The following is a 226,159-nucleotide window of genomic DNA, read 5'->3' as shown; positions in this document are numbered from 1 at the left end:
CATACCTGGCTGCCCAGCAGGATCGCCGGCTTCTCGGCGTGCACGAGGAGGTCGGCGAGCCTCTCGATCGCCTCGGGGTCACCGGCCGAGCGGGTCGAGGCCCGGTAGTGGCCGGCGGCCGGGATCCGGGCCTTCTCCACCGGCACCCTGGCGTCCAGGACATCGCGCGGGATCTCCAGGAAGGAGGGGCCGGGCGCGCCGTGGAAGCACTCCCGGAACGCCATCGACACCATGTCGGCGGCGCGCGCCGTGTCCGGCACCGTAGCCGCGAACTTGGTGATCGGCGTCATCATGTCGACGTGCGGCAGGTCCTGCAGGGACCCCATCTTGTGCTGGGTGTGCGCCCCCTGGCCGCCGATGAGCAGCATCGGGGACTCGGCGCGGAAGGCGTTCGCGACGCCCGTCACGGCGTCGGTCGTGCCGGGGCCCGCCGTGACGACGGCGCATCCGGGCTTGCCGGTGATGCGTGCGTAGCCGTCGGCGGCGTGGGCGGCGACCTGCTCGTGACGGACGTCGACGACCTCAATGCCTTCGTCGACGCAGCCGTCGTAGATGTCGATGATGTGGCCGCCGCACAGGGTGTAGATGACCTCCACCCCTTCTGCTTTCAGTGCCTTGGCGACCAGATGCCCACCGGAGATGAAGTCCTGGCTGATGTCGTCGGGCATGGCGAAGTCCTGTCCCTTCGTAGGGGGTTGGAACGCTCTCGCGGTACATTGCATACAGTCGACGAATACTGTATGAAGCTTGTTATCCCGCATCCGGTGGGTGGTGTCCAGGGGGTGTGCGGCATTTTCCGGGGGTCTGGGAGTCGCTCCCCGGATAGACACAGCAGTCAGGAGCCGGTGATGGACCTGTACGAGCACCAGGCAAGGGAACTCTTCGAGGAACACGGCATCTTGGTGCCGAGGGCGGAGGTCACGGACTCGCCCAAGGAAGCACGCGAGATCGCCCGCCGACTCGGCGGCCGAGTCGTCGTGAAAGCCCAGGTGAAGACCGGTGGGCGCGGCAAGGCGGGCGGCGTCAAACTCGCCGCCGACCCGGCCGCCGCCGAGCTCACGGCACGTCAGATTCTCGGCATGGACATCAAGGGCCACACGGTCGGCAAGGTGATGCTGGCCCAACCGGTCGACATCGAGAGCGAGTTCTACGTCGGCTACGTCCTCGACCGCGCCGCAGGACGCTTCCTCGCGATCGCGTCGGCCGAGGGCGGCATGGACATCGAGGAGGTGGCCGCGAGCCGCCCGGAGGCGGTGGCGCGTGTTCCCGTCGACCCGGCCGTGGGTGTCACCTCGGCGAAGGCGGCCGAGATCGCCGAGGCCGCGGGGCTGCCCCCGGAGACCGTCGACGTTCTCGTGCGCCTCTGGGGGGTGCTGACCCGCGAGGACGCCGTGCTCGTCGAGGTGAACCCCCTCGTCCGCACCGCCCGGGGACAGATCCTCGCGCTGGACGGCAAGGTCACCCTCGACGACAACGCCCGCTTCCGCCAGGCACGTTGGGGTGAGCAGGAGGCCGCGCACGACGACCCCCTGGAGGCGGCGGCCGCGGCCAAGGGCCTCAACTACGTCAAACTGGACGGCGAGGTCGGCATCATCGGCAACGGCGCGGGCCTCGTCATGTCGACGCTCGACGTGGTCGCGGGCTGCGGCGCCCGCCCCGCCAACTTCCTCGACATCGGCGGCGGGGCCTCCGCCCAGATCATGGCCGACGGCCTCTCCGTGATCCTCTCCGACCCGGCCGTGAAATCGGTCTTCGTCAACGTCTTCGGCGGCATCACAGCCTGCGACGCGGTCGCCGACGGCATCGTGCGGGCGCTGGAGACCGTGCGGTTGACCAAACCCCTCGTGGTCCGCCTCGACGGCAACAACGCCGTCCGCGGCCGCGCCATCCTCGACGGCCGCGCGCACCCCCTGGTCCAGCAGGCCACCACCATGGACGAGGCCGCACACCGCGCGGCCCGACTCGCCATCGCCGGCTGAAGGAGGAACAGGACATGGCCATCTTTCTGACCAAGGAGAGCAAGGTTCTCGTCCAGGGCATGACCGGCGGCGAGGGCATGAAGCACACCCGGCGGATGCTCGCCGCCGGCACGGACGTCGTCGGCGGGGTCAACCCGCGCAAGGCGGGCCGGACCGTCGACTTCGACGACCGGGCTGTGCCCGTCTTCGGCTCGGTGCGCGAGGGGATCGCGGCGACTGGCGCCGACGTCACCGTCGTGTTCGTACCGCCCGCGTTCGCCAAGGCCGCCGTGACCGAGGCCGCCGACGCGGGCATCGGGCTCGCCGTCGTCATCACCGAGGGCATCCCCGTCCACGACTCCGTCGCCTTCCACGCGTACGCCGCCACGAAGGGCACCCGCGTCATCGGCCCCAACTGCCCGGGTTTGATCACTCCGGGGCAGTCGAACGCGGGCATCATCCCCGCCGACATCACCAAGCCGGGGCGCGTCGGCCTGGTGTCCAAGTCGGGCACGCTGACGTACCAACTCATGTACGAACTGCGCGACATCGGCTTCTCGACGTGCGTGGGCATCGGCGGGGATCCCGTCGTCGGCACCACCCACATCGACTGCCTGGCCGCCTTCCAGGACGACCCCGACACCGAACTCGTCGTCCTCATCGGCGAGATCGGCGGCGACGCCGAGGAACGGGCCGCCGCGTACGTCCGCGACCACGTCACCAAGCCCGTCGTCGCCTACATCGCCGGTTTCACCGCGCCCGAGGGCAGGACGATGGGCCACGCGGGCGCGATCGTCTCCGGCTCGGCAGGCACCGCGCAGGCCAAGAAGGAGGCCCTTGAGGCGGCCGGAGTACGGGTGGGCGGCACACCGACCGAGACGGCCCGGCTGGTGCTGAACCGATTGGAATCGGAGCGTGTCGCCGCACAGGGGTGAGATGAGACGTCACTCATAGTTGATGCGAGGTGACTGTCACGAGCGGAGCCTCCTCAGTACCTTCCTCCGTATGTACGCGACCACCCCGCGCGTACGAACCCTTTCCTCCGTGCGGACGCGACCACCGTCCTCCTCCGCACGGATGCGACCGCTCCTCGTCCGGGCCCGTGCACCATGCCGCTCGGCAGGAGCCAGGCACTTCCCGCCCCCGACTGTGCACCGAGAGCGGAGACATCCGAATGGCATCCACCCTCAACACCCCCCTCGTCCTGAAGTCCGGTACGTCCTGGGCCGACGCCTGGCAGCGCTGCCTCGCCGTCGCCCCCGAGGCGTTCCAGGAGGACCGCGTCCTCAATCTCTGGGACGCCTCCTGGCGGGCGGACGGCCGGGCGCTGCCCGCCACCAGTCCGGTCGACGCAAGCCCCATCGCGGGCCCGCCCCGCCTGAACGCCGCAACCGCCCACCAGGCCGTACGGGCCTCACTCGACCAGCACCGGGCCTGGCGCCATGTCCCGCTCGCCGAACGACGGGCGCGCGTCGCGGCCACCCTCGACGCCCTGACCGAGCACCGCGAGTTGCTCGCCCTCCTCCTCGTCTGGGAGATCGGCAAGCCCTGGCGACTCGCGCAGGCCGACGTGGACCGGGCGATCGACGGCGTGCGCTGGTACGTCGACGGCATCGAGCCCATGGTGGACGGCCGGGCTCCGCTCGAAGGGCCCGTGTCCAACATCGCGAGCTGGAACTACCCGATGAGCGTGCTCGTTCACGCAATGCTGGTACAGGCATTGGCAGGGAACGCGGTCATCGCCAAGACCCCGACCGACGGCGGCGTCGCCTGCCTGACCCTGGCCGGCGCGCTCGCCGCACGCGAAGGGATCCCCGTCACCCTCGTCAGCGGCAGCGGAGGCGAGCTGTCGGAGGCGCTGGTCCGCGCCCCCGAGATCGGCTGCGTCTCCTTCGTCGGCGGCCGTGACACGGGCGCAGCGGTGGCCACCGCCGTCGCCGACCTCGGCAAGCGCCATGTACTCGAACAGGAGGGACTGAACACCTGGGGCATCTGGAACCACACGGACTGGGACGCACTGACAGCCGTCATCCCCAAGCTCTTCGACTACGGCAAGCAGCGCTGCACCGCCTACCCGCGCTTCGTCGTCCAGCGCACGCTGTTCGACGAGTTCCTCGCCGCCTATCTCCCCGCCGTCCGCACCCTGCGGGTCGGTCACCCGCTGGCCGTCGAGCACCCCGAAGACCCCTACCCCGCGCTGGACTTCGGGCCCGTCATCAACGCGGCCAAGGCGAAGGAGCTGCACGACCAGGTGGCGGAGGCCATCGACCGCGGCGCCGTCCCGCTGCACCGCGGCAAGCTGACCGACGCACGCTTCCTGCCCGGCCAGGACACGGCGGCGTACGTCCAACCGGTCACGCTCCTGAACCCGCCGCCGTCCTCACCGCTGCACCACGCGGAGCCCTTCGGCCCGGTCGACACCATCGTCCTGGTCGACACCGAGGCGGAGCTGCTCGCCGCGATGAACGCGTCGAACGGCGCGCTCGTCGCCACGCTGTCCACGGACGACGAGGCGACGTACGCCCGACTGGCCCCGCAGATCCGGGCGTTCAAGGTCGGCCGCGGCAAGCCCCGCTCCCGCGGCGACCGCGACGAGCTCTTCGGCGGCCTCGGCGCGTCCTGGCGCGGCGCCTTCGTCGGCGGCGAGCTGCTCGTGCGCGCCGTCACGCAGGGGCCGGTGGGGGAGCGGTTGCCGGGCAACTTCCCCGAGTACCAGCTCGTTCCGTGAGGTGGGGTGGGCGGTACCCGCCTCAGGGCGCCGCCTGCTCTCTCGGACCCCTGCGGACTCCTGCGATGATCTCGTCCACCAGCCAGCGGGCGACGCCTGGCGGGTAGGGCTGGGGCAGACCGAGCACGACATGGTTCACGCCGATGCCGATGAGGTCGGCGACGGTGGCGCGGGTGGCGGCGGGGTCGTCGTAGGAGACGACGACCTGTACGGAACGGGTGATCTCACGCGGATCCCGTCCTATGTCCGCGCAGTGCGCGTCCAGCACCCGACCGCGCTCGGCGACGAACTCGACGCTGTTGTGCGGCGGCCCGGGGATGTTCCAGATGTCGGCATGCTCGGCGACGAGCCGCAGCAGTCGAGTCCCCCAGCCGCCGATCAGCAGGGGCGGCCCGGGCCGCTGCACCGGCTTGGGCTCGTTCCGCGTGCCCCGCAGCCGGTAGTAACGCCCCTCGAAATCGAAGGGGTCGTCCTCCGTCCACATCCGGCGCAGGATCTCGACCGCCTCGCCGAGCCGGGCGACCCCCTCGCCCGGCGGGACGAGGGAGAGCCCGTACGCCTCGTACTCGGCGACGGCCGGGTTCTCGCCGGCGATCCCGCCCGCGTCGGGCGGCTGGTGGGTGCCGCCGACACCGATGCCCATGACCAGCCGTCCGCCGGAGACCACGTCCACGGTCGAGGCCATCTTCCCGAGGACGGCGGGCGGGCGGATGCGGTTGCTGGTGACGAGGAGCCCGAGCCGCAGCCGCTCGGTCTGTGCGGCCAGGGCGCTGAGCAGCGTCCAACCCTCATGGATCTGGCCGTCCTTGGGGCCGCGAAGCGGAAGCAGATGGTCCCAGAGCCAGGCGTCCTCGATCTCGGGCAGGGCGTCGGCCTCCTGCCAGACGCGGCGGATGTCGTCGTAGGAGACGTGCATGGGGGTGGTCTTGATACCGAAGCGCACACGTTGATCGCTCATATCGCTCAGCGTAGACAATCATCAGCTGAGCTGACAATCAGTCTTGGGTACAGTTCCCGGCATGACCGGTGAGCGCCCTCCCGTACCTCCCGTACCTCCCGAGCGTCATGTACCTCCCGTGCCCCTTGAGTCCCGGCTCGGCTATCTGCTCAAGCACGCCCAGCAGCGGCTGGTGCGGGCGTCCGCGGAGGCGCTGGCGCCCTTCGGGATCGACGGCCATGAGCTCGCGGTGCTGGCGGTGCTCGCCGCCGAGCACCCGTTGTCGCAGGTCGAGGTGGCCGGACGGCTCGGCGTCGACCGCACCACGATGGTCGCGCTCGTCGACGGCCTGGAGGATCACGGGCTGGTCGAGCGGCGCCGCAGTCCTCAGGACCGGCGCAAGAACATCGTGGAGCTGACGCCCGAGGGCCGGGACTGCCTCGACGGGGCCGAGCGTGCGCGCCTCGAGATGGAGCGGCGCTTCCTCGACCCGCTGGACGAGGAGGCGGCGGCCGCGCTCGTGCGGGCCCTGCGGATCCTGGTGATGGAGGAGAGTCGGATCGCGGAGTGACGGTGCGGGTCCGAGACTCCTCGGCTCCCCCGCGTAGACCCTGGGTGATCCTTTCATCACCTTTGGTAGTCGGCCGGACGCCCCTCCTTCGGCCCCGTGCGGTCACCTCCAGGACCCGGATATGCAGGTGAAAGGCACTCCGAAACCTTGGTATTGTTGTCCATGTCGCCGCGGGGAACACCCCCGGCCAGGCGGCAGACACCTTGTCCGGGTGGCGGAATGGCAGACGCGCTAGCTTGAGGTGCTAGTGCCCTTTATCGGGCGTGGGGGTTCAAGTCCCCCCTCGGACACCGACTGGTAGCCCACGGGTTGTCGCAGAGTGCTGGTTGAGATTCATCTCGACCAGCACTTTCTGTTTCCCGGAGTCGTAGGTGAGGGCGAGCCCGGGCTGGCGGTAGATCTCCGCCTTGTCCAGGTGCCGCTCGTTCCAGATCAGCGTGCGGTCCAGGAGTGCGTGGCGGCAGGTCTGCATCCAACGCTCCATCAGGGAGTTCATCCGCGGCATGCGGACCCCGGTGAGCACGACGTGGATACCCGTGTTGCCCGGGATCTGGTCGAAGAGTGTTGGGAACTTCGCGTCCCGGTCCCGGATCAGGTAGCTGACGGTGGCTCCGGCGTCCTCCAGGTCCATGACCAAGTTTCGGGCGGCCCGGGCGACCCAGTCGCACGCCAGCAGCGCGTCAGTCTTGGGTCGGCAGGAGCGGGCATGGCGCCGCTCCGATCAGGTCGCGGTGCCAGCGCAGCACGGTGTCCGGCTGGACCAACAGTCGCAGTCGGCGCAAGACCTCCCGAGGTAGCGGCGCCGGCGGAGCGGCGAGGAAAGCGCGGTCCTTCGGGCCGAACTTCACCTTGTCCGCACCGAGTTGCCGCTCGAGAACCATGACTTGGTGGCGCAGAACGGGAATCTCCGCATCCTTGTCCCGGTCGCTCATCGGCAGCAGCCGCACGGCAGCGAAAGCGTGGGTGACAGCCAAGTACGCGAGACGAAGTAACACGAGCGATCATCCTGCAGCACCGTCACATAAGCGCCCTGGCCTGCACGGACGACATTCTCGCCAGGCGCAGGGCGACACGGCGTCGCCCGCCGCCTGGCGGAAGGGATTCAGGTTCAGATGCTTGGGGAGTGACGTGGCGTCAGCCGGTCGCGCTGCCCGCGACCCACTCGCTCCATGACATGTTCCAGTCGCTGAGGCCGTTGTCGGGGGCCAACGTGGTCTTGTCCTCGGAGTTCTTGACGATCACGACGTCGCCGATCATCGAGTTGTCGAAGAACCACGCGGCAGGCTGCTTGCCGTCGCCGCCGCCCTTGACGTCCTTCAGGCCCACGCAGCCGTGGCTGGTGTTGACCTTGCCGAAGACCGCGTCGGTACCCCAGTAGTTGCCGTGGATGAAGGTGCCCGAGGCGGTCAGGCGCATGGCGTGCGGTACGGCCTCGATGTCGTAGGAGGGCTTGCCGTCCTTCTTCGTGAGGCCGACGGTCGCACCGTTCATGTGGATCTGCTTGAACTTCTCGGAGATGACCATCTGACCGTTGTACGTCGGGTGCTCGGTGCTGCCGGACGAGATCGGGATGGTCTTGATCGTCTTGCCGTCCCGTACGACGGTCATCTGCTTCGTCTTGGCGTCGACCGTGCTGATCTGGCTCCGGCCGATCTCGAACGTGACCGTCTTCTGGATGCCGTGGAGGTTGAGCGTGACGGTGACGGTGGAACCGGGCTTCCAGTAGTCCTTGGGGCGGAAGTCCAGGCGGTCGTTGTTGAACCAGTGGCCGACGACCTGCTGGCCGCTGCTGGAGCTGACCTGGATCTTCGACTCCATGGCGGCCTTGTTGCTGATCGCCTTGTCGAAGTTGACCGTCACCGGCATGCCCACGCCGACGGTCGAGCCGTCCTCGGGGGAGAGGTGCCCGATGAAGTTGTTCGCCGGGGAGACCGTGGTGATCGTGGCGTTCCCGGTGACGGAGCGGCCCTTGGCGTCCTTGGCCTCCGCGGCGACCTGATACTTGGTGGCCCGCTCCAGCCGACCGTTCGGCTTCCAGGACGTGCCGTCGGCGGACAGGGTGCCCGGAACCTCGGCACCGGTCGCGATGGCGGTCATGGTCACCTTGGTGAGCATGCCGTTGCTGACGGTGGCCTTGACGGGGTCGTTGATCCCGACGTCGTAGGCACCTTGCCGGGGCGTGATCTTTATTCGGGCGTCGGAAGCCTCTTGGGTGGCCGCCTGATCCGCCCGGGCCTGCGGTTTCGGGTGATTCCCGGCGTCGTTACCGCTGGTAGCGGCGTTGCCGGTACCGCCGAGGGCCGTGAGTGAGAGCACACCGCCGAGTACACCGACCGCAGCCACCAACCGGGTGCGTCCTTTACGTGCCGTGATCAAACGCTTCTCCCGTGTCACTGGTCGTTGAATCCCTGGAGCCGGATGCCGAGGGAGTACAGCTAGCTATAAAACTACTTATATGCGTTCATCCGTCCTTAAATGAGCAAACTGTGGTGAAGGCCACGCGCCGCCGAGCGCGTCGCCAAGGCCCTGCTCGACTGACGGATGGCGCGTAGTCTCCTGCAAACGCATCTACGCCCTGGTCATGCTCGAACGCGGCAGCCGCCGTGCGCACCTGCTCGGCGTCACCGCCAACCCCGCCGGCCCATGGACCACCTTGCGAACGGTCAGTGATGGCCGGATGGGCGTGTCACTCCGGCGGACCGCGCTTTCCTGGCACCGCTTCTCCACCGGCTCCCGAGGCTCAAGCTGAGGCAGCTACGCCTGATCGTGTCCCCGGACACGGTCCTGAGGTCGCACCGTGACCTCATGCGCCGTCGTCACGCCGACGCCTCCCGTCGCAAGCGGCCTGGCAGGCCGCCGACCCGTCGCAGTATCCAGCCTCTCGTCCTGTGCTCGGCCCGCGAAAACAGCTCCTGGGGGTGTCGGCGCCCTCACGGCGACGTGCTTGGCATCAAGGCCGCACCTTCCACGGTAGGGGAGATCCTGCGAGCGCGCGGGATGGAGCCAGCGCCCGAACGTGACCGCTTGAGCTGTGTGGACTCCTCCGTGATGGTCCCCGGCCGCTGCCCGGAGCCGATCCGGTCCTGCCGCACCCACTTTCGCGGCGTCCTCGTGGAGCCACTGCCGAGCTCTTCTGCGACGGCCTTCAGCGTCGCGAGCTGAGTCGCATCTTCGAGCGGCACACGGTCGGCCTATGCTTGCCGCCATGAGCCGTTGGGAGGAGTTGACCGGGGGGACGTCCGGGCAGGACTACGCATCGCGGTTCGCGGCCCTGGCCGGTAGCGGGAAGGATATGCACGGTGAGGCGCGGTTCTGCGCGGCGCTCGTGCCTGCTGGAGCGCGGGTGCTGGACGCCGGGTGCGGTACCGGACGGGTCATGATCCGGCTTGCGGAGCAAGGGTACGACTGTGTCGGGGTGGATCTTGATGCGTCCATGCTGGCAGTGGCGCAGAGGGAGGCGCCGGAACTGCCTTGGTTCCAGGCCGATTTGGCCAGGTTCGACCCGGCCCAGCTCGGCATCACCGCGGACTTCGATCTCGTGGTCGCCGCAGGAAACATCTTCCCGCTACTCGCTGCCGGCACCGAGGCCACGGTGGTCGAGCGCCTGGCCGCCGCCCTGCGCCCGGGCGGTCTGATCGTCGCCGGCTTCGGCCTGGACGAGGCCCACCTCCCGGTGCCGCCCAGCATCACCCTGCCAGAGTACGACGACTGCTGCGCCGCGGCCGGCCTCACCCTCGTCGACCGCTTCGCCGCCTGGGACGCTGACCCTTACGACGGCGGCGGCTATGCCGTCAGCGTCCACCGCCGGTGAGGTTCGGAGCAGTTGCCAACCCCGGGATGCCTCCGGATCCTGAGGCTCCTCGGTGGACACCCGGCCGTAGAACGCGAAGCGCGGCCCGTCGGGCGCACCGGGTTCGGAGCCGGGTGAGGGCCGGGCGGCCTCACCCGCCCAGGTGGCCGGCATGCCGGATCGCCCGACGCCTTGATCGGTGTCGAGAGCGAGGGTTCGCCCCTCCATTCGTCTCACCTCCCGCGTACGAGGCCGACGGTCGGGCTCGGTCGGCCCTGGACGGAGAGCGGGTGCGGTCACGCGTATCGTCCGGGATGACTTCGCCTGTGGCTGAGATGCCCGTTGGGGTGCGGGAGCACGACCAGCGCACTGGCGCATCCGAGGTGTTCGCTTCAGCTCAGGAGCGGGGCCGGGGAGGCGTCAGGGAGCCGTGGGCCGGCCGGTTCGGCTTCCCAAGGCAGTCGTGGGCAGTAGCCCTGGTCGGCCAGCCAGGCACGGGCCCGGCCGCGCTGCCGCTCGTCACTCGGCCGGTGATAGTCGCGCCATGCCTGGTCGCCTGACGCCAAGACATCTTCGAAGCGGCGGAAGGCGCCCCGGCCGGTGATGGCGATGCGCAGCCGTTCGGCGAGATCGTCATCGTCGAGTGTGTCGATGAGGAGCTCCATGTCCCGGTAGCCCGGGCGGGAGCCGTGGCAGGGCACGTACAGCCAGCGGTCGGGATCATCCTCCCGTGCGTCGGCTTCGCCTTTGAGCCATTCGATCGCCTGCGGGTAGCAGTCGCCGGTGGCCAGGTCGAGATGGCCGCCGCCATACATCAGTCGCCTTCCAACAGCGTGGCGAGTTCCTCCAGGTCCACGGGCAGCGGGCAGCGGGCAGAGAGCGCGACAGCGGTGCCGGGCCCCCCCTCGGCGGAGCCGCGCAGCAGGTCGGCCAGTTCAGCGTCACCGTCCCGGCCGCGGGCAGTGAGGTGTTTGAGGAACTCGGCCGCCACCGCGTCCGCGCCCGGCACCCGTCGGGCGGCCGAGGCCGCGACGCCGTCGCCGGCCGACTGCAGCACCGCCCGCACCGGTCGGCTCCGCAACGCTGCGAGCAGCGCCGACCCGTCCGCGCTGTGGATCGTGGCGCGCACTGCCCGCACATCGCACTCGCTCCAACCCTGGGCCATGGCGTTGACCAAAGCCTCCCCGGCCGGCAGGCGAACGCAGGGGGTGCCGCGCAGGTTGGCCCGCGCACCAGTGGCGGCGGGTGTCATCACGGCACGACGCCGTGGCGCGGTTGGCTGATCCGTCTCCGGCCGCCGCACCCGCAGCCCGGCGACGTTCGCGTACCCGCCGTCAACCGCCGAGTCCGGCCTTGTCCACCTGGGCGGGGAAGCTGGTCTTACGTTTGTGCTTGGCACGCGGGGCATGCAGGTAGTCGGCGAACTCGCCTGGGGTGCCCAGCTGTTGGTGGAGCGCGCGCAGCGCCTTGAGGTGGCGTACCGCGTACTGGTAGCGGTACTTGTTGCCGGTCTCCGCCAGATACCCGGCGATCAAGCGCCGGTAGGAGCCGGTCACGTCGGCCGGGTGCGTCGTGCGCCGTTGTTCGATCAGGTCCTGGAGCAGGTACTTACCCAGGTCGTCAAGGAGGTCGACGGCTACCTGCCAGGCGTCATCGTGCTGTCCGGCCTCTTGCAGGCACAAGATCAGTTCCCGGGCGCCGGCGGGGTTGGCCGGCAGTCGTTCGTGCAGCCGGCCGAGCGCCCACTGAATTGTCTGTGGACTTCCGTTGCGGGTGGCGGTGGCCTGCAGTGGATGGAAGACCGCGTGTACGGGGGTGCGCTGGAAGGGCCGCGCGGCGCACGGCGAGTGCCTCCTCTTCGTTGCCCGCCCGGGGGCCCTTCACCACCGAAGTGTTGGGAGTCGACGTCATCGTCGAGGGATGTCTCAGCGCCGCAGGTGACCCAGCACGGATCGCACCGCTCGCTCCACGGCGTCGCGCGCCTGCTCGGTATGGTCGATGGTCTCGAAACCATGGTGGCCGAGCGGTACGTCGATCACCTCGACAGCGGCGTCGCACTTTTCGGCGACGGCCAGGAATTCCTCGACCGTCACCGCGATCTCCGGGCGCTCCAGCTCCACCCGGGTCAACACGATCGGCAACCGCCCCGCGGTACGCACCGCGTCCGCCGGACGGAACCGGGAATCGACAAGCCCCCAGTTCGGCAGCGGCGCGAGTATCGGATAGCTCGCCGCGACGCACCGCAACCACGGCGGGGGCGCCGCGAGCCAGTCCGCCGCCAACAGCCCGCCACTGGAGAAGTGCCACAGCGCCACGCGGTCCCCGTCGACGCGCGGATCGGCCCGTACGAGGTCGACCGCTTCGGCTATGTCCTCGGCGGCCCGACCGTAGTCGGCGAGATCGTGCAGCCGATGGTCCAGCGTCACGCCGACCGCCCCCAAACCCGCCACGTACCGGCCGTAGCCGACGAAGCCCGGCCAGTCCCGGGGAGTCGGCCGCACATCGGGGTGGACCGGGCCACCGTGGACGAACACCACCGCCGGCCGCGGGCGGTCGGCTTCAGCGAGGTCGTCGGGAAGGTCGTCGGGGAGGTACAGATCGACCCGTCCCAGCCGCTCGCGAGTCCGCTCCGGTACATCCATCAGGAAGGGGCGAAGGTGCGCCGGCTGTTCGTTCACCGCCGCGGCCACCCGGTGCCCTTCTCCCGCGGCGGCCCGCACCAGTGTCTCGGCCACCTCGTGGGGGCAGGAGAGCATCGGCCAGTGCCCGGTGTCGAGTTCGAAGAAGCTCACCCGCGGGTCGGTGAGCACCTGGAAGCGCGGGTCCCCCAGTCCCACCAGGGCCTCGACCATGGCGATGCTCGAACCATTGGCGGTGCACAGGACGCCGGTCTTCGGCAGCTCGGAGACCGCTTTCGACAGGCGGAGCGGCTGGGTGAGCGTGCTCACCGGCTGCGGTACGGCGTCTCCCGCCAGCCGAGCCAGTACGGCGGGTGAGAGGCCGGCGACGCTGCCCCAGCGCTGCCACTCCTCAAGTGGCGGCGGGGGAATCCGCCAGTCGTCATCGGCCGGCCCGGCCCGGTGCAGCAGCCGGTCGCGGACCGCCTGGTCGGGCACCAGGGTGAGGGCCTGATCGCCGTGCTGGGGCATGCCCGCATCCAGGTGGACGATCCGGGCGATCCGTTCCGGGCGCCGGTCGGCGGCGCCGAGCACCGGGTAGATGCCGTAGCAGTGACCGACCAACACCACCTCTGCCGCGTCCGTCCGGTCGATCACCCGCAGCAGATCGTGGATGTGCGTCTCCAGGTCCGTGTCAGGTCCCGCCGCATGGCCGCGGTCACCCATGCCGGTGAGCGTCACCGGATACGCCTGTGCCCCCGACTCCCGCAGCCGATCGGCCACCGCCTGCCATATCCAGCTGCCGGTATGGGCGCCCGCCACCAGGATGAATGCCGTCATCGATGTCTCCTCGCACGCCGTGTTCGCAGGGCCGTCCGTACCGGCCGTCCGCGCTCGTGGGTACGGTAGGAACTCCCCCTGAGGGAGGTTCAAGTCGTGGGCCCTGAAAGCACATGGAGCATCGGAGAGCTCGCCGAGCACGCGGGTGTCACCGTCAAGACCGTCCGCTTCTACTCGGACCGCGGTCTGCTGCCCGAAGCCGCCCGCAGCGCAGGCGGCCACCGCAGGTACGGCCCCGAGGCACTCGACCGGCTCCACCTGATCCGCTCCCTGCGCACCCTCGACCTGCCGGTCCCCGAAGTAGGCCGGATCCTCGACCAGGAGGACACCCTGGAGGACGTCGTCGCGGGGCAGCTGCGGCAGATCGGCTCGCGGCTGGCTGCCCTGCGCTGGCAGGAGGCAGCCCTCCAACTGCTCCAGGACTGTGCCCCCGAGGAACGTGCCGAGCGGCTGCGGCTGATCGGCGCCGTGTCCGTCCCGCCCAGCACGGCCGCGCTGGCACGCTTCTGGCGGCGCTGGCTGCCGCCGCGGCTCCCGGCCCGGCTGGTCTCCGCCGTCGTCGAGCACGCGGTTCCCCAGCTCCCCGAAGGCCCGACGCCGGCCCAGGTGCTGGCCTTCACCCGGCTGCACGCCCTCGTCTCCGCCCCCTGCCCCGGCACCGGTCACGGCCAGCCCGCGGCACACGGGCCCGACGGGGGCCGCCCGGCCGTGCTCTACGACGGTCTTGTCGAGGCGTATGCGCTGGCATCACCGCAACTGCTGGCACAACGGCCACCGCACGAGGGTGAGGCACTCGACTGCTTCGTCTCCGCCTACGCCCGCTCACGCGGCATGCGGGACACTCCCGCCTTCCGCCGCGGACTCAGTCGCCTGCTGGCCGCGGATCCCCGTATCGACCGCTACTGGGAACTCACCGCCGAGCTGTCCAGTCCGTCGGAACCGACCGCCGGCGCCGCGCACGACTGGCTCTGCGCCGCGCTGGACACCCGGACCGCCGGGCCGGCGGACTGAACCGGGTTGAGCAACTCGCCTGGTTCGGCCGCGTCTTCGCGATCTCCGACTTCCAGGTCCGCCCACATCCGCGTCCGCGTCCGCGTCCGCATCCGCACCCGCAGGACCAGGACATGGCCCGCCGGTTGCAGAAACGGCTGCTGACCGACCACCAGGCGTCACTCGGCGCCACGTTGGTGGCTCTGGAAGCCGGTAAGCGCCACGGTGCTGCGGGTGCTGGTCCTTCCCGTCGGGAAACGAACTGCCGCGAGGCTGGGGGACTTTGCGCACGGTGCCTGGACACGGTGGCCGGGGTGAGGTCCAACGGCCGATCGGCCCGGATCCAGGTGCTGGTCGCCGAGCAGGCGGCCAGGCGGGGTGCCGGGATCGGTGTGGTGGACGTGTGTACCGCGGCCTGGCAGCGCTCCCGGTCGGCGGGGCCGGGCTGTCCGCGATGCCCGGGACCGCCGCGAGCCATCCGCTGTGCGGTACCGACGGCATCGGTGAACAGCTGGAGGAGCTTCAGCTCACGCTGGGGCAAGGGCCCTGCGTGGACGCCTTCCTGCACGGCTCGGCCGTCCTGACGCCCGATCCGCTGACTGGTGAACTGCGGCACCGTTGGGCCGTGTTCGCCGATGCGGCCGTGGAAGCCGGAGCGCGTGCGTTGTTCGCGCCTCCCTTGCGGATGGGGGCGATCAGCCCGGGAGAACGTTCCAGCCGGCGCAGCACCGTCCTCGACGAACAGCTGCAGACGGCGCTGAACGGCCGCGTCCTGATCGAGCAGGCCAAGGGAAAGCTCGCCGAACGCCGGGGCATCTACATGGAACAGGCCTTCACCGCCCTGCGCGGCTATGCCCGTTCCCGCAATCGGCGCCTGTCCGACGTGGCCCGCGCCTTCATCGACGACTCCGAACCCCTCCCCGGTCTGGGTGCCTGACCACCCGGGCCCGCTACTGTTCCGCGCGGTCCTCGATCAAACGGCTGTGGAGTTCCGTGGTCATGGCATGGATCGCGCGGGTCAGCTCGGTGTTGGTCTTGAGCTCCAACTCCTGCTCGATGAAATCGTGATCGGCCTTGATCTGCTGGAAGGCAGCCTGCCGGTTCTGGCCGATCATGACGAACGCCGACAGGAAGATCGCCTCCAGTGACACCACGAGCGTCAACGTGGGCCAGGGGTTGGCCTCGAAGAAGAGCATCCACAACGCGAAAGCGACCGCGTGGGCATAGACGAACGGCATTGAACCGGCGAACTTGGTGATGGCATCGGCGATACGCAGTTGGACGTCCCCGGCACGGCTCTGGTGGTGCGCGACCACCGCGGGATGGTGTACGGCCTGGTTGTCCTGCTCGCTCATCGCGGCGCGCCTCTCGGAGAATAGGAGTGCCCTCGGAGTCGACCGACGGCAACAGCGGCCTCGTAGGGCCCCGTCAGCCCGATTGTCGCCCGTGCTGCCGTGACGTCGTCACGGTGCCCCCCTGGGATCGTGGGTGTCGGCCGTCACCTGGTCGCGCAGACGTGCACAGGTGCGGGTGATCAGACGGGAGACGTGCATCTGAGAGACACCGAGCTGTAGGCCGATGCGGGCCTGTGTCATCTCGCAGAAGAACCTCATGTACAGGATCTGCCGCTCACGTTCGGGCAGCGCCCGCAGCAGGGGTCGGAGCGCCTCACGGTCCACGACCCGGTCGAAGCCGGGTTCCATGCCACCGAGGGTGTCGGCCAGAGGGTGGCCCTCGGAGCGGCCGGGCACGGCGTCCAAGGACCGGGCGGTGAAGGGCTCCGGCGCCTCCTGGCCCAGCCGTACCTCTGCCTCGGTCAGCCCGGTGTGTGCGGCGATCTCGTGGACCGCGGGTGTACCTCCGCCCAGCGAAGAGCACAGCTCATGGTCGGCTGAGCGGACCTGGCCGCGCAGCTCCTGTACGCGCCGCGGCACATGCACGACCCAGAGTTCGTCACGGAAGTGCCGCTTCACCTCGCCGAGGATCGTCGGTATGGCAAAGCCCTGGAAGGCGGTGCCGAGACTCGGGTCGAAGCGGGACACCGCCTTGACCAGGCCCAGTTGGGCGACCTGCTTGAGGTCTTCGAAGGTCTCACCGCGATGGCGGAAGCGCCGGGCCAGCCGTACGGCCATCGGCATCCAGGCGCACACCACCTCCTGCCGTAGCGCGGACCTCTCCGGGCCGTCCGGCAGGGCGGCGATACGGCGGAACGCGGCGTCGGTGTCCGGCGCGTCGTTGTAGGGACGGGTGCTTCCCGGGCTCCGCGTGCGTGGGTACGTCATGGGTACGTGCCTCCCTGATCAGTGGCATCACTCACCGTGGGAGCCGGTCGACCGCAGCGCACTGGGGAGCAGCCGAAGCTGCTCCCACGGGCGTGCCTCCGGTCTGAAGCACACCGGACGGCTCCCCGGACAGCCCACTTTCAAACAGGGTTTCCGCCACGCAGGGCTACCTACGGGGCGCGGGCAGAGAACATGCAGGGCGCGGCCTGGACCCGGTCGAACGAGAGAACCTGACGGATGGCCCGTACCTCATCCAGGTCCCGGTCCACGTGCGGAACCTGGCCGTCGACAGCTGCGGGAGCACGGGAGAGGCAGGCCGGTGTTTGAGAGCCACGAGACGGGTTACACAGGAGGGGCGTCCGACGGCCGGCCTGGACGAAGGCACCGGAGGGTTGAGCCCGCAGCTCCCGGTGCCGTCCACCGGGCGTGTCCGGTGTCACCGCAGGTCTGCGGCATGAGCACGCCGCACCGCTCGGCGCAGCTCCCGCTGCAGCTGGTCCGGGAGCGCCTCGCCCTTCGACGTGGCGACCAGGGCCGCGGCCACGTCCCTGAGTTTGACGTTGCAGTGCTGCGACACGTCCACCAGCAGATCCCAGGCCCTCGCGCTGGAGCACGGTGTCAGGGCCATCACCATGCCGCGCGCCTGGTCGATCACCGCACGGCTCGCCAGCGCCCGCCTCAACTGTTCATTTACGGACCGCAGTTCAAGGACTTCGGCCGCCAAAGCCGTATCCCGTGCCGAGGCCACAGCCGTCGACAACAACTGATCTTCATGAGGCGTGGTCACCTGGTGCATGACGCGTGCCTCACCACGCAGAGCTTGAAGATCGCTTCCGTCCTCCTGGTCGGCGGCCGACACGTCGTCGGGCAGCACGTCGTCGAGGTTGCGCCACTCGCGGCGGAGGAAGCCGAAGTCGAACAGGGCCATGAGGAGAATGAGAAGCGAGACGAACACGGCGGGCCTTCCCGGGGCGGAACAACGCATCACTGCCGGGGGCCGGGGCCTGTTCGAACAGCGTATCCCTGCCCAGAGGTTGCGGACAGCACCCCACGTCAGCCCCTTCCACCGGAACAGGATGGCCACTTGACGCCTGTTCAGGGAGTGTGGCGAGGGCTACCGTGCCTGGTGCGGCCCATGACCCCGGCGGCGTCGATCACCTCTCGCGCCCCTTCGAGGGCGCACCTCGCGCATCAGTGCCGGAACCTGCCCCGCTACCAACGGGCCGCTCCCGCACGCGCCGTCGCTACGCGATCCCGGCGCAGCCTCGATGTGCTCCCGTACGGGCAACGATCTACTGCCCGCCGCGTCGCACGCATCCCACCGCAGGCGGTACGCATGTACGCGCTGATCGTTCCGGCTTCGACTCCCTTCGTCCTGCTCGCCACCGTCATGGGCCTGTCCTGGTGGGAGGACCATGTCCTGCCGTCGGCCGAACCGGTCGAAGCCCCCGCCGAGGCTCCGTCCACCCCAGCGGCCTCTGCCCAGCACTCGGAACTCACCCGTGTCGACATGACGTTGACAAAGGAAGGTGCCAGGCGTTGACTGACAGCAGGTGTGGGGTTGCATCGCTCCGGATATCTCCGGGCAAGGCCTTCCACCTTCCGCTTCGCCCGGCCCCCGCGGAACGCAGGATCTGTCCCTGTGACCGTGTGGAGGCCCGGCCATGCCGCTCTGGATCCCTTTCCTTCCGCCGGTCTTCGGGATCGTCGGCTTCGTCGGCGTGGGCGCAGCCCTGGCGGCCACTGGCACCACAGCACGTAACTCATGTTCGGGGCCCGATCCCACCCCGCGGGTCGCGTGGGTGCCACCCGGCAGGCATCGACGCTCAATGAACCGACGGGAATTGACGGCAATGAAGCACACCGACCCGCGAGCCGAGACAACCCAAGGAAGACAGTCTTGATCACCGGCGTAGTCATCGCTGTGCTCGTCATTGTCCTGGTCGCTCTCCGCTACACCGGACGTGGGCGAGCCCGGGGCAGCGGCGGGCGCGGGCTGAAGCGGCGGTTCGGGCCCGAGTACGAGTGTGCCGTCGCCCGTGAAGACGGTGATGTCCGGGCTGCGGAGCGGGAACTCGGCGAGCGCGTGCGGCGCCACGGCTCCCTCCAGGAACAGCCGCTGTCGCCCGAGGTCCGCCAGCACTACGTGGCCCAGTGGGAGGCAGTCCAGGAGCGGTTCGTCGACTCACCGCAGAAGGCCGTCACCGAGGCGGATGCGCTGTTGGCGCGCCTGGCAAGGGATCGTGGTTTCCCGGACGGCGAGCAGTTCGAGGAGCAGCTGGCTGCCCTCTCCGTCCACCACGCCTACTTCGTTCAGGGCTACCGCAGCATCCACGCGGCGGCCCGCGACCAGAGCGGCACCGAGGAAATGCGCGAGGCGATGGTCGAAGCCCGAAGCCTCTTCGAGGCGCTTGCCGCCGAACGACAGGTCGACGCGGACCGGCGCCGCCGCCCGCCGGCCCCTGACGGTCAGGGCCACGCGCCGTGGCCACTGACGACCCGCCGTCATGCGAAGGGAGGCGGCACCTGATGTCGCACAAGGCCGAACACGCACCGCGGGATCCCGGTATCAACTCCGACCGCCCCGATCACCCGCCAGGCGCGGAACTGGTAGGCGCTGCTCGCGTATGACTGGGGCGTGAACTCTGATGAGTGACTCGTCGAAGCCACTCGAAGCCTCTCGAAGCAACTCGAAGCCCCACGTAAGCCCCATGTAACCCCCATGTAAGCCCCATGTATCCACTGCCCGTGCGACACGCATCCGCTTTCAGCTGTGCCGTTCGCATCCATCGTCGAAGAGGCGCAGCCCAAGACCCCGGCCGCACTGTCGTCACCGAGGTCAAGGACCGCCCATGTCTTTCCAGTCCCTCCGTTCCCCGTCCGCCGCCGCGCCGGAAAGCACCCTGCCGCCCCCGGAGTACGACGGGACGGCACCCTTCCCGCGAGACGGAACGGCCCCCGAGCGCACCGGCAGCGAGCGGCTGTCCCTGGCGATCACGGCATTGATCGTCTTCCTGCCGTTCCTGGCTCTCGGCCTGGCCGGCTGGTTGCTGTGGGGGCGCCTGATCCAACCCGTCGATGTCCTGCTAGCCGTGGTGCTCTACGCGGTCACGGGCCTCGGCGTCACGGTCGGCTTCCACCGGGGCCTGACCCACAACAGCTACCGAGCCGTACGGCCGCTGCGTATCGCGCTCGCGGTGGCCGGGTCGATGAGCTTCCAGGGCGACGTGATCGGCTGGGTCGCCATCCACCGTCGCCACCACGCCTTCACCGACCGGCCGGGCGATCCGCACTCTCCGTACCGCTACGGCACTTCTGTGCGCGGCCAGTTGCGGGGTCTGGTGGACGCCCATGTCGGCTGGCTGTTCCGCAACGCCCCCACGTCCACGGCGCGTTACGCTCCCGATCTCGTCGCCGACCGCGACATCCGGGCCGTGTCCCGGGCCTTCCCGGCCCTGTGTGTGCTCACTGTCGCCCTGCCCTTCGTCGCGGGCCGGCTGATCGGCGGCACCTGGACGTCTGCCCTGACCGCCCTGCTGTGGGCGGGACTTGTCCGCATCGCCCTGCTCCACCATGTCACCTGGAGCGTGAACTCCCTCTGCCATGTGATCGGCGACCGTCCGTTCCGCACCCGTCGCCACGACCGCGCCACCAACCTGTGGCCCCTGGCTCTGCTCTCCTTCGGTGAGAGCTGGCACAACCTCCACCACGCCGACCCCACCAGCGCCCGGCACGGCGTCGACCGCGGCCAGCTCGACCCGTCCGCCGCCGTCATCCGCCTCTTCGAACGCCTCGGCTGGGTCAGAGACGTGCGCTGGCCCACCCCGGACCGTATCGCCGCCCGCCGTGCGTGAACCCGATCGACCGCGTCCCCTCCAGGAGTTCTCATGACACTCGCGCCGCCGCCCCCGCTCTCCTCATCGTCGGCCGTGCGCCTGCGCCTGGTGGCCCAGCCGGTACAGGGCCACATGCCCCGGCGCATCGACGGCGCCTGGTGGCCCCGTTCGCCCGACCTGACGTCCGAACTCCCCCGGCTGCTGGCCGGACTGCCGCAGTCCTGGGGGCAGGTCAGCAGCGTTCTGGTGGACGGGGCCGTATGGTCCCCGTTCCCGGCGCGGCTGCTCGTCGCGGACCAGGTGGTACGCCTGAGCCGGACGCACACCCAGCAGCGCACCCCGTCCACCGTCTGCCTGCTGGCGCCCGGCCGCGGCCGGTGGGACCTGCTGGTGGTCCCGCCCACGGCCACGGAGGCGGAGGCCATGCGGCTCATGGACAGTGTGGACACCGTCGTGAAGGACAGCGTGGGGTTGGGAACCGCTGTCCGTTGACGGCGTCTGTCGGACCAGCCCCGGGTGGCGATGCGCAGCCCGCTGGTCGGCGCGGGGGCGGCCATGCGGAACATGTGTCCACCGTGGTGAGGCGCCGGTGAAACCGTGACTGGGACCGTGCCGCCGAATCGAGTGTGGCCACCCTGCGCCGGGCGGCCGGCATCGACCCTGAGGACCCGCGTTTGCGGGAGCTCGTCGGTGAACTGTCTCCATTATGCTCAGGTCGGCGACCTGGAACTGCACTACGAGGCGTTCACCGTCAACAGCGCCCCCACCCAGCAGCTCATCGTCTACCAGGCCGAACCGGGCAGCACGTCCGCCGACGCCCTCGCCCTGCTCGGCTCGCTGAGCACCGGCCCCGTGCCCGGGCAGGGCACCACGATGGGCACCGACTGAGACCGCGTACGCGCCGACCCGGTGTTTCCTGGGTGTGCCAGGGCCAGGATCACGACTCCCCACCCAGGCGGACGCGAAGGAGAATGACGCCATGACCCGGATCATGACGAGGTGGGGTTCATGAGCGACGGCACTCCTTTGGGGGAGTTCCTCAGGGCGCGGCGTGAAGCGCTCAAGCCGCAGGACGTGGGACTGCCGGAGCACGGCCGCAGACGGGTACCGGGGTTGCGCCGTGAGGAGGTCGCCATGCTCGCGGGTGTGAGCTCCGACTACTACATGCGCCTGGAACAAGGCCGCGAGACCAGCCCGTCGCCGCAGGTGATCGACGCGGTCGCCGCCGCCCTCCACCTCGACGACGAGGCACTCGACCACCTGCGCAGACTCACCAGGGCACCTCAGGAGCGCCGTAGCACTTCCGTCGGTCACGACAGGATCAGCCCGCAGCTCCTGCAACTGCTCGACAACTGGCCCGACACCCCCGCCTTCGTCTTGGGACCTGCCCTGGACGTCCTGGCGCACAACGCGCTCGCCGCGGCCCTGCACAGCGGATTCCAGCGGTTCGACAACCTGGCCCGCATGGTCTTCCTCGACCCGACCGGGCGCGGCTTCTACCAGGACTGGGAGAGGGCCGCGAACTCCTGCGTCGCAGAAATCCGCGCGGCCTACGGATACGACCCCGATTCCCCGCGAATCACCGAGGTCGTCGACACGCTCGGCTCGAAGAGCCCGGAATTCGCCGAGCTGTGGGCACGGCACGAGGTGAAGGGCAAGACCCAGCAGGCGAAGAACCTCGCACACCCCGAGGTCGGTGCTCTGGAGATCCAGTTCTCGGCATTCACGGTCAACGGCGCTCCGCATCAGCAACTGGTCGTCTACCAGGCCGAGCCCGCCTCTTCCACCGCGGCTGCCTTCGCGGAACTCCGTTCCCGGGCCGACCGTCCGGAGCCCCGGCACAACGCGGCCCGGACGCCCGCGCGAGCCGATGACACCGTCCCGTCCCCATCACTCTGCGGGGACGGGACAACCGAACCGCTCACGTCCGGCCGGCCGTGGGACGGACGATGATCTCGCTGACGTCGACACCGGCAGGCTGGTCCATGGCGAACGCGATCGCCGCCGCGACGGACGAGGCCGGGATGGCGACACTGCGGTAAGTACGCATCCTCTGCCGTCGGGGAGACCTGGTGGGCGCCGATCGAGTCGACGTTGATGAAGTGCCCGTGGTGCCGGGTCCGCATGACCGGCTCCGGCTGGTGGACATGGTCATGGCCGAGCCTCGCGGTAGAGCACCAGGTGCTCGTGGAAGAGAACGCCGTCGCGGACGTCGCCGGTCGCGGTGAAGCCGGTGTCGTCGACGTAGTCGAGGTGGCTGCCGGTGACGGTGTAGCTGCCGGTGTAGGCGCTCCGGCGGTTGCCGCGGGCCTCGTCGTAGCGGCCGTTCGGCAGCAGTTCCTGGCGGATGAAACCGTCCGCGGTCACCCACATCCCGACGTACGGGTGCGGGTCGCGGGGCGTGTCGTTGCTGGTCATGGCTCTACGGTCCGCCCGGCGGCCGGTGACAACCAGGCCGCCGTCTCCCCAGGTGAGGGCTTCCTGGGTGCCGCGCACCCACTATCGCGAGCGGCGGAGTCCGTCGTGTGGGGCGGCAGCGGCGCGTGCCGTCCGAGACCGCCGCATGCCCACCTCCGTCGTACGCGACGGTACGGATGGTGGGTGCCCGACACCTGGGGACACGGCGGCCTGGTTCCGACTCCGCAGCGCGACGAACCTGGTGGTCAGGCAGCCGCGGTAGCTGCCGGACATCCTCCTCGGACCTGCACCGGCGCTCGCCGCGCGCATCGGGCGGACCGATGAGCCGACTCCACCGAGGAGCACGCAATGAGCATCACCGACACCGACACCGACATCGACACCGACACCGACACCGACACTGAGACCGAGATCGGCACCGGCACCGGTAGTGCCCCGGACACAGACGCTGACACAGACACAGACACGGTGAGCTGGAACCCCAAGGCCCTCGACGAGATCCTCTCGAACGACGAGGGCCGCCCCATCCTGTTCACCAACGCCCGCATCCAGACACTGGACCCGCTGATCGGGACCATGACCGGCGCCGACCTGCTGTTCGTCGGCTCCCTGGTCGTGGGGGTCGGCCCCGCCATCGTCACCGCGGCACAGGACGACAACGCCATCGTCGTCGACTGCACCGGCATGACCATCACCCCCGCGGTCGTGGACACCGTCGCGCTGGCCGGCGGCCGCGGCCACCGCTCGGCGTACGTCGCGACGCTGACCCCGGGCAACACCCCCGACTTCCTGGTGGTGCCCGACGAGCTCGCCGCCGACGTACCGAGCGCGGTGGCCACACTCATGACCCGGCCGGAGCAGGTCCGCGCACTGGTCGCGGCCGGTCGGCCCGTCCTGTGGGCCGGCACCGACGCCCCCGGCCGGGCCACCGCCCCCGAGGCGGGCATCCCGGCCTCCGATGACCTGACCGGCGGCCCGCGCGTCGGCATCTGGATCGACAGACACGACTTCCTGCACCAGGAGCTCACCGCCGACGGCCGCTACGACGAGACCCGGGGCGGCCGCCCGCACGCCTACCAGGGCCGGTACTGGATCGACGGCGACCGCATCGACTACCTGGACGACCTCGGCTTCTGGGCCTACGGAGAGTTCCAGGGCGACGAACTCCACCACGCGGGCTACGTCATGAAGCTCGGCTGACCGTCCCCGTCCCCATCCTCATCCCCTGCCCGCACCCTCATCCCTCGCCCCCACCCTCATCCCCTGCCCTCTCCGTCGTACCGAAAGAAGGCCCCTCATGAACCTCAGCGACACCGCCGGCGCCGCCGTGCTCGAAGAGCTCCGGCGTCGGCCCGCCGACCGGCGGCGCATCCTGTTCACCGGCGCGACCATCGTCACCATGGACCCCGACCTCGGCGTCATCGACCGCGGCGACCTCCTCGTCGAGGGTGACGCCATCGCCGCGATCGGGGCGCACCTGACCGCTGACGATGCGGTGGTCGTCGACGCCACCGGCACGATCCTCACCCCCGGCTTCGTCGACACCCACCGGCACGCCTGGGAGGCCCAGCTGCGCCGGATCATGCCGGACGTCGACGACCTGGGCGGCTACGTCATGGCCACCCTGGCCGGCTACGCCACGGTCTACCGGCCCGAGGACATGTACATCGGCACCAGACTGGCCGCCCTGACCGCGATCGACAGCGGCATCACGACCATGCTCGACTTCTCCCACAACTCCCGCACCCGTGAACACTCCGACGCCGCGATCGGGGCCCTCCGCGACACCGGCATCCGAGGCGTGCACGCCTCCATGGGCCCGCACTTCGGCGAATGGGACCGACAGTGGCCCGGCGACCTGACCCGTATCAAGGACCAGTACTTCAGCAGCGACGACCAGTTGCTCACGCTGCGCCTGGCGACCCTTGCCACCGACGAGATCGCCGGACCGGCACTCGCCTACGGTCCTGAACTCGCCCGCGTGGCAAAGGACTTGGGTATCGGAGTGAGCGTGGACGCCGTCTTCGGCACGTCCTCCTCCGAAGCGGTCCTGCGCTGGGCCAAGGACGGCGTTCTCGGCCCCGACGTCACCCTCATCCACTCCACCGGACTGACCTCCGAGGCGTGGAAGGCGATGGGGGAGACCGGCACCACGGTCGCCCTGGCCCCCACGTCCGACGCACAGATCGGCCTCGAGACGGCGATCCCCGCCGTCGACGAGGCCCTGTCCGTCGGCATCCGCCCCGGCCTGAGCATCGACGTCGAAGTCGCCCTCGCCAGCGACATGTTCACGCAGATGCGGGCCCTGCACGCCATCCAGCGGATGCGCGCGGTCAACGCCGTCCACGGCACCGACCAGCAGCCCTCCCGCATCACCACCCACGACGTCCTCGACTTCGCCACCCTCCAGGGCGCCCGCACCAACGGCCTGGCCGGCGTCACCGGTTCACTCACCCCGGGCAAGAAGGCCGACCTGCTGGTCGTCCAGGCCGAGGACCTCAACAACATGCCCCTCAACGACCCCATTGGCACCCTCGTACTGGGATCCGACGCCCGCAACATCACCGCCGTCCTCATCAACGGCGAGCCCCGCAAGTGGGACGGACAGGTCCTCGACGTCAACCTGGCCGCCCTGCGCAGCGAGGTGCACGCCTCGCGCGAGTACGTGCTGAACACCCCGGCCGTCTGAGCATCTCCCCGCTACCTGCCCCTTCCCCTCCATCGTCCCCCGGCCGTTCCTCCCACGGCCGGGGGGCACTCACCCGATCCCGTTGCTGCCAACGGCCGATCGTGCCGCGCACAAACCCGCGGGGCGGCGACCGGACGCCCCCTTCTGGAGTTCCCATGTCCCATCCCACTCCCACCACGTCCCTTCCTCTCACTCCCACCAAGTCCCCGGGGCCCGCGGCAATCGCACCCAACACCCTTGACCAGCCGCCCTCCTGGGCGCCCGCCGCCCCGACCATCGCCTTGCTGACCGCACTCGGCGTCCTGATGGTCGGCCAGATGTACACCGTCCTGGCGCTGCTGCACCCCATGGCCACCGCGCTCGGCACCGCACCGGAGCAGGTCACCTGGACGGCGACGGCGTTCGGCTTCGCCTACGCCGCCGGATTTCTGCTCGCCGGTCCGCTGTCCGACCGCTACGGCTCGCGCGCCGTGATCACGACCGGGCTCGTGGCCGCCACGGCAGCCACCCTGGCGGTCAGCGCCGCCCCCGACCTCCCCACGGCCATCGCCCTGCGCAGCCTGCAGGGACTCACCACCGCGACCTTCGCGCCCGCCGCGCTCTCCTACGTCGTCCACCACATCGCGCCACAACGCCGCGGCACCGCCCTGACCTGCATCACCAGCGGCATGTTCGCCGCCGCCGTGCTCCTGCAGATCGGTGCCCAGGCCGTCGCGGCCGGGCTCGGCTGGCGCGCGGTCTTCTGGCTCAGCGCCGCCCTCATGGCCCTGAGCCTGATCCCGGTGCGCCGCGTCCTGCGGCCCACCCTCCGCCACGGCACCGGCGGCGGGCTGAGCCAGGCGTTCGCGGCGATGCCCCGACTACTGGGCCGGCCGCGCATGGTCGCCCTCTACCTGTCGACCGTGGCCCTGATGTCCTCCTTCGTCGCCATCTACACGGCGGTGGCCATCGCCGGGCCGTCCGGCATCGCCGGGAACTCCTCCGCGATCCTCGCCCTGCGGGCCAGCGCGCTGCCCGCCCTGGTCGCCATCCCCGTACTCGCCCGCCTGCTCCAGCGCCTGGCCGCACCCTTGCGCGCGGTCCTCGCGTTCGCGCTGGCCGCCCTCACCGTCGCGGCCGGCTCCTTCCTCGGCGGTCACACCGTGCCGCTCGCCCTCGCGCTGCTCCTGTTCGTGGCAGCCGTCGCGGCAGCGGCACCCGCCGTCGTCGAGACCATCAACGCCACCGCCCCGCACGCCCGCGGCGCGGCCGTCGCCCTCTACGGATGCAGCATGTTCATCGGCGCCAGCCTGGGCCCGCAGCTCACCGGAGCTCTGACCGGCCTCGGCTTCGGCGGCATCCTGCGCGTCGTCGCCGCCACACTCGTCCTGGGCATCCTCCTGGCCCTGCCGGCCCTCCGCCACCACCGCGCCCGATGACCCGCACGTGCCCCCTTCGCATGGAACAGGGCTTCTACCAACTCCTGTCTGCCCATGAGGAGATGGCCCCGCGCGACGAGCTAGTGTCCTCGCTTGTGACCGAACCCTCCTCTGTGACTGAACCCTCCTCCGTGAGTGAACCCTCCCCGCATCTCGGTGCGACAGCGGATGCCTACGACTCCGTCGCAGTCCATTACGCCGAACGCTTCCGTAATGATCTCGACGCTCTTCCGCTGGATCGTGCGATGCTCGCCGCGTTCGCCGACCTCGTACGGACCACCGGCGCCGGGCCCGTCGCGGAGCTGGGATGCGGCCCGGGGCGCATCACCGCGCACCTGCGGGACCTGGGGCTGGATGTCTTCGGCGTCGACCTGTCGCCGGTGATGATCGATCTCGCCCGCGAGGCATACCCGGCCCTGCGGTTCGAGGTCGGCTCCATGGACGCCCTGGACCTGGCCGACGGCAAGCTGAACGGCATCGTGTCCTACTACTCGGTCATCCACACCCCACCGCAGGAGGTGCCCTCGTACTTCGCCGAGTTCCGGCGGTTGCTCGCGCCTGACGGCCATCTCTCGCTCGCGTTCTTCGAGTCGGAGGGTGAGCCGGTCACAGCGTTCGACCACAAAGTGGTGACGGCGTACCGATGGCCGATCGACGACCTCGCGGGGCTGGCCGGTGAAGCCGGGTTCGTCGAGGTCGGCCGGATGCTGCGTGCGCCGCGCGAGGAGGAACGCCAGTTCCGCCATGGCCATCTGCTGATGCGCGCGGCGAAGTGACTCAGCTGTCGACACGGGCGCCCCTGGCCCCGGGGCCAGGAGCCAGGAGCCAGGGGAGATGGGACGGAATGATCGGGACCGTGTTCCGCAGCGAGGACGTGCCTGCGGAAGACAGATTCGAGTACTGGCGGGAACTGGTCGGCCGGACGCGCTCGAGCGACCTGATCAGTGCCCACACCGCCGACTACTGGGCGGAGTACCGGCTGATGGAGCTGGGGCCGGTGACCGTATGGCCGTCGTCGTTCCTGCCGACCCGCTACCGGCGGAGCGGAAAAATGGTGCGTCGGTCCGACCCCGAGTTGTACCACCTGACGCTGCTGCTCGATGGAGACCTGGCTCTCGAGCACGCCGGACGGACCGACACGTTCGGCCCACGTGACCTGCACATGGTCGACGGCTCGCGGCCGTACGACCTCCGGCCGGTGGACGACCGGGACCGCCGAGCCGTCAAGGGAGTCGGCGTGGACTTCCCCAAGGCGTTGCTGCCCCTGCCGCCGCACCGCGTCCGGGAGTTGCTGGGCCGGGGGCTGTCGGGGCGGGAGGGTACCGGCGCTCTGCTGACCGAATTCCTCGTCGGCCTGGACCGGCAGGCCGAAACGCTTCAGCCGTCCGACGCGCCACGCCTGGGTACGGTCGTACTCGACCTGGTGTCGGCCTGGTTCGCCCAGGTACTGGACGCGGAGGCCGCCCTTCCGCAGGAGACCCGTCAGCGGGCCACAGCGCAACGCATCCAGGCGTTCATCCGGCAGAATCTCCACGACCCGGAGCTGACGCCGTCCGCGGTCGCCGCCGCGCACCACATCTCCCGCAGCTACCTGTACCGGATCTTTCAGCAGCAGTCGCAGGGCGAAACGGTCGCGGCCTGGATCCGCGGCCGACGGCTGGAGAACGCCCACCGAGACCTGGCCGACTCCTCGCTGCGCACCACGCCGGTCCACGCCGTCGCCGCCCGCTGGGGCTTCCCCCGCGCCTCCGAATTCACCCGCGCCTTTCGCACCGCGTACGGGCTCTCGCCGAGGGAGTACCGGCTCCAGGCACTGTCCGAGCGGGAGCAGACGCTCATCCGGTCCCCGATGGACTGATCGCCTCCCTGCTCAGCCGACGGGCGGGCGGCGATCGGTCCAGGGGTGTGCGAGCTCGAGGGTGCGAGACACCTGGAGCAGGAGGTCTTCGCGCCACGGTGCGGCGACGATCTGGATGCCGACGGGCAAGCCGGTGGCGTCGTCGTGGTGGACGGGGAGGGAGATCGCCGGTTGGCCTGTCACGTTGAACACCGACGTGAACACCCCCATCGGGTAACTGTTCAGCAGTGGCATCAGGGGGTTGTCGTCGGCGCCCGCCCGCCAGGCACCGACGAGCGGCGGGAGGCACGCCATCGTGGGCGTGACCAGGAGGTCGAAGCCGGCGAGGAAGCCTTCGACGATGCGCCGCGACAACTGTTGGGTCTGCCTCACCCCTTCCGCGTAGGACCATGAGTCGATCGCTCGTGCCGCGTCACGCAGGGCACGATTGTGGGGCTCGACACGGTCAGGGTCCGCGAGCACGATCCCGCTGCCGCCGACGTTCCAGATGGTCGTGAACGCCGCCACCAACTCGTCGGTCCGGGGGAGCGGAAGGCGAGTGTCGACGATGTCGTGACCAGCCGCTTCGAGCGTCCGAAGCGTGACGGTGACGGCTTCAGTACACGCCGGGTGCACGTGTATCCCGTCGATCGGGGAGTCCGTGAGCACACCGATCCGCAGCCCGGTCGGCATGTCCCTCTGCATCGCGGCGGCGAAGGACCTGTGCGGGGTCCGGGGTGACCACCACGCGGCCGGATCATGACGCGCCAGCACATCGAGGGCGGCCGCGGTGTCGGCCACCGTGCGGGTGAGCACGCCGCTCGTGCCGAGACCCTCCACGCTGACGGTCGCGTTGGTGACCAGGCCGCGGGTGGGTTTGAGGCCGACGAGACCGTTGCACGACGCGGGGATACGGATCGACCCGCCGCCGTCTTCGGCGTGGGCGAGGGGCGCCATCCCGGCGGCGACGGCAGCGCCCGCTCCGCTCGACGATCCGCCCGGCGTGCGATCCGGGTCCCACGGGTTGCGCGAGATGCCCAGGGCTTCGTTCTCGGTGAAGGGCAGGGCACCGAACTCGGAGGTGGTGGTTTTGCCGAGCAGGATGAACCCCGCGTCCACGAACCGCCGCACGACCGGGTCCGATGCCGTGGCCGGTGCCCGCCCGGCACCGGCGGATCCATGGGTGGTGGGCCATCCGGCCACATCGAGTAGATCCTTGATCGGCAGCGGGACGCCATGGAACGGCGGGAGGTCTTCGGCCGACGGGGCTCGCACCACCGCATCAGCCGCGGCGGACGCGGCTCTGCGGACGTCGTCGTCGGCCCGGTGGCAGAAGGCGTTCAGCCGGGGGTCGAGTTGGTCCATCCGCTCGAGATAGCAATCGGCGACCTCGACCGGACTCACCTCCCTTCGGCGTATGGCCGCGGCGAGTTCGACGGCCGACGTGAACGGGTTGAACGGGTCGGACGGGTCGGACGGGTCGAACTGGTCGGACGGGTCGGACGGGCTGAGCGGGTCGAGCGGGTCAATCGGCGAGCGCATCACGAGTGGTCCCTTCTGGTCCGCCGTGCTTGCGGAAGCCGTCAGTGTCGGCGCGTCCGCGACATCCCGTCTTGGACGAATGTCGCGTAGCTTGGCGACATGCGATCCGCCGACCCGGCTCGTGACGCTGCGGCGATCTGGGACATCGCCACCCCGTCCCGGCCCGGCCTGCTGCCAGGGGTCAGCATGGCCGGATTCCGCGCTCGTACCTCGGAGTTCGTCGACCTGAGCGTGATCCCGTTCCCGGCTGTCACGGTGCTCGTCAGCCTCGGCGACGAGCCGCTCACCGTCGACGACACCAACGGCCGGCAGCAGAACGGCAGTGTCGTCGTCGGACTCGTGCCCAGCGGCCTTCGAGGACGCGGCCGTGACATCGAAAGCCTGCAGGTGCGTCTGTCGCCGGTGATCGCGCACGCGGTGCTGGGCGTCTCTTCGGAGTTGAGCGGGATGATGGTCTCCCTCGACGACCTCTGGGGCCGCGATGCCGCCCGCACCCAGGAGCAACTGCGCGCTGCCAGGTCGTGGGACGACCGGTTCGCGATCGCGGAGGCGGCGTTCGTTCGACGACACGAGGCAGGCCGAGCGATCGATCCTGAGGTCGCCTTCGTATGGCGGCAGATGGTGACGAACCTGGGAGGGGTGCGGGTCGAGCGGCTGGCGGGCGAGGTCGGCTGGAGCCGTAAGCGACTGTGGTCCCGGTTCCGGGCCCAGATCGGTCTCAACCCCAAACGCGCCGCTCAGCTTGTCCGTTTCGACCATGCGGCCCACCGTCTGGCCGCGGGTGTCAGCGCCGCACGGGTGGCGGCGGAGATCGGCTACGCCGACCAGTCCCACCTCCATCGGGATGTCATGGCGTTCGCGGGTGTGACACCCACGGCCGTCGCGGTTGCGCCGTGGCTTGCGGTCGACGACGTGGCGTGGGCCGCCCCCGAATACCTGTCCAAGCCCTGACCCGACGGTCTGTTCCCGAGGGTCTGTACCCGACATCAGACGGTCTGTATCCGACACCGGACGGTCTGCACCCGGCAGGCGCGACGCGCGGCCGGTGGCGCGCCTGCCGCGGGGGAACATTTCTACAAGCCGCCCGGCAGTTGAGCTTGTGACACTGCGCGTATGTCCAAGAACCGGGATGACTCCCCACCGCCGCGCTTTCAACGGCCGCGCTACGGCGTAGACGCTCCAGCGTTCCCCGCGACACTCGCCGCCGTCGGCGCGGCCTGCTGCCTGGCCGCCGGCCGGTCGCGGCCGGGACGGAACGCGATGGCGACCGCGGGGACGGCACTGTTTGCCAGCACCGGCATCTATCTGCACACCACACTGCACGGCAAGCTGCGCATCTGGAGGCGGGAGCTGGACCAGGTCGGACTGAAGGGTGATGAGCGACTGCTGGACCTGGGGTGCGGTCGCGGCGCGGTGCTGATCGAGGCGGCCAGGCGGCTGCCGACGGGACACGCCGTGGGCGTGGACCTGTGGTCCGGAAAGGACCAGAGCGGCAACCGGCCCGAAGTCACGCTCGCCAACGCCGCCGCGGCAGGGGTCGCCGACCGGGTGGAAGTACAGACGGCCGACATGACCGCGTTGCCGTTCGCGGACGGCTCCTTCGACGTCGTGACGAGCGCGCTGGCGATCCACAACATCCCGTCGACCGAGGCGCGATACCGCGCGGTGGACGAGGCCATGCGGGTACTGCGCCCGGGGGGGCAGTTGATCGTCGCCGACTTCTGGCCCATGGCCAGGAAGTACGCGGCGCACCTCGGCCAGGGCACGCTGCGCGGACTCGGCCCCGGGTACTGGTACGGCGGCCCGTGGCTCGGCGTCACACTGCTGCATGCCGTCAAGGGCCGCTGAGCATGTTGCCCACGGAAATGCGACAGGTCAGCCGTCTACTATGGCGCTACGTATTCGGTGGCGTGAGGGAGCCGGGCCATGCGGCGGCTGGGGGATCTGGAGGCGGAGATCATGGACCGCCTCTGGACGTGGGGCCGTCCGGCGACCGTGCGCGAGGTCGTCGACGACATCAACAAGGCCCGCCCCGTCGCAGCCGTGAGGCCTACCGCCGCACTCATGGAGGACGGCCTGGGGGAGAGCAAGGACCGCTCGGCCGCGCTGCTCCACTTCGTGGAGAACATGTCGGAGGAAGAACTGGCCGCTCTGCGCAGGGCTCTGCGCAACATGGGTCGACAGACGAAGCAGTGAACGCCGCCCCCGTCCTGGTCGGCTGCACGGCGGCCGTGGGCGGGCCTGCTGCATTCCTGCCGCATGGACGTCGGCACCCCCGTCACTGCCGACCAGTCCGCCGCCGCCCTGCCGACCGCCAACCAAGCTCCCTGAGTTCTCCGTCGCGGTCGGTCAAGCCTTCGCCATGTGCCACCGGTGGCTGAGTGGGCGGGAGTTACCCAACGTACGAAGGGAGTAAGCAGAACGACCGCCGAAGGGAAACTCCGTGATCCAGCGACGCATCGTCCTCCTCTCGGCCGCAGGGCTCGCCTCGGCGTTCCTTCTGGCGGCGTGCGGCAGCTCGACGGAAAAGGCGTCCGCCGGTACGAGCCCCGGCAACACCGTTCCGGTCGCCACGGCCGCCTCGGAGTCCGCGACCTCGGCTGCGACCGCCTCGGAATCCACGCCCTCCGCACCGGTTGCCGCCGGCGACCCGGCCACAACCACCATGGTGATGGCCAAGACGGTCAACGACATCGGCAGCGTGGTGACCGACGACAAGGGTTTGACCCTCTACCGCTACGACAAGGACGAGGCGAATCCGTCCAAGTGGACGTGCGCCGGCGAGTGCACGAAGACGTGGATCCCCGTCATCGTGCAGGACTCCGTACAGACCATGGGGGTCGAGAAGAGCCTGCTCGGCACGGTCCACCGGAACGGCATGAAACAGCTCACCCTCGGCGGCTGGCCGCTGTACCGATACGTGGGCGACACACAGGCCGGACAGACGAACGGCCAGGCCAAGGGCAACACGTGGTACGCCGTCACCCCGTCCGGCACGAAGTCCACCAGCACGGGCTGAGCCCGGACTCACGGCCGGGTCTTGCCGCGGGGAAGGCGCGGTTCGGCATCCTGTCGGGAGGCGAGTGCAGGCACGATCGGAACGGCGGAGGTCGAGATGTCGTGGCGTATGTGGTCCGCCGCGCGCCGCGCCGCCTGGAGCTGAGTCCCTCCCTGAATGTGCGTATGGAGAAGGCTGGTTGGGTGTCGTCCGTGTGCACGGCGACCGTGCTGACCGCGGCGTCCGCAGACGAGATCGCGTGCCCCTGGGCTCCCAGTTGTGACGAGCCGGCGGACAGTCCTTCGCGCCGTCGCCGCGGGGAGCGACATCGACGGCCTAGGCTTCGGCCCGGCACCGGACCCGATCCCAGGAGCGCACACCGTGTTCGACCCCGCACCGGAGTATCCGTACCCCGACGTCCACCGATCGGATGCAGCGCCTGCCCCGCAGGCGCTTCTCACACCGGTGATCGGACTCCTGGGTACCTGGCGCGGGCGGGGTCGCGGTGGGTATCCCACGCTCGCCGGGGAGTTCGCGTACGCGCAGGAGGTCACCTTCAGTCATGACGGCCGGCCCTTCCTCCGCTACGAGGCCCGGGCCTGGTTGCTGGACGCCGATGGCACACCGCTGCGCCCGTCGGCTCGGGAGAGCGGCTGGTGGCGGCTCCAGCCCGACGGCCGGGTGGAGGCACTGATCACCCAGCCCACCGGCATCGCCGAGATCGCCGTCGGCCGGGCGGCCGACAACACGGTCGACCTCTCCACCCACGAGGTGGCCCTCACGCCCACGGCCAAGGAGGTCAACGCAACCCGCCGGACCTACGTCCTGACCGACGACGACACGCTCACGTTCGTCCATGAGCTCGCGGCGGTGGGGCAGCCGCTGCAGCACCACCTCTCGGCGACGCTGCGGCGCAAGGAGAAGGAGTAGGAGCGCGGCGAGGTTGTTGAGCAGTACCGCTGAGAGGTGGTGTGGGGCGGGGCACTCGGGTTCGGCAGTTGGCAGACGGTTGCGGAGTACGGCATCGATTTCCGTGGAATCGGCGGACGTCGGGAGGGGCCGCCGTCCCCCTGATGAAGACGTCATGACGAGGACGTCCGGCGCCACCTCGATCTCGAAGTCCAGGGCAGGCGCGTCGCGGAGAGAGGAAGTGAGGGGCTCCAGGAAGGCATCGGGAAATGCTTGCGTCAGCGCGTTCCTGAACGTCTCCGGGCTTGCCTGCCATGCGGTTGGATTCTCCACGGGCGGAGCGAAGACGAAGTTCGTCCGCGGGTGGTGATCGGCTGTCACCGAAGTGCCTCTCATGGCCGCGGCGGCTCCCAGCAGGCCGCGTTTTCCTTTGCGTTGTGGCTCGGATGGCTGCCGGGTCCGTCGGTGCCCCGGCCTTCACCCGTCGCCCCTGTCCGGCGCTGGTCGCACCCCGCACGGGGCGTCGGCGTCAGTTGGCGGGCGCCTGCGGCGGCGGCGGGCGCAGGCCGTCCAGGGTGAGGTCGAGGAGGCGTTCCGCCTGTTCGCGTTGGTCGGGGCCGGCTGAGGTGAGGGCGATGCCGGCGAGGGCGGCGAACATGTCGGTCGGGCTGATGTCGGTGCGGATCGCGCCGGCGGCGGTGGCGGCGTTCATGAGGGAGGTGAGGGCGGCCTGAATCAGCTCGTGGCTCTCGGCGTAGGGGTTGGTTCCCGAGGCGACGACGGCTCGCAGGGCGTCGGCCATGCCGAGTTTGGCGGTGGCGTAGTCGATGAAGCGACGCGTCCAGGCGCGTAGGGCCTCGTGGGGCGGCATCGTCGCCAGGAGCCCGGGGACGGCCTCGCACAGCCGGGACACCTCGTTGCGGTACGCGGCCTCGATCAGGGCCTCGCGGGTCGGGAAGTTGCGGTAGAGGGTGCCGGTGCCCACGCCCGCTTCCTTGGCGACGCGCTCGAAGTGCGCGTCCAGCCCCTCCTCGGTGAACACACGTACCGCGGCGGCCAGGATCTTCTCCCGGTTGCGCTGTGCGTCAGCCCTCAGTGGACGTCCTGTATCGCGGGCCATCGGCGTCGCTCCTCGCTCTCCCGTTGCTAAGTGGCGGCGCCTCCGCTTATGGTGGTCGAAGTGGCGGCGCCTCCACTTTCACTGTAGGGCATGGGTGTGACATGCCCTCGTTCCCCCTGCGAAAGGACTGTCGATCATGTCGGGAATCGAAGGCAAGGTAGTGGCGATCACAGGTGCCGGCAGCGGCATCGGTGAGGCGACCGCGCTCCTGCTCGCCGAGCGCGGCGCCCGGGTCGTCCTCGGGGCGCGCCGTGCGGAGCGTCTCGAGGCCCTGGCCGCCCGGATCGAAAAGGCGGGCGGTGAAGCCGCCTGGGTCCGTACGGACGTGACGCGGCGCGAGGATCTGTCCGGCCTCGTACGACTGGCCCGCGAGCGGTACGGCAAGCTCGACGTCCTCGTCAGCAACGCCGGAGTCGGTCTGATCTCCCCCCTGGACGACCTCCGCGTCGAGGATTGGGAGGAGATGATCGACGTCAACCTCAAGGGCGTGCTGTACGGGATCGCCGAAGCGCTGCCGGTCTTCCGGGAGCAGGGCTTCGGGCACTTCGTCAACATCGTGTCCACCGCCGGACTGCGCGTCACTCCGCTCCAGTCGGTGTACGCCGCCACGAAGAACGCAGTCCGTACCCTCTCCGAGGGCCTGCGCCAGGAGGCCGGCGAGGGACTGCGCGTCACCGTCGTCTCGCCGGGGTTCGTCCGTACGGACTTCGCCGACCGCATGGATGCCGAGGTGAAGGTCCAGATCGTCGAAAAGATGGACAGCATCGCGATCCCGCCGGCCGCGGTGGCCCGCGCCGTCGCCTTCGCCGTCGAGCAGCCGGACGGTGTCGACGTAGGTGACATCGTGGTGCGTCCCACCGCGCAGGACTGAGGTTCGTTCGCCGCCATGCCATGCCGCGCCGCGTCATGGCCTGCCGGCGCCGAGGTGGGGGGCGCGTACACGTGATCCGAGTCACGTCAGGTTCCCGTCAGTGAAGTGGCCCGTAGCCGTCAGTCTGCTCCGATCTCATAGGCCCCAGAGCCCCTCTGAGACCCCGCTCCCCGTTCCGGGGGAGCCCCCCCCCCACCGAGGAGTGACATGGCTGAGACACCGACCGGAACCGCGAGCGGCGCCGCCGAAGAGATCCCCGAGTTCGTGCCGCCCAGGGCGGCCGCCTGTCCGTTCGCCCCGCCGCCGGTCCTCGCGGAGATCCGCGAGGAGAAGCCGATCAGCAAGGTGCGGATCTGGGACGGCAGCACCCCCTGGCTCATCACCCGCCACGAAGACCTGCGGGCCGTCCTCGGCGACCCCCGCGTCAGCGTCGACGACAAGCGGCCCGGCTTTCCGTTCCCGAAGAAGGCCATGGCGGAGAACGCGCACCACCACCCCGACACGCTCTTCAACACGGACGCCCCCGTCCACACCCGGCTCCGCCGGATGCTGACCTCCTCCTTCACCGCCAAGCGGATGGCGGCCCTGCGCCCCGCCATCCAGAAGGTCACCGACGAGCACATCGACGCGATGCTGGCCGGGCCGAAGCCGGCCGACCTGGTCCAGGCGCTGGGTCTGCCCATTCCCACGCTGATGATCTGCGAACTGCTCGGAGTCCCTTACGAGGACCATGAGTTCTTCCAGTACCACGCCACCGTCGCGGTCAGCCAGACGTCATCGGCCGAGCAGGACCGCGAGTCGAGCGTCGCGCTCGGCGCGTACCTGGCCCGGCAGATCCACGCCAAGACGGAGAACCCCGCCGAGGACACGCTGTCCGACCTGGCGGCCCTGGTCGAGGCCGGTGAACTGACCATGGGGGAGGCGTCCCTCATGGCCGTCATCCTGCTCATCGCCGGGCACGAGACCAGCGCGAACATGATCGCGCTGGGCACCCTCGCGCTGCTGGAGCACCCGGAGCAGCTCGCCCTGCTGCGCGAGACGGACGATCCCAAGGTCGTGGCCGGAGCGGTCGAGGAACTGCTGCGCTACCTGACCATCGCCCACACCGGGCAGCGCCGGATCGCCCTGGAGGACATCGAGATCGGCGGCGAGGTCATCCGCGACGGGGACGGAATCATCGTCTCCCTCCCCGCCGCCAACTGGGACCCGGAGGCCTTCCCGGAGCCCGACCGCCTCGATCTGCTCCGCGACGCCCGCCAGCACAACGCGTTCGCCTTCGGCGTCCACCAGTGCCTGGGCCAGCAACTCGCCCGCGTGGAACTCCAGGTCGTCTACGGCACGCTCTACCGGCGCGTGCCCACGCTGCGACTGGCCACCACGCTGGAGGAGATCGACTTCAAGGAAGACGCGATGGCGTACGGCGTCGCCGCGCTGCCGGTCACCTGGTAGCTCGTACCTCTAGCCCGTACCTGTAGCCCGTACCTCTAGCCCTTTTGACACCAGCAGGACGTAGGGAGTGACGTACCAAGGGACATACGGAGCTTCAGCCGGTGCCCTCTTTCCAGCGCGACGCCTCCCGGTAGGCCTCGAAGACACGGTGGTGATCGGGGCCGAGCAGGCGCGCGCAGTCCTGCCCCAGGCGCTGGCAGAGCGCGGCGGCACCTCGGGAATCGCCCGACTCGCCGGTGAGCCTGGCGTGCCGGGCGCGTGCGTCGAGGACGTCCGTGTCCGAGGCCCGGGGGCCGTCGGCGTGCAGTTGGATGAACCGTTCCAGGTTCTGGATCTCGGCGATATGGCGCGTGTCGACGTGCGGATCCGCGGAGTCGTCCGAGACGTACTCGATCTGCTGGACCGCCCGGGCCACGGCTCGGGCGTCGGGTGGCCGGTTCCCGGGTGACTTCTCCAGCAGTCTCAGTACGAGGGAGTCGAGAGCCCTGGGGATGCCGGGACGCAGCGCGCCTGGCGGGGCGGGCGTTTTCTCCACGTGGTGCCACATGACGGCATAGGGATCCGAGATGTGGCCGAAGGGAGACCAGCCGGTGAGCATCTCGTACACGACGCAGCCGAGTGAGTAGAGGTCGCTGAGAGCGCTGCCGGATTCCTCACGGAGCCGTTCGGGGGAAGCGTAGTGAACGGTGCCCCACCCTGGACCGTGCGAAGAGGACGCGTCGATGAAGCGGGCGAGGCCGAAGTCGACGACCTTGGCGGATCCGGTGGTGTCGATGACGATGTTGCCGGGTTTGACGTCCCTGTGCACCACGCCCGCCTCGTGGGCGTCGGCGAGGCCGTCGCAGATGTGCCTCGTCCAGCGCACGGTCTGTTCCAGGGTGAGGTGCCGGCCCTGCCCTGTGTGGGCGGAGAGCGGCCTGCCCTCGATGTACTCCATGACGGAGTACAGGATGTCGCCGTCCTCGCCGTGGTCGTAGATGACGGCGACATGGGGCCGGTTTTGGATGCGCGCCATCGCCTGAGCCTCTTTGCGGAATCGCTCGACGCGCCGGTTCAGTTCCTCGGAGTGCTCGCCCTGTCCGGGGTGACGGTGCAGTGTGGCCACCTTCACCGCGACCGGCCGGTTCAGGCGGAGGTCGAGTCCGAGCCAGACGGAGCCCTGGGCGCCGCGGCCGAGGGGTGACTCCAGCTTGTAGCGCCGGTCGAGGACACGTCCTGATTCCATGATTGCGTCACTTGCCCGTCGGGTCCCAGGCGCACAGCTCGGGCAGCCGCGCGACGTGCTCGTTCCATTCGGCGAAGAACTCGATGCGCCGGCTCAGCACATCCTGCAACCGGCGCTGCGCACTTTGCCGCCGCACCACGCCGGCCTCGCGGATCCTGCCGCGCTCGGCCGGTACGCGCGTCACGTCCAACAGCCCCCACACTCCGGCGAAGGCGCCGACCAGCAACGCGAGTGCCAGGAGGAAGCCGCCGAGGAGGAAGGGGGCCAGGACGAGGGCGGACAGGCCACCGGCGGTGCCCCCTACGCGTCGCGGCAGGTTGCGGTCGACAGCCGCGGCGTCCGCCTCCGTGCGTTCGAGCAGTTCGGTCTCCAGCGCGTCGGCCAGGGATTTCCCGTCGATGGACGCGGCGGGGTCGGTCGGCAGGCGAGTGTGCCAGCCCTGGATCACGATACGGATGCTCTGAGGCCGGTGGCTCAGCGAGGCCGCCACCAGGTCCCCGGCGGCGGTGCACAGGTTGGGCAGCATCTGCATGAGCGCGAGGCGGCGGGCGTCGTCTCCGAGTGCGATCTGGCTCGGTTTGAAAACGGCGTTGTCGAGGAGTGTCGTGAAGTCCATGACCTCGGCGTCCGCCCCTTGACGCAGTTCGTGCTCCTCCTGTGCCGCCTCCTCGTTGCCCCGGTGCTCGATGAAACGGCGCAGCGCTTCCTTCTTGGTGTGCAGCGCGGCCTCATCGGGTTCGAGATGACCGATGAGGCGGTCGATGGCCGTCTCGGCGTAGCGGACACGTCCGGGGGTGGACGCCGTGCGGGTCGGGGGTGGGAACTCCTTGCGGAGGTGGGCGAGGGTGCCTGTGGTGACGGTGGCGAGCCGCCAGTGTTCGAGGAGCGCCGGCCAGTCCCCGTCGTACGCCTGGCCCAGGGACTCGAACCGGTCGCCGGGTGAGGCGAGGAGTTTGCGCAGCTGGGGTGTCCACCGTCGCACACTCGCCCTGGCCGCCGTCCCGCCCGCCGCCGCCTCGGTGCCCCAGCGCACCATCACCTGCCGGGCGTAGCTGTGTGCGAGGTCGCCGAGTTCGCGGCTGGCGACGGCGTCGAGGACCACGAGGAAGTCCCTGCCGAGTCGATCCGGGTCGACGGCGTGCTGAAGGTAGCCGTCCATCCAGTTCCCCGCCCGTTCGTGCTCGCCCGTCCTCGCCGCGGCGAGCGAGAAGAACAGGTTGGCCTTGCCGAGGTCGAGCCCTTGCGCCTGCCCCATCGCGGTGAGCCGGACCTCGTCGTCGCCGTCCAGGCGGGCGGCGACCGCCAGGGTTGCGTGGGCGAGCCAGAAGTCGGGGTCGTGGACGAGGTGTTTCTCCACGAAGAGCCGGAGGTTGTCGGTCCTCAGCACCCCGCTCTTCACGAGCTGTGGGGTCAGCTGCTTGACCAGGCCACGAGCGAGAGAACGCACCTTTTCCCGGTTGCCGAACCTGCGCTGCCACTCCTCGGTGATCCGGTCGAGCTCGAACTGTGCGGCAAGGACGGCCTGGTCGCGTTCGTACTGGGACCGGAAGTCCGTGAGTTCGGCCTTGACCTGGCCGAGCTCGGACTGGGTCCGGGACAGCCCCTCCCGTAGCTCTTCGGTGGCGGAGCTCACCGATTCGACCTGAAGGGCGAGCTCTTTGGCTCTGCCGCCCAGGACCTCCAGGCCCCCGGACAGCGTGCCGAACCGGTCGTGCAGGGCCTTCAGGTCGCCTTCGCGGCGCTGCTGCGCCTCGCGTATCTCCTTGAGGCCGTCCCTCAACTCGTTGAGACTGGCATCGGCCTCGGGCTGCTCGCTCACACCGCTCCCCGTTCGTCCCGCCGTGCGGTTTCGGTCTTCGGAACAGGTACTTTCTGGCGACGCACCGCAGGAGCACAAGGGCGCGTAGCGGCGCGCGCGGCGCATGTGTGTCTTCGGACGGGCGCCTGTGCGCGGAGACAGCCGCCTCGGCTTCCTGCCGTGCGCGCGGCGGCGATCGCCGCCGAGGACTCCTGAGCCTTCCTGGACACGTGGCAACCCTGGCGGTGTCATGCACCGCTCCGGCTGGGCTATGATTGATCTTGAGCAGCCCGCCGGAAGACTTCGGCGGTCGGCCTCGCGTTGGTGGTCCAAGGAAAGACGCCCCGCTTCCTGCGGGGAGATGCAGGTGCAAGGCCTGCCCGGCGCTCCACAGCCCCGCCTCCTGTATTCCGGAGGCGGGGCTTGTTTCATTTCGCCCCAAGCCTCCCTGCCGCCCCCTCGTACCGCTCCCCGCCACCCCCTGCCTCCCTCCCTCCACCTCCTGCCCCAGCCCCCGGGAATGCGCCGACCAGGTCCGCTGTTACACCACACGTAGCTGACATGCGCGAGTCAAGATCGCGTGATGTGGGCGGAAGGAGGACCTCATGGCACGCAACAGCGCGCGACCCGTCGTCACGCTGAGGTCGACAGCCGGGACCGGCGTCACCTACGTGACCCGGAAGAACCGCGGAAACGACCCCGACCGGCTCGTCCTGCGCAAGTACGACCCGGTGGTCGGTGAGCACGTTCCGTTCCGGGAGGAGCGCTGAGCGGAGCCCGGCGCCACCGGGCGGACGGTCACAGGACGGTCGACCGTCACAGGACCATCGACCGTCCGAAGACCGTCGACCGTCATAGAACCGTCGACCGTCACAAGGGAGGCAACCTCATGAAGCCCCGCATCCACCCCGAATCCCGTCCCGTCGTCTTCCGTGACCGGGCCGCGGACATCGCGTTTCTGACCCGTTCGACCGCGCACTCGTCGAAGACGATCGAGTGGGAGGACGGGGGCACCTACCCGCTGATCGACGTCGAGATCTCGTCGGCGAGCCATCCGTTCTACACCGGGACCTCGCGGGTCCTGGACACCGCAGGCCGCGTGGAGCGCTTCGAGCGTCGTTACGGCCGTACGGCCTCGCCGCGGCACTGACGGCGGGTTTGACCGTTCACAGCACGAGGAGAACAGATCCATGAAGGTGCGCAAGTCCTTGCGTTCAATGAAGTCCAAGCCGGGGGCCCAGGTGGTCCGTCGACGGGGCGTGGTCTTCGTCGTCAACAAGAAGAACCCGCGTTTCAAGGCCCGCCAGGGCTGACGACGCCCGGGGCGACCGTCGCACACCACGCCCGTACCGCATGCCCGAAGCCGACGTGCGGTACGGGCGCGAGCCTTTGTCCCGAGGCGTACGGGCCACGGCGTCGCGCTCAGTCCGCGTCCGTCGGGATGCGGAGCGTCACGCGGTAGCCGCCGTCGGGGGTGGGCCCGGACTCGAAGGCCCCGCCCAGGAGTTCGGCGCGCTCGCGGAGGCCGACGAGGCCCTGCTGGGAGCCGGGCAGGGGCAGGGAGGGGCGGGTGGGGGCGTTGTTGGTCACCGTAACGCCGAAGCGGTCGTCGGAGTGCCACAGGTGGACGGTGGCGGCCGCGCCGGGCGCGTGTTTGCGTACGTTGGTCAGGGATTCCTGCACGGTGCGGTAGAGGGCGCGTTGCGCGGGGGTGGCGATCGGGGAGGGGAGTTCACCCGTCAGGGTCGCCTCGATGCAGCTGGTCGACACGAGCTTGTGCAGGTCGGCGAGTGTGGGCTGCGGGGTGAGTTCGCCGACGCGGCCCCCGGAGGCCCGCAACAGCGCGACCATGTGGCGCAGTTCGTCGAGCGTGTCGACGCTCAGCGAACGGATGGTGCGGGCACCCTCCTTGAAGTGCGGATCCTTGGCGGCGACCTGAAGGGCACCCGCCTGTACGGCGATCAGGCTCACCTGGTGGGAGACGACGTCGTGCATCTCGCGGGCCAGCTGGGCACGTTCCCGGGCCAGGACGGCCTGGGAGTGCAGCAGCCGCTCGTGTTCGCGTGCCGTCTCGATCTCCATGAGCCGGTCGGCCAAGTCCCGCCGGGCCTGGACGAGTTGGCCGAGCAGTACGGGGGCGGCGGCCGTGGCCAGGGTGTAGAAGAAGTAGATCAGCGTCCAGGCGCGTTCGTGTGAACCGACGTTGCCCAGGGGCCAGGGCACGGCGGAGGCGGCGGCGAACAGAAAGGCGGCCGCGACCAGAAGTCGACGGTCGCGGGAGCGCTCGGCGAGGGTGAACAGCGCGGCGAACGGGGCGAAGACGATGTCCACCATCAGGCTGGCCGGGAGCGTGAACAGGAACACCGTGAGCGGAAAACGGCGACGCAGGGCGAGCGCGGCACAGGCGACGGCTGTCGTCACCGTCGCGAGGCGGCTCGAGTCCCCCAGGTTGATCAGGACGTCCACGGCGGCCACGGCGACGACCACGGCATCGACGACCGGATCCGGGATCCGCGCCCACCACGGCGTGTCCGCGTTCATCGCCGGTCCTCCGACCCGTTCCGCCCGTCCAGCAGGCCCGCCCGCTGTGCGAGCAGCGCGGCCCGCACCCGGCTGTTCACGCGCAGCTTGGTCAGGATCGCGCTGACGTGGTCCTTGACGGTGCCCGCGCTCAGGTGGACGCGGCTGCCGATGTCGGCGTTGGACAGCCCCTCCGCGATGAGCACCAGCACCTCGCGCTCCCGCTCGGTGAGCCGTCCGACGCGGGCGGCCTCCTCGTCGTCCGCGGCGGTCGCGCCCGGGTGGCTCTGCCAGACGGCACGGGACGCCTTCGGTGACATCACGACACCGCCCGCGTGCAAGGTGCGTACCAGTTGCGCGAGTTGGTCCGGCTCGGTGTCCTTGAGCAGAAAGCCGGCCGCCCCCGAGCGCAGCGCGGTGAGGATGTACTCGTCGGCGTCGAACGTCGTCAGCATCGCCACCACGGGCGCGTCCGGCAGCGCCCGCAGGTGCCGCAGTACGGTCAGACCGTCGACGTCCGGCATCCGGATGTCCAGCAGTACGACGTCCGGTGCCTCCCGCCGTACCGCGTCCACCGCCTCCGCGCCCGTCGTGGTCGCGACGACCTCGATGTCGTCGGCCGCGCCGAGGATGAGCTCGAAGCCGGACCGCACCAGAGCCTCGTCGTCCACCACCACTACCCGGATCACGTGCGTTCCGCCTCGTCCTCGATGCCATCGATGTCCTCGATGTCGATTGTCGTCACTGTGACCGTAGAACGGGAAAAGCCCGGTGCGGCGCTCCGGCGGAACGGCCCGGCCACCCGGCGGGTCGGTTCCAGTCGTCCGGGGGGTGTGGACCGGACGCCTGCCGGATACTGCGCGACCGGCGTTCCTCTCGAGCCTGTGATCCATGACGCAGAACGCACACGACACGGCGCTCGTGGCACCGCCCCGACCTGAGGCGTCCCAAACCACGCAACTCCCCGACATCCGGCCCTCGGTGGGGCGCCTGATCGGAGTGGACCTCGCCCGGGGGCTCGCGGTCTTCGGGATGTACGCGGCCCACGTCGGCCCCGATCCCTCCGAGGGCGGATCGACCGGCTTCTTCATGGAACTGGCTCACGGCCGGGCCTCCGCGCTCTTCGCCTTCCTGGCCGGCTTCTCGATCGTGCTGATCACCGGCCGCCGTACCCCCAAGACCGGCCGGGCGGGCCGCCAGGCGGTCGCCAAGGTGGTGATCCGAGCCCTCATCCTGGTGGTCCTGGGCACCGCGCTCACCCTGACCGGCACCCCGGTCGAGGTGATCCTCGCCTTCTACGGCCTGTACTTCCTACTGGTCCTGCCGCTGTACCGACTCGGCGCCCGACCACTGGCGGTCATCGCCCTGAGCGGTGCGCTGATCCTGCCTCAGATCCTGTACGTGGTGCAGCAGGCCCTCAACCCGGGCGGTGGCGACGGTGGTGGTCCGGGCGGGATCTGGGCCTGGCCCGCCGACGCGGACGGCATCGTCTCGCTTCTCTTCACCGGCGGTTACCCGGCCCTGGCCTGGATCCCGTTCGTCGTCGCCGGCATGGCCGTGGCCCGGCTGGACCTGGCCTCCACCGTCGTCCGCGCACGCCTCGCGATCACCGGTGTGTCGCTGGCCGTCCTCGGCTACGGCGGCTCCTTCCTGGCCCTGCACCTCGTCCCGGGCGCCGCCTCCGCACTGCGCGCCTCCGCCTGGGGCGAGGGCGGTTCGGTCATGTCGGCCTGGTGGTCCGACACCGCGGGCTATCCGACCGGCACCACCCCCGCCTGGCTGCTGGCGGCCTCGCCGCACAGCGAGACGACCCTCTCGGTCGTGGCCAACACCGGTGTGGCCATCGCGGTCCTGGCCGCCTGCCTCGCCGCCACCGACGCCCTCCCGCGCTTTCGCCGACTGGCCGCTCCGGTCATCGCGGTGGGCACGATGTCCCTGACCGCGTACGTCTTCCACCTCGTCGGCATCCGCGCCCTGGGCATAGAGGAACTGCCAGGTGCCCCGCTGCACGTGCTGCTCGGCTTCCTCGTGGCCGTGACCGTGTTCGCGACCCTCTGGTCCCGCCACTTCGCGCGCGGACCACTGGAGTGGCTGCTCGGCCGGGCGACCAGGATCGCGGAGCGCGTCCGATGACGGGTCCGTCGAACGGCCGCTGGGAGCCCTGGCTCCTGACGGCGGCCGCGGCGGCGGCCGTCCTGGGCGTCCTGCGCCCGGACCTGTACGCCGACGCCGTCGACCACGTCGTCACCACGCTGGTCGGACACCACTGACGGGAGGCCGACGACTCGGGCCTCATCGTGGCTGTGCACACCGATGTGGTGGAGCTCTTCTTCACGCACGAGGACCCGGTCCAGTCGAAGAAGCCATGCTCTCCCACCGCGCCTGGCGACCCTGCTGTTCCTCAACCTGCACCACCACACCTACCCATGGGTGCGCCCCGAGGGGCAGTGGGACGCCGCGTTCCTTTCGCGCGAGTACTGCGCGACCCTGTTCCGCGGCTTCGGCGCGTCCGACAACGCGCTGCCGGACGTGGAGGAGCGGGCCGCCGCGTTCCAGCGCGACCGTCCCGACCTGCCGCTCGACCCCGAGCCGGAGTGGCAGCCGGCCGCTGTCGGCGGCTGACCCGGACCCGCGGTGCGCTCAGGCGCACCGCGGGACCCGACCGTTCCTCATGGCCGGCTCACGCCTGCTTCACCAGCGCTCTGGCGATGACGTTGCGCTGGATCTCGCACGGTTGGCGACCTCGGAGGCGTACAGCTTCGCCATGGCGGCCTCCGTACCGCGCGGACAGCCCTGGTCGGCGAGCCAGGCGGCGCGGTAGGCCATCCAACGGGCGGCCTTGAACTCGGCGCAGGTGTCGGCGACCTCGTCGGGACCGCGCTGATCGCCGAGACGCTCCGCCCGCTCGCCACCGCCGGCACGGCGATGGTCTACTTCGCCTCGATGTCCCCGCTGCTCGCGCGCATCGACCCCGATCCAGCCGTCGCCGCGATCCTGGACGACCCGCTCGACCCGGAATTCCTCGACAAGATCCACGACGCCCTCGGGCCGACCATCGAGAACACCGCCATGGCGTACCCGTGGGCCAAGCACGGCGTGCACCGCTTCGCGCGGAAGGAGGCCGTACGCCTCGGAGCGGTGGGAGCCCGGGCGTGCTCCCTCTCGCCGGGCATCATCGACACCCCACAGGGCCGGCAGGAGGCGGCGACCCACGCCTCCATGCAGCGGCTCATCGACGCGACCCCGCTGGGCCGGACGGGCAGCTCCGAGGATGTCGCCGGTGTCGTCGCCTTCATGCTGTCGGACGAGGCCGGCTTCCTGAACGGCGTCGACATCCTCGTGGACGGCGGTGTGTTCGCCGCCGTGCGCGGCGACTGACGCGGACGCGAGCACGCCTGTTCTGCGCTCACGCCGCACGGTTCCCGGGAGGCGGGCATGCTGGTGCTCGTCGGGTAACGGGCCGGACGGGCGGAGGTGCGCGATGCGGTGGTGGGCCGGTTGGACGGCGGTCGCCGGAGTGGTGCTGCTCGCGGCGTGCGGTGGATCGGGAGGCGCAGGCCGGGGGCCGTCGTCCGGACCCACGAGTGCGTCCACGAGTGCCTCCGCGAGTGCTTCTACGGGTGGGACGGCGGAGCCGGGGCGAGGGGCACCGTCGGCGTCGGGCCCCGGATCCGCCGCCGCGGTGGCCAGTTGCTTCGCCGGGCGGGTGGAGGTCACCGTCTCGCCCGGGGACGCGGTCGAACGGCGGTTGTGCGTGCGGGCCGGGACGGTGGTTTCGCTCACCCTGCGGCCGCGTGCGGACGACCGGCGATGGACGGCCGTCCGGAGTGCGGCGCCCGCAGTGGTGCTGGTCTCCGGATGGCGCGTCGACGCCGACGGGACCGGCCGTGCCACCTTGCGCTGCGCGAGCGTGCGGGGCGGGGCGGCCGGGATCACGGTGACGGCGAAGGCTCCGGACGTGGCGGGCGCGGCGCGCACCGCGTTCACGCTCCGGATGAGCGTGGTCCCGTACGCGAAGGAGGGGTGAACCGGCCGCTTACGGCGGCGAGTTCACCCCTCCTTCGTGCGTGCGGGTCAGCCGCAGTCGCGCACCTTGATCGTGTAGATGCCGCGGCCGTGCGTGGCCGCGTACAGCGTGCCGCCGTCCGGGCTCAGCTTCAGCTGGAGCACAGCGACCGCGGGGAGCCGGCCGACGCGCTGCCATGTCGTACGGCCCGGGGCACGGTAGACCACGCCGAGGTCGGTGGCGACGGCGAGGCCCCCGTTGGCTGTGACGACCGCGGAGTTGGTCGGCACGTCGGGCAGGTTCGCGGAGATGTCGGTCCAGGTGGTGCCGCCGTCCTTGGACTCGAAGACATGGCCCACGCCCGCGCCGGGTCCCTCGGTCCAGTGCCGGGAGAAGCCATTGACCTCCAGGTACACATGGTCGGCGTTCTTCGGGTCGACGGCGAAGCCGCTGAGGTAGCGGTTGGGCACGGTCGCGTCCACCGGCAGGGTCACGTCGTGCCAGCCCGTGCCGTCCGCGTTGCCGACGGAGATTCCGCGCGCGAAGCCCTGGTTGTTGCAGGGGCCGCACCAGGCCGCGTACACCTTGCCGCCCGACGCGGCGACGGCGGTCGCTGTGCGGCCCGCGCCGAGGTCGTACACGCTGGTCCACTCGGAGCCGCTGCGGATGGCGTATCCGTGCGTCTGCACCCACACGTGCCGACCGCCCGCGATCCAGGTCGAGCTGTTCTTCATGTCGGCGGCGAGCGGGGCGATGAAGCGGGCCTCGCTGGTGGCGTTGTCGGCCGGGGCGACGTTGTACGAGGTCACCTTGCTCGCGTCGTTGACCCAGGAACCGTCGTTGACGGCGCAGTTCTGGGTGATCTGGACGGCGAGGTAGACGTACTCCTCGGCGATGTCGCAGCCGTCGGCCGGGTCGGTGAGCGTGTCGCCGCCGTCGCCGCCGAAGTCGGAGCCCATCACCTTGTCGTCGCTGCGCAGGACGGACTGGCCGTTGTCCTGCAGGCCACCAGTGACCGAGACGCCGCCGTGGGCGAGGTCCTTGCCGATGCCCACCGAGTAGTACTGGAGCGTGTCGATCGTGCCGTCGTTCAGGGACGTCCAGTCGGTGGCGTGGCCGGAGGAGTCCTGGGCGCCGTCGAGCGGCCGCCGGTAGGCTCCGCCGTCGTTGCCGACGTACACGTAACTCCTGCCGTGGTAGCGGCCGACGGCGACCCCGTGCTGGTCGGAGTGGGTCGTCGCGTTGCAGTCGCCGGTCTGCTTGGCGGGGTCGATGCTCCAGCAGGGGAAACCGAAGTTCCAGTACGGGCCGACGGTGGACCAGGTGCCGCCGCCGTCCTTGGTCTCGTAGACCTCCTCCAGACCCGCGTACACATGCTGCGCGTTGGCCGGGTCGACGGTCAGGAACTGGTTGTACCAGGCCTGTACGCCGGGCATGTAGCCGCTGGAGGTGAGAGCCGAGCCGTCCGCGGCGAGCTGCTTGTAGTCGGCGACCTTCGTCCAAGGGCCGAAAGGAGAGCCGGACTTGGCCACGTAGATACCCTCGAGGCCGCTGTCCGGGTTGGTGTTCAGCTGTTCCGGCGACTGGTCGACGGCGTAGTAGCGCGAGCCGTCGGCGGACCGGGCGAAGGTGACGTTGCCGACGTTGTCCGCGTCGGACGGCAGATCGCCCAGACCGCTGGTGATCCGCGTCCAGGCGCCCCGCACCTTGGTGTAGAAGCCGTTGTAGTCGTCACCGCTGCGCCAGCCGACCGCGAGAACCACCTTGGAGGGGTCCTGCGGGTCGATCGCGATGTCGTTGGCGAGGTTCTTGTACGGGGCGGAAGGATCCTTCGCCAGTGAACCACCGGGGAGGTAGTCGGGGTTGGGGGCGAACTCCAGCTTCCAGGCGCCGCCGAGTGTCCTGGTGGAGTGGCTCCATACGCCCTCGCTGGTCGCCGCCCACACCTTCCCGCCGCCGAAGCGCAGCTGGTGGATGGTGGTGCTCTCCAGCTCGTCGCCGCCGACCCGGCTGCGCGCGGAGAACGTGCCGTGGTGTGCGTCGGTCAGCACATACACCCCGCTGCCGAGGTATGCGTCCGCGTTGGTGTTCGCCTCACCGGTGCCCAGCCACAGCCGCCCGGACCCGTCCAGGGCCAGCGCGCCGGTGGACTGCGAGGACAGCCGGTTGCTGATGGGCTCCCAGTGTCCGCCGCCGGACCGGGAGCGCCATACGCCGCCGCCCGCGCTGCCCGCGTAGACGTACCCGTCGTCGTCGGCGGCCATGGCCGCGAGGCGGCCGGTGACGTTGCCCGAACCGCCACTGGAGTTGGAGTCGAAGTCGCGGTAGCGCGGGTCGTCCGAGTTGTACGGCAGATCGGTGACGTTCCGCCAATTCCCGCCGTTGGAAGGCAAGTTGTTCAGACTGCTCCAGGCGGCGCCGTAGGCTCCCGGGGCGACGACACCCGGTGAGGTGCGGGCCTCGGCGTACTGGTCGGCCCCCTCGGCTATCTCGCCGGACTCGTTGCCGCCATCGGAGTCCTGCGCCGTCTCCTTCGGGGTGATGCCGCCCGTCGACTGCGCGCGGCCTGCGGCGAGTTGGGCGAGCGTGCGCGCCCCGAAGGGGCGGCCTGCGTCCGGGCTGGGCGCGGCGCCGGCGGGCAGGGCGACGAGCGCGGCCGACGCGGTGACGGCACAGATCGTGAGCCATCGTCTCTTGCGGGTGGGTACTGGCACGTGGTCCTCCCGAACGGCGTTGACACAGCCTTGGGACAGACAGGACCACGAGGGACGGGTGAGCGTCCCGGGGCTTACCCAATTCTTGTCCAGAACCTGCCACGAATGAGGTGTTGTGCGGCGGGCACCCGGGCACCGGTGCACCCGCGCACGGGGGCGCGTCGGGCTTCGGTGGGCCGGAGTGGTCCGGGCGGCCGTACGCTCCCGTTGCTCAAGGGCGCCGCATCGTGGGCCTGTTGGCCGCCGCGGGCCGGGTGGGATCGTGACCCTGATCAGGCGGTGCCGCCGGAGAAGGAGTCACGCGTGTTCGACAACCTGAAGAACCTCAAGGACAAGGCCGAGGAAGTCGCCGAGGCCCACGGCGACACGATCTCCGACGGACTGGAGAAGGCCGGCGACATCATCGACGACAAGACGGACGGCAAATACACCGACAAGATCGAGACCGGTGTGGACAAGGCGCAGGAGTACGTCGAGAAACTGGGCGAGAAGGAGGCCTGACGCGCGGGGCGTACGCAGGTCCCGGGGCGCCCCGGGGGCGCCCCTTCCCGGCGGGTTCGCTCAGAAGGGTTCTGGGAGAGGCACCCGGCCCGACCTGCTGCGCACCTGTTCGATGAGCGCGGCGTACGCGGCGATCATCCGGGTGCGGCTGAACCGTTCGCGGCTGAGGGCCAGGGCCGGTGCGAACTCGGCGCCACGCGCCACCGCCTCGGACCAGGCCAGGGCGATCGCTTCGGGGTCGGGCGGGGTGAGGAAGCCGTGCCCGGTCACGATCGAGGCGCTGTCGCCGACATCGGTGGCGACCGGAACGGCCCCGCACATCATGCCCTCGATCAGACACAGCGGTGCGGCCTCGCCGCTGGCGGAGGTCAGCGACACCACGTCGGCGGCCGCGTAGACGGTCTCCATGTCATGCCGTACACCGAGCAGGGAGAGGCGGTCGGCGAGCGGGGCGTCCTCGCCGAACGCGGTGGCGATGTCCTCACGCAGGCAGTCGTTGGCCCGCGTCATGCCCGCGCCGCACATCAGGACGTGGCCATCGGGCTCTCGGCGCAGCCAGGCCCGGGCGGCCCGGAGGAACAGCGGAACGTTCTTCATCGTGGCGTAGCGTGCCGCGAAGACGATCACGGGCGCGCGCTCCGGGATGCCCAGCGACGTCCGCAGCAGAGTGCGTCTGAACGGGTCGGGGCGGAATCTCAGCAGATCCACGCCGTTCGGGATGACGTGCAGCAGGCCGGGCGGGATCCCGGCCGCGGCGTACGCGGCGCGCGTCGACTCGGCGCAACAGATCCCGGCGGCGATCCGGCCGTCGGCCACCGCCGTCCGCAGCTCGTCCAGGGCCGCCCCCTGGTTCTCGGGGTCGGAGCGGTGCAGACAGACCACGACGGGCCGCCGGGGCAGACCGGCCTGGTTGAGCAGGCCGAGCGGCTGCTCCTTGAGGGACAGGATGACGTCCGCGGCGGCCACCGCCCGGGTGGTGGCGGCCAGCTCCGGCCCGGTGAAGTTCTCGGGGCCGCCGGGTGTCCCGGGGGTGCGGCCCAGCGAGGTGACCGGCACGCCCGCCGCGGTCAGTGACCGGTAGCAGACGTCGTCCTCCATCCGCTGCCGGGTCTCCTCCCGATACATTTCGCCATTCACACTCAGCACCGCATGCCGCTGGCCACCCTCATGGAGCCCCAGCACCACATCACTGTGCACGATCCGGGCCCCGCCCGAGAAGAATCCTTCATAGATCGACAGCACACGCAGTTCGTCCATCACGCGCACCTCTTGGCCCGTCTCGCAGAAAGGGAGGAAACCTTTTCAACCCCTGTGATCTGCGGGTTCTCCGCTATGGACACAGGGGAAACTTGCGAGCCTGTGAACTCGTCGTTTCAAATTCGGACACGATTGGTTACGGCGTACTGTTTCGTTGATCAGCCGAATGAAGAGGCGGAGGTCGCGGGCCCGGCGACCGTTCTCACACCAACCGGATGGTAAAAAACAGGCCAGAAATTTCCTGGTCCGGGGATGCGTGACACGTACAATCCGCGCCGCGTCCGAGAGGGGTGCCGCCACCGCTCGGCTAAAGCGGAAGGGTGAATGTCTGGGTATTTCCGGGTTCCGGCGGAGTGGTGCGTGCCAAGCTTGACGCAGGGGGGAAGCGGCACCGGCGACGCGGGGCCACGCGTCTGAGTCCCGTACCGCCGCGCAGAATGTGCTCGGGAGGATCGCTGAAGCATCCGCGGTGGCCCGGTTGCTCCGTGACACGGCGTCCGGGCGCGGCGGCGCGCTGTTCGTCGTAGGGGAACCGGGGCTGGGACGGACCACGCTGCTCCGCAGGATCCTCACCCTCGACGACACCGTCCGGGCGGTGTACCTCGCGGGCGCCGCAGCCGAATCGGGGCTGTGCTACGCGGGTCTGCACCAGGTCGTCCAGGCCTACCGCTGCGATCTGCCACGACTGCCCGCACCCCAGCGCGACCTGCTCGGCCATCTGCTGGCCACCGGACGGCAGCGGCCGGGGGACACCGGGCTCGCGGTCGGCGCGGCGATGCTCGGACTGCTCGGCGCCGCGGCCGCACGGCGTCCTCTCCTGCTCGCGATCGACGACGCGCATCTGCTCGACACCCCGTCGAGGGAGGCACTGCTCTTCGTGGCGCGGCGCATCGCCGAAGAGCCGATCGTCCTGCTCCTCACGGCCGAACACCGCGGCTCCGCCGCCGGATCCGCCCTGCGCCCCGCCCTCACCGGCGTACCGGAGCTGAGGCTCGGACCACTGGACCCGGCCGACGCGCGGACCCTGCTCCAGCGGTCCGCCCCGCACCCGCTGCGCCGATTCGTCGCCGACCGACTGCTCGCCGTCGCCGAGGGCAACCCGCTCGCCCTCACCGAACTGCCGGCCGTCCTCTCCCCGGGCCAGTGCTCCGGGCACCTGCTCCTCGACGACCCGCTCACCCCCGGCGAACGGCTGCGCGACACCCATCTCCCGACGCTGGCCCGGCTCCCCGACCCCACCCGGGCCGCCCTGCTGGTACCCGCCGCGGCCGGCGACGCCCCGAGCGGCGATCTGCAGCGCGCGCTGGAACTGCTCGGACACGCCCCCGACGCGCTGCTGCCCGCGGAGGAAGAGGGCGTCGTCGAACTGCGCAGGGGCCGACTGGTCTTCGCCGACCGACGGCTGCGCCTCGTCGCCTACCACGAGGCCCCTACGTCCCGTCGGCGCACCGTCCACCATGTGCTCGCGCAGGTACTGCGCGGGCCGGTCGCGGGCCGCCACCTCGCCGCCGCGCACACCTGCCCGAGCCCGGACGTGGCGCGGGCCGTCGAGGCGGCGGCGCGCGACGCCGAGGAGACGGACCCGGACGCTGGCGCCGAACTGTACGAGCGCGCCGCGGGGTTGGCCGACGACCACGACGAAACCGCCCGGCTGCTCTGTCTGGCCGCGGTCTGCCGGCAGCGGGCCGGAGCCGCCGAACACGTACAGATGCTGCTGGGCAAGGCGATGGCACTCGCCCGTGCCCCGGGCCTGCGCCGCGAACTGGCCGTCCTCCAGGCGCGTCGGCCCGGTGCGGGAGGTCACCCAAGGACCGCGTACCGGGTGCTGCGCGACGCGGCAGGACGGCTCACCGGGGAGCCCGACCGGGCGGCCCGACTCCTGCTGGAAGCGGTCGATTCCGCGGTCCACGCGGCCGACAGCCGGGCCGCGCTGGGCAGTGCGTGGCAGGCGTACCGGCTCACCCGCCTGTGCGGCGGGGACCTCGCGGAGGCGGCGGCCGTGCATCTCGCACAGGTTCTGGCCCTGCGCGGCGAGCGCGGGCAGGCCCGCGAACTGCTGCTGGGGCAGACCGCGGGCGAGGCCGCGCGAGTGCTGGTGGGCCGGGCGGAAGTCCTGGGCTGGCTGGAGGAGTACGAGGCCGCCTGCGTGCTGCTGGACCGAGTGCTGGGCGACCCGCCCGCCCCGCACGGCGGCACGGCAGGCGGCGCGAACCCGTCCCAGCGGGCGGCCGCGCTCGGCTGTCGGGCCTGGATCCGGCTGTGGACCGGGGACTGGCACGGCGCCCGCGCCGACGCCACGGAAGCCGTCGGCTACGCCGAACAGCGACAGGAGACCGCGTCCCTGGCCCAGGGGCTGGTCGCGCTCGCCCGGCTCGAAGCCGCCCAGGGCCGGGTCGCGGAGTGCGGGGCGATACTGGCCCGCGCCGCCGGGGTCGCGCGAGCGCACGGCCTTGAACTCGTCATGGGCCAGATCGCCGTGGCGGAAGGTCTGTTGGCCCTCGGTGCGGGCAAGTACGAGGAAGCCGTGGCCGGTTACGAACGGGCCGGTGCCCTGGCGCGTGGCGCGGGCATCGAGGATCCGTCGGTGGCCCCGTGGGCGGCCAACCTGGTCGAGGCGTATCTGCGCAGCGGGCGGATCGGGGAGGCGGAGCGCGAACACGGGCGCTTCGACGCGGAGATGCGGCGCTCGGGGCCGTCCTGGGCGCTCGCGGTGAGCGCCCGCTGCCGCGCCCTGCTGCTGGAGGCCGAGGGGCACGGCACGCCCGGCGCGGTCGAGGCGGCCTTCCACGAGGCCCTGGAATGGCATGCGCGCGGCGCCGTCGTCTTCGAACGCGCACGGACCCTGCTCTGCCACGGGCAGTGGCTCCGGCGTACGGGGCGTACGCCGCAGGCGCGGGACGCGCTGGAGGAGGCGCTGTCGGTCTTCTCCGTGCTCGGCGCGGTGCCGTGGGAGGAGGCGGTCCGCAGTGAGTTGCGCGCGGCGGGGGCCCGCACCGGGCGTACGACCTGTACGCGGCTCACCGAGCAGGAGGGGCGGATCGCCACGCTGGTCGCCGGTGGCGCGACCAACAAGGAGACGGCGGCGGCGCTGTTCCTCAGTCCCAAGACGGTGGAGTTCCATCTGGGCAATGTGTACCGGAAGTTGGGGGTGCGGTCGCGCAGCGAGCTGGCGCGGACGTTCGACGCGGTTTCCGGGGGCTGAGCCACCTGCGTCCACGCGTCGCATCAGCGGCTGACGGCGGCGGTGGCGAGGATCTCGGTGGTCTGCCGGATCACGGTCGGCGGGGCGTTGTTGAGGCACGCGTAGCTGCTCCGTGCCACCTGCCCGTCCTTGGCCGGACGCACGATGCGCATCAGTTCCTGTGTGCCGCCCGCCCGCTCGCACCAACCGTCGAGCCGGTCCAGTCGGCGCACGGCGGCACGTGGGGTTCCGGCCTCCGTCCGGGCCGCCCGACCCGGGGACCGAAGGGCTCGTCGAGGAGGAGCAGCCGGCCAGCAGGGCGGCGACCGCGGTCGCGATGAGGGCAACCGTCGCGAGTGGCTTTCGAGGCCGGTGTTCGCGAGGTGCTGCCACAGAATGGTTGGGGTGCACGAATGGACAACCGCCTGGCCCCCGTTGGAGGTTGCCCCGCTGTGGGAACTCACTCCTCGCCGTACGGGCGTGCCCGGACTCCGCGCCGAGGAGGAGACCGCTGCGGCCAACTACTCCTGAGGAACTGGCTGGAGGTGTTGCTCGTCGAGGAGCGGAGTCTCAGCTGTTCTGGATGCGGCGGGCCGCGGCCACGAGCTCGGACGGCAGGGCGGGACCGGCGCAGGCGTGATCGATCAGCAGGTGCCGGTACGAGTCGTTCGGCAGATTCGGCGCCAGTTCGATGAGTTCGCTCAGTTCGGCGGCCGAGCCGGTGAGGCGCGCCCCGTAGGCGGCCCCCGCCGCGCGAAGGGTGAGCTCAGCCGGCTCGTGCTTCAGTCCCTGATCGATCAGCCGGACCGCGGCGGTGAAGTCGCCCTGTTCGGCGCGCACGTCGGCCAGGTCGAGATAGAGCGACCAGTTGGCCGGGTCCAGGGCGATAGCGCGCTCGAACGCCGCCGTGGTCTGTTCGGGATCACCCAGCTTGCGCCACGTGCCCGCTCGCACGACTTCCGTCAGCATGATCCGCTCGACGGAGTCCGCCTGATCGCAGAGGGCGAAGGACGCATCGGTGAGACCGCATGTCCGCAGCAGGATCGCCATCTTGGCCAACGCCTCCGGCGACGGCCGGCTGGCAGAGACCACGTCGATGGCATCGAACCAGGGCCGGAACCGTTCCCGCACGCCTTCGGTGTCCAGAACACGGCCGTAGTCCATCGTCCGCATGGCGGCCTCGGCCAGCGCGTCGGCACTCACCACACCGAGAAATCGCTCATCGCTGAACCAGGGGGCTTTGGCCCATGCGATGTCGGGTTGCACACCCGTGACCGATCCGATGGCCAGCGCCGCGGTGTCCATGTCGCCCTGAAGGAAGCTGATGTACGACTGGGCCAGCACCGTCCTCAAGGAGTCGGCATCCCGAACGACCTCGGCCAGCTCCGACGGCTTGTCCGCCCACAACTCGGCAAGAACCGCATAGGGCTCGGGGTTCTCGGGCGCGGAGGCGACGGCACCCGCCAGATAGTGCACGGCTGCCGCAGGGCTGCCCCCGCAGTGCGCCATCACCCGCGCGAGACCTACTCCGGCTGCTATCGCTCTGTTCGACACCGCGCGAGGATATCCCTGATGAGGCTGTCCGTCGGCCCGGTCACCGTGGCGCGCTGGACGGGGCCCACGCCAAAGATCCTTTACGGGGCGGCCCTCAGGGAACGTTCTTCACCGTCTCGGTGAGGTTGTAGGCCTTCTTTCCCATGGCCATGGCCTTGATGTGCACCTTGGTCGGCCGGAGCAGTTTGTTGTCGTTCCGCTCGGCGCCGCGCAGGTTCTGCTTCTTGTACTCGGGTGTGACGATGTACACCACCCGCTGTCCCGGAACCTCCACGGCCTTTCGCACCGCGTTTTCGTGGCCGCGCATCTCCGGAGTGTTCGCCCGCGCGTACAAGGCGACGAAGTTTTCCTTCTGGTTGTTGGCGCCACCCAGTTGGGCGCCGAGCAGATGGGAGCGGTGGAACCCCTTTTCGCTCTCCCAGCCGGCGGGGTCGACCGAGGGCCTGGTCGAGCCGCCGATCGAATCCGCGGTCAGTGTCGCGGTGATCCCGGTGGCGCGGCCGGCGCTGTCCAGTGCTCCGTACTGGGGTGTGCCGGGAGGGGCCAGGGCCGACAGCTTGGTCAGTTCCCTGGCCGTCGGATTGAGGGTTCCCTTCACACTCCATACGCCGTCGTCCTCGACCGGCTTGAGGGATGTGAGCCGGTACCGCAGCTGGATGGCGAGCAGGGCGGTCTTGAGGACTTTCCCGTCGAAGTGGGTTCCCTTCAGTTTGTTGAGTGCGGTGACGCCGAGCCTGACCGCGGCCTTGACGTCTCGCTCCTTCTCCGCCGCCGACCGCCGGTCCGCTTTGCCGACGAGCGTTCCCAGGGCCTTCCTTCCGCCTGCCATCAGTTTCCTGCCGTACGCGGCGGCCTTGGCGATGATCTTCGAGATGAAGCCGCGGACGGGGGTGCCGATCTTCTCCAGGACGTTCTTGATCTTCGCGGGGATCGCGCCGAGTCTGAGGACGCGGGCGAGGAGGTCGATGGCGAGGGGGAGGGAGCGGGCGAGGGAGGACTCGATCCTGGTGGCGACCTTCTGGGAGACGCCGTCGCAGATCTCCTCCAGCGTGTCGAGGATCGAGTTGACGAACTCGGCGAGGGCGCGGGCCTTCTCCACCAGGAAGGTGAGGAAGTCGTAGACGGCCATGACCGCCTTGACCAGGGCGCCGGCCGGAGTGATCAGGGACAGCAGCCAGGTGACGCCCGCCTTGAGGACGGTCTCCACGACAAAGCCCTTGATCATCTCGAAGGCCTGCTGCTTGAGGTCGCCGATCTTCTCCCTGATCTCCTCCCACAGACCGCCGACACCCTTGTCCTTGATCACCCCGACGACCCTGATCGCGCCGATCACCGTGTTCAGCACCGGCTCGGGCATGTGCTTGAGCAGCTCGGAACGGATGAACGCCCAACTGATCCCGAACAGCGACAGCACCGTCTTCACGATGCCGCGCAGATCCCACTGCTCCGGCAGCTCCACCCCGGCCGCGGCCAGATTGCCGAACAGCCAGTCCTTCAGGGCAGCCTTGAGGTGGGTGACGATGTTCGACAGGAACCCGGTCAGGCCCGCCTTGACCGAGGCACCGAGGTTGGAGAGGAAACGGATGGGGTTCCGTACGATCCGATCGGCCACTCCGGCCGCCCGTCGCACCACCCCGACGAGCAGGTTCTTCAGGTCGATCAGGATCTTGACCGCGCCCACCACGGCGTCGCGGGCCCGGTCCCACAGGTTCTTGTTGCCCTGCTTCACCTCGGCGAGCGCCGCGTTCGTCGCCTCCTGCGCCTGCGCGTAGGACTCGGCGAGCAGGTCGACGACGGTGTCCGCCTTCTCGTCGACCGACGCCTCCAACGCGTCGAACCGCGCGGCGAATCCGGCGGCCGCCTGCTCCCCGAACCCGCGCAGCGCGGGCTCCAGGCCCGCGACACGGTCGGCCATCCGACGGCGGCCGTCCGCGGCCTTCTGCCGGGCCTCGTCGACGCGTTGTTCGACGACGGTGGCGATCTCGTCGACCACGCCCCGGATCTCGGCGGCGTAGACGGCCGCGTGCTTCTCGTAGTCGGGAGCACCGGTGAAGAAGTCCCACCAGCTCTTCCTGCACGCGGCGAGGAACCGGTTCCGGGCCTGCCCCGCCCGCTCGTCGAAGAGCGAGCGGACCGTGTCGTCCAGGCCGGCGAGCGCGGCCTCGACAGCGTGTTTCGTCTCCTCGTAGATCGCGGTCAGTTCGGCCGTGACCTCGGCGCGGCGTGCCTGCGTACGCGCCTGGGCCGCCTGTTTGCCGCCGCCCACCGACGTGCCCGTGGCGACCCGCAGCCCCGCCATGGCGGCCATCGCCGTACCGCCCGCGACGGCCGCCCGCCGCTCGGCCGCGGACCGCTGTGCCGCCTCCTTGGCGCGGAAGGAACCCGGCGCCGCGGCGGAGTCCTCCTCGGCGGCCTTCTTCGACCGCAAGGCGGTGGAGAACGCAGGCTCGTTGGCGTCCGCCAGGGTCTCGTCGGTGAGACCCGCCCTGTCCATCGCGTCCGTCGTACCGCTCGCATGCGCGCAGACGTCCACCGCGGCGGTCGGTAGCGGTGCCGGTACGGCGTCCGCCGCGCGGGGCGGGGCGGGCACGGGCGGCGGCCGGTCGGGCTTCAGCGCCACCGCGGGACGTTCGGGTACGCGCGTGGGGTCGGGCCGCGTCGCCGCGGTCGCCCGTACCTCACCGGACGAGGCCTGCGCGGCGGCGTGCGCCTCACCGGAGAGCTGCGGGGTGAGCGTGTCCGCACGGGACGGGTCCGCGAACTCCTCGGCCTTTTCTGGCGTGGTGGGCTGCTGGTCCTTGATGCGCTTCTCGAACTTCGCGATGAACTCGGCCCTGGCGAAGGGCTTCGCCCGCGCCGAGGCGATCGCCGCCGCCCGCTCCTGCCCGGCGAACGCGGCCCGCTCGCCCGGGGGCGCCACCGCCGCGCGCTGGGCCGCCGCGGCCTCGGCGGCGGGTGCGGGGTGCCGCGTCAGGGCGCGCTTGCCCGCCGTGACCCGGTCGGCGATCCGGCGCAGCCCCGGCACGTCGGCCTTCTTGCCTGCGACGGCCCGTCCGGGGGCCCCGCCCTCGGCGTGCCCGGCCGACGCCCCGGCGCCGCGGGCGGCGAGCGCCACGGTGGCGGCGTTCCCGACGCCGGGGTGCGCCCGGCCCGGGCGCCGGGCGGGCGTGAGCGGGTGCGCCGCGGAGGCGGAGGATGCGTCTGCCCGCGCCGGGGCGCCGGTCGTGCCAAGGGTCCGTGCCGTGGTCTTGGCAGCGGCGGCTGCGCGTTCGGGCGTCCGCGCCGGAGCGGAGGCCGCCCCCAGCACTCGTACCGCCGGAGCGGCGGAACCGGAGTCCGCCGTACGCGCCCCATCCGCCGTACGTGCCCCACGCGCCCGGCCCGTTGTCGGCGCGGGGCGCTTCCGCAGGGACTTGAGTGTGCCGGGGGACGGCCGGGCGGGGTCGGTGCCCGTGCCGGTCACGGGAGGCGGGGGCGTCGATGCGCCGGGCGTGGGGGTGCTCATGGCCGGCCCTGCGCGTCGTGGCGGTCGGCCGTGTCGGGGACCCGTACCGGCGCCGGGCCGAGCGCCCCTTCCAGTTCGCCGGAGCGCAGCAGCCGCGACTCCTGGCGGAACTGGCGCGCGATCGCCTCGCAGAGATGCTCACGGCCGATGACGGCGCTGTCGTTCTCCGCCGCGAGCAGCGCGGCGGAGCGCGCGACGGCCATGACGCCCGCGCCGGTGAGATCGAGCCGGGCCAGTCCCGCCAGGCTCAGCAGCGGGTCCAGCGGGGCGCTCGGGGGGAACGCCATCCGCCACAGCCGGGTCCGCTCCCGTTCGCCGGGCCGGGTGAAGTGCACCACGAACTGGAAGCGGCGGGTGAAGGCCTCGTCCAGGTTGCCCTGCAGGTTGGTGGTGAGGACGACCAACGCGGGGCTGCGCTCCAGACGTTGCAGCAGATAGCCGACCTCGAGGTTGGCGTAGCGGTCGGTGCCGCGGCTGACCGTGCCCCGTTTGCCGAAGACGGCGTCGGCCTCGTCGAAGAGCAGCAGCGCGCCCGTGGCCTCCGCGTGCCCGAAGGCCTCGTCGAGGTTCTTCTCCGTCTCGCCGACCCACTTGGAGACGGTCTGCGCGAGGTCGACCCGGAGCAGATCCACGCCGAGCGCACCGGCGAGCACCTCCGCGGCGAGGCTCTTGCCCGTGCCGGGTTCGCCGGTGAACAGGGCCTTGAGTCCGGCCCCACCGTGCTGCCCGCCGAAGCCCCACTCCTCGGAGACCTTGGGCCAGGCACGGAACGCCGCGGCGAGTTCGTCGATCTGCCGTTCCTGCTCCACGGGGAGTACGAGGTCCGAGGGGCCGCGGGCGGGCGTACGGACCTCGGCGAGCCGGGCCGGGGCCGCGGTCAGGACCCGGGGCACGGCCTCGTCCAGTGGCATGCGGCCGGACTCGGCGAGCCCGACGGCCGACCGGAGTTGAGAGGGCGTCAGCCGGAAGCGGGCGGCCAGGCCGTCGAGCAGCGCGGGGTCCGGGCCCGGGTCCGTTCCGGTGGTGGCGGTGTTCCACAGCGTCCGCCGTTCCCGGTAGCCGGGCTCGCCCGCGCACTCCTCCGCGTACCGTCCCGAGGAGAGCAGAGCGAGCGGACGCCACGGCGTCCGGCCGGTCAGCACGACCGGAACGCCCGCCCGGGTCAGCAGGTCGACGGCCGCCGCCGCGGCCCACTCCGCGTCCAGGGCGCGGAAGTCGTCGGTGGGCAGCCACAGCCCGCTGCCGAGCACGGCCGCCGCGGCCAGTGCCCGGCCCAGGGCGGCCCGTACGTCGTCGGGGTTGCGGCACAGCTCCAGGTCCGGGGTGCGGCGCAGGGCGAGCCCCGCCTGCCGCGCCACGGCGCACGCCGCGTCGCGCCGGCTGCCGTCGGGCAGCCCCCACAGCGCGGCGATGCCCGCCGCGTGGGAGGCGAGGTGGGCGCCCAGCCGTGCCGCGTGGGTGCGGGTCTCCGTGTCGAGCAGCAGGGGCCGTGGTGCGAGCACCCGGCCGGGGTCGTGCGCCAGCAGTCCGGGATCGCCGAGGCCGTGCAGCAGGAACGCGGGCAGTTCGGGGCGCACATGCAGCGGGCGCAGCAGATCGGCGCCGGAGGGTTCCGGTCCGCCGTACGGGTCGGGGACGCCCTCCTGGAGCAGGAGGCCGAAGCGGCGCAGCCGTCCGTACGGGCCCAGCGCGGGCAGTCGTGCGAAGCGTTCGGCGGGCGTGGGCGCCAGCACGGTGAGAATCAGCTCGGCGGTGGGACGGCGCTGGTCGAGGTCGTCGACGAGATAGCCGAACAGCGGGGCGTGTTCGGGCGCCAGCGCCGGGGCGAGGCACAGCAGCAGCGCCTCGCACTCGAAGGAGTCGAGCTCCGCGGCGCGGGCCAGCGCGTCCAGCGGCAGCGTGGCCCCCTCGGCGGCCGCCCGGCGGCGCAGTTCGCGCTCCGCCTCCGGCTGGGCGCCGGGCTGCTCGGCAGGACCGGACGACGCGTGGACGTCGGCGGGATCGGTGAGGTCCAGGAGCAGGCCGGCCTGCTGGTCGGTGACGCAGTACGGGGACAGCTCCACCCCGGCGAGCAGCGCGGAACGCTTGGCACGGCGGGCCGCCGCCTTCCGCAGCGCGCGGTGGACGGCCCCTTGGCGCAGGGCCAAGTGGGCCGCCACGACGGCCGGTTGGGGCCGCACGGGTCCGTTCGGCATCTCACCCTCCTGTGAAGACGACGGTCCGGCCGCCGAACCACGGCACGTCCGGCACATCGGCGAGCAGCCGGTGCCGGTAGAGGTCGGCATGGCGCGCGCCCAGCGGCAGCCGTATCTCGACCGTGCTGTCGTGGAACAGCACACGGGCCCCCAGGTCGGCGAAGCGGTCGAGGGCGTCGACGGGATCAGTGGCCTCCCGCTGCGACCAGAGCGTCCAGGCGAGGTCGGCCAGCGCGACCCCGACGGCCAGCGTCGTCGAGCGTTCGACCGCCGGGGCCCGGCCGGCGCGCACCGCCGGGCGCAGCTCGACCAGCGCCTCCACGAAACGGGCGGCGCGGGACGCCTCGTACGTCAGTCGGCGTGCCGCCCCGACCAGCGTGTCGTCGGGAGCGGAACGGGACGGGAGCCGCGCCCCGGTGTTGGTCCAGCAGCGGCGCGGACCGGGCACCCGGCTGAGCCGCTCGCCGCGCGCGGGCGGCAGATCGGTCACGAAACCGATGCCCAGGGCGTCCAGGGCGTGAGTCAGCCCCGTGGCCCCGGAAGCGACGGACCGGGCGGGCAGGAGGACCAGGGGCCGGCCGGCCAGTTCCCAGGGCCGGAGCAGTTCCGCGGGGAGCGCGGCCTCCCATACCGGGTACAGGCCGTCGAGGTCCAGCAGCAGGAGCCGGTCCGCGGCCAGGGCGTGCAGCAGCAACGGGCTGGTGGCGGTGTGCCCTTGGGCGGCTTGCAGCCCGAGCCGGGCGTCGAGCAGGGGCAGCAGCGGGCCCAGTCGGCGTTCCAGGTCCGGTGGAGAGGTGTCGGGCGTGCCCTGGGCGGTCGTCGTCGCCCCGGCGAAGACGGCGACCGCGTGCGCGTCCCCGGGTGCGCGCAACCAGCCGTGCACGGGCGGCGGCAGCACCTTGTGCGCGAGGCAGGCGGCGAAGGCCGCGCCGTCGGCGTCCCGCGCGCCCCCGCCGGTGAGGACGGCCGTCAGCCCCTGCAGATAGCCGCGGTCGTGAAGCGGCGGTAGCAGCAGGAAGGGCAGTGCGCGGTCGGTGTTGGTGATCGTGCCGGACGCGGGGCCGAAGTGGTGCTCCTCCCGCGACCGGCCGGGGACCGGTGCGGTGCGCGCGTGCGGTGTGCCGTCGGCGCCCGGGGCGGGCTCGGGGCCGGTGGGGGTGACGGTGCGTGGTGTGTCCCGCCCGGCGGACGGCAGGGATCGCAGCGCCGCCAGGAGGGCGGTGGTGAGGGCGTCCGGGTCGGGTGGCGCGGAGGGCGCGACCGTTCCGAGGGCGTCTTCGGTGGCGCCGGGTGCCGGTGTCGGCGGGGCCGTCGGCGGCGGGCCGGGCGCGGACGTCGTACGGCGTCCCGCCGCGTCGAGGGCGCTCAGCAGCAGCCGTAGCGTCTCCGCTCCGAGCCGGGCCAGTACGGTGTCCAGCACCCCGCAGGCGGACGCCTCGTGGAGGAGGCCGACCAGCACCCGGTCACGGTCGAAGGGCGGTGCGGCCATGGGCAGACCCGAGCTCCGCACCACCTCGGATTCCACGGTGTCGTGGGCCGCGGCACTCGGCTCGGCGTCGGTCGGCGATCCCGCCGCGCGGAGGTGGGCGGGTCCGTCTGGGGGCACCCGTCCCGCGTGGCCGCGGTGGAGGGGCACCGCAGCGCCGGGGCCGGGCGACGCGGACGTGTCGCCCAGGGCCTGCGCGCGCGTGGCCGCGGCCGAGAGTTCGCCGAGCGAGGTGTGGGCCCTGATGCGCACGGGGACGGTGACCTCCACGTCCTGCGGTACGGGGCCGGACTGCGGGGCGACACCTGCGGCGGCGATCGGCAGGCCGGTGCGGTGGAGCGCGTCGGCGAGGTGGGTCCGCAGCACGCGGGGGAGCAACGCGACCGCGCCCCGGGCCAGTTCGGAGGGGTCGGGGCCCCAGCTCCAGCCGTCGGTCCTGACCACGCGCAGCCGGCAGCCGAGCACGGTGCAGCCGCCGAGCGCGTCGAGGAGCCCGTCGCCGCCGTCGGCCGTCGCCTCCGTGGGGAGCGTCGTCATGCCCGTCGCCTCTCCGTCGTCGTGTGATCCGTACGCGGCCTGATCCGTATGGGACCCGGTCCGAATGGGACCCGGTCCGAATGGGACCCGGTCCGAATGGGACCCGGTCCGAATGGGACCTGATCCGTACGCGACCTGATCCGTACGCGGCCGGGTGTCAGCCGAGCAGTCCGGTCAGGTACACGCTCACCGGTCGGCCTCGGACGAAGACCAGGGCGTGATCGTTCTGTCCGACGGCGCCGTCGCCCAGGACGGCCGTCCCGGTCCCGTCGAGATGGGCCGCGATCGTGATGTGGGCGGCGGTGCCCGTGCCCCACTGGGCCGGTGGATGGACCAGGAGGAGGACGGGTGCGTTCGCGTCGTCCGGCGAGGTGATCCGCAGCGACCCGGCGTCGTGGTCGACGGTCGGGATGTCACCGGAGACCTCCGCGAGCCGCGCTGTCGCCGGGGCGGCGGCCTGCGGGTCGCCGGTGTCCACGTACCAGTGCCAGGGCGTGGTCAGCAGCCCGGGTGGCGCGCCGAGTTCCTCGGCCGTCAGGAGGTCCGCCGGGACCAGGACCAGGCCGGTGGCGTCCGGGACGGCCAGCGGGAGGGCGCCGCCCGCCAGGTGCCCGGCGACGGGCGGGGGAGCGGTGCCGGTCCTGGTGAGGGCGGCGACCACATGGCCGGTGTGCTTCAGGCGGACGACCGTGACGGTCGGCTCGGTGGTCCGCCCGCTCGTCCGCCCGGAGGTGTGCCCGGCCGCCGGGGCCGGTACCGCGATCGTCATGACTGACTCGCTCTCGGATCAGGTGGCGGGGTGGGCGGCGGGCCGGGTGGCCAGGACGACGTAGTCGGCGGTGCCCGGCAGGACGGAGAACAGGTCGAGCGTCCGCGCGGTGCCGAGCCCCGTGTACCAGGCGATCAGACAGCTCAGCCGGCGCTCGGAGTCCACCTCGCAGCGCAGCACCACGGGCAGGGCGCCGAAGCCGGATGGGTCGGCACCGCCCTCGGCGGGAGCACCGTACGTCTGGAGCCGTGGCGTCACCTGGACGTGCAGGACGACCTCGCCCGAGTCCACCTGATCCACCGTCACCGGCGGGGGCAGCGGCAGGATCACACCGTGGGTCGCCGTGCCGGACTGGACGAGGACGCTGCCGCTCACCAGCGGACTGTCCACGGCGCCGCCGACGGTCAGCCCGCCGGAGACCCGCACATCGCCCAGGATCCGGGTGCTGCCGTCGCCGAGGACGCGCAGCGCCGGGGCGAGCGCGCCGGCCGCGTTGAACCGGCCGATGTCCAGGCTGCCGTCCGCGCCGCCGATCCGGACCCCCACCTTTCCGGCCACCGGGCGGGGTTCGGCGGCCAGTTCCAGCGTGCCGCCGCGCGCGGACACCCGGTCGGCGAGGACGCCCGCGTACCTGCGGCCGACCCCGTTCGCCCGGGGCAGCACCCCGGTGAACCCGCCGTCCTCGCCGTCGGTGGCCCAGGTGACGAAGGAGAGCAGCACCCGGCCCCGGTCGCCACCGCCGAGGCGGTCGGGTCCCGCGTCGGGCGCGGGCGCCTGCTGCTCGCCGAGGTCGAGTTCGTCGCCGGGGGCGCCGACCAGCAGGAGGAAGCCCTCCGTGGTGCGCGCGGCGGCGCCGTTCGCCGCGCAGGCACCGGAGGACACCGCGGTGCCACCGGTGGCGGGCTCGTCGCTCCACATGAGCATGAGCGGGCGGGGAGCGGTGTTGGCGGGGTCGACGATCGTGAACCCCTGGTCGGGCGTGGAGAGTTCGACCGGGGCCGGTACCACGATCTCGCGGCCGGACGGGTCGACGAGGGTGCCGCCGCCGACGACGACCGTCTTGTAGACGTCCGATCCGGCCCGTGCGCGGACCGTCACCTCCAGACCCGAGGCGATCCCCCAGGTGTGCAGGTGCCGGTGGTGGCGTGCGGCGGCATCGCGGTCGTAGCGCACCACGGCCGACAGGTCGTCGGCGGCCAGGATCTGGCCCTCGTGGAATTGCGGGCGCAGAGGTGCCGGCATGGTCTGCTCCTTTCACGCCTCGGTGGGCGGCTTGCGTCCCGGTGGGCGGTTCACGTCTCGGTGGTCGGCCGCGGCAGGCAGCCGGTGAGATCGAGCAGGTCGAGCAGGAACACCAGCAGATCCGCCGTGCCGACCTCGTGTGCGAGGAGCCGGGCGAGCCCGCTCCGCCACCGCTGTTCCGCCGGATCGGGCAGATGGGCGCCACGCCGTCCGGCCGGTACGGCCCGTACGACGTCGCAGCCGTCCAGCGTCACCTCGCCGATCAGCACTTCGGGGACGCAGCCGCTCGGGCAGGGCACGACCACGAGCGAGCGGACGGCCGAGCGCAGATACGCCTCGAAGGCGCGCCAGGCGTACACCTTGCGCAGCCGGTTGTGCTGAACGCCGTTGCCGGGCGGTTTGGCGGGTACGTCGCACAGCAGGGCCAGCGGACCGCGGTCGCACAGATCGCCGTTGACGTCGAGACGGGCGGTGAGCCAGTCGGTGAGGTCGTCCGCCGAGGGCCGAGTCGTGTCGCTCTCGCACGCGGCCAGGAACCCCCGGTCGTCACCGAACCGGCGCCGCAGCAGCGCGCACAGCCGGTCCCGCGGCGGCTCGGGGACGCAGCCCACGGAGTAGCGGTGGCCCTCGCGCACCCGCGTGGGTACGCACGCGACCGTCGCGCAGCCGTCGCCGGGATCGTAGGGGGCGGCGGGCTCGGCGAACTCCTCCTCGTAGCGCAGGAAGAGACCGTACGTACGCTCGGGACCCGGCGGGCACGGGTCGGGGCAGCCGCCGCCCGTGGCGCGGAACTCCCGGGCCAGCGCCACGACATCGACGTCCTCGGCGCACCGCACCGGGATGTCGTTGCCCGCGCCGTCCACCGCGTGGCCCTCCCCGACGCGCACCGTGCCGCGGGCGCAGGAGTCGCAGCCGACGGACAGACCGCACAGGACCGCGCCGTACCCGTCGGCCGAGACGTAACGCAGCCGGTTGTGGACGCGGACGCGGCCGGTGGTCCAGGTGGCGAGGCCACCGAGGTCGTCCTCGGTGAGGAGTTGGCCCGCGAAGAACACCGGGCGGACGGGGCCGCCCGCGCGGAATCCGGCGGTCGGGGCGAGGGCGGCGGGGGCCGTGGCGGTGGGGCTTGCGCCGCATCCGCAGCCGCAGTCGCGGGGTCCGGTGGGGTGAGGTCCGGTGGTGTGGGTGCCGGAGCCGGTCATGGCCGCTCCTCCGTGGTCGCGCCGTCGGTGTCGCCGTTCTCGGCCGGGGGTTCCGGCGCCGTACCGGCCCGGGCGTCCGCGCCGGTGTCAGGGGAGTGCTCGCCCTCGAACCCCCGGTCGTGGTCGGGTCGTCGGTTGTCGATGAAGATCCAGCTCTCGAAGACGCCGGCCGCGCCCGCGGGCGTGCCGGACGTGCGGGGGCCCGAGCCGTCGGGTGGCAGGAGTCCCGGCCGATGCGCGGGCGGGCCGCCCGGCCGCGGCACCAGGCCGCCGGTGTGGGTGCCGTCCACCGGGTCGCCGCAGACGTCCAGGACGAACGGGGTGCGCAGCACCAGATGGATCCGGTCGCCGTCGTTGAGGTACTCGCGGTCCGTCTGCCGGATCCTGATCGCCGTCGCGGTCTCACAGGTCTCGACGGTTACGGCGCTGTGGTCGGCGTTCCCGCTCTCGTGGGCGGCATCGGTCACGCCGTCAGGCAACTCCCGTTCGAGGCGGGTCTCCAAGCGCATCACGGTGCCGTGGACGCCCCGGCCGCCGGTGATCTGGAACAGGTCCGCGACGCCCTCCTCGGCCAGGGTCGCGGTGCGTACCGGTCGTGAGAACTCGATCCGCAGGCCGTCTCCGCCGAGCAGGGCGCGTGCCTGCTGGGTGGTGAGGCGGCCGCCGTGCGGCCAGGAGACGCTGGTGACGACGGTCGCCGGACGCCGGGCGAGGGGGCGGCGGACCTCGGGGTGGATCTGCTCGGGGGTGAGGGCGCGATCGGGACGGACGTGGTCCACTCGGGCGAGCAGCAGGCCGGGTCCCACGGCCCTGCCGTCACCGCATCCGTGCGCGGGGGACGCGCCGTCGGCGGGTGACGCGCAGGGACAGGGCGGATCGCAGGGATCGGGGTGCGGGGGCCGGGTCGTCGCCCGCAGGGTGAATCCTTCGCGGATATGGGCGTAGGCGGTGCGCGGGAGGCCCTCGCAGGACTCGGTGTAGACGGCGCGCACGCTGTCGACCGGCTCCTCGCAGTGGTGGATGGTCAGATGGACGGTGACGCCGTCGGTGCCGGACCGGATGTCCTCCAGAGCGCGGCACCGCTCGTCCTCGTCGAGCAGCCGCCACAGGTCGTGCCGGGGCAGCGTGCCGCACGGCACGATCAGTTCGTCGCCGTTCCGGTCGACGGCCATTCCGTCGGTCACCTCGAACCAGGGCGCCGTGCGCCGCGGATCCGGGCAGGTGCCGTCGGGCACCGGCACCGGGCGTGTCCAGAGCCCGTGGGCCACGCCGTAGCCGTGCAGGGCCAGGTTGTGCAGGCGCAGCCGGGCGAGGAACTGCTCCTGCTCCTGCCGGAGGTCCTGGGCGGACAGCAACTGGCCGTGGAAGTACGTCAGCCGCCGCCGGCCCGTCGGTGGGGCGCCGTCACGCCCGGTCGGAGGAGCCGTCATGAGGTCCTGCCCTTCTTCTCGTCGGGGTGTCCGCCGGTCGTCTCGTCGGGGTGTCCGCCGGTCATCTCGCCGGGGTGCCCGCCGGTCTTCTCACCGAGGTGTCCGCCGGTCTTCTCATCGGGGTGTCGCCCGGCGTGCGGGCCGGGGTGTCCCGCGGGGTACGGGCCGGGACGCCCGCCCGTGTCGTCCTCGTTCAGGGCCACCGTGCGGACGCCCGCACCCGATGTGCCGTCCAGCCGGATACCGCGCCGCCCCGAACGGTCCGCCCCGAGCACGCTGTCCGCGCCGAGGTGCGCCGCGCCCGCCGGGGAGGCCGCGGGCGCGACCAGGAGGGTGTCCACGCCGACCGCGCTGCGCTCGCCGACGGTGAAGCCGTGCCCGCCGACGGACACGGTGGCCGTGGTGTGCGCGGGGGCGAGCCGTTCGACCAGGTCGGCGGCGACCTGGGCGGTGGCGTCGGCGGGCGGCGCGGGACACCGGGCGGTGGCGGCCGCACGCGGCGGCAGGAGCACGCGGAAACGGAACGCGGTGTCGGACAGCGGGTCGTCGTCCGGGTCACCGAGTGAACGCAGCGGCGCTCCGCCCCCGCGGCCGCCGCTCCCGGCCAGCCGCGAACCGAGGACCGCGGGCCCGCCGAGCCGCACCCGCGACGCCGACCGGCCGAACAGCCGTACCTCGCCCACGCGGGTGTCGCGACCCACCGCGCCCCACGGCGCGCCCGCCGGTTCCAGGATCGCCGGGCGCACCCCGAGCACGATCTCCAGCGCGAGGGCGAGCCCGCAGGGTGTCCCGCGCCGCCTGCGCAACTCGGGTGCCGCGACGATGAGTCGGCGCAGCACGGCGGGCGGGAGCTGCGTGGTACCGGGGTCGAGTGCGCCGGGGTGCGTGCCGCTCCCCGATCCGCCGCCCGCGCTCGCGCCCGGCGCCGGATCGGGGTCGGGGCCCAGGTCGAGGCCGAGCAGGCCCGCGATCCACGGCAGTACGCCGTCGGGCACTCCGGACGGGTCGAGCAGCGCGGGCGCGCGTTCCGTGGCCCGGTCGAGGGTCTCGACGACCGAATCGAACAGGGCGAGGAACCGCTCGGTGAAGTCGTCGGCGGTCGGATCCTCGCGGTAGACGGCCGGGAGGAGATCGGCGGAGGTGGCACGGGGCAGGTCGAGGCGCAGCTGCCGTACGGCGGGTCCGGGCGCGGTGGCCTCGGCGCGGCCCAGCAGCAGTCGTACGACGAGGAACCGGCCCGGCGGCTGGTCGACCAGGACGTCGTGGGCCCCGCCCGTGACCGACTGCCAGTCCTCGGGTCCAGGTACGCCCGCGGGATCGTCCCCGGTGGTGGCCAGTTGGACGACCAGCGCGCTGCCCGAGGGGACATCGGCGTCGATCCGGATCCGGTGCCAGCGGCACCGGGAGATTCCGCTGTCGAGCGGGACGGTGACCAGGGCCGCCTCGGTCACGCCGGGCGGCACGACCAGCGCGTCGCCGTCCTGGACGGGTGCGGGCAGCGGAGCCGCGGCGCCCTCGGCCGGGCGCCAGCCGGAGGCGGCGTCCAGCAGCAGATGGGTGGGCGCGTCGGTGCGGATGTCCACAGTCACCCCCCTTTCCGGTCGGTGGCGGGGGCGACGACGGAGGCCGTCACCCGTCCGGCACGGACGAGCGCGTGCGGCTGCAGCGGTGTGTCGGCGCACGGCGGGACCGGCCGCCCGTCCACCGTGAGCGTCAGCAGCGGCACCGCCGTCACCGCGTCGTCGGTGAGCAGTCTGTGCAGCAACTCGGTGTGGACGAGGGGAGCTCCGAAGGGCCGGCCGTCGCCCGCGGCACCCCCGTCGAGGGGATGCAGGAAGCGGCGCAGCCCGTCCTCGGCCCGCCGTACGGCCGCGGCCGGGTCGGCGCCCGGCGCGAGCGCCAGCACGATCCGGGCGTCGACCTGGACGTAACGGGGCGCGGCGGCCACGACGGTGATGCCGGTCGGGGCGAGGGCGCGGGTCAGATGGTCCGCGACGGCTTCGAGGTCCCCGGCCGTGGGCAGCGGCGCCCCGGCGGTGGCGGGGTCCTCGTCCGGCGGCACCAGATAGACGCCGACGATGCCGGGCAGCCGTGCGCCGGGGTGGTCCGGGTGGTGCCCCGGCACGGCGTGGGCGCGGGCGACCCGGGCACCCGGGGCCTGCAACGCCAGCAGGGCGTGGTCGGCCGGGGTGACGGCCCGCCCGGCGGTGCGGATCTCGGCGGCGCCGCGCCGGACCGTGGCGTCGAACCGCTCGGGGTCCGTGCCGCCGGTCCCCGGCAGCGGATTGGTCACCGAGGCCACTCCCGGCACGGCGGTACGCAGCACGGTGGCCGTCTCCGCCGCGACGGCACCCCGCCTGCCGCCTCCGGTGCGGTAGCCGACGGCCCGTACGTTCCCCGCTCCCGGTGGCAGCGCGACGCCGTGCACGCCGTCGCCGAAGGTGAGCACGCCGGTCTCGGCGTCGAGCGCGAACACCCGGTCGGCGGGGCCCGCGAGCGTCAGATCGGGCACCTCGCGCCACACGGGCCCCGGGCCCCGCAGGCTGTCGGCCGTCGCCTCCCCGACCGGGAAGAGCGGCGCGGCGGGGTCGTCGGCGACGGTGACGGTCAGCGAGCCGGGCACCACGGGCGGCGTCGCCACCCGCAGCCGTACGCCCGCGCCGCCGTCCCGCTCCCGGGAATCCACCGGCACGGGGCCGAGCACCTCGTCGCGCACGGTCCGTACGGCCGCGGCGAGCACCGTGTGCGGCAGGACGGCGACGAGCCGCGGCGGCTCGGCGTACGACCCTCCGGCGAGCCGCACCCGCAGCCAGCGGGCCTCGGGGAGCTGGGGCCCGCCGGGCGGCCGCCCCGGCCGCCATCCCGTGGGCAGTCGCAGCTGTACGGTCCCGGTGCCGGCCAGCGTCCCGGTGTGGTCCACCACGACATCGGCCGCCCGGAAGGTGTCGCCGTCCAGGACCGACCAGCGCAGCTGCGGCGGGGGCGCGTCGGGCGGGGCGACGGTTCCGCGGGCCGCCGCGGCGGGACCGCCCGGGCGCGGCGCCGCGACGAAGGCGAGCGACAGCCCGCCCTCGACGGCCTCGGGGGCGGTGAACCCCAGCCACAGCGCCGAACCGGCCGTGCCCCGGGCCCCGAACGGGAGGAATCCGTCGGCGGCCGACCCCTGACCCGGCAGCACCTCGTCGACCGGCCCAGGCAGCGTGCCGGTGGCGGGGCGGCCCACCGCGAGGGAGGTCAGCTCGGCAGGGGACACCCACATGTCGTCCACGGTCTCCAGCACCACTTCGGTGCCGTCCTCACCGGGAGCGCCGGCCTGGAAGCCCGCGGGCACCTGAACTCCCGTGCCGGCGGAGGCGGTTGCCGTCAGGCGCAGCAGGACCTGGGCGGGCGAGGCGGGCAGCGGGGAGACCCCGGCGATCCGCAGGTGCTCCACGAGGAGCTTGGCGGGCAGCCGGTCGACGCGTCCGGCCGCCGCCTCGGCCAGCAGCCCGAACAGCCGCAGCAGCGCCTCGCCCGCGTCGTCGGGGCCCGTACCGGTCCACTCGGGGGTGAAGCCGCCGACCCGGGCGCGCAGCGCGGCCACCAGGTCGTCGCGGGTGACGCCCAGCGGTACCGGGCGGCCGTCCGCGTCGAGCAGCGTCGGCCGCGCGGCACCCGCGGACAGCGTCCACCACGGCTCGTCCACCGCGGGGGCGAGCCGGGCGGCGGGATCGACCGGCGCGGGCGGGCCGGGGTCCTGGGCGTTCACGCGCGCACCTCCCGAGGGACGGGGCCGGACGGCGGGGTCGCGCACACCAGGACCTCGACCGGGCCGGGAAGTTCGCCGGGACGCAGCGGCACATCGCCGCAGGACTCGTACGGTCCCTCGTCCAGGGCCACGGCGACGGCTCGCACCGGGGTCCGGTCGCCCGCCGCCTCCAGCGCGCGCTCGACCGTACGTTGCAGCGCCGAGGGGCGCAGGACCCCGCCGAACGGCCAGCCCGTGCCGTCGCCGCCGACCAGCGGGTCGAGGTGGCGGCGCAGCGCCGTGTCGAGGAGGTGCCGGCGGGCGGTGTCCGCGGCGAGGGTGACGCGCACGCGCACCGGACGGTAGCGCGGGGGCGCGACGAACACCCCGGCGCCCAGCAGCCGCGCCGCCTCCAGCCGGGCCCGTACGGCGCTCAGCGCGCCGGGGTCGGGCACCGGCAGCGGCACGGCGTCGGGCGCGGCGACGTCGCCGGGGGCGCGCGGCACCCGGGGGACGACGAGGGTGGTCACGGCGCCGGGCACCCTCCGCCCGGGATGCGCCGGGTGGACGCCGACCAGTGCGTGGGCGCGGGCGACGGCGACACCGGGGGTGGAGAGGGCGAGTTCCTCATGGTCGGCGGCGGTCACGGCACGGGTGACGACGCCGAGCGCGACGGCCGCCCGGCGGCGCGTGGCCGCCGGGGACTCGGGCTCGGCCCCGCCCGCGGACGGCACGAGAGCGCGCGCGGTGCACGGCGCGCCGGGCGGCTCGGTGTCCTCGGGGACGCCGGTGAACACCCAGTCCCCCGGCGGGGATGGGGCCCCGGCAACCGGTCGCGGACCGGCGAACCCGGCCAGCGCGGGGAAGGCCAGCAGCGCCGCCGGAAGGGCGGCGCGTACGGCCGGATCCGCGCCGCCGTTGCCGGCGGGACCGCCGCCGAGCCGGTACTCCGCCCACAACACCGTCGCCGACCCGGTGCGGCAGACCCGGGGGATCCGTCCGGTCAGACCGTCGCCGAAGCGCAGCGCCCCGAACGCCCGGTCCACGGTGAACACCCGGTCCAGCGGCCCGCTGAACGCCAGATCCGGTACGGCCGCCCAGTCGTGGGCGCGAGCTTTCCCTGCGTCGTCGCTCTCCCACAACGTGAACCGTCCGACGTCGATGAGCCGCCCGGCCGCGTCCTCGGGCAGGGCGACCACCAGGCCCGGAAGCCGCGGCCGGTCGACGAGCCGGCGCGCCACGGGGCCGTCCGGGCCCTCCTCCAGACGGACGCGCCGCGCGTGGTGCGCGGGGACCGTGTTCGGGGCGAGGCCCAGCAGCCGTGGTGGTGCGGCGAAGGTCGCGGCCGGTGTGTCCAGCAGCAGTTCGCGTTCGGTGCCGCCCGCCGTGGCCGGGAGCGTCAACCGGACAAGGCCGGACCGGCGCAGCCCCCCGGTGCCGTCCACCACCGCGCCGGCCGGCAGGGCGCGTACGTCCCCGACAGGCCCGTACGACCAATGGAGTCGAGCCGGTGGTGGTACGTCGGGCACCGCCCGCGCGCTCCAGCCCTCGGGGGCCGGGCTCCCGGTCCACGGTCCCGCCGGTTCCTCCACAGTGACCAGCAGCGCGAGCGTTCCGCCGTCCGGGAAGCCGTCACCGGACACGGAGAGGCGCACGCGGACCCGGGCGGGACGGCCGGGGGCGCCCGCCAGCGGCACCGGGCGTCCGGCGGCGAGATCGGCCGTGCGGTCCCGTTCACCGGACGCGTCGCGCACGGACAGCCCGGTCACCCGCACCGGCAGCACGTCCAGGCCCCCCTCCAGATGGAAGTCCGTGCCGCGTCCCGGTTCCCGGCCGAAGGAGGCGCCCTCCCGGATCCGCAGCCGGGCGCCGGGCTCCTCCGGCACGACCTGAAGCACCGTCACCGCGGCGGTCGCCGGGGCGGGTCCGGGCACCCCCAGCAGCCGCAGCACCGCGTGCACGACCGCGTCCGGAACCTGGTCGAGCCGGTAGATCTGCTGCTCCAGCAGATACGCCTGCAGGTCCAGCAGGGTCATGCCCGGGTCGACGGGGGCGTGCAGGGTCCAGCGGCCCGCTGACTCGGCGGGGATCCGTGAGCGGACCGCGTCCACCAGATCGGCCCAGGACAGATCGTCCAGCCGCAGCGGCGCCAGGGTCATGAGAGGCCACCCCCGCCCGATGCGAACCCGCCCGCTTCGAACGCGCCCGCGCCCGACTCGAACGCGCCCGCGCCGCCCACCAGCCCCGCGCCGCCGTCGAGGTAATAGGGGAAGACCAGCGTCTCGTGCCGGCCCGTCGCCCTGACCCGGTAGTCGACGGACACCGTCACCCGCCACTCCTCGCCCGGCTGCGCCTGCGCCCGTACGTCGTCCACGGCCGCCCGCGGCTCGAAGTCCCGGATGGCGAAGCGCACCGAGTCCTCCAGCTCGCGCAGGGTCCGCGCGCTGCCGGGAGCGAAAACCAACTCCGGTGCGCGAGTGCCCAGTTCGGGTCGCATCACCCGCTCGCCGAGGCCGGTGCGCACCAGCACCAGCAGACAGTCGCGGACGCTGTCCTCACCGGCCGCGTACGCCAGTCGCCCCGAGGCGTCCGGCAGCAGCGGGAAGCGCCAGCCCCGCCCGAGGAAGGCCTCCGCCCCGCCGGTCACGGGGCCACCCGCACGGTCGTCGACATCGGCGGAGGCGTGGTCGCGGGGATCGCCGGGCCCGTGACGCCGGGTGCGACGAGGTGGGTGTGCGGGACGAACCACGACAGGAACCGCTCCCACGAGACCACGTGCTCCGCGGCGCCGGTGCCCAGACTCACCTGCGGCGCGTCCAGCGTCACCGAGTCACCGGTGACCGTCACCGAACCTCCGCTGACCGTCACAGGACCCGACCCGGCGCTGATCTCCACCTGGCCGTCCGCGGTCACCGTCACCTTGCCGCCGGAGGCGGTGCGCACCACCACCGAGTTGTCCGCGTCGGAGAGTTCGACGCGGTGCCCGGCGGACGAGGTGAGCCGTACGGCCTGACGGCCCGCGCTGTCGTCCAGGGCCAGTTCATGACCGTGCTTGGTCCGCAGCAGCTTCTCGTCCCGGCCGCCGGTGCGGTGCGTGGGCGGTTTGTCGACGCCGTTGTAGAGGCAGCCGATGACCACGGGGTAGCGCATGTCGCCCTGGTCGAAGGCGACGAGCACCTCGTCGCCCTTCTCGGGTACGAAACTCGCCCCGTACCCGTTGCCCGCGTACGGCTGCGCGACCCGGCACCACTCGCTGATCGTGGCGCCGTCGTACCACGGCAGCGTGAGCCGCACCCGGCACTCCTTCTCCGGGTCGCCCTCCACCCGTTCCACGATTCCGGTCGCCACACCGAAATACCTCTTGTCCACGGTCTGTCCGGGCATGGCCGTCATCGCCCCGTCACCGCCCCTCGGACGTGCGACGCGCCTCGAACGAGGTGAGGAAACCTGAGGAGTTGAAGGAGTGCGTCACCTTGGTCGTGTAATAGGTGCCGCCGAACCGGCTCCCCACCCCGCCGATCCGCAGCGAGTCGCTCGGCACCAGATCGGGCACTCCCGCCAACTGCCCCGCACAGGTGACGAATTCGTACGACTTCCCGCGCAGCACGCTCACCGCCAGCGCCCGTGCCTCCTGCTCGGAGCCGACCGGGCGGTCCACGATCACCTCCTCCCGGTCGCCCATCTCCTGCGCCGCCGCCGCGGGCCCGCTGCGCCCGGCGTCGCGCTCCGCCCGCAGGTCCGCCTGGGTGGCGATGCCGACGATCGCCTTCTTGGTCCGGGGGTCCCAGCCGCGCACCGTCACCTTGGCGACCTGCCCCGACAGGGTCACGGTCGGCCGGAACGAGATCAGATTGGGCTCGGGAGACCCGGTCGCGGCCGGGCCCTGCTCCGCCCGATCCGAGCGGGCGCCGCCGGCAGGGACCGCGTACCACAGGTCGAAGGTGCGCGGCTGCCGGGCCGTCGAGCCCGCCCGGCCGTCGGCGGGGGAGACGAAGTACAGCTTCTCCACGCCGGTCCGCGGACAGGGCGCCACATAGCACTCCCGGTCGATGCCCTTGGCACGTTTGAGCAGGAAGGAGACGTCGTCGAGGTTGTCCTGCGTCACCAGTGGATGCACCACGCCCTCTTTCTCGGCCACCAGCTCCAGCTGGTGCCGCTCCGCGATCTTCTGCGCGATCTGCCAGTCCGCGAGGTTCAGGAACTTCTTCACGTCGTTGGGCCGCGGCTTGCGTTCCTTCATCCGTGTCGTGCGGTCCTGGCCGGTGATCTGCAGGGTCGGCGGTCCCGACGAGGGGAAGTCCGACTGGACCGTGGTGACCTGGCCCTTGGCCACCACGAGCGGCCGCCCGAGCGAGGTGTAGCCGAGCCGGATCTCCACCAGCTGACCGGGGGCGAAGTGCTTGGGGTCGTCGAAACGCAGCCGACGGCTCAGCTCGTCCCAGTTGCTCAGCGCCAGCGAGAATGTTCCGGTCTTGTCCAGCTCACGGACCACCTGGATGTCGAGCACGCAGTCACGCATCTGGGCGGCGATCTCGGAGCCGTCCAGCGCGACCTCGAAGCACGGGGCGTACGAGTCGGCCGGCAGCGGAGTCGCGAGCGCGTTCGCCGGCGGTGCCATCGCCCCTCACCCCCGTTCCAGCGCGGGCACGACGAGCGCCGTGCCGGGAGCGAGCGCCCGTGGATCGGCGAGGCCGTTGGCGGCCGCCAGCTCCCGCCAGCGTCCGGAGTCCCGGTACACCGCGGCGGCGATGGAGGAGAGCGTGTCACCGCGCCGCACCGTCCAGACCTTGCGCACGGTCGGTGAACTCGTCGCCGTGCTGAGCTGCTGCTCCTTGGCCGTCCTGAACTCCTTGAGCGACAACGACACCTTGGCCCGGGTCGGCGTACCGTCCCGGTCGAAGAGGACATAGGTGAAGGAGAGGCTGTCCACGACCCCGGTGAAGGGGGGATTGGCACCCCAGGCGAAGGTCACCACCGGCGGTGCGTGCGTGGAACTTTGACGAAGGGTCAGGTTCTGGAAGTCGTCGAGCCAGCGCCGCTGCACGTTCCGCTCCCGGGGCTCCGGCTCCTCGGCGGCGTCGACCAGGGCGTCCAGCTTGAGGGTCCGCGCGCCGCCCCGTACGAACTGCAGGGGCGGCGCGTCCAGGCCCGGAATGCCGATCTCGGCGAACGTCACCGCTTTGGAGACCGCGTACTCGGTCGGGTTGACCGGCAGCGTCAGCAGCGGTTGCGCGGGCCCGGACACGGAGTCGGGCGGCCGGACGACCAGGGTGGCCAGTGTCGGCGCGGTGTCCCGCCCCGTGGGCAGGCCGGGCGGCGGAGTCATCAGGACCCCCCGAAGCAACCGGCAGCGGGCCCGCCGGAGGACTCGCGGGCCGGTCCTTCACCGGTCAGCGACGCCTCCCGGGCCAGCAGCCGGCCGCGGGCCCTGACGTCGTCCTGCCGCTGCGACCACTCCCGGATGTGTTCCGCGAAGAGCCGGGCGAAGACCGCCGTGTCGTCGCCGCCGACCTCGAAGTCGACGGAAAGGTGATGAATCGTCAGCATTTTTTCTCTCTCCCGAACCCCGTCACGTGGGCGGCCGTCCATGTCAGCCCAGCTCCGGTACCGCCTGCTCCACCGCCACCAGCCCCTCGTGCGCGATCTCCAGCTGCTCCAGGGCCACTTCGCTGCGCTCCCCGTGCAGATCGGGGCCCGTCCACTTCGAGGCCAGGCCGCCACGGAAGGCCCACACCGCGCCGGGCACCCCGGCCGCGTCCATCAGCAGCACCGCGCCGCTGCGCCGCGCGCCCAGCGGATTGCCGAGCCCGGCCCGGTACCAGGCCCACAGGCCCGGACCCCGGGCCACCCCGCGGTGCAGCACGATCCGGTTCCACGCGTGGCGCACCGGGAACTGCCGGAGCCGGTCGTTGACCCCGCCCTCCGGATACGCCGTGACCTCCAGCTGCGCCCCGAGCCCGGTGACCTGCTGGAAGGCACCCTGGGCGGTGAGCGGCAGCAACGCCGCCTGCTCGGGCGGCAGATGGGCGGCGGCCGGCCCGAGCACCACCAGGAACCGGTACTTGGGCAGTGGCTCGGTGAAGAACTCCAGGGCCTGTTCGGTCATGCCTCCACCACCTCCAGCCGGTCCCGCCCGCCCATCAGCAGCCGGACGGCGATGAACTCCATGGGCGCGGCCGGAGCCACCTCCACCTGGCAGACCAGCTGCCCGAGCGCCACGAGGTCCGGCGGGTTGAGCCCCTCGTCGCAGCGCACCCGGAAGGCCTCCGCGGGCCGCTCCCCGGCCAGCGCGCCCGCCTCGAACAGACCGAGCAGCACCTCGGTCAGCCCCTGCACGAGCAGCAGCCGCAGACCGGGGGTGTCGGGCTCGAAGAGCAGCGGCTCGGCCACCGCGCGGGCCGCCCGCACCAGCCGGTGCAGCAGTCTGCGGTGGGCGATGAACCAGCCGTCGCCCACGCCCCCGGCCCGCGCCGGCGGCACCGCGGTCCGCCCGCCCCACACCAGCGGTCCCCGGCCGGGCGGGCAGCGCAGCAGATTGGCGCCCGAGGCGTACACGGCCGTCTCCTGCTCGGCGCGCAGGACGTGTGCGAGGTCGACGACATCCTCGAGCGACGCGTTGGCCGGGGTCGCGAACGCGCCCCGCTCACGGTCGAGTCGGGCCGCCGTTCCGGCGACATGGCCGGAGGCGGGCACGGTCCGCAGCGCGGGCGGCACGGTGGCCAGGGGATCGGGCACCCGCAGCGGCGGCCAGTGCACCGCGCAGGCCTGCAGCCCCGCCGTGTCGTGGCGCTGCCGCAGGGCCTCCATCCAGTCGGTGGCCCGGCGCGTCGCCGCCACCGGATCGGCGTCCGTGCCGGGCGTGCGGGGCGGGTCGAGCAGGGCCAGTCGGTCGAGCGCCTGCGCGCAGCCCTCGACCAGCAGATCGGCCAGTTCCTCCCGGTGCTGTTCGCCGACCCCGCAGCGGTCCAGGTCGGGCAGGGCCAACAGGGCGGGTTCCGGCAGTTGGGCCATGGCCCGTACGGCGTCGGCGTAGGCGTCGGCCAGGGTGCCGCTGTCGCCGAGGCCGCCGGGGAGGGGAGTCCCACCGGCGAGGGTGACCGCGTGGGTGCCCGCGTGGGCGGTGGCGGCCGGGGACACGGAGGCGAGGCCGTCGGGGACCAGCCGGACGAGCCGGGAGAGCGCGCTCACGGCGGCGGGGAGTTCGGCGGCCCGCAGCCAGCCGAACGACTCGGGGGACTCCCCGGGGGAATCGACCCGCACCAGCACCTGGGGCTGCCCGGCGGCCCCGGCCGGGCGGTGCCGGACCGTCACCCGGGTGCCGTCGGCCCAGCCGCCCGGGGAGGCCGCCTCGATCCGGCAGCCCGCCGCGGGCGCGAACGGGGAGGGCGCCCCGGCCGGCCAGGCGGCCGCGGCCGCGGTGGGTCCGGCCGGTTCCGTCCGCAGCACCCACAGCGCGGTGCCGCCGTTGGCGAAGTAGCCGCGTACGGCGTACGGCAGATCGAGCGCGGCGTCCAGGCCGCCGAAGACGGCGGTGTAGGCCGCCCAGTCGGTGACGCGCACCGGGGAGGCCAGGGGGCCGCGCCGGGTGCGCCCCGCGAAGCAGGCGACGTCGGTGCGCAGTGGTTGGACGGGATCGGCCGCCGCGACCGTCGTCGCGGTCACTCCCGGCAGCGACGGCAGCGACGGTGGCGACGGCAGCGACGGTGGCGAGGGCGGCGATGGTGGCGATGGTGGTGACGGGTGGGCGGGCGGCGGCGGTTCTAGGGCGGATGCGGGCACGGTGTTCCCCCGGTTGCGCGATGTTCTCCCGGTTACGCGATCCTGAGTTCGGGTTACGCGATCCAGACCTCGGGCCACGCGATCCTGAGCTCGGGTCACGCGATCCTGAGCTCGGTTCAGGCGATCCAGAACTCTTCGACCACGCGGTCCAGAGCCCTTCGATCACGCGATCTCGAGCTCCTCGACGCAGAGTTCGAGCGTCTCCATGGCGATCTCGTTCTTGGTCGCGCCGAGTGAGGGGCCGGTGTACTTCACCGGCCAGCCGCGGCGGAAGTTCCAGCGCATGACCGCGCTGCGGTTCTCGTCGAGGAGCGTGATGGCGCCCTCGGCACGCTCGGTCCTGCCGTTCATCGACAACTTGACCCAGTTCCAGAACTCCGGATGGCCGGTGATGCCGCGCTTCAGGACCAGATTGGACATCTTCGCGAGGCCCTGCTGCTTGGTCACATGGGGCTTCTTCGCGTTGCCGTCGCGGTACTCGATCGGCTGGATGTCCACGGTGAGCCCGGTGACCTCGGTGAAGGACGCCGTCACGTCATGGCCGTCGGGGGCGATGCCGATGACCTCCACGAGGAAGTTGTAGGCACCGTACGGATCGTCACGCTGAACGGGCGGCACGGCCGACCCCTCTCTTTCGGTTTCGGTACGGGTCAGGAGGTCGTCGACTCGCGGGTCGCCTGCTGGATCCGGACGACGACGAACTCGGCCGGGAAGACCGGGGCGACCCCGACCTCACAGACCAGTCGGCCCTGGGCGAGGTCGTCCGGGGTCATGGTCGTCCGGTCGCAGACGACATAGAACGCCTCCTCCGCGGTGGTGCCGGCCAGCGCGCCGCCGCGCCAGACCCCGGTCAGGAAGGCGCCGATGGTCTGCCGGACCGAGGCCCACAGCTGCTCGGAGTTGGGCTCGAAGACCACCCACTGGAGCCCCTCGTCGAGCGACTCCTCGATGAAGAGGAAGAGCCGCCGGACGCTGACGTACTGCCACCGGGTGTCGTCGGCCAGCGTGCGCGCGCCCCATACCCGCTGGCCCAGGTTGGGGAAGGCGCGCAGCACGTTGATCCCGAAGGGGTTGAGGGTGTCCTGCTCGCGCTTCGTGACGTCCGCGGCCAGGCCGGCCCCGGGGACGATGCCGCGCACCACGGTGTTGGCCGGGGCCTTGTGGACCCCGCGCCTGACGTCCGTGTCGGCGTAGACGCCGATCATGTGCCCCGACGGGGGTGCGTCCGCGCTGCCGGTGCCCGTGGGATCCGGCACGTGCAGCCAGGGGTGGTAGAGGGCGGCCCGGTCGGTGGACAGCGCGGCGCGGAAGCCCCTGATGACTTCCAGATCGGTCGTGGGGGGTCCGTCGAACACGGCGAACCGGTCACCGAGGATCTCGCAGTGCGTCTTCAGCCCGTCCAGTACGGTCGGCTCCCAGACCCCGGGTACGGCGCAGATCGCGACCTCGTCGATGTCCTCGAGCGCCTGGATGCCGGTCCGGTTCCCGCTGCCGCCGTCCACGCCGATGTAGTCGGCGGCGGTGAGGGTGGCGCCGCCGCTGTCGCCGTTCACGAGATCCAGGGTGGCGAGCGGCCGGCCCGGATCGGTCCGGGAGAGACGGGTGCTCAGATACGGCAGCGGGCTCGCGCCGATCGTGAGGGTGAGCGGTGCGTCCGGGTCGGCACCGACGTCCTGCGCGAGCGTGGCCAGATCGGCGGAGGCCGCCTGGGACGCCGGCGGGATCGTCCGGGTGGCCCGCGGGACACCGGGCGGCGCGTCGATGATCTCCAGCCGGAACCCGGCCAGGACGAGCGCGTCGCCCGCGACGGCCGCCGCCTGGGGCGGGCGGTCCAGGGTGAGGGTGACGTCGCTCCCGGCGGGCGCGTGCGAGACGACCGTGTGCAGGCTGGGCTGTTTCGCGCGGTCGGCGGGGACGAGGAGGACGGTGTCGCCGTCGCCGATCGCACCCATGCGGGCGAGCGTCACGGTGGCCGGGGGGACACCGGAGGGCGCCGCGGCGGGTGCGACGACGGGATAGCCGGCGGACCGCGCGAGGCGCAGTACGGCGTGCAGGCCGTTGCCTCCCTCACCCGCCTGTACCGCCTGCGCGGACAGGACCGGCGCGGGCGGGGTGGCGGTGTCGTGGAGCGTCGCGGACGCCTGGGCGGCGGCGCCGTCCGCGGGGACGACCCTCTTGACATACAGCCGTTGCCCGCCGTTGTCGAAGAACCCCTTCACCGCGAGGGGGAGCAGCCACCACCGGATGCCGTTCGCGTCGGCCGCGCGGACACCGGCCGGGTCCGGCTCGGGCAGAAAGCCGCCGAAGAGCCGGTGGAACTGCAACAGGCTGGTCACCAGCTTGGGTTTGCCCGAGTCGGGGCCCCGGGCGGTCAGCCCGACCATGCCGGCGGTACTGGTGGCCACTCCGGTGATCGGCCGCGGGCCGGTGGAGATCTCCTCGACGTAGACGCCTGGGCTGAGGTATTCGGGCATCGGGGCTTCCTCCGCTACTCCGCTACGGGATCTCGATGAGTTGCTCGGTACCGCGGATGTCCTGGGCGGTCAGCTGGACGGACACCTCGGGGCCGCCCGTCCGGCCCGGCTCCGCGAGCGCCGTGACCGTGAACCACTCGGCGTCGGGTGCGGCGGGATCCGGCGGGGGCTGCTGCGGCCTGCTGCCGACCCGCCGCAGCGGCAGCCGGAAGACGCCGTCCCCGGCCGTGGCCGCGACCTCCGTCCACGCGGCGACCCGCGGCAGATGCTCCGCGTCCGCGCGGGCCCGGCCGACGACCGCCGCTCCCGCCGCCGGGCTCCCGCCGTGCCGCACCCGTCCGTGCAGCAGCCGGGTGCCGGGCGGGAACGGGTAGGCGGGCAGCGGGTACAGCCGTGTCCGGGTCACCGCCGGCGCCGCGTACGCCGGGGCGTCGAACTCCACGCCGGCCGGATGCTCGGCGTCCAGCAGATACGGCGAGACGAGCCGGATCCGCAGTCGCTGTGCGGCACTTGGCGCGGGCACGGGCCGCGGGCTCGCCAGGGACGGCAGCACGATCGCGCCGCTCGGGGTCGTCACGACCGGTACGTCGTCCTCGGCGGCCCACTGCCCGTCGCGCGTCCGGCGTTCGACGAGGGCGGTGACGGGCAGGACCGGGGCACGTCCGGTGAAGGTGTCCCACGGCAGCAGACAGACCGGCCCCACCGCGATCCGTACGGTGTCCACCGCCGGGCCCCCGGCCGTCACGGGCGGCCTCCCACGCTCGACCCGACACCGATGTCGCCGCCGATGACGGCCGATTCCGTGGTGATGTCCCGGGAGGCCAGATTGACCACCCGTACCTCGTAGTTGAGGGAGAGCCGGTACGGCTGCGAGATCGCCCACCACACCTTGGCCCGCTCGTCGAGCGACAGGGGAGCCAGCCGCAGCTTCAGCGACTCCCCGGCGTCGGCCACGCTGTTGCTCTGCGCGGCCGGCACCAGCAACGGGCCCTGGAGGATGGCGTCGTCGTACAGCGCCCGCATCGCCCGGCCGAGGATCCGCTGCTGGGCGTCGGGCGTACCGCCGGTCGGGATGAGCAGATAGCGCAGCAGCAGGGCCATGTCCGCCCTGCGCCGTTCCTGGCGGACGGCACCGGTGCCCGGATCCTCGACCACGGTGTGGCGGGACGGGCGGTTGCGTGCGCTGGGGTCCTCGGCGACCTCGTACAGGAAGAGTTCGAGGCCGAGCGCTCCATGGCCGCCGCCGCGCTGCTGCCCGACGAGTTCGACGAGCCGCACCCGGGCGTGGGCGTCGGATTCGCGTACCGCGGCGGTCAGGACGTGCACCAGGATGTCGGACACATCGGCGATCACATCGGCACTGCCCACCGCGACCACCCCCTGGTGTCTGCCCGGGGTTTCGCCTGCCACCCCGGCCGATCACCAGCGAGGCTAGGGCCGCGCCGCACCCCGGCTCTTCGGGGAAATCCCTGGGTCCCTCCCTAGGCCCGGTCGTCCTTGGTGACGAACAGGCGCGAGAGCAGGCCTTCGAGGGTGGTCCGCTCGGCGTCGCTGAGTGAGTCGAGGGCCTGGTGGGTGCCGTGCATGCCGTCGCGGATGCTCGACACGGCGGCCGCCCCGTCCTCCGAGAGGACGACGTTCTTGACCCGCCGGTCGGTGGGGCTGGGCTCGCGGTAGACGAGACCGCGGGCCTCCAGCCGGTCGATGATCCCGGTCATGTTCGAGGCGTCGCAGCGCAGTGTGCCCGCCAGGGCACGCATCGGAGCCGGGCCCTGGCGCAGTACGTTGAGTGCCTTGGCCTGGCTGTAGGTGAGGCCGTGCGCGGCGGCGGCGCTGGTGAGATCCGCGTACAGGCTGACCATCGACGCCCACAGGGTGTCGAGAAGCATGACGTTGGAGACGGTGAGGGGTCCGGTGTCGGACGCCTCGGTGGAGCGGTTCGTTCCAGATGTCGCGGACATGGATCCAGCGTAACCCGAAACTTGACTACCTCAACCTTCGATGCTTACCTCTATCAAGTTACTTGAGGACCTCAAACTTCCAGTCTCTACAGCTTTGCGGTCCTCAAGTTTCGCGGCATCACTCTCCGTGATTGCTCGACGTCCTGACCAAACGGAAGAACACCGTGACACCCACAGATCGCGTGGCGCCCAAGCGCCCCACCGGCGACCTCTCACTCGTCCTGGTCCTCGGCCTCGCGGCCATGATCGTCTCGATGATGCAGACCCTCGTCGTACCGATCCTGAGCATCATCCAGAGCGACCTCGGCACCACCACCGCAAACGTCAGCTGGGTCACCACCGCGACCCTGCTGTCCGCCGCGGTCTTCACCCCGCTGCTCGGCCGGTTCGGCGACATGCACGGCAAGAAGCCCACGCTGATCGGGGTTCTGCTGCTGATGATCGCCGGTTCGGTGCTGGCGGCGACCACCACCTCGCTGCTGTGGCTGATCGTCGGCCGGGTGCTCCAGGGCGCGGCCACCGCGATCTTCCCGCTCGCCCTCTCGGTCCTGCGCGAGGAGATACCCCCGGCGAAGCTGCACGGCGCGATGGCGCTGGTGAGCGGCACGCTCGCGGTCGGCAGCGGACTCGCCCTGGTGGCGGCCGGACTGCTCACGCGGGGCTCGGACCCCGACTACCACCGGGTGTTCTGGCTCGCCGTGGGGCTCGCGGCCCTCGCCCTGGTCGGCGTCGTCCTGCGCGTCCCCTCCTCGCGTGCGACGACCGGCGGCCGAACCGACTGGCTCGGCGCGGGAACGCTCGCCGCGCTGCTCGTCCTGCTCCTGCTGCCGATCTCGCAGGGACACGAGTGGGGCTGGTCCTCCGCCCGCACCATCGGCCTGTTCGTCGCCGCGGTCGTCATGGCGGGCGTCTGGGTCCTGGTCGAGCGCAAGGTCCGCGCGCCGATGGTGGACATGGGGATGTTCGCCCACCGTCCGGTGCTCTTCACGAACCTCGCCGGCCTCTTCCTCGGCTTCGCGATGTTCTCCCAGTTCATCGGCGTCGCGTATTTGGCGCAGATGCCGAAGGAGCTCACCGGGTACGGATTCGGCGCCTCGGTGCTGCGCGCCTCGGTCGAGTACCTGCTGCCGACCACGCTGATCTCACTGCTCGCCGCACAGTTCGGCGGGATCCTCGTCGGGCGGATCGGGGCGCGGTTCACCCTCGCCGTGGGCGCGGTGTTCGGGGTCGCCGGCTTCGCGTGGCTGACCCTGGCGCACGACACCTCCGCGTCGATCATCCTGGCGGGCCTGCTGATCGGTGTCGCGATCAGCTTCGGCTACGCGGCCATGCCCGCGCTCATCGTGGCGAGCGTGCCGCACCACCAGACCGGCATCGCCAACGGCCTCAACTCCATCTCCCGTTCCGTCGGCAGCGCGATCGCCAGCGCCGTGATCACCTCGCTGCTGGCGTCCAAGACGATCCAGCACCTGCCGGCCGGCGCGCCCGCGCTGCCCGCCGAGAGCCAGTTCACGCTGAGCTTCGCGATCGCCGGGGTCGCGTTCGTGCTGATCGTGGCCGTGGCGCTGGTCGGTCTGACCAAGGGTGCGGCCCAGGAGTACACGGTCGGGAAGACGGCCGACGCCGCCGCCACCGACGACGACGACGCCGCGGCGGCGGACGAGACCGCCGTGGAGACGGTGGGCGTCACGTCCTGATCCGGACACGGTCAACGGCTCGCCCCGTCCATCGGGGCGAGCCGTTTTCGTGTCCGCTCTTCGCCCCCTCCTTTGCCCCGCCTTGCCCCCCTCCTCGCCTCCCGCCTTGCTCTTGGAAACCGATCGGTTTACTCTTCCGCTGAAGGGAAACCGATCGGTTTCCTCGTGGCTTCGGGAGTTCTCATGACATCCATCGAAGGTTCGGTCGTCCTGGTCACCGGCGGCAGCCGCGGCATCGGCCGCGCGCTCGTGCAGGCTCTCTACGAGCGCGGCGCGTCGAAGGTGTACGCCACCGCACGCGACCCGCGCACCGTCACCCACCCCGACGCGGTGCCGCTGGCGCTGGAAGTGAGCGACCCCGCGTCCGTCGCCGCGGCCGCCGAGCGCGCGCAGGACGTCACCGTACTGATCAACAACGCGGGCGCGTCCGTGAACGCGAACTTCCTGGACTCGCCCGTCGAGGACGTCCGCCGCGAGTTCGAGACGAACTTCTTCGGCCCTCTCCTCGTCACGCGCGCCTTCGTGCCGATCATCGAGCGCAACGGCGGCGGCCACATCCTCAACGTCCACTCGGTGCTGTCGTGGGTGGGGCTCCTGGGCTCCTACAGCGCTTCCAAGGCGGCCTTCTGGTCGCAGACCAACTCCCTGCGCCTCGACCTGAAGCCGCGCGGCATCGACGTCACCGGCCTGCATGTCGGTTACGTCGACACCGACATGGCCGCGCACGTGGACGCGCCGAAGTCCTCGCCCGAGGGCGTCGCGGCACAGGCCCTCGACGGCATCGAGTCCGGTGCCTTCGAGGTGCTGGCGGACGACCTCACCCGGCAGGTCAAGGCACAGCTGGCCGAGGATCTGGGCGTGATGTACCCGCAGCTGGCCGCGTAACGGAGACGAGGAGGCCGGTCCCGTTCCGCCCCGGCGGTCAGACCGGCAGCAGTCGGCCGATCAGCCCGCTGAGCTGCAGTACGTTGCGGCACTCGTGCATCTCGACGAGCTCGGCGTACTCGGGCGCCGCCGAGTCGCCCGTACCCCACTGGGAGAGCGGCTCGGGGTTCAACCAGTAGACACGGCGGGCCCGTTCGGAGAACCGACGGACGGCCGGCAGATTCGGGTCGCCCATGTTCGTCCGGGCGTCGCCGAGGACGAACACGGTCGTGCGCGGTCCCACCGCGTCGACGTACCGTTCGGCGAACTCGCCGAACGCGACGCCGTAGTCGCTGCTGCCGTGCCAGCCCGTCAGCGTCGCCTCGGAGCGGATCCGGGCACCCAGCCCCTCCGGATCGGCCGTGCCGTGCACGAGCAGACCGGTCACCTCGTCGATCCGGTTGACGAAGGCGAACACCCGCACCTTGCTGAACTGGTCGTGCAGCGCCTGCACCAACAGCATCGTGAAGTCCGAGAAGCCCGCCACCGAGCCCGACACATCGCACAGCAGCACCAGTTCGGGCCGGACGGGGCGGCGCCTGCGCAGCACCGGCTTCATGGGCACCCCGCCGGTGGACAGCGAACCGCGCAGGGTCCGCCGCAGGTCGATGGTGCCGCGCGCGGCACGGCGGCGGCGTGCGGCGAGCCGGGTGGCCAGCTTGCGCGCCAGCGGCTGCACCGTCCTGCGCAGCTCGGCGAGCCGGTCCCGCCCCGCGAACAGGAAGTCGACCCGGTCGGCGGTCGGGGCCACCGCCCGCCGCGCCAACTCGTCCCGGCCGCGCCGCTCGGCGACCCGGCGCCGCGCCTCCGAGGCGACCAGCGCGCGGAACACCTCGATACGCCGCCGGATCTCGTCCTCCAGCAGCCGGTCGGCGAACCCCGCCGCTCCCTCCTGCCGTGCCCGGACGCTGTCACGGACGCGCGCCATCAGCGTCTGCGGGCGGAGCCGGTCGAGCGTCTGGTACGACGACCAGCCGTCCGACCCCGGCGAGGAACCGTATCCCCCGAAGCCGTCCACCGCCTCGATCGCCAGCCGCTCCAGTGTCTCCCGGTCTCCTGCGGCGAGCGCGGCCGCGAGCCGGTCGCGCAGCTCCTCCCGGTCGGCGGCGGGAGCGTCGCTCTCGCGCCCTTCGGACATCGGCCCCCCGACGAGACGCGGGAAGTACAGGTCGAAGACGGGGTCGAACACCCGGCGCTGCCCCGTGCTGTGCAACAGGGTGGCGGCGAGGCCCTCACGCAGCAGTTCCCGGTCGGTCAGGCCGAGCGCCGCCATCGCCTGCGCGGCGTCCACCGTCTCGCCGGTGCCGATCCGCACGCCGTGCGCCCGCAACGCGCCGACCAGTCCCGTCAGCCGCTCGGTGACACCCGCCGGCGCGTTCACATGGCGTCCAGGTCGAGCTTGGCGGCCGCCTTGAGGATGTCGTCCTGGTGCTTGAGGAGCACGCCGAGACTGTCACGTACGACGGTCCCGTCGAGGGTGTCGGCGCCCAGCGCGAGCAGGGTGCGCGCCCAGTCGATCGTCTCGGCGACCGAGGGGACCTTCCGCAGGTCCATCTCGCGCAGTGCGCCGACCACCCGCACCACCGACTCCGTCAGCGCCGCGTCCAGACCCGGCACCTTCAGCCGTACGATGCGACGCTCCAACTCCTCCTCCGGGAAGCCGATGTGGAGGAAGAGGCAACGGCGGCGCAGCGCCTCCGACAGCTCACGGCTCGCGTTCGAGGTGAGGACCACGAAGGGCCGGCTGGTCGCGGTGATCGTGCCGAGCTCCGGGACGGTGACCTGGAAGTCGCTGAGCACCTCCAGCAGCAATCCCTCCACCTCGACGTCGGCCTTGTCGGTCTCGTCGATCAGCAGCACCTTGGGATCGTCGCCGCGGATGGCGGTCAACAGAGGGCGTGCCAGCAGGAACTCCTCGCTGAAGATGTCCGTGCGCGCCTCGTCCCACGTCTCGTCGCGGCCCGCGCTGATGCGCAGCAGCTGCTTGGCGTGGTTCCACTCGTACAGCGCCCGGGACTCGTCGACGCCCTCGTAGCACTGAAGCCGGACCAGTCGCGCCCCGGCCACCTGGGCGACGGCCTTGGCGAGTTCGGTCTTGCCGACCCCGGCGGGGCCCTCCACCAGGAGCGGCTTGCCCAGGCGGTCGGCCAGGAAGACCGTGGTCGCGACCGCGGGCGAGGCCAGATAGCCGGTCTCGGCGAGACGCGCGGAGACATCGTCGACGGATGTGAACAGCAACGGGGCCTCCAGCGCGGCACGGCGGGGTGGGACACACGGTCCGAACGGCACTATCCAAGCGCTTGTTCAGTGGCTGTGTCACGTGTGATTGCGCCCACGCGGCCCGTGGAGACCGATCGGTTTCCTTGTCTCGTCCCGCGCGGTAACCTGCCCTTATGGCCACTACAGACAAGGCGTCCACCAGGGACCGGCTGCTGGACGCGGCGGCCGACCTCGTCTACCGCGAGGGCGTATCCGTCGGCATCGAGGCGCTGTGCCGGTCGGCCGGTGTCTCGAAGCGGTCGATGTACCAGCTCTTCGACAGCAAGGACGACGTCCTCGCGGCGAGCCTGGAACGGCGGATTCCGCAGTACGAGAAGCAGCTCGCGCCGGATCCGGAGACCGCCGGGACGCCGCGCGAGCGCATCCTGGGCATCTTCGAGCGGATGGAGGCGGCCTCGGTGCGGCCCGAGTACCGCGGCTGCCCCTTCCTCGCCGCGCTTGTCGAACTCAAGGACCCCGAGCACCCGGCGTCGGTGGTCGCGGGCGGTGCGAAGGGGCGTATGAAAGAGGTGTTCCGTGCGCAGGCCGAGCTGGGTGGTGCGCGCGACCCCGAGCTTCTCGCCCGGCAGTTGATGCTGGTGTTCGACGGCGCGAGCGCCCGGGCCGGTGCCGGGATCGAGACGCTGGAAGGGCTGACCACGTCGACGGTGGCGCCGCTGCTGGATGCGGGCGGGGTGAAGTAGGCGGGACCGACGCCCGCCTCGCCCGCCGGGCGTCGACCTTCAGGCGCTGGGTGCGGTACCGGGGAACGGCTGGCGGAGCCGGTGGACGACATGGCCCATGAAGGCGGCGTTCGCGAGGGCGGCGAAGGCGATCCCCGCGAGGTAGAGCGCGGTGAACACGCCGGTGCTCGTGCCGGAGAGGATGCCGTCGGGCAGGAGGGTGTACAGCAGGCTCAGCGGGGCGGTCAGCAGCCAGGGCACCACGGCGGCCATGGAGGCGTCGGGGTGGTCGACGAAGAGGGCGTCGAAGAGGACGTAGCCGGTCGTGGCGGTGACGGCGGCCAGGTAGACACGGGAGAGCCAGTTGTCCGTGGCCCGGGTGAGCGCGGTGCGGGTGAGCGCGGTGCGGGTGCGGCGCGAGATGTTCATGATGTCCTCCGTCGGACGAAGCCGGTGGCGCGGTTCCCCTCTCCGTTCTCCGTGTGGGTGCCGGAGGGGCGTGGACATCACGATGGCGGCTGCGTCCGCGAGTGGGCATGAGTACGACTACTCATCCGATCCGACCGATCCACTCGGGTGGCCGACGGGTGTCACGGCCGCGGTCCGTTCTGACAGGGTACCGACGCCGGAGCCGGGACCATGGCCGGCCGGCGCGCGGCGGGGACCGGCAGGTGCCGCTGGACCGGCACCGCGGCCGGCCATGACAGGGCGATGGAACCCCAGGTCAGGCCCCCGCCGAAGGCGGTGAGCAGGCTGCGCTCGCCGGGCCGTACGAGGTCACGTGCGGCGGTGTCCGCGAGGGCGAGGGGGATGGAGGCGGCGGCGGTGTTGCCGACCTCGGCGATGTTCCCGAAGCGGTGCGGGGCGCCGATGCCGAGCCGGTCGCCCACGGCGTCGAGGATCCGCTGGTTGGCCTGATGGCCGACGAAGGCACGCACCGACGTCGGCGACCAGCCGGCCCGCTCCAGCGCGAGCCGCGAGGAGGCGGTCATCCGGTGCACCGCGTGCCGGTACACCGTACGACCCTGCATCCGGAAGTACCGTTGGGAGCGCGGGAGTTCGACGTCGGCACGGGGACGGCGGGAGCCGCCCGCGACCACCGTGATCAGTTCGCCGCCCGAGCCGTCACTGCCGAGGTCGACGGCGCGCAGCGCTCCCGACTCCGCGGCCCCGCCCTCACGCAGCACGACCGCCCCGGCCCCGTCGCCGAAGATCACCGCGGTGTCCCGGTCGAGCGGGTCGATGATCGACGTGTACACCTCGGCGCCGATCACCAGCGGGCGGGCGCAGGTCCCGGACGCCACCAGGGATCTCGCCACCGTGACCGCGTACACGAATCCCGAGCAGACCGCCGAGACGTCCATCGCCGGTACCTCGCCGAGCCCGAGGCGATGCGCCACCTCGGGCGCCGTCGCGGGGCAGGGACGGTCCGGGGTCGTCGTCGCCAGCAAGACGAAGTCGGCGCCGTGCCCCGCGGAGTCCAGTGCGGCCTGTCCCGCGGCCACCGCGAGATCACCGGTACTGGTGCCCGGCTCCACGATCCGGCGCCGTGCGATGCCGGTTCGGGAACGGATCCAGGCGTCCGAGGTGTCCAGCCGGGCCGCCAGGTCGTCATTGCTGACGACACGCTCCGGCAGACACGTGCCGATCCCACAGACCACAGCAGCTGACATCACAACCACCTCTCCCCACGTCAGCTGCCGGTCAGCAGCATGGTGCTTACCTAACCCGTCGTGGATCAACAGGGACAAGTGCGCTCAGGGGGCGTGCACTTCGGCAAAGGAGCACTCCGCCGTCGCGGCGCGCATCCGATGGGCGGAATGCGGAATGCCTTGCTCCGGGCGCCCGCCGAACACCACGCCCGCCCACCGGACGAGGTGTTTGGCGTGGGTGCGCGGCGACCGCCGGGCGATGTCAGTGCCCCGGTCCATACTCGGTCCCGCGGAGTCACCTGGGCTGCGCGCCGACGGAGGGGGCCGACATGGCTGACGTACTGCTGTTCCACCACGCGCAGGGACTGACGTCCGGCGTGCACGCGTTCGCCGAGTCGCTCAGGGGAGCCGGACACGCCGTCCACGTGCCGGATCTGTACGAAGGGCGGGTCTTCGAGAACCTGGAGGAGGGCGGCGCGCACGCCCAGGGCATCGGGTTCGGCACCCTCGTCGAGCGCGGCCGGGCCGCCGCGGCCGAGCTGCCCGCCGAGCTGGTGTACGCCGGTTTCTCGCTGGGTGTCCTGCCGGCGCAGTACCTCGCCCAGAACCGGACCGGCGCGAAGGGCGCGCTGCTGTTCCACTCCTGCGTCCCGGCCTCGGAGTTCGGCGGCGACTGGCCGCGGCAGGTCCCGGTCCAGATCCACGGCATGGAGGCGGACGAGTACTTCGCCGGCGAGGGCGACCTCGACGCGGCCCGCGCGCTTGTCGAGTCGGCCCCCGAAGCCGCCGAACTGTTCCTCTACCCCGGCAAGCAGCACCTGTTCGCCGACAACAGCCTGCCGTCGTACGACGAGCACGCCGCCACCCTGCTCACCCGGCGCGCGCTCGCCCTCCTCGACGCCATCGAGTAGGGGCGAGCACCTCCGCTTCGCGGCGCGTGACCTGGCGGCGCTGGAGGCGGCGGACCGGGACCTGCCCTGACCGGCTCGCGAGCGGGGCGGGACCGGCTCAGGACTCCAGCCCACCCCGCTCGACGAGCTGGCGCACGATCACGTTCCGCTGGATCTCGTTGGTGCCCTCGCCGACGATCATCAGCGGGGCGTCCCGGAAGTAGCGCTCCACGTCGAACTCGGTCGAGTAGCCGTAACCCCCGTGGATGCGCACGGCGTTGAGGGCGATCTGCATGGCGGTCTCCGAGGCGAACAGCTTGGCCATGCCCGCCTCCATGTCCACGCGCCGGCCGGCGTCGGCCTCGCGTGCGGCGTGCAGGGTGAGGTGGCGCGCGGCGGAGAGGGACGTGGCCATGTCCGCGAGGTAGTTGCCGATCGACTGGTGCTGCCAGATGGGCTTGCCGAAGGACTCCCGTTCCTGTGCGTACGCGAGCGAGTCCTCCAGGGCCGCCCGGCCGACGCCGAGGGCGCGGGCGGCGACCTGGAGCCGCCCGGTCTCCAGCCCCTTCATCATCTGGGCGAACCCCTGGCCCTCGACTCCGCCCAGGACGGCGTCGGCCGGGGCGCGGTGGTCCTCGAAGGACAACTCGCAGCTCTCGACGCCCTTGTAGCCGAGCTTCGGAAGGTCGCGCGAGACGGTGAGCCCGGGGCCGTGCTCGACGAGGAGGACGGAGATGCCCCGGTGGGCGGGGGTGGCGTCCGGATCGGTCTTGCACAGCAGGGCGATCAGCCCGGACCGCCGCGCATTGGTGATCCACGTCTTCGAGCCGTTGACCACGTAGCCGTCCGCGGTCCTGCGGGCGAGAGTACGTATCGCCTGGAGGTCGGACCCGCCGCCGGGTTCGGTCAGGGCCATCGCCCGGACCTCACCGGTGGCCAGCCGCGGCAGCCAGCGGCGCTTCTGCTCCTCGGTGCCGAACCGCAGCAGCAGCTTGGCCACCACGGTGTGGCCGCCCATGGCGCCCGCCAGGCTCATCCAGCCGCGGGCGAGCTCCTCCGTGACGAGCACATAACAGGAGGTGGAGACGGGTGTGCCGCCGTACTCCTCGGGGACGGCGAGCCCGAAGATCCCGAGCTTCTTCATCCGCTCGATCAGGGCTTCGGGATAGGTGTTGGCGTGTTCGAGTTCCCGGACTACCGGCTTGACGTCCTTGTCGACGAACTCGCGCACGACGGCGACGACGAGCCGCTCGTCCTCGGACAGGACGTCGAGGGTGCTCATGCTGTGCCGCTCCTTGGGGACGCGCGCGGAGAGGGGGAGAGGAAGCGCCGGGCCGCGCATTCAGACGACGCCGTCGGCCCGGAGGGCGGCGATGTCGGCCGCGCTGTGTCCCAGCGCGGCCAGGATCGTGTCGGTGTGCTCGCCGACGGCGGGAACGGCGTCCATACGGGGAGTGACCCCGGCCAGGTCGACGGGCGGCAGCAGCGCGGGCACGGGCCCCGCGCCCCCGGGCAGTCGTACGTCCTGCCAGCGGTGGCGCTCCTCGAGTACGGGGTGGGTGAGGAACTCCTCGACCGTGTTCACACCGGAGTTGGCGATCCCCGCCGCGTCCAGCAGCTTCATCGCCTCCTGACTGTCCAGCGCGCGGAACCGCGCGGCCACGATCGCGTTCAGCTCCTCCCGGTGGGACACGCGGTCCGAGCCGGTGGCGAAACGCGGGTCGTCGACGAGCTCCGGGCGCCCCAGGAACCGCTCGCACAGCGCGGCCCATTCGCGCTCGTTCTGGATCGAGAAGAGCACGTCCTTGCCGTCGGCCGCGGGGTAGGCGCCGTACGGGGCGATGGTGGCGTGCTGGGTGCCGAGCCGTGGCGGCTGGGTGCCGCCGTGGCGCGTGTAGTACGCCGGCTGCCCCATCCACTCCGCCAGCGCCTCGAACAGCGAGACCTCCACCGCGCGGGCGACTCCCGTGGTGGCGCGCGTGAACAGGGCGGTGAGGACGCCCGAATAGGCGTACATCCCGGCCGCGATGTCGGCGATCGACACCCCGGTCCGGGCCGACCCGTGCTCGTTCCCCGTCAGGGAGACCAGCCCGGTCTGGCACTGCACGAGCAGGTCGTACGCCTTGCGATCGGCCCAGGGCCCGCTGGTCCCGTATCCGGAGATGGTGCACGGGATCAGAGACGGGTACCGCTCCCGCAACGCCGGGGAGTCCAGCCCGAGCCGGGTGGCCGCGCCCGGCGCCAGGTTCTGTACGAAGACGTCGGCACCGGCGAGCAGTCGCTCCAGGACGTCCCGGCCCCGGGCCGACTTCAGGTCCAGGGTCAGGGACTCCTTGGAGCGGTTGAGCCATACGAAGTAGCTGGACTCGCCGTGCACGGTGGTGTCGTAGCGACGGGCGAAGTCGCCGCCTCCCGGGCGCTCCACCTTGATCACCCGGGCGCCGAGATCGGCCAGCTGACGGGTGGCGTAGGGCGCCGCCACCGCCTGCTCGACGCTGACGACGGTGATGCCGGAGAGCGGAAGCGCTTCGGAGAGCTCGGTCATGGGGCGACCTCCAGAGGCTGGCCGGGAGACCGCGGCGACGCGGCCGTGATGCCATCATGGTCGCTCATGGAGGCCTCGGTGAAATAGCAAGCCGTGATGGCTCCATACCGGAGACGGATACGCGTTCTCAGCGCACATGATGGAGGAATGCAGCGCACCCCAGGCCCGCTCCGCTCCTACGTGGAGTCGTGGGCCCCCGAGGCGGTCACCGACGTGGACGACCTGCACGCCGCCCCCGTCGCCGCGCTGTCGGCCCTCCTGGACGAGCCCGCGCCCGTCGCCACCACCGGCGACCCCCTGCCGCCCCTGTGGCACTGGCTCTACTTCCTGCGCTGGCCGGCCCAGCGGGACCTCGGAGCCGACGGCCACCCCCGGCACGGGCACTTCCTCCCGCCGGTCCCCGACCGGCAGCGGATGGTCGCCGGAGGGCGGTGCACGGTCGACGAGCCGCTGCGCCTCGGCGAGCGCGCCGAGCGCGTCAGCAGCCTGGGGGCCGTGACCACCAAGCGGGGCAGGAGCGGCGAACTCCTCTTCGTGACCCAGCGCCACGAACTCCGCCAGCGCGGCCGTACCTGTCTCGTCGAGGAACAGGACATCGTCTACCGTTCCGGCCGCACCTCGACCCCCCACACCCGGGCGGCGCCCGACCCCTCGGCGACTCCCCGGCCGGACGGCCACTGGCACCTTCCGCTGCACCCCGACCCGCCCCTGCTGTTCCGGTTCAGCGCGCTCACCGCGAACGCCCACCGCATCCACTACGACACGCCGTACGCCCGGGACGTCGAGGGCTATCCCGGGCTCGTCGTGCACGGCCCGCTCCTGGCCCTCCTGATGCTGGAACTGGTCCGCCGCGACGCCCCCTCCCGGCAGGTCCTTTCTCTGTCCTACCGGCTGCGCAGCCCCGTCTTCGCCGGCGAACACCTGCTGGCCCGAGGGACGCCCCGCGACGACCGTGCCGACCTGTCCGTCGCCACCCACCGGGATCCCGCGCACGCCACGGCCGAGGTGACCTTCACGGAGCGCTGAGCCCTCGGGTATCCCGATCAGGGTGTGGTTGGCCCTCGCGGGGGAGCCCAATACTCGGCGCATGGACGGAAAACGACAGCTGGGTGAGTTCCTGCGGGCGCGCCGCTCGCAGCTGCGGCCCGAGGACCTCGGCGTGGTGACGTACGGCGAACGCCGTCGCGTGCCGGGGCTGCGGCGCGAGGAACTGGCCCGGCTCGCCGGGGTGAGCGAGTCGTACTACGCGCGGCTGGAGCAGGGGCAGTCCCAGGCCTCCCCGGACGTCCTGGAGGCGATCGCCCAGGCACTGCGGCTGAGCGAGGCCGAACGACGGCACCTGCGGGAGCTGTCCGCCGCTGCCCGACGCCGGCCCCGGACGCGCCGTCCGGCGCCGGAACGGGTCTCACCCGCGGTCGCCCAACTCCTGGGCGTGCTCCCGGAGGTGCCCGTGGTGGTGACGGGCCGGCACAGCGACGTACTGGCGTGGAACCGCGCCGGGCACGCGCTGTACGCCGGACACCTCGACCCGGACGGCCCGGACCGGCCGGGTGAGCGTCCCAACATGGCCCGGCTGGTGTTCCTCGACGCCCACACCCGCGATCTGTACGCGGACTGGCCGGCCAAGGCCAGGGCCGTCGTGGGCACGTTGCGCCTGGCGTCCGGGCAGTACCCCGACGACCCGGCACTCGCCTCCCTCGTCGGTGAACTGACCCTCAACAGCGCCGAGTTCGCGGCGATGTGGGCCGACCACCGGGTCAAGACCAGCGACGTCGCGGTCTACGCGATGCGGCATCCGCTGGTCGGCGCCATGGACGTCACCCAGCAGACGCTGCACACCGAACAGGGCCAGTACGTCGTCGTCGCGACCACCGAGGCCGACTCGCCGTCCCGGGCCGCCATGACCCTCCTCACCCACAGCACGGCGGCGGTCGGCCCGTCCGTCGTGCGCCCGAAAACCATCGCGAAGGAAACAGCGAAAGAAACATGAGAACCAAACCGACCGCACGGAAACTGACCGCACTCGCCTCCATGGTCGCGGCCGCCGCAATGACCGCCGTGACCGCCCTCACCGCGTCCCCCGCGGGGGCCTCCACCGGGCCGCTCGCGAAGCCCCGTATCGCCGCTCACTTCGACCTGGCACGGGGGCAGATGCCCGAGAACATCGCGCTGGAGCCCGACGGCACGGCCGACGTCACCTTCGCTGCCGCCCGGCAGGTGGCCGCCGTCAGCATGGCGGGCACGACCCGCGTCCTGGCCACCCTGCCGGCCCCGGCCGACGGCGGAGTGCACACCCCGGTCCTCGGCTTCGCCCTGACCACCGGCATCGCCCGGGCCCACGACGGAACCCTGTACTTCCTCTACGCCACCGGCACTTCGGACCTGACCGGCCTGTGGCGACTGCGCCCGGGTGGCACCCCGCAGCGCATCGCCGCCCTCCCCGCGGACGGCCTGCCCAACGGACTGGTGCTGGACGAACACCGCGGCAGGCTCCACGTCGCCGACTCCGTACTGGGGAAGATCTACACCGTCCCCACGAAGGGCTCGACCGGCAGCGAACCGGCCACCTGGTCCGCCGCTCCCGAACTCGCCGCGACCGGCTTCCTCGGCGTCAACGGTCTGAAGATCCACGGCAACGCGCTGTGGGCGACCAACCTCGACCGGGGCACCGTGCTGCGCATTCCGTTCGGGCCGGGCGGCGGGCCCGGCCCCGTCCGGACCCGGGCGACGGATCTCACCGGCATCGACGACTTCGCCTTCACCGGCCGCGGCGACGAGATCCTGGCCGCGCTCAACGGCCCCAACACCGTCGTACGCATCCGCCGCGACGGCACCTCGTCGACCGTACTCACCGCCGCCGACGGCCTGCAGAACCCGACCTCCGTCGCGCTGCGCCACGGCACGCTCTACGTGCTCAGCGCCGCCTACACCACGTCCACCGACCCCAACCTCCTGCTGGGCCCCGCGTCGATAGGAAGGAGCCGGAAGTAGTCGGAAGGAACCGGAAGTAGTTCGTCCCACCCGACAGGCTCCCCGGGACTACCGCTCGTCGTCGAAGGTCACGACGACCTTCTCCGCCGCACCCGGCGTCAGCGCGAGCTCGAAGGCGTGCTTGGCGTCACCGAAGGGAACGCGGTGGCTGATGAGCTTGGCGAAGCGCTCGTGGTGCTCGACGAGTTCGGGGGTGACCTCGAAGATCTCGGTGGGGTAGCCCTGCGAGGCGATGAGCGTCAGCTCACTGCGGAGCATCCCGCCGAGATCGACCGCGTCGGACTTCTTCTGCACGGCCACCATGACCAGCTTGGCTCCCCACTTCGCCGACTCGACCGTGGTGTTGATGACGGCGGCGACACCGGCCGCGTCGATGTAGATGTCGGTGTCGGGACGGGGCTGCCCGAGCGCGTTCGCGGCGTGGCCGTGCAGCTCGGTCAGCCGCTCGGTCACGTTCTCCTCGGCGGAGTTGATGACGGCGTCGGCACCCACGGCGAGCGCGGTCTCCAGGCGCTCGGGGATGACGTCGGCGACCGTGACGTGCTGGACCCCCCGCAGCTTCAGCCAGATCGCCGCGCCGAGACCGATCGGCCCGGCACCGAAGATCACGACCTTGTCGGCCGGCTCGGCCCCGGACCGGTTGACGCAGTGACGGGCGACGGCCATGGGCTCGTTGAGGGCCGCGACGTCGAAGGGAACGGTCCCGGGGAAGACGGCGACGCTCCTGCCGATCTCGGCGTTCTCGATGAGGAGGTACTCGGCCAGGGCGCCGAACCTGCCGCCGCAGCCGATGATGCCGGAGGGGGCGGCCTGGGGGTTGACCACCACACGGTCGCCCACCTTCAGGTCCTCGACCTCGGCGCCGACCTCGACGATCTCGCCCGCGGGCTCGTGACCGAGGGGGATGGAGACCATGGAGCCGTCGGGGCCGAAGGGCGCGCCGCCGATGTGCAGGAAGAAGGTGTCGGTTCCACAGATGCCACAGGCGCGGATGCGTATGAGGACGTCCTTGGGACCGGGTACCGGGCGCTCGACCTCGACGATGTCGATGGCGTTGACGGGGCCGGTCTGTACGGACTTCATGGTGGCCATGGAGGGATTCGCTTTCTGAAGACGCTGCGACAGTTGCTTGCTTCCGGCTCGGACGGGCCGTGACCGGTGCGCGCGGTTCGCGACCCGGTCGGATCAGCGACGACCTCGCCGGACAGGGGAGAGGTGGCGCGGGTCGGTGCCCTCGGGCCCGGCGGTGGACGAGGGAGTGAACCGGCCGCCGGGCCCGGGACTGCGCCGTCCCCCGTCCCCACGGGTTCGGCGCGGCGAGGTCGCCTCCGCTGGAGGGGGCCTCGGTCTGTGTGTCAGCCCCCGGCTACTGGCTTACTTGAGTCAGGCAAGCATATGTGAAGTACTTGAGTCAAGCAAATGGTTTGCTAAGTTACTTGACTCAGGCAATCAGACGCTAGACTGGACCCATGCCCACACCGCCGCCCGCAGACGTCCCCGTATCGACCGCCACGCTGGAGATCGAGCGCGCCCTGAGCCGCATCACCTACCTGGCCAGAGGGATCCGCCAGCACGATCGGCTGATGGCGCTGGCCGGAGTGGCGCTGGACCGTGCCGCGACGGCGCTGCTGCGGCAGATCGCCGACTCCGAGCCCATGCGCCCCGGCGAGCTGGCGGCCCGGCTGGCCGTGGAGGCGTCCCACGTCACCCGTCAGGTGCAGCAGCTGCAGAAGGCCGGTCTCGTGACCCGGGTTCCGGACCCCGACGATCGTCGTGCGCAGCGCATTCAGATCACCCCGGCAGGCGAGGAGGCGGTCCACCGCATCCGCGAGGCGAGTACGCGGGGTATGCAGATGGCTCTGGCGGACTGGTCGCCGCAGGAGTTGCAGCAGCTCGCCACCCTGTTCCACCGGATGGTGGACGACTTCCTCTCCTACGCCATCGAGGACGAGGAGACCCCCCGGGAGCCGGCCGGGGCTGCCCGCCCGGCCTGATCCCACGGTGGGTCCGGTGTGGAACACAGGCTCCCCGGTCCGGGCGAAGGGGAGTGACCTGCTCGGCTCGGCCAGGCCGAAGGCCACCGGGCCTGAGGTGGGGAGGGGGTGCGACGGGTCTGTCCGAACGAACGGAAGGGCAGTGCCCAGGGGGCAACCCCGAGCGGGCCGTTCCACAGCGCGACCTCAGCTCGACCGCACGACCGCACCGCGTCCGGCGCGACCGACAGTTCAGCCGCTCGACACCCCGCGCCCGATGCGACCGACAACTCAGCCGCTCGACCGCACCGCGTCCGGCGCGACCGACAACTCAGCCGCACGGCACCCCACCCCCGGCGCGACCAACAGCCCAGGTGCGCGCTCCTCGACCTCGACGACCGCCCGGCAGCACCCCACCCCCGCGACCGCCCGGCACACCCCGCCCCGTTCGACCGCTCGGCATCACGCGCAGCCAACCCGCTCAGCGGCAACTCGCAGGGCCCGCCGCACCGTTCGACAGCGACCGTTGCACCCCGCCGAACCGCCAACGGCCACCGCACCCCCCGCCCGCGGCGACCCGCGGAGGAGTCCCCGTGAGTGCGCCGTTCCCCTCACCCGCACGCGTCCGAAGTACCGCCCCCGCCGCCTGGCTGACCCGGCGCAGACCTCCGACCGCACCCCTCTCGTCGCTCGGTGCCGCTCCCGCGTGAAGTCCGGCCCTACACGAATGGTCTTTCCATGTACGGATACGTGAGTGAGCGGCGGTCGCCGGTGCGTGGGCAGGGTCAGCATGTCCTCGTGGTCGCCGATGGCCCCGAAATCACCGAACTGCTCTCGACCACACTGGAACTGGCGGGCTATCACGTCGAAGTCGCCGCCGACGGCGCCGAGTTGGCGGCCCGGCTCTCCGAGCATCGCTTCGACCTGGTGGTCCTCGACACGACGTTGACCGACTTGGGCGGCGTCCCCCGCAGACACCGGCTCACGCCCACCGGGCCACCGCCCGTGCTGTTCCTGACCGAGTGCGACTCCCTCGGCAGTCTCATCCCCGATCTGGGCCTGGGCGAAGTGGACTACGTCACCAAGCCCTTCCGGATCGTCGAGGTGCTGGCCCGGGCGCAGGTACTGCTGCGCGGCAGGGGCGCGGGGCGCGGGGACGGCTCGCCGCGCTACGGCGACCTGGTTCTCGACGACGCGGCCTGTCAGGCGCGGCGCGGACAGCGGGCGCTCGATCTGACCCCCGCCGAGTACCGGCTGTTGCGGCATCTGCTGGTCAACGCGGAACAGGTGTTCTCGAAGAACCAGATCAGCCGCCACGTCTGGGGTGAGGTCCGCGCCGAGAACGCGATCGAGAAGCTCGTGTCCCGCCTTCGACGCAAGGTGAACCAGGAGGAACCGGCCCTCATCCACACCCGCCGGGGCTTCGGCTACTGGTTAGGCCGCGCCACCCTGTGAGGCACTGTGACCGTGTGACCTCGGTCACGTCAGCTTGAAGTCAGGGAAAAGGCCGGAGGGCGTCAGCCCGGTTCGGTTGCCTGGGCTCAACCAGATCCACAACCAGGTCCACAACCGGGTCTTCGACCACCTTGTTCCGGCCCCTGGTCGAGGCCGGAACCCACGACCGAGGAGTGACATGGCCGACACACAAAGGCGTGGTGATCCGGCTGTTGGACAGACGAGGCGGATTCTGGTCGTCGGCGCCTCGGCCGCCGGGCTCGCGGCGGTGGAGACCCTGCGCGGGGAGGGGTACGACGGCACGCTCACCCTGGTCGGTGAGGAGCCGCACGCGCCCTACGATCGGCCGCCGCTGTCGAAGCAGGTCCTCGGCGCACAGTGGGAGCCCGAGCGGCTGGCGCTGCGCGCGCAGGCGGAGTTGGACGGGCTCGATCTCGATCTGCGGCTGGGGGTCGCCGCGACGGCTCTCGACGCGGCCGCTCGTACGGTCCTGCTGGCCGACGGCACGCGACTGGCGTACGACGGTCTGATCGTGGCCACCGGGGTACGCCCGCGCAGGCTCCCCGGCGAGGGCGCGCACGTACTGCGCACGGTGGACGACGCGCTCGCCCTGCGGGAACGGCTGGGGCACGGGCGGCGACTCGTGATCGTCGGTGCCGGGTTCCTCGGTGCGGAGGCCGCCGCCGTGGCGCGCGGCATGGGCACGGAGGTCACACTCCTCGAACCGGCCCCGGTTCCGCTGGCGCACGCGGTGGGCGAGGAGGTCGGGCGGGTGTTCTCGGCGGCCCACCTGGAGCACGGCGTCGATCTGCGGACCGGTGTGACCGTCACCGAGGTGACGGAGGACGGTGTGCGGCTCGCGGGCGGTGAACTCGTCGACGCCGACGAGGTGTTGGTCACGATCGGGTGTGTGCCGAACACCGGGTGGCTCGAGGGCAGCGGCCTCAAGGTGGCCGACGGCCTGGTGTGCGACCAGTTCTGCGCGGCCGGGCCGGGGGTGTACGGGGCGGGGGACGTCGCCCGTTGGTACAACCCGCTGTTCGGTACGTCGATGCGGATCGAGCATCGGACCAATGCCGCCGAGCAGGGCGTCACCGCCGCCTACAACCTGCTTCACCCCGAGGCCCGCAGGCCCTTCGCCCCGATGCCGTACTTCTGGTCGGACCAGTACGACATGAAGGTGCAGGCGTTCGGTCATCTGCGCGGGCACGACGAGACCGTCGTGGTGGAGGGCGAGATGAGCGAGCGTCGGTTCCTGGCCATCTACCGCACCGGTGACCGGCTGGCGGGAGCCCTCGCGGTCGGGATGCCGCCGAAGGCCATGCGTCCCTGGCGGCAGTCCATTGCCACCGGCACCAGCTGGCACGAGGCGATACGGGCGTGGGCATGGGCGACGGACGCCGATGCCAAGGAAGTCGTCCACGGCGAACCGTCGTTCTGAGCACCGCCCGCACGAGGGCCCGCGCGTCGCCGTGCGGGCCCCGTCGGCCCGCGGCCTACGGCCTCGTCTCCACGGCCGTACCCGCCGAAGTGTCCGCCGAAGTGCCCGTCGAAGTCCCCGCGGAAGTCCCCGCGGAAGTCCCCTCGGAAGTGCCCTCGGAAGTGTCCGCGGGCGTGGACGGATCCCCGGTCACCGGCGCCGACGGGGTGCCGGCGAGCGGGCTTCGGCGGGGCAGGCAGGCGGCGAAGCCGAAGGCGACCAGGGCGGCGCCGGAACCGATGGCCATGACCACCCGGAAGGCGTTCTCGGAGGGCAGGGCCACGGAGCCGAACGTGGTGGTCAGCTGGGCCAGGGTGACACCCGCGACCGCGCTGGAGACCGACGTGCCGATGGACCGCATGAGTGTGTTGAGGCTGTTGGCCGCGGCGGTCTCGGAGACGGGTACGGCCCCCATGACGAGCGAGGGCATCGCGCCGTAGGCGAGCCCGACGCCGGCCCCGATGATGCTGGAGACGAGGACGAGCTGCCAGATGGCGGACATCATCGTGACGCTGAGTCCGTAGCCGGCGGCGACCACGAGGGCGCCGAGCATCAGCGTGACCTTGGGCCCCTTGGTCCTGGAGATCCGCGCGGACAGCGGCGCCGTGGCCATCATCACCAGGCCGTTGGGCGCCATGACCAGGCCGACGACCATCATCGACTGCCCGAGGCCGTAGCCGGTGGCCTTCGGCAGTTGCAGGAGCTGCGGCAGCACCAGGGCCATCGCGAACATCGAGAAGCCGAACACGGCGGAGGCGAGATTGGTGAACAGCACCTGACGCCGCGCGGTGGTCCGCAGGTCCACCAGCGGCTGCCGCGCACGCAGCTCCCAGCGGCCCCACACCAGCAGCACGGCGACGGCCACCGTGAACAGGGCGACGGTCGTGGCGCTCGCCCAGCCCCAGTCGGCCCCCTTGGAGATCGCCAGCAGCAGACACAGCAGCGCGGCCGACAGCCCGGCCGCGCCCACCAGGTCGAAGCGTCCGCCGGTGCGCGCGGACGACTCCGGTACGAGCGTCACGACGAGCACGGCCGCCACCACGCCGAAGCCCGCCGCGGTCCAGAACAGCAGGTGCCAGTCCGCGTGGTCGGCGAGGAACGCGGCCGCGGGCAGACCGAGCGCGGCACCGATGCCCAGCGAGGCGCTCATCATCGCGGTCGCCCCGCCGAGCCGCTCGGGCGGCAGTTCGTCGCGCATGATGCTGATCCCGAGCGCGATCACACCGGCCGACAGGCCCTGCAGGGTCCGTCCGACGACCATCGGGGCCAGACTGTCGCTGAGCGCGCACACGGTGGATCCGGCCACCAGCATGGCGAGGCTCGCCAGGAGCATCCGCCGCTTGCCGTACATGTCACCGAGACGCCCCACCACCGGGGTCGCGACGGCGCCCGCGAGCAGGGTGGCCGTGATCGCCCACGTGGTGTCCGAGGCCGAGGCGCCCAGGTACCCCGGAAGCTCCGGGACCAGGGGGATCACCAGGGTCTGCATCAGCGAGACGACGATCCCGGCGAAGGCCAGCACCGCCACGACGGTGTCCGGCCGTGGCGGACCGCTCGTCCCGGAGCCGGAGGGGTGGGCAAGGGCCTCGGACATGGCGGAGCCTCCGTCTGGGTGCTGCGATGGCCAGATTTTAAAGCAGCTGCTTGACTTAGATTACTGGCCGGGGTTGCCTGATCGTGTGGAGACGGCTGAATCGGAGGAGACGGAGGAGACCGCGATGGACGTATATGACGACGAGCCGACGTTGACCTATCCGATCCCCGGCGCGACACCGCTGGGACCCCCCGAGGAATGGGCGAGACTGCGACAGCGGTGCCCGGTGGCGCGCGTGACGCTGCCCAGCGGCGACGAGGCGTCCCTGCTGACCCGCTACGCGGACGTCAGACAGGTGCTGTCCGATCCGCGCTTCAGCCGCCTGCTGAACGCCGACGACGCCGCCCGGATCTCCGCCACCGAATCGGGCGGGGCCTTCAACGACGAGATGTCCAACGCCATGCCGCAGACCGGCGAGGCCCACCGGCGCTGGCGGCGGACGGTGAGCAAGTGGTTCACCGCCAAGCGGACGGCCGCGCTGCGCCCGGGGATGGAGGCGATGGCCGAGAGGCTCCTCGACACCATGGTGGAGCACGGCCAACCCGCCGACCTGAAGGCCCACTTGGCCTTTCCACTGCCGGTGTGGGTGATCTGCGATCTGCTCGGCGTCCCCGACGAGGACCGGGACCGGTTCTCCTACTGGTCGGACACCCTGCTCAACCTCACCAAGTACGGGCAGGCGGAGATCGACGCGGCACAGGCCGAGTTCGTCGCCTACATGACCGCCCATGTCGCCGCCAAACGGGCGCACCCGGGCGACGACCTGCTCAGTGACCTCCTCACGGCCACCGACCCGACCGGATACCGGCTCACCCAGCAGGAGTTGGTGTACACCGGCCAGGGCCTGCTGGTCGCCGGGCACGAGACCACGGCGAACATGATCGGGAAGATGGTCGCCATGCTGCTGGCCGACCGGCGGCACTGGGAGCGGCTGCTCGCGGACCCCTCGTTGGTGCGCCCCGCGGTCGAGGAGGCGCTGCGCATGGACGCCAACCCGGGACTTGGCATGCCGCGTTACATCGGCGAGGAGACCGAGGTCGGCGACACGGTACTGCCCAAGGGCACCACCGTGCTGTGCAGCATGGCCGCCGCGAACCGGGACGAGACCGCCTTCGAGGACGCCGGGGAGATGATCCTCGACCGCACCCCGAACACCCATCTGGCGTTCGGCGTCGGCCCGCACTCCTGCCTCGGACAGGCGCTGGCCCGAACCGAGCTGGGAGCCGTCCTCGACGTACTGCTGCGTAGGCTTCCCTCGCTCGACCTGGCCGTTCCGGTCGAGGAACTGCGACGGCTCGAGGGACTGGTCGTCGGAGGGCTGCGCGAAGTCCCGGTGAGGTGGTGACCGGCCATGGCGGCCAGAACCGTACGGGCCGAACAGGTCAGTGCGACACGGGGGTCGATCCTGACCGCGGCGGAGCGACTTTACGCCGAGCAAGGGGTGTACGCGGTCTCCAACCGCCAGGTCAGCGAGGCCGCGGGGCAGGGCAACAACGCCGCGGTCGGCTATCACTTCGGCACCAGGGCCGACCTGGTGCGGGCGATCGTGCGCAAGCACTTCGTACGGATCGAGCAGGTGCGCCTGCGGCTGCTCGCCGAGATCGACGAGGAGAACGCCGACATCCGGGACTGGGTGGCCTGCCTGGTGCGCCCCCTCACCGAACATCTGGCCGAGCTCGGCCGGCCGTCCTGGTACGCCCGTTTCACCGCGCAGGTGATGACCGACCCGGCGCTGCGCCGGATCGTGATCGACGAGACCCTCAGCTCCCCGTCGCTGCGGATGGTCCTGGAACGGCTGCACCGGTGCCTTTCCGACCTGCCGGTCGAGGTGCACGCCGAGCGCAGTGACATGGCGCGGGAGCTGATGGTGCACATGTGCGCCGAGCGCGAGCGCGCCCTCGCCGACAACACCCCCACGCCACGGTCCAGTTGGCACGACACCGCACTCGGCCTGACCGATGCCGTCGTCGCGCTGTGGCTGGCACCGATCACACCCTGCCCGCGCCGGCAGCGGGGTGAGATCTGCCGCGACTGATCCCGTCCGTACGGCTTCCGCGGAGCCACGGTCCCGTCGCCGGGGAGCGCTCCATCAGCTTCATCACGATGGACGATCCCGAACACGCGCGGCTGCGGCGGATGGTTACGGGCGGCGCTGGTGGACACCGACCTCGACAGGATCCGGTCCAAGCACGACGGGTCCGTGTGCGGTCGCCGGGAGCCTGGCCCTGCTTCCCCTGGCCGTGGGCTGCGACGCCGGAGGGGAGGAGGGCCACGACCGGGCCTTGACGAGGTCCCGCTCCCAGGGTGTGGTCTCCCCTCTCGCGTGATGTCCTCTGCGCGATCAGTCGGAGGGCTGGGGGGTGAAGCGGTGCAGGCCCTTGCGGTCGTAGTAGCGGGTCATGGTGAGGCCGAAGAGGAGGGCGACGGCGGCGCCGACGGCGATCATGATCCAGGAGCGGGTGAGGCCGGCGTCGGCGCGGGCGTCGAAGAAGAGGATGGCGCGGACGCCGACACTGAGTTGCCGCATGGGTTCGAAGAGGCTCAGGAAACGGTAGAAGCCCGGGACGGCTTCGAGGGGGACGGTGGAACCGGAGGAGGGCAGGCCCAGGACGATGAACACGAACATGGAGACGAGCTGGCCGATGCCCCCGAAGGCGGCGTTGATGGCCTGCACGCCCAGGCCGACGGCCAGTGACGCGCAGTAGGAGTAGATCCACAGCAGCGGGAGGTGCGAGGCGTCCATGCCGAGGATCCCGACGGTGGCGATCATGACCAGTGTGGTGGTCAGGAGGGTGATCCCCGCGGTCATGACCATCTTCAGCAGCAGCGTCTGGGTGCGGCTGATGGGCACGGTGGGGCGGCGGGCGTGCCAGGGCCCGATCTCGTTGTCGGCGTAACCGAGGGCGGTGTCGACGCCGTTGCTGATGACGTTGCCGCCGAGGAACCCGGCGAGGACGAGAAGCAGGGTGTAGTAGAACGCGCTCAGTCCCAGACCGCTGTGCTCGCCGATCGGGTGGCCGACCTGGGTGGCGACGGCGACGGGGTCGGCGAGCACGAGGCGGGTGGTGGCGTCGGCCCCCGCGGTGGCGGGGGAATCCATCAGTTGCATGCCGATGGCCAGGGAGGCCTGCTGCGCGGCCTGTTGGGTGATCCGGCTCGCGAGGGAGGAGCCGAGACTGCCCATGCCGGGGTTGGTGAGCACGGTCAGGGTGGGCCGGGTGGTGGCGTTCGCGGTGGTGAGGGTGGCGGTGGTGGTCGTGAAGTCGGCGGGGACGACCAGGGCGCCGTAGATCTTGCCGGAGGCCAGTCTGTCCTGGGCCTCGGCGCGGGTGAGGGGTTGCCAGTCGGCCTTGCCGGAGGTGTCGGCGGTGAGGGAGCGGGTGACCTGTGTGCCGAGGTTCGTGGTCTGCCCGGGCAGCGGTCTGCCCTGGTCGGCGTTGACGATGCCGATGGGCAGGCCGTGCAGTTCCCCGTTCGGGTTCACGATGCCGCCCATGTAGAGCATTGACAGCAGGAACGCCAGCAGCCCGCACAGCACGGTCGGCACCAGCCACAGCTTCGGCCGACGCAGGAGCGCGGCGGCGCTTGCCCGGACGCGGGAGTCGTCGGCGGGGGGCGTGCTGTCGGCGGCCATGGCTCTCCGTGGGTGGGTGCGGCGCGGGACCTGCGTGGGCGGGTACGGGCGCCCGCACCCGCCCAGGATGGAGGCTGCGGCGGCGCGGCGGTCAGCGACGCGCCGCGCACGGAACGCCGCGGGGGCACCGCGCCTCCTGCTCAGCGCCGCGCGGAGCGGAGTTCACGCGCCCGCCCCCTCCGGTCGCGGTCCGCGCGGGATGGCCAGCGCGCACACCGCGCCCACGAGGACGACCGCGACGCCGACCCACACCGCCGGGTGCAGACCGTCGATGAACCGCTGGGGCGTGCCCATGCCGCCGTGGGCGACGAAGGCCGAGCTGAGGACCGCGATACCGAGGGCGCCGCCGATCTCGCGGACGGTGGTGTTGGCGCCGGAGGCCTTGCCTGCGTGCTCCTTGCTGACCGACCCGAGGACGACCGCGGCCGTCGGGGCGAACACGAGACCCATACCGACACCGGCGACGATCATCGGGGCGACGAGGGAGGAGTACGGGGTGTCGATGTCCGCGACCACGTTGATCCAGCCGAGACCCACGCCCTGGAGGAAGAGCCCGAGGGCCATCAGCCTGCCGCCGCCCACCCGGTCGGAGAGCAGTCCGGCGACGGGGGCGACGAACATGGGCATCAGGGTCCAGGCCAGGGTGCGCACTCCGGCCTCGAACGGTGTGCGCTGCGGCACGATCTGGAGGTACTGGGCGAGCAGGAACAGCGAACCGAAGACGCCGAAGTACATCGCCGCGGAGACGACGTTGGTCAGGGTGAAGGCCCGTACCCGGTAGAACGAGAGCGGCAGCATCGGCTCGGGAACCCGTGCCTCCCAGGCCACGAAGACGGCGAGGAGCACCGCGCCCCCCAGGAACGCCCCCAGCACCTTCGCCGACGTCCAGCCGTCCGTGTCGCCGTGCACGATGCCCCACACCACGGCGCACAGTCCGGCGGCGGCCAGCACCATCCCGACCAGGTCGAGGCGGACGCCCGGAAGTGAACTCTCGCGCAGGGTGAGCAGGATGAGGGGTACGGCCACGACGCCCACCGGCACGTTGATCCAGAAGATCCATCGCCAGTCCAGCCCGTCGACCACCGCGCCGCCGACCACCGGGCCCATCGCCACCGCCAGCCCGCTGATGCCCGACCACAGACCGAGGGCGAGGCCGCGCAGCCGCTCCGGCACGGCCTGGGAGAGCAGGGTCAGCGACAGCGGCATCACGGCCGCGGCACCGAAGCCCTGGACGGCGCGGTAGGCGATCAACTGCGCGCTGCTGTCGGCCAGTCCGCAGCCGGCGGAGGCCAGGGTGAAGACGACGATGCCGATCACGAAGACCCGCCGGCGCCCGAACCGGTCGCCCAGGGCGGCACCCGTCATCAGCAGACAGGCGAAGCTGAGCACATACGCGTTGACGAACCACTGGAGCTGCTGGGTGGACGCCTCCAGATCCACGGCCAGGGTGCGCAGCGCCGTGGAGACGACGAGGTTGTCCAGCGCGACCATGAACATGGGCACGCTGCACGCGACGATCGCGAGCCACAGCGGCACCCTTCGTGGCTCGCGCGCCGGGGCGACCGAAGGGTCGTCCAGGGCCGGGTCCTGCTCGGACAGCGTCATGACGGTACGTCTCCTTGGGCGATGAAGAGTTGGGCGATGAAGAGTTGGTCGGGGGGAGAGGCGGGGAAGGGTGGGGAGGAGCCGGGGCAGTGTCAGGCGGTGCCGGGTCCGGTGCCCGAAGGTCCGCGCTCGCCGGTGGCATCGGCGTGCTCCTGCTCGGCGAGCCGTCGTCGGGCGTCCGCCCAGTCGAGGGGGAGTTGCGAGGCCGGAAGCTCCCAGAACGTGAAGACCGAGCCGCTCGTCGTGGACCGCAGCCCGGTCATGATCGAGCGGTGCGGTTCGGTCTTCGCGTAGGTGTAGAGGGCCCGCTTGTCCTCCCAGGCCGACAGCGTCCAGAAGGTGCGCTTGAGCGGCTGGGCGACGAGCGTGGCGCCGTAGGCGCCGGGTGCGGTCTTCACCTGCTTCCACGCGGCCAGGGACCGCAGGAAGAAACGCGGTACGTCACGGAAGGAACGGACCTCGAAGCGCGAGGCCATGACGAACGCCCGGGAGTCCGGTGCGGGTGCGTTGACGGTGGTCCAGGGGAGCGTGGGCACGGTGGCGCCTTCTTCCACAGAGGCAGGACGACGGACGGAGGCCCCAGGGCGCGCCCAACGGACGGAGGCCCAGGGGAGCGCCCATTGGATACCTCCGCTATCCATGTTAGACAGTAGAGGTATCCAATGACCAGAGCGGAGCCGACCCGATGCGTATCTCCGAGCTGAGCCGCCTCAGTGGCGTCTCCGTCACGACGATCAAGTACTACCTCCGCGAGGGGCTGCTCCCGGCCGGCCGGCAACGGTCGGCGACCCAGGCCGAGTACGACGGGCACCATCTGCGCAGGCTGCGCCTGATCCGCGCGCTGACCGGCGTACGGGGGCTGTCCGTCAGCACCACCCGGGAGGTCCTGGGAGCCCTGGCGGAGCACACCGGAGACACCCATCGCCTGCTCGGTCTCGCCCTCGGTTCGATCGGGCCCTTCGAGGACTCCGCGGAGGACTCCACCGGACGGGCCGAAGTCGACGGGCTCGTAGAGGAGTTGGGCTGGGACGTCCACGACTCGGCGCCCGCGCGGGTGGCTCTGGCCGAGACGCTGGGCTCGCTGCGCGGCCTGGGGGTCCCGCTCGACCGGGGTGCGCTCGTGCCGTACGCCCGGCTGGCCGAACACACCGCGGTGCTCGACCTCGACCAGTTGGACGGGATCGACGACCCGCTGGAACTGGCCGAGCGTGCGCTGCTGCTCACGGTCCTGCTCGAACCCGCGCTGATGGCGCTGCGCCGCATGGCCCAGGAGAACGAGTCGGCGCGGCGCCACGGGGGCGGTCGCCCTTGATCGGACGGCCGCCGTTGAACGGACGGCCGCCGTTGAACGGGCGAGCGCCGTTGAGCGGACGGCCGCCTTGAAGGGGCGGCCGCCATGGGGTGGACGGTGTGGTTCGGGTGGCGCTGACCGGATGACGCCGACCGGGGAGCGCCGATCAGGCGGTGGTCGCGATCAGCGCGGGTCCTCCGGGAGGCAGTCGAGCAGGGCGTTCAGGCCGTCGTGGTCGAGGACGGAGACGCCCAGGGCCACGGTCATCACGGCCAGCAGATGCACGGCCCCCGGGAGGTCCGCGTCGGCGGTGCGTGTCAGGGCCTGCGTGTCGCCCGCCGCCCAGGCCCGGACCGCCTGCCCGAAGGCGAACTCGTAGTGCGGGGGAGCCGCCGTGGCCGCCTGTTCGGCGGCCCGGCCCACATCACGGGCCGCGGGCTGGGCGGTCAGGGTGAGGCGCAGGGTGACGTCCATGACGGCACAGAGGTAGGTGTACGTGTCGTCGAGGGCGGAATCGTCCAGGGTGTCCAGGGCCGAGGCGACGGCCCGCGCGTCGCCGTCGGTGTACCCGCGCAGCAGGAGCAACGCGGTGTGCCGGGCGGGGTGGGGGCCGGTGATCCGGTCGCGGGGCGAGGGGGTGGAGGGATGGTGCGACACGCGGTGGACTCCTTCGGCGGCAGCCCGAACTCCGGACGGTCCACCGCTGAGCTGCACCTGACCGTGGACTGTGGCCGACCCTAGTGAAGCCCGTCGGCCACCGCGTCCGACCGGCGTCCGATCCCGCATACGGAGTTCGGACTACTTCCGATCGCGTACGGCGCCCTTCTTCGGGCCCCCGGCGTCACCGTCCGCGGCCGTTTGGTTGACGTCTCAAGTGGGATGACCTAGGGTCAAAGTTGAATGTTCAAGTTAATGGACCTCACCCCGCAGGCCGGAGCACCCTCACTCATGTAAGGACCGGCATGAACTCCCTCCTTGATCCCGAGGTGGCCGCCGGAGCGTACGACCGGTTCCTGATCGACGCGCTGCCGCGAGCCAGGTCCCAGCGTGGCCCTCGCGCACCGCGTGGCCGGGACCATGCCGGACGGCGATTCGCTGTACGAGCACCCCTCCCGCGGCCTCGACCACGGAGCATGGGTGCCGCTGATGGCCATGTACCCCTTGGGTGACATCCCGGTGCTCCAGCTCGGCCTGCCCACCCACGACCCCGGCCGCCTCCTCGAACTCGGCGCCCGGCTCGCGCCCTTCCTCACCCGCGCGATGCTGACGAAGGGCGAAGTGCCGACCGGGCGGTGCACGCCACTGTCGAGGGCTTCATGATGGGCTTCTCCAAGCGGTCCTTCCAGACCGCGGTGTGAACCCCTGATCCCTCCGTACCGACACAAACCGTTTCCACGCCAACGGAGTTGAGACATGAACGACCGTGCCGACCAGACCATCGACGCCCTGCGCGGCGGACACGACTACCTGACCGCCGTGGTGCACGGGCTCGCCACCGCCGACCTCACCCGGCCGTCCGGGGCGTCGGAGTGGGACGTGTCCCAGGTCCTCAGCCACCTGGGCAGCGGCGCGGAGATCGGCCTCGCCTCCCTGGAGGGCGCGCTGAACGGCACCGGGCCCAAGGACGGCGACTTCAACAAGTCGGTGTGGGCGCGCTGGGACGCGATGTCCCCGGTCGAGCGCGCCGAGAGTTTCGTGACCGCCAACGAGGCGCTGGTGCGCGGGTACGAGTCTCTCGACCCGCGGGCCCGTGCCGAACTCCGGGTCGACCTCGGCTTCCTGCCCGCGCCCGTGGACGTCGCGACGGTGGCGGGTCTGCGGCTCGGCGAGTTCACCCACCACACCTGGGACGTGGAGGTGGCCTTCGACCGTACGGCGGTCCTGGCGCCCGCCGCGGTCGAGCCGCTCCTCGACCAGGCCGGACTGCTCATCGGCTTCCTCGGCAAGGTCGAGGCCCTCGGCGGGCGGCAGGTTCGCCTCGCGGTCCACACCACCGCTCCTCGGCGCGCGTTCGGGCTCGACCTGGTGGACGCGGTCGCGCTCACCGACGAGCCGGCCGAGCCCGACGCCGTCCTGAGCGCACCGGCCGAGTGGTGGCTGCGGCTCGTCACCGGCCGCCATGCCGCCGCCCACACCCCGAACGAGGTGACCCTCAAGGGCGACAGCCTCACCCTGGATGACCTGCGACGCGTCTTCCCCGGGTTCTGATCCGCCGGTCCGTCCCCTGAGGGGCTACTTCCCCGGCCCCTCGGGGGACGCGTCGCCACCCTCGACCTGCCCGGAGTCCGCACCGGGATGCGGCGAGGGCGGCAGCAAGTCGTGCAGTTCCTCGTAGCGCTGCGCGCAGGCCGTCTGCGCGATGGCCTGCGAGACGGCATCGGCCAGCGGGCCCGTGGACTCGCGCAGCAGCAGACGCGCCTTGTCCGTGAGGGCCACCTCGATACCGCGCCGGTCGCCGCACGCCGAGCGCCGTGTGATCAGTCCCGCGTGCTGCAGACACGCCACCTGATAGGTCAGCCGCGTCTTGGGGCGGCCCAGCAGTTCCGCGATCTGGGTCATCCGCAGGCTGGATCCGGGCTGGTCGGCCAGCAGGCACAACACCAGGAACTCGTCGTGCGAGACGTCGAGGGTGTCCTTGACGCGGGTGCGCAGTTGCTGCTCGATCGCCCCGGCCGCCGCCAGGAGACGCATCCAGGCCCGCAGCGGGGCGGGCAGCAGCTCACCGTCGCCCGACGGCTCGCGTTCGGGCAGGTCAGCGGGGGCGGAAGGGTCGGCCACAGTGTCACAGTCTACCGGTTGTCCAAATTTGAAGAACCGGCTAGCGTGGAGTCATCCAAATTTGGATGACCGCGTTGTCCCCACAGTCCCCGTGTGCCGCGCGCCCTCGTGCGTCGCGCACCCCTGTGCACCGCCCGTAACCGTCTGGAGAACTCTCATGACCGTCGCCGTCGAAACCGGCCTGTGGCAGCTCGACCCCGCCCGTACCACCGTCGCCATCAAGCACAAGACGATGTGGGGCATGGTCACCGTGAAGGGCACCTTCACCGGAGTGGCCGGAGAGGGCGAGGTCCAGTCCGACGGGACCGCTCGCGGCACCATCACCCTGGATGTCGCGTCCCTGGACACGAAGAACGCCAAGCGGGACAAGCACCTTCGCTCCGCCGACCTCTTCGACGCCGACCGCCACCCCACGATCACCTTCGCCGTCCGCGACGCCGTCCTCGGTCAGGACGACACCGTGGAGATCAACGGGCAGCTGACCGTGCGCGGCATCAGCCGGCCGCAGCCCGTCACCGGCCGGGTGACCGGGGCGAGCGCCGACACCGTCACGCTCACCGCGGAGTTCACCGTGGACCGCGACCAGTTCGACATGGGCTGGAACCAGATGGGCATGATCCGCGGCTTGACGACCGTCACCGGCACGCTCGTCTTCACCCGCGCCAAGGGCTGAGCCGACGCGGCGCCGGGGCCCGGGCCCTACGGCCCCACTGGCCCCGGCGACCTTGGCGTACGCGCTCAGCGCACCTTGCCGTGGAAGGCCGGGTGGGCGTCGAGCCGACGTACGTAGGCGCGGAGCCGACCGTACGGGGAAAGGGACTCCGTCGGGCCGAGTTGGGTCAGGGCCACCCAGAGGTCGACGTCCGCGGCCGTCAGCTCGTCGCCCAACGCGTAGACGTGCGAGGCGAGTTGCCGGTCAAGCGACTGGAGTGCCGCCGTGCGCGCAAGCGGCGGCGCGGTGGGCGTGACGTCCCGGTCGAGGAGTTCGCGCAAGGCGTCGATGTCCGCGGTGAGGGCCGGTGGGTTCAGCCGGGGGAGGCGGGTGTCGCTCTGGCAGACCGGCAGCCCGGCGAGGTCACGCAGGATGTCCGGCGTGTGGTTGCTCACGATCCGTCCGCTCCAACGGTCGCACAGCGCGGGCGCGGTGAGCGGACCGTCGTAGTGGTGCCAGGTGGCCTCGTACGCGCCGCGCAGTGCGGCGAACGCCTCGGGTGTCTCGGCGGGAAGCGTCAGCAGCGTGGTGGCGACCGAGTCGTGGAGCCCCAGCAGCTCCAGGGTGACCGAGATACGCAGCGAACGCGGACAGCCCTCGGCGAGGTACAGCTGATAGCGGTGCGGTGCCGGGTAGAAACCGCCGGCCAGGCCGACGCCGATGCGGCTGCGGATGCGGTGGGGGCGAGGAGCGGCGAGCGAGACTGTCTTGGGCATGACTCTCCAGGCAACGTCGAAGCCCCCGCGGCCCGTTGGGCGGCGGTGGCGGAACGGAGTGACTGCGCTGACGTACGGGCCGGTCCGGATCGTGGGACATGCCTGACCGGACGGACCGCGTGGACCAGTACGCGCTGGACGGACCGCCTGGACTAGTACGCGCTGGAGACCCGCTGCAGATCGATGTGCAGGCGCCTGGTCAGACCGTTCGTGCTCCTCCTGGCCATTCCCATCGCTCCCGTGTCCGGGGCTCGCGAGAGGCGAGACCGCGCTTGTCCCACCGCACCGGCGGGACCCGGTCGTCACCCGGGGCACCCCGTCGCGGTGGAAGGGTTGCCTGTCAGCGGGCCGGGGCCGATAACCGCGTCGAACGGGAGAAACCCGCACGACGGGCGCTGACAATCGTGACCGTCCCCGTCAGTCTCCGTGCGGTCCGCGGAGCAGTCAAGAAGGCATATGCGCGGTCTCACCACGTGGTCATTCCGGCCGGTGCGCGTTGACATTCGTTTGGGGCCATGCCTAACTTACGCCGCATCGGACCGGATCGACTCCGGTGCGCTCAAGGCCCAGCGGGGCGGAATGGTGACGGTGAACGCGATGTACGCAGCTGACGGGACGACCGCTTCGCGGCGCCACGGCTGCCCCGCCGCCGCACTGTGTTGTAGCTCCCGCGGCGCCCGCTGTCTCTGTCAGGGCTGACCGCTTCCGCCTTCCGCGGCGTTGAACGTCCGCACGGCTCGACCCCCTTCGCCCGCCGCCCTGTCGGCGTGCTGCCGGTGAGCCTCTCCTTCCTCCGTACCCCCTGACATCCGTCTGTCCCCGCGCGCACCGCCGTCGTACGGGCCGGCGGCGGTGTGTCCGCATTCGTTGGAGCCCTCCATGAGTGAATCCCTGGGCTCCGCCGTGCCGTTGAGCACGACGGAGCCCCGCCCGGCCGCGGCACAGCGCGTGCTGCCCCTGCGCCACCCCGGCCGCTGGATCGCCTCGGCGATCGTGCTCGTCGTGGTCGCCCAGATCGTCCACGGGCTGGCGACCAACCCCTTCTTCCAGTGGGACCGGTTCCAGTACTGGTTCCTGCGTCCCACGATCCTCGACGGCCTGCTCATCACCCTCGAAGTGACGCTCTACAGCGCCGTGTTGGGCTTGCTCGTCGGCATCCTGCTCGCCCTGGCCCGACTCTCCGAAAGCCCTGTGCTGCGCGCGGTGAGCTGGGTCTACATCTGGCTGTTCCGCTCGGTGCCGCTCATCGTCGTCCTGCTGTTCCTCTACAACTTCAGCGCGCTCTACAAGACGCTGAGCCTCGGCGTCCCCTTCGGCCCCGCCTTCTTCACCTTCGACGAGTCCCGGCTCGCCACCGACATGGTCGTCGCGGTCGTCGGACTGAGCCTCAACGAGGCGGCGTACGCGGCGGAAGTGGTCCGCGGTGGCATCCTCTCCGTCGACCAGGGCCAGCACGAGGCGGCCTCCGCACTCGGTCTGCCCAAGGGCTACCAGTTCACGAGGATCGTGTTCCCGCAGGCACTGCGCTCCATCACCCCGAACTACGTCAACCAGCTGATCGGCCTGATCAAGGGCACCTCGCTGGTCTTCTACGTCTCGCTGCTCGACCTCTTCGGCTCGGTGCAGAGCATGGGCTCCACCTACCCCGGCGACATCGTGCCGCTGCTGCTGGTCGCCACCGCCTGGTACCTGATCCTCACGAGCGTCGTGTCCGTCGTCCAGTTCTACGTCGAGCGGTACTACTCGCGGGGTGCGCTGCGCTCCCTCCCGCCGACCCCGTTGCAGAAGGTCCGCACCGGTCTGCGTGACCTGCGGGCCCGGGTCCGTAAGGAGGCGGCGATATGACCGGCGAGACGCTCGAGATCCGACCGGCCGCCGTCGAGGTACGCGATGTGCACAAGTGGTACGGCGCCCAACGCGTGCTGAACGGCGTGGAGTTGACGGTGCGGCCCGGAGAGGTCACCGTGATCCTCGGCCCGTCCGGCTCCGGCAAGTCCACCCTCCTCAGGGTGATCAACCACCTGGAGAAGCCCGAGATCGGCCATGTGAGCCTGAACGGCGAGCTCATCGGCGTACGCCGACATGGCGAGAGGCTCAAGGAGCTGACCGAGCGGGCGATCCTGGCCCAGCGCGGCCGGATCGGGTTCGTCTTCCAGAACTTCAACCTGTTCCCGCATCTGACGGTGCTGGACAACGTGGCGGCCGCGCCGGTGGCGACCCGACGGCTGAAGCGGCCCGAGGCCAGGGAGCTCGCGCGCACCCTCCTCGACCGTGTGGGTCTGGCCGACAAGGCCGGCGCCTATCCACGCCAGTTGTCGGGCGGCCAGCAGCAGCGGGTCGCGATCGCCCGCGCCCTCGCGCTGCGGCCCGGAGTCATCCTCTTCGACGAGCCGACCTCCGCCCTCGACCCCGAGCTGGTCGGCGAGGTACTCGCCGTCATCAAGGACCTGGCCACCAGCGGCACCACGCTCGTCATCGTGACCCACGAGATCGGCTTCGCCCGCGAGGTGGCCGACCGGATCGTCTTCCTCGACGAGGGCCGCGTCGTCGAACAGGGCTCGCCCACCGAGGTGTTGGACCACCCGACGCACGAGCGGACCAGGGACTTCCTGAGCAAGGTCCTCTGAACCTCCTTCATCCCGCGCGCCTTCATCCCGCACGCCTTCACCCACCTCACCTTCACCCACCTCACCTTCACTCACGAACATCGGACAAGGACAGCCATGCGCACCCTCACCCTCCGCAGCAGACTCCTCCGTGGCCTCACCGCCTCCACCGCCGTCGCCACCCTCGCCGCCGGTCTCGCCGCGTGCGGGGGAGAGAGCGACGCCGCCACCACCTCCGGCAGCGCGGCCTCCGGCACCGTCACCGTCGGCGCGCTCTCCAACGGCGCCGCACGGCAGACCGACCTCAAGGTGTCCGAGGTCAAGTCCATCAGCGCCGAGCTGCCCAAGTCGGTCGCCAAGAGCGGCAAGCTGGTCATCGGCGTCGGCGCGCTGCCCGCCGGGTTCCCGCCGCTTGCGTACGTCGGCCAGGACCAGAAGACCCTCACCGGTGCCGAACCCGACCTCGGCCGACTGGTCGCCGCCGTCCTCGGACTGAAGCCGGAAGTGAAGAACTCGACCTGGGAGAACCTGTTCGTCGGCATCGACAGCGGCAAGGTCGATGTCGCCTTCACGAACGTCACGGACACCGAGGAACGCAAGAAGAAGTACGAGTTCGCCTCCTACCGGCAGGACAACCTCGCCTTCGAGGTGCCGAAGAAGAGCACCTGGAACTTCGCCGGCGACTACGAGAACCTGGCCGGCCGGACCGTCTCCGTGGGCGCCGGAACCAACCAGGAGAAGCTCCTGCTGGAGTGGAAGGCGAAGCTCGCGAAGGAGGGCAAGAAGCTCACCGTCAAGTACTTCCAGGACAACAACAGCGTCTATCTGGCGCTGTCCAGCGGGAAGATCGACGCCTACTTCGGACCCAACCCCGGTATCTCGTACCACATCACCCAGACGGCGAAGACACCCAACCCGACCCGCAACGCGGGCAAGTTCTCCGGCGCGGGCGCGACGCTCCAGGGACTGATCGCGGCCACCGCGAAGAAGGACAGCGGGCTGGCCAAGCCGGTCGCCGACGCGATCAACCACCTCATCAAGGACGGTCAGTACGCCAAGTGGCTCGCCGCCTGGAACCTCTCCAACGAGGCCGTCAGCACCTCGCAGATCAACCCGCCCGGCCTCCCGCTCGACAACTCCTGACCGCTTCCCGGAGGTCCGACGCCACCATGTCCACCGTTGCCCGACCGACCCCGCCGCAGAGCCCGGCGGCGCCCCACATCCTGGACAACGCCGCCTGGGCCGCGCTGACCGGCCCGCACGCCCACCTCGCCGAGCGCGTGGGACGTGCGGCCCGCTACCCCCTGGACGTCTCCCCGTTCACCGCCCTCGCCGACCCGGCCGACCCGCGCGCCTGGGACGACCTCGCCGCGCTCGTCGGCCCCGGCACCGTCACCCCCGTGACCGGGGCGAAGTCGGCGCCCCAGGGCTGGGAAACGGTCCAGCACGGCCAGGGCGTGCAACTGGTCGACACCGCGCTGCGCGCCGAGCCCGCCCCCGAAGCGGTGCGGCTCGGGCCCGACGACGTCCCCGAGATCCTGGACCTGATCGCCCTGACCGAGCCGGGGCCCTTCCTGCCCCGCACGGTCGAACTGGGCACCTACCTCGGCATCCGGCACCGCGGCCGGCTCATCGCCCTGGCCGGCGAGCGGCTGCGACCGCCCGGCTGGACGGAGATCAGCGCGGTCTGCACCGCCCCGGACCACCGCGGCAAGGGCCTGGCCACGCGACTGGTCCGCGCGATCGCGGCCGGCATCAGGGAGCGCGGAGACACGCCCTTCCTGCATGCCTCCGCGACCAACACCGGCGCGATCCGGCTCTACGAGTCGATCGGCTTCACCCTGCGCCGCCGCTCGGAGTTCCTCCTCGTCCGAACTCCGGGCGCCCAGCAGGAACAGACGGCGTAGGCGGACCGTTGTGTTGAAGGGATCCACGATGTCGGCGCGGCCACGAGCCCGCCGGGACACGGAAGCGGAGGTGAGGGACGTGCGAAGCGGGTCCGCTCTCCGCGTCATGGCGCTCGTCCCGCGCCGCCGTGTGCACCTGTACTCCCGGTCGCACATCGATCTCCAGCGCGTGGCCGGCGCGCTCTGTCGTCCCTGACCTGTCACCCCGCCGCCGTGCCCTCCGCCCCGAGGGCCGCGCTCTCGTACGGTCGACCAGGAAGGCAACCCCTCCGTGTCCGCATCATCTTCGCTGCCCGTTTCCTCCCCCTCGTCCCCCCATCTGCACCTCGCCGTCGCACTCGACGGCGCCGGCTGGCACCCGGCCGCCTGGCGCGAGCCGGTGGCCCGCCCCCGTGAGCTGCTCACCGCCGGGTACTGGACGGACCTGGTCACCGAGGCCGAGCGAGGTCTCCTCGACTTCGTGACCATCGAGGACGCCCTCGGACTCCAGTCCTCGCACGTCACCGAGCCAGACAGCCGCACCGACCAGGTCCGCGGGCGCCTGGACGCCGTCCTGATCGCCGCCCGCGTCGCCCCGCTGACCAGCCACATAGGGCTGGTCCCGACCGCCGTCGTCACCCACACCGAGCCCTTCCACATCTCCAAGGCGATCGCCACCCTCGACTACGTCAGCACGGGCCGTGCGGGCGTACGGGTGCAGGTGTCGGCCCGCGCGCACGAGGCCGCGCACTTCGGCCGCCGTACGCTCCCGCCGCTGCGCATCGAGGACCTGGACAGCCCGGCTGTGCGAGAGCTGACGACCGACCTCTTCGACGAGGCCGCGGACTATGTGGAAGCGGTGCGCCGGCTCTGGGACAGCTGGGAGGACGACGCGGAGATCCGGGACGTCGCCACCGGACGCTTCGTCGACCGCGACAAACTGCACTACACCGACTTCGAGGGCAAGCACTTCAGCGTCAAGGGCCCCTCGATCACCCCCCGCCCGCCGCAGGGCCAGCCGGTCGTCAGCGCCCTGGCCCACGCGACCGTCCCCTACCGGCTGGTGGCCCGGGCCGCCGACATCGGTTACGTCACCCCGCACGACGCCGGTCAGGCCCGTGCCATCGTCGAGGAGATCCGCGCCGAGCAGAGGGCGGCCGGCCGCGCCGACGAACCCCTGCACGTCTTCGGCGACCTGGTGGTGTTCCTGGACGACGACCCGGCCGCCGCAGCGGCCCGCCGCGAGCGTCTCGACGCCCTGGCCGGATACCCGTACACCGGCGATGCCCGGATCTTCACCGGCACACCCGCCCAACTGGCCGATCTGCTCCAGGAGTTGGCGGAGGCGGGGCTGTCCGGCTTCCGGCTGCGGCCCGCCGTCCTCGGCCACGACCTGCCCGCCGTCACCCGGGGCCTCGTGCCCGAACTCCAGCGCCGGGGCGTCTTCCGGCAGTCCTACGAGGCCGACACCCTGCGCGGGCTGCTCGGCCTCTCCCGCCCCGCCAACCGCTACGCCGCCACCGCCTGAGCCGGAGGGACCCACTCATGAGCAGCACGTCACAGGACAAGCCCCGCAAGCAGGTCCACCTCGCGGCGCACTTCCCCGGCGTCAACAACACCACCGTGTGGAGCGACCCCGAGGCCGGCAGCCACATCGAGTTCAGCTCCTTCGCCCACTTCGCGCGCACCGCCGAACGCGCCAAGTTCGACTTCCTGTTCCTCGCCGAAGGGCTGCGACTGCGCGAACAGGGCGGCAAGGTCTACGACTTGGACGTCGTCGGCCGCCCCGACACCTTCACGATCCTCACCGCGCTCGCCGCCGTCACCGAACACCTCGGCCTGACCGGCACCATCAACTCCACCTTCAACGAGCCCTACGAGGTGGCCCGCCAGTTCGCCAGCCTCGACCACCTCTCCGACGGCCGCGCCGCCTGGAACGTGGTCACCTCCTGGGACGCCTTCACCGGTGAGAACTTCCGCCGCGGCGGATTCCTCCCGCAGGAGGAGCGCTACTCCCGGGCCAAGGAGTTCCTGACCACGGCGAACGAGCTGTTCGACTCCTGGCACGGGGACGAGATCGTCGCCGACGCGCAGACCGGCACCTTCCTGCGCGACGCGAAGGCCGGAGCCTTTGTGCACCAGGGCCAACACTTCGACATCCAGGGGCAGTTCAACGTCCCGCGCAGCCCGCAGGGACGCCCGGTGATCTTCCAGGCGGGAGACTCCGACGAGGGGCGCGAGTTCGCCGCCTCCAGCGCGGACGCGATCTTCAGCCGATACGCCACCCTCAAGGAGGGCCAGGCGTTCTACACGGACGTCAAGGGACGCCTCGCCCGCTACGGCCGTACGCGCGACCAGCTGCTGATCCTGCCCGCCGCGACCTTCGTCCTCGGCGACACGGACGCCGAGGCGGAGGAGATCTCCCGCGAGGTGCGCCGCCAGCAGGTCAGCGGCGCCACCGCGATCAAGCACCTGGAGTTCGTCTGGAACCGGGACCTGTCCGCGTACGACCCGGAAGGCCCCCTGCCCGACATCGACCCGGACCTCGGCGAACACACCATCGCCCGGGGCCGCGCCCAGGTCCGGATGTACCGCGACCCGCTCGCCACCGCCCGCGAGTGGCGGGAGCTCGCGGCCGCCAACAAGTGGTCCATCCGCGATCTGGTCATCGAGACCGGCAACCGGCAGGCCTTCGTCGGCTCCCCGGCCACCGTCGCCGAGACCATCGACTCCTTCGTGCAGGCCGACGCCAGTGACGGCTTCATCCTCGTCCCGCACATCACCCCCGGCGGCCTCGACGCCTTCGCCGACACCGTGGTCCCGCTGCTCCAGGAGCGTGGCGTGTACCGCACCGAGTACGAGGGCACGACCCTGCGCGACCACCTCGGCCTCGCCCACCCGGACAACGTGCGTGACGAGCGTGCGGCGTCATGAAATTCCTCGCCATCACCCTGATCGTGCACCGGCCGGACCCCATCACCGGCGTGCAGAAGCCCACCCACGACCGGTTCCGCGAGGTCCTCGACAACGCCCTGCTCGCCGAGGAGCTGGGCTTTGACGGCTTCGGCGTGGGGGAGCGGCACGAGCGGCCGTTCATCTCGTCCTCGCCGCCCGTCGTGCTCAGCCACGTCGCCGCGCTCACCAAGCGCATCCGCCTGTTCACGGCCGTGACGACGCTCAGCCTGCTCGACCCGGTACGCGCGTACGAGGACTACGCGACCCTCGACCACCTCTCCGACGGTCGCCTGGACCTGATCATCGGCAAGGGCAACGGTGCCGCCCAGCGCGACCTCTTCGACGTCACCCCCGAGGATCAGTGGGACCGCAACGCCGAGAGCTACGAGGTGTTCCGCAAGATCTGGCGCCAGGACAAGGTGACCGCCGAGACCCGCTTCCGCCCTGAACTCAAGGACGCGGAGGTGTGGCCCCGGCCGTACCAGCAGCCGATCCGGGTCTGGCACGGCAGTGCGACCAGCAAGGAGTCGGTCGACCTGGCCGCCCGCTACGGCGACCCGCTCTTCTCCGCCAACGTCACCAATCCCATAGAGCCCTACGCCGAGTTGATCCGCTACTACCGCGAGCGCTGGGAGCACTACGGCCACGACCCGGCCGACATCGCGGTGGGCGCGGGCACGGCGGGCCTCTACGCGGCCCGTACGTCGCAGGAGGCGCTGGCCGCGTACCGCCCGGTGTTCGAGGGGAACCTGGCCTTCCAGAAGAGCCTGGGCCTGGAGCCGGTCTTCCCGACGCTGGAGGACTTCGTCGAGCGCAGCTCGGCACTCATCGGCAGCCCCCAGCAGATCATCGACAAGGTGCACCGCTACCACGAGCGGTTCGGACACACGGTGCTGCATCTGCACGCGGACGCGAGCGGTCTCGGCGACACCCAGCACCGCGACTCCCTCGAGCGCTTCCAGTCGGAGGTCGCTCCGGTACTGCGCCGCGAGATCCCCGACCCGCCGTTCGCGTGGGGGCCGGTGCTCGCGACACCCGAGGCCGAGGCGAAGCCGGCGTCCGAGCCGGCGTCCGCCCCCGCGTCCACGTCCGTCCCCGCCGACCGCTGAGGAGCCCCGCCCCATGTCCGACATCCCCCTCGGCGTCCTCGACCTCGTCCCGATCTCCTCCGGCTCCACCGCGACCGAGGCCCTGCGCAACTCCATCGACCTGGCCCGGCAGGCGGAGCGGTTCGGGTACGCCCGCTACTGGTTCGCCGAGCACCACCTCAACCCGGGAGTCGCCGGCACCTCACCCGCGGTGGTCCTCGCCCTGACCGCCTCCGCCACCTCCACGATCCGGCTCGGCTCGGGCGCCGTACAACTCGGGCACCGCACCGCGCTCTCCACGGTCGAGGAGTTCGGCCTGATCGACGCCCTGCACCCCGGCCGCCTCGACCTGGGCCTCGGCCGCTCCGGCGGGCGCCCGCCGGGAGCGCCCACCGACCCGCTGCCGACCGCGACCCCCGTGGTCGGCGGCCGCGCCCCGGGCGGTCTCCGCATCCCGCCCCGGTTCTCCTTCGAGCATCTGCTCGGCTCACCCCGTATCGCCCTCCAGCGCACGCTGCTCCAGCAGCCGCACGCCCGGTCGCAGGACTACGGCGAGCAGATCGACGACATCCTCGCGCTGCTCGCCGGGACGTACCGGTCGGCGGACGGCGTCGAGGCGCATGCCGTCCCGGGCGAGGGCGCGGACGTACAGGTGTGGATCCTGGGCAGCAGCGGCGGTCAGAGCGCCACGGTCGCCGGCCGCAACGGGCTGCGGTTCGCGGCGAACTACCACGTCAGTCCGGCCACGGTGCTGGAGGCGGCGGAGGGTTACCGCGCCGCCTTCCAGCCGTCCGACGTCCTCGACAAGCCGTACGTCAGCGTGTCCGCGGACGTGGTCGTCGCCGAGGACGACGACACCGCGCGCGAACTCGCCACCGGCTACGGCCCCTGGGTCCGCAGCATCCGCACCGCCGAGGGCGCCATCGAGTTCCCGACGCCGAAGGAAGCCCGCGCCCATGTGTGGGGCGACGAGGACCGGGCGCTGGTCGCGGATCGCGTCGAGACCCAGTTCGTGGGCTCCCCGGCACATGTCGCCGACCAGTTGGAACAGCTCCAGGAGGCCACCGGGGCCGACGAGTTGCTGATTACGACCATCGCCCACGGCCATGCGGACCGGGTGCGCTCGTACGAACTGCTGGCCGAGGAGTGGCGAAGCAGATAGCGGTACCGGCACTCGGACGACACTGGACGCGGACTCCTTTCACCGACGCCGTCGACGAAGGCGCGTCAGTGGTGGTGGCCGTGCCGGCCGAGGGTCTCCACGGGGGTCGCGCCGGGGCGGGTCCACTGCGGCACGGGCCGGCTGGTCGGCCCCCAGGTGGCGTTCCCGTCCGCGTCCGAGCGCCAGTACCAGCAGGCCTGGCGGCCCTCGGACGGGTGCCCCTCGCGGACATCGCCGATCACGGTCCGGCCCTCGGGGTTGTCCTCCCATGCCTCGCCGCGGCCGTAGGGCGTCATGTCGAGCAGGGCGAAGGACCCGTTGACCGGCTCGTTGCCACGGCCCGTCGTGGAGTACGTGAGGAACACGCGGGCGCCGTCGCGCAGGAAACAGGCGATGTGCCCCATTCGTCCGCCGATCGGTGCGTCCACACCGCGCACCGAGTACCAGGGCTGGGTGTAGCCCATGAACTCGACGTAGGGGGCCACCTCGTCCCATGGGCCCGAGGTCAGGACGGCGAACGAGACGCCGCGGGCGTTGAGGTAGACGGCGTCCTTCACGTGCCAGGCCGTGGTGGTGCAGCCCTCGCACTGCCCCTGGTGCGGCGCGCCGTCGTGCCACATGTGCTGGTAGACCACGAGCTCGTCGCGGCCCTGGAACAGGTCCAGGAACGGGACCGGGCCGTCGGGTCCGACGACCTCGACCGTCCCGTCGAGCTCCACCATCGGCAGCCGGCGCCGGGCCGCGGCGAGGGCGTCGCCCTCGCGGGTGTGGGCCTTCTCGCGGACCAGTAGCTCGTCACGGGCGGCCTGCCAGGTGGCCAGGTCGACGACGGGCGGCCGGCCGGGCAGCGCGGTGGTCGGGTCGCTCGGCGTGGTCGTCATGGGGTCCTCCGTGGTGTCTCGTGCCGGGCAGCGTCGCACGACGTCCCGCGACGCTCACCAGAACAGACTCGCGCGCCGACCAAAACTCATCGCGGCAGAGGGCGCCCGCGGTCGTTCCCGCAGGCGCCGGTACGCCTCCGCGCGCTCTGTCAGGCAAGGCCCGTGGGGTGGAACGATTTCAGCGCTGGTACCGGCAGGGGCGACGCCACCGGCCGTCGCGGAGGTGTGTGCCGAGAACCGCGTGTGGCACTACGAGCAGCAAGGGGGCTGGACATGGCTGTGGTGATGTCGATGCATTGGGCAGGGGTCACACCGGAGCAGTACGACACGGTGCGGGATGTGGTCGGCTGGGAGGAGACCCCGGCGGCTGGTGGCCAGGTGCACGTTGCCTGGTTTGATGACCAGGGGTTCCACGTGACCGATGTGTGGGAATCCCGGCAGGCATTCGAGACCTTCTTCACCGAACGGCTCGCACCCGCGATCCAGAAGGCCGGCATCAGCGGTACACCCGAGACGGACTTCAGTCCGCTCCACCGGCGTTTCATCGCCGCCGACATCAGCGGCGCAGCATAGGGACAGGGACAACGCCGCTTCTGACGCCGCAGAACACAGGCGGTTCGGCTCAGTTGTCCGAGCCTGCGGCACTGCTTCGGTCAACAAAGAACCCCCGGGTCCCTGACCTGGGGGTTCTTTGCCCGTCCAGAGCCTGTCCGGCGGAAGGTATGGGAAATATCTTCCGCGTCCGTCTCGACCTCCGCGCCGTTGCGCGAGTCGAAGACTGCTGAGCGACCACGAAATTCCAGCCGGGCTTGGGGCTCCGGTGCGCGGCGGGCAGAGAGGCGGGACGGGACGAGACGGGGCGGGCCGGGGTGCGAGGCGGTCAGTCCGAAGCGCCGGGCTTGACGATCGTGCCGACGAAGTCGCCGATGGCCCCGAGGGTGCGTCCCATCTGCTCGATCTGCGGGAAGTGCCCGGCGTCGGGGATCGGGGCGAAGTGCCCGTTGGGGAACGAGTCGGCGTAGCCGCGCCCGTACTTCAGGGGCGCTATGCCGTCCTCCTCGCCCCAGACGACCAGCACCGGCACGGTCACCCGGTGCAGTCGGCCGCGCAGCTTCGGGTCGTACGTGAACCCCTCGCCCCCGTAGACGGCGAGGGTCTTCTGGTTGGCGACCGCCGTGGCCCGCTGCGCATCACTGAACGAGGCGAAGTCGGGGCGGAACCGCGCGTTGGCGAAGGACAACCGGCTCATCTCGGCCGGGGCCAGGGTGCGCGGGTCGACGACCCGGTTCTCCTTCATGTGGGCGTGGATGCCCACCGCGTTCAGCAGGGTCAGCGCGCCGATCCGGCCGTGGTTGTCGCGCAGGGCCATCTCGGCGGCGATCCAGCCGCCGATGGAGTTGCCGACCACCATGACGCCCTTCAGGTCCAGGGTGTCGAGCAGATCCAGGTACGCGACGGCCAGGTCGGCGACGGTGTCGAACCGCTCCGGGCGGGGAGTGCCGTCGAAGCCGGGGTGGGTCGGCGTGACGACGTACACGTGCTCGGACAGTGCGGACGAGATGCCGGCCACCGTGCGCGGGCCGGCACCGCCGTGCAGCATCAGCACGCCGGTGCCCTCGGTGTTCTCGCCGTACTCCTCGACAGTGACGGACAGTCCGCCGTTCAGCTCGATGGTGCGGGTGGAGGGGGTGGAGGGGGTGGAGGTGGGGGTGGTCATGGTGAGTTCCTTGTCATCGCGTGGCGAGAGTCGACTCTCATGAAGTTAGAGGGTTCACTCTCTTTATGCAAGTGAACTCTCATGAAGAGATTCGGCTGTTTGCGGGCGCGGAACCCACGCCTGGATGCGATGAGTTGACGGAGACGCTCGAGGTCCTGCCGCGGTGGCCGGGGCGGGTCCTGTGGTGTGACTGCGGCCTGCTGCATTGGCGTCACCGACGTCACCGGGTCGGGGGAGTGTGTCGTCGGCCAACAGGCCGGACATACCGGATAAATGCAATGATCACACCGAGGTGACATGGCGACTCCGAGCCGTCACCACACCTGGCAGGAGGACCAATCGATGAACCTCACTCTGAAGCGGCTGCTCGGCGTTACCGCGGCGGTGGTCACGGGCGCGACGGCCCTGCTCGGTACCGGCGTTGGCACCGCCGGCGCCTCCGGTCGCGCGCACTGCGACCGCGCCGAACAGGACATGTGGAGCAGCGCCGGGCCCAGCCGCAACCTGACCGGCCACCACTGCAGCATCCCGAACAACAAGAGGCGCTGGTTCACCATCGAGATCGACACCCTCGTACGGACCCACTACAAGAGGGACACTCTGGACGGAGGGGTTGCCCGGACCGAGACCCTGCACAACAAAACCATCAGTTGTATGGGCTATACCTCCGACGACGGCAAGGTGAACTGGTTCGGATGCCCACCCGCCTGACACGCCCCCCGAAGGGTCGGCCTGGGAGGAACCCCCTCCTGAGCCGACCTTCTCTCTGTGCCCCGGCCGACCCTTCTCTCTGCCCCCGGCAGGATTCGAACCTGCGACACCCGCTTGCGGGAGTCCGGTCCGAGTTCGTGCCTGGATGCTCTGGTTGCCGTACTCCGCCGCTGAACAGATGGCGTTGAGCGCTCTTCCCCGACGCGCCGCGATTTCGTAGAGTCCGGTCGTTCGGGACTGGCTCTGGGGGCGTGTGGCTGTTCCTGCGGCTCGGAGTCGTGTCCTACGTGTGGTCCGCGGCATTGGCTCGTTCCTGAAAGAACGCGGCCGGTGCGCGTCGTACCGGCCCGGCTGCTCGACGCCGACCACGGTTCGGGTGGGGGCGGGACGATGGTTGAGGGCCACTCAGGCCCGTGGCCCCGGGCCGCGGCCAGACCGGGCAGTTTTCGAGAAGCGTCGGTGACCCGGCTGCCCCTACCGTCGAAGTCATGAACTCCATCGACGCCGTCACCCTTGAGGTGGCCGACACCACGGCCGCCGCGCGCTTCTACTCCACCGTCTTCGGACTGGACTCGTCGCAAGTGCGCCTGCGCGCCTCCGAAGCCCCCACGACCGGATTCCGCGGTTTCACCCTGTCGCTCGTGGTGTCCCAGCCGGGCAACGTCGACGCCTTCGTCGGCGCCGCCCTCGACGCCGGCGCCACCGCCCTCAAGCCCACCTCTAAGTCGCTGTGGGGCTACGGCGGCGTCGTTCAGGCCCCGGACGGCACGATCTGGAAGATCGCGACGTCGGCGAAGAAGGACACGGGCCCGGTCGCCCGGGACTTCGAGGAGCTCGTGCTCCTGCTGGGCGTCGAGGACGTGAAGGCCAGCAAGCAGTTCTACGTCGAGCAGGGCCTCACCGTGGGCAAGAGCTTCGGCGGCAAGTACGTCGAGTTCGCCACCGGGTCGGGCCCCGTCAAGCTGGCCCTGTACAAGCGCCGTGCTCTCGCCAAGGATGCGGGTGTCCCCGCCGACGGCACCGGATCACACAGGCTCGTGCTCTCCAGCGCCGCCAGCCCGTTCAGCGACCCGGACGGGTTCGTCTGGGAAGCCACTGCCCCCCTGACCGCCACCGCCTGAGCCGAGCCACCTCCGTTCACGGGACGCGCCCGGGGTGCGGCAAGGCCGAAGTCGCAGTGCTGGTGTGGCGACAAGGGCTGGCCTGGTCGCTGCTGCTCGGCGGGTGATGCGCGGCTGGTGGCGCCGGGCATCACCCGCCGGGGAACGACTCAGTGCTTGTTGACCGCCGAGGCCCAGTCGAAGTTCACGCCCATCTGGGAGTACATGGTCGAGTACCCGACGAAGCAGTTGAACTTCTCGACCTTGCCGTTGTGCAGGTACCAGAAGTCGGCCGTAGGCACGTCGATCTTCGCGCCGTTCGGCTTGACGGTGCCCGCCGGTGACTGCAGCGGTCCCTCGAACGTGCCCTGGATCGACAGTTCGATGCTGATCACGTCGCCGTTCACGGTGATGCGCTTGAGTTCACGGTGAACGTCGGGGAAGAGGTTGGCCATGTAGGGCAGAACGTCACCGAGCGCCTTGCCCCGGTATGCCTGGCCGGGGACCATGTCGTTGAAGACGCCGTCCTTGGCGAAGCTGTTGACGAACGTGTTGACGTCCAGGCTGTTGCCTTCCGCCACGTGGTAGTCGCGCAGGACGACCGCGAGGTTGGCCCTCTCGTGCCTGGTCAGGTGGCGGTCCGTCAGCGGCAGCTTCGCCAGGTCGCCAGGGGTCAGGTCGGCGTGGGCCGCCGTGCTGCTGTGGACCGCTGCATTGTTGTGGACGGGGCTTGCGGCCTGCGTCGGCGCAGCGGCGATGGAAAGACCACCCAGGATCGCTATCGCGGCCGTGGCGGTGATCGACTTCCGGCTGAGCAGCTTCATGTCGTGTTCCTCCAGGTTTGTTCTCAGGATCCGAGATCCGTCGCAACGGTCTCTCGTGGGTGCTTAGTAAATCAAGCGCTCGCTTGAGATTATGAACGGCCACACAGGCTGTCAAGCACTTGTTTAAATTGTGTGGTCGCGCAGCCGCGGAGGCGTGTGCCCACGCGGCCGTGTTGCGGCTGGTCAGGTCGATGGGGGTGACCTCGCGGAGGCGGCCGGGCTCGGCGCTGATCCGGTTCCCGGTCCGGCCGGTGCGGTGTCGGTCCTCCATCGCCTCGAACGCCGCATCCGCGCCTACGTACTGCTGTGCCGACCGCCCCCGCCCCAATCCGCGTCGCCGAACAGAGGCTTCAGTGCCGTTGCTCAGCGAGGCGGCTGTTTGACAATGAACTCAAGCAGCTGCTTGAGTTCATGCTGTGATACAGGCGAAAAAGACGGACCTGCGCCGAGAGGCCGGTCAGCGCACGCGGGACGGCCTGCAGACGGCCGCCCTGGAGTTGCTCGCGCAGCGAGGCCAGGAGGGCGTGACACTTCGCGAGATCACCGATCGCGCCGGAGCCAACGTCGCCGCGGTGAGTTACCACTTCGGGTCGCTGAAGGCGCTCTGCGACTCGGCGATAGAGCACGCGCTGGAACGGTATCTGGACGCGCAGATCCAAGAGCTCGATCCCCTTGGCTCCACGTCGACGCTCCAGGAGTTGGCGGCAGCCTTCGCCCGGCCGATGGTGCGCGCACTGGCGGCCGGTGGACAAGACCTGGCCGTGATGCGGACTGTGGCGCGCGTCGGTATCGATCCGCCCGAGGGGTGGGAGCGGCTGAACGGCAAGTTCGACCAGAGTCGCCGGGAAGCCCTCCGGGTGCTGACAGCGAACCTTCCCGGAGTCGACGAGCAGGAACTGATCTTCCGTACGCGATGCGCAGCCGGCCTGCTGAACTGGCTCGCACTGGCCCCCATCGGCACCGAGTTGGCCGCCATGTCCGCCGAGCAGATCGAGCGGCAGCTGGTCCCCGTGGTGGCCGGGGCGTTCCGCGGGGACACCGCCGTCGGCTGCTGACCAGGCCAAAGGCCCCCTGAGCCCGAGCAACTCAAACGAATACTCGGCAAGGAAGCGGACGGCACCTCCCTCGTCCAGCGGTACCACGTGGGCCATGGCGTTTTCAGCTGATTGACGGACAGTCGGCCACCATGCGTGGGGGCGCAGGACTTTCCAACTGGCTCGCCACCGGACTGGGATCGGCTTCCCGTCTCGGCTGAATGACGGTGAACGAGGCTGAATGAGACGGAAAGTGAGACGGGCGTGGCGGTCGTTGTCGGTACCGCCTCGTACGGGGCGCATTCGGCTGTTTGGCCAACGAAAGAGAGATGCCGTGCCGGGCGTCGCGAGCGTCAAAGGTCTTCAAGCTGTGATCATGGAGCGTTCATTGAAAGTGATCGAAGAGCGCCAGGTTGCGGGGGCCGGTGTGCCGCCGCTGCGGGGCGCTCGCGGGAACGCGCTGTAGGTGATGTGGTGAACTGGTTGACCTCGCTGCCGGCGGTGGTGCTGGTTGTGGGCGGGCTCCTGCTTGCCCTACTGGTCGCGGCCGCGGCGCGGGTCGGCGTCCGGGCGCTCGTACCGGTCGAGGAACGGGATCGGGTGCCGCAGATCGCCACGCCCCTGATGCCGACACTCGGCGCCGCCTTCGCGATCTTCGCGGCACTCACACTGGCCAGCGAGGCCGGCTACCTGCGCGCGGCCGAGGGGTTGGTGAGCGACGAGGCGGCCGCGGCCTCCCGCCTGGCCTGGGCGGCGACGAGTCCGCGAGTCCAGTCGGAGCCTATCCATGCGGCGCTGCTGGACTACTTGCAGACCACGCGTGCCAGGGAGTGGAAGGCTGCAGCAGCGGCGTCCGGTGACGACCCCGCCACCGCTCACGCGATCGCACGGCTGGAGCGGAGTGTGCGCGCCGAAGCGGCCCGGCCCGAGGTGGGAACCCCGGCCGGCACGGAGCTGGTGGCTTCCATGGACGGTGTCACCAGTAGTCGTCGCGCCCGCGTTGCGGCCGCCTCGCGCGACGTTCCCGCGCTCTACGTCGTCACGCTGGTCGTCAGCGGACTGGCCTTGATCGTGAACTCCGGCGCACTGGTCTTCCGCAGCAGCCTGCGAACGTCACTGCTGATCGTAGGTGTGGCGAGTGTGGTCGGGCTGAGCCTGGCGTTGCTCTTCGCACTCAGCGGGCCCTGGAGCGGAGCGTTCATCGTCAGTGGGCAACCACTTGACGCCATCATCACGGACCTGAAGTCCGGCTTCTTTCACGGCGGCTCGTAGGCGACGGGCGTGATCAGTACGCCGACAACCGCTCACCGGCGGCCGTGACCCGCGGCCGCCCGATCGATCCCCCCAGGACGGCCAGGGAGGGCACTCATGCGTGAGCACCGCATTGGGAGTGGGGGATCGATCAGCTGACGTCGAGGTAGTCCCGTAGGGCCTGGGAGCGGGAGGGGTGGCGCAGTTTGGACATCGTCTTGGACTCGATCTGGCGGATGCGCTCACGTGTCACCCCGTACACCTGCCCTATCTCCTCCAGGGTCCGGGCCTGCCCGTCGACGAGGCCGTAGCGCAGGGAGATGATCCCGGCCTCGCGTGCGGTCATGTTCGCGAGGACGGCCTGGATGGCGTCCTTGAGGAGGAGGAAGGTGACCATGTCCGCGGGGGAGATGGTCTCGCTGTCCTCCAGGATGTCACCGAGTTCCGTGCCGCCGTCCTCGCCGAGCGGGGTGTGGAGCGAGACCGGCTGCTTGCTGAAGCCCTCTATCTCGGTGATCTTCTCGACGGGGACGTCCAGCTTGTCCGCGAGCTGTTCCTGTGTGGGTTCGGCCCCGGTGTCCTGGAGTATTTCCCGGCGGACCTTGGCCATGCGGTTGATGACCTCGACCATGTGGACGGGAATGCGGATCGTCCGGCTCTGGTCGGCCAGGGCGCGTGAAATCGCCTGCCGGATCCACCAGGTCGCATAGGTCGAGAACTTGAACCCTTTGGTGTAGTCGAATTTCTCCACCGCGCGGATCAGTCCCGTGTTTCCCTCCTGGATCAGATCCAGGAACAGCATTCCCCGTCTGCTGTACCGCTTGGCGATGGAGACGACCAGGCGCAGGTTCGCCTCGACGAGATGGGACTTCGCCACATGTCCGTCCGCGGCGAGAATCTCCAGTTCGCGCTGGAATTCGGGGCTGATGTGCGGCTCCTCCGTCAGCCTCCGCTCGGCGAACAGGCCCGCCTCGATCCGCTTCGCCAGCTCCACCTCCTTCTCGGCGTCGAGGAGGGAGACCCGCGCGATCTGCTTGAGGTAGTCGCGCACCTGATCGATCGTGGCGCCGCCGGAGGTGAGCCGGGGGCTGGGCGCGTCGTCGTCCTCGTCCGCATACGCGGCGGGATTGGGCGACTCCAGTTCCCATGCCTGAGTGTCCGTGTCCATGGCGCTCAACTCCTCTCCAGAAGCGGTCGGAGGAACTGCCCGGTGTAGGACCGAGGCTGGGCCGCCACCTGTTCGGGGGTGCCCTCGGCGATCACTGTGCCGCCGCGGTGGCCGCCTTCGGGGCCCATGTCGATGGTCCAGTCGGCGGTCTTGATCACGTCGAGGTCGTGCGCGATGACGACGACCGTGTTGCCTTGGTCGACGAGTCGGTGGAGCACGGCCAGCAGTTGGCGGACGTCGTCGACATGCAGGCCGGTGGTCGGCTCGTCGAGGACGTAGAGCGTTCTTCCCTTGGTGCGTTTCTGCAGTTCGGCGGCGAGCTTGACGCGCTGTGCCTCGTCGCCGGAGAGCGTCGTGGCGGACTGGCCGAGTTTCACATGGCCCAGACCCACGTCTTGGAGCGCCCTGAGGTGCCGGGAGATGATCGCGTGTTCCGCGAAGAAACCCAGGCTGTCCTCGATGGTCATGCCCAGTACGTCGGCGATGGACCTGCCCTTGAAGTGTACGTCCAGGGTCTCCCGGTTGTACTGCGCTCCGTGACACACCTCACACGGCACGTAGACGTCGGGGAGGAAGTTCATCTCGGCCTTGAGGGTGCCGTCGCCGTACCAGTGCTCGCAGCGACCGCCCTTGAGATGGAAGGAGAATCGGCCCGGCCGGTGGCCGCGCACCTTCGCCTCCGGAGTCTGTGCGAACAGCTTCCGTGATCGCGCGCCCCTTCGTGCGGGGCCTGCGTGCCGCGGGCAGCGGTATCCGCCGTCGGCCGGCCAGACAGGCGCCGGTGAGGGGGGTCGGATGGTCGAGGAGTTCGCGCGCGGTACCCGAGTGCACCACGTGTCCGCCGTGCGCGCCCGCGCCCGGCCCGATGTCCACCACCCGGTCGGCGGCCTTCACGGTCTCCTCGTCGTGCTCGACGACGATCACCGTGTTGCCACGGTCCCGCAGCCGCAGGCCGGGCGCCGCCGCAGGCCGGGCAGGGCACCTCGTGCGTACAGCCCGCGAACCGCTCCCGTGAGGCGTCCTCCCGCGTGTGGCGGCGGGTGACATGGGGGAAGATGCCCTCGAACCGGGTCAGGTGGGAACGCTCGCGCCCGAACCGGTTCCGACAGGTGATGTGGACCTGCTCCCGGAACCCTGCGGCACCACCTTCTTCGCGGTGGCGGGCAGTTGACGCGAGGGGGTGGCGGCGCTGAACCCGGCCGCCGCGGCCACCGCTTCGAGCAGCCGGGTGAAGTACTCGGCGCCACTGGTGTTCGTCCACGGCGCGACGGCGCCCTCGGACAGTGACTTCTCCTCGGCCGGTACGACGAGTTCGGGGTCGACCTCCGTCCGTGAGCCCAGGCCGGTGCACTCGGGGCAGACACCCCGCTGTCGCGCACTCGCCTTCACCGTGAGCCGGTCCACGACCACGTCGGGCGAGTGCTTCCCGCGCCTGTCCAGCGGCGGCGGCCCGGTGAGCGGATGGACCTCCCCGTCGACCCGCACCGGCTGAACCCGTCGGTCCGCAACTGCCCGAACACGTCCGCATGCTCGCCCTTGCGGTCCCGGACCACCGGAGCCGGCACCTGGACGCGCACCCCGTCGCCCTGCGCGAGCAGCCGGTCCACGATCTGCTGGGGCGGCTGCCGCTCCACCGGCTCCCCGCACTCGGGGCAGTTCGGGCGTCCGACGCGGGCGTACAGCAGACGCAGGCTGGATTTATCCGAGCCCGATACCCCGGTGAAGACGATGAGCGCATTCCTGGGCAACTCCACGGAGATGTCACGCAGGTTGTGCCGGCGGGCGCCCTTGATGACGAGTCGGTCTTTCACCTGTCCGAACCCTACGACGCGGTAGAGCGTGCGGTTGCCGAATCGTTATCGACCGGTTCCGCCCTCGGTGACGCTCCGCCCGTCGCCGCGGCCTCACGCTTCGACGAGCTCGCGGACGTCGTCCCGCACCTGCTGCTCCTGCTCCTGCACCCGCTCCGTCTCCTGCACCCGCACCTGCTGCTCCTGCTCCCGCTCCTGTGCCTGCTCCCGCTCCTCGACCGGGTGGCGGTGGCGGTACAGCCAGGTGATGTCGCGGCCGAACGACCAGACGAGCGAGGCGAGCGCGAGGAGCACCGCGGCGGCGTTGCCCTCCAGGGGCATGATCCCGGCGCCCGCGACGAGCAGCACGATCCCCTGAAGGGCCGCCACGGTCTTGCGCGCCATGCTGTGCGGCAGGGCCGCGTTCAGCCAGGGCAGCACCCGGGCCGCAGCCACGAACGCGTACCGCATGGTGCCGATCAGCAGCACCCACGGGCCGAGCGACATCGAGACGTACACGCTCAGCACCAGGATCAGGAACGCGTCCACCTCCATGTCGAAGCGGGCGCCCAGCGCGGTCGAGGTACCGGTGCGACGGGCGACCTTGCCGTCCACCCCGTCGAGGATCAGGGCGACCGCCGTGAGGCCGACGAGCAGGCTGACCGGGGGCGAGCTCTCGAAGGAGTCCGCGACCAGGGCGGTGACCCCGCCGACCAGGATGGCCCGGCCGAGTGTCACCCGATTGGCCGGGCCGAAGGAACGGGGCCGTGAGCGGCGCAGGGCACGGGTCAGAACCGCCCAGGTGGCGAGCGCGAAGGCCAGACCGGTCAGCCAGCCCGCGGGCCCCATCCCGATCGCCGTGCCCAGCAGAGCCAGCACCAGGAGCTGCAGACCCGCTCCCACCGTGGTCTCCTGCGCCAAGAGCCTCGCGTCGTACGTGTTGTTCAGGGCCACCGCACATCCTCCGGCCGTATGACAGAGTCGATCAACGCCGCGTACAGTGCGCGGCTTGTCACTGGTCCGTACGTGAAGATCTGCTGAATCGTTCAGGGGGACGCTCATGGAACTCACAGCTCGTGCCTTCTGGCTGAGCTCGCCCGGCCACGCCGAGATACGCGAGGTCGCCCTGCCGGCCCCTGCCGAGGGGGAGGTGCTGGTGCGCACGCTCTACTCGGGAGTGAGCCGGGGCACCGAGACTCTCGTCTTCCGCGGCGGCGTTCCGGAAAGTCAGCATGCTTCGATGCGTGCACCGTTCCAGGACGGGGATTTCCCCGCACCTGTGAAGTACGGCTATTTGAGCGTCGGCCAGGTGGAAGAAGGCCCGGCGGGTCTGCGCGGCCGGACCGTCTTCTGCCTGTATCCGCACCAGACGCGGTACGTCGTGCCGCTGAGCGCCGTGACCGTCGTACCGGACTCCGTCCCCGCCCCGCGCGCCGTGCTCGCCGGGACGGTGGAGACCGCGGTGAACGCCCTGTGGGACGCGGCACCGCTGGTCGGCGACCGGATCGCCGTGGTGGGCGGCGGCATGGTCGGCTGCTCCATCGCCGCGCTCCTCGCCCGCTTCCCGGGCGTACGCGTCCAGCTCGTCGACGCCGACCCCGCGCGCGCCGACATCGCCCGCGCCCTGGGCGTGGACTTCGCGCTCCCCGCGGACGCCGCGGGCGAGTGCGACCTCGTCGTGCATGCCAGCGCCACCGAGGCAGGGCTCACCCGTTCGCTGGAGCTGCTCGCCCAGGAGGGCACCGTCCTGGAGATGAGCTGGTACGGCGACCGGCGGGTCAGCCTGCCGCTGGGCGAGGCCTTCCACTCACGGCGCCTGGTCGTGCGCAGCAGCCAGGTGGGTTCCGTTTCCCCGGCGCGGCGCGCCAGTCGGACGTACGCCGATCGGCTGGCACTCGCCCTGGAACTGCTCGCCGAGCCCGCCTTCGACGCGCTCGTCACCGGTGAGTGCGGCTTCGACGAACTGCCCGACGTGATGGCGAAGTTGGCCTCCGGATCGATACCCGGCCTGTGCCATCGAGTCGTCTACGAAGGCGCTTGAGCACTGAACAACCTGCCTGACCTCCAAAAACTGCAAAGAAAGGGGAACAGGCAGCTGAACAAGGAGAACGGGGAAGCCGTACTACACGGCATGGTCCCGGCAGGGGATCAGACGTGCCGCACCTGGAGGGTCGTCCGTTGTTCAGCATCACCGTCCGCGATCACCTGATGATCGCCCACAGCTTCCGTGGCGAGGTCTTCGGGCCCGCGCAGCGCCTGCACGGGGCGACGTTCCTGGTGGACGCCACGTTTCGCCGGGCCGAGCTGGACGACGACAACATCGTCGTCGACATCGGTCTGGCCACGCAGGAACTCGGCGCCGTCGTGAGCGCGCTGAACTACCGCAACCTCGACAACGAACCGGACTTCAAGAACACCAACACCTCGACGGAGTTCCTGGCCAAGGTCATCGCCGACCGCCTCGCCGAGCGCGTGCACGCCGGGGCCCTCGGCGAGGGCGCCCAAGGCCTCGCGGGCATCACGGTCACCCTGCACGAGTCGCACATCGCCTGGGCGAGTTACGAGCGTGCACTGTGACCGACACGACCATGGACCAGGCCTCCCCCAAGTCCGGCCAGGTGCCACCTAAGTCCGGCCAGGCGTCCGCGAAGTCCGGTCAGGTGTCCCCCAAGACCGGCCAGGCGTCCGCGAAGACCGGCCAGGCGTCCGCGAACGACGACCAGGCTTCCCTGAACTACGTGCCCGTGCAGCACACGGCTCTCAAGAACGCCGAGATCATCCCCATGTCCCTGCGCTCCGTGCACTTCGTGATGCCGGGCGGTGTCGACGACGCGTCCGCGCCCAGCGGCGGCAACGCCTACGACCGCCGGCTCTGCCTCGACCTGCCCGGCTTCGGCTGGCAGGTCCACAAGCACGCCGTCGCGGGCAGCTGGCCCCGGCCGTCGGCCTCCGCCCGTACGGAGCTGGCGCGCACGCTCAGCGAGTTCCCGGACGACTCGGTCGTCCTCCTCGACGGTCTCGTCGCCTGCGGCGTCCCCGAGATCGTCGTCCCCGAGGCTGAACGGCTGCGTCTCGCCGTCCTGGTGCACCTGCCGCTCGGCGACGAGACCGGGCTCGCGCCCGCCGTGGCCGCCGAGCTGGACGCGAAGGAACGGGCGACGCTGCGGGCCGTGTCCGCCGTCGTCGCCACCAGCGACTGGGCCGTCCGCCGGCTGGTCGCCCACCACGGGCTCGCCCCGGAACGTGTTCATGTCGCCGCCCCGGGCGCCGACATCGCGCCCCTCGCCTCCGGTACCGACGGCGTCTCCCGGCTGCTGTGCGTCGCCGCGGTCACCCCACGCAAGGGCCAGCACCGGCTGATCGAGGCCCTCGCCACCGTCACCGACCTGCCCTGGAGCTGCGTCTGCGTCGGCGGACTCACCCAGGACCCGACGTACGTCGCCCAGCTGCGCGGCCTGATCGGGAAGTACGGGCTCGGCGACCGGCTGCACCTCGCGGGACCGCAGGCGGGCGCGGAACTCGACGCGAGTTACGCGGCGGCCGACCTCATGGTCCTCACCTCCTACGCCGAGACGTACGGCATGGCCGTCACGGAGGCGCTCGCGCGGGGGATCCCGGTGCTGGCGACCGACGTGGGCGGTCTCCCCGAGGCGGTCGGGCGCGCGCCCGACGGCGGGGTCCCCGGGATCCTCGTACCCCCGGAGAACCCGGCGGCGCTCGCCGCGGAACTGCGCGGCTGGTTCGGCGAGGCCGATGTGCGCCGCCGCCTCAAGGCCGCCGCGCGCAGTCGCCGGGCCGCACTGGACGGCTGGGCGACCACCGCCCGCAGCCTGGCCGGTGTGCTGGGACGTCTTCCGCAGCAGCCTCGGAGGGCGGCATGAGCATGACTGCGACTCCGTCGGGAGTTCCGGAACAGGGCGTGTCGGAGGTGGGCGTGCAGGGTGGTGTGTCCGGGGTTCCGGGGCAGCGCGTGAGCGCGCCCGACGACGACGTGCCCCGCTACGCCCCTCAGTGGCTCCAGCTGCGGGAGCCCGCGGACGCCGCCGCACGGGCGCCCGAACTGCTCGACCCGCTGCGCATCCGGCTGGCGAACCGGCCGGGCCGCGCCGGCGACCTGGTGATCCACGACCTCGGCTGCGGCACCGGCTCCATGGGCCGCTGGCTCGCCCCCCGGCTCGACGGCGCCCAGCACTGGATCCTGCACGACCGGGACCCCTATCTGCTGCATTTCGCGACCGTGGGCGCACCGCAAGCGGCCGCCGACGGCAGCCGGGTCACGGTCACCACCCAGCGCGGTGACATCGGCCGGCTGACCGCGGACGCGCTGACCGGGGCGTCCCTGGTGACGGCGTCCGCCCTGCTCGACGTGCTGACCCGCGAGGAGATCGACCGGCTCGCGGCGGCCTGCGCGGGCGCCGGGGTGCCGGCCCTGCTCACGCTCTCCGTCGTGGGGCGCGTCGAGTTCACACCGGCCGATCCGCTGGACGCCGAGTTCGCCGAGGCGTTCAACGCCCACCAGCGGCGCGGGGAACTGCTCGGCCCCGACGCGATCACGGCGGCCTGCGAGGCCTTCGACCGGCACGGCGCGACGGTACGGGTGCATCCGAGCCCCTGGCGGCTCGGCGCCGACGAGGCCGACCTCACGGCGGAGTGGCTGCGCGGGTGGGTCGGCGCGGCCGTCGAGGAGCGGCCCGCGCTGGCCGCCCGTGCAGAGTCGTATCTGCAGTCCCGCCTCGCCGCCTGCGCCGCGGGTGAGCTGCGCGTGCAGGTCCACCACAGCGACGTACTGGCGCTGCCGCGGCCGACCGGCGGTGCGGCGTGAGCGCCGGGGCGGGGACGGCGGAGGCGGTCGGCGTGGACGCGGGCACGTCCAGCCCGCGCGGTGCGGCGACCGCTGTCCGGGCCCACGCCGACGCGGACCTGGTTTCGGTGCGCGGCGACGTGAGTCCGGCGGACACGGCAACGACCAGTGGCGAGGCGGGTCAGTCGCACGCCGAGGGCGAGCCGGGTGAGCCGCACGCCGACGGCGAGTCGAACGCGCCGGCCCGCGGCGTGACGGAGCTCCTCCGTTCCCGCCCCGGCGCGGTTCACGTCGACGCCGAGACGTCCCCGGCCCGGCAGGAAGCCGACCCGACCCCCGCCCGCCGCAAGGGGGGCTCGCTGCGCACGCACATCGGTTCCGTCGCCGGTGTCCTCATCCTCGGTGTGCTGCTCTGGCGGCTCGGTACCGGTGTCTTCCTGGACGGCCTGCGACGGGTCGACGGCCCGACCCTGCTGGCGGGGCTGGGGCTCGGTCTGCTGACCACCGTGTTCAGCGCCTGGCGCTGGTGCCTGGTGGCACGTGGACTGCGGATCCGGCTGCCGCTGGGCGGCGCCGTCGCGGACTACTACCGCGCGCTGTTCCTGAACGCGGCGCTGCCCGGCGGTGTCCTCGGCGATGTGCACCGCGCCGTACGACACGGCCAGAGCACCGGGGACGTCGGCCGCGGCGTACGCGCCGTGGTCCTCGAACGGACCGCGGGCCAGGCGGTCCTGGTGGCCGCCGGAGCGGTGGTCCTGCTCACCTTCCCGTCACCGGTCCTCGCGGACGCCCGCAGGCTCGCCCTGATCCTGGCGATCGTCTCGGTGTGCGGAGTCGTCACGGCGGGCGCGGTCCGCAGGGGCAGAGCCCAGTCCGGCCCGTCCCGGCGCTACGGGGCCGTCCGCGCCGCGCTCACCGAGGCGCGCGGCGCGCTGCTCGCCCGCGGCAACTGGCCGGGCGTGCTCATCTCGTCGGTCGTGGTGCTGGCGGGACATCTGGCGATGTTCCTGCTCGCCGCCCGCGTCGCCGGATCGCACGCCTCCGTCGCCGTACTGCTGCCGCTCGCCCTGCTGGCCCTGCTCGCCATGGGCCTGCCGCTGAACATCGGCGGCTGGGGCCCCAGGGAAGGCGTCATGGCCTGGGCCTTCGGCGCCGCCGGGCTGGGCGCCGGCATGGGCCTGAGCGTCGCGGTGATCTACGGAGTGCTCAGCTTCGCCGCCGCCCTGCCCGGCGTCGCGGTCCTGGTCGTCCGGTGGTTCGCGGCGCTGCGGCGCCCCCGGCAGGAGAACGCAGGAGGGCACGATCAATGCCGAGCGTCAGAGACCGCCGAAGTTCACACTCCGGAAGTCCCCTTGGCCGGGGCCGCGTCGGAGGCGGTGGGCAGCGTCTTCGCCGTCACCAAGGAGAAGTACGCCCCGAAGGCCTCGGTCAGCCCCGCCAGGAGCTCCTTCCCCTTCTCGGCGGACGCCTTCGAGGGACGGCCGATGACGCCGGACTCGGTATAGCCGGCCATTCCGAGGGTGAGCAGATGACGTCGGTCGTCCGCGACGAAGTCGGACGTCTCGTAACCGGGCCGGACCAATTCAGGATGCGTGTGCAGAAGAATGGAGGTCTCGATTTCACCGGCATGCATATCGGTGAGCAACGAGGTCTCCACGCCTGCCCGTTCCAGCGCCGCCTCCCAGTCCTCCATGGCCGGGAAAAGCGCCATACGCGTACCGGTGCCGACGGATTCCTGAACCACATTGCCCAGCACGTAATTCCCGCCGTGCCCGTTGACCAGCACCAGGGTGTCGACGCCGGAGTGGCGCAGCGATGCGGCTATGTCCCGCACCACCGCGTGCAGCGTGACGGCGGAAATGCTGACGGTACCCGGCCAGGCCGCGTGCTCGTGCGAGCAGGAGATCGTCACCGGAGGAAGGAGATGGACCGGATGAGCGGCGGCGATCCGTTCCGCGACGGCGCACGCGACCAGCGTGTCCGTCGCCAACGGAAGGTAGGCACCGTGCTGTTCGAAACTCCCGACGGGAAGCACGGCGACCTCACGGGCGACACCGGCCCCCCGCTCGCGTACATCCTCCGTGGTGTCCGCCGGCAACAGACCGGATACCGCCGAGCGCGTTCCCGAACCACTCATGTTTCACGGCCTTTCGACGCTGCTTTCGACTCTGCTTAGGAACCAGATCATGACAGATAACTTTGGAGTACTCGCCGGGACCGCACGCCTCACAGGTGTCGAACGAGTCGTGAATGCCCCTTTGCCCACCGTGTACGGCGACTTCCAGGCGGTCGGCTTCCTGGATCACGATCGCGGAGAGGAGCAAGTGGCCCTGGTTTACGGGGAGGTCGGCGATCTCAGCAACAGCGGGGAAGACGCCACGAAGGAAGGAGTCCTCACCCGGCTCCATTCGGAGTGCCTCACCGGGGACGCCTTCGGGTCGACCCACTGCGAGTGCGGTGACCAGCTCGCCGCCGCGCTGCGCGCCATCGTCGCGGAGGGCCGTGGCGTCCTCGTCTACCTCCGCGGCCACGAGGGCCGCGGCATCGGACTGCTCGCGAAGCTGCAGGCGATGAAGCTCCAGTCGGAGGGCCTCGACACCGTCGAGGCGAACGTCGCCCTCGGCCTGCCGGTCGACGCCCGTGACTACCGGGTCGCGGCGGACATCCTGCACGACCTCGGCGTCCGCTCCGTACGCCTGCTCTCGAACAACCCGCGCAAGCGGGAGTCGCTCCAGCGCAACGGCATCAAGGTCGCCGAGCAGGTCCCGCTGCTCATACCGCCGTGCCCGCAGAACATCACCTATCTGCGCACCAAGCGGGAGCGACTCGACCACTTCCTGCCGCATCTGGACGTGGTGGTCTCCCACTCCTCCTGAGCGCGGGCGCCCGAGGGCGTCACCCGGAGGCGCCGGCTGTGGTGAGAGAGGTGCGCGCGGGGAAAGGTACAAGGAATGACCGACGACGTCCTGTACCTCTCCCGGGACCGGGTGACGGAGCTGTTGGACACCGATGCGGCGATCGCCTCGCAGCGCGCGGCGTTCACCGCGCTCGGTGACGGCACCGCCGAGCTCCCCGGCAAGATCATGCACCCCAGCCGATTCGACGACAGCGTCGTCTTCGCCTACCTCGCCCGGCTGTCCGTCGACACCGGGGCCGTCGCCAAGTTCGGCAGTGTCAACCCGGCCAACACGGCGGCCGGGCTGCCGACGGTGCACGCCGTGATCAACGCGCTCGATCCGGTGACCGGGCAACTCGCCGCCGTCATGGACGGTACGGCGGTCACGACCCTGCGCACCGCCGCGGCGAGCGCCGTCGCCCTCGACGCGCTGGCCACCGCCGACAGCGCGGAGCTGGGCCTTCTCGGCTCCGGCACCCAGGCCCTCGCCCACGCGCGGGCCGTCGCCCGGGTGCGGGACCTCAGGTCCGTACGGGTGTGGAGCCCGAACCCGGCCCGACGGGCGCGGGCGGCGCGGAGCCTCGCGACGGAACTCGGGGTCGCGACCAAGGCCGTCGACACGGCGGAGGAAGCCGTCGCGGGCCTGCCCATGGTCGCCGCCTGCACGCTCAGCAGCACACCCGTCGTACGCGGCGCCTGGCTGGCGCCGGGGTGCGCGGTCGTCAGCGTCGGCTCCTTCGAGCCCACCCGCAGCGAGGTCGACACGGAGGTCGTACGGCGGGCGGCGGCGGTCGTGGTCGACGACCCGGAGACGGCGGCCGAGCACGCCGGACCGATCGTGGACGCGCTGCGGGAGGGAGTGCTCACCCGCGCCGACCTGATCCCGCTCGGCGGCGTCCTCACCGGCAGCCACCAGGCCCGCACCCACCCCGACGACATCGTCTTCTACAACAGCGTCGGGCTCGGCATCCAGGACGCCGCCGCGGCCTGGGCCGTGATCGCGGCCGCTCGTGCCCGGGAGGCGCGCGGATGACCGGCAGCGCGCGGGTCGTCGTCATCGGCGGCGGGGTGATGGGCACGAGCATCGCCTACCACCTGGCCCGGGCCGGTGTACCGGACGTGGTCCTCGTCGAGCGAGACGAACTCGCCTCCGGGTCCACCTCGCGGGCCGCGGGCGGGGTACGGGCGCAGTTCTCCGACGAGCTGAACATCCAGCTGGGTGCCCGGAGTCTGGAGGCGTTCGCCCGTTTCGGTGAGGAACCGGGCCAGGACATCGGGCTGCGCCGGGTCGGCTATCTGTTCCTGCTGTCCACCCCCGAGGAGGTCGCCGCTTTCGAGGACGGCGTACGGCGGCAGAACGCGCTCGGGGTGCCCAGCCGTCTGATCGATCCGGCCGAGGCCCAGCGGCTGTCCCCGCTGATCACCACCGACGGGCTGCTGGCGGCGGCCTTCTCCCCGGACGACGGGCACTGCACGCCCGAGTCCGTCGTGCAGGGCTACGCGGCCGGGGCCCGCCGGTACGGCGCGACCGTGCTGCGGCACCGCGAGGTCACCGGCATCGAGACCCGCGGCGACGAGATCACCGCGGTCGTCACCAGCCAGGGGCGGATCGCCACCGACACGGTCGTCTGCGCGGCCGGCGCCTGGTCCCGGGCGGTCGGCGCGATGGTGGGCGTGGACCTGCCGGTGGAACCGCTGCGCCGCCAGATCGCCGTCACCGAAGCCGTCCCGGGCCTGCCGCCCGACCTTCCCATGACCATCGACTTCACCACGAGTCTCTACTTCCACAGCGAGGGCCCCGGCCTCCTCCTCGGCATGTCCGACCCCGACGAGATCCCCGGCTTCGCCACCACGTCCCACGACCGCTGGATCCCCCGCCTGTCCGAGGCGATGGAGCGCCGCGCCCCGGCCCTGCTCGACCTGCGCCGGACGGGCGGCTGGGCGGGCCTGTACGAGATCACTCCGGACCACAACGCCCTGATCGGCGAGGCGCGTTCGTGCGCACGCTTCCTGTACGCGACCGGGTTCTCGGGCCACGGCTTCCTCCAGGGACCGGCGGTCGGCGAGGTGATCCGTGATCTGTACCTGGGCCGCGTACCCTTCGTCGACATCAGCCCCCTGAGCGTCGAGCGCTTCACCGCCGACGCCCCGCGCCCGGAGGTCAACCTCGTATGACCGAGCTCCACTTGTGGCTGCGCCACGAGATCCGTACGACCGAACGGCGTACCCCGATCGTGCCCTCGGACGCCCGACGGCTCGTGGAGAGCGGCGTGACGCTCACGGTCGAGGAGTCGCCGCAGCGGGTCTTTCCGATCGAGGCGTACGAGGACGCCGGGTGCCGGGTCGCGAAGGCAGGCTCCTGGGTGTCGGCGCCGCCGGACGCCGTAGTCGTGGGCCTGAAGGAACTCCCGGACGGACCACCCGAACTGGCACACCGTCATGTCTTCTTCGGGCATGCCTACAAGCGGCAGCCGGGGGCAGCCGCTCTGCTCCACAGGTTCATCGCCGGGGGCGGGGCCCTGCTGGACATCGAGTACCTGGTGCACGACGACGGGCGCAGGCTCGCCGCGTTCGGCTACTGGGCCGGATACCTGGGCGCCGCCCTGGCGGTGCTGCACCACCGGGGCAGCCTCAAGGGCCCGTTGCGGCCCACGTCGAAGGAGGAGCTGGACGCCGAACTCGCCTCCGAGGAGGGGGAGATGCGGGCCCTCGTCATCGGCGCGCTCGGCCGCAGCGGCCGGGGTGCCCGGGTGGCGCTGGGCGTGGCCGGGGTCGAGCCCACCAGCTGGGACCTCGCCGAGACCCGTGAACTGGACCGACCGGCGCTGCTGGCACACGAGTTGATGGTCAACACCGTGCTCACCACCCGGCCGATCCCGCCCTTCCTCACGGACAAGGACCTCGACGAGCCCGGCCGCCGGCTGCGCACCCTGTGCGACGTCACCTGCGACGTCGGCTCCCCCCTGAACGTACTGCCGATCTACGACACCACGACGGACTGGACGCACCCCGCCCGCCGCATCCGCGAGCGGCCCGCCCTCGACCTGATCGCCATCGACAATCTGCCGTCGCTGCTGCCGCTGGAGGCGAGCGTCGACTTCTCGGCGTCGCTGCTGCCCCAGCTGCTGGAGTTCGGGGTCGGCGGCCCGTGGGGGCGTTGCCTGGACCGCTTCCACGAGGCGTGCCGCGCCCTCGAAGCAGAGGAAGCCGGGGTAGCTGAGGAAGCCGAGAAGACAGAGCACGTCGAGAAGACAGAGCACGTCGAGAAGACAGAGCACGTCGAGAAGACAGAGCACGTAGAGAAGGCAGCGGAAGGGGAGTCGCGTGATGTCTGAGGTGACGGCCGCGAGCGGCACCGTCCACTGGATCGGCGCGGGCCTGTCCACCGGCCGCGGTCTCGCCGCGACCTGCGACGCCGCCGACCGCGTACGCCTGTGGCACCGCACCGAGGAGCGTGCGGCGCGCAGCCTGGAGGCGCTGGGTCTGACCGGGCGGGCCGAGCCCCGTGCGTACACACGGGCGGCGCTCGCCGCCGAGCTCGCCCCCGGAGACGTCGTCGTCTCCATGCTGCCCGCACCCGAACACGCCCCGCTGCTCGCCGTCTGCGTCGAGCGCGGCGCCCACTTCGCCTGCTCCAGCTATGTGTCGGACGCGGTCCTCGACCAGGTGCCTGCGGCCGAGGCGGCGGGAGTGGTGGTGCTGACCGAGTGCGGGCTCGACCCGGGCATCGACCACCTCTTCGCGCACAGTCTGATCACCCGGGCCGAGGCCGAGATCGGCGCCGGGTCGGCCGCCTCGTACCGCCTCACCTCGTACTGCGGCGGCGTCCCCGCCGTGCCCAACGACTTCAAGTACCGCTTCAGCTGGGCACCCGCGGGCGTGCTGAACGCTCTGCGCTCGCCCGCCCGCTATGTCGAGGACGGCACCGAGACCACCGCCGACCGCCCCTGGGAGGCCACCCGCCCCCACCTGATCGACGGCGAGGCCTTCGAGGTCTACCCCAACCGCGACAGCGTGCCCTTCGTCGAGCAGTACGGGCTTCCCGGCACCTGGAAGCCGGAGACCTTCGTGCGCGGCACCCTGCGCCTCGACGGCTGGCTGCGGGCCTGGGACGCGGTCTTCGAGGAGTTGAAGGCGGGCGACGACCGGCGGATCACGACCCTCGCCCAGGAGCTGGCCAAGACCTATCCGACCACCGACGCGGACCGTGACCGGGTCGTCCTCGCCGTCTGTCTCGACGTGCGCGGCGGCTCCGGCGCGACCTGGTCGGGGCGCTACCTCCTCGACCTCGTGGGCACCGCCGAGGAGAGCGCCATGGCCCGCTGTGTCTCCCGCACGCTCGCCCTCGGGGTCCGCCACATCCTGGACGGTTCGCTCCCGCCGGGGCTCGCCCGCGCCGCGGAGTCGGCGCAGCGCTCCGAACAGTGGCTGGCCGAACTCGCCCGGGAGGGAGTGCCCTTCACCCTGCGCGCGGGGTAGCCGGGCTCAGTCGAGCACCGCCTCGTGCACGAGCCGCTTGAGCTCGGGATAGATCGAGTGGGACGAGGACGGGCGGACCTGGGTGTAGAACTGCACGGTCAGGTCGTGGCGCGGGTCGACCCAGAAGGTCGTACTGGCGACCCCGCTCCAGCCGAACGCGCCCTCGCTGGACGGCGACCGGGTGATCTCGGGGTCCACCACGACGGAGACCCCGAGGCCGAAGCCGAGCCCCGCGTTGCCGGGTTCCCTGTGCAGCGCGCTGCCGAAGGTGCGGCGGTCGACGCCGCCCGGGAGGTGGTTGGCGGCCATCGTGTCCACGGTCTCCGGCTTCAGCAGCCGGGCCCCGTCGAGTTCGCCGCGACGGCGGAGCATCTCCATGAAGCGGTGGTAGTCGTACGCGGAGGCCACCATGCCGCCGCTGCCGGAGAGGAAGCGCGGGCGGCCGTGCAGAGGGAGCCCGGCGATCGGGGTGATGCGGCCCTCGGTGTCCTCGCCGTAGAGCTCGGCGAGCCGCCCGGCCTGCTCGTCGGTGACGCAGAACCCGGCGTCCGTCATCCCCAGCGGCCCGAAGATCCGCTCGGCGAGGAACTCGTCGAGGTCCTGCCCCGACACCACCTCGATCAGGCGGCCGAGCACATTGGTGGAGACGGAGTAGTTCCACTCGGTGCCCGGCTCGAACTGCAGGGGCAGGCCCGCGTACACGTCGCAGGTCCCGGCCAGGTCCGCGCCCGGCGCCACCGACGACTCCAGACCGGCCTCGCGGTAGAGCGCGTCGACGGGGTGGGAGTGGTAGAAGCCGAAGGTGAGACCCGAGGTGTGGGTCAACAGATTCCGGATCAGGAGGGGTTGACCGGCCGGGCGGGTCTTCATGTCGGCGCCCGACCCGCTGACGTACACCCGGGGGTCGGCGAAGGCGGGGAGGAAACGGGCGACGGGGTCGTCGAGCCGGAAGCGGCCCTCCTCCAGGAGCATCAGCGCGGCGACCGAGGTGACCGGCTTCGTCATCGAGTAGATCCGCCACAAGGTGTCGGTCTCGACGGGGAGTCGGGCCTCGCGGTCGCGGTGGCCGTACGTGGTGAGGTGCGCGACCCGGCCGTGCCGGGACACGGACACGAGGTAGCCGGGCAGCCGGAGGTCGTCGACCAGGTGGGAGAAGTGCTGGTCCAGGCGGGCCAGCGCCTTCGGATCAAGGCCGGCCTCGCTCGGCTCGATCTCTTGTCGCAGATGTCCCATGGTTCTCCTCCGGACTGCGGCTCTCGGACTCGCTCGTCCTCATCGTCTCGCTCGCCCTCATCGTCTCGTACGGACTTCGCGAGTGGCGTCGCCGGGTGGGTGACCGGCGGGTCGCCGCTCGGCGACCGGTGCGTCGCCGCGGCCCGGCAGCCGCAGCGCCGACAGCGCGCCGACCGCCGTGAGGGCCGCGAGGACGGTCAGCGCGGGGCCCATGCCGAAGCCGGCCAGGCCGACCAGCGTGGTCGCGACGGCCACCCCCACCGTCGGTCCGATGTTCATCGCGGTCTGCTGGAGCCCGCCCGCCACCCCGGCCGACCCGGCGGACGCGCGGCGTACGACGACGGCCGTCGCGCTCACCATCACCGCGACGAACCCCGCGCCCAGGAGCAGGAATCCGGCGCCGATCGTCAGGTCCGTCGAGGCGCGGTCGAGCCGGGACAGCAGCAGGACGCCGAGGAGGAGCAGCAGCATCGCGGTCCCGGTCGTGCGGCGTGGGCCGTAGCGGCGCAGCAGTACGGCGGAGACCGGCGCGCCCAGCACCATCATCACGGCCAGCGGGAGCGCGCGCAGGCTGCTCTGGAGCGGGTCGAGGCCGAGCACGTCCTGAAGGTAGTAGGTGCTGACGAAGAGGGTGCCGAACAGCGCGGCGGAGGCGCACACGAGGGTGCCGAGCGCCGCGCCGACCGTGGGGGAGCCGAGCAGGCCGGGCGGCATCAGCGGGCTCGCCGCGCGCCGTTCGTGCCGTACGAACGCGGCTGCCGCGACCGTCGCCACGAGCGGCCCGAGCACGGTCGTCGTGGTCAGGCCCGTTTCCGGCAGCGCGACGAGCGTGCGCACCAGGGCGACCAGGGCCACCGCGAGCAGCGCCGCGCCGGGCAGGTCGAGTCCGGCCGCCGAGCCTTTGGCCCGGGGCGCGTCCCGGACGGTCAGGGCCAGGGCGGCGATGACGAGCGCGGGTACGACGTTGAGGAAGAAGACGGCACGCCAGCCCAGCTGGGTCACCAGCGCCCCGCCGACGAGGGGGCCCGCGGCCGCGGCGAGACCGATGGCGCTGGTGCGCAGCGCGATGGGCATGCCGAGCCGGTCGGGCGGGTAGGCCGCGCGCAGCATCCCGAGCGTGGCGGGCTGCGACAGCGCGCCGAAGACCCCCTGGGCGACCCGCAGTCCGATGACCCAGCGGATGTCGGGCGCCAGACCGATCCCCGCCGACGCCGCCGCGAACCCCACCATCCCCACGGCGAAGACCTGTTGGTGGCCGTACCGGTCCCCGAGTCGGCCCGCGAACACCAACAGACTGGCCACCGCGATGAGATAGCCGGTACTGGTCCACTGCACCTGTGCGAACGACGCGTCCAGGTCGCGTCGCAGTGTGGGCTGAGCGACGGTGAGGACGGTTCCGTCCAGCGCGACGATCACGGCCCCGACGACGCTGTTGGTCAGCGTGAGACGGCGCCGCGCCGAGGGTTTCACCGCTCCTCCGGTCCGAGGTGCGCGTCCAGCGCGGCATCCAACAGGGGTACGAAGTCGGTGGCTCCGGTGGCGAGTTGGAGGCTGCCCCAGCCCCACAGCTGGGCGATCCCGTGCAGGTTCGCCCAGAGGGCGCCCGCGACGAGCGCGGCGTCGGCCTCGGGGCGTGCCCGGCCGACCAGGTCCACCAGGACGCCGAACAGCGGCAGGCTGGTCTCCCGGAGCCCCAATTTCCCACTCTCCAGGAGATCGTGGCGGAACATCAGTTCGTACATCCCGGGCTGAGTGAAGGCGAAGTCGAGATAGACCCTCCCCAGCGTCGTGAGCCGGGCGCGGGGACTTGCCCCTCCGTCGCCCAGCGCCTCCGTCGCCCGGGCCCCGAGGTCGGCGAAGCCCCGGCGCGCGATGGCGGAGAGCAGTTCCAGATGGGTCGGGAAGTAGCGGCGCGGGGCACCGTGGGAGACGCCCGCGCGACGGGCGATCTCCCGCAGGGTCAGAACCTGCGCTCCCGCCGTGGACACCAGATCCACGCCCACCTCGATCAACCGGGCCCGCAGCCCCGTGTCCGCTTCATTTTCATTCATAGACACTGTCTACCAGTACTCGTAGACACTGTCTATCGTGTTGCTAGACGGTGTCTACGTGACGGGAATGGCCATGCGTTCCCCGGGGTTGAGCGATACATGACTCAGGACGCGACGCAGGACACGCTGCTCAAGCTGCTCTCCGAGTACGACGGCGGGGTGCTGGTCACCCTCAAGAAGGACGGCAGGCCCCAGCTGTCCAACGTGAACCACGCCTACGATCCCGATGAGCGGATCGTCCGGGTCTCGGTCACGGACGGCCGCGCCAAGACCCGCAATCTGCGCCGGGACCCGCGGGCCTCCTACCATGTGACCGCCGAGGACCGTTGGGCGTACACGGTCGCCGAGGGGACCGCCGAGCTCACTCCCGTCGCCCGGGACCCCCACGACGAGACCGTCGAGGAGTTGGTGCGGCTCTACCGGGCGGTCCGAGGCGAGCACCCCGACTGGGACGATTACCGGGCCGCCATGGTCAGCGACGGCCGGCTCGTCCTACGGCTCCACGTGGAGCGCGCGTACGGCGTCCCCCGCGGACGCTGAACCCGCTCCCTCGTCGCTGCGGGCCTCGATTGCGCGGAGCACGGCCACCATGTCGGACCCGCCGTGGCCCTGTGCCACGGTCTCGTCGCCACCAGCCGCCCGGCCCCCGCCGGGACCCGCGACCCGGAGACCGGGACCCGATCAGCGTGGCACAGCTCATCCGGTGCGACGGGGTCAGCGCGGCGGGGATGCGTGAGGTCGCCGCGCATGCTCGGGCGCCGCGCGGATCGCTCCAGCACTACTTCCCTGGCGGCAACGGTCATGATCAGCGCCCTGGAGGGGGCACTCCTCATCGTCAGGACCGAACGGGACGTACGGGCCCTGACTGCCGTGAACGACGAACTAGGTCCCTTGCTGGACGGGGCCCGAACGGTGAGCCGAGGGTCGACAGGATCTCCGCGCACACCGGCCGCCCCTGAACCCGGCCGGGGTGCGCGGAGTGGCTCTGTGTAACCGCGCCGTTTCTGTCCGCTGGTACCGGCCGATGTTCTTGCCGAAAACGTCAGCTGTCAACCGTGCCCCCCGTCGGGCGGTCAGGCGCTCACGGCCTCGCGCTTCGCGGCGTCCTGGTGCGACCGCTCGCCCAGGTCCTCCGTCGGCACCGTGTGCGTCTCGCGGGCCGTGACCGCGGCGAGCACCGGCGGGATGCACAGCGCCGCGGTGAACAGCGCCACCGACGACCAGTCGTCGCCGCCCGGACCCGCTATCCGCGCGGCGAAGGTGACCGCGAACCCGGCGACGGCGAAGCCGATCTGCGTGCCGATCGCCATACCGGAGAGCCGGACGCGGGTGGAGAACATCTCGCCGTAGAAGGACGGCCAGACACCGTTGGCCGCGCTGTACACGACACCGAAGGCGAGGATGCCGAAGAGGAGGACGAGGGGGTACGAGCCGGTCGAGATGGCCCACAGGTAGGCGAACATCAGCACGGCGCTGCCCGCGGCGCCGATCAGGAAGACCGGGCGGCGGCCGATCCGGTCGGAGAGCGTGGCCCAGGCGGGGATCGCGCCGAGGGCGACGATGTTGGCGAGCGCGCCCACCCACAGCATCTGCGTGCGCGACAGCCCGACCGAGTCGCTCGTGCCGTACGCCAGCGCCCACACCGTGAAGATCGTGCTGACCGAGGCGATCAGGGCGCCCGCGACGACCCTCAGGACGTCCGCCCAGTGCTCGCGGAGGAGCACGAGGAGCGGCAGGTCGGGAACGCCCTCGCTCGCGGCCTGCTGGGTGAAGGCCGGCGTCTCCTGGAGGGTGCGGCGGATGACATAGCCGACCACGGCGACCGCGACGCTCGCCCAGAACGGCACGCGCCAGCCCCAGGAGAGCAGTTGGTCCTCGGGCAGCGCGGCGACCGGCAGGAACACCAGGGTCGCCAGGAGCTGGCCGCCCTGGGTGCCGCTGAGGGTGAAGCTGGTGAAGAAGCCCCGCCGGTGGGGCGGCGCGTGTTCCAGCGTCATGGAGTTGGCGCTCGCCTGCTCACCGGCCGCGGAGATGCCCTGGAGGACGCGGCAGAGCACCAGCAGGACCGGGGCGAGGCCGCCGACCTGAGCGCGCGTGGGCAGACAGCCGATGAGGAACGTCGACAGGCCCATCAGGATCAGCGTGAAGACCATGATCTTCTTGCGGCCGACCCGGTCGCCGAAGTGGCCGAGGAAGAGCGCGCCGACCGGGCGGGCCGCGTACGCGACGCCGAACGTGGCCAGCGAGAGGAGGGTCGCGGTGGCCGGGTCCGACGCGTCGAAGAAGACCTTCGGGAAGATCAGGGCCGCGGCGCTGCCGTAGATGAAGAAGTCGTAGTACTCCAGGGCGCTGCCGATCCAGGCGGCCATGGCGGCCTTCCGGGGCTGGCCGGGCGGCGCGTCGAGCGGGACGGCGGGGACAGACACGGCGTGCTCCTTCGAGGGAACTCCGGGGACGGGAGTGACGGAGTGACGGAGGGGAGAGGTGCCGGGGCCCTGGGGGTGTACGGGTCGGCCGTGCCGGATGCGACGAGTCTGCTCGACGGTGGGAGGTCTGCTCAACGTTGCGCGTCCGGCTAATTAACCCACTGGATAGTTAGTAGCGGATGGGTACGGATGTTGCGCCCACGTTTCCCGGGTGTCAAGAGGTCGTGCTGAAGGATCCCTCCCGGCCGTGCCCCGCCCCGGCCCCGGAGAGGGGCACGGAGCGGGGGGACGGTCCTGCCGTTCTCAGTCCTGCGTGCGGTCCGCCGTCAGATAGGCGATGACCATGTCGCCGAGCATGGTCCGGTAGTGCTCCCGCTGGTCGGGGGCGACCAGGTCACGGCCGAAGAGGGCGCCGAAGGTATGCCGGTTGGAGACCCGGAAGAAGCAGAACGAGCTGATCATCGCGTGCAGGTCCACGGCGTCGACGTCGGCCGTGAACAGCCCCGACTTCCGGCCGGTCTCCAGGATGCGGCGGATCACCTCCAGCGCGGGCGAACCGATCGTCCCGAGTTCCTCGGACGCCGCTATGTGCTCCGCCTCGTGGATGTTCTCGATGCTGACCAGCCGGATGAAGTCCGGATGCGCCTCATGGTGGTCGAAGGTCAGCTCGGCGAGCCTGCGGATGGCCGCGACCGGGTCCAAGTGCTCGACGTCCAGCTCCTGTTCGGCCATCCGGATCACGGAGTACGCGCGCTCCAGAACCGCCGTGAACAGCTGCTCCTTGCCGCCGAAGTAGTAATAGATCATCCGCTTGGTGGTGCGGGTGCGGGCGGCGATCTCGTCGACGCGGGCACCGGCGAAGCCGGCGCGGGAGAACTCCTGGGTCGCCACGTCGAGAATCTCGGCCTTGGTCCGGGCGGCGTCGCGGATGCGCCCGGCGGGCCGTGCAGGTTCTTCGACGCTGGTCATCGGCTTCCTTCGGGCGAGGGGGTCGGTGCCCGCGATTGTAGAAGCAGGGTCTGCCGCCGTGGTCCCGAGTTCCGGGGCGGGCCTTCACGCGAGCTCGGGATGCTGATATAGCTAACGTACTAGTTCGTACATTAGTGAGCGCTCAGGAGGTCCGCCGTGACCATGGACACGTATCTCGTCGGCCTCATCGGTTCCGGTATCGGCCCCTCGCTCAGCCCCGCGCTGCACGAGCGCGAGGCCGACCGGCAGGGACTGCGCTATCTGTACCGGCTGATCGACATCGACGTGCTCGGGGTCGGGCCGGAGGCGGTAGGCGATCTCGTACGGGCCGCGCGGGACCTCGGCTTCGACGGGCTGAACATCACGCACCCCTGCAAGCAACTGGTCATCGACCACCTCGACGAGCTCGCTCCGCAGGCGGCGGCCCTCGGCGCGGTCAACACCGTCGTCTTCGAGGGGGGCCGCGCGATCGGGCACAACACCGATGTCACCGGGTTCGCGGCGTCCTTCGCGCGCGGGCTGCCCGATGTCCCGCTGGAGCGGGTCGTGCAGCTGGGCGCGGGCGGGGCGGGGGCGGCGGTCGCCCACGCCGTGCTGACGCTGGGCACGGGGCACGTCACCGTCGTGGACGCGATGCCGGACCGGGCGGCGGATCTCGCCGCCGCGCTGAACCGGCACTTCGGTGCGGGGCGGGCGGCGGCCGCGACGCCGGACGCGCTCGGGGGGCTGCTCGGCCTGGCCGACGGGGTGGTGCACGCGACGCCCACCGGGATGGCGGCCCATCCCGGGCTGCCGTTCCCGGCCGAGCTGCTGCATCCCGGTCTGTGGGTCGCCGAGGTGGTGTACCGGCCGCTGGAGACCGAGTTGCTGCGCACGGCCCGGGCGGTGGGGTGCGCGACGCTGGATGGCGGGGGCATGGCCGTGTTCCAGGCGGCGGACGCGTTTCGGCTGTTCACGGGGCGGGAGCCGGATGCCGTTCGGATGCTGGCGGACATTGCTGAGCTGGCGGGTGTACCGGGTGCGGGTGTTGGCGGCTGAGGGCGCCTGATGGGTGGGGTGGCTCGGGTTGTGTGGCGGGGTGCGGGGGCGTGGGGGCTGGTCGCGCAGTTCCCCGCGCCCCTTGCGGGGCGGGTGCGCGGGGTGCGGGGCGCGCCCACGCGGCGGAGCCGCACATGTCACAGCCCCGCGCCCCTTACGAGGCCCGGGCCTCGCCGGGCCCGTGTGTGGAGCGACAGCTAAGGAGTATCGACGTGCGTACGTCCATTGCCACTGTCTCGCTCAGTGGGTCCCTGACCGAGAAGCTCACGGCCGCGGGGCGGGCGGGGTTCGACGGGGTGGAGATCTTCGAGAACGATCTGCTCGCGAGCCCCCTCACACCCGAGGAGATCCGGGCCCGCACCGCGGACCTCGGTCTGAGCATCGACCTGTACCAGCCGATGCGGGACATCGAAGCGGTGCCCGAGGCGGAGTTCGCCCGCAATCTGCGCCGGGCCCGGCACAAGTTCGAACTCATGCGCCGCCTCGGCACCGACACGGTCCTGGTCTGCTCCAGCGTCTCCCCGCTCGCCGTGGACGACGACGCGCTCGCGGCCGACCAGCTGCGCCGGCTCGCGGACCTCGCACAGGACTTCGGCATGCGCGTCGCCTACGAGGCGCTCGCGTGGGGCCGACATGTGAGTACGTACGACCACGCCTGGAGCATCGTCGAAGCCGCGGACCACCCCGCCCTCGGCACCTGCCTGGACAGCTTCCACATCCTCGCCCGCGGCGGCGACCCCAAGGGGATCGAGGACATACCCGGCGAGAAGATCTTCTTCCTGCAACTGGCCGACGCCCCCCTGATGGCGATGGACGTCCTGCAGTGGAGCCGCCACTACCGCTGCTTCCCGGGCCAGGGCGGCTTCGACATCGCGGGGTTCCTCGGACACGTCCTGCGGGCCGGATACCGCGGACCGCTCTCCCTCGAGGTCTTCAACGACGTCTTCCGGCAGGCCGAGGCCGGGCCGACCGCCGTGGACGCGCGTCGCTCCCTCCTCGTCCTCCAGGAGGCGACGGGACTCGCGGCCCCGCCCGCGCCCGTGGCGGCGACCGGTGTCGCCTTCGCCGAGCTCGTCACCCCCGACGTCGAACCCGTCACCGCGCTCCTCGGCGCCCTCGGCTTCACCCGCAGGGCCAGGCACCGCAGCAAGCCCGTCGATCTCTGGCAGCACGGCGAGGCCCGTGTCCTCGTGAACACCGGACCGGCCGCCCGGCGCGACGGCACCTCCCTCGCCGCCGTCGGCCTGGAGTCCCCGGACCCGGCCGCCGCGTCCCGGCGCGCCGAATCCCTCCTCGCCCCGGTCCTGCCCCGCCGCCGCGCCCCCGAAGACGCACCGCTGGACGCGGTGGCCGCCCCCGACGGCACCGAACTCTTCTTCTGTGTCACGGATCGCTCCGGGCATCCCGAACCCGATGGGTGGACGGGCGACTTCGTGCCGGTCCCGCACGAACGACTCCCGCAGTACGTGGCCCGCATCGACCACCTGGCCCTCACCCAGCCCTGGCACCAGTTCGACGAGGCGGCCCTCTTCCACCGCAGTGTGCTCGGGCTGAGCGCACAGGACAGCGTCGATGTCGCCGACCCCTACGGACTGCACCGCAGCCGCGCGGTCACCAACGCCGACGGCAGCGTCCGTATCGCCCTCGGCGTCGGGCCCGCCCCCACTGACGAGGGCGCCCGCGCCCAGCACATCGCCCTCGCCACCGACGACGTGGTCACCGCGGCCCGCCGCTTCCGCGAGGCCGGCGGCCGACTGCTGGCGATGCCCGCGAACTACTACGACGACCTCGCCGCACGGTATGAGTTCGCCGACGGCGAGCCGGAGACGTACCGCGAACTCGGCATCCTCTACGACCGTGACGCGGAGGGCGAGTTCCGCCACTGCTACACGGAAACGGTCGGCCGCGTCTTCTTCGAGCTCGTCCAGCGTGACGGCGGTTACCGGGGCTACGGAGCGCAGAACGCCCCGGTGCGACTGGCCGCGCAGCACCTGCCGCGCCGGCCGGGGCGCTGACCCCTCGGCCGCGTCACGCCGCCACTCGCGTCACGACGCCGCTCGTCCGAGCCCCAGGCGGCGCATATTACCCGTCAGTTGACATTGAAACACCAATGACCACCGCTATCATCACACCACCCGCGGAACACCTCTGCGGAGCGACCGTCGGCCGATGACAGCGGCAGCGCGGTATCGCCCCCAGTCTGCTGCCCAGGACGTGGAGCAATCGGCCTCCGGCTCCGAGGCCGGTTTCAGTGCTTCACGTTCTGAGAGGGAGCCCATGCCGGGAGACCGCTTCACCCCCGACTTCGACCCCGACTATGGGGACGCGCCCCTCACCACCGCACGCAAGGACATCGCCAACGGGCGCTGGCAGGGTCTGCGGGATCTGCTGCGGGTGACCGGCCCCGCGTGGTCCGTGCGCGCCCACCGGATCCGGCTGCTCGCGCCCGCGTGCGCGGGCAACTCCGCGGTCGAGTCCTGGCTCGCCGCGGAGCCGCGCAGCCCCGACGCCCTGGTACTGCGGGCCGCGACCGAGGTGGCCAGGGCCTTCACCCTCGCCACCGCCGCGGGCGGGCGCGTACCCGTCGAGCAGCGGCGCGTCGACCGGGCGGTGATGGCCTGTCTGCAGGGCGCCGAGGCCTACCCCGATGACCCCACACCCTGGATCTGCCTCATCTCCGTCGCCCGGCTCTACGCCGCCGGGGTGCGCCGCCAGGAACTCGGCCGCTGGTGGGACGAGTTGCACGCCCGCGACCCCTACACGATCGAGGGGCACCTCCACGTGCTGCGCTACTACTCGGCGCGCTGGCACGGCACCCACGGCCTGATGTACGACTTCGCCCGCGACGCGGCGGCCGTCGCCCCACCGGGCTGCGCGCTGCCGGTCCTGGTGCAGTTCGCCCGCGTGGAGGAGTACCGCTTTCTCCAGGAGGAGGCGAACGGGCGGCCGGACGTGCCCGTCGACCTCGACGGGCACTGGAACCACGAGGGAGCCGTCGACGACGTACGGCACACCTGGCAGCGCTGGATCGCCGCACGCCCGGACGGCCAGCCCACGCCGGAGGAGGTGCGCGACCTCAACTATCTGGCGCACGCCGCCAGTTACGCCGGTCAGTGGGATCTCGCGGCCCCGCTCTTCCGGACCCTGGGGGTGCGTGCCAGCAGGATGCCCTGGTCCCGCACCGGCGACCCGGAGGCGGAGTACGTGAAGTGGCGCGGGCGCGCCACGCGCGGCGCCTGAGCCACCTCACGTGTCCCGGCCGTCGAGGTGGCACGGCCGGGACCGCTGGGGAACTACAGGTCGAACTCGTGCGGCGGCAGGTCGAGCGTGAAGCACGCCTCGCGCACGACGACCTGCTCAATCTTGTCGAAGTCGCCGTCGGCGCCGCCGATGACGATGCCACTGCCCAAAGGGCGAGAGGTCCGGCCCGCCCCGGAGGGCGGACCGTGACCTCGTCGATTTCTACAGCAATGTAGAAACTAGCGAACCGCCGCAGAAGTTCCGGTGGCGTTCCACTCGGCGATCACAGGATGCCCGTGCTCGGTGGACAGCCGGCTGACGGTACCCGTCGCGAGCTGGAACAGCCGCCCGTCCGCGGGGGACAGCCCCAGCCGACGGGCCGTCAGCACGCGCAGGAAGTGGGCGTGTGCCACGAGGATCACGTCGCCGTCGGCGAGCGCAGGACCGACGCGGGACAGCACGCGGTCGGCGCGCTCTCCCACCTCCGCCGGTGACTCGCCGGGACGGCCGTCGGGGCCGGGCGGCACGCCGTCGTTCCACAGGAACCAGTCGGGCCGGGTGCGGTGGATCTCGACGGTCGTGACGCCTTCGTACGCGCCGTAGTCCCACTCGTGCAGATCGGCATCGGCCTCGGCCCCGTACACTCCCGCGAGTTCCGCCGTGCGTATCGCGCGGCCGAGCGGGCTGGTCAGGGCCAGGGCGAAGGTCCGGCCGGCGAGCAGCGGGGCGAGGGACTTGGCCTGTTCCTCGCCGTGCTGGGTGAGGGGGAGGTCGGTCCAGCTGGTGTGCTGACCCGACACGCTCCACTCGGTCTCACCGTGGCGGACCAGCAGGAGGTCGCCCATGGTCGTTACTTCGCCGACTCGACGGCGTGGCCGCCGAACTGGTTGCGCAGTGCCGCGATCATCTTCATCTGCGGGGAGTCGTCCTGGCGGGAGGCGAACCGGGCGAAGAGGGAGGCGGTGATGGCGGGCAGCGGGACGGCGTTGTCGATGGCCGCCTCGACGGTCCAGCGGCCCTCGCCGGAGTCGTCCGCGTAGCCGCGCAGCTTCTCCAGGTGCTCGTCGTCGTCCAGCGCGTTGACAGCGAGGTCGAGCAGCCAGGAGCGGATGACGGTGCCTTCCTGCCAGGAGCGGAAGACCTCGCGCACGTCGGTGACGGAGTGGACCTTCTCCAGGAGCTCCCAGCCCTCGGCGTAGGCCTGCATCATGGCGTACTCGATGCCGTTGTGGACCATCTTGGAGAAGTGGCCCGCGCCGACCTTGCCGGCGTGCACGAAGCCGGCGTCGCCCTCGGGCTTGAGGGCGTCGAAGACCGGCTGCACCTTGGCGATGTGCTCGGCGTCGCCGCCGACCATGAGCGCGTAGCCGTTCTTGAGGCCCCAGACGCCGCCGGAGACGCCCGCGTCGACGAATCCGATGCCCTTGGCGGCCAGTTCCTCCGCGTGCTTCTCGTCGTCCGTCCAGCGGGAGTTGCCGCCGTCGACGACGGTGTCACCGGGCTCCAGGAGCTCGCCGAGCTGGTCGATGGTGGACTGCGTGGCGCCGCCGGCGGGGACCATCACCCACACCACGCGCGGGCCTTCGAGCGCGCTCACGAGTTCGGTGAGGCTGCTCACGTCCGAGACCTCGGGGTTGCGGTCGTAGCCGACGACCGTGTGGCCCGCGCGGCGGATCCGCTCGCGCATGTTGCCGCCCATCTTGCCGAGGCCGATGAGTCCGAGCTGCATGACAGTCACTTCTTTCGGAGAGTGCGGTACGCGGCCACGAGGGCGGCGGTGGAGGGGTCGAGGCCGGGCACGTCGGCGCCTTCGGTGAGCGCGGGTTCGACGCGCTTGGCGAGGACCTTGCCGAGTTCGACGCCCCACTGGTCGAAGGAGTCGATGTTCCAGATCGCGCCCTGGACGAACACCTTGTGCTCGTAGAGGGCGATGAGCTGCCCGAGGACCGACGGCGTCAGCTCGCTCGCGAGGATCGTCGTCGTCGGGTGGTTGCCCTTGAACGTCTTGTGCGGGACCAGTTCCTCGGGCACGCCCTCGGCGCGCACCTCGTCGGGCGTCTTGCCGAAGGCGAGGGCCTGGGTCTGCGCGAAGAAGTTCGCCATCAACAGGTCGTGCTGGGCGGCGAGTTCGGGCTCCAACTCGTCGACCGGGTTGGCGAAGCCGATGAAGTCGGCCGGGATCAGCTTCGTGCCCTGGTGGATGAGCTGGTAGTAGGCGTGCTGCCCGTTGGTGCCGGGCGTGCCCCACACCACAGGACCGGTCTGCCACTCCACCGGGTGGCCGTCGCGGTCCACCGACTTGCCGTTGGACTCCATGTCCAACTGCTGCAGGTAGGCGGTGAACTTGGACAGGTAGTGCGAGTACGGCAGTACGGCGTGCGACTGGGCGTCGAAGAAGTTGCCGTACCAGACGCCCAACAGGCCGAGCAGCAAAGGCGCGTTGGCCTCGGCGGGAGCCGTACGGAAGTGCTCGTCGACGAGCCTGAACCCGTCGAGCAGCTCCCGGAACCGGTCCGGGCCGATCGCGATCATCAACGACAGGCCGATCGCCGAGTCGAAGGAGTAGCGTCCGCCGACCCAGTCCCAGAACCCGAACATGTTCGCCGTGTCGATGCCGAAGTCGGACACCTTCCCGGCGTTCGTCGACAGCGCCACGAAGTGCTTGGCGACGGCCTTCTCGTCGCCTTCGAGCGCGGCGAGCAGCCAGGCCCGCGCCGAGGTGGCGTTGGTGATGGTCTCGATCGTGGTGAACGTCTTCGAGGCGATGACGAACAGCGTCTCGGCCGGGTCGAGGTCGCGGACGGCCTCGTGCAGATCGGCGCCGTCCACGTTCGACACGAACCGCACGGTCAGCGAGCGGTCGGTGAAGGCCCGCAGCGCCTCGTACGCCATCGCCGGACCGAGGTCGGAGCCGCCGATACCGATGTTGACGACGTTCTTGATGCGCTTGCCGGTGTGACCGGTCCACTCGCCGGCGCGGACCCGCTCGGCGAAGTCGGCCATCTTGTCGAGCACGGCGTGCACGCCAGGGACGACGTTCTCCCCGTCGACCTCGATCACCGCGTTCCGCGGGGCCCGCAGGGCGGTGTGCAGCACCGCCCTGTCCTCGGTGACGTTGATCCTCTCGCCGCGGAACATGGCGTCCCGCAGTCCGAACACATCCGTGGCGGTGGCCAGTTCCTGGAGGAGGGCGAGGGTCTCGTCCGTGATCAGGTGCTTGGAGTAGTCGATCCGCAGATCGCCGACCCGCACGACATAGCGCTCGGCGCGCGCGGGGTCGGCGGCGAACAGCTCACGCAGTTGCGGGTGGAGCAGACCGTCCGCGCGGTGGTCCTCCAGGGCCACCCACTCCGGACGCCGCGTGAGCTTGGGGGAGTCAGACATGACGGGGGGTCTCCTTGGTGCCGCTCTCGCCCCGCAGGGCGACGGCGTACATCTCGTCCGCGTCGAGGCGGCGCAGCTCCTCGGCGATCAGCTCGGAAGTGCTGCGCACCTTCAGCGCGAGGGTGCGGGAGGGCTGTCCGGGCAGCGACAGCGTGGCCAGCGGTCCCTCGGGCCGGTCGATCACGATCTCGCCGTTCTTCGTGCCGAGCCGCACCGCGGTCACCACCGGACCGGCGGTGACGACCCGCTCGACCGGCACTTCGAGCCGGGCGCCCAACCAGCGGGCGAGCAGCTCGGCACTCGGGTTGTCGGCCTCGCTCTCGACGGCGGCCGAGATCACCTTCGTACGGGCCTGGTCGAGCGCGGCGGCCAGCATCGAGCGCCAGGGCGTCAGCCGGGTCCACGCCAGGTCGGTGTCGCCCGGCGCGTACGAGTTGACGCGGGCCTGCAGGGCCGTGAGCGGGGCCTCGACGGCGTACATGTCGGTGATCCTGCGCTGCGCGAGGGCGCCCAGCGGGTCCTTGGCGGGCACCTCGGGGGCGTCCACCGGCCACCAGACGACGACGGGCGCGTCCGGCAGCAGCAGCGGCAGGACCACGGAGTCGGCGTGGTCGGACACCTCGCCGTAGGTCCGCAGCACGACGGTCTCACCGGCACCGGAGTCGGCGCCCACCCGGACCTCGGCGTCGAGGCGCGAGTTGGTGCGGTCGCGCGGGGTGCGGGCGTGCCGCTTGATGACGACCAGGGTGCGCGAGGGGTGCTCGCGCGAGGCCTCCTCTGCGGCCTTGATCGCGTCGTACGCGTTCTCTTCGTCGGTGACGATGACCATCGTCAGGACCATGCCCACGGCGGGGGTGCCGATGGCGCGGCGCCCCTGCACGAGCGCCTTGTTGATCTTGCTTGCCGTGGTGTCGGTCAGGTCGATCTTCATGGCCTGCGCCAGCTCCGTCCGTCTCGTGCGAGCATCTCGTCGGCTTCCTTCGGACCCCAGCTGCCCGAGGGGTACTGCGCGGGCTTGCCATGGGTCTCCCAGTACTCCTCGATCGGGTCGAGGACCTTCCAGGACTCTTCCACCTCCTGATGGCGGGGGAAGAGATTGGCGTCGCCGAGCAGGACATCCAGAATCAGCCGTTCGTACGCCTCCGGGCTGGACTCGGTGAACGACTCGCCGTAGGCGAAGTCCATCGTGACGTCCCGGATCTCCATCGACGTACCCGGGACCTTCGATCCGAAGCGCACCGTCATGCCCTCGTCGGGCTGGACGCGGATGACGATCGCGTTCTGGCCGAGCTCCTCGGTGGCGGTCGAGTCGAAGGGGGAGTGCGGGGCGCGCTGGAAGACGACCGCGATCTCCGTCACCCGTCGGCCGAGGCGCTTGCCGGTGCGCAGGTAGAAGGGGACGCCCGCCCAGCGGCGGTTGTCGACCTCCAGCTTGACGGCCGCATAGGTGTCGGTCGTCGACTTGGGATCGATGCCCTCCTCCTGCAGATAGCCGCGCACCTTCTCGCCGCCCTGCCAGGCCGCCGCGTACTGGCCGCGCACGGTGTGCTCGCCCAGGTTCTCCGGCAGCTTCACCGACTTGAGGACCTTGAGCTTCTCGGTCAGCAGCGACTCGGCGTCGAAGGCGATCGGCTCCTCCATGGCGGTCAGCGCCATCAGCTGGAGCAGGTGGTTCTGGATCACGTCACGGGCCGAACCGATGCCGTCGTAGTAGCCGGCCCGGCCGCCGATGCCGATGTCCTCCGCCATGGTGATCTGCACGTGGTCGACGTACGACCGGTTCCAGATGGGCTCGTACATCTGGTTGGCGAAGCGGAGCGCCAGGATGTTCTGGACGGTCTCCTTGCCGAGGTAGTGGTCGATGCGGAAGACCTGCTCCGGGTCGAACACGTCGTGCACGAGCGCGTTCAGCTCGCGCGCGCTCTCGAGGTCGTGGCCGAACGGCTTCTCGATGACCGCGCGCCGCCAGGAACCCTCCGGCGGACTCGCGAGCCCGTGCCTCTTGAGCTGCTGGACGACCTTCGGGAAGAACTTCGGAGGCACGGAGAGGTAGAACGCGTAGTTGCCGCTGGTGCCCCGGGCCGCGTCCAGCTCCTCGATGGCGGAGCGCAGCTGCTTGAACGCCGTGTCGTCGTCGAAGGTGCCCGGGATGAACCGCATGCCCTCGGCGAGCTGCTGCCAGACCTCCTCCCGGAACGGGGTGCGCGCGTGTTCCTTCACCGAGTCGTGCACGATCTGCGCGAAGTCCTCGTCCTCCCAGTCGCGGCGGGCGAACCCGACGAGTGAGAAGCCCGGCGGCAGCAGACCGCGGTTGGCGAGGTCGTAGACGGCCGGCATCAGCTTCTTGCGGGACAGGTCGCCGGTGACACCGAAGATGACGAGGCCCGAGGGACCCGCGATACGGGGGAGGCGGCGGTCACGGGGGTCACGGAGCGGGTTCTCCCAGTCCGCCACCGGAACGGGGCCGTTGCTCTTGGCCTCCGCCTTCACATCGACTGCCGTCACATCGACCGCCTTCACACCGACCGGTTCCACGGTCGTGTCACCAGATCCCTCCGGCGTGGTGGCCGCATCCTGCGGGGTACCGTCGGGAAGCGCTTCAAGCTCGGTCATTCCCCCTCAACTCCCTTGCTGCTCAGCGAGGTCGCGACCGCGTCGAGCAGATCCTCCCAGGCCGCCTCGAACTTCGAGACGCCCTCGTCCTCCAGCTGGTTGACCACCTCGTCGTAGGAGATCCCGAGCCCTTCCACGGCGGCGAGGTCGGCGCGCGCCTGGGCGTAGCCGCCGGTCACCGCGTCGCCGTGGATGTCACCGTGGTCGGCCGTGGCGTTGAGCGTCCCCTCCGGCATGGTGTTGACCGTGCCCGGCGCGACCAGCTCGTCGACGTACAGCGTGTCCTTGTACGAGGGGTCCTTGACGCCCGTCGAGGCCCACAGCGGGCGCTGCTTGTTGGCGCCGGCCGGGGCGAGCGCGGTCCAGCGGGCGGAGGCGAACACCTCTTCGTACGCCTCGTAGGCGAGCCGCGCGTTGGCGAGCGCCGCCCTGCCCTTGAGGGCGAGGGCCTCGTCGGTGCCGACCTTCGTCAGCCGCTTGTCGATCTCGCTGTCGACGCGGGAGACGAAGAAGGAGGCGACGGAGTGGATGGTGGCGAGGTCGATGCCCGCCGCCTTGGCCTTCTCCAGGCCCGCCAGGTAGGCGTCCATCACCTCGCGGTAGCGCTCCAGGGAGAAGATCAGCGTCACATTGACGCTGATGCCGAGGCCGATGACCTCGGTGATCGCCGGGAGGCCGGCCTTCGTCGCCGGGATCTTGATCATCACGTTCGGGCGGTCGACGAGCCAGGAGAGCTGCTTGGCCTCAGCGACGGTCGCCCCGGTGTTGTGGGCGAGGCGCGGGTCGACCTCGATGGAGACCCGGCCGTCACGGCCGGCGGTCGCGTCGTGGACCGGGCGCAGGATGTCGGCGGCGGCGCGGACGTCGGCCGTCGTCATCATCCGGACGGCCTCGTCGACCGTCACGCCGCGCTCGGCCAGGTCGCCGAGCTGCTCCTCGTACCCCTCACCGGAGCCGATGGCGGCCTGGAAGATGGAGGGGTTGGTGGTGACGCCCACCACGTGCCTGGTCGCTACGAGTTCGGCGAGGTTGCCGGAGGCGATGCGCTTGCGGGAGAGGTCGTCCAGCCAGATGGAGACGCCTTCGTCGGAGAGGCGCTTCAGGGTTACCGCGGTCGCGGCTGCTTCGGTCACAGTGATCATCTTCCTTCGTGCGATCGGATCAACCGCGGGCGGCGGCAAGGGATTCCCGCGCGGCGGCGGCGACGTTCTCGGCGGTGAAGCCGAACTCGGCGAACAGGGTGTTGGCGTCGGCGGAGGCGCCGAAGTGCTCGAGGGAGACAATGCGTCCGTGGTCACCGACGTAGCGGTACCAGGTCAGGCCGATGCCCGCCTCGACCGCCACGCGAGCCTTCACGGACGGCGGCAGGACGCTCGCCCGGTACTCCGGGGACTGCTCCTCGAACCACTCCACGGACGGCATCGACACGACCCGGGTGCCGATCCCCTCGGCCTCCAGCAGCTCACGCGCCTCGACGGCGAGGTGCACCTCGGAGCCGGTGGCGATCAGGACCAGCTCGGGCGTCCCGGTCGAGGAGTCACGCAGCACGTAACCACCCTTGGCGGCCTCGGAGTTGGCCTCGTAGGTGGGTACGCCCTGGCGGGTCAGGGCCAGGCCGTGCGGGGCGGGGTGGGTGGCGTGCCGCTTGAGGATCTCGGCCCAGGCGATCGCGGTCTCGTTGGCGTCGGCCGGGCGGACGATGTTCAGACCGGGGATGGCGCGCAGCGAGGCCAGGTGTTCGACCGGCTGGTGGGTGGGGCCGTCCTCGCCCAGGCCGATCGAGTCGTGCGTCCAGACGTACGTGACGGGGAGCTGCATGAGGGCGGACAGGCGTACGGCGTTGCGCATGTAGTCGGAGAAGACCAGGAAGGTGCCGCCGTAGATGCGGGTGTTGCCGTGCAGCGCGATGCCGTTCATCTCCGCGGCCATGGAGTGCTCGCGGATGCCGAAGTGGACGGTACGGCCGTACGGGTCGGCCTCCGGCAGCGGGTTGCCCTTCGGCAGGAAGGAGGACGCCTTGTCGATGGTGGTGTTGTTGGAGCCGGCCAGGTCGGCGGAGCCGCCCCACAGTTCGGGGATCACCGAACCGAGCGCCTGCAGGACCTTGCCGGAGGCGGCGCGGGTGGCGACGGAGGTGCCCGCCTCGAACGCCGGGAGCTTGTCCTGCCAGCCCTCGGGAAGCTGGCCGGCGACGATCCGGTCGAACAGCCTGGCCCGCTCGGGCTGCGCGGTGCGCCACCCGGCGATCCGCTTGTCCCAGGCGGCGTGTGCCTCGGCACCCCGGTCCAGGGCCTGGCGGGCGTGGGCGAGGACCTCGTCCGCGACGTCGAAGGACTTCTCCGCGTCGAAGCCCAGCAGACGCTTGGTGGCGGCGACCTCGTCCGCGCCCAGCGCGGAGCCGTGCGAGGCCTCGGTGTTGCGGGCGTTGGGCGCGGGCCAGGCGATGATCGTGCGCATCGCGATGATCGAGGGCCGTCCGGTCTCGGCCTGCGCCGCCTTCAGCGCCGTGTACAGCGCGCGGACGTCGATGTCGCCGTCGGCCGAGGGCTCGATGCGCTGCACATGCCAGCCGTACGCCTCGTAGCGCTTCAGCACGTCCTCGGAGAAGGCGGTGGCGGTGTCGCCCTCGATGGAGATGTGGTTGTCGTCGTAGACGAAGACCAGGTTGCCCAGCTTCTGGTGGCCCGCGAGGGAGGAGGCCTCGGCGGAGATGCCCTCCTCCAGGTCGCCGTCCGAGACGATGCCCCAGATGGTGTGGTCGAAGGGCGACTCACCCTCCGGCGTCTCGGGGTCGAACAGACCGCGCTCGTAGCGGGCGGCCATCGCCATGCCCACCGCGTTCGCCACACCCTGCCCCAGCGGACCGGTCGTCGTCTCCACGCCCGCGGTGTGCCCGTACTCGGGGTGACCCGGCGTCTTCGAACCGTGCGTGCGGAACGCCTTCAGATCGTCAAGACCCAGCTCGTAGCCGGAGAGGAACAGCTGCGTGTAAAGGGTCAGCGAGGTGTGGCCGGGGGACAGGACGAACCGGTCGCGGCCGGTCCACTCCGGGTCGGCGGGGTCGTGTCGCATCACCTTCTGAAAGATCGTGTACGCGGCCGGGGCCAGGCTCATCGCCGTGCCCGGGTGGCCGTTTCCGACCTTCTGAACGGCGTCAGCGGCCAGGATGCGGGCGGTGTCGACCGCCCGGCCGTCCAGCTCGGTCCATTCGAAGCCGTCAGGGCTCTGCGTACTCATCTTCAAGAAGTCCTCACTGGATCGGGAATCGCTGGTGGAACGCCTTCAAAACTAAAAGTCTGACTTTTGCCAGGGAAGGTGCCCGCGTGTCAGCCTTCGGTGAAAATGGGACACGGAGTGCTGGAGCGACTCGACGCGAGAGGGACATGACAGACAGAACCACCCAAGGCGGTGCAGGGGGCGAAGGCGGGACCCGGGACGGGATCAGGACCTTCCCCTTCCCGGTCGATCTGAGTCTGTCCGGCGTCGGTATGCAGGTCGGCGCGATGGGGACCGGGCGCGTCTGGCACGTGGACGCCCCGCTGGAACGCGTGCACCGCATCGACTTCCACGTCGTGATGCTGTTTCACGAGGGCCCGGTCAGGCACATGATCGACTTCGCCGAGTACGAGGCGTCCCCGGGCGACATCCTGTGGATCCGCCCCGGTCAGGTGCACCGCTTCTCCCGCACCGACCGCTACCGCGGCACCGTCCTGATCATGCAGCCCGGCTTCCTGCCGCGCGCGACCGTCGAGGCGACCGGTCTCTACCGCTACGACCAGCCGCCGCTGCTGCGTCCCGGCGCCGCCCAACTGGCCGCCCTGGAGCACTCGCTCACCCAGCTGGAACGCGAGTACGTCGACACCACCACGCTGCCGCTCAGCCTGCACACCTCGGTGCTGCGGCACTCCCTCACCGCGTTCCTGCTGCGCCTCGCCCATCTCGCGGCCAGTTCCGCCGAAGCGGCCCGCGAGCAGAGCGACACCACCTTCACGCGCTTCCGGGACGCGGTCGAGAAGGACTTCGCCACCAACCACAGCGTCAGCGCGTACGCCGACGCCCTCGGCTACTCCCGCCGCACCCTGGTCCGCGCGGTGCGCGCGGCCACCGGTGAGACCCCGAAGGGATTCATCGACAAGCGGGTGGTCCTGGAGGCCAAGCGGCTGCTGGCCCACACGGAGATGCCCATCGGCCGCATCGGCGTCGCCGTGGGCTTCCCCGACTCGGCGAACTTCTCCAAGTTCTTCCACCAGCACACGGGCACGAGCCCGGTGGTGTTCCGGGCGGAGCTGCGCTGAGACCGCACCGAAGAAAGGGGGCGGGCCCGCGGGCCCGCCCCCTTCACTCCTCGCGCCGCTCGTCGAGGAACCTCCTCGTCAGTGCCCGAAGTCGAACCAGTTGACGTTCACGAAGTCGGCCGGCTGGCCGCTGGTGAAGGTCAGATAGACGTCGTGGGTGCCGGTGACGCCGGTGATGTTGGCCGGGACCGTCCGCCAGCTCTGCCAGCCGCCGGTGCTGCCCACCGCGAAACTGCCGATGGGGGTGCTCGTACGGCTGTCGAGGCGCACCTCGACCAGACCGCTGACCCCGCTCGCCGCACCGCTCGCCACGCGCCCGATGAACTGCGTGGCCGCCGTGGAGCCGAAATTGACGCCCTTGTACAGCGCCCAGTCTCCGTTGGCCAGTGAGCCGATGTCCTGGCCGCCGCCGGTGTCCGTGGTGGCCTCGGTGCTGGTGCCCGACTGGCTGTCGTACGACTCGGCCTGGATGGCGCTGTAGGCGTCACGGTTGCCGGTCGGAGGGGGTGTGGTACCGCTCCCACTGGCCTGCAGCACCTGGACGTAGTCCACGACCAGCGGGTGGCCGGGCTCGGTGCCGCTGTCCGGACCGCCGCCGAAGGCGTCGGGGAAGCCGCCGCCCATCGCCACGTTCAGGATGACGAAGTAGCCGTGGTTGGTGGCGTTCGCCCAGGTGGTCGCGTCGACCTGGTTCGCCTTGACCGTGTGGAAGTTGACGCCGTCGAGGTAGAAGCGGATCTCCTCGGGGCTCGTCGAGCGGTCCCACTCCATGGCGTACGTGTGGAAGCCGGCCTGACAGGTGGTGCCGGCGCACGGGGTGTTGCCGCCGATGCCGCTGGTCTCGTTGCACGGGCCGCCCGGGTTGGTGCCGCAGTGCATGGTGGCCCACTCGGTGTTGAGGCCCTGGACGTTCTCCATGATGTCCAGCTCGCCGACGCTCGGCCAGTTCTGGTAGTTGCCGCGGTAGGGCGCGCCCAGCGTCCAGAAGGCGGGCCAGTAGCCCTTGGCGGCGGCGCCGGTCACGTTCGGCATCTGGAGGCGCGCCTCGACGCGGAGTTTGCCGCCCGCGGGCGGCTGGAAGTCGGTGCGGGTGGTCTCGATACGGCCCGAGGTCCAGTTGCCGGAGGCGTCCCGGCGCGGGGTGATCAGAAGGTTGCCGTTGCCGTCGAGCGCCACGTTGTTGGTGCTGGAGGTCATCGTCTCGACCTCGCCGGTGCCCCAGTTGGCGGCGCCGCCCGGATAGCTGGTGCCGGTGTCGTACTGCCAGTTGGAGGTGTTGACGCCGGAGCCGGCCGCCCCGTTGAAGTCGTCGACGAAGACCTGGGACCAGCCGGCCGGGGGAGTGGGCGCGGACGCGTTCGCGGGGAGGACCGCGGCCACGGCCAGGGTCAGCGTGCCGACCGCGGCCAGGATGACGCGCCGCAGGGGGCCGCGTCTGACAGGTGTGCCGGAGGGTTCACTCATGCATGCCTCTTCGGTACGGAGTGGGGGTGCGCGGGTGTGCTTGAGAGCGCTCTCAAGCAGGGTGCGCGGCCAATGTGCTCTCTGTCACTCCGAGCGTCAAGAGGTAAAGCCGAGAAACTCCTTTCCCTGTGCGGGAGTTCAGGGAATGAAGAGTGGGATGTGCGGGGCCCGGCGGCGCCTAGAGGGCGCTGCCCGCCTTCCAGTCGGACCAGGACAGGTTCCAGCCGTTGAGGCCGTTGGACGCCTCGACGGTCTTCTCGCCCGAGTTCTTGACGACGACGACATCGCCGAGCATCGAACCGGCGTAGAACTTGTAGCCCGGCACGGAGCTGTCGTTCGCGCCCTTGGCGTCGTGCAGGCCGACACATCCGTGGCTGGTGTTGGTGGAGCCGAAGACCGAGGTCGAGGCCCAGTAGTTGCCGTGGATGAAGGTGCCGGAGGTGGTCAGGCGCTGGGCGTGCGGGACGTCCGAGATGTCGTACTCGTCGCCGAGCCCGACGGTCGAGGACTCCATCCGGGTCTGCTTGAACCGCTCGCTGATCACCATGATCCCGGACCAGGTGGTGTGGTCGGCGTCGCCGCCGCTCACCGGGTAGGTGGCGAGGGTGGAGCCGTCGCGCTCGACGGTCATGGTCTTCTTGGCCAGGTCGACCGTGCTGATCTGACGGCGGCCGATGTGGAAGGTGACGTCCTTGGACTGGGTGCCGTAGACGCCGGTCGTGCCCTCGACGTCCTTCAGACGCAGGCTCAGCGTGATCTTCGTGCCCGCGGCCCAGTACTCCTCGGGCCGGAAGTCGAGGCGAGTGTCGCTGAACCAGTGGCCGACCACCTCGACCGCGGGCTCCACCGTCACCGTGATCGCCTTTTCCACGGCGGCCCGGTCCTTCACGGCCTCGGTGAAGTTGATCGACACGGGCATGCCGACACCGGAGGTCGAATTCGCCTCGGGCGTGAAATAACCCACGAACGTTCCCGAGGGCTGCTTCGTGACGAAGCTCGCGCTCTGCGCGGCGGCGCCCTTAGGCGTGGCCGTGACCGTGTATTTGGTGCCCGAGTAAGGGTTTTTCGTGGACGTCCATTTCGTACGGGCGTCATTGAAGGATCCGGCCAGGGTGGAGCCGTCGTTTCCGCTGACCTCGACGCTCGCGAGCGTGCCGTCGCTGACGGTGACCTCGACCGGGCTCGTGAAACCGGCCTTCTTCGTGCCGTCGGCCGGGGTGACGGTCACCGTCGGGGTCTTGACCTCGGCTTTCGTGCTCGCGCCCGCCGTCGCGCCCGCCTTCGCGTCCGCTCCCTCCGAGGCGTCCGCCGAGCCGCTGCAGCCCGTGAGGATGCCCACGGCCGGTACGGCGCCGAGGGCGGCCAGGACCCCGCGCCGCGACCAGGCCTGCCGCTCGGACCGGTTCGCCGTCCACCGCTCGGACCGGTTCGAATTCTTCGCGAAGCCCACGGCACGCCTTTCCTGGATGACCACCACGACTGCTGGTGCATCCTGCGCCGCCTTCCTGGGGCGATTCTTTGAAACCCGGGGCTGCCGCCTGAGATTTACGTGAAGAGCGCCTGAGAATCGGCCTGAAGGAACGGCGTACGACAATGCGCGAAGCGCCGTTTGACCCATGTACCGCGGCTCCAGGGAGCCTCAGGTGCCCGGCTCGGGCCGGGTCTGCGGCTGCCACCCCAGGGCGCGGGAGATCCCCCGCGCCGCCAGCCGTACCGCCGGAATCAACGCCGGTACCTGGGCGTCGTGTTCGGGGACCACGACGGAGACCGCCGCGACCACCGCGCCGCCCGCGCCGCGCACCGGAGCGGCGACCGACAGGGCGTCGTCGGTGACCTGACGGCTGCTCACCGCCACGCCGGTACGGCGGACTTCGGCGAGCGCGCGGCGCAGGCGAGCCCCGTCGGTGAGGGTGTGCGGGGTGAACGCGGCCAACGGCCCCGAGCAGTAGGCCTCTTGGGACGTCGAGTCACCGTGGGCCAGCAGTGCGAGTCCCACGCCCGTCGCGTGCAGTGGCCAGCGGGCGCCCACCTGGGTGCGTACACCGACCGCGGAGCGTCCGGAGATCCACTCGATGTAGACGACCTGGGAGCCGTCGCGGACCGCCATCTGCACGTTCTCGTGCGTGGCCTCGTACAGGTCCTCCAGGTACGGCAGCGCGATCTGGCGGAGGGCGAGGCCACGGGGTGCGAGGGCCGCGATCTCCCAGAGGCGCAGGCCCACGTGGTAGACGCCGTCCGCGTCCCGCTCCAGGGCGCCCCAGTCGGTGAGGGCGCCGACCAGCCGGTGCGCGGTGGTGAGGGTCAGTCCGGCCCGGCGGCTGATTCCCGTCAGGGAGAGTGCCGGGTGCTGGTGGTCGAAGGCGGCGAGCACGGCGAGCAGACGGTCGGGAGCGGACAGCGTGGTCATGAGTTCAGTTCGGCTTCGGCGACCCGTTGCAGGAGCGTGTGCAGGGCGTCCCGCTCGGCGGGGGCGAGCGGCTGGAGCAGGTCGTTCGTGACGCGCAGGCCCGCCTCGTCCGTGTCGCGCAGGAACGCTCGGCCGTCGTCCGTGAGCACGACGATCCGGCTGCGGCGGTCGTCCGGCGACGGGCGGCGCTCGGCGAAACCGAGCTTCTCCAGGTCGTCGACGAGTCCGACGATCGCGCTCGGGTCGTAGCCGAGCCGCGAGCTCAGCTCCCGCTGGAGCGCGCCCTCGGAGGTGGCCAGGAAGCGCAGCAGCGCGTAGTGGCGCAGCCGCAGTCCCGACTCCTGGAGGAAGGTGTTGAACAGCTGCCCCGAGCGAAGGCCCAGCCGGTACAGCAGATAGCCGGTGTCGGCGTGCAGTCCGCGCATCCACGGCTCCTGGGCGTCGATGGGGACGGGGCCGGTGGCCGGGCTGGTGGCGTGCTGCTGGCCTGCGATGACGGGCTCCCTGGGCCGGGCCCCGGGCGGGGCGGTTCATTCGTGCCGGGTACGGCGCGATGCCGTACTGCGTACAGCATCGCGCCGTACTCCGCACAGCATGCCGCACGGATGAGTCGGCAACAACTATTGACGTCAACAATTATTGTCCTTAGCTTCGATCTCGTAGTCGCAGCCCGGCATCGCACGCCGCGCTGCGGACCCTCAGCGTCGAAGGGACCCCCTCGTGCCCAGCATCGATCTCACCGGCAAGGTGGCAGTCGTCACCGGCAGCGGCCGTGGCCTGGGCCTGGCCTACGCACACGCGCTCGCGGCCGTCGGCGCCCGCGTGGTCGTCAACGACGTCGACGAGGCCGTGGCCGAACAGGCCGTGAAGTCCATCAGCGCCGCGGGCGGCAAGGCCGTGGCCGAGGTGGTCCCGGTCGGCACCACCGAGGCGGCCGACCGGCTCGTCGCCCGTGCGGTGCGGGAGTTCGGACGGCTCGACGTCCTGGTCACCAACGCGGGCATCCTGCGTGACAAGGTGCTGTGGAAGATGACCGACGAGGACTTCGACGCGGTGATCACCACGCATCTGAAGGGCACCTTCACCTGCGCCCGCGCCGCTGCCGTGCGCATGCGCGAGCAGGGCGAGGGCGGCTCGCTGATCCTGGTCGGCTCGCCGGCCGGGCAGCGCGGGAACTTCGGCCAGACGAACTACGCCGCCGCGAAGGCGGGCATCGCCGCCATGGCCCGTACCTGGTCGATGGAGCTGGGCCGTGCGGGCATCACCGTCAACGCGATCGTGCCGGTCGCCGCCACCGCGATGACCGAGACCATTCCCGCGTTCGCCCCGTACGTCGAGGCCATGAGGAACGGCGAGCCGCTGCCCGACTTCCTCCGCAAGGGCGAGGGCTTCGGCACCCCCGAGGACTGCGCCGCCCTCGTCCCGTTCCTCGCCTCCGACGCCGCCCGCGGGGTCACCGGCCAGGCCATCGGCATCGGCGGTGACAAGGTGGCACTCTGGTCGCACCCGCAGGAGGTCAGGGCGGCGTACGCGGACGGCGGCTGGACCCCCGACACCCTGGCCGACGCGTGGGCCACGTCGGTCGGCGCCGAGCCGCAGACCGTCGGGATCCCCGCGCCGAAGCTTCCGGAGGCGTGATGGACCCGAACGAACTCGTCGCGATCGACGTCCACACCCACGCGGAGGTGTCCTCGAAGGGCCACGCCTCGCTCGAGGACGATCTGCACGAAGCCTCCAGCGCCTACTTCAAGGTCGAGGGCAAGCGGAAGCCCACCCTGGAGGAGACGGCCGCCTACTACCGCGAGCGGAAGATGGCCGCCGTGATCTTCACGGTGGACGCCGAGTCCGCCACCGGCACCGCGCCCGTCCCGAACGAGGAGGTCGCCGAGGCCGCCGCCGCCAACCCGGACGTGCTGATCCCCTTCGCCTCCATCGACCCCTTCCGGGGCAAGGCCGGCGTCAAGCAGGCCCGCCGGCTCGTCGAGGAGTACGGGGTCAAGGGCTTCAAGTTCCACCCCAGCATCCAGGGCTTCTTCCCCAACGACAGGTCGGTGGCGTACGGGCTGTACGAAGTGATCGAGGAGACCGGCACCATCGCCCTCTTCCACACCGGGCAGACGGGGATCGGGGCCGGGGTTCCCGGAGGCGGCGGCATCCGGCTGAAGTACTCCAACCCCCTGCACGTGGACGATGTGGCCGCCGACTTCCCGCACCTCAAGATCATCCTGGCGCACCCCTCCTTCCCCTGGCAGGACGAGGCGCTGGCCGTCGCCACCCACAAGCCGGGTGTGCACATCGACCTGTCCGGCTGGTCGCCCAAGTACTTCCCGCCGCAGCTCGTGCAGTACGCCAACACGCTGCTCAAGGACAAGGTGCTCTTCGGCTCCGACTACCCCGTCCTCACCCCCGACCGCTGGCTCGCCGACTTCGACAAGCTGACGATCAAGGACGAGGTCAAGCCGAAGATCCTCAAGGAGAACGCCGCCCGGCTGCTCGGGCTGACACCGTAAGGGGCCACAGATGCGCAATGAGGGACTGGGGTCGTGGCCCGCACGCCGGGCCCGCAAGACCCCGCACCGCACCGCCCTGATCCACGGCGACACCACCGTCAGCTATGCCGAGCTGTACGCCCGCACCACCCGCCTCGCCCACGCGCTGCGCGCGCTCGGCCTGCGCCGCGGCGACCGCATCGCCTATCTCGGCCCCAACCACCCCTCCTACCTCGAAACCCTCTTCGCGGCGGGCACGCTCGGCGCGGTCTTCGTGCCGCTCAACCCCCGCCTCGCCGGACCCGAGATCGCCCACCAGCTCAGCGACTCGGGCGCCAAGGTCCTCGTGTACGCGCCGTCGATGGCCGGACTCGTCGCGGGGCTGCCGGGCAACGCGGACGTGCGGACGTTCGTCGAAGTCGGCCCTCGGTACGAGGAGTTGATCGGCCAGGCCGCCGAGGAGCCGATCGACCAGCCCGTCACCGCGGAGGACATGTGCATCATCATGTACACCTCGGGCACGACGGGCCGCCCCAAGGGCGCGATGCTCACCCACGGCAATCTGACCTGGAACGCGGTCAACGTCCTCGTCGACCACGACCTGACCGCCGACGAACGCGCCCTGATCTCGGCCCCGTTGTTCCACACGGCAGGGCTGAACATGCTGACCCTGCCGGTGCTGCTCAAGGGCGGCACCTGTGTCCTGGTCGAGTCCTTCGACCCGGTGGCCACCCTCGACCTGATCGAACGGCACCGGATCACCTTCATGTTCGGGGTGCCGACCATGTTCGACCAGGTGGCCCGGCAGCCCCGGTGGGCCGACGCCGACCTGTCCTCGTTGCGCATCCTCACCTGCGGCGGCTCACCCGTACCGACCCCGCTCATCGCCGCCTACCAGGAGCGCGGGCTCACCTTCCTGCAGGGCTACGGCATGACCGAGGCGTCGCCCGGCACCCTCTTCCTGGACGCGGAACACGCGGTCGGCAAGGCGGGCTCGGCGGGTGTGCCGCACTTCTTCAGCGATGTCCGGGTCGTACGGCCCGACTTCACACCGGTCGACGTCGGGGAGACGGGCGAGGTGGTCGTGCGCGGGCCGCACGTCATGCCCGGCTACTGGGGGCTGCCCGACGAGACGGCCGCGGTGTTCGCCGACGGCTGGTTCCGCAGCGGGGACGCCGCCCGGGTCGACGAGGACGGCTATGTCTTCATCGTCGACCGCATCAAGGACATGATCATCTCGGGCGGCGAGAACATCTACCCCGCCGAGATCGAGGACCTTCTCCTCGGCCACCCCGGCATCGTCGAGTGCGCCGTCATCGGAGTCGCCGACGACAAGTGGGGCGAGGTGCCGCGCGCGGTCGTCGTCCCCCGCGAGGGCGTCAAGCTCGACCCGGACGAGGTCCTCGCCTCGCTCGGCGGACGCCTCGCCAAGTACAAGATCCCGAAGTCGGTGGTCGTCGTGGACGAACTCCCGCGCACCGCCTCCGGAAAGCTCCTCAAGGCCCGTGTCCGCACGCGATACGGCACCACCGACTCGTAAGCAGGGAAGTACACATGAGCATCACCGTGAACGGCCTCGACGAACTCAAGAAGCTCGCCGGCGGCGACCTCGGCACCAGCGAGTGGATCGAGGTCACCCAGGAGCGGATCAACACCTTCGCCGACGCCACCGGCGATCACCAGTGGATCCACGTCGACCCGCAGAAGGCGGCCGAGGGCCCCTTCGGCGCGCCCATCGCGCACGGCTATCTGACCCTCTCCCTCTTCATCCCGCTCTTCACCGGGCTGCTGGAGGTCGAGGGCGTGTCGACGAAGGTCAACTACGGTCTGAACAAGGTGCGTTTCCCCGCCCCGGTGAAGGTCGGCTCGCGCATCCGGCTGGTCGCGAGGCTCGCCTCGGTCGAGGACGTGCCGGGCGGGGTGCAGATCGTCGTCGACGGGACGATAGAGATCGACGGCGGCGGGAAGCCCGCCGCCGTCCTCCAGAGCCTGTCGCGCTTCTACGCCTGACGGTCCACGTCGGGCGGCCGTTCTCCCTACCGGCCGCCCACCACGTCGACGAACACGGGGTTCGCGTAGAACCACGTGTCGACCCACGGGTCACCGTTTCCGGGCACGTGCGGAATCGGGCCGTGCGGGTCGATCGAGGCGCCCAGGTAGCCCGTACCGTTGCGGTTGCCGTCGCTGCCGCGCAGCCGGACGTAGAAGGACTCGTCTCCGGCGACCAGCGGGATGCGCAGGGTGTACGTGCCCTTGCGACCGCTCACGTCCACCGTGCGGACGACCTTGGTGTCGGGCGCGCGCCAGTCGTCGCGGTCGGCGGCAGGTCCGCGCACCGCGCCACGGATGACGTCGACGTGCGCCAACTCCGGCAGGATCCCGTGGGGGTTGGCGCGCGAGGCGGTCGTCACGGTGACCGACAGCGTGAGCTTCTCGCCCTTGCGGACGCGGATCCGGCCACCCATGGTGACACCCGGACCGTGGTCGCAGTCCCGCTTCACCCGGACGTCGAGCCCGTCGAGCAGATGCCCGTGGTCGAGCCAGACGCGGCCCGCGCGCAGGCCCGCCATCACGGCGCGGTAGCCGTAGCGGGTCACGCCCACGTGGGTGCGGCTGAACTGGCCGGGCCAGAAGTCGCCGCCCGGCTGCTGGGAGTCGGTGTTCACCGGGTCGGGAATGTGCCCGGTGTTGTCGAAGTTCTGCCCGGGCGCCCAGTCGCCGTTCTTCCAGGTGTCGAAGACGACGCGGTGCACGTCGGAGTTGGTGGTGATGGTGAACAGCCTGCCCTCGGCGAGCATCGCGTCCCACATGCCGCCGACGGTCGCCGTCATCCAGTCGAAGCCGCCGTACAGGACGTACGCGTTCTCCGGGTACCCGGCGAAGGAGTCCGCGGACGGCTTGTTGGTGTACTCGCCGCGCTGCTGGCCCGAGCCGACCCAGCCGGGGATGCCGCCGCCCTGGGCGCCGGGCGCGCCCTCCATGCCGATCATGATCTCGGGCGCCGCGTCCCGCCAGTTCCGCATCTCGTGCGGGGAGTCGATGCCCAGGCGCGTGGGGTGGTTGGCGAGGACGAGCACATCGTCGACGTAACCGGTGCGGCGCTGCTCCGCGAGCCACTTGATGGCCTTGACCGCGTGGGCCTCGTTGCGGACCGTGTCGGGGCTGGTCGGCGAGCCCGCCGTGTAGCCCAGCAGCTTGCCGTCGTAGGCGAGTTCGAACTTCGTGAGCAGATCCACCTCGTGCCGGCCGGGCGCCGCGAAGACCGTGGCGTGCTCGGCGCCCGGTATGTACCACTCCAGACCCTGGAAGATCAGCTGACGCGGGTTCGCGGCGCGCGCCTTCAGGATCTCCTGGTGCTCCAACTGGGCGCCGTAGTTGGCGTGCCCGAAGTTGGAGTGCTCATTGAAGACCATCCAGTCCAGGCCGTACCTGGCGCTCGCCTGGGCGAGCTGGGAGAACGTGTACTTCGCGTCGTGGCTGTACACGGAGTGGACGTGGTGGTCGCCGACGAGATAGGCGAGGCGCGGGTCGTCGCCGCCGAGGCGCCGGGAGCCGGCCGTCGCGGGCGTGGCGAGCGAGCCCACCGCGAAGGCAGCCCCGAACAGGCCGGCGCTGCGCAGCAGCCCGCGCCGTGACACGCCCTGCGGGTCCAGCGCGGCGGGGGAGACGGATGGATCGGCCCAGGCGGGCAGTTGCTGCTCGGACATGCGGAACTTCTCCCTCGGGGAGTCGGAAGGTCTTCGGGTCACCGGTGGCCGAGACGGCTCAGTGGTTCATGAACTGCGAGACGGGAAGCGCCCGTTCGACGATCCGTACGTCGCCGAGCCGTCCGTGCAGGATCTGGTCGATCCTGCCCGCGTACTCGTAGCCGCCGAGCAGCCAGGGCAGCCCGAGCGAGGTGAGGCCGACCGCGACGGTGTGCGGGTTGCGGGCGACCGGGCAGCCCTGGACGTACATCGTGGTGTGCGATCCGTCGTTGACGACGGCGACGTGCCACCACTGCTCGCGGGCCGTCTCGTCGCCCCAGTTGGTGACGATGCCCTGCTGGTTGAGCGGCCGGACGGCCCACTGCGGGCCGGGCCCGTCGGAGAGGGAGAGCGTGGCGAGCGGCTCGTCCGGGTCGTCGGCGGTCTTGCCCGCGCCACCGCCCGTGCCGGTCCGGCTGATCAGCGAGGCCCAGGCGTTGTGCGAGGCGTCCCAGTCGGCGGGGAGCTGGTAGAAGGCCTCGATGGTGTAACCGCGCTTGAAGGTGGCCGAGTTGAGTGGCGCACCGTCGACCGTGCGCAGATACGCGCCCTTCAGCGGGGGCTTGCCACCCTCGAAGACGAGGCTGCCGTGGCCCGGCTGGTCGGGGTGGTGGGCGGAGGACCAGGTGAGGGCGCTGTCGCCGACCTTGACCACGGCCAGGTCGTTGCCGTGCCCGGACCGGTCGCGGACCGTGCCCTCGGCCGCCGTACCGTCCGTGTGCCCGTCGAAGCGCCAGTACGCGAGTGTGCCCCGGACCAGCATCTCGGACACCGGGCGCGCCGGGCGGGCGGGCACCGGCGCGAAGCCCGCGAAGCGGTCCTCGAAGTCGACGCCGACCGAGAACCGGTCGGCGTCACCGCTGAGTTCGATCTCCTGCCGCTCCAGCTCGCCCAGCCCCTTGGCCGCCCGGCCCAGGATCCACGGCGAGATGGTCTCGACGTCGATGGTGTCGCGGTCGAGGTCGAAGTGGTAGAGGCGGATCATCGCCGCGCCGCCGTAGTAACGATTCTGATAGTTCGTCAGGTGGAGGTGGACGTCGTGCCCGGCCGCGTTGGTGCGGGTGGCGCGGGCGGCGGGCCAGTAGTGCCCGTTCAGGGTCAGGAAGATCTGGTCGTGGTCGTGGATCAACTGGTCCCAGAGCTGCTGCCCGTACGAGGACAGGGTGTCGTCGTCCACGACCAGCTCGTGCGTGGTGAGGATGACCGGCGTCCTGGGGTGCTGGGCGATGACGTCCTTCGCCCACGCGTAGCCCTGCGCCGACAGCCGCCAGTCCAGGGCGAGGACGAGCCACTCCCTGCCCGCAGCCCTGAACAGGTGGAAGGTGTTGTAGCCGTCCGGCGAGGCCCCGCCGAAGGTGCGCTTGCTCCGGAAGCGCTGCGGGCCGAAGACGTCCAGATAGGGGGTCGCGCCCCGCTGGTCGTCCGTGGACGACCTGATGTCGTGGTTGCCCGCGAGCACGCTGTAGCCGACGCCGCGCCGGTCGAGCAGCTCAAAGGCCTTGCCCGCGGCCGCGAATTCGGCCTGGCCGCCGTTCTCCGTGATGTCGCCCAGGTGCGAGAGGAAGACGATGTTCTCGTCCTTCCCGTGCTCCAGGAGATAGCGCAGAGAGGCCTCGATCGGCGCGGGGTTGATGCTCGGCCCGTCGAAGAGGTACTGCGTGTCGGGCATGACGGCGAGCGTGAAGCGGCGGCTGTCGGCGTCGGACCGCCAGTTCGCCTCACGCGTCGCCGCCTGCGCCGTCACCGCGGGCAGGGCCACCGAAGTGGTGGCCGCCGCGCCGATCAGGGCCGTGGCCCGCAGGAAGTTGCGTCTGCCGGCGCCGGCCTGCTCGGCCTCCGTCGCCTGGTCATGCGAAGTGCACACGTCTGCTCCATGAAGGTGCGAAAAGGTCAGTGAGGGAGTTCGAGTCAGGTCGAGCGTCGAGTCATGTCGAACGGGTCGGGCCGGTGGGTCGGGCGGCGCGCCGCGCGCGGGTCAGAGCACGCGCAGCGTCCAGGACCAGCGGTGGGTGCCGGCCGGGACGAGGTAGCCGGGCGAGGTGTCGGGTCCGCACGAGGCCGTGCCCACCCCCCGGTGCGCGGCGTCGAGGTGCACCACGCAGCCGGGCCGCGGCACCAGCTCGTCGTGATGGGTGGCGGCCGCCAGATCCGCGGCCCGGTAGCGGGTCACGGTCACCTGACGAGGCTCGTCGAGCGCGACTGCGAAGCCCGTGGCGTCCGGCGCCGAGAGCGTGAAGCGGCGTACACCGTGCCGCCCCCCGCTCTCCTGCGGACGCAGATAGGGGGTGAACAGCTCGTCCACGGGGAGGGAGTGGTGGCCCACCGGAGCGCCGGTGCTCCGGTCCGGGTAGGACTCCCAGGGGCCCTGCCCGTACCACTCCAGGACATCGAGCCCGGCGACCGTCTCGAAGACCGAGCCCACCCGAGGTACGTCGTCGAGCGCGGCCGGCAACTGCGCCGTCTCCTCGATCCGCACCCCGCCCTCGACACGGGTGAACACCTGCTCGTGACGTACGGCGCCCGCCAGGGTCGCGTACTCGGCGACCACGGTGACGCTCCCGCCCTCGCGGCGTACGTCGACGAGCTTGCGCTCCAGCGCGTCGAGCCCCCACGCCCGCCAGCGCACCGCCATGCCACCGAGCTCGTCGTTGTCGGTCGGTGTCCGCCACAGCGACAGCACGGGGGCCGCGCTGAGCAGCGGATGGACGAGCAGCCCGTCCTCGTCGACCTCGACAGGGGAGTCCTCCGTCGCGACAGAACCCACGGGGGTGGCCGCCCTGAGCCGCACCTGCGGCACACACACCTCCGTGCCGCGCGGTGCCCATGCCTCCTCGTCCGCCGTGGTCACCCGCAGCGTCAGCCAGGCCTCGCCGCCGTCCCGCGGCAGCGTGAACGGCATCGGCACGGCCACCGATTCGCCCGCCCGTACGTCGGGCAGCTCGGCCGCGGCCGTCAGCGTGCCGCCCTCCGCGAGGGACAGCTCCCACTCGGCGGCCAGCCACTCAAGGCCCCGGAAGTGCTGGTGGTTGGTGACCCGCAGCTCGCCCCCGACGTACGCGAGGCGCACCGGCGCCGCGATCTCCCGGTGCTCGAACATCACCGGCTTGGGCGTGCGGTCGGGGAAGACGACCCCGTCGGCGACGAAGGCGCCGTCGTGGACCGTCTCGCCGAAGTCGCCGCCGTAGGCCCAGCGGTGGCCCGGCGCGGTGACACCGTTGTCATACAGCCCGGCGCCACCGCGCCCGGCCGGTCTTCCGTCGTTCACGCGTTGAAGAATGCCGTGGTCCCAGAACTCCCAGATGAAACCGCCCTGAAGCCCTGGGGTTGACTCGATGGCGGCCCAGTGGTCGGCCAGCGTGCCGTTGCTGTTGCCCATGGCGTGCGAGTACTCGCACTGGATGAGCGGCTTGGTCTGCTCCCCGGAGAGGGCGTGCGCGACACAGTCCTCGAGCGGCGCGTACATGGGGCAGGCGATGTCGGAGGCGACCTTCGGGTCGGCCCAGCCGAGCTTCGCCGCGCCCTCGTACTGGAGGGGCCGGGACGGGTCGTGGCGGCGCAGCCAGCCCGCGGCGGCGTCGTGGCCCGCGCCGTAGTCGGACTCGTTGCCCAGCGACCAGATGATCACCGAGGGGTGGTTCTTGTCGCGCAGGACCATACGGGAGACGCGGTCCACGAAGGCGCCGAGGTAGCGGGGGTCGTCGGCGATCTCGTGCGCGTGGTCGTGCGCCTCGATGTTCGCCTCGTCCACGACGTAGAAGCCCAGCTCGTCCGCGAGGTCGAGCAGGGTCGGGTCGTTCGGGTAGTGGGCGGTGCGGATCGCGTTGAACCCGAAGCGCTTCAGCGTCACCAGATCGGCGCGCATGTCGTCGTAGGACACCGTCCGGCCCGTCAGCGGGTGGAAGTCGTGCCGGTTGACGCCCCGGATGTAGACCCGCTCGCCGTTGAGGAGCAGGTCCCGGCCGCGGATGGCGACCTCGCGGAAGCCCACGCGGTGGTGCGAGGTGTCCGCGACCGAGCCGTCGGCGCGGTGCAGCCGTACGGTCAGGTCGTACAGCTCGGGCGTCTCGGCGGTCCAGGCGCGGACGCCCTCGACGACCGCGGTGAGACGGGCCTCGCCGAGGAAGTCGGAGACCCGGCCGTCCTCCTCCTTGAACCGCTCGTACTCGGCGTCCTGGGTGAGCAGCCGGCCGTCCAGCTCCCCGGTGACGTACCAGCCCTCGGGCAGCGCGCCCCCGGCGTCCCGCACCTGGCAGTCGACCCGCAGGCCGCCGTCGCACCGCGTCCGTACGGTCACGTCGGCCAGTCGCAGCGGATCGGTCGCGTACAGCAGCACCGAGCGGGTGATCCCGGCGTGCCACCAGTGGTCCTGGTCCTCGAGGTGCGAGGCGTCCGACCACTTGACGACGGTGAGCCGCAGCGAGGCGCGCTCTCCGGGGCGTACGACGTCGGAGAGGTCGAACTCGGCCGCGAGGTGCGAGTCCTTGGACACGCCGACGGGGCGCCCGTCCACATGGACCAGCAGCACGCTCCCGGCGGCGCCGACCTGGAGCACGATCCGGCGGCCGGCCCACTCGGCGGGGACGTCCACCGCGCGCTCGTACACGCCCGTCGGATTCGCGTCCGGCGAGGCGGGCGGAAACTCGCCCCAGGGCATCTTGAAGTTGGTGTACTGCGGCAGGTCGTCGGTGTCCTCGGTGGTCCAGGAGCCGGGCACCTGGAGCGAGGACCAGGCCAGACCGGGGGCCGAGGTGGGTGTGGGCAGCAGTTGGAAGCGCCAGGAGCCGTCCAGTGAGAGGGCCCCGGCCCGGCGGTCGACGGCGTTCATGGGCAACCGCCCCCAGGAGGTCACCTCAGGTGCTTCCCAGGGGCGGAGCGCGAACAGCGGGTCCCTCATCAGCGGATGGCCCCCTTGCCGAGGTCCGCGATGATCTGCTTGGCGCCGATCGCGAAGACGATCAGCAGCGGGATGAGGGCGAGAAGTGCGCCGGTCATGACCATTCCGTAGTCGGTGGTGCCGTGGACACCGTTCAGCTGGGAGAGCGCGACCTGGAGGGTCACGTTGTCCGGGTTGGTGAGGGCGATCAGAGGCCAGGCGTAGTCGTTCCACTGGCCCATGAAGGTGAAGATGCCGAGGAAGGCGAGGCCCGGCCGGACCACCGGGAGCGCCACGTGCCAGTACTGGCGCAGGAAGCCCGCCCCGTCCAGCTTGGAGGCGTCGATCAGCTCGTCGTGGATCGCGCTCTTCATGTACTGGCGCATCCAGAAGATGCCGAACGCGTTGGCCGCCGCCGGGACGATCAGCGCGGTCATCGAGCCGATCCAGCCCAGCTTCGCCATGATCACGAACTGGGGGATCGCCTGGAGCTGCGCCGGGACCATGAAGATGACCATCATCAGCGCGAACAGCACCCGGCGGCCCGGGAACTGGAACTTGGCGAACACGAACGCGGCCAGCGAGTCGAAGAACAGGACCAGGACGGTCACCGAGCACGCGACCAGCAGCGAGTTGAACATCGACCCGAAGAAGTCGACGTTGTCGAAGAGGTGGCGGACGTTCTCGAGGAAGTGCGAGCCGGGCAGCAGCTTCGGCGGGTAGGAGAAGATCTCCGTCGACGAGTGCGTCGACATGATCACGGCCCAGTAGAACGGGAAGACCGAGAGCAGCAGACCGATGATCAGGGAGAGGTGGAGCGCGATGCCCCGGCGCTGTGACCCCTTGATGGTCGACGTGCGCCCCGCCCCCTTCATGGAGGCCGATGAACCCTTGAGGATTGCCATGGTGGGGCCTCCCTAGTCTTCGCCCCGGCGCTGCACCAGGCGCCAGTTGATGATCGAGAAGATGATGACGACGAGGAAGATGCCCCAGGCCACGGCGGCGCCGTAACCGAAGTCGTTGTTGTCGAAGGTCTGCTGGAAGAAGTAGAGGACCATCGTCTGGCCGGAGTGGCCGGGGCCGCCCGCGAACGACGAGTTGTTGTCCGTGGTCTGCAGCAGCACCTGCGGTTCGGAGAAGGTCTGCAGGCCCGTGACCGTCGAGATGATGAGCACGAACAGCAGCACCGGACGCATCAGTGGCAGCGTGATCCGGAAGAAGGTCTGGATGGGTCCGGCGCCGTCCATCCGCGCCGCCTCGTACAGCTCGCCCGGGATCGTCTGGAGCCCCGCGAGGAAGATGATCGCGTTGTAGCCGGTCCACTGCCAGGTCATCAGCGTGGCGATGGCGACCTTGATGCCCCACGGTGTGTTCAGCCAGGCCACCTGGTCCAGGCCGATCGCCTGCAGGAACGCGTTGACCAGGCCGAAGTTGGTGGAGAAGACCGAGCCGAAGATGATCGCGACCGCGACGATCGAGGTGACGTTCGGCAGGAAGTAGGCGAACCGGTAGAGGTTCTTGAAGCGGACGGCCGAGTTGAGCATCACGGCGGTGACCATCGCCAGGAAGATCATCGGGAAGGTCGCCAGCGCCCAGATGATGATCGTGTTCCCGATCGAGGTCCAGAACTGGGTGTCCGACAGCAGATAGCGGTACTGCGAGAGCCCCGCGAACTCCATCGAGCCGAGGCCGTCCCAGCGGTGGAACGACAGATAGAACGAGAAGCCGACCGGGATCAGACCGAAGGCGAGGAACAGCAGATAGAAGGGGGAGATCGCGGCGTACAGCCGCCAGTAGCTGAGGATGCCCTTCTTGGGGTGGGTGACGGGGGTCTCGGCGAGGGCCGCGGGGGGCGTGTCGACCACGGGTGCGGTAGCCATCAGTAACTCACCCCCAGGTGGTCCGCGATGCGCCGGCACTTGCTCATGGCGTCCCTCCAGGCCTTGTCCGGGTCCTTGCCGAGGACGGAGAAGTTCCGCAGCTCGTCGTTGATCGGGGTGCTCAGCGCGACGTCGTACGGGCTGTTGAAGGCGACCGGGATGTTCTGCGCCGCCGGACCGAAGACGTCCATGGTGACCTGGTCGCCGAAGAAGGCGTCGGGTTCCCGCAGCTTCTTCATCGCGTAGGACGCCGGGGTCGAGGGGAAGAGCACCGAGTCGACGAAGCCCTGCGCCTGGTTGCCCGCGTCGAGCATCCAGGTGATCATCTCGAAGGCCTTCTCGGGCTCCCGGCACGCCTTGGTGATCGCGAGGAACGAGCCGCCGATGTTCGAGGGACCGCCCGGACACGCGGCCACCCGCCACTTGCCCTTGGTCTTCGGCACGTTGAGCTTGATGTCACCGGCCGCCCAGGAGGCGTTCAGCTGGCTGGGCAGCAGGCCCCGCTCGGTGGCCGAGGTGTTGTCGGCCGTACCGTTGATGATCTTCGAGACCAGTCCGCGACGGGTGGCCTCGACGGAACGGTCCCAGGCGGTGCGTACATGCTCCTGGTCGCCGATGAAGTGCCGGTCCTTGTCGACGAACCGCTTCGTCGTCTGGTTGACCGAGATGCCGAAGACGCTGAGCGCGTCGGTCAGGATGAACGTGCCGGGCAGGCGCTTCTTCAGCTGCTCGCCGGCCGCGAAGAACTGGTCCCAGGTGGCCAGCTCCTTGGACACGTCCTCGGGCTCGTACGCCAGTCCGGCCTTCTGGAAGACGGCGGGCTGGTAGTAGTGCGCGACCGGACCGCAGTCGATCGGGAAGCCCACCATCGAACCGTCCGGGGCTATGCCCTGATCCCACTTCCAGGGCAGGTACTGGTCCTTGAGCTTCTCGGCACCGAGCGTGCGCAGGTCCACGAACTGGTCGGAGTTGGGCAGATACGAGGCCATGTCCTCGCCCTTGAGCCCGGCGATGTCCGGGATGTGGGCGCGTCCGGTCATCGTGGTCATCAGCTTCGAGCGGTAGTAGCCGCCGATCTGGATGGCCTGCAGATTCACCGCGCTGTCGTAGCGGGCCTTGGCGTCCTGGACGACTTTCGGGCTCAGCCCGCCGCTCCAGTACCACAGGACCATGTTGCGCCCGGTCGAGCCGGTCGGAACGCCGCAGCCGGTCGCCAGGCCGCCCAGCGCCGTGGCGGCCGTACCGGCCAGGCCGGCGCGCAGCAGGCCCCTTCGTGAGAGCCGCACAGCTCCCACCGCCTTTCGGATCTTTTCGGTCTTCGCGTACGAGGGGTCTTACGTGGGGTCTTGCAGGGGGTCGTGCGTGGGGTGTTTCGCGTTGCGATGCGTGGGGTCATGCGTGTCGTGCGTGTCATGCGGGGGGTCTTGCGGGGTGTTGCGCGTGGGGTCATCGGGGTGCGCCCGGCCGACGCGTGGCGTCGGGCGGGGTCACGGGGGCGGGGCGGACGGGCGGGCCCGGGTCCGCCGGGACGCGGTCGGCCAGGAAGCCGTACGCGCGCCGCAGTTCACGGTCTTCGAGCGACTGCCACCAGCGGTGGACGCCGTACCAGCCGGGCGCGGCAAGCGCACCGCCGTGCCGCTGTACGGACAGGCCCGCGGCCAGCACCGCGAAGCGCAGCCGTTCCTCCAGCGGCCAGCCGCCGAGCGAGGCGGCGACGAAGCTCGCGCCGAAGACGTCTCCGGCACCCGTCGCGTCCAGGACATCGACGGGGAGGGCGGGCACCTCCGCGTACTCGCCCGTCGTCTGGTCCACCGCGACCGCGCCGTCGCCGCCCCGGGTGACCACGGCGACCGGCACCAGCTCGGTCAGCGTGCCCAGGGCCGCGACCGCGCTCTCGGTGCGCGTGTACGCCATCGCCTCCGTCTCGTTCGGGAGGAAGGCGTGGCACAGGGAGAGCTGGTCGAGGAGGTCCCGGGACCACTGTTGTGTGGGGTCCCAGCCGACGTCCGCGTAGATCTGCGTGCCGGCCGCGGCGGCCTTGGCGAGCCAGCCGCGCGGCTCGGCCTCGATGTGCACGAGGGCGGTGCGCGCCTCGGGCGGGTCGCCCATCAACTCGTCCTGAGAGTACGGCGGTTCCTGGCCGTGGGTGACCAGGGCCCGGTCGTTGCCGTGGGCCAGCGAGACGGTGACGGGAGTGTGCCAGCCGTCCGCGGTGCGGGACAGGGAGAGGTCGATGCCCTCCTGGCCGGCGAGGACCTCACGGCAGTACGCGCCGTAGTAGTCGTCGCCGAAGACCGTGGCCAGGGAGGTGCGCAGGCCGAACCGGGAGGCCGCGACCGCCAGGTTGGCGATGCCGCCGGGGCTCACGCCCATTCCCTCGGTCCAGATCTCCTCGCCGGCCGTCGGAGGCTTCCCCAGTCCGGTGAGAACGAGGTCGTAGAAGAGCAGCCCGGTCAGCATCACATCGGGCCGTTCGTCACCCACGAGCACATCCTCTCGTCAAAAGTCTGCAAGCGGTGCACAGGATCGTGCGCGCCTCTGGCCAATTTGGCAAGAGTCGAGCAGAACTGAGCATAGAAATGATTGGGAATGACGAGTAGTGTTCACAGGGTGCTGGCAGAGCGACGACATCAACTCATCCTGCGGGCCCTGCGTTCCGGCGGGCCCGCAGCCGTGACCGATCTCTCCGAACAGCTGGGCGTGAGCCCCGCCACGGTCCGCCGTGACCTGCTGAAACTGGAGGAGGAAGGCCTGCTCACGCGGGTGCACGGCGGGGCGGTCGTGGAGGAGGGCGACCAGCCCTTCGCCGAGGTCGCCGAGGTCCGTGTGGCCGAGAAGGACGCCATCGCGGAGCGCGCCGCCTCGATGGTCCAGGACGGCCAGTCCGTCCTGCTGGACATCGGCACCACCGCCTACCGGCTGGCCAGGCAGCTGCACGGCCGCCGGATCACCGTGATCACCAGCAATCTGGTGGTCTACGAGGAGCTGGTGGACGACGAGGACATAGAACTGGTGCTGCTCGGCGGAATGGTCCGCCGTGAGTACCGCTCCCTGGTCGGCTTCCTCACCGAGGACAACCTGCGACAACTGCACGCCGACTGGCTGTTCCTCGGTACCAGCGGGGTACGGCCCGGGGGGCAGGTGATGGACACCACCGTCGTCGAGGTGCCGGTCAAGCGGGCCATGATCGAGGCGGGCGACAAGGTCGTCCTGCTCGCCGACCGCGCGAAGTTCCCGGGTACGGGGATGGCGCGGGTCTGCGGCCCCGAGGAGCTGGACGTGGTGGTGACGAACGGCCCGCTGGACCCGGCGACGCGGTCGTCGTTGGAAGAGGCGGGCGTGCAAGTGGTCGTGACAGGAAAGGCGGAAACGGCGTGAAGCTGACGATTCTGGGTGGCGGCGGATTCCGGGTGCCGCTCGTGTACGGGGCACTCCTCGGGGACCGCGCCGAGGGCCGCGTCACCCATGTCGTGCTGCACGACGTGGACGCCGGACGGCTCACGGCCGTCGCCCGGGTGCTGGCCGAGCAGGCGAAGGACCTGCCGGACGCCCCCGAGGTGTCCTTCACCACCGACCTCGACGACGCCCTGCGCGGCGCCGACTTCATCTTCTCCGCGATCCGCGTCGGCGGCCTCGCGGGACGTGCCGACGACGAGCGGGTGGCCCTCGCGGAGGGCGTCCTCGGCCAGGAGACGGTCGGCGCCGGCGGCATCGCGTACGGCCTGCGCACGGTCCCCGTGGCCGTCGACATCGCCCGGCGGGTGGCCCGGCTCGCCCCCGACGCCTGGGTCATCAACTTCACCAACCCGGCCGGACTGGTCACCGAGGCCATGTCCCGTCACCTCGGCGACCGCGTCATCGGCATCTGCGACTCGCCGGTCGGCCTCGGCCGCCGCATCGCCACGGTCCTGGGCGCCGACCCCCGCGAGGCCTGGATCGACTACGTCGGCCTCAACCACCTCGGCTGGGTGCGCGGGCTGCGCGTCGCGGGCCGCGACGAACTGCCGCGGCTGCTCGCCGACCCCGAGCTGCTCGGCTCCTTCGAGGAGGGCAAGCTCTTCGGCGTGGAGTGGCTGCAGTCCCTGGGCGCCGTCCCGAACGAGTACCTGCACTACTACTACTTCAACCGCGAGGCCGTCCGGGCCTACCAGCAGGCGGAGAAGACCCGCGGCGCGTTCCTGCGCGACCAGCAGGAGCAGTTCTACGCCGAGATGAAGCGCCCGGACACCGCCGCGCTGAGTGCCTGGGACCGTACGCGGGCCGAGCGCGAGGCCACCTACATGGCGGAGAACCGGGACGCGGCGGGCGCGGGCGAGCGTGACGCCGACGACCTCTCCGGCGGCTACGAGAAGGTGGCGCTCGCCCTGATGCGGGCCATCGCCCGCGACGAGCGCACCACGCTCATCCTCAACGTCCGCAACCGCGGCACGCTGGGCGTGCTCGACACGGAGGCCGTCATCGAGGTGCCCTGCCTCGTCGACGCCAACGGCGCCCACCCGGTCGCCGTCGACCCGCTGCCCGACCACGCCAGCGGACTGGTCTGCGCGGTCAAGGCGGTGGAGCGCGAGGTCCTGTCCGCCGCCGAGTCCGGTTCGCGCACGACCGCCGTCAAGGCCTTCGCCCTGCACCCGCTCGTCGACTCCGTGAACGTGGCCCGCCGTCTGGTCGAGGGGTACACGTCGGTCCATCCGGGCCTGGCGTACCTTAAGTAAGCGCTTTCCCCCTTTCTTGGCTTCTTGGCTCCTGGAGACCTCACATGCACGACGAACGCCGCCGGATCGAGGAGCGCGTCGCACGCGTCCACGACCAGCGCATCAAGCCCGCGATCTACGCCGCCTCGGTGCCCTTCGAGGTCGAGGCCTGGCAGGCGCCCGGCGAGCCGGTCCCCTTCGAGGAGGCCGCCGCGGCGCCGTACAAGCCCTTCGCGATGGACACCCCCTGGGGTCCGCCGTGGGGCACCACCTGGTTCCGGATGCGCGGGTCGGTTCCCGCGGACTGGACGGGCAAGCGCGTCGAGGCCGTCTTCGACCTCGGGTTCGTGGGCGACTGGCCCGGCAACCAGGCCGAGGCGCTGGTCCACCTCCCGGACGGGGTCCCGCTGAAGGCGGTCAACCCGCAGAACCAGTACGTGCCGATCGCCCACCCGGCCGCGGGCGGCGAGGAGATCCACTATCTGGTCGAGGCGGCCTCCAACCCCGACATCCTGGCGAACGACTTCGCCGGCCCGACCCCGCTCGGCGACCGCCTCACCGCCGGCGACAAGCCGCTCTACACCTTCAAGCGCGCCGACATCGCCGTCCTCGACGAGAACGTCTGGCACCTCGGCCTCGACGTCCAGGTGCTGCGCGAGCTGATGCTGGAGCTGGGCGAGCTCGACCCGCGCCGGCACGAGATCATGATCGCGCTGGACCGGGCGATGGACGCCCTCGACCTGGACGACATCTCCGGGACGGCCGCCGCCGCCCGCGCGGTGCTGGCCCCCACCCTGGCCAAGCCCGCCCACGCCAGCGCCCACACCCTCTCCGCCGCGGGGCACGCGCACATCGACTCCGCCTGGCTGTGGCCGATCCGCGAGACCAAGCGCAAGACCTCCCGCACCTTCTCGAACGTCACCGCGCTCGCCGAGGAGTACGAGGAGCTGGTCTTCGCCTGCTCGCAGGCCCAGCAGTACGAGTGGGTGCGCGACAACTACCCGCACGTGTGGGAGCGCATCAAGAAGGCCGTCGCCGACGGGAACTGGGCGCCGGTCGGCGGCATGTGGGTGGAGGCCGACGGCAACCTGCCCGGCGGCGAGGCGCTGGCCCGCCAGCTCATCCACGGCAAGCGGTTCTTCATCGAGCACTTCGGCATCGAGACCAAGGGCGTCTGGCTGCCGGACTCCTTCGGCTACAACGCGGCCTACCCGCAGCTCGCCAAGCTCGCCGGCAACGACTGGTTCCTGACCCAGAAGCTCTCCTGGAACCAGACCAACAAGCTGCCCCACCACAGCTTCTGGTGGGAGGGCCTCGACGGCACGCGCATCTTCACGCACTTCCCGCCCGTCGACACCTACAACGTCGAGTTCTCCGGCAAGGAGATGGCGCACGCCGTCCGCAACTACCAGGACAAGGGCCGCGGTACGACGTCCCTGGCCCCCTTCGGCCACGGTGACGGCGGTGGCGGCCCCACCCGCGAGATGATGGAACGCGCTCGGCGGCTCGCGAGCCTGGAGGGCTCGGCGAAGGTCCGCATCGAGCACCCGGACGCCTTCTTCGCCACCGCCCGCGAGGAGATCCCCAAGGATCAAGTCTGGTCCGGTGAGCTGTACCTGGAGCTGCACCGCGCCACCTACACCTCGCAGGCCCGCACCAAGCAGGGCAACCGGCGCAGCGAACACCGCATGCGCGAGGCCGAGTTGTGGGCGACCACCGCCGCACTGAACGCGCCGGGCTACTCCTACCCGTACGAGAAGCTCGACCGGCTCTGGAAGACGGTCCTGCTCCACCAGTTCCACGACATCCTGCCCGGCTCGTCCATCGCCTGGGTGCACCGGGAGGCCGAGGCCGAGTACGCGCGGGTGGCCAAGGAGGTCGAGGCGATCACGGCCGAGGCCGTGGCCGCGCTGGGCACGGGCGAGACCCGGGTGTTCAACACCAGCCCGGTCGACCGCGCCGAGGTGGTCCGCACCTCCGTCGGCATCCCGATGTACGCCGAAGTCCCCGCGGGCGCAAGCGCGTTGCTGGGCGCGCAGGAGCCCCCGCGGCCGGTGACCGTCGAAGGCCGCGTCCTCGACAACGGCCTGGTCCGCGTCGAGCTGGCCGAGGACGGCACGCTGGCCTCCGTACGGGACCTGACGGCCGACCGCGAGGTCCTCGCCGACAAGGGCAACCTGCTCCGTCTGCACAGCGACCTCCCGAACTACTGGGACGCCTGGGACATCGACAAGCACTACAAGAACCGCTACACGGACCTGCTCGACGCCGAGTCCGTCACGGTCGTCGAGGACGGCCCGCTGCTCGGCGCGCTCAAGGTGGAGCGCGCCTTCGGCAAGGGCTCCCGGATCGTCCAGACGATCACCGTGCGGGCCGGCAGCCGCCGGATCGACGTCGAGACCGAGATCGACTGGCACGAGGCGGAGAAGATCCTCAAGGCGGCCTTCCCGGTGGACATCCGGGCCCCGCACTCCTCCGCGGAGATCCAGTTCGGCCATGTCCAGCGACCCACGCACACCAACACCAGCTGGGAGTCGGCCCGCTTCGAGGTCTACGGCCACCGCTGGGTGCACATCGCCGAGCCCGGCTACGGCGTCGCGGTCATCAACGACTCGACGTACGGCCACGACGTCTCCCGCACGGTCCGCGAGGACGGCGGTACGACCACGACCGTACGCCTGTCCCTCGTGCGCGCCCCGCGGGTGCCGGACCCCGAGGCCGACCAGGGCAAGCACCGCTTCACCTACGCGCTGCTGCCGGGCGCGAGCATCGAGGACGCGATCGCGGAGGGCTACGCGCTCAACCTGCCGCTGCGGGTGGCGGATTCGGCCGGTCCGGCCGAGCCCGTCGTCTCCGTGGACGGGGAGGGCGTGACCGTCGAGGCGGTCAAACTCGCCGACGACGCCTCGGGCGATGTCGTCGTACGCCTCTACGAGTCCCGCGGCGGTCGCGCCAGCGGCACCCTGCGCACGGGCTTCCCGCTCGCGGGGGCCCAGGTGACCGACCTCCTGGAGCGCCCGCTGACCACGGCGGACACGGACGGGAACGCGGTCGCGGTGGCGCTGCGCCCCTTCGAGGTGCAGACGCTGCGGCTGGCCGTGGCGAAGGCGTGACCCCAGTTCCCATGAGGTATTGAGTAAACGGTAAAAGGCCTGGTCGCGGCGGGTTTCGTACCCGCCGTGACCACGGCGCTTCTTCCGCGCGCCCCGCGCATGTCCGCGATCGGCCAGGGACTGAGGCGCCGGGGGAGGCTGATGGCGGAGGCGGTGCGCCCGCCGCGGCGAACCCTCGACGGGGTGCCGTCGCCCCGGAGTCCCGAGGGCGCCGACGGCCTGGCGTACGTCGTCCCGCCCGCCCCGCGGCTGGTGGACTCGCCCGTCTTCGTGCTCTCGTCCGTGCGCTCAGGCTCGACCCTGCCGCGGGTCCCGCTCAACAGCCACCGACACGTGGGGGTACCCGACCGTCTGACGGCCGGATACCCCCACGCCGGGAGCGTCAGCCGGTGAACCCGGCCGTGATGGAGGTGAACTGCCAGTTGTTCTGGCTGATGCCGGAGCAGTTGCTCACCACGCCGCCGCCGGGGCAGGGCCGGTCACGGTTGACCGCCCAGTAGGCGAGACGGGCGATGTGGTGGGAGTTCGACCAGTCGCGGATCTGGGTCCAGATCGCCGGGGTGGTGTTCTCCTGCTGGTCGGACAGACCGTTCATGCCGGAGATGCCGATGTGGGAGTAGGCCGTGGCGTCGTCCCAGCCGAAGGTGGACTTCAGCTTGGCCTTCAGCCCCTCGGCGGCGTTGACGGTGTTGCCGTACATGTCGGAGCCGCCGCCGAAGTCGAACGGCATGATCGTGAAGACGTCGATGCCCGCGTTCAGCGACTGCGCCTGCTCGATGAGCCGGTTGCCGTAGTAGGTCGGGCCGGTCGTCGAGGTGCCGAAGGTGACGATCGTCCTCAGGCCCGGGTTGTTGGCCTTGACGGTCTTCAGCGCGGTCAGGATCTTGGCTTGGACGGCCTCGTTCTCGAACTCGTCCGTGTTCTCGATGTCCATGTCGATCGCCTTGAGCCCGTAGGCGTCGATGACCTTCTGGAGCGCACCGGCGAGCGCGCTCGCCGAGGAGCAGTTGGCCCCGAGCTTGCTGCCCTGCCAGCCGCCGAACGACGGGACGATGTCACCGCCGGCGGAGCGGATCTGGTTGATGACGGTCTGGTCGTTGCCGCCCGTGAGCGCCCTGCTGCCGTCCCAGGCGGGGTTGCAGCCGCCCGAGTCGAGCATGAACGCCATCGTGAACCACTTGACGCCGGTCGAGCTCATCACCGAGGTCGCGCTCGGCGGGTCGCCCCAGCCGAGGTAGAGGTACGGTGCCGCCTGCTTGAAGCCGGTGCCGCCGCCACCGCCCGCGTCCGTGGTCACGGACACGGAGTTGGAGGCCCCGGAGGTGTTCCCGGCCGCGTCCCGCGCCTTCACCGTGAACGTGTAGGCGGTGCTCGACGCGAGACCGCTGACCGTCGCGCTCGTCCCCGAGACGCTCAGCACCTGGTTCGAGCCGCTGTAGATGTCGTACGCGGTGACGCCCACGTTGTCGCTCGACGCGCCCCACGACAGGGACACGCTGGAGGAGGTCTTGCCGGTGGAGGTCAGATTCGTCGGCGCGGTCGGCGCCTGGGTGTCGGAGCCGCCTCCACCGCCCGGACCGTCCAGGCTGATGTCGTCGGCGTAGTAGGTGCCCTGCGCGTACCAGCCGTGGACGTAGATCTTGGCGCTGGTCTGCGAGGCGCCGGTCGTGAAGGAGACGCTGAGCTGGCTGTACGCCGACGGGGACGTCGTCCAGGTCGAGGCACCGCCGTCCACGCCCAGGTACACGTAACTGCCGCGCACCCAGCCCGAGAGGCTGTACGTGGTGTTCGGCTGGACCGAGACGGTCTGGCTGCACTGGGCGTTGTCACTCGAACTCACCGCCCCGGCCAGGGCCTTGGAGCCGCCGTGCACGGGGCTGGAGACGACCGAGCCGAGGTTCCCGGTGCACGACCAGGGGGAGAGGCTGCCCGACTCGAAGCCGGGGTTGGACAGGATGTTGGCCGCCTGGGCCGTGGTGGGCAGCGCGACCGCTCCGGCCAGCGCCAGGGCGGCGGTGCCGAGCAGCGCGAGGACGCGATGTCTGGAACGCCTGAGGTCTGTTCTGAGGTTGATGCGCACGCGATCTCCCTTGAGGCATGGGGGTGTTCGGGAGTGCTTCGGGAGTGCTGAGGGGTGCGCAACCAAGTTGGTATGGACCAATCCCGCTGTCAAGGCGTTGCGCGGAATTGGTCCAGACCGGTGAGCGGGTGGTGAGGGTGGGACGCGAGGGGGGGGAGGGTGAGGAGTGGAGGCAGGGGGCGTAAGGCTCAGGCGGGGGCGATGGCGGCCGTGGTCGCGTTGGAGGCCTTGGACGCATGGGAGGGTGCGGGCTCCGACGCCGGCGCGGCCTCCGTGGCGGGGGCCGGGGCGGGCACGGCGGGCAGGGTGGACGCGGGCGCGTCGGTGCGCTGGTGCGGGAGCGAGACCGGACGTACCGGACGGGGGCCCGCGAGCACGGTGTAGTCCTGTCCGAGCAGCGGCGGCACCATCTCGCCCGGCTCCTCGCCGAGCGCCAACTGCACTGCCGCCCAAGGGGCGTTGATGCCGCACTGTGAGAGCTGGTGCAGACCGCCCGCCGGGCGGGTGTTGACGTCCATCAGAACCGGGTCGTCACCGAGCATCCGGAACTGAATGTTCGTCAGATAGTGCAGTCCGAACGCCTCCGCGAGCAGCCGCGCGGGCTCGATGAACGAAGGGTGCAGCGTGAAACCACGACGGCGTCCGTTCTTCGTGCGGCCCACCGCCATACGGACCCGGCCGTCCGGCGCCGTGAGGCAGTCGACGGACACCTCCGGCTGCCCCAGGAGCGGCATGACCAGCCAGTCGACGGGCTCGTCAGCCGCCCGCACCGCCTCCACGACCAGGTCGAGCGGCACGTACGGGCTCGGAAATCCATTGAGGTGCGCGAGCGAGAAGGGGGAGCGTGTGATGACGCGGAAGCCCACTCCGCCCGCCCCCGCCGCCGGCTTGAAGCAGGCCTTGTGACCCTCGGCCTCCAGGGTCTCGACCGCGGCGACGAGCTCCTCCTCGGTGCGCACCCGCCACCACGGCGGCACCGGCACGCCCACCGCCTGCACCGCCTGATACGCGGTGGCCTTGTCCAGGAAGACGGCCACGGCCTCGGAAGGCGGCGCCAGCAGGGCCGTGCCGAGCGCCGCGAACTCGGCGCGGTGCGCCACGATCGCCGCCTGGTGCAGCACGGGCACGAACACGTCGATGGAGTGGCGCGCGCACTGGTCGAGGGCGTACTCGACGTAGGCGGCGGGGGAGAGGCCCTCCGGCTCCATGGCGGCGGTGTCGGCGGCGGCGAGCACGGGGGAGTCGGGATCGCCGTGGGTGGCATGGATCTCGACCGGGCGGAGCTGCGGATTACTTCGCAGCTGGTCCATGAAGAACACGTTCTCCGCGTACGTGCGGTTGAGCCAGACGCGTACGCGAGAACCCATGCAGGCCGCCTTTCAGGGTTCCGGGCACGGCGGAGCAGGCCGTGCCCGGCCAAGGGAGAGGGAGGAACAGCAAACCGCCATACCCGGAGAAGGGTTCGTGGCGGTTGTGTTGGGGCGATCATAAGGGGCGCGAGCCCGGTGTGACGCTACGGGCGTGTTACGGATTTCCCGAGACCCCGGAATCAGGCTCGACGCGCCGGGGCGCGAGGCCCGGCGCGCGGGCCGTCCTTGTCCCGCGGGGGCGAATGTGTTCTTGTGTTTCCAGTCCTTTTCTCGGAGGTGGCAAGGGTGCGGTCGACGGCCGGCGGACACGGAAACCTGCTGGCCATCAGCGACCTGCACATCGGGTACGCGGAGAACCGCACCCTGGTCGAGAAGATGCGCCCGCACACCGACGACGACTGGCTCCTCGTGGCCGGTGACGTCTCGGAGACCGTGGCCGACATCCACTGGGCCCTCGAAACCCTCAGCGGACGCTTCCGCAAGGTCGTCTGGGTGCCCGGCAACCACGAGCTGTGGACCCACCCCAAGGACACCGTGCAGCTGCGCGGTGTCGCCCGTTACGAGCATCTCGTCGCCATGTGCCGGGAGTTGGGTGTCACGACCCCCGAAGACCCCTACCCCGTCTGGGACGGGCCGGGCGGCCCCGCGGTCGTCGCACCGCTCTTCCTGCTCTACGACTACTCGTTCCTGCCGCCGGGCTGCGCGACCAAGGACGAGGGCATGGCCTACGCCGAGGGGACCGGCGTGATCTGCACCGACGAGCACGTCCTGCACCCCGACCCCTACCCGAGCCGCGAGGCCTGGTGCCGGGCCCGGGTCGCCGAGACCGAGCGCAGGCTCGCCGAGCTGCCCGAGGACCTGCCCACCGTCCTGGTCAACCACTACCCGTTGGACCGTCACCCGACCGATGTCCTGCGCTACCCCGAGTTCGCCATGTGGTGCGGCACCCGGCTGACCGCCGACTGGCACCGCCGCTTCCGCGCCCAGGTCATGGTCTACGGTCATTTGCACATCCCGCGGACCACCCACCACGAGGGCGTCCGCTTCGAAGAGGTCTCGGTGGGATACCCCCGGGAGTGGCGGCCCCGCCCCGGCCCGCCGGACACCCTGCGCCACGTACTGCCGATGGAGGTCGGAACCGGTGATCGAGGAGCTGCTCCCGGAATCGGTCGTGACCGTGGAGACACACGGTGACGACCAGGACTGGGACGCGCCGCTGTACCCCGGGGAGCAGGAGTTCGTGGCGCGGTCCGTGGAGAAGCGGCGCCGTGAGTTCGCCGCCGTGCGTGCCTGTGCCCGCCGGGCCATGGAGAAGCTCGGCGTGCCCGCGCAGGCCGTCCCGCGCGGCGAGCACGGGGCGCCCGTCTGGCCCGCCGGGCTGATCGGCAGCATGACGCACTGCGAGGGCTACTGCGCGGCCTCCCTCGTCCGCGCCACCGACCTGGCCTCGCTGGGCATCGACGCCGAAACCCACGAGGAACTCCCCGACGACGTCATCGTCTCCGTGGCCCTGCCCACGGAGAACGACCGGCTGCGCGAGCTGGCGCGGCAGGACGCCTCCGTGCACTGGGACCGGCTGCTGTTCAGCGCCAAGGAGTCCGTCTACAAGGCGTGGTACCCCCTCACCGGAAAGTGGCTGGACTTCTTCGAGGCGGACATCGAACTCTTCGCGGACGACGGCCCCGCGCGCTCCGGCGTCCTGCGCGCCGAACTCCTCGTGCCGGGACCGCTGGTGAACGGGCGACGCATACAGTCCTTCGAAGGACGCTGGACCGTGCGCAGGGGCCTGCTGGCCACGGCCGTCACCGTCCCGCACACCGGGGCCGACGCCTAGGCAAGGCGGCCTCCGGGCTCCGGGCACCAGCTGTGCAGCAGCCGGAAGAACTCCTCCTCGTTGCCCGCGAGCCCGGCCGCCGCCAGCGCCTGCTCCGCCTCGGCGAGCGCGGCGGGCGGCACCACGGGTGGTCGACGCCCGTCCGGCGGACCGTCGAACGCCGCTCGTACGGTCTGGAGGAGACGCAGATAGGCCTGCACGGCGGCGCGTTCGTGGTCGGTCAGTACGGCGGTCGGCATCGGACGGCTCTCCCCGGGTCGGCTGGTCGAAGCGGTACATGGCGGTACGTGCCCCCAGCTTGCCAACCGCCACTGACAATGCGGTTTCGATGCGTGCGGGTTCGCCCGCTTAGCGGAGGTGAAACATCACGGAAATCCCTTGTGGGACAGGGGCCCTAGGGTGGTGAGAAGAGCCGGGAAGCGCCTTCTCGGCGGCAGGGAAGCCGCCTTCACGGCGGCCCGGAACAGGAGGTGAGCCCGTGGTCGACGTACCGCCTCGGCGTGCGCGGCGCAACCCGCGGCTGCGCTCCGTGGGTGACGCGGAGCTGCGTCTGCAGCACCGCGTCGTGCACGGCTACCGTCGTGCCTACCGCGTGGCCGGTGAGGGCCCCGCGCTCGTCCTGATCCACGGCATCGGCGACTCCTCGGCGACCTGGGCGGACCTGATCCCCGACCTCGCACGCTCCCACACGGTGATCGCGCCCGACCTGCTCGGCCACGGCTCCTCCGACAAGCCGCGCGCCGACTACTCGGTGGCCGCGTACGCCAACGGGGTGCGCGATCTGCTCACCACGCTCGACATCGAGTCCGCCACCCTGGTCGGGCACTCGCTCGGCGGCGGTGTCGCCATGCAGTTCGCCTACCAGTTCCCCGAGCGCACCGAACGGCTGATCCTGGTCAGCGCGGGCGGCGTCGGCGGCGAGGTCAACCCCGTACTGCGGGCCGTCTCGCTGCCGGGCGCCCACCTCATGCTCTCCGCGCTGCGACTGCCCGGCATGCGCATCCAAGTCGGCCTGTTCCTGCGTCTGATGAGGCTCCTGGACACCGATCTGGGCCAGGACGCGCCGGAGTTGCTCAACCTCGTCGACGCACTGCCCGACGCGACCTCCCGCAGCGCGTTCATCCGCACCCTGCGGGCGGTCGTCGACTGGCGCGGGCAGGCGGTGACCATGCTCGACCGCTGCTATCTGACCGAGGGCATGCCCACGATGCTGCTCTGGGGCGACCGGGACAGCGTGGTGCCGGTGCGACACGCGTACGGCGCGCACCAGGCCATGCCGGGCAGCCGGCTGGAGATCTTCGAGGGCGCGGGCCACTTCCCCTTCCACAGCGACCCGGCCCGTTTCCTCGACCTTGTCGAGGACTTCACCAGCACCACCAGCCCGGCCGACTGGAGCCGCGAGCACTGGCGCGAACTGCTGCGCGCGGGCCGCCCCGGCACGACGGCCGGCCGGCCCGACACCGCCCACAACCGGGCGGTGGAGCGCGACCTGCGCGAGGCGAGCGAACGCAGCGCGACCTGACACCCACCGCCGCCGGACGCCCGCGCTCCGCTCAGCCCGCCGCCGGCGTTCCCGACGGCTCCGGGACGCTCAGCAACGCTTCCCGCTCCTCGGTCGTGAAGGGCGGGGCGGTCAGGGCAGAGCGCCGCGGGCCGCGCAGCACGGCGACGGCGACCTTCGGTCCGACCAGCGTGGACAGGGGAGCGGAGAGGGTGAACACGGCCAGGAACGCCCGGGCCGCCAGGGGGTGTCCCGCCGCCGTGCGCAGGAGCCGGTCGACGTAGCGCCCCAGCAACCTCCGCGTGAGCCCGGGCTGCTCGCCGATCGCGCCCGGGTAGCGGATGTCCGTGCCCGTGGCCAGCTCCCAGGCGATCGTCACCGGAAGGGCCACCGCCCGCTGCACCCGCCGCGCGAGCCCCGGCGCCGCGATGCCGTGCTCGGCGAGCTCGCCGCGCAGCGCCAGCGCGCCCTGCGCTGCCACCGACATGCCGTGCCCGTAGACCGGGTTGTACGTGGCGACGGCGTCGCCGAGCGCGACGAACCCCTCCGGCCAGCCCTTGACCTTCTCGAAGAAGCGCCGCCGGTTGATCGTGCTGCGACTGATGGCGACGTCCGTCAGCGGCTCGGCGTGCGCGATCAGCTCGCCCACCACGGGGTGCCGCAGGCCGCGCGCGAACGGCTCGAACTCCTCGACGGAGTCCGTCGGCTGTCCCTCGCGGGTGCCCGACAGCGTCACCAGCCAGCGTCCGCCCTCGACGGGCACGATCGTCGCGGAGCGACCCGGTACAGGCTGCGCCGGGTCGGGCTGTACACCGACGACGGGGTAGTCCTCGGTGCCCGCCGGTGCCCGGAAGATCCGGCTGGCGTAGGTGAGTCCGGAGTCGACCTCGTCCAGCGGCGCCGGCGCGACACCCAGCGCGTCGAGCCAGAGGGTGGAGCGCGAGCCGCGCCCCGAGGCGTCCACCACCAGGTCGGCAGGCAGCACCCGTTGCCCGCCGTCGCGCATCCGTACGCGCACGCCCGTCACCCGGGCGGCGTCGCCCTCCAGACCGAGCAGCTCCGTGCCGTCCACGACGGTCACGCGGTCCTTCGTGGCGACCCGGTCGCGCAGTACCGAGTCGAGCAGATCACGGCTGCACGAGATCATGAACTCCGTCTCGGGCCAGCGCCGCAGCCAGCCCCGCGCCGTCAGCGAGACGAATCCGGTGGGCATCGGGATCCGGCGGGCGCCCGCGGCGAGCCAGGCGGCGGTCACTCCCGGCAGCAGCTCCTCCATCGCGCGGGCGCCGCCGGACAACAGCAGATGGGCGTGCCGGGCCTGCGGGAGGCCCTTGCGCGGCGCGGGCCCGTTCGGCAGGACGTCGCGCTCGACGACGGTGACCTCGGCGTACGGGTCCAGGGCGGCGGCGGCCAGCAGACCGGCCGTCCCCGCGCCGATGACGACGGCCCGCCGGGGGGCCGTAGCTCTGTCGCCTGCTGCCGCGCTAGCGGGATTGCTCATGGAAGTCGCTCTCTGACCTGGTCGCGGCCCGTCCTCGGACGGCCGCGACGACGGGTGACTGACGCAGGGCCATCGACATCCGTACGAGGTCGCGTGGACCCTCGGCGGAAGCGGCGGGGGTGGTGGCGGCCTCCGCCGCGCTGATGACCCTGCCCTCCGGGTCGGCCGTCCTGGCCCGCACCGCCGCCGTCACCATCGCCGCGTCGGCCTCGGCCTGAGCCTGGGCGGGCTCGGAGCCCGCCGTCACGGCCGCGTCGTAGGCGAGGGAGCGTACCGCGGAGTCGAAGTAGGGGTACAGGCTGAGCATGCCGTCGTGGATGTCGGACTCCCGCTGGGTGACCTGGAGTTCGGCGGAGGACCACCAGGAGATCCGCACCGCGTGCTCCGCGTGCGCCGAGACCGTCCTCAGCTCGCGCCACAGCGGTCCGAGCCTGCGGTACGTCGACCAGGTGGTCCAGCTGTCCCCGATGCGCTGGCAGGCCAGCGGGAGCAGGAAGCCGACCGCGCTGACCTGGGCTCCGACGGAGGCCAGTACAGGGGCCACGTCGGTGCTCAGACCGTCCAGGTTCGCGCCGTTCCAGCGGGCCACGACGGCGACGAACTTGGTCGCCGAGTAGGGGACGTTGAAGAGGAAGCCGACCGCGATCGTCAGCAGCCCGGCGCGCAGCCAGCCGTCCACCTGAAGGGCCCAGCGCCAGCACATGACGTTCATCGCGACACCCGCGACGGTCAGCGCCACGAGGTAGAGGACGATCATCTCGCGGATGAACGGGGTGTTCGCGTAGTAGGTGTCGAGGTCCCGCAGGCGCTCCTCGGGGCAGTCCCCGAGCAGGTAGAGCACGACCAGCGCCACGCTGACGACGCCGTACCCGGTGATCCAGCGGCGGGAGAGCCGGCGGGTGACCTCGGGGGGTCCGCCGCGCCAGTGGATGATCAGCACCAGACAGGACGCGCTGAAGACGCTCAGCAGGCAGTAGACCAGGGGCGCCGAGACGTTGGGGATACCGGTGAGGTCATTGACCTCGGCGATGGTCGGCGGGGCCGCGAAGAGGAACACCAGGCAGGCCAGCGCCAGCAGGACGCCCACCGACCGCAGCAGCGGGTCGCGCCAGCCGCGGATCAGGGTGGGCGCCTTGACGGCGAGGGCGACGCCCATGGCGACGGCCGGGACGTAGTAGCTGGATCCGTCCATGTCCGGGAAGGCGCCTCAGCCCTGCGGTCCGCGGTACCCCAGGGACGCCTCGATGCGGCCGGCCAGACCGTCCCGGCTCACCGGCCCGCGCAGTGGCGAACCGGCAAGCCAGGTACGGCACTTGCTGGCGAGCAGCAGACCGAAGCTCTCGGCCTCCTTCTCGTCCGCGAGGTCGAAGCGGGTGCGCGCGGCGACCCTCAGGACGGTCGCCTGCAGATCGGCGGTGTCGCTGAGTAAGCGGGCCGCGACGGCGGCGCCCTCGACGTGGTGACTGCAGTGCCCGGCCTTCATGTGCCACAGTTCGTGGCCGAGGATCACCAACTGGTGGTCGGGGGCGGTGCGTTCCTCGATGACGACGAGGTCCTGGTCGGCCATGTCGAGCCACAGCCCGCTGGCGGTGCCGGGCGGGAACGCGGCCGTACGGAACTGGACGGGACGGCCGCGGCGTCTGCTCATGGCGTCGCACAGGGCGGCGTACAGCTCGCCGGGTTCCGCCGGTGCCGGGAGCGAGAGCTCCGCGACCAACTCGCCGCACAGGCGGCGCATGTCCCTTCCGATGCCCACAGTTCTCCCCCGGATCACGACTCGGGCCGCTTGACGCTCTCCAAGAGCATGTCCAGCCACTCGGCGACCTTGTCGCGGTGCTGGTCGGTGGGCAACTGCGCGGCCCGCCAGGCGATTCCGCGGACCCCGTGGTCCTGGAGCAGTCGCTCCAGCGGGTCGTCGGCGGCCGCGGCCGCCTTGCGCTCGCGGTCGGCGAGCTGTTGCAGGAGCTCCTGCTCCGAGCGCTGCAGGGCGCCCACGAGCGCCTCGGAGTCCTCGGCCGTCAGGAACCCCGCGTGCACCCGGAAGAAGCGCTGGATGGCGTCGCAGTGCTCCATGGTGGGGCGCCGGTCGCCGTTGATGAGGGCGCCCGCCTGTTGACGCGACATTCCGGCGCCGTCGGCGATCTCCTGTTGGGTGTATTTGCGCCCATTGGGCTTGAGCCGGGTACGCCGCAACAGGTCCAGGCGCTGGAGGAAGCGGGCCTGGAGATCGGGCTCCCCGGCGGGGCGGCCGCCCAGCAGGGCCCGCACCACGGGTTGGGGCACGCCGGACTCGGCCGACAGGCGCTGGACGTCGAAAACCTCGGAGTGCTGCACATCGAGCCGGTCGGCGAGTGCGGTGACCCGGGCCACGACGGCCGGCAGCAGAACCGTCGCCGTGGCGCCCGGAACTTCGAAGCCATCCGTCACCGACTGATCTCCTACGTCTCTCTCAGTCTCGCTCAGGTCTCTCAGGTCTCTCTCACAAGGGTCAGGGACCAACGGGAGAGTAGCCGCTCGCTCGAACTCACATCCAGCTGTCGCCACAACTGTGGCGCGAATCAGCCGTCAACAAGCGCCAAATGCCACGATAGTTGACATGGCTGAGCTCGGGGCAGCAGGATCGGGGCGCCGCGTGAAGGCCGCAGAGGCAAGAGGGGTGACCTCCCGATGGCGTACCAGGCAGGATGGCAGCGGTCCCAGCCGCGACCTGTCCCCGAGAGTCTCGAGGCTCAGGCGTATCTCCAGGACTACGCCGCTCTTCTGGAGGCCGTCGCGTTCCCGTCCGTCGTCTTCGACCACCGCTGGGACGTCGTGTTGTCCAACGCCGCGTTCGAGACACTTTTCGGCGGCGTGGGCCCCCATCCGACCGCCATGCCGGGTGACAACTTCCTCCGGTTCGTCCTGTTTCACCCGGACGCGGCCACGGTCCTCGGCGAGCACGAGTCGAGCTGGTGCCTGCCGATGCTGGCCCACTTCGCCGCGGCGGTGGAGCGCCACGGTCAGGACCGCGGACTCCAGTCGATCCGCCGGGACATCGCCCAGGACCCGATCATGGAGGCCGCCTACCGGCAGGGCCTGCCGCACTGGATCCGCGCCGTCGGCCCGGTCGCCGTCGAGCACGACGGCGCCGTACGGCCGCTGGTGCACCCCGATCCCCGCTGGGGCCGCACGGACTGCCGGATCGTCGGCGAGACCCCCAAGACCCTTCAGGACATGGGATACACGCGGATGACCCTGGTCCTGCGCGAGGCGCGGCCCATGGCGGCCGGACCGCGCAGGACGCGCAACGGCGCGGCGGAGCTGCGCGTGGTGTGAGCGCACTCGGCGGTCCGGGGTCTGGGCCCGCTCAGGGGTCCAGGACCACGAGCACGAGGGGCACTCCGTCGCACGGGATCAGCCGCATCCCGTCGTGGCGCGCGGTCCGTGCCTGCGCCAGTACGGACCCGAAGTCCGGGCCCTTGGTGAGCGATCCGGCCAGATGCGCGGGATCGGCGGACGCGGCCACCCGCCCGCGCCCGTTCACCAGGTGGGCGGCCCCGGGCAGTTGTTGGAGCAGCGGCACGACCGCCGCCTCGAAGTGCCGCAGATACACGTCGGCCGCCGCGACCCCCACGAACCGGCCCTCAACCTGCACGGGCGCGGACAGCGTCAGGCTGTACTCGTCGGAGCAGAGATAGTCCACATAGGGCCCGGCGACCGCCCGCTGCCCGGTGTCACGGGGGAGGGCGAACCAGTCCCAGTGCGTGTAGTCGGAGTACGCGGAGTGCGCCGGGTCGAGGTCGAGCAGCAGCGGCCGTACGTCCCCGTCGGAGCCGGTCTGCCACCACTCCAGCCACGCCGGTACGTCACTCAGCAGTCCCGGCGAGGCGACGAACCCGACGCCCGACACCAACTTCTGCCGGGCGAGCCGGAGGTGAAGCCCCGGGCGCAGCGCGGCCAGGTCGACGGTCGCGGGGCGACGGCCCTGCGCGGCGACCCCGGTGAGCCGGGCCGTGGTGTCGGCGCGGGTCTCGGCAACCGCCTCGAACACGGCCTCAAGGGTGGAGCGGACCTGGGCGGCGACGGCCGCCTCCGGTGTCGCGTCAAGCGTCGCCGTGGCGCCGGCCGGACCGGGGCTCCTGCTCATGGGTGCCCTCCAGCGGACGGGGACCGGACGCGGCGCGCGGCATCGCGAGGCGGACGGCGATGAGCCGTGCCGTCGAGGCCTGGACGCACCGCTCGGCCAGCGCTCTGGCCGATGCGTGGGCCCCATCTTGCACGGCCGAGATTACGGAGCGGTGACGGTCTGCGACTTCTTCACGATATGCGTCGTCCCCGAGCACGAGACACAACAGCGCCCCCACTTCCGTCTGGAGCGCGACCTGCTCGCGGGTCAGCCGGGCGGACTGGGCCGCCGCCGCGAGCTCGACATGAAACCGGCCGTAGACCCGGCTGCGCGCCGCCGCGTCCTCGGCGGACGCCAACTCGTCCAGTGTGCGCCGCAGTTGCTGCAGGTCGCCCGGCTCCGTGCGCTCCGCGGCCAGCTGGGCGGCCGCGCCCGACAGGGCGGCCCAGTGGTCGCCCAGATCGCGCAGCTCCTCCGTGCTCCAGCCGGCCAGCCGCACCTTGAGCCGCTCCTCGCCGGGGACCTCGGGGAGGGAGACGAAGCTGCCGCCGCCGCGCCCTCTGCGGGTGGTGACCAGCCCTTGCTGGCGCAGCGCCATCAGGGCCTCGCGCAGGGTGACCGTGGACACGCCGAGCTGCCCGGCCAGCTCCATCTCGCCGGGCAGCTGCTCCCCGTCGGCGAGCAGCCCGAGCTCGATGGCGTCGCTGAGCCTGCGGATGACCGTGTCCACCCGGGCCCGGTTGTCCACGGGGGTGAAAACGGCTCTGCGGGCACCCTCGGCGTTGTTGTTCACGTACTGCTTCACGGCCACCACCTTGTGCGTTGACTCAACCTTTACTGTAAGGGGGTCTTGAGCTTTGAACTATGACTTCATATCTTTCCGGTCAACGCGCCAGTGCACCAGAAAGGTTCCCGCCCATGGAGGCAACAGCGATCCGGCTCCAGGGCCTGCGGAAGGTGTTCGGTGAGACGACCGCCGTGGCCGGAGTGGACCTGGACATCGCCGACGGTGAGTTCTTCTCGATGCTCGGCCCGTCCGGCTCGGGCAAGACGACCGTCCTGCGGATGATCGCCGGCTTCGAGAGCCCGACCGCGGGCCGGATCGAGCTGGCGGGCCAGGAGGTCACCGGGCTGGCCCCCTTCGAGCGGGACGTGCACACCGTCTTCCAGGACTACGCGCTGTTCCCGCACATGACCGTCGAGCAGAACGTCGCGTACGGCCTCAAGGTCCGCAAGGTGCCCAAGGCCAAGCGGCTCCAACAGGCCCGCGAAGCGCTCGCGGACGTACGCCTCGAAGGCTTCGGCGCCCGCCGCCCCTCCCAGCTCTCCGGCGGTCAGCGCCAGCGCGTCGCACTCGCCCGCGCCCTCGTCGGGCGCCCCCGGGTGCTGCTGCTCGACGAGCCGCTCGGCGCCCTCGACCTCAAGCTGCGCGAGCAGATGCAGGTCGAACTCAAGGCGATCCAGCGCGAGGTCGGCATCACCTTCGTCTTCGTCACCCACGACCAGGAGGAGGCCCTGACGATGAGCGACCGCATCGCCGTCTTCAACCAGGGCCGCATCGAACAGGTCGGCACCCCGGCCGAGATCTACGAACGCCCCGCCACCCCCTTCGTCGCGGGCTTCGTCGGCACCTCCAACCTGCTCGAAGGGGACTCCGCACAGCAGGTGGTGGGCGCCTCGGGCACCTACAGCATCAGGCCCGAGAAGATCCGGGTCCTCAAGGAGTCCGCCGAGGCCGACGAACCGGAGCACTCCACCGCCACGGGAACCGTCGTCGAGGTCGTCTATCTGGGCGACGCCACCCGTTTCCTGGTGGACCTCGACGCGGGCGGACGGCTGACCGCGCTCCAGCAGAACCTGGAGACCTCCTCCGAGGACGTCGCCGCCTATCGCGGCACCCGGGTCCGGCTCCGGTGGCACCACCGGCACACCTTCAAGGTCCCCACCCCCCGCTGACGCCCCCCACGCTCAGTCCCCCATCACGTATGGAGTACGTCGTGCGCCTCAACCGAACCCTCCAAGCCCCTCATTCTTCGCTCGTCTCCGGGGCGCGACTCGTGGCCGCCGTCGCGGTGCTCCTCGCCGCGACCGCCTGCGGATCGTCCGACTCGGGCTCCTCCTCGGCCACCGGCCTCAACCCCCCCGACCTCAAGGCGCAGTCGAAGCTGGGCAAGACCGAGGGCCAGGTCAACCTGGTCGCCTGGGCCGGGTATGTCGAGGACGGCTCCAACGACCCCAAGGTCGACTGGGTCGGCGACTTCGAGAAGCAGACCGGCTGTCAGGTCAACTCCAAGGTCGCCGCCAGCTCCGACGAGATGGTCAAGCTGATGAAGACCGGCCAGTACGACGCCGTCTCCGCGTCCGGCGACGCGTCCCTGCGCCTCATAGCCTCCGGCGACGCGGCCCCGGTCAACACCAGCCTCGTGCCGAACTACAAGGACGTCTTCAGCGGCCTGAAGAACGGGGCCTGGAACTCCGTCGACGGCAAGATGTACGGCATCCCGCACGGCCGCGGCGCCAACCTGCTGATGTACAACACCCAGAAGGTCACACCCGCCCCCACCTCCTGGTCCGCGGTCTTCGACGACGCCTCGAAGTACAAGGGGCACGTGACGGCGTACGACTCGCCGATCTACATCGCCGACGCGGCGCTGTATCTGAAGGCGACCAAGCCGGAGTTGAAGATCAAGGACCCCTACGCGCTGGACCAGAAGCAGTTCGACGCGGCCGTCGCGCTGCTGAAGAAGCAGAGTGCGAACGTGGGGGAGTACTGGAGCGACTACCTCAAGGAGATCTCCGCCTTCAAGAGCGGTGACTCCGTGGTCGGCACCACCTGGCAGGTCATCGCCAACCTCGCGCAGGACGAGGGCGCCAAGGTGAAGGCCCTCGTGCCCAAGGAAGGCTCCACGGGCTGGTCGGACACCTGGATGATCTCCGCCAAGGCCAAGCACCCCAACTGCGCCTACAAATGGATGGACTGGATCATCTCGCCGAAGGTGAACGCCCAGGTCGCCGAGTACTTCGGTGAGGCCCCGGCCAACTCCAAGGCGTGCGCCGAGACCAGCGACAAGTCCTTCTGCGACACCTTCCACGCGGCCGACGAGACCTACTGGAAGAACATCGCCTTCTGGAACACGCCCATCGAGCAGTGCCTGGACGGCCGCACCGACGTGAAGTGCGTGCCGTACGCGAAGTGGGTCCAGGCCTGGACCGAGATCAAGGGCTGAGAGACAACCGATGACCTCCACCGCGCAGGCCGCCGGACGGTCCCCCGTCCGGCGGCTCGCCGGGACCCTGCACCGCCGGCCGCGGCTCAGGCTGTCCCTGCTGCTCACCGCGCCGCTGCTGTGGCTGGCCGTGCTCTACCTCGGCTCGCTGGCCGTGCTGTTCGTCTCGGCGTTCTGGACGACCAACTCCTTCACCTCCGAGGTCGTGAAGGTCTGGTCGACCGACAACTTCCATGCCCTGTTCACGACGCCCGTCTTCCGGCAGGTGATCCTGCGCAGCATCGGTGTGGCGCTCGCCGTCACCGCGCTGTCCGCGGTGATCGCCTTCCCGGTCGCCTTCTACACGGCCCGCATCGCCAAGCCCAAGTGGCGGCCGTTGCTCGTGGTCGCCATCCTCACGCCGCTGTGGGCGAGTTACCTCGTCAAGGTGTACGCCTGGCGGCTGATCCTCTCCCAGGGAGGGTTCGCCGACTGGATGTTGAAGCCCTTCGGACTCAGCGGCCCAGGGTTCGGACTGTTCGCGACGATCATCGCGCTGACCTACCTCTGGCTGCCGTACATGATCCTGCCGATCCACACGGCACTGGAGCAGCTGCCCGCCAACCTGCTCGACGCCTCGGCGGACCTGGGCGCCCGCGCCGGGCGCACCTTCCGCTCGGTCGTGGTCCCGATGGTGCTGCCGTCCGTGGCGGCCGGCTCGGTCTTCACCTTCTCGCTCAGCCTCGGGGACTACATCACCGTGCAGATCGTCGGCGGCAAGACCCAGCTGATCGGCAATCTCGTCTACTCCAACATCGAACTGAACCTGCCCATGGCCGCCGCGCTCGGCACGGTCCCCGTCGTCGTCATCGTGCTCTACCTGCTCGCGATGCGTCGCACGGGCGCCTTGAGCAGTCTCTGAGGAGCCCGCCGTGCAACTCTCCCGTTCCGCGCGCATCGCGCTCCGCGTCGCCGCCGGGGTCGGCTTCGCGTTCATCTACGTCCCCCTCGCGCTGGTCCTGGTCAACTCCTTCAACCCGGACCGCAGCGCGAGCTGGCCGCCGTCCGGACTCACCTTGCGCTGGTGGTCGGTCGCCTGGGAGAACGAGGGTGCCCGCGCGGCGCTCTGGGTCTCGGTGAAGGCGGGCCTCGGTGCCACGGCCATCGCCCTGGTGCTGGGCACGCTGGTCGCCTTCGCCGTGGCCCGGCACCGGTTCTTCGGCCGCGACGCCATCTCGTTCGTGGTCGTCCTGCCGATCGCGCTGCCCGGCATCGTCACGGGCATCGCGCTCAACTCGGCGTTCAGTACGGTACTCGAGCCACTCGGCGTCGGTCTCGGCCTGTTCACCGTGATCGTCGGCCACGCCACCTTCTGCATCGTGGTCGTCTTCAACAACGTCGTCGCGAGGCTTCGGCGTACCTCGGGCTCGTACGAGGAAGCGGCGATGGATCTGGGTGCGGACACCTTCCGGGCCTTCGCCGACGTCACCTTCCCGCTGGTGCGCTCGGCCCTGCTGGCGGGCGGACTGCTCGCCTTCGCGCTCTCCTTCGACGAGATCGTGGTGACGACGTTCACCGCCGGGCCCGGCATCGAGACCCTGCCGATCTGGATCTTCAACAACATGACGCGGCCCCAGCAGGCACCGGTCGTGAACGTCGTGGCGGCGGTGCTCGTCCTGCTCTCCGTGCTCCCGATCTACGCGGCCCAGCGGCTGTCAGCCGACACGGCGTCCGGGAGCCGGGTGTGAACGGGAGCGGGAGGGTGGTGCGGGCCGGCCACCCCGCGAACTCCCGTGTCCGACATACGCCGTGGACTGTTCCCGGCTGCTTCCCGACCAGAGAAGCATGTGACATAGTACTGGTGTGAGCGAGCGGCTGACCTGTGATGTCGTGGTCGTCGGAGCCGGAATGGTCGGCGCGGCCTGCGCGCTGTACGCGGCCCGGTCGGGCCTCGACGTCACTCTGGTGGACCGCGGCCCGGTGGCCGGCGGGACCACCGGCGCGGGTGAGGGCAATCTGCTCGTCTCCGACAAGGAACCCGGGCCCGAACTCGACCTCGCCCTGCTGTCGGGGCGTCTGTGGGCCGACCTCGCGGAGGAGCTGGGCGAGGCCTTCGAGTACGAGGCCAAAGGGGGCGTCGTCGTGGCCGCCACGCCCGAGGGGCTCACCGCGCTGGAGACCTTCGCGGCGGGACAACGAGCCGCCGGGGTCGAGGCGGTGCCGGTCGCCGCCGATCAACTCCACACCCTGGAACCCCACTTGGCACCCGGACTCACGGGCGCCGTGCACTACCCGCAGGACACCCAGGTGATGCCGGCACTCGCCGCGGCGCACCTGGTGCGGGCCTCGGGGGCGCGGCTGCTGACGGGGCGGACCGTGACCGAGGTGCTGCGTACGGCGGACGGGGCGGTACGCGGCGTGCGGACCGACCGTGGTGACCTGCACGCCCCGGTGGTCGTCAACGCGGCCGGCACCTGGGGCGCCGAAGTGGCCGCCCTCGCGGGCGTCTTCCTGCCCGTTCTGCCCCGACGCGGCTTCGTACTGGTCACCGAACCACTGCCGCGCCGGGTGCGGCACAAGGTGTACGCCGCGGACTACGTCGCCGACGTGGCCAGCGACTCGGCCGCGCTGGGGACCTCACCCGTCGTGGAGGGCACCGCGGCGGGACCGATCCTGATCGGCGCGAGTCGTGAACGGGTCGGCTTCGACCGGTCGTTGTCGCTGCCGGCCGTACGGGCGCTGGCGGCCGGGGCGACCCGGCTGTTCCCGTTCCTCACCGACGTACGGGCCCTGCGGACGTATCTGGGTTTCCGGCCGTACATGCCCGACCACCTGCCCGCGATCGGCCCCGATCCACGGGTGCCTGGGCTCTTCCACGCCTGCGGGCACGAGGGCGCTGGAATCGGCCTCGCCACCGGCACCGGGCGGCTGATCGCGCAGGTCGTCGCGGGCAGGACGCCCGACCTGGACCTCACGCCGTTCCGGCCCGACCGCTTCCCGAAGGAGGCCGGGTGAATCCCCTGGAACTGGTCGGGGCCGAGCCGGGTCCCGCGTTCACCGTCACCCTGGACGGCCGGGAGATCACGGCCCTGCCCGGGCAGACCGTCGCCGCCGCACTGTGGGCGGCGGGCGTCACCTCCTGGCGCGCCACCCGCGGCGCGGGCCGCCCGCGCGGCGTCTTCTGCGGCATCGGCGTCTGCTTCGACTGCCTGGTGACCGTCAACGACCGGCCCAACCAGCGGGCCTGCCTGGTGCCGGTCCGAGCGGGCGACACGATCCGTACGCAGGAGGGGACGGGCCATGGCGACTGAACGACCGCACCTCGCGGTGATCGGAGCGGGACCGGCCGGGCTGGCCGCGTCCCTGGCCGCCGCGGCGCACGGTGTCCGGGTCACGCTGATCGACTCGGCGGCCGGAGCGGGCGGCCAGTTCTACCGGCGGCCCCCGGCGGGACTCGGGGCCCGGCGCCCGGAGGCCCTGCACCACCGATGGCGGACCTGGCGGCGCCTTGGGGACGCACTGGCCGCGCGGGTCGAGGCGGGCACGATCAGGCATCTGGCGGACCATCACGTGTGGTGCGTCGAACCCGTGGAACGTGCGGAACTTGTCGTGCACGCGCTGCTCGGCCCCCTCCAGGAGGAGCCCGTCACCGTCCGCGCCGACGCCGTGCTCCTCGCCACCGGTGGGTACGAGAAGGTGTTGCCGTTCCCGGGCTGGACCCTCCCCGGGGTCGTCACCGCCGGTGGTGCGCAGGCCATGCTGAAGGGCGGCCTCGTCGTCCCCGGGCAGCGGGCGGTCGTGGCGGGGACCGGGCCCCTGCTGCTGCCCGTGGCGACCGGGCTCGCCGCCGCGGGGGTCGAGGTCGCAGCCCTCGTCGAGTCCGCCGACCCGAAGGCGTTCCTGCGGCGGCCCGTGGCACTGGCCGCACACCCCGCGAAGGTCGCCGAGGGAGTGCGGTACGGCGCCCGACTCCTGCGACACCACGTCAAGGTGCTCCCACGGCACACCGTCGTCGCGGCACACGGCGAGCAGCGGCTCGACGCCGTGACCGTCGCCGCGCTCGACACCCACGGACGGGTCGGGCCCGGCACCGAACGGCGCATCGCGTGCGACACGCTCGCCGTCGGGCACGGCATGCTGGCGCACATCGACCTCGCCGAGTCGCTCGGCTGCCGTATCGACGGCCTGAACGTCGCCGTGGACGAGGAGCAGCGCACCGACGTGCCGGGCGTATGGGCCGCGGGCGAGACCACCGGCATCGGCGGCGCGGCGCTGTCGCTCGCCGAGGGACACATCGCGGGACGCTCGGCCGCGGCCCGGCTGACGGGGACGCGGCCCGACCCGCACACATGGGCGCGCGCCGCCAGGTCACGCAGGAGAGCACGGGAGTTCTTCGCCGCGCTCGACACCGTCTACGCGCCACCCGCGCACTGGACGGATCAGGTCACCGACGAGACCGTCGTCTGCCGCTGCGAGGAGGTCACCGCCGGTGCGGTCAGGAAAGCCGTCGACGAGCTCGGCGCGGGCGACGTACGGACCGTGAAGCTGCTCACCCGCGCGGGGATGGGCTGGTGTCAGGGCCGGATGTGCGAGCCCGCCGTCGCCGGACTCGCCGGATGCGAACAGACGCCCGCTCGGCGGTTGTTGGCACGCCCCGTACCGCTCGGGGTGCTGGCGAGGGCCGGGGATCCCGAGGACGACTGACCACCTTCGTACCGCCCCGCCCCATCACGACCGCACATCAGTGAAATGTCACACACCACGGAGAGGGAACCGCTCATGACCGCCACCGAGAACCGTCCCTGGCGCGGCGTCCTCGTCGCCACCGCGCTCCCGCTGCACGACGACCTCTCCGTCGACTACGACCGCTACGCGCAGCACTGCGCCTGGCTCGTCGAGAACGGTTGCGACGGCGTTGTACCGAACGGCTCGCTCGGCGAGTACCAGGTACTCACGCCCGAGGAGCGCGCCAAGGTCGTCGAGACGGCGGTGTCGGCGATCGGCGGCTCCCGCGTGATGCCCGGCGTCGCCGCCTACGGCTCCGCCGAGGCCCGCCGCTGGGCCGAGCAGGCCCGCGACGCCGGCTGCCGCTCCGTGATGCTGCTGCCGCCGAACGCCTACCGCGGCGACGAGCGTTCCGTCCTCGCCCACTACGAGGCGGTGGCCGAGGCGGGCATCCCGGTCGTCGCGTACAACAACCCCATCGACACCAAGGTCGACCTGGTGCCCGAACTGCTCGCGAAGCTCCACGCGGAGGGGTACATCCACGGCGTCAAGGAGTTCTCGGGCGACGTCCGCCGCGCCTACCGGATCGCCGAACTCGCCCCCGAACTGGACCTGTTGATCGGCGCCGACGACGTCCTGCTGGAGTTGGCCGTCGCGGGCGCGAAGGGCTGGGTGGCCGGCTACCCGAACGCGCTGCCCGCCGCGAGCGTAGAGCTGTACCACGCGGCCGTCGAGGGCGACCTCGACACGGCACGGCTGCTCTACCGACGGCTGCACCCCCTGCTGCGCTGGGACTCCCAGGTCGAGTTCGTCCAGGCCATCAAGCTGTCCATGGACATCGTGGGCCGGCACGGCGGGCGGGTGCGTCCACCGCGCGTCCCGCTGCTGCCCGAGCAGGAGGCCACGGTCCGCGCCGCCACCGAGAAGGCCCTCGCCGCCGGTCTCGCCTGAGCGCCGCTCCTCGAATACGCCAAGTTCCCAGCGAACAGCAGGAGTTACGGAGATCCCATGCGCAGCAGACTCGTCCTGCACGCCGTCGACTCGCACACCGAGGGCATGCCCACCCGGGTGATCACCGGCGGCATCGGGACCATCCCCGGCGCGACCATGAACGAACGGCGGCTGTACTTCCGCGAACACCGCGACGACATCAAGCAGCTTCTGATGAACGAGCCGCGCGGCCACTCCGCGATGAGCGGCGCCATCCTCCAGCCGCCCACCCGCCCGGACTGCGACTACGGCGTCCTCTACATCGAGGTGTCGGGCTACCTCCCGATGTGCGGGCACGGCACCATCGGCGTGGCGACCGTCCTGGTGGAGACGGGCATGGTCGAGGTCGTCGAGCCGGTCACCACGATCCGGCTCGACACCCCGGCGGGCCTCGTCGTCGCCGAGGTCGCGGTCGAGGACGGCGCCGCCCGCGCGGTCACGCTCAAGAACGTGCCGTCCTTCTCGGCGGGCCTCGACCGCAAGGTCACCCTGCCCGACGGCCGGACGGTGACGTACGACCTCGCGTACGGCGGCAACTTCTACGCCATCCTGCCGCTGGAGCGGTTCGGCCTGCCCTTCGACCGGTCACGAAAGGAGGAGATCCTCGCCGCCGGACTGTCGCTGATGGCGGCCGTCAACGCCGAGGACGAGCCGGTCCACCCCGAGGACCCGTCCATCCGCGGCTGCCACCACGTCCACCTGTACGCGCCCGGCGCCACCGCCCGTCACTCGCGCCACGCCATGGCGATCCACCCCGGCTGGTTCGACCGCTCGCCCTGCGGTACGGGCACCAGCGCGCGCATGGCGCAACTGCACGCCCGCGGTGAACTCCCCCTGCACACGGAGTTCGTGAACGAGTCCTTCATCGGGACGCAGTTCACGGGACGACTGCTCGGCACGACCGAGGTCGCCGGAATCCCGGCGGTGCTGCCCAGCTTCACCGGCCGCGCCTGGATCACCGGCACCGCCCAGTACCTGCTGGACCCGACCGACCCCTTTCCTGCGGGTTTCGTGCTCTAGCGATACTGGTACCGCATGACATTGCACCAGTGCCCCGTGCCGTACGAGGAGTCGACCCATGCCCGCCACGCGCAGCAGCGCACCCTCCGCCGCTCCCGCCGCCCTGCCCGTCCTCGGCGGCAAGAAGAGCAGCTACCGCGAGCGCGTCGCCGACGCCCTGCGGGCCGCGCTGATCGCGGGCGAGCTACGGGCCGGCGAGGTGTACTCCGCGCCGACGCTCGCCGCCCGCTTCGGCGTCTCGGCGACACCGGTACGCGAGGCCATGCTCGACCTCGCCAAGGAGGGTCTCGTCGACACGGTGCCCAACAAGGGCTTCCGGGTCACCGCGGTCTCCGAGAAGCAGCTCGACGAGTACACCCACATCCGCTCGCTGATCGAGATCCCCACCACCGTGCAGCTGGCCACCACCGCGGACCCGGTCTCCCTGGAGGCGCTGCGCCCGGCCGCCCGGGAGATCGTGACCGCGGCGGCGGCCGGTGACCTCATCGCCTACGTCGAGGCGGACATCCGCTTCCACCTCGGTCTGCTCGCGCTCGCGGGCAACGCCCACCTGGTCGAGGTCGTCGGCGACCTCCGCAAGCGCTCGCGCCTGTACGGCCTCAACGCCCTGGTCGAGGCGGGCCGCCTCCAGGACTCCGCCGAGGAGCACCTCGAACTCCTCGACGCCCTCGTGGACCGCGACCCCGAGGCCGTACGGAGGGTCATGACCCGGCACCTGGGCCATGTCCGTGGCCTGTGGGCGGCCCACTAGGTCCGACCGGACCCGGTGGGTGTTACGCAAGCAGCTTGCATTTCTTGCGCTATTCTTGCGCGCATGACGCGACGACTTGCTCAGGTGGCGAAGAAGGTCGGGGTCAGCGAGGCCACGGTCAGCCGGGTGCTCAACGGGAAGCCCGGCGTCTCCGACTCCACCCGGCAGGCGGTGCTCTCGGCGCTGGACGTGCTCGGCTACGAGCGGCCCACCCAGCTGCGCGGTGAACGCGCGCGGCTCGTGGGGCTCGTCCTGCCCGAGCTGCAGAACCCGATCTTCCCGGCGTTCGCCGAAGTGATCGGCGGGGCGCTCGCACAGCTCGGGCTGACGCCGGTGCTCTGCACCCAGACCAAGGGCGGCGTCTCCGAGGCGGACTATGTGGAGCTGCTGCTCCAACAGCAGGTCTCCGGCGTGGTGTTCGCGGGCGGACTGTACGCACAGGCCGATGCCCCGCACGAGCACTACCGGGAGCTCGCGGACCGCAACATCCCGGTGGTGCTGGTCAACGCGGCCATCGAGCACCTCGGCTTCCCGTGCGTCTCCTGCGACGACGCCGTGGCGGTCGAGCAGGCCTGGCGCCACCTCGTCTCGCTCGGTCACGAGCGCATCGGTCTGGTGCTCGGGCCCGCCGACCACATGCCCTCGGCGCGGAAGCTGGCGGCGGCCCGTGCGCTCGCCCCCGAGCTGCCCGACGCGCACATCGCGCGGTCCATGTTCTCGATCGAGGGCGGCCACGCGGCGGCCGCCCGGCTCATCGACCGCGGGGTCACCGGTTTCATCTGCGCCAGCGACCCGCTCGCCCTCGGTGTCGTACGCGCCGCCCGTCGCAAGGGACTCGGCGTGCCGTCACAGGTGTCCGTCGTGGGCTACGACGACTCCGCGCTGATGAACTGCACCGAGCCGCCCCTGACCACCGTCCGCCAGCCCATCGAGTCGATGGGCCGGGCGGCCGTCGAGCTGCTCAACGCGCAGATCGGCGGGAGCAGCGTCACCGCCGAAGAACTTTTGTTCGAGCCGGAGTTGGTGGTCCGGGGGTCCACCGCGCAAGCGCCACGCTCCTGAGATCCACTCCGCTGTCAAATAATTCCAGATTCTGCGCGACATCTTGCGGACCCTTGTCGGCGGTGCTTGAGTGTGCGGCGCCAGCACACGGCGGTGCGCCAGATCAAGGTGGCGTGCCTCCGTGGGCCTTCCTCGCTCCTGCCCAAAGGGGTCCACCGATGAGAAGTACCGGGTTCCGCCGTACCTTCGTAGTGCTCACGGCGTCCGCCCTCGCGCTCACCGCCACCGCCTGCGGTGGCAGCGACGACGGCTCCGCGGGTGGCAAGACCCGCATCACGGTCAACTGCATGCCTCCGAAGAGCGCCAAGGTCGACCGCTCTTTCTTCGAGGCCGACATCAAGGCGTTCGAGAAGCAGAACCCGGACATCGACGTCGTCGCGCACGACGCGTTCCCCTGCCAGGACCCCAAGACGTTCGACGCCAAGCTCGCCGGCGGCCAGATGGAGGACGTCTTCTACACGTACTTCACCGACTCCAAGCACGTAGTCGACATCAACCAGGCCGCCGACATCACGTCGTACGTCAAGGACCTCAAGAGCTACGGCACCATCCAGCAGCAACTGCGCGACATCTACACCGTCGACGGCAAGGTCTACGGAGTGCCGCGCACCGGCTACTCGATGGGACTCATCTACAACCGCAAGCTCTTCCAGAAGGCCGGTCTCGACCCCGACAAGCCCCCGGCGACCTGGGAAGAAGTGCGCGCGGACGCCAAGAAGATAGCCGCGCTCGGCGGCGGCACCGTCGGCTACGCCGACTACAGCGCCCAGAACCAGGGCGGCTGGCACTTCACCGCCGAGATGTACTCGCAGGGCGGCGACGTCGTCACGCCGGACGGCAAGAAGGCCAGCGTCGACACCCCGGAGGGCAAGGCCGTCCTGCAGAACCTGCACGACATGCGCTGGACCGACAACTCCATGGGCAGCAAGCAGCTCCTCGTCATCAACGACGTCCAGCAGCTCATGGGCTCCGGCAAGCTCGGCATGTACCTCTCCGCGCCCGACAACATCCCGATCCTCGTCAAGGAGAAGGGCGGCAACTACGACGACCTCGCCCTCGCGCCCATGCCCGGCGGCAAGGGCACGCTCATCGGCGGCGACGGCTACATGTTCAACAAGAAGGACAGCCCCGAGCAGATCAAGGCCGGCCTGAAGTGGCTCGACCACATGTTCCTCACCCCCGGAGCGGGCTTCCTCGGCGACTACGCCCGCGCCAAGCAGAACAACGCCCCCGTCGGCCTCCCCGAGCCCCGGCTCTTCACCGGCGCCGCCGACGCGAAGGACCAGCAGGTCAAGAAGGCCAACGCCAATGTGCCCGTGGAGAACTACCAGGCCTTCCTGGACGGCAACCAGAGCCTGCAGATGAAGATCGAGCCGCCCCAGGCGCAGCAGATCTACTCGGTCCTCGACGGAGCCGTCTCCGCGGTCCTCACCAAGAAGGACGCGAACATCGACCAGCTCCTGAAGGACGCCTCCGGAAAGATCGACTCCATCCTGGCCCGGGGCTGACCAGGCGCATGAAGACCGCATCGAAGCCCGTGGTGCTTCCTCCGGCCGCCGTCGGCGCGCCGGAGGTGCCGCGGTCGGCCGGGCGCCGGGCGAGGGGCCCGTGGCGCCGGCGCCTGGCCGACCAGTCCCGCGCGTACGCCTTCCTCGTCGGCGGCCTGCTCTGCTTCGCGCTGTTCTCCTGGTACCCGGCGATCCGCGCGGTCGTGATCGCCTTCCAGAAGTACACGCCGGGCTCATCGCCCCAGTGGGTCGGCACCGCCAACTTCACCCGTGTCTTCCACGACCCGGAGTTCACCGCGGCCTGGCGCAACACGTTCACCTTCACGCTCCTCGCCCTGCTCATCGGCTTCGCCGTCCCGTTCGTGATGGCCCTGGTCCTCAACGAACTCCGGCACGCGAAGGCCTTCTTCCGGGTCGTGGTGTACCTGCCGGTGATGATCCCGCCGGTGGTCAGCGCCCTGCTGTGGAAGTGGTTCTACGATCCCGGAGCGGGCCTCGCCAACGAGGCGCTGCGCTTTCTGCACCTGCCCACCTCGAACTGGTCCAACGGCGCCGACACCGCGCTCATCTCCCTGGTCATCGTGGCGACCTGGGCCAACATGGGCGGCACGGTCCTGATCTACCTGGCCGCGCTCCAGGGCATCCCGGGGGAGCTGTACGAGGCGGCGGAACTGGACGGCGCGAACATCCTCCAGCGCATCCGGCATGTGACGATCCCGCAGACCCGCTTCATCGTCCTCATGCTGATGCTGCTTCAGATCATCGCCACGATGCAGGTCTTCACCGAGCCGTTCGTCATCACCGGCGGCGGCCCCGAGAACGCCACGGTCACCGTCCTCTACCTCATCTACAAGTACGCGTTCCTCTACAACGACTTCGGCGGCGCGTGCGCGCTGAGCGTCATGCTCCTCGTGCTGCTCGGTCTCTTCTCCGCGGTCTATCTGCGGCTGACCCGCTCGGCGGGGGAGGAGTACTCATGAGCAGCGGCACCCGCACCCTGGTCTCCCCGCTCACCCTCGCCCGCCCCCGCGGCAAGGCCCTCTACTGGACCGTCTTCACGGCCGTCGTCCTGCTCTTCGCCCTCGCCTTCCTCTTCCCGGTCTACTGGATGGTGACCGGCGCGATGAAGTCCCCGGACGAGGTGACGCGGACCCCGCCGACCCTCGTGCCCAAGGCATGGCATCTCAGCGGCTACACCGACGCCTGGGACCTGATGGACCTGCCGACCCACCTGTGGAACACGGTGGTGCAGGCCGCCGGCGCCTGGCTGCTCCAGCTCGTGTTCTGCACGGCCGCCGCGTACGCCCTCTCCAAGCTGAAGCCGGCCTTCGGCAAGGTGATCCTCGGCGGCATCCTCGCCACCCTCATGGTCCCGGCGCAGGCGCTGGTCGTGCCGAAGTACCTGACCGTCGCCGACCTCCCGCTGATCCACACCAGCCTGCTCAACGACCCGCTCGGCATCTGGCTGCCCGCCGTGGCCAACGCCTTCAACCTCTATCTCCTCAAGCGCTTCTTCGACCAGATCCCGCGCGATGTCCTGGAGGCCGCCGAGATCGACGGCGCCGGACGGCTGCGTACCCTCTGGTCCATCGTGCTGCCCATGTCCCGCCCCGTCCTGGGCGTCGTGTCGATCTTCGCCCTGGTCGCCGTCTGGCAGGACTTCCTCTGGCCGTTGATGGTCTTCTCCGACACCGACAAGCAGCCGATCAGCGTGGCCCTCGTCCAGCTGTCGCAGAACATCCAGCTGACCGTGCTCATCGCCGCGATGGTGATCGCCAGCATCCCCATGGTCCTGATGTTCCTGGTGTTCCAGCGGCACATCATCGCCGGGATCAGTGCGGGCAGCACGAAGGGCTGACACCGATCCCGCAACAGAAAGGCAGGCACCGTGGGACAGCCCACCCATGCCCAGAACTGGTGGCGCTCCGCCGTCATCTACCAGGTGTACGTCCGCAGCTTCGCGGACGGGGACGGCGACGGCACCGGCGACCTCGCGGGCGTCCGCGCCAAACTCCCGTATCTCGCCGAACTCGGCGTGGACGCCCTGTGGTTCAACCCCTGGTACCTGTCCCCGATGAAGGACGGCGGCTACGACGTCGCCGACTACCGTGTCATCGACCCGGCCTTCGGGACGCTCGCCGAGGCGGAGAAACTCATCGCCGAGGCGAAGGAGCTGGGCATCCGCACGCTCGTCGACATCGTGCCCAACCACGTCTCCGACCAACACCCCTGGTTCCGGGCCGCCTTGGCCGGGGGACCCGAACGCGAGCTCTTCCACTTCCGTCCCGGACGCGGCGAACACGGTGAACTCCCGCCCAACGACTGGCCGTCCCAGTTCGCGGGCTCCACCGAACCCGTCTGGACCCGGCTGCCCGACGGCACCTGGTACCTCCACCTCTTCACCCCCGAGCAGCCCGACCTCAACTGGGCGCACCCGGCCGTCCGCCAGGAGCACGAGGAGATCCTGCGGTTCTGGTTCGAGCGCGGCGTGGCGGGCGTCCGCATCGACTCGGCCGCCCTGCTCGCCAAGGACCCGGACCTCCCCGACTTCGTCGAGGGCCGCGACCCGCATCCGTACGTCGACCGCGACGAGCTCCACGACATCTACCGCTCCTGGCGCACGGTCGCCGACGCCTACGACGGCATCTTCGTCGGCGAGGTCTGGCTCCCCGACACCGAGCGCTTCGCCCGCTATCTGCGCCCCGACGAGCTGCACACCGCCTTCAACTTCTCCTTCCTGTCCTGCCCCTGGGACGCGGGACGCCTGCGGACGTCCATCGACGAGACCCTCGCCGAACACGCCCCGGTCGGCGCGCCCGCCACCTGGGTGCTGTGCAACCACGACGTGACCCGTACGGTCACCCGCTACGGCCGCGCCGACACCGGCTTCGACTTCGCCACCAAGGCCTTCGGCACCCCGACCGACCTCGCTCTCGGCACCCGCCGGGCCCGCGCCGGGGCCCTGCTCTCCCTCGCCCTGCCTGGCGCCGTCTACCTCTACCAGGGCGAGGAGCTGGGTCTGCCCGAGGCCGAGATACCCCGCGACCGGATCCAGGACCCGATGCACTTCCGCTCCGGCGGCACCGACCCGGGCCGGGACGGCTGCCGGGTCCCGCTCCCCTGGACGGCCGACGCGCCGTACGCGGGCTTCGGCGGCGAGCCCTGGCTGCCGCAGCCGAGCGGCTGGTCCGCGTACGCCGCCGACCTCCAGGCCGCCGACCCCGGCTCGATGCTCTCCCTCTACCGCGCGGCCCTGACGATCAGACCGGAGTTCGGCGACGGCCCGCTCACCTGGCTGCCCGCGCCCGAGGGGGTACTCGCCTTCGCCCGGCCCGGGAAGGAGGGGCGGCTGCTGTGCGTCGTGAACCTCGCCGACACCCCCGCCGACCTCCCCGCCCACTCCCGGCTCCTCCTCGGCAGCGGCCCCCTGGACCCACAGGGGCGACTGCCGAAGGACACGGCGGTCTGGCTGCGCGGCTGAGCGTCACTCAGGTGAGCGTCTTTTCGGGGGGACCGGCATCGGTCCCCCCGCGCTTCGCCGCCTGGATCTGCTCGTACACATGGGTCCGCAGCTCGGCGAAGCGCGGGGCGACCCGGGTGTGCAACTGGTCCCGCTCGTCCGGGAGATCGACCTTCAGCTGCTCCTGTACGACGGTGGGGGAGGCGGAGAGGATCAGGACCCGTTCGCCGAGATACACGGCCTCGTCGATGTCGTGGGTGACGAACAGGATGGTGATGCCGCGTTCCCGCCACAGGCCCCGCACCAGGTCCTCCAGATCGGCCCGGGTCTGCGCGTCGACCGCCGCGAACGGCTCGTCCATCAGCAGGACGGCGGGCTCGTACGCGAGCGCGCGGGCGATCGCGACGCGCTGCTGCATCCCGCCGGACAGCTGCCACGGGTAGGCCCCGGCGGCATCCGTGAGCCCGACCGACTCCAACGCGTCCATGACCAGCTCCCGACGCCGAGCCTTGCTCAACGGCTTCTGCTTCAGGGGCAGTTCGACGTTCTCCCGCACCCGCATCCAGGGGAACAGACTGCGTCCGTACTCCTGGAACACGAACGCCATGCCCGGCGGCGGACCGCTCACCGGGCGGTCGTTCAGCCGTACCTCGCCCGCCGTCGGCGTGAGCAGCCCGCCCATGCACTTCAGGAGCGTGGTCTTGCCGCATCCCGACGGGCCGACCAGACAGACGAGTTCGCCCGCCTCGACGGTGAAGGTGAGGTCCCGTACCGCCTCCACCCGGCGGCCGGAACCCTCGTAGACCTTGTTCAGGCCGGATACGACAAGAGACGCGTGCATGGACCGCCCTTTCGCGAGCTTCACGGAGACCGCCGGGACACCGCGCGCAGACCGTGGTACCAGCCGAGCACCCGGCGCTCGACCAGTTGGAAGACGACCGAGAGAAGGAAACCGAGCAGGCCCAGAACGAGGATTCCGGTCCACATGTCGGGGATCGCGAAGCTCCGCTGGAATTGGACGATGGTGAAGCCGAGGCCGTTGCTGGCCGCGAACATCTCGCTGATGACCATCAGGATGATCCCGATGGACAGGGCCTGGCGCAGTCCCGCGAAGATCTGCGGGCTCGCCGCGCGCAGGACCACGCTGCGCAGCCGGGCCACGCCCGTGATGCCGTACGAACGCGCCGTCTCCGCCATCACGGAGTCGACCGCCCGCACGCCCTCGACCGTGTTGAGCAGGATCGGCCAGACACAGCCGCTCGCGATCACGGCGATCTTCATCGTGTCGCCGATGCCGGCGAACAGCATGATGACGGGAACCAGGACGGGAGGCGGTACCGCGCGCAGAAACTCCAGGACCGGCTCGCACACTGCCCGCACCCGCCGGTACGAGCCGATGACCGTGCCCAGCGCCACGCCCACGACGGCCGCCGCCGCGTACCCGGCGAGCAGCCGCAGCACGCTGGGCACGAGGTCGGAGCGCAGCCGCTCGCTCGTCCAGACGTCCGGGAAGGTCCTGAGGATCGTGCGCAGCGGCGGCCAGTACACGTTCGTACTGCCGTCGGACGCCAGCCACCAGAGCGCGACGAGCAGCGCGGGCAACGCGACGACGAAGAACAGCCGCAGCAGGAAGAGCCTCACACCATCACCTCCCCGCGCACCGACTGGTGCCAGGCCAGCGCCCGCCGCTCCACCGTACGGGCGCCCACGTTGATCAGCAGCCCGAGCAGTCCGGTGACCACCACCAGCGCGTACATGTCGGGGACCGCCTGCGAGGTCTCGGCGACCGCGATCCGCGCGCCCAACCCCGGTGCTCCGATGACGAGTTCGGCGGTCACGGCGAGGATGAGGGCCACCGCGGCGGCGAGCCGGACGCCCGTCATGACGTACGGGAGGGCCGTGGGCCACAGGACGTGCCGGACGCGTGCCCACGGGCCGAGGCCGTACGAGCGGGCCGTCTCCTCGGCCACCGGGTCGACGTCCTGGACGCCGTACAGGACCTGGACGAGGACCTGCCAGAACGAGGCGTACACGACGAGGAGGAGGACGGAGCGCAGTTCGGTGCCGTAGAGCAGGACGGCGAGGGGGATCAGGGCGACGGAGGGGATCGGGCGCAGGAACTCGATCGTCGAGGCGGTGGCCTCACGCAGATGGGGCACGACCGAGACGAGCAGCCCCACGACGACACCCGCGCCGACCGCGATCGCCAGGCCCAGCGCCCAGCCGGTCAGCGTGTCGCCGAGCGCCGTCCAGAAGGCGTGGTCGGTGACCTCCTGGCCGAGCGCGTCGGCGATGCGGCTGGTCGGCGGGAAGTACGCCTCCTTGACGAGACCGAGCCGCGGCACCGCCTCGCCCAGCGCGAGGAAGGCCGCGAGCCCGGCAGCGCCCAGGGCGGCGTTCGCACCCCTCACGGCAGCAGCTTGTCGAGGTCGGGCGTCGACTTGAACAGCCCGTCCTGCTCGCCCAGCTTCTCCAGCGCCTCGATCGACGCACGGTTCGCCTTGGCCGGCCACTTCGGAAGGGTGACCTGGGCCAGTGTCGCCGCCGGGATCTTCGTGTACGTGGTGACGGCCTGGCGTACCTCGTCCGGGTGGGCGTCGGCGTAGGCGAGGGACTCCGCGGTCGCCTCCTGGAACTTCTTCACCACGTCGGGGTTCTTCTGCTCGTACTGCGTCGAGGTGAAGTACATCGCCACGGTGAGGTCCTTGGCGACGTCGACCAGGGACGAGGCGATCTCCGTGGCGCCCTGGCCCTTGACGGTGGCGAGCGCCGGCTCGACCACCATCGCGGCGTCGATCTGGCCGCTGTCCAGGGCGGCGGGCATCTGATCGAAGGCCAGCTCGACGAACTTCACCTTGGACGGGTCACCGCCCGCCTTGCGCACCGACTCGCGCACCGCCGTCTCGTTGATGTTCTTCAGCGTGTTGACGGCGACCTTCTTCCCCTCCAGTTCCTTCGCGGACTTGATCGGGCTGCCCTTCTTCACGGTGATGGCGCCGAAGTCCTTGCCCGCCACGCCCGTCGAGGCGACCCCGTTGACGA

General features: G+C 71.1%; 206 protein-coding genes, 1 tRNA gene, 9 pseudogenes and 1 riboswitch (1 of these 217 cut by a window edge). Of the genes and pseudogenes, 110 read left to right on the top strand and 106 right to left on the bottom strand.

All coding sequences use genetic code 11. The features are described 5' to 3' along the window. Positions 1–668, bottom strand: partial view of a thiamine pyrophosphate-binding protein gene (locus AQJ27_RS04850; RefSeq protein WP_067361995.1) — the start only. Its footprint begins 1,018 nt before the window's first position; only the first 668 of its 1,686 coding nucleotides appear in the window; its start codon is at positions 666–668; its stop codon lies off the left edge, out of view. A 180-nt stretch (positions 669–848) separates the two neighbouring features. On the opposite strand from AQJ27_RS04850, the gene sucC reads away from it, so the two are divergent. From sucC to AQJ27_RS04835, 3 genes are all read left to right on the top strand, one after another. Next, positions 849–1,979, top strand: coding sequence for an ADP-forming succinate--CoA ligase subunit beta (gene sucC / locus AQJ27_RS04845; RefSeq protein WP_067361992.1), 1,131 nt, complete (start codon positions 849–851; stop codon positions 1,977–1,979). Between the two features lie 14 nt (positions 1,980–1,993). Continuing rightward, positions 1,994–2,893 (top strand): succinate--CoA ligase subunit alpha, encoded by a 900-nt coding sequence (gene sucD, locus AQJ27_RS04840; RefSeq protein ID WP_067361989.1) that lies wholly within the window; start codon positions 1,994–1,996, stop codon positions 2,891–2,893. 239 nt (positions 2,894–3,132) lie between these two features. Next, on the top strand, positions 3,133–4,686 hold the full coding sequence (locus AQJ27_RS04835) for an aldehyde dehydrogenase family protein (protein ID WP_067361986.1): 1,554 nt from the start codon (positions 3,133–3,135) through the stop codon (positions 4,684–4,686). A gap of 22 nt (positions 4,687–4,708) precedes the next feature. On the opposite strand, the gene AQJ27_RS04830 is transcribed toward AQJ27_RS04835, so the two are convergent. After that, on the bottom strand, positions 4,709–5,644 hold the full coding sequence (locus AQJ27_RS04830) for an LLM class flavin-dependent oxidoreductase (RefSeq protein ID WP_067361984.1): 936 nt from the start codon (positions 5,642–5,644) through the stop codon (positions 4,709–4,711). A 118-nt stretch (positions 5,645–5,762) separates the two neighbouring features. Between AQJ27_RS04830 and AQJ27_RS04825 the strand changes: the two genes are divergently transcribed. Together AQJ27_RS04825 and AQJ27_RS04820 are read left to right on the top strand one after the other, a co-directional pair. Further along, complete coding sequence (locus AQJ27_RS04825) at positions 5,763–6,194, top strand: MarR family winged helix-turn-helix transcriptional regulator (RefSeq protein WP_341866059.1); 432 nt, start codon at positions 5,763–5,765, stop codon at positions 6,192–6,194. Positions 6,195–6,399: 205 nt separating this feature from the next. Next, a tRNA-Leu gene (locus AQJ27_RS04820) sits at positions 6,400–6,484 on the top strand. Between the two features lie 122 nt (positions 6,485–6,606). Here AQJ27_RS04820 and AQJ27_RS58480 read toward each other — a convergent pair. Beyond that, a pseudogene (locus AQJ27_RS58480) lies at positions 6,607–7,189 on the bottom strand (integrase); the annotation flags it as partial. 139 nt (positions 7,190–7,328) lie between these two features. Next, entirely contained in the window at positions 7,329–8,540 is a 1,212-nt protein-coding gene (locus tag AQJ27_RS04805) for a L,D-transpeptidase (RefSeq protein WP_235613378.1), read from the bottom strand. Positions 8,541–9,399: 859 nt separating this feature from the next. Between AQJ27_RS04805 and AQJ27_RS04800 the strand changes: the two genes are divergently transcribed. Beyond that, positions 9,400–10,005 carry a class I SAM-dependent methyltransferase gene (locus AQJ27_RS04800; protein WP_067362803.1) on the top strand — a complete coding sequence of 202 codons (606 nt, stop codon included), beginning with the start codon at positions 9,400–9,402 and terminating at the stop codon, positions 10,003–10,005. A gap of 371 nt (positions 10,006–10,376) precedes the next feature. On the opposite strand, the gene AQJ27_RS58470 is transcribed toward AQJ27_RS04800, so the two are convergent. The 4 genes from AQJ27_RS58470 to AQJ27_RS04780 all read right to left on the bottom strand — a co-directional run bounded on the left by AQJ27_RS58470 (position 10,377) and on the right by AQJ27_RS04780 (position 13,442). Next, positions 10,377–10,799 carry a UPF0158 family protein gene (locus AQJ27_RS58470; RefSeq protein WP_067361975.1) on the bottom strand — a complete coding sequence of 141 codons (423 nt, stop codon included), beginning with the start codon at positions 10,797–10,799 and terminating at the stop codon, positions 10,377–10,379. Next, positions 10,799–11,149, bottom strand: coding sequence for a hypothetical protein (locus AQJ27_RS58465; protein WP_244313864.1), 351 nt, complete (start codon positions 11,147–11,149; stop codon positions 10,799–10,801). The genes AQJ27_RS58470 and AQJ27_RS58465 overlap by 1 nt, the downstream gene beginning before the upstream one ends. Before the next feature lie 169 nt (positions 11,150–11,318). Beyond that, a complete protein-coding gene (locus AQJ27_RS04785; protein WP_067361969.1) occupies positions 11,319–11,666 on the bottom strand; it encodes a hypothetical protein in 348 nt (115 codons plus the stop codon). A gap of 243 nt (positions 11,667–11,909) precedes the next feature. Then, the gene (locus tag AQJ27_RS04780) at positions 11,910–13,442 is read right to left on the bottom strand and encodes an alpha/beta fold hydrolase (RefSeq protein ID WP_067361966.1); all 1,533 of its coding nucleotides are present in this window, start codon (positions 13,440–13,442) and stop codon (positions 11,910–11,912) included. A gap of 96 nt (positions 13,443–13,538) precedes the next feature. Between AQJ27_RS04780 and AQJ27_RS04775 the strand changes: the two genes are divergently transcribed. Beyond that, positions 13,539–14,453, top strand: a complete 915-nt coding sequence (locus AQJ27_RS04775; protein WP_067361964.1) for a helix-turn-helix domain-containing protein — start codon at positions 13,539–13,541, stop codon at positions 14,451–14,453. A gap of 382 nt (positions 14,454–14,835) precedes the next feature. Continuing rightward, positions 14,836–15,369 (top strand): ANTAR domain-containing response regulator, encoded by a 534-nt coding sequence (locus AQJ27_RS56280; RefSeq protein WP_067361962.1) that lies wholly within the window; start codon positions 14,836–14,838, stop codon positions 15,367–15,369. Between the two features lie 13 nt (positions 15,370–15,382). Here AQJ27_RS56280 and AQJ27_RS04765 read toward each other — a convergent pair whose 3' ends face one another. The 3 genes from AQJ27_RS04765 to AQJ27_RS04755 all read right to left on the bottom strand — a co-directional run bounded on the left by AQJ27_RS04765 (position 15,383) and on the right by AQJ27_RS04755 (position 17,642). Then, positions 15,383–15,787 (bottom strand): DUF1003 domain-containing protein, encoded by a 405-nt coding sequence (locus tag AQJ27_RS04765; RefSeq protein WP_067361960.1) that lies wholly within the window; start codon positions 15,785–15,787, stop codon positions 15,383–15,385. 108 nt (positions 15,788–15,895) lie between these two features. Further along, on the bottom strand, positions 15,896–16,714 hold the full coding sequence (locus tag AQJ27_RS04760) for a SigB/SigF/SigG family RNA polymerase sigma factor (protein ID WP_067361957.1): 819 nt from the start codon (positions 16,712–16,714) through the stop codon (positions 15,896–15,898). A 436-nt stretch (positions 16,715–17,150) separates the two neighbouring features. Next, the gene (locus AQJ27_RS04755; RefSeq protein WP_235613380.1) at positions 17,151–17,642 is read right to left on the bottom strand and encodes a GAF and ANTAR domain-containing protein; all 492 of its coding nucleotides are present in this window, start codon (positions 17,640–17,642) and stop codon (positions 17,151–17,153) included. A gap of 408 nt (positions 17,643–18,050) precedes the next feature. Here AQJ27_RS04755 and AQJ27_RS04750 point away from each other — a divergent pair, with 408 nt between their 5' ends. From AQJ27_RS04750 to AQJ27_RS04725, 6 genes and pseudogenes are all read left to right on the top strand, one after another. Continuing rightward, positions 18,051–18,257: a hypothetical protein gene (locus tag AQJ27_RS04750; protein ID WP_067361954.1), complete on the top strand. Its 207-nt coding sequence runs from the start codon at positions 18,051–18,053 to the stop codon at positions 18,255–18,257. Positions 18,258–18,614: 357 nt separating this feature from the next. Then, positions 18,615–19,244 (top strand): hypothetical protein, encoded by a 630-nt coding sequence (locus tag AQJ27_RS04745; protein WP_067361951.1) that lies wholly within the window; start codon positions 18,615–18,617, stop codon positions 19,242–19,244. A 322-nt stretch (positions 19,245–19,566) separates the two neighbouring features. Continuing rightward, on the top strand, positions 19,567–20,568 hold the full coding sequence (locus tag AQJ27_RS04740; protein ID WP_067361948.1) for an acyl-CoA desaturase: 1,002 nt from the start codon (positions 19,567–19,569) through the stop codon (positions 20,566–20,568). 33 nt (positions 20,569–20,601) lie between these two features. After that, positions 20,602–21,042 carry a DUF5994 family protein gene (locus tag AQJ27_RS04735; protein ID WP_067361945.1) on the top strand — a complete coding sequence of 147 codons (441 nt, stop codon included), beginning with the start codon at positions 20,602–20,604 and terminating at the stop codon, positions 21,040–21,042. 104 nt (positions 21,043–21,146) lie between these two features. Beyond that, positions 21,147–21,438 (top strand): annotated as a pseudogene (locus AQJ27_RS54575) (MmyB family transcriptional regulator); the annotation flags it as partial. Between the two features lie 120 nt (positions 21,439–21,558). Further along, on the top strand, positions 21,559–22,503 hold the full coding sequence (locus AQJ27_RS04725) for a helix-turn-helix transcriptional regulator (RefSeq protein ID WP_079064821.1): 945 nt from the start codon (positions 21,559–21,561) through the stop codon (positions 22,501–22,503). A 198-nt stretch (positions 22,504–22,701) separates the two neighbouring features. Here AQJ27_RS04725 and AQJ27_RS04720 read toward each other — a convergent pair whose 3' ends face one another. Continuing rightward, positions 22,702–22,968, bottom strand: coding sequence for an Atu4866 domain-containing protein (locus tag AQJ27_RS04720; protein WP_067361939.1), 267 nt, complete (start codon positions 22,966–22,968; stop codon positions 22,702–22,704). 348 nt (positions 22,969–23,316) lie between these two features. Between AQJ27_RS04720 and AQJ27_RS04715 the strand changes: the two genes are divergently transcribed. From AQJ27_RS04715 to AQJ27_RS04695, 5 genes are all read left to right on the top strand, one after another. Continuing rightward, positions 23,317–24,168: an Atu4866 domain-containing protein gene (locus AQJ27_RS04715; RefSeq protein WP_235613383.1), complete on the top strand. Its 852-nt coding sequence runs from the start codon at positions 23,317–23,319 to the stop codon at positions 24,166–24,168. 97 nt (positions 24,169–24,265) lie between these two features. Beyond that, a complete protein-coding gene (locus AQJ27_RS04710) occupies positions 24,266–25,657 on the top strand; it encodes an amidohydrolase family protein (protein WP_067361936.1) in 1,392 nt (463 codons plus the stop codon). 155 nt (positions 25,658–25,812) lie between these two features. After that, the gene (locus AQJ27_RS04705) at positions 25,813–27,075 is read left to right on the top strand and encodes an MFS transporter (protein WP_067361933.1); all 1,263 of its coding nucleotides are present in this window, start codon (positions 25,813–25,815) and stop codon (positions 27,073–27,075) included. Between the two features lie 131 nt (positions 27,076–27,206). Then, positions 27,207–27,851, top strand: a complete 645-nt coding sequence (locus AQJ27_RS04700) for a class I SAM-dependent methyltransferase (protein ID WP_067362793.1) — start codon at positions 27,207–27,209, stop codon at positions 27,849–27,851. Between the two features lie 68 nt (positions 27,852–27,919). Then, positions 27,920–28,933 (top strand): helix-turn-helix domain-containing protein, encoded by a 1,014-nt coding sequence (locus AQJ27_RS04695; RefSeq protein WP_067361930.1) that lies wholly within the window; start codon positions 27,920–27,922, stop codon positions 28,931–28,933. A gap of 12 nt (positions 28,934–28,945) precedes the next feature. Here the strand turns inward: AQJ27_RS04695 and AQJ27_RS04690 are convergent, their stop codons facing one another. Then, positions 28,946–30,454, bottom strand: coding sequence for an amidase (locus tag AQJ27_RS04690; protein ID WP_079064776.1), 1,509 nt, complete (start codon positions 30,452–30,454; stop codon positions 28,946–28,948). Positions 30,455–30,553: 99 nt separating this feature from the next. Between AQJ27_RS04690 and AQJ27_RS04685 the strand changes: the two genes are divergently transcribed. From AQJ27_RS04685 to AQJ27_RS04665, 5 genes are all read left to right on the top strand, one after another. Further along, positions 30,554–31,405 (top strand): helix-turn-helix domain-containing protein, encoded by an 852-nt coding sequence (locus tag AQJ27_RS04685; RefSeq protein ID WP_067361927.1) that lies wholly within the window; start codon positions 30,554–30,556, stop codon positions 31,403–31,405. Positions 31,406–31,567: 162 nt separating this feature from the next. Next, a complete protein-coding gene (locus AQJ27_RS04680) occupies positions 31,568–32,302 on the top strand; it encodes a class I SAM-dependent methyltransferase (RefSeq protein ID WP_067361924.1) in 735 nt (244 codons plus the stop codon). A 78-nt stretch (positions 32,303–32,380) separates the two neighbouring features. Continuing rightward, a complete protein-coding gene (locus tag AQJ27_RS04675; RefSeq protein ID WP_067361921.1) occupies positions 32,381–32,650 on the top strand; it encodes a BlaI/MecI/CopY family transcriptional regulator in 270 nt (89 codons plus the stop codon). Between the two features lie 247 nt (positions 32,651–32,897). Further along, positions 32,898–33,473: a hypothetical protein gene (locus AQJ27_RS04670; protein WP_067361918.1), complete on the top strand. Its 576-nt coding sequence runs from the start codon at positions 32,898–32,900 to the stop codon at positions 33,471–33,473. 360 nt (positions 33,474–33,833) lie between these two features. After that, positions 33,834–34,382: a heme-binding beta-barrel domain-containing protein gene (locus AQJ27_RS04665; protein WP_067361915.1), complete on the top strand. Its 549-nt coding sequence runs from the start codon at positions 33,834–33,836 to the stop codon at positions 34,380–34,382. 508 nt (positions 34,383–34,890) lie between these two features. On the opposite strand, the gene AQJ27_RS04660 is transcribed toward AQJ27_RS04665, so the two are convergent. Continuing rightward, positions 34,891–35,481: a TetR/AcrR family transcriptional regulator gene (locus AQJ27_RS04660; protein WP_067361913.1), complete on the bottom strand. Its 591-nt coding sequence runs from the start codon at positions 35,479–35,481 to the stop codon at positions 34,891–34,893. Between the two features lie 136 nt (positions 35,482–35,617). Here AQJ27_RS04660 and AQJ27_RS04655 point away from each other — a divergent pair, with 136 nt between their 5' ends. Continuing rightward, positions 35,618–36,352, top strand: a complete 735-nt coding sequence (locus tag AQJ27_RS04655; RefSeq protein WP_067361910.1) for an SDR family oxidoreductase — start codon at positions 35,618–35,620, stop codon at positions 36,350–36,352. Between the two features lie 207 nt (positions 36,353–36,559). Beyond that, the gene (locus tag AQJ27_RS04650) at positions 36,560–37,801 is read left to right on the top strand and encodes a cytochrome P450 (protein ID WP_067361907.1); all 1,242 of its coding nucleotides are present in this window, start codon (positions 36,560–36,562) and stop codon (positions 37,799–37,801) included. A gap of 94 nt (positions 37,802–37,895) precedes the next feature. Here the strand turns inward: AQJ27_RS04650 and AQJ27_RS04645 are convergent, their stop codons facing one another. Both AQJ27_RS04645 and AQJ27_RS04640 read right to left on the bottom strand, forming a co-directional pair. Then, the gene (locus AQJ27_RS04645; RefSeq protein WP_067361903.1) at positions 37,896–39,026 is read right to left on the bottom strand and encodes a serine/threonine-protein kinase; all 1,131 of its coding nucleotides are present in this window, start codon (positions 39,024–39,026) and stop codon (positions 37,896–37,898) included. Between the two features lie 7 nt (positions 39,027–39,033). Beyond that, the gene (locus tag AQJ27_RS04640) at positions 39,034–40,845 is read right to left on the bottom strand and encodes a hypothetical protein (protein ID WP_067361901.1); all 1,812 of its coding nucleotides are present in this window, start codon (positions 40,843–40,845) and stop codon (positions 39,034–39,036) included. 584 nt (positions 40,846–41,429) lie between these two features. Between AQJ27_RS04640 and rpmG the strand changes: the two genes are divergently transcribed. From rpmG to ykgO, 3 genes are all read left to right on the top strand, one after another. After that, positions 41,430–41,594, top strand: a complete 165-nt coding sequence (rpmG, locus tag AQJ27_RS04630; protein ID WP_054230143.1) for a 50S ribosomal protein L33 — start codon at positions 41,430–41,432, stop codon at positions 41,592–41,594. A gap of 119 nt (positions 41,595–41,713) precedes the next feature. Next, complete coding sequence (locus tag AQJ27_RS04625; RefSeq protein WP_067361898.1) at positions 41,714–41,974, top strand: type B 50S ribosomal protein L31; 261 nt, start codon at positions 41,714–41,716, stop codon at positions 41,972–41,974. Between the two features lie 40 nt (positions 41,975–42,014). Beyond that, positions 42,015–42,137 carry a type B 50S ribosomal protein L36 gene (gene ykgO, locus AQJ27_RS04620; RefSeq protein ID WP_054230145.1) on the top strand — a complete coding sequence of 41 codons (123 nt, stop codon included), beginning with the start codon at positions 42,015–42,017 and terminating at the stop codon, positions 42,135–42,137. A gap of 109 nt (positions 42,138–42,246) precedes the next feature. Here the strand turns inward: ykgO and AQJ27_RS04615 are convergent, their stop codons facing one another. Beyond that, on the bottom strand, positions 42,247–43,365 hold the full coding sequence (locus tag AQJ27_RS04615) for a sensor histidine kinase (protein WP_067361895.1): 1,119 nt from the start codon (positions 43,363–43,365) through the stop codon (positions 42,247–42,249). Further along, positions 43,362–44,033: a response regulator gene (locus AQJ27_RS04610; RefSeq protein WP_067361892.1), complete on the bottom strand. Its 672-nt coding sequence runs from the start codon at positions 44,031–44,033 to the stop codon at positions 43,362–43,364. Before AQJ27_RS04610 ends, AQJ27_RS04615 begins: the two co-directional genes overlap by 4 nt. Positions 44,034–44,235: 202 nt before the next feature. On the opposite strand from AQJ27_RS04610, the gene AQJ27_RS04605 reads away from it, so the two are divergent. The 3 genes from AQJ27_RS04605 (at position 44,236) to AQJ27_RS04600 (ending at position 45,966) form a co-directional block, all read left to right on the top strand. Continuing rightward, entirely contained in the window at positions 44,236–45,477 is a 1,242-nt protein-coding gene (locus AQJ27_RS04605; RefSeq protein ID WP_067361889.1) for a DUF418 domain-containing protein, read from the top strand. Then, the gene (locus tag AQJ27_RS56275; RefSeq protein WP_159064324.1) at positions 45,474–45,614 is read left to right on the top strand and encodes a hypothetical protein; all 141 of its coding nucleotides are present in this window, start codon (positions 45,474–45,476) and stop codon (positions 45,612–45,614) included. Before AQJ27_RS04605 ends, AQJ27_RS56275 begins: the two co-directional genes overlap by 4 nt. A 160-nt stretch (positions 45,615–45,774) precedes the next feature. Continuing rightward, positions 45,775–45,966, top strand: a complete 192-nt coding sequence (locus AQJ27_RS04600; protein WP_067361887.1) for a hypothetical protein — start codon at positions 45,775–45,777, stop codon at positions 45,964–45,966. Between the two features lie 69 nt (positions 45,967–46,035). Here AQJ27_RS04600 and AQJ27_RS58455 read toward each other — a convergent pair whose 3' ends face one another. Further along, a complete protein-coding gene (locus AQJ27_RS58455) occupies positions 46,036–46,170 on the bottom strand; it encodes an acyl-CoA dehydrogenase family protein (RefSeq protein ID WP_079064775.1) in 135 nt (44 codons plus the stop codon). A 117-nt stretch (positions 46,171–46,287) separates the two neighbouring features. On the opposite strand from AQJ27_RS58455, the gene AQJ27_RS04595 reads away from it, so the two are divergent. Further along, positions 46,288–46,722: an SDR family oxidoreductase gene (locus AQJ27_RS04595; protein ID WP_244313863.1), complete on the top strand. Its 435-nt coding sequence runs from the start codon at positions 46,288–46,290 to the stop codon at positions 46,720–46,722. Between the two features lie 304 nt (positions 46,723–47,026). After that, complete coding sequence (locus AQJ27_RS04590) at positions 47,027–47,371, top strand: acetyl-CoA synthetase (RefSeq protein WP_235613384.1); 345 nt, start codon at positions 47,027–47,029, stop codon at positions 47,369–47,371. Positions 47,372–47,418: 47 nt separating this feature from the next. Here AQJ27_RS04590 and AQJ27_RS04585 read toward each other — a convergent pair whose 3' ends face one another. Next, positions 47,419–50,064, bottom strand: coding sequence for a WD40/YVTN/BNR-like repeat-containing protein (locus AQJ27_RS04585; RefSeq protein WP_067361883.1), 2,646 nt, complete (start codon positions 50,062–50,064; stop codon positions 47,419–47,421). A gap of 303 nt (positions 50,065–50,367) precedes the next feature. Here AQJ27_RS04585 and AQJ27_RS04580 point away from each other — a divergent pair, with 303 nt between their 5' ends. Further along, positions 50,368–50,565, top strand: coding sequence for an antitoxin (locus AQJ27_RS04580; protein ID WP_067361881.1), 198 nt, complete (start codon positions 50,368–50,370; stop codon positions 50,563–50,565). 60 nt (positions 50,566–50,625) lie between these two features. On the opposite strand, the gene AQJ27_RS04575 is transcribed toward AQJ27_RS04580, so the two are convergent. Further along, positions 50,626–51,807: a glycosyltransferase gene (locus AQJ27_RS04575; protein ID WP_079064820.1), complete on the bottom strand. Its 1,182-nt coding sequence runs from the start codon at positions 51,805–51,807 to the stop codon at positions 50,626–50,628. A gap of 454 nt (positions 51,808–52,261) precedes the next feature. On the opposite strand from AQJ27_RS04575, the gene AQJ27_RS04570 reads away from it, so the two are divergent. After that, positions 52,262–55,024: a helix-turn-helix transcriptional regulator gene (locus AQJ27_RS04570; protein ID WP_079064774.1), complete on the top strand. Its 2,763-nt coding sequence runs from the start codon at positions 52,262–52,264 to the stop codon at positions 55,022–55,024. A 23-nt stretch (positions 55,025–55,047) separates the two neighbouring features. Here AQJ27_RS04570 and AQJ27_RS04565 read toward each other — a convergent pair whose 3' ends face one another. Further along, positions 55,048–55,236 (bottom strand): hypothetical protein, encoded by a 189-nt coding sequence (locus tag AQJ27_RS04565; protein ID WP_067361874.1) that lies wholly within the window; start codon positions 55,234–55,236, stop codon positions 55,048–55,050. A 172-nt stretch (positions 55,237–55,408) separates the two neighbouring features. On the opposite strand from AQJ27_RS04565, the gene AQJ27_RS60120 reads away from it, so the two are divergent. Next, positions 55,409–55,534, top strand: coding sequence for a hypothetical protein (locus AQJ27_RS60120; RefSeq protein WP_268814569.1), 126 nt, complete (start codon positions 55,409–55,411; stop codon positions 55,532–55,534). A 39-nt stretch (positions 55,535–55,573) separates the two neighbouring features. Here the strand turns inward: AQJ27_RS60120 and AQJ27_RS04560 are convergent, their stop codons facing one another. The 23 genes from AQJ27_RS04560 to AQJ27_RS04450 all read right to left on the bottom strand — a co-directional run bounded on the left by AQJ27_RS04560 (position 55,574) and on the right by AQJ27_RS04450 (position 84,864). After that, positions 55,574–56,479 (bottom strand): tetratricopeptide repeat protein, encoded by a 906-nt coding sequence (locus tag AQJ27_RS04560; protein WP_079064773.1) that lies wholly within the window; start codon positions 56,477–56,479, stop codon positions 55,574–55,576. Positions 56,480–56,651: 172 nt separating this feature from the next. After that, the gene (locus tag AQJ27_RS04555; protein WP_159064322.1) at positions 56,652–60,062 is read right to left on the bottom strand and encodes a DNA/RNA non-specific endonuclease; all 3,411 of its coding nucleotides are present in this window, start codon (positions 60,060–60,062) and stop codon (positions 56,652–56,654) included. Next, entirely contained in the window at positions 60,059–62,257 is a 2,199-nt protein-coding gene (locus AQJ27_RS04550; RefSeq protein WP_067361865.1) for an ATP-binding protein, read from the bottom strand. The genes AQJ27_RS04555 and AQJ27_RS04550 overlap by 4 nt, the downstream gene beginning before the upstream one ends. 1 nt (position 62,258) lies before the next feature. Beyond that, entirely contained in the window at positions 62,259–64,280 is a 2,022-nt protein-coding gene (locus tag AQJ27_RS04545; protein ID WP_067361862.1) for a hypothetical protein, read from the bottom strand. A gap of 157 nt (positions 64,281–64,437) precedes the next feature. Next, positions 64,438–65,049 (bottom strand): hypothetical protein, encoded by a 612-nt coding sequence (locus tag AQJ27_RS04540; protein WP_067361860.1) that lies wholly within the window; start codon positions 65,047–65,049, stop codon positions 64,438–64,440. A gap of 18 nt (positions 65,050–65,067) precedes the next feature. Next, complete coding sequence (locus tag AQJ27_RS04535) at positions 65,068–66,291, bottom strand: hypothetical protein (protein ID WP_067361857.1); 1,224 nt, start codon at positions 66,289–66,291, stop codon at positions 65,068–65,070. Between the two features lie 50 nt (positions 66,292–66,341). Beyond that, a complete protein-coding gene (locus AQJ27_RS04530; protein ID WP_067361855.1) occupies positions 66,342–67,493 on the bottom strand; it encodes a hypothetical protein in 1,152 nt (383 codons plus the stop codon). Then, positions 67,490–68,923 (bottom strand): hypothetical protein, encoded by a 1,434-nt coding sequence (locus AQJ27_RS04525; RefSeq protein ID WP_067361853.1) that lies wholly within the window; start codon positions 68,921–68,923, stop codon positions 67,490–67,492. Before AQJ27_RS04525 ends, AQJ27_RS04530 begins: the two co-directional genes overlap by 4 nt. Then, positions 68,920–70,506, bottom strand: a complete 1,587-nt coding sequence (locus AQJ27_RS04520) for a hypothetical protein (RefSeq protein WP_067361849.1) — start codon at positions 70,504–70,506, stop codon at positions 68,920–68,922. The genes AQJ27_RS04525 and AQJ27_RS04520 overlap by 4 nt, the downstream gene beginning before the upstream one ends. Positions 70,507–70,508: 2 nt before the next feature. Then, positions 70,509–72,671, bottom strand: coding sequence for a putative baseplate assembly protein (locus AQJ27_RS04515; RefSeq protein ID WP_159064320.1), 2,163 nt, complete (start codon positions 72,669–72,671; stop codon positions 70,509–70,511). Then, a complete protein-coding gene (locus AQJ27_RS55485) occupies positions 72,668–74,809 on the bottom strand; it encodes a baseplate J/gp47 family protein (protein WP_067361847.1) in 2,142 nt (713 codons plus the stop codon). Before AQJ27_RS55485 ends, AQJ27_RS04515 begins: the two co-directional genes overlap by 4 nt. Further along, a complete protein-coding gene (locus AQJ27_RS04505) occupies positions 74,806–75,297 on the bottom strand; it encodes a GPW/gp25 family protein (RefSeq protein WP_067361844.1) in 492 nt (163 codons plus the stop codon). The genes AQJ27_RS55485 and AQJ27_RS04505 overlap by 4 nt, the downstream gene beginning before the upstream one ends. Then, entirely contained in the window at positions 75,294–76,034 is a 741-nt protein-coding gene (locus tag AQJ27_RS04500) for a phage baseplate assembly protein V (protein WP_235613385.1), read from the bottom strand. Before AQJ27_RS04500 ends, AQJ27_RS04505 begins: the two co-directional genes overlap by 4 nt. A 16-nt stretch (positions 76,035–76,050) precedes the next feature. Further along, positions 76,051–77,268, bottom strand: coding sequence for a phage late control D family protein (locus AQJ27_RS04495; RefSeq protein WP_067361837.1), 1,218 nt, complete (start codon positions 77,266–77,268; stop codon positions 76,051–76,053). 6 nt (positions 77,269–77,274) lie between these two features. Then, on the bottom strand, positions 77,275–77,976 hold the full coding sequence (locus AQJ27_RS04490; protein ID WP_067361834.1) for a CIS tube protein: 702 nt from the start codon (positions 77,974–77,976) through the stop codon (positions 77,275–77,277). Further along, entirely contained in the window at positions 77,976–78,197 is a 222-nt protein-coding gene (locus AQJ27_RS04485; RefSeq protein WP_067361831.1) for a putative phage tail protein, read from the bottom strand. The genes AQJ27_RS04490 and AQJ27_RS04485 overlap by 1 nt, the downstream gene beginning before the upstream one ends. A 43-nt stretch (positions 78,198–78,240) precedes the next feature. Further along, complete coding sequence (locus AQJ27_RS04480) at positions 78,241–78,756, bottom strand: phage tail protein (protein ID WP_067361828.1); 516 nt, start codon at positions 78,754–78,756, stop codon at positions 78,241–78,243. Further along, complete coding sequence (locus AQJ27_RS04475; RefSeq protein WP_235613386.1) at positions 78,753–80,312, bottom strand: phage tail sheath subtilisin-like domain-containing protein; 1,560 nt, start codon at positions 80,310–80,312, stop codon at positions 78,753–78,755. The genes AQJ27_RS04480 and AQJ27_RS04475 overlap by 4 nt, the downstream gene beginning before the upstream one ends. A 279-nt stretch (positions 80,313–80,591) precedes the next feature. Then, on the bottom strand, positions 80,592–81,047 hold the full coding sequence (locus AQJ27_RS04470) for a phage tail protein (protein ID WP_067361825.1): 456 nt from the start codon (positions 81,045–81,047) through the stop codon (positions 80,592–80,594). Positions 81,048–81,079: 32 nt separating this feature from the next. Continuing rightward, entirely contained in the window at positions 81,080–82,903 is a 1,824-nt protein-coding gene (locus AQJ27_RS58450; RefSeq protein ID WP_067361822.1) for a phage tail sheath C-terminal domain-containing protein, read from the bottom strand. A gap of 22 nt (positions 82,904–82,925) precedes the next feature. Continuing rightward, positions 82,926–83,648 carry a hypothetical protein gene (locus tag AQJ27_RS04460; protein ID WP_067361818.1) on the bottom strand — a complete coding sequence of 241 codons (723 nt, stop codon included), beginning with the start codon at positions 83,646–83,648 and terminating at the stop codon, positions 82,926–82,928. Further along, positions 83,645–84,271 carry a Pvc16 family protein gene (locus AQJ27_RS04455; RefSeq protein WP_067362777.1) on the bottom strand — a complete coding sequence of 209 codons (627 nt, stop codon included), beginning with the start codon at positions 84,269–84,271 and terminating at the stop codon, positions 83,645–83,647. Before AQJ27_RS04455 ends, AQJ27_RS04460 begins: the two co-directional genes overlap by 4 nt. Positions 84,272–84,384: 113 nt before the next feature. Beyond that, on the bottom strand, positions 84,385–84,864 hold the full coding sequence (locus AQJ27_RS04450) for a MarR family winged helix-turn-helix transcriptional regulator (protein ID WP_079064771.1): 480 nt from the start codon (positions 84,862–84,864) through the stop codon (positions 84,385–84,387). Between the two features lie 164 nt (positions 84,865–85,028). On the opposite strand from AQJ27_RS04450, the gene AQJ27_RS04445 reads away from it, so the two are divergent. Together AQJ27_RS04445 and AQJ27_RS04440 are read left to right on the top strand one after the other, a co-directional pair. Further along, positions 85,029–86,561: an MFS transporter gene (locus AQJ27_RS04445; protein WP_067362771.1), complete on the top strand. Its 1,533-nt coding sequence runs from the start codon at positions 85,029–85,031 to the stop codon at positions 86,559–86,561. A gap of 183 nt (positions 86,562–86,744) precedes the next feature. Further along, a complete protein-coding gene (locus AQJ27_RS04440) occupies positions 86,745–87,446 on the top strand; it encodes an SDR family oxidoreductase (RefSeq protein WP_067361815.1) in 702 nt (233 codons plus the stop codon). Between the two features lie 37 nt (positions 87,447–87,483). Here AQJ27_RS04440 and AQJ27_RS04435 read toward each other — a convergent pair whose 3' ends face one another. Further along, positions 87,484–88,866, bottom strand: a complete 1,383-nt coding sequence (locus AQJ27_RS04435; RefSeq protein ID WP_067361812.1) for a vWA domain-containing protein — start codon at positions 88,864–88,866, stop codon at positions 87,484–87,486. Next, positions 88,863–89,720: an AAA family ATPase gene (locus AQJ27_RS04430; RefSeq protein WP_067362768.1), complete on the bottom strand. Its 858-nt coding sequence runs from the start codon at positions 89,718–89,720 to the stop codon at positions 88,863–88,865. Before AQJ27_RS04430 ends, AQJ27_RS04435 begins: the two co-directional genes overlap by 4 nt. Positions 89,721–89,878: 158 nt before the next feature. Between AQJ27_RS04430 and AQJ27_RS04425 the strand changes: the two genes are divergently transcribed. Beyond that, a complete protein-coding gene (locus tag AQJ27_RS04425) occupies positions 89,879–90,448 on the top strand; it encodes a TetR/AcrR family transcriptional regulator (protein ID WP_067361809.1) in 570 nt (189 codons plus the stop codon). Positions 90,449–90,487: 39 nt separating this feature from the next. Here AQJ27_RS04425 and AQJ27_RS54565 read toward each other — a convergent pair whose 3' ends face one another. Both AQJ27_RS54565 and AQJ27_RS04415 read right to left on the bottom strand, forming a co-directional pair. After that, positions 90,488–90,856 (bottom strand): SCO4225 family membrane protein, encoded by a 369-nt coding sequence (locus tag AQJ27_RS54565; RefSeq protein ID WP_067361807.1) that lies wholly within the window; start codon positions 90,854–90,856, stop codon positions 90,488–90,490. Positions 90,857–91,017: 161 nt separating this feature from the next. Beyond that, the gene (locus AQJ27_RS04415; RefSeq protein ID WP_079064769.1) at positions 91,018–92,100 is read right to left on the bottom strand and encodes a beta-ketoacyl-ACP synthase III; all 1,083 of its coding nucleotides are present in this window, start codon (positions 92,098–92,100) and stop codon (positions 91,018–91,020) included. A 308-nt stretch (positions 92,101–92,408) separates the two neighbouring features. Between AQJ27_RS04415 and AQJ27_RS04410 the strand changes: the two genes are divergently transcribed. Continuing rightward, positions 92,409–92,990 (top strand): dienelactone hydrolase family protein, encoded by a 582-nt coding sequence (locus tag AQJ27_RS04410; protein ID WP_067361801.1) that lies wholly within the window; start codon positions 92,409–92,411, stop codon positions 92,988–92,990. Positions 92,991–93,087: 97 nt separating this feature from the next. On the opposite strand, the gene AQJ27_RS04405 is transcribed toward AQJ27_RS04410, so the two are convergent. Together AQJ27_RS04405 and AQJ27_RS04400 are read right to left on the bottom strand one after the other, a co-directional pair. Continuing rightward, positions 93,088–94,251, bottom strand: a complete 1,164-nt coding sequence (locus AQJ27_RS04405) for an acyl-CoA dehydrogenase family protein (RefSeq protein ID WP_067361798.1) — start codon at positions 94,249–94,251, stop codon at positions 93,088–93,090. A gap of 60 nt (positions 94,252–94,311) precedes the next feature. After that, positions 94,312–95,514, bottom strand: a complete 1,203-nt coding sequence (locus AQJ27_RS04400) for a CaiB/BaiF CoA transferase family protein (protein WP_067361795.1) — start codon at positions 95,512–95,514, stop codon at positions 94,312–94,314. Positions 95,515–95,661: 147 nt separating this feature from the next. On the opposite strand from AQJ27_RS04400, the gene AQJ27_RS04395 reads away from it, so the two are divergent. The 3 genes from AQJ27_RS04395 to AQJ27_RS04385 all read left to right on the top strand — a co-directional run bounded on the left by AQJ27_RS04395 (position 95,662) and on the right by AQJ27_RS04385 (position 98,505). Then, positions 95,662–96,540, top strand: coding sequence for an HTD2 family dehydratase (locus AQJ27_RS04395; protein ID WP_067361792.1), 879 nt, complete (start codon positions 95,662–95,664; stop codon positions 96,538–96,540). Positions 96,541–96,601: 61 nt separating this feature from the next. After that, on the top strand, positions 96,602–97,504 hold the full coding sequence (locus tag AQJ27_RS04390; protein ID WP_067361789.1) for a helix-turn-helix domain-containing protein: 903 nt from the start codon (positions 96,602–96,604) through the stop codon (positions 97,502–97,504). Further along, complete coding sequence (locus tag AQJ27_RS04385; protein ID WP_067361786.1) at positions 97,501–98,505, top strand: SMP-30/gluconolactonase/LRE family protein; 1,005 nt, start codon at positions 97,501–97,503, stop codon at positions 98,503–98,505. Before AQJ27_RS04390 ends, AQJ27_RS04385 begins: the two co-directional genes overlap by 4 nt. 48 nt (positions 98,506–98,553) lie before the next feature. Here the strand turns inward: AQJ27_RS04385 and AQJ27_RS04380 are convergent, their stop codons facing one another. Then, a complete protein-coding gene (locus tag AQJ27_RS04380; protein ID WP_067361782.1) occupies positions 98,554–99,597 on the bottom strand; it encodes a zinc-dependent alcohol dehydrogenase in 1,044 nt (347 codons plus the stop codon). Positions 99,598–99,974: 377 nt separating this feature from the next. Between AQJ27_RS04380 and AQJ27_RS04375 the strand changes: the two genes are divergently transcribed. The 3 genes from AQJ27_RS04375 (at position 99,975) to AQJ27_RS04365 (ending at position 103,374) form a co-directional block, all read left to right on the top strand. After that, positions 99,975–100,499: a MarR family winged helix-turn-helix transcriptional regulator gene (locus AQJ27_RS04375; protein WP_067361780.1), complete on the top strand. Its 525-nt coding sequence runs from the start codon at positions 99,975–99,977 to the stop codon at positions 100,497–100,499. 717 nt (positions 100,500–101,216) lie between these two features. Beyond that, positions 101,217–101,933 carry a response regulator transcription factor gene (locus AQJ27_RS04370; RefSeq protein ID WP_067361777.1) on the top strand — a complete coding sequence of 239 codons (717 nt, stop codon included), beginning with the start codon at positions 101,217–101,219 and terminating at the stop codon, positions 101,931–101,933. Between the two features lie 178 nt (positions 101,934–102,111). Next, positions 102,112–103,374 carry an NAD(P)/FAD-dependent oxidoreductase gene (locus tag AQJ27_RS04365; protein WP_079064768.1) on the top strand — a complete coding sequence of 421 codons (1,263 nt, stop codon included), beginning with the start codon at positions 102,112–102,114 and terminating at the stop codon, positions 103,372–103,374. Between the two features lie 55 nt (positions 103,375–103,429). Here the strand turns inward: AQJ27_RS04365 and AQJ27_RS04360 are convergent, their stop codons facing one another. Beyond that, the gene (locus AQJ27_RS04360; RefSeq protein WP_079064767.1) at positions 103,430–105,007 is read right to left on the bottom strand and encodes an MFS transporter; all 1,578 of its coding nucleotides are present in this window, start codon (positions 105,005–105,007) and stop codon (positions 103,430–103,432) included. Between the two features lie 124 nt (positions 105,008–105,131). Between AQJ27_RS04360 and AQJ27_RS04355 the strand changes: the two genes are divergently transcribed. Next, entirely contained in the window at positions 105,132–106,352 is a 1,221-nt protein-coding gene (locus AQJ27_RS04355) for a cytochrome P450 (protein ID WP_067362765.1), read from the top strand. Positions 106,353–106,358: 6 nt separating this feature from the next. Continuing rightward, positions 106,359–107,042, top strand: coding sequence for a TetR/AcrR family transcriptional regulator (locus AQJ27_RS04350; RefSeq protein WP_067361775.1), 684 nt, complete (start codon positions 106,359–106,361; stop codon positions 107,040–107,042). Positions 107,043–107,348: 306 nt separating this feature from the next. On the opposite strand, the gene AQJ27_RS04345 is transcribed toward AQJ27_RS04350, so the two are convergent. The 3 genes from AQJ27_RS04345 to AQJ27_RS04335 form a co-directional block, all read right to left on the bottom strand. After that, positions 107,349–108,641 carry a YhgE/Pip domain-containing protein gene (locus AQJ27_RS04345; RefSeq protein WP_067361772.1) on the bottom strand — a complete coding sequence of 431 codons (1,293 nt, stop codon included), beginning with the start codon at positions 108,639–108,641 and terminating at the stop codon, positions 107,349–107,351. Between the two features lie 162 nt (positions 108,642–108,803). Continuing rightward, entirely contained in the window at positions 108,804–110,246 is a 1,443-nt protein-coding gene (locus AQJ27_RS04340; RefSeq protein ID WP_067361770.1) for an MFS transporter, read from the bottom strand. Between the two features lie 92 nt (positions 110,247–110,338). After that, a complete protein-coding gene (locus tag AQJ27_RS04335) occupies positions 110,339–110,782 on the bottom strand; it encodes a DUF3291 domain-containing protein (RefSeq protein WP_067361766.1) in 444 nt (147 codons plus the stop codon). A gap of 149 nt (positions 110,783–110,931) precedes the next feature. Between AQJ27_RS04335 and AQJ27_RS04330 the strand changes: the two genes are divergently transcribed. Continuing rightward, a complete protein-coding gene (locus tag AQJ27_RS04330; RefSeq protein WP_067361764.1) occupies positions 110,932–111,558 on the top strand; it encodes a MerR family transcriptional regulator in 627 nt (208 codons plus the stop codon). Positions 111,559–111,720: 162 nt separating this feature from the next. Here AQJ27_RS04330 and AQJ27_RS04325 read toward each other — a convergent pair whose 3' ends face one another. Next, positions 111,721–112,194 carry a hypothetical protein gene (locus tag AQJ27_RS04325; protein WP_079064766.1) on the bottom strand — a complete coding sequence of 158 codons (474 nt, stop codon included), beginning with the start codon at positions 112,192–112,194 and terminating at the stop codon, positions 111,721–111,723. 390 nt (positions 112,195–112,584) lie between these two features. Here AQJ27_RS04325 and AQJ27_RS60755 point away from each other — a divergent pair, with 390 nt between their 5' ends. Both AQJ27_RS60755 and AQJ27_RS04315 read left to right on the top strand, forming a co-directional pair. Beyond that, entirely contained in the window at positions 112,585–112,857 is a 273-nt protein-coding gene (locus tag AQJ27_RS60755; protein ID WP_067361761.1) for a DODA-type extradiol aromatic ring-opening family dioxygenase, read from the top strand. 93 nt (positions 112,858–112,950) lie between these two features. Next, positions 112,951–113,745, top strand: coding sequence for a maleylpyruvate isomerase family mycothiol-dependent enzyme (locus AQJ27_RS04315; protein WP_067361758.1), 795 nt, complete (start codon positions 112,951–112,953; stop codon positions 113,743–113,745). Positions 113,746–113,769: 24 nt separating this feature from the next. On the opposite strand, the gene AQJ27_RS04310 is transcribed toward AQJ27_RS04315, so the two are convergent. After that, on the bottom strand, positions 113,770–114,315 hold the full coding sequence (locus tag AQJ27_RS04310) for a MarR family winged helix-turn-helix transcriptional regulator (protein WP_235613387.1): 546 nt from the start codon (positions 114,313–114,315) through the stop codon (positions 113,770–113,772). A gap of 157 nt (positions 114,316–114,472) precedes the next feature. On the opposite strand from AQJ27_RS04310, the gene AQJ27_RS04305 reads away from it, so the two are divergent. Further along, the gene (locus AQJ27_RS04305; protein WP_067361756.1) at positions 114,473–114,988 is read left to right on the top strand and encodes a YceI family protein; all 516 of its coding nucleotides are present in this window, start codon (positions 114,473–114,475) and stop codon (positions 114,986–114,988) included. A 65-nt stretch (positions 114,989–115,053) separates the two neighbouring features. Here AQJ27_RS04305 and AQJ27_RS04300 read toward each other — a convergent pair whose 3' ends face one another. Together AQJ27_RS04300 and AQJ27_RS60750 are read right to left on the bottom strand one after the other, a co-directional pair. Beyond that, the gene (locus AQJ27_RS04300; RefSeq protein WP_067361753.1) at positions 115,054–115,743 is read right to left on the bottom strand and encodes a glutathione S-transferase C-terminal domain-containing protein; all 690 of its coding nucleotides are present in this window, start codon (positions 115,741–115,743) and stop codon (positions 115,054–115,056) included. Positions 115,744–115,895: 152 nt separating this feature from the next. After that, a complete protein-coding gene (locus AQJ27_RS60750) occupies positions 115,896–115,970 on the bottom strand; it encodes a putative leader peptide (protein ID WP_351299548.1) in 75 nt (24 codons plus the stop codon). A 36-nt stretch (positions 115,971–116,006) separates the two neighbouring features. Then, a riboswitch (SAM riboswitch) is annotated at positions 116,007–116,153 on the bottom strand. 469 nt (positions 116,154–116,622) lie between these two features. Here AQJ27_RS60750 and AQJ27_RS04295 point away from each other — a divergent pair. From AQJ27_RS04295 to AQJ27_RS04260, 9 genes are all read left to right on the top strand, one after another. Beyond that, on the top strand, positions 116,623–117,588 hold the full coding sequence (locus AQJ27_RS04295; protein ID WP_067361750.1) for an amino acid ABC transporter permease: 966 nt from the start codon (positions 116,623–116,625) through the stop codon (positions 117,586–117,588). Beyond that, entirely contained in the window at positions 117,585–118,370 is a 786-nt protein-coding gene (locus AQJ27_RS04290) for an amino acid ABC transporter ATP-binding protein (RefSeq protein ID WP_067361747.1), read from the top strand. Before AQJ27_RS04295 ends, AQJ27_RS04290 begins: the two co-directional genes overlap by 4 nt. A 96-nt stretch (positions 118,371–118,466) precedes the next feature. Then, positions 118,467–119,492 carry an ABC transporter substrate-binding protein gene (locus AQJ27_RS04285; RefSeq protein WP_067361744.1) on the top strand — a complete coding sequence of 342 codons (1,026 nt, stop codon included), beginning with the start codon at positions 118,467–118,469 and terminating at the stop codon, positions 119,490–119,492. 26 nt (positions 119,493–119,518) lie between these two features. Beyond that, complete coding sequence (locus AQJ27_RS04280; RefSeq protein WP_067361742.1) at positions 119,519–120,256, top strand: GNAT family N-acetyltransferase; 738 nt, start codon at positions 119,519–119,521, stop codon at positions 120,254–120,256. Between the two features lie 28 nt (positions 120,257–120,284). Then, positions 120,285–120,452, top strand: a complete 168-nt coding sequence (locus tag AQJ27_RS60745; RefSeq protein ID WP_425275183.1) for a putative leader peptide — start codon at positions 120,285–120,287, stop codon at positions 120,450–120,452. 75 nt (positions 120,453–120,527) lie between these two features. Continuing rightward, positions 120,528–121,763, top strand: coding sequence for an LLM class flavin-dependent oxidoreductase (locus tag AQJ27_RS04275; RefSeq protein WP_235613388.1), 1,236 nt, complete (start codon positions 120,528–120,530; stop codon positions 121,761–121,763). Positions 121,764–121,780: 17 nt separating this feature from the next. Beyond that, complete coding sequence (locus tag AQJ27_RS04270; protein WP_067361739.1) at positions 121,781–123,169, top strand: NtaA/DmoA family FMN-dependent monooxygenase; 1,389 nt, start codon at positions 121,781–121,783, stop codon at positions 123,167–123,169. Next, positions 123,166–124,299 (top strand): LLM class flavin-dependent oxidoreductase, encoded by a 1,134-nt coding sequence (locus AQJ27_RS04265; RefSeq protein ID WP_067361736.1) that lies wholly within the window; start codon positions 123,166–123,168, stop codon positions 124,297–124,299. The genes AQJ27_RS04270 and AQJ27_RS04265 overlap by 4 nt, the downstream gene beginning before the upstream one ends. A gap of 13 nt (positions 124,300–124,312) precedes the next feature. Next, entirely contained in the window at positions 124,313–125,440 is a 1,128-nt protein-coding gene (locus tag AQJ27_RS04260; protein ID WP_067361734.1) for an LLM class flavin-dependent oxidoreductase, read from the top strand. 65 nt (positions 125,441–125,505) lie between these two features. Here the strand turns inward: AQJ27_RS04260 and AQJ27_RS04255 are convergent, their stop codons facing one another. Beyond that, positions 125,506–126,321 carry a DUF899 domain-containing protein gene (locus AQJ27_RS04255; protein WP_067361731.1) on the bottom strand — a complete coding sequence of 272 codons (816 nt, stop codon included), beginning with the start codon at positions 126,319–126,321 and terminating at the stop codon, positions 125,506–125,508. 273 nt (positions 126,322–126,594) lie between these two features. Here AQJ27_RS04255 and AQJ27_RS04250 point away from each other — a divergent pair, with 273 nt between their 5' ends. Continuing rightward, the gene (locus tag AQJ27_RS04250; RefSeq protein WP_067361728.1) at positions 126,595–126,894 is read left to right on the top strand and encodes a hypothetical protein; all 300 of its coding nucleotides are present in this window, start codon (positions 126,595–126,597) and stop codon (positions 126,892–126,894) included. Positions 126,895–127,201: 307 nt separating this feature from the next. Here AQJ27_RS04250 and AQJ27_RS04245 read toward each other — a convergent pair whose 3' ends face one another. Beyond that, positions 127,202–128,038: an alpha/beta fold hydrolase gene (locus AQJ27_RS04245; RefSeq protein ID WP_079064764.1), complete on the bottom strand. Its 837-nt coding sequence runs from the start codon at positions 128,036–128,038 to the stop codon at positions 127,202–127,204. Between the two features lie 342 nt (positions 128,039–128,380). Here AQJ27_RS04245 and AQJ27_RS04240 point away from each other — a divergent pair, with 342 nt between their 5' ends. After that, positions 128,381–128,749, top strand: coding sequence for a hypothetical protein (locus AQJ27_RS04240; protein WP_067361725.1), 369 nt, complete (start codon positions 128,381–128,383; stop codon positions 128,747–128,749). A gap of 488 nt (positions 128,750–129,237) precedes the next feature. Beyond that, on the top strand, positions 129,238–129,870 hold the full coding sequence (locus AQJ27_RS04235) for a VOC family protein (protein WP_067361721.1): 633 nt from the start codon (positions 129,238–129,240) through the stop codon (positions 129,868–129,870). Positions 129,871–130,019: 149 nt separating this feature from the next. Here the strand turns inward: AQJ27_RS04235 and AQJ27_RS04230 are convergent, their stop codons facing one another. Beyond that, positions 130,020–130,673 (bottom strand): nuclear transport factor 2 family protein, encoded by a 654-nt coding sequence (locus tag AQJ27_RS04230; RefSeq protein ID WP_067361718.1) that lies wholly within the window; start codon positions 130,671–130,673, stop codon positions 130,020–130,022. A gap of 416 nt (positions 130,674–131,089) precedes the next feature. Between AQJ27_RS04230 and AQJ27_RS04225 the strand changes: the two genes are divergently transcribed. Both AQJ27_RS04225 and AQJ27_RS04220 read left to right on the top strand, forming a co-directional pair. Then, positions 131,090–131,728, top strand: coding sequence for a TetR/AcrR family transcriptional regulator (locus AQJ27_RS04225; RefSeq protein WP_201264225.1), 639 nt, complete (start codon positions 131,090–131,092; stop codon positions 131,726–131,728). Positions 131,729–132,190: 462 nt separating this feature from the next. Continuing rightward, positions 132,191–132,979, top strand: coding sequence for a bestrophin-like domain (locus tag AQJ27_RS04220; protein WP_208948603.1), 789 nt, complete (start codon positions 132,191–132,193; stop codon positions 132,977–132,979). Positions 132,980–133,109: 130 nt separating this feature from the next. On the opposite strand, the pseudogene AQJ27_RS04215 reads toward AQJ27_RS04220, so the two are convergent. From AQJ27_RS04215 to AQJ27_RS04195, 4 genes and pseudogenes are all read right to left on the bottom strand, one after another. Next, a pseudogene (locus AQJ27_RS04215) lies at positions 133,110–134,147 on the bottom strand (RNA polymerase sigma factor); the annotation flags it as partial. Further along, positions 134,132–135,515: pseudogene (locus tag AQJ27_RS51765) on the bottom strand (UvrA family protein). The pseudogenes AQJ27_RS04215 and AQJ27_RS51765, both read right to left, overlap by 16 nt. Positions 135,516–135,551: 36 nt before the next feature. Continuing rightward, positions 135,552–135,691 (bottom strand): annotated as a pseudogene (locus AQJ27_RS60740) (hypothetical protein); the annotation flags it as partial. Between the two features lie 339 nt (positions 135,692–136,030). Further along, complete coding sequence (locus AQJ27_RS04195; protein ID WP_079064763.1) at positions 136,031–136,870, bottom strand: CDP-alcohol phosphatidyltransferase family protein; 840 nt, start codon at positions 136,868–136,870, stop codon at positions 136,031–136,033. A 106-nt stretch (positions 136,871–136,976) separates the two neighbouring features. Between AQJ27_RS04195 and AQJ27_RS04190 the strand changes: the two genes are divergently transcribed. From AQJ27_RS04190 to AQJ27_RS58440, 5 genes and pseudogenes are all read left to right on the top strand, one after another. Further along, positions 136,977–137,957 (top strand): zinc-dependent alcohol dehydrogenase, encoded by a 981-nt coding sequence (locus tag AQJ27_RS04190; protein ID WP_067361703.1) that lies wholly within the window; start codon positions 136,977–136,979, stop codon positions 137,955–137,957. A 137-nt stretch (positions 137,958–138,094) separates the two neighbouring features. Further along, the gene (locus AQJ27_RS04185; RefSeq protein WP_060900963.1) at positions 138,095–138,493 is read left to right on the top strand and encodes a 6-pyruvoyl trahydropterin synthase family protein; all 399 of its coding nucleotides are present in this window, start codon (positions 138,095–138,097) and stop codon (positions 138,491–138,493) included. Continuing rightward, on the top strand, positions 138,490–139,797 hold the full coding sequence (locus tag AQJ27_RS04180; RefSeq protein ID WP_235613389.1) for a glycosyltransferase family 4 protein: 1,308 nt from the start codon (positions 138,490–138,492) through the stop codon (positions 139,795–139,797). The genes AQJ27_RS04185 and AQJ27_RS04180 overlap by 4 nt, the downstream gene beginning before the upstream one ends. 2 nt (positions 139,798–139,799) lie before the next feature. Next, positions 139,800–140,738: a class I SAM-dependent methyltransferase gene (locus AQJ27_RS04175; protein WP_425275186.1), complete on the top strand. Its 939-nt coding sequence runs from the start codon at positions 139,800–139,802 to the stop codon at positions 140,736–140,738. After that, positions 140,735–141,877 (top strand): annotated as a pseudogene (locus AQJ27_RS58440) (lysylphosphatidylglycerol synthase transmembrane domain-containing protein); the annotation flags it as partial. The gene AQJ27_RS04175 and the pseudogene AQJ27_RS58440, both read left to right, overlap by 4 nt. A gap of 173 nt (positions 141,878–142,050) precedes the next feature. Here AQJ27_RS58440 and AQJ27_RS51760 read toward each other — a convergent pair. Next, on the bottom strand, positions 142,051–142,854 hold the full coding sequence (locus AQJ27_RS51760; RefSeq protein WP_079064761.1) for a creatininase family protein: 804 nt from the start codon (positions 142,852–142,854) through the stop codon (positions 142,051–142,053). Positions 142,855–142,903: 49 nt separating this feature from the next. Between AQJ27_RS51760 and ribA the strand changes: the two genes are divergently transcribed. The 5 genes from ribA (at position 142,904) to AQJ27_RS04145 (ending at position 148,092) form a co-directional block, all read left to right on the top strand. Continuing rightward, entirely contained in the window at positions 142,904–143,593 is a 690-nt protein-coding gene (gene ribA, locus AQJ27_RS04165) for a GTP cyclohydrolase II (RefSeq protein WP_067361698.1), read from the top strand. A gap of 75 nt (positions 143,594–143,668) precedes the next feature. After that, a complete protein-coding gene (locus AQJ27_RS04160) occupies positions 143,669–144,646 on the top strand; it encodes an ornithine cyclodeaminase family protein (protein WP_067361696.1) in 978 nt (325 codons plus the stop codon). Beyond that, entirely contained in the window at positions 144,643–145,788 is a 1,146-nt protein-coding gene (locus AQJ27_RS04155; RefSeq protein WP_067361694.1) for an NAD(P)/FAD-dependent oxidoreductase, read from the top strand. Before AQJ27_RS04160 ends, AQJ27_RS04155 begins: the two co-directional genes overlap by 4 nt. Further along, positions 145,785–146,948 (top strand): saccharopine dehydrogenase, encoded by a 1,164-nt coding sequence (locus AQJ27_RS04150; protein ID WP_079064760.1) that lies wholly within the window; start codon positions 145,785–145,787, stop codon positions 146,946–146,948. Before AQJ27_RS04155 ends, AQJ27_RS04150 begins: the two co-directional genes overlap by 4 nt. Beyond that, positions 146,941–148,092, top strand: a complete 1,152-nt coding sequence (locus AQJ27_RS04145) for a saccharopine dehydrogenase family protein (RefSeq protein WP_067361691.1) — start codon at positions 146,941–146,943, stop codon at positions 148,090–148,092. The genes AQJ27_RS04150 and AQJ27_RS04145 overlap by 8 nt, the downstream gene beginning before the upstream one ends. Before the next feature lie 6 nt (positions 148,093–148,098). Here AQJ27_RS04145 and AQJ27_RS04140 read toward each other — a convergent pair whose 3' ends face one another. From AQJ27_RS04140 to AQJ27_RS04130, 3 genes are read right to left on the bottom strand one after another with little or no spacing between them, the layout of a single operon-like run. Further along, positions 148,099–149,325 carry a serine hydrolase domain-containing protein gene (locus AQJ27_RS04140; protein WP_067361689.1) on the bottom strand — a complete coding sequence of 409 codons (1,227 nt, stop codon included), beginning with the start codon at positions 149,323–149,325 and terminating at the stop codon, positions 148,099–148,101. 57 nt (positions 149,326–149,382) lie between these two features. Next, positions 149,383–150,795, bottom strand: a complete 1,413-nt coding sequence (locus AQJ27_RS04135; RefSeq protein ID WP_067361687.1) for an MFS transporter — start codon at positions 150,793–150,795, stop codon at positions 149,383–149,385. Further along, positions 150,792–151,376: a TetR/AcrR family transcriptional regulator gene (locus tag AQJ27_RS04130; protein ID WP_067361685.1), complete on the bottom strand. Its 585-nt coding sequence runs from the start codon at positions 151,374–151,376 to the stop codon at positions 150,792–150,794. The genes AQJ27_RS04135 and AQJ27_RS04130 overlap by 4 nt, the downstream gene beginning before the upstream one ends. 99 nt (positions 151,377–151,475) lie before the next feature. Between AQJ27_RS04130 and AQJ27_RS04125 the strand changes: the two genes are divergently transcribed. Continuing rightward, a complete protein-coding gene (locus AQJ27_RS04125; RefSeq protein WP_067361682.1) occupies positions 151,476–151,916 on the top strand; it encodes a PPOX class F420-dependent oxidoreductase in 441 nt (146 codons plus the stop codon). Here AQJ27_RS04125 and AQJ27_RS61195 read toward each other — a convergent pair. After that, positions 151,869–152,003, bottom strand: a pseudogene (locus tag AQJ27_RS61195) (NAD(P)-dependent oxidoreductase); the annotation flags it as partial. The gene AQJ27_RS04125 and the pseudogene AQJ27_RS61195 sit on opposite strands and share 48 nt — an antisense overlap. 53 nt (positions 152,004–152,056) lie before the next feature. Between AQJ27_RS61195 and AQJ27_RS60735 the strand changes: the two are divergent. Then, positions 152,057–152,170: pseudogene (locus AQJ27_RS60735) on the top strand (TetR family transcriptional regulator); the annotation flags it as partial. A 279-nt stretch (positions 152,171–152,449) separates the two neighbouring features. Here the strand turns inward: AQJ27_RS60735 and AQJ27_RS04120 are convergent. Then, the gene (locus AQJ27_RS04120) at positions 152,450–153,802 is read right to left on the bottom strand and encodes an MFS transporter (protein ID WP_067361680.1); all 1,353 of its coding nucleotides are present in this window, start codon (positions 153,800–153,802) and stop codon (positions 152,450–152,452) included. A 303-nt stretch (positions 153,803–154,105) separates the two neighbouring features. Further along, positions 154,106–154,771, bottom strand: coding sequence for a TetR/AcrR family transcriptional regulator (locus tag AQJ27_RS04115; protein WP_067361678.1), 666 nt, complete (start codon positions 154,769–154,771; stop codon positions 154,106–154,108). 162 nt (positions 154,772–154,933) lie between these two features. Between AQJ27_RS04115 and AQJ27_RS04110 the strand changes: the two genes are divergently transcribed. From AQJ27_RS04110 to AQJ27_RS04100, 3 genes are all read left to right on the top strand, one after another. After that, positions 154,934–155,809: a shikimate dehydrogenase gene (locus AQJ27_RS04110; RefSeq protein WP_067362744.1), complete on the top strand. Its 876-nt coding sequence runs from the start codon at positions 154,934–154,936 to the stop codon at positions 155,807–155,809. 212 nt (positions 155,810–156,021) lie between these two features. Further along, positions 156,022–157,824, top strand: coding sequence for a bifunctional sugar phosphate isomerase/epimerase/4-hydroxyphenylpyruvate dioxygenase family protein (locus AQJ27_RS04105; protein ID WP_067361676.1), 1,803 nt, complete (start codon positions 156,022–156,024; stop codon positions 157,822–157,824). Between the two features lie 262 nt (positions 157,825–158,086). Further along, positions 158,087–159,049 (top strand): hypothetical protein, encoded by a 963-nt coding sequence (locus tag AQJ27_RS04100; RefSeq protein ID WP_067361673.1) that lies wholly within the window; start codon positions 158,087–158,089, stop codon positions 159,047–159,049. A 53-nt stretch (positions 159,050–159,102) separates the two neighbouring features. Here the strand turns inward: AQJ27_RS04100 and AQJ27_RS51750 are convergent. From AQJ27_RS51750 to tkt, 8 genes and pseudogenes are all read right to left on the bottom strand, one after another. Continuing rightward, a pseudogene (locus AQJ27_RS51750) lies at positions 159,103–159,210 on the bottom strand (TerB family tellurite resistance protein); the annotation flags it as partial. Positions 159,211–159,288: 78 nt separating this feature from the next. Next, on the bottom strand, positions 159,289–159,894 hold the full coding sequence (locus AQJ27_RS04095) for a histidine phosphatase family protein (protein WP_067361671.1): 606 nt from the start codon (positions 159,892–159,894) through the stop codon (positions 159,289–159,291). A gap of 5 nt (positions 159,895–159,899) precedes the next feature. Continuing rightward, positions 159,900–160,778, bottom strand: coding sequence for a phosphogluconate dehydrogenase (NAD(+)-dependent, decarboxylating) (gene gnd, locus AQJ27_RS04090; protein ID WP_067361669.1), 879 nt, complete (start codon positions 160,776–160,778; stop codon positions 159,900–159,902). Positions 160,779–160,783: 5 nt separating this feature from the next. Next, positions 160,784–162,433 (bottom strand): glucose-6-phosphate isomerase, encoded by a 1,650-nt coding sequence (gene pgi, locus AQJ27_RS04085; RefSeq protein ID WP_067361666.1) that lies wholly within the window; start codon positions 162,431–162,433, stop codon positions 160,784–160,786. After that, positions 162,426–163,364, bottom strand: coding sequence for a glucose-6-phosphate dehydrogenase assembly protein OpcA (opcA, locus tag AQJ27_RS04080; protein ID WP_067361663.1), 939 nt, complete (start codon positions 163,362–163,364; stop codon positions 162,426–162,428). The genes pgi and opcA overlap by 8 nt, the downstream gene beginning before the upstream one ends. After that, positions 163,361–165,046, bottom strand: a complete 1,686-nt coding sequence (gene zwf / locus AQJ27_RS04075; protein ID WP_235613390.1) for a glucose-6-phosphate dehydrogenase — start codon at positions 165,044–165,046, stop codon at positions 163,361–163,363. Before zwf ends, opcA begins: the two co-directional genes overlap by 4 nt. Next, positions 165,043–166,188, bottom strand: a complete 1,146-nt coding sequence (gene tal / locus AQJ27_RS04070) for a transaldolase (RefSeq protein WP_067361660.1) — start codon at positions 166,186–166,188, stop codon at positions 165,043–165,045. Before tal ends, zwf begins: the two co-directional genes overlap by 4 nt. Before the next feature lie 19 nt (positions 166,189–166,207). Beyond that, positions 166,208–168,283, bottom strand: coding sequence for a transketolase (tkt, locus tag AQJ27_RS04065; RefSeq protein WP_067361657.1), 2,076 nt, complete (start codon positions 168,281–168,283; stop codon positions 166,208–166,210). Positions 168,284–168,429: 146 nt separating this feature from the next. Between tkt and AQJ27_RS04060 the strand changes: the two genes are divergently transcribed. Beyond that, positions 168,430–169,341: a helix-turn-helix transcriptional regulator gene (locus AQJ27_RS04060; RefSeq protein ID WP_067361654.1), complete on the top strand. Its 912-nt coding sequence runs from the start codon at positions 168,430–168,432 to the stop codon at positions 169,339–169,341. Between the two features lie 78 nt (positions 169,342–169,419). Here the strand turns inward: AQJ27_RS04060 and AQJ27_RS04055 are convergent, their stop codons facing one another. From AQJ27_RS04055 to AQJ27_RS04040, 4 genes are all read right to left on the bottom strand, one after another. Continuing rightward, positions 169,420–170,805 carry a glycoside hydrolase family 16 protein gene (locus AQJ27_RS04055; RefSeq protein WP_067361650.1) on the bottom strand — a complete coding sequence of 462 codons (1,386 nt, stop codon included), beginning with the start codon at positions 170,803–170,805 and terminating at the stop codon, positions 169,420–169,422. Positions 170,806–170,983: 178 nt separating this feature from the next. Next, positions 170,984–172,255: a L,D-transpeptidase gene (locus AQJ27_RS04050; RefSeq protein WP_067362738.1), complete on the bottom strand. Its 1,272-nt coding sequence runs from the start codon at positions 172,253–172,255 to the stop codon at positions 170,984–170,986. Positions 172,256–172,444: 189 nt separating this feature from the next. Beyond that, entirely contained in the window at positions 172,445–173,212 is a 768-nt protein-coding gene (locus tag AQJ27_RS04045; protein ID WP_067361647.1) for an IclR family transcriptional regulator, read from the bottom strand. Further along, entirely contained in the window at positions 173,209–173,637 is a 429-nt protein-coding gene (locus tag AQJ27_RS04040) for a MarR family winged helix-turn-helix transcriptional regulator (protein ID WP_067361645.1), read from the bottom strand. The genes AQJ27_RS04045 and AQJ27_RS04040 overlap by 4 nt, the downstream gene beginning before the upstream one ends. A gap of 295 nt (positions 173,638–173,932) precedes the next feature. On the opposite strand from AQJ27_RS04040, the gene AQJ27_RS04035 reads away from it, so the two are divergent. Genes AQJ27_RS04035 through AQJ27_RS04020 form a run of 4 tightly spaced genes read left to right on the top strand, consistent with a single transcriptional unit; the run spans position 173,933 to position 177,711 of the window. Then, complete coding sequence (locus tag AQJ27_RS04035) at positions 173,933–174,850, top strand: SDR family NAD(P)-dependent oxidoreductase (protein WP_067361643.1); 918 nt, start codon at positions 173,933–173,935, stop codon at positions 174,848–174,850. Further along, positions 174,850–175,722, top strand: a complete 873-nt coding sequence (locus tag AQJ27_RS04030) for an amidohydrolase family protein (RefSeq protein WP_067361640.1) — start codon at positions 174,850–174,852, stop codon at positions 175,720–175,722. Before AQJ27_RS04035 ends, AQJ27_RS04030 begins: the two co-directional genes overlap by 1 nt. A gap of 10 nt (positions 175,723–175,732) precedes the next feature. Next, complete coding sequence (menE, locus tag AQJ27_RS04025) at positions 175,733–177,241, top strand: o-succinylbenzoate--CoA ligase (protein ID WP_067361638.1); 1,509 nt, start codon at positions 175,733–175,735, stop codon at positions 177,239–177,241. 14 nt (positions 177,242–177,255) lie between these two features. Next, positions 177,256–177,711, top strand: a complete 456-nt coding sequence (locus AQJ27_RS04020) for a MaoC family dehydratase (RefSeq protein ID WP_067361636.1) — start codon at positions 177,256–177,258, stop codon at positions 177,709–177,711. A gap of 26 nt (positions 177,712–177,737) precedes the next feature. Here the strand turns inward: AQJ27_RS04020 and AQJ27_RS04015 are convergent, their stop codons facing one another. The 7 genes from AQJ27_RS04015 to AQJ27_RS03985 all read right to left on the bottom strand — a co-directional run bounded on the left by AQJ27_RS04015 (position 177,738) and on the right by AQJ27_RS03985 (position 188,684). Beyond that, positions 177,738–179,408 carry a PHP domain-containing protein gene (locus tag AQJ27_RS04015; RefSeq protein ID WP_067361634.1) on the bottom strand — a complete coding sequence of 557 codons (1,671 nt, stop codon included), beginning with the start codon at positions 179,406–179,408 and terminating at the stop codon, positions 177,738–177,740. Positions 179,409–179,466: 58 nt separating this feature from the next. Beyond that, positions 179,467–181,311 carry a LamG-like jellyroll fold domain-containing protein gene (locus AQJ27_RS04010; protein ID WP_067361633.1) on the bottom strand — a complete coding sequence of 615 codons (1,845 nt, stop codon included), beginning with the start codon at positions 181,309–181,311 and terminating at the stop codon, positions 179,467–179,469. Positions 181,312–181,422: 111 nt separating this feature from the next. Continuing rightward, a complete protein-coding gene (locus AQJ27_RS04005; protein ID WP_067361632.1) occupies positions 181,423–184,341 on the bottom strand; it encodes a glycoside hydrolase family 2 TIM barrel-domain containing protein in 2,919 nt (972 codons plus the stop codon). Further along, positions 184,341–185,195: a carbohydrate ABC transporter permease gene (locus tag AQJ27_RS04000; protein WP_067362736.1), complete on the bottom strand. Its 855-nt coding sequence runs from the start codon at positions 185,193–185,195 to the stop codon at positions 184,341–184,343. Before AQJ27_RS04000 ends, AQJ27_RS04005 begins: the two co-directional genes overlap by 1 nt. A gap of 42 nt (positions 185,196–185,237) precedes the next feature. Then, complete coding sequence (locus tag AQJ27_RS03995; protein WP_067361630.1) at positions 185,238–186,200, bottom strand: carbohydrate ABC transporter permease; 963 nt, start codon at positions 186,198–186,200, stop codon at positions 185,238–185,240. Continuing rightward, the gene (locus AQJ27_RS03990) at positions 186,200–187,486 is read right to left on the bottom strand and encodes an ABC transporter substrate-binding protein (RefSeq protein WP_067361628.1); all 1,287 of its coding nucleotides are present in this window, start codon (positions 187,484–187,486) and stop codon (positions 186,200–186,202) included. The genes AQJ27_RS03995 and AQJ27_RS03990 overlap by 1 nt, the downstream gene beginning before the upstream one ends. A gap of 160 nt (positions 187,487–187,646) precedes the next feature. After that, positions 187,647–188,684, bottom strand: a complete 1,038-nt coding sequence (locus AQJ27_RS03985) for a carbohydrate kinase family protein (protein ID WP_067361626.1) — start codon at positions 188,682–188,684, stop codon at positions 187,647–187,649. Between the two features lie 126 nt (positions 188,685–188,810). Here AQJ27_RS03985 and AQJ27_RS03980 point away from each other — a divergent pair, with 126 nt between their 5' ends. From AQJ27_RS03980 to AQJ27_RS03965, 4 genes are all read left to right on the top strand, one after another. After that, a complete protein-coding gene (locus tag AQJ27_RS03980) occupies positions 188,811–189,578 on the top strand; it encodes a DeoR/GlpR family DNA-binding transcription regulator (protein ID WP_054234544.1) in 768 nt (255 codons plus the stop codon). Beyond that, complete coding sequence (locus AQJ27_RS03975; protein WP_067361618.1) at positions 189,575–190,912, top strand: 6-phospho-beta-glucosidase; 1,338 nt, start codon at positions 189,575–189,577, stop codon at positions 190,910–190,912. Before AQJ27_RS03980 ends, AQJ27_RS03975 begins: the two co-directional genes overlap by 4 nt. Positions 190,913–190,956: 44 nt before the next feature. Then, the gene (locus AQJ27_RS03970; protein ID WP_067361615.1) at positions 190,957–194,004 is read left to right on the top strand and encodes an alpha-mannosidase; all 3,048 of its coding nucleotides are present in this window, start codon (positions 190,957–190,959) and stop codon (positions 194,002–194,004) included. Positions 194,005–194,070: 66 nt separating this feature from the next. Then, positions 194,071–194,397: a hypothetical protein gene (locus AQJ27_RS03965; RefSeq protein WP_235613392.1), complete on the top strand. Its 327-nt coding sequence runs from the start codon at positions 194,071–194,073 to the stop codon at positions 194,395–194,397. Here the strand turns inward: AQJ27_RS03965 and AQJ27_RS03960 are convergent. Together AQJ27_RS03960 and AQJ27_RS03955 are read right to left on the bottom strand one after the other, a co-directional pair. Then, positions 194,387–196,084, bottom strand: a complete 1,698-nt coding sequence (locus AQJ27_RS03960; RefSeq protein ID WP_235613393.1) for a carbohydrate binding domain-containing protein — start codon at positions 196,082–196,084, stop codon at positions 194,387–194,389. The genes AQJ27_RS03965 and AQJ27_RS03960 overlap by 11 nt on opposite strands. Positions 196,085–196,272: 188 nt before the next feature. Continuing rightward, a complete protein-coding gene (locus AQJ27_RS03955; protein WP_067361609.1) occupies positions 196,273–197,451 on the bottom strand; it encodes an ATP-grasp domain-containing protein in 1,179 nt (392 codons plus the stop codon). A 288-nt stretch (positions 197,452–197,739) separates the two neighbouring features. Between AQJ27_RS03955 and AQJ27_RS03950 the strand changes: the two genes are divergently transcribed. Together AQJ27_RS03950 and AQJ27_RS03945 are read left to right on the top strand one after the other, a co-directional pair. After that, entirely contained in the window at positions 197,740–198,648 is a 909-nt protein-coding gene (locus tag AQJ27_RS03950) for a metallophosphoesterase family protein (protein ID WP_067361607.1), read from the top strand. Next, complete coding sequence (locus tag AQJ27_RS03945; protein ID WP_067361605.1) at positions 198,596–199,288, top strand: 4'-phosphopantetheinyl transferase family protein; 693 nt, start codon at positions 198,596–198,598, stop codon at positions 199,286–199,288. Before AQJ27_RS03950 ends, AQJ27_RS03945 begins: the two co-directional genes overlap by 53 nt. Here the strand turns inward: AQJ27_RS03945 and AQJ27_RS03940 are convergent. Then, positions 199,285–199,527 (bottom strand): hypothetical protein, encoded by a 243-nt coding sequence (locus tag AQJ27_RS03940; RefSeq protein ID WP_067361603.1) that lies wholly within the window; start codon positions 199,525–199,527, stop codon positions 199,285–199,287. The genes AQJ27_RS03945 and AQJ27_RS03940 overlap by 4 nt on opposite strands. Positions 199,528–199,766: 239 nt before the next feature. On the opposite strand from AQJ27_RS03940, the gene AQJ27_RS03935 reads away from it, so the two are divergent. Next, positions 199,767–200,810 (top strand): alpha/beta fold hydrolase, encoded by a 1,044-nt coding sequence (locus AQJ27_RS03935; protein ID WP_067361601.1) that lies wholly within the window; start codon positions 199,767–199,769, stop codon positions 200,808–200,810. 31 nt (positions 200,811–200,841) lie between these two features. Here AQJ27_RS03935 and AQJ27_RS03930 read toward each other — a convergent pair whose 3' ends face one another. The 4 genes from AQJ27_RS03930 to AQJ27_RS03915 are packed head-to-tail and all read right to left on the bottom strand — an operon-like array spanning position 200,842 to position 204,717. Continuing rightward, a complete protein-coding gene (locus AQJ27_RS03930) occupies positions 200,842–202,290 on the bottom strand; it encodes an FAD-dependent oxidoreductase (protein ID WP_067361598.1) in 1,449 nt (482 codons plus the stop codon). Continuing rightward, positions 202,274–203,482: an MAB_1171c family putative transporter gene (locus AQJ27_RS03925; protein WP_067361596.1), complete on the bottom strand. Its 1,209-nt coding sequence runs from the start codon at positions 203,480–203,482 to the stop codon at positions 202,274–202,276. The genes AQJ27_RS03930 and AQJ27_RS03925 overlap by 17 nt, the downstream gene beginning before the upstream one ends. A 15-nt stretch (positions 203,483–203,497) precedes the next feature. Beyond that, entirely contained in the window at positions 203,498–204,028 is a 531-nt protein-coding gene (locus AQJ27_RS03920) for a toxin-antitoxin system, toxin component (protein WP_067361594.1), read from the bottom strand. A 32-nt stretch (positions 204,029–204,060) separates the two neighbouring features. After that, positions 204,061–204,717: a helix-turn-helix domain-containing protein gene (locus AQJ27_RS03915; RefSeq protein ID WP_067361592.1), complete on the bottom strand. Its 657-nt coding sequence runs from the start codon at positions 204,715–204,717 to the stop codon at positions 204,061–204,063. A gap of 240 nt (positions 204,718–204,957) precedes the next feature. On the opposite strand from AQJ27_RS03915, the gene AQJ27_RS03910 reads away from it, so the two are divergent. Further along, positions 204,958–205,605 carry an MmyB family transcriptional regulator gene (locus AQJ27_RS03910; RefSeq protein ID WP_067361590.1) on the top strand — a complete coding sequence of 216 codons (648 nt, stop codon included), beginning with the start codon at positions 204,958–204,960 and terminating at the stop codon, positions 205,603–205,605. A 31-nt stretch (positions 205,606–205,636) separates the two neighbouring features. Here the strand turns inward: AQJ27_RS03910 and AQJ27_RS03905 are convergent, their stop codons facing one another. Then, complete coding sequence (locus AQJ27_RS03905; RefSeq protein ID WP_067361588.1) at positions 205,637–206,416, bottom strand: PDC sensor domain-containing protein; 780 nt, start codon at positions 206,414–206,416, stop codon at positions 205,637–205,639. Beyond that, entirely contained in the window at positions 206,373–207,209 is an 837-nt protein-coding gene (locus tag AQJ27_RS03900; RefSeq protein WP_425275182.1) for a FadR/GntR family transcriptional regulator, read from the bottom strand. The genes AQJ27_RS03905 and AQJ27_RS03900 overlap by 44 nt, the downstream gene beginning before the upstream one ends. A 104-nt stretch (positions 207,210–207,313) precedes the next feature. Here AQJ27_RS03900 and AQJ27_RS03895 point away from each other — a divergent pair, with 104 nt between their 5' ends. The 15 genes from AQJ27_RS03895 (at position 207,314) to AQJ27_RS03825 (ending at position 223,138) form a co-directional block, all read left to right on the top strand. Further along, positions 207,314–208,351, top strand: coding sequence for an ABC transporter ATP-binding protein (locus AQJ27_RS03895; RefSeq protein WP_067361585.1), 1,038 nt, complete (start codon positions 207,314–207,316; stop codon positions 208,349–208,351). 41 nt (positions 208,352–208,392) lie between these two features. Continuing rightward, positions 208,393–209,622 carry an ABC transporter substrate-binding protein gene (locus tag AQJ27_RS03890; protein ID WP_425275181.1) on the top strand — a complete coding sequence of 410 codons (1,230 nt, stop codon included), beginning with the start codon at positions 208,393–208,395 and terminating at the stop codon, positions 209,620–209,622. 10 nt (positions 209,623–209,632) lie between these two features. Further along, positions 209,633–210,523 (top strand): ABC transporter permease, encoded by an 891-nt coding sequence (locus AQJ27_RS03885; protein ID WP_067361582.1) that lies wholly within the window; start codon positions 209,633–209,635, stop codon positions 210,521–210,523. Positions 210,524–210,533: 10 nt separating this feature from the next. After that, positions 210,534–211,349 (top strand): ABC transporter permease, encoded by an 816-nt coding sequence (locus tag AQJ27_RS03880; RefSeq protein ID WP_067361581.1) that lies wholly within the window; start codon positions 210,534–210,536, stop codon positions 211,347–211,349. A gap of 115 nt (positions 211,350–211,464) precedes the next feature. Beyond that, complete coding sequence (locus tag AQJ27_RS03875; protein WP_067361579.1) at positions 211,465–212,616, top strand: NAD(P)/FAD-dependent oxidoreductase; 1,152 nt, start codon at positions 211,465–211,467, stop codon at positions 212,614–212,616. Beyond that, on the top strand, positions 212,613–212,912 hold the full coding sequence (locus AQJ27_RS03870) for a (2Fe-2S)-binding protein (protein ID WP_060898511.1): 300 nt from the start codon (positions 212,613–212,615) through the stop codon (positions 212,910–212,912). The genes AQJ27_RS03875 and AQJ27_RS03870 overlap by 4 nt, the downstream gene beginning before the upstream one ends. Continuing rightward, the gene (locus AQJ27_RS03865; protein ID WP_067361576.1) at positions 212,902–214,305 is read left to right on the top strand and encodes an FAD/NAD(P)-dependent oxidoreductase; all 1,404 of its coding nucleotides are present in this window, start codon (positions 212,902–212,904) and stop codon (positions 214,303–214,305) included. The genes AQJ27_RS03870 and AQJ27_RS03865 overlap by 11 nt, the downstream gene beginning before the upstream one ends. Before the next feature lie 75 nt (positions 214,306–214,380). Continuing rightward, on the top strand, positions 214,381–215,277 hold the full coding sequence (locus tag AQJ27_RS03860) for a dihydrodipicolinate synthase family protein (protein ID WP_067361574.1): 897 nt from the start codon (positions 214,381–214,383) through the stop codon (positions 215,275–215,277). A gap of 57 nt (positions 215,278–215,334) precedes the next feature. Further along, positions 215,335–216,336: a proline racemase family protein gene (locus AQJ27_RS03855; RefSeq protein ID WP_067361573.1), complete on the top strand. Its 1,002-nt coding sequence runs from the start codon at positions 215,335–215,337 to the stop codon at positions 216,334–216,336. 58 nt (positions 216,337–216,394) lie between these two features. Continuing rightward, entirely contained in the window at positions 216,395–217,087 is a 693-nt protein-coding gene (locus tag AQJ27_RS03850; protein WP_067361570.1) for a GntR family transcriptional regulator, read from the top strand. A gap of 63 nt (positions 217,088–217,150) precedes the next feature. Continuing rightward, positions 217,151–218,149 carry a LacI family DNA-binding transcriptional regulator gene (locus AQJ27_RS03845; RefSeq protein WP_201264228.1) on the top strand — a complete coding sequence of 333 codons (999 nt, stop codon included), beginning with the start codon at positions 217,151–217,153 and terminating at the stop codon, positions 218,147–218,149. Between the two features lie 158 nt (positions 218,150–218,307). Next, positions 218,308–219,657 (top strand): ABC transporter substrate-binding protein, encoded by a 1,350-nt coding sequence (locus AQJ27_RS03840; RefSeq protein ID WP_067361566.1) that lies wholly within the window; start codon positions 218,308–218,310, stop codon positions 219,655–219,657. Between the two features lie 8 nt (positions 219,658–219,665). Continuing rightward, the gene (locus tag AQJ27_RS03835) at positions 219,666–220,637 is read left to right on the top strand and encodes a carbohydrate ABC transporter permease (protein WP_235613395.1); all 972 of its coding nucleotides are present in this window, start codon (positions 219,666–219,668) and stop codon (positions 220,635–220,637) included. Further along, positions 220,634–221,515, top strand: coding sequence for a carbohydrate ABC transporter permease (locus AQJ27_RS03830; RefSeq protein WP_067361564.1), 882 nt, complete (start codon positions 220,634–220,636; stop codon positions 221,513–221,515). The genes AQJ27_RS03835 and AQJ27_RS03830 overlap by 4 nt, the downstream gene beginning before the upstream one ends. A gap of 30 nt (positions 221,516–221,545) precedes the next feature. Then, on the top strand, positions 221,546–223,138 hold the full coding sequence (locus AQJ27_RS03825; RefSeq protein WP_067361562.1) for a glycoside hydrolase family 13 protein: 1,593 nt from the start codon (positions 221,546–221,548) through the stop codon (positions 223,136–223,138). A 7-nt stretch (positions 223,139–223,145) separates the two neighbouring features. Here the strand turns inward: AQJ27_RS03825 and AQJ27_RS03820 are convergent, their stop codons facing one another. From AQJ27_RS03820 to AQJ27_RS58435, 4 genes are all read right to left on the bottom strand, one after another. Continuing rightward, positions 223,146–223,958, bottom strand: a complete 813-nt coding sequence (locus AQJ27_RS03820) for an ABC transporter ATP-binding protein (RefSeq protein WP_067361560.1) — start codon at positions 223,956–223,958, stop codon at positions 223,146–223,148. Between the two features lie 20 nt (positions 223,959–223,978). Continuing rightward, complete coding sequence (locus AQJ27_RS03815; protein ID WP_067361559.1) at positions 223,979–224,758, bottom strand: ABC transporter permease; 780 nt, start codon at positions 224,756–224,758, stop codon at positions 223,979–223,981. Then, positions 224,755–225,528 (bottom strand): ABC transporter permease, encoded by a 774-nt coding sequence (locus tag AQJ27_RS03810; protein WP_067361556.1) that lies wholly within the window; start codon positions 225,526–225,528, stop codon positions 224,755–224,757. Before AQJ27_RS03810 ends, AQJ27_RS03815 begins: the two co-directional genes overlap by 4 nt. Beyond that, the coding region (locus AQJ27_RS58435; RefSeq protein WP_244313862.1) for an ABC transporter substrate-binding protein at positions 225,525–226,159 on the bottom strand (635 nt) is incomplete at its 5' end. The genes AQJ27_RS03810 and AQJ27_RS58435, both read right to left, overlap by 4 nt.

Source organism: Streptomyces olivochromogenes (assembly GCF_001514115.1).
In the GTDB taxonomy this organism is placed as follows: domain Bacteria; phylum Actinomycetota; class Actinomycetes; order Streptomycetales; family Streptomycetaceae; genus Streptomyces; species Streptomyces olivochromogenes.
Note: the sequence above shows the minus strand (reverse complement) of the source record. Positions and strands in the feature narration are given on the sequence as shown.

Coding starts and splice junctions, on each gene's coding strand:
- AQJ27_RS04255 (WP_067361731.1), bottom strand. CDS start 126,321: ATGACGACCACGCCGAGCGACCCGACCACCGCGCTGCCCGGCCGGCCG.
- AQJ27_RS03910 (WP_067361590.1), top strand. CDS start 204,958: ATGGCGTACCAGGCAGGATGGCAGCGGTCCCAGCCGCGACCTGTCCCC.
- AQJ27_RS04190 (WP_067361703.1), top strand. CDS start 136,977: ATGGAACTCACAGCTCGTGCCTTCTGGCTGAGCTCGCCCGGCCACGCC.
- AQJ27_RS04250 (WP_067361728.1), top strand. CDS start 126,595: ATGGCTGTGGTGATGTCGATGCATTGGGCAGGGGTCACACCGGAGCAG.
- menE (WP_067361638.1), top strand. CDS start 175,733: ATGCGCAATGAGGGACTGGGGTCGTGGCCCGCACGCCGGGCCCGCAAG.
- AQJ27_RS04095 (WP_067361671.1), bottom strand. CDS start 159,894: ATGGGCGACCTCCTGCTGGTCCGCCACGGTGAGACCGAGTGGAGCGTG.
- AQJ27_RS04715 (WP_235613383.1), top strand. CDS start 23,317: ATGAGCATCACCGACACCGACACCGACATCGACACCGACACCGACACC.
- AQJ27_RS04605 (WP_067361889.1), top strand. CDS start 44,236: ATGACGCAGAACGCACACGACACGGCGCTCGTGGCACCGCCCCGACCT.
- AQJ27_RS04145 (WP_067361691.1), top strand. CDS start 146,941: ATGTCTGAGGTGACGGCCGCGAGCGGCACCGTCCACTGGATCGGCGCG.
- AQJ27_RS04030 (WP_067361640.1), top strand. CDS start 174,850: ATGGACCCGAACGAACTCGTCGCGATCGACGTCCACACCCACGCGGAG.
- AQJ27_RS04040 (WP_067361645.1), bottom strand. CDS start 173,637: ATGCGCGGACTGCACGCCGACACCGGCTATCTGCTGTACCGGCTGGGC.
- AQJ27_RS04800 (WP_067362803.1), top strand. CDS start 9,400: ATGAGCCGTTGGGAGGAGTTGACCGGGGGGACGTCCGGGCAGGACTAC.
- AQJ27_RS03905 (WP_067361588.1), bottom strand. CDS start 206,416: ATGAGCAGGAGCCCCGGTCCGGCCGGCGCCACGGCGACGCTTGACGCG.
- ykgO (WP_054230145.1), top strand. CDS start 42,015: ATGAAGGTGCGCAAGTCCTTGCGTTCAATGAAGTCCAAGCCGGGGGCC.
- AQJ27_RS04155 (WP_067361694.1), top strand. CDS start 144,643: ATGACCGGCAGCGCGCGGGTCGTCGTCATCGGCGGCGGGGTGATGGGC.
- AQJ27_RS03995 (WP_067361630.1), bottom strand. CDS start 186,200: ATGGCTACCGCACCCGTGGTCGACACGCCCCCCGCGGCCCTCGCCGAG.
- AQJ27_RS04365 (WP_079064768.1), top strand. CDS start 102,112: ATGGCCGACACACAAAGGCGTGGTGATCCGGCTGTTGGACAGACGAGG.
- ribA (WP_067361698.1), top strand. CDS start 142,904: ATGACAGATAACTTTGGAGTACTCGCCGGGACCGCACGCCTCACAGGT.
- AQJ27_RS04780 (WP_067361966.1), bottom strand. CDS start 13,442: ATGACGGCATTCATCCTGGTGGCGGGCGCCCATACCGGCAGCTGGATA.
- AQJ27_RS04235 (WP_067361721.1), top strand. CDS start 129,238: ATGAACTCCATCGACGCCGTCACCCTTGAGGTGGCCGACACCACGGCC.
- AQJ27_RS03920 (WP_067361594.1), bottom strand. CDS start 204,028: ATGCGCCGCCTGTGCGGCGAGTTGGTCGCGGAGCTCTCGCTCCCGGCA.
- AQJ27_RS04305 (WP_067361756.1), top strand. CDS start 114,473: ATGACCGTCGCCGTCGAAACCGGCCTGTGGCAGCTCGACCCCGCCCGT.
- AQJ27_RS04300 (WP_067361753.1), bottom strand. CDS start 115,743: ATGCCCAAGACAGTCTCGCTCGCCGCTCCTCGCCCCCACCGCATCCGC.
- AQJ27_RS04485 (WP_067361831.1), bottom strand. CDS start 78,197: ATGCTGACGATTCATCACCTTTCCGTCGACTTCGAGGTCGGCGGCGAC.
- tal (WP_067361660.1), bottom strand. CDS start 166,188: ATGATCACTGTGACCGAAGCAGCCGCGACCGCGGTAACCCTGAAGCGC.
- AQJ27_RS03820 (WP_067361560.1), bottom strand. CDS start 223,958: ATGCACGCGTCTCTTGTCGTATCCGGCCTGAACAAGGTCTACGAGGGT.
- AQJ27_RS03845 (WP_201264228.1), top strand. CDS start 217,151: ATGACGCGACGACTTGCTCAGGTGGCGAAGAAGGTCGGGGTCAGCGAG.
- AQJ27_RS03830 (WP_067361564.1), top strand. CDS start 220,634: ATGAGCAGCGGCACCCGCACCCTGGTCTCCCCGCTCACCCTCGCCCGC.
- AQJ27_RS04690 (WP_079064776.1), bottom strand. CDS start 30,454: ATGCGCTCGCCGATTGACCCGCTCGACCCGCTCAGCCCGTCCGACCCG.
- AQJ27_RS04740 (WP_067361948.1), top strand. CDS start 19,567: ATGTCTTTCCAGTCCCTCCGTTCCCCGTCCGCCGCCGCGCCGGAAAGC.
- rpmG (WP_054230143.1), top strand. CDS start 41,430: ATGGCACGCAACAGCGCGCGACCCGTCGTCACGCTGAGGTCGACAGCC.
- AQJ27_RS04375 (WP_067361780.1), top strand. CDS start 99,975: ATGCCCACACCGCCGCCCGCAGACGTCCCCGTATCGACCGCCACGCTG.
- AQJ27_RS58465 (WP_244313864.1), bottom strand. CDS start 11,149: ATGGCCCAGGGTTGGAGCGAGTGCGATGTGCGGGCAGTGCGCGCCACG.
- AQJ27_RS04440 (WP_067361815.1), top strand. CDS start 86,745: ATGACATCCATCGAAGGTTCGGTCGTCCTGGTCACCGGCGGCAGCCGC.
- AQJ27_RS04710 (WP_067361936.1), top strand. CDS start 24,266: ATGAACCTCAGCGACACCGCCGGCGCCGCCGTGCTCGAAGAGCTCCGG.
- AQJ27_RS04110 (WP_067362744.1), top strand. CDS start 154,934: ATGGACACGTATCTCGTCGGCCTCATCGGTTCCGGTATCGGCCCCTCG.
- AQJ27_RS04020 (WP_067361636.1), top strand. CDS start 177,256: ATGAGCATCACCGTGAACGGCCTCGACGAACTCAAGAAGCTCGCCGGC.
- AQJ27_RS04555 (WP_159064322.1), bottom strand. CDS start 60,062: ATGAGCACCCCCACGCCCGGCGCATCGACGCCCCCGCCTCCCGTGACC.
- AQJ27_RS04535 (WP_067361857.1), bottom strand. CDS start 66,291: ATGCCGGCACCTCTGCGCCCGCAATTCCACGAGGGCCAGATCCTGGCC.
- AQJ27_RS04395 (WP_067361792.1), top strand. CDS start 95,662: ATGCAGCGCACCCCAGGCCCGCTCCGCTCCTACGTGGAGTCGTGGGCC.
- AQJ27_RS04230 (WP_067361718.1), bottom strand. CDS start 130,673: ATGAAGCTGCTCAGCCGGAAGTCGATCACCGCCACGGCCGCGATAGCG.
- AQJ27_RS04645 (WP_067361903.1), bottom strand. CDS start 39,026: ATGGAATCAGGACGTGTCCTCGACCGGCGCTACAAGCTGGAGTCACCC.
- sucD (WP_067361989.1), top strand. CDS start 1,994: ATGGCCATCTTTCTGACCAAGGAGAGCAAGGTTCTCGTCCAGGGCATG.
- AQJ27_RS03940 (WP_067361603.1), bottom strand. CDS start 199,527: ATGCCGACCGCCGTACTGACCGACCACGAACGCGCCGCCGTGCAGGCC.
- AQJ27_RS04490 (WP_067361834.1), bottom strand. CDS start 77,976: ATGACTCCGCCGCCCGGCCTGCCCACGGGGCGGGACACCGCGCCGACA.
- AQJ27_RS04390 (WP_067361789.1), top strand. CDS start 96,602: ATGGACGGAAAACGACAGCTGGGTGAGTTCCTGCGGGCGCGCCGCTCG.
- AQJ27_RS55485 (WP_067361847.1), bottom strand. CDS start 74,809: ATGACCCTGGCGCCGCTGCGGCTGGACGATCTGTCCTGGGCCGATCTG.
- AQJ27_RS04410 (WP_067361801.1), top strand. CDS start 92,409: ATGGCTGACGTACTGCTGTTCCACCACGCGCAGGGACTGACGTCCGGC.
- AQJ27_RS04290 (WP_067361747.1), top strand. CDS start 117,585: ATGACCGGCGAGACGCTCGAGATCCGACCGGCCGCCGTCGAGGTACGC.
- AQJ27_RS04340 (WP_067361770.1), bottom strand. CDS start 110,246: ATGACGCTGTCCGAGCAGGACCCGGCCCTGGACGACCCTTCGGTCGCC.
- AQJ27_RS04705 (WP_067361933.1), top strand. CDS start 25,813: ATGTCCCATCCCACTCCCACCACGTCCCTTCCTCTCACTCCCACCAAG.
- AQJ27_RS04540 (WP_067361860.1), bottom strand. CDS start 65,049: ATGACGATCGCGGTACCGGCCCCGGCGGCCGGGCACACCTCCGGGCGG.
- AQJ27_RS60745 (WP_425275183.1), top strand. CDS start 120,285: ATGTCGGCGCGGCCACGAGCCCGCCGGGACACGGAAGCGGAGGTGAGG.
- AQJ27_RS04830 (WP_067361984.1), bottom strand. CDS start 5,644: ATGAGCGATCAACGTGTGCGCTTCGGTATCAAGACCACCCCCATGCAC.
- AQJ27_RS04270 (WP_067361739.1), top strand. CDS start 121,781: ATGAGCAGCACGTCACAGGACAAGCCCCGCAAGCAGGTCCACCTCGCG.
- AQJ27_RS04415 (WP_079064769.1), bottom strand. CDS start 92,100: ATGTCAGCTGCTGTGGTCTGTGGGATCGGCACGTGTCTGCCGGAGCGT.
- AQJ27_RS04005 (WP_067361632.1), bottom strand. CDS start 184,341: ATGAGGGACCCGCTGTTCGCGCTCCGCCCCTGGGAAGCACCTGAGGTG.
- AQJ27_RS04265 (WP_067361736.1), top strand. CDS start 123,166: ATGAAATTCCTCGCCATCACCCTGATCGTGCACCGGCCGGACCCCATC.
- AQJ27_RS04140 (WP_067361689.1), bottom strand. CDS start 149,325: ATGGGACATCTGCGACAAGAGATCGAGCCGAGCGAGGCCGGCCTTGAT.
- AQJ27_RS04735 (WP_067361945.1), top strand. CDS start 20,602: ATGACACTCGCGCCGCCGCCCCCGCTCTCCTCATCGTCGGCCGTGCGC.
- AQJ27_RS04100 (WP_067361673.1), top strand. CDS start 158,087: ATGCCGGGAGACCGCTTCACCCCCGACTTCGACCCCGACTATGGGGAC.
- sucC (WP_067361992.1), top strand. CDS start 849: ATGGACCTGTACGAGCACCAGGCAAGGGAACTCTTCGAGGAACACGGC.
- AQJ27_RS04680 (WP_067361924.1), top strand. CDS start 31,568: ATGTCCAAGAACCGGGATGACTCCCCACCGCCGCGCTTTCAACGGCCG.
- AQJ27_RS04615 (WP_067361895.1), bottom strand. CDS start 43,365: ATGAACGCGGACACGCCGTGGTGGGCGCGGATCCCGGATCCGGTCGTC.
- AQJ27_RS04550 (WP_067361865.1), bottom strand. CDS start 62,257: ATGCCGAACGGACCCGTGCGGCCCCAACCGGCCGTCGTGGCGGCCCAC.
- AQJ27_RS04175 (WP_425275186.1), top strand. CDS start 139,800: ATGACTGCGACTCCGTCGGGAGTTCCGGAACAGGGCGTGTCGGAGGTG.
- AQJ27_RS03925 (WP_067361596.1), bottom strand. CDS start 203,482: ATGGACGGATCCAGCTACTACGTCCCGGCCGTCGCCATGGGCGTCGCC.
- AQJ27_RS54565 (WP_067361807.1), bottom strand. CDS start 90,856: ATGAACATCTCGCGCCGCACCCGCACCGCGCTCACCCGCACCGCGCTC.
- tkt (WP_067361657.1), bottom strand. CDS start 168,283: ATGAGTACGCAGAGCCCTGACGGCTTCGAATGGACCGAGCTGGACGGC.
- AQJ27_RS04750 (WP_067361954.1), top strand. CDS start 18,051: ATGTACGCGCTGATCGTTCCGGCTTCGACTCCCTTCGTCCTGCTCGCC.
- AQJ27_RS51760 (WP_079064761.1), bottom strand. CDS start 142,854: ATGAGTGGTTCGGGAACGCGCTCGGCGGTATCCGGTCTGTTGCCGGCG.
- AQJ27_RS04625 (WP_067361898.1), top strand. CDS start 41,714: ATGAAGCCCCGCATCCACCCCGAATCCCGTCCCGTCGTCTTCCGTGAC.
- AQJ27_RS04280 (WP_067361742.1), top strand. CDS start 119,519: ATGTCCACCGTTGCCCGACCGACCCCGCCGCAGAGCCCGGCGGCGCCC.
- AQJ27_RS04400 (WP_067361795.1), bottom strand. CDS start 95,514: ATGACCGAGCTCTCCGAAGCGCTTCCGCTCTCCGGCATCACCGTCGTC.
- AQJ27_RS04315 (WP_067361758.1), top strand. CDS start 112,951: ATGAACGACCGTGCCGACCAGACCATCGACGCCCTGCGCGGCGGACAC.
- AQJ27_RS03860 (WP_067361574.1), top strand. CDS start 214,381: ATGACCGCCACCGAGAACCGTCCCTGGCGCGGCGTCCTCGTCGCCACC.
- AQJ27_RS04125 (WP_067361682.1), top strand. CDS start 151,476: ATGACTCAGGACGCGACGCAGGACACGCTGCTCAAGCTGCTCTCCGAG.
- AQJ27_RS04240 (WP_067361725.1), top strand. CDS start 128,381: ATGAACCTCACTCTGAAGCGGCTGCTCGGCGTTACCGCGGCGGTGGTC.
- pgi (WP_067361666.1), bottom strand. CDS start 162,433: ATGTCTGACTCCCCCAAGCTCACGCGGCGTCCGGAGTGGGTGGCCCTG.
- AQJ27_RS03970 (WP_067361615.1), top strand. CDS start 190,957: ATGCACGACGAACGCCGCCGGATCGAGGAGCGCGTCGCACGCGTCCAC.
- AQJ27_RS04295 (WP_067361750.1), top strand. CDS start 116,623: ATGAGTGAATCCCTGGGCTCCGCCGTGCCGTTGAGCACGACGGAGCCC.
- AQJ27_RS03955 (WP_067361609.1), bottom strand. CDS start 197,451: ATGGGTTCTCGCGTACGCGTCTGGCTCAACCGCACGTACGCGGAGAAC.
- AQJ27_RS04385 (WP_067361786.1), top strand. CDS start 97,501: ATGAGAACCAAACCGACCGCACGGAAACTGACCGCACTCGCCTCCATG.
- AQJ27_RS04260 (WP_067361734.1), top strand. CDS start 124,313: ATGTCCGACATCCCCCTCGGCGTCCTCGACCTCGTCCCGATCTCCTCC.
- AQJ27_RS03865 (WP_067361576.1), top strand. CDS start 212,902: ATGGCGACTGAACGACCGCACCTCGCGGTGATCGGAGCGGGACCGGCC.
- AQJ27_RS04525 (WP_067361853.1), bottom strand. CDS start 68,923: ATGACGGCTCCTCCGACCGGGCGTGACGGCGCCCCACCGACGGGCCGG.
- AQJ27_RS03885 (WP_067361582.1), top strand. CDS start 209,633: ATGACCTCCACCGCGCAGGCCGCCGGACGGTCCCCCGTCCGGCGGCTC.
- AQJ27_RS58470 (WP_067361975.1), bottom strand. CDS start 10,799: ATGTATGGCGGCGGCCATCTCGACCTGGCCACCGGCGACTGCTACCCG.
- AQJ27_RS03835 (WP_235613395.1), top strand. CDS start 219,666: ATGAAGACCGCATCGAAGCCCGTGGTGCTTCCTCCGGCCGCCGTCGGC.
- AQJ27_RS04760 (WP_067361957.1), bottom strand. CDS start 16,714: ATGACGTACCCACGCACGCGGAGCCCGGGAAGCACCCGTCCCTACAAC.
- opcA (WP_067361663.1), bottom strand. CDS start 163,364: ATGAAGATCGACCTGACCGACACCACGGCAAGCAAGATCAACAAGGCG.
- AQJ27_RS04360 (WP_079064767.1), bottom strand. CDS start 105,007: ATGTCCGAGGCCCTTGCCCACCCCTCCGGCTCCGGGACGAGCGGTCCG.
- AQJ27_RS04660 (WP_067361913.1), bottom strand. CDS start 35,481: ATGGCCCGCGATACAGGACGTCCACTGAGGGCTGACGCACAGCGCAAC.
- AQJ27_RS04650 (WP_067361907.1), top strand. CDS start 36,560: ATGGCTGAGACACCGACCGGAACCGCGAGCGGCGCCGCCGAAGAGATC.
- AQJ27_RS04150 (WP_079064760.1), top strand. CDS start 145,785: ATGACCGAGCTCCACTTGTGGCTGCGCCACGAGATCCGTACGACCGAA.
- AQJ27_RS04380 (WP_067361782.1), bottom strand. CDS start 99,597: ATGGCCACCATGAAGTCCGTACAGACCGGCCCCGTCAACGCCATCGAC.
- AQJ27_RS04330 (WP_067361764.1), top strand. CDS start 110,932: ATGCGTATCTCCGAGCTGAGCCGCCTCAGTGGCGTCTCCGTCACGACG.
- AQJ27_RS04545 (WP_067361862.1), bottom strand. CDS start 64,280: ATGACGACGCTCCCCACGGAGGCGACGGCCGACGGCGGCGACGGGCTC.
- AQJ27_RS58455 (WP_079064775.1), bottom strand. CDS start 46,170: ATGGCCTACCGCGCCGCCTGGCTCGCCGACCAGGGCTGTCCGCGCGGT.
- AQJ27_RS04345 (WP_067361772.1), bottom strand. CDS start 108,641: ATGGCCGCCGACAGCACGCCCCCCGCCGACGACTCCCGCGTCCGGGCA.
- AQJ27_RS03850 (WP_067361570.1), top strand. CDS start 216,395: ATGCCCGCCACGCGCAGCAGCGCACCCTCCGCCGCTCCCGCCGCCCTG.
- AQJ27_RS04495 (WP_067361837.1), bottom strand. CDS start 77,268: ATGGCACCGCCGGCGAACGCGCTCGCGACTCCGCTGCCGGCCGACTCG.
- AQJ27_RS04655 (WP_067361910.1), top strand. CDS start 35,618: ATGTCGGGAATCGAAGGCAAGGTAGTGGCGATCACAGGTGCCGGCAGC.
- AQJ27_RS04450 (WP_079064771.1), bottom strand. CDS start 84,864: ATGTCCGCGACATCTGGAACGAACCGCTCCACCGAGGCGTCCGACACC.
- AQJ27_RS03855 (WP_067361573.1), top strand. CDS start 215,335: ATGCGCAGCAGACTCGTCCTGCACGCCGTCGACTCGCACACCGAGGGC.
- AQJ27_RS04245 (WP_079064764.1), bottom strand. CDS start 128,038: ATGACCACCCCCACCTCCACCCCCTCCACCCCCTCCACCCGCACCATC.
- AQJ27_RS04115 (WP_067361678.1), bottom strand. CDS start 154,771: ATGACCAGCGTCGAAGAACCTGCACGGCCCGCCGGGCGCATCCGCGAC.
- AQJ27_RS04480 (WP_067361828.1), bottom strand. CDS start 78,756: ATGACCGAACAGGCCCTGGAGTTCTTCACCGAGCCACTGCCCAAGTAC.
- AQJ27_RS04695 (WP_067361930.1), top strand. CDS start 27,920: ATGATCGGGACCGTGTTCCGCAGCGAGGACGTGCCTGCGGAAGACAGA.
- AQJ27_RS04045 (WP_067361647.1), bottom strand. CDS start 173,212: ATGACCACGCTGTCCGCTCCCGACCGTCTGCTCGCCGTGCTCGCCGCC.
- AQJ27_RS03930 (WP_067361598.1), bottom strand. CDS start 202,290: ATGAGCAATCCCGCTAGCGCGGCAGCAGGCGACAGAGCTACGGCCCCC.
- AQJ27_RS04355 (WP_067362765.1), top strand. CDS start 105,132: ATGGACGTATATGACGACGAGCCGACGTTGACCTATCCGATCCCCGGC.
- zwf (WP_235613390.1), bottom strand. CDS start 165,046: ATGACCGAGCTTGAAGCGCTTCCCGACGGTACCCCGCAGGATGCGGCC.
- gnd (WP_067361669.1), bottom strand. CDS start 160,778: ATGCAGCTCGGACTCATCGGCCTCGGCAAGATGGGCGGCAACATGCGC.
- AQJ27_RS03895 (WP_067361585.1), top strand. CDS start 207,314: ATGGAGGCAACAGCGATCCGGCTCCAGGGCCTGCGGAAGGTGTTCGGT.
- AQJ27_RS04675 (WP_067361921.1), top strand. CDS start 32,381: ATGCGGCGGCTGGGGGATCTGGAGGCGGAGATCATGGACCGCCTCTGG.
- AQJ27_RS03840 (WP_067361566.1), top strand. CDS start 218,308: ATGAGAAGTACCGGGTTCCGCCGTACCTTCGTAGTGCTCACGGCGTCC.
- AQJ27_RS04720 (WP_067361939.1), bottom strand. CDS start 22,968: ATGACCAGCAACGACACGCCCCGCGACCCGCACCCGTACGTCGGGATG.
- AQJ27_RS04500 (WP_235613385.1), bottom strand. CDS start 76,034: ATGCCCGGACAGACCGTGGACAAGAGGTATTTCGGTGTGGCGACCGGA.
- AQJ27_RS04130 (WP_067361685.1), bottom strand. CDS start 151,376: ATGAATGAAAATGAAGCGGACACGGGGCTGCGGGCCCGGTTGATCGAG.
- AQJ27_RS04755 (WP_235613380.1), bottom strand. CDS start 17,642: ATGGCCCTGTTCGACTTCGGCTTCCTCCGCCGCGAGTGGCGCAACCTC.
- AQJ27_RS04530 (WP_067361855.1), bottom strand. CDS start 67,493: ATGACCGGCTCCGGCACCCACACCACCGGACCTCACCCCACCGGACCC.
- AQJ27_RS04015 (WP_067361634.1), bottom strand. CDS start 179,408: ATGTCCGAGCAGCAACTGCCCGCCTGGGCCGATCCATCCGTCTCCCCC.
- AQJ27_RS04685 (WP_067361927.1), top strand. CDS start 30,554: ATGCGATCCGCCGACCCGGCTCGTGACGCTGCGGCGATCTGGGACATC.
- AQJ27_RS04405 (WP_067361798.1), bottom strand. CDS start 94,251: ATGAGCACCCTCGACGTCCTGTCCGAGGACGAGCGGCTCGTCGTCGCC.
- AQJ27_RS04285 (WP_067361744.1), top strand. CDS start 118,467: ATGCGCACCCTCACCCTCCGCAGCAGACTCCTCCGTGGCCTCACCGCC.
- AQJ27_RS04060 (WP_067361654.1), top strand. CDS start 168,430: ATGACAGACAGAACCACCCAAGGCGGTGCAGGGGGCGAAGGCGGGACC.
- AQJ27_RS04350 (WP_067361775.1), top strand. CDS start 106,359: ATGGCGGCCAGAACCGTACGGGCCGAACAGGTCAGTGCGACACGGGGG.
- AQJ27_RS04370 (WP_067361777.1), top strand. CDS start 101,217: ATGTACGGATACGTGAGTGAGCGGCGGTCGCCGGTGCGTGGGCAGGGT.
- AQJ27_RS04595 (WP_244313863.1), top strand. CDS start 46,288: ATGTCCCCGCTGCTCGCGCGCATCGACCCCGATCCAGCCGTCGCCGCG.
- AQJ27_RS58450 (WP_067361822.1), bottom strand. CDS start 82,903: ATGCCCGAATACCTCAGCCCAGGCGTCTACGTCGAGGAGATCTCCACC.
- AQJ27_RS04000 (WP_067362736.1), bottom strand. CDS start 185,195: ATGAAGGGGGCGGGGCGCACGTCGACCATCAAGGGGTCACAGCGCCGG.
- AQJ27_RS04425 (WP_067361809.1), top strand. CDS start 89,879: ATGGCCACTACAGACAAGGCGTCCACCAGGGACCGGCTGCTGGACGCG.
- AQJ27_RS04725 (WP_079064821.1), top strand. CDS start 21,559: ATGAGCGACGGCACTCCTTTGGGGGAGTTCCTCAGGGCGCGGCGTGAA.
- AQJ27_RS04765 (WP_067361960.1), bottom strand. CDS start 15,787: ATGAGCGAGCAGGACAACCAGGCCGTACACCATCCCGCGGTGGTCGCG.
- AQJ27_RS56275 (WP_159064324.1), top strand. CDS start 45,474: ATGACGGGTCCGTCGAACGGCCGCTGGGAGCCCTGGCTCCTGACGGCG.
- AQJ27_RS04160 (WP_067361696.1), top strand. CDS start 143,669: ATGACCGACGACGTCCTGTACCTCTCCCGGGACCGGGTGACGGAGCTG.
- AQJ27_RS04055 (WP_067361650.1), bottom strand. CDS start 170,805: ATGAGTGAACCCTCCGGCACACCTGTCAGACGCGGCCCCCTGCGGCGC.
- AQJ27_RS04835 (WP_067361986.1), top strand. CDS start 3,133: ATGGCATCCACCCTCAACACCCCCCTCGTCCTGAAGTCCGGTACGTCC.